This window comes from Kosakonia sp. PSU_27, assembly GCF_039409795.1.
In the GTDB taxonomy this organism is placed as follows: Bacteria; Pseudomonadota; Gammaproteobacteria; order Enterobacterales; family Enterobacteriaceae; genus Kosakonia.
Genome location: NZ_JBCIVK010000005.1, coordinates 230687 through 461372, shown reverse-complemented (window position 1 = coordinate 461372; position 230686 = coordinate 230687). Strand labels below are relative to the sequence as shown.

General features: G+C 53.1%; 214 protein-coding genes, 2 tRNA genes, 1 other RNA gene, 6 pseudogenes and 1 riboswitch (2 of these 224 cut by a window edge). Of the genes and pseudogenes, 134 read left to right on the top strand and 89 right to left on the bottom strand.

Features of this window, described 5'->3' with window-relative positions:
• Both glnE and hldE read left to right on the top strand, forming a co-directional pair.
• On the top strand, positions 1 to 1141 hold the 3' end of the coding sequence (gene glnE, locus AAIG26_RS15150; RefSeq protein ID WP_160268644.1) for a bifunctional [glutamate--ammonia ligase]-adenylyl-L-tyrosine phosphorylase/[glutamate--ammonia-ligase] adenylyltransferase. It extends 1709 nt beyond the left edge of the window; 1141 of the gene's 2850 nt are visible here — the last part of the coding sequence; the start codon falls outside the window, past its left edge; it ends in the stop codon at positions 1139 to 1141.
• Positions 1142 to 1187: 46 nt separating this feature from the next.
• Positions 1188 to 2618, top strand: coding sequence for a bifunctional D-glycero-beta-D-manno-heptose-7-phosphate kinase/D-glycero-beta-D-manno-heptose 1-phosphate adenylyltransferase HldE (gene hldE / locus AAIG26_RS15145; RefSeq protein ID WP_343180883.1), 1431 nt, complete (start codon positions 1188 to 1190; stop codon positions 2616 to 2618).
• 54 nt (positions 2619 to 2672) lie between these two features.
• On the opposite strand, the gene ubiK is transcribed toward hldE, so the two are convergent.
• Positions 2673 to 2972 carry a ubiquinone biosynthesis accessory factor UbiK gene (ubiK, locus tag AAIG26_RS15140; protein ID WP_020455298.1) on the bottom strand — a complete coding sequence of 100 codons (300 nt, stop codon included), beginning with the start codon at positions 2970 to 2972 and terminating at the stop codon, positions 2673 to 2675.
• Between the two features lie 122 nt (positions 2973 to 3094).
• Positions 3095 to 3244, top strand: a riboswitch (FMN riboswitch).
• A gap of 106 nt (positions 3245 to 3350) precedes the next feature.
• Here ubiK and ribB point away from each other — a divergent pair.
• The gene (ribB, locus tag AAIG26_RS15135) at positions 3351 to 4004 is read left to right on the top strand and encodes a 3,4-dihydroxy-2-butanone-4-phosphate synthase (protein ID WP_020455297.1); all 654 of its coding nucleotides are present in this window, start codon (positions 3351 to 3353) and stop codon (positions 4002 to 4004) included.
• Positions 4005 to 4444: 440 nt separating this feature from the next.
• Here the strand turns inward: ribB and zupT are convergent, their stop codons facing one another.
• A complete protein-coding gene (gene zupT / locus AAIG26_RS15130) occupies positions 4445 to 5221 on the bottom strand; it encodes a zinc transporter ZupT (RefSeq protein WP_020455295.1) in 777 nt (258 codons plus the stop codon).
• Positions 5222 to 5418: 197 nt separating this feature from the next.
• On the opposite strand from zupT, the gene ygiD reads away from it, so the two are divergent.
• The 4 genes from ygiD (at position 5419) to AAIG26_RS15110 (ending at position 9382) form a co-directional block, all read left to right on the top strand.
• Positions 5419 to 6207, top strand: a complete 789-nt coding sequence (gene ygiD, locus AAIG26_RS15125) for a 4,5-DOPA dioxygenase extradiol (RefSeq protein WP_020455294.1) — start codon at positions 5419 to 5421, stop codon at positions 6205 to 6207.
• A 309-nt stretch (positions 6208 to 6516) separates the two neighbouring features.
• Positions 6517 to 7494: a TRAP transporter substrate-binding protein gene (locus AAIG26_RS15120; RefSeq protein WP_020455292.1), complete on the top strand. Its 978-nt coding sequence runs from the start codon at positions 6517 to 6519 to the stop codon at positions 7492 to 7494.
• Between the two features lie 62 nt (positions 7495 to 7556).
• Positions 7557 to 8066, top strand: a complete 510-nt coding sequence (locus AAIG26_RS15115; protein WP_343180882.1) for a TRAP transporter small permease — start codon at positions 7557 to 7559, stop codon at positions 8064 to 8066.
• A 29-nt stretch (positions 8067 to 8095) separates the two neighbouring features.
• Positions 8096 to 9382: a TRAP transporter large permease gene (locus AAIG26_RS15110; protein ID WP_097406053.1), complete on the top strand. Its 1287-nt coding sequence runs from the start codon at positions 8096 to 8098 to the stop codon at positions 9380 to 9382.
• Positions 9383 to 9420: 38 nt separating this feature from the next.
• Here the strand turns inward: AAIG26_RS15110 and AAIG26_RS15105 are convergent, their stop codons facing one another.
• The 3 genes from AAIG26_RS15105 to tolC form a co-directional block, all read right to left on the bottom strand.
• A complete protein-coding gene (locus tag AAIG26_RS15105; RefSeq protein ID WP_020455289.1) occupies positions 9421 to 10581 on the bottom strand; it encodes a glutathionylspermidine synthase family protein in 1161 nt (386 codons plus the stop codon).
• A gap of 5 nt (positions 10582 to 10586) precedes the next feature.
• On the bottom strand, positions 10587 to 11255 hold the full coding sequence (locus tag AAIG26_RS15100; RefSeq protein ID WP_020455288.1) for a DUF1190 family protein: 669 nt from the start codon (positions 11253 to 11255) through the stop codon (positions 10587 to 10589).
• Positions 11256 to 11397: 142 nt separating this feature from the next.
• Complete coding sequence (gene tolC, locus AAIG26_RS15095; RefSeq protein WP_020455287.1) at positions 11398 to 12828, bottom strand: outer membrane channel protein TolC; 1431 nt, start codon at positions 12826 to 12828, stop codon at positions 11398 to 11400.
• 206 nt (positions 12829 to 13034) lie between these two features.
• On the opposite strand from tolC, the gene nudF reads away from it, so the two are divergent.
• Genes nudF through parE form a run of 5 tightly spaced genes read left to right on the top strand, consistent with a single transcriptional unit; the run spans position 13035 to position 17447 of the window.
• The gene (nudF, locus tag AAIG26_RS15090) at positions 13035 to 13667 is read left to right on the top strand and encodes an ADP-ribose diphosphatase (protein WP_020455286.1); all 633 of its coding nucleotides are present in this window, start codon (positions 13035 to 13037) and stop codon (positions 13665 to 13667) included.
• Positions 13664 to 14086: a DUF1249 family protein gene (locus AAIG26_RS15085; protein ID WP_020455285.1), complete on the top strand. Its 423-nt coding sequence runs from the start codon at positions 13664 to 13666 to the stop codon at positions 14084 to 14086. The genes nudF and AAIG26_RS15085 overlap by 4 nt, the downstream gene beginning before the upstream one ends.
• Positions 14087 to 14110: 24 nt before the next feature.
• Entirely contained in the window at positions 14111 to 14938 is an 828-nt protein-coding gene (cpdA, locus tag AAIG26_RS15080; RefSeq protein ID WP_044489489.1) for a 3',5'-cyclic-AMP phosphodiesterase, read from the top strand.
• On the top strand, positions 14938 to 15513 hold the full coding sequence (gene yqiA, locus AAIG26_RS15075) for an esterase YqiA (RefSeq protein WP_020455283.1): 576 nt from the start codon (positions 14938 to 14940) through the stop codon (positions 15511 to 15513). Before cpdA ends, yqiA begins: the two co-directional genes overlap by 1 nt.
• Before the next feature lie 41 nt (positions 15514 to 15554).
• Positions 15555 to 17447 carry a DNA topoisomerase IV subunit B gene (gene parE, locus AAIG26_RS15070; RefSeq protein WP_020455282.1) on the top strand — a complete coding sequence of 631 codons (1893 nt, stop codon included), beginning with the start codon at positions 15555 to 15557 and terminating at the stop codon, positions 17445 to 17447.
• An 81-nt stretch (positions 17448 to 17528) separates the two neighbouring features.
• On the opposite strand, the gene AAIG26_RS15065 is transcribed toward parE, so the two are convergent.
• Both AAIG26_RS15065 and AAIG26_RS15060 read right to left on the bottom strand, forming a co-directional pair.
• Positions 17529 to 17651 carry a hypothetical protein gene (locus AAIG26_RS15065; protein WP_276307069.1) on the bottom strand — a complete coding sequence of 41 codons (123 nt, stop codon included), beginning with the start codon at positions 17649 to 17651 and terminating at the stop codon, positions 17529 to 17531.
• Between the two features lie 55 nt (positions 17652 to 17706).
• Positions 17707 to 18579, bottom strand: a complete 873-nt coding sequence (locus tag AAIG26_RS15060; protein WP_045512095.1) for a helix-turn-helix domain-containing protein — start codon at positions 18577 to 18579, stop codon at positions 17707 to 17709.
• A 165-nt stretch (positions 18580 to 18744) separates the two neighbouring features.
• On the opposite strand from AAIG26_RS15060, the gene AAIG26_RS15055 reads away from it, so the two are divergent.
• From AAIG26_RS15055 to AAIG26_RS15045, 3 genes are read left to right on the top strand one after another with little or no spacing between them, the layout of a single operon-like run.
• Positions 18745 to 20571: a DUF2264 domain-containing protein gene (locus tag AAIG26_RS15055; RefSeq protein WP_343180881.1), complete on the top strand. Its 1827-nt coding sequence runs from the start codon at positions 18745 to 18747 to the stop codon at positions 20569 to 20571.
• A gap of 58 nt (positions 20572 to 20629) precedes the next feature.
• A complete protein-coding gene (locus AAIG26_RS15050; protein WP_343180880.1) occupies positions 20630 to 21889 on the top strand; it encodes an oligosaccharide MFS transporter in 1260 nt (419 codons plus the stop codon).
• A 46-nt stretch (positions 21890 to 21935) separates the two neighbouring features.
• Entirely contained in the window at positions 21936 to 23126 is a 1191-nt protein-coding gene (locus AAIG26_RS15045) for a glycoside hydrolase family 88 protein (RefSeq protein ID WP_343180879.1), read from the top strand.
• Between the two features lie 39 nt (positions 23127 to 23165).
• Here the strand turns inward: AAIG26_RS15045 and AAIG26_RS15040 are convergent, their stop codons facing one another.
• From AAIG26_RS15040 to qseB, 4 genes are all read right to left on the bottom strand, one after another.
• Complete coding sequence (locus tag AAIG26_RS15040) at positions 23166 to 23480, bottom strand: putative quinol monooxygenase (RefSeq protein WP_020455276.1); 315 nt, start codon at positions 23478 to 23480, stop codon at positions 23166 to 23168.
• Between the two features lie 34 nt (positions 23481 to 23514).
• Positions 23515 to 24096: an NAD(P)H-dependent oxidoreductase gene (locus tag AAIG26_RS15035; protein ID WP_020455275.1), complete on the bottom strand. Its 582-nt coding sequence runs from the start codon at positions 24094 to 24096 to the stop codon at positions 23515 to 23517.
• 107 nt (positions 24097 to 24203) lie between these two features.
• Positions 24204 to 25550, bottom strand: a complete 1347-nt coding sequence (gene qseC, locus AAIG26_RS15030) for a quorum sensing histidine kinase QseC (protein ID WP_343180878.1) — start codon at positions 25548 to 25550, stop codon at positions 24204 to 24206.
• The gene (gene qseB, locus AAIG26_RS15025) at positions 25547 to 26206 is read right to left on the bottom strand and encodes a quorum sensing response regulator transcription factor QseB (protein ID WP_343180877.1); all 660 of its coding nucleotides are present in this window, start codon (positions 26204 to 26206) and stop codon (positions 25547 to 25549) included. Before qseB ends, qseC begins: the two co-directional genes overlap by 4 nt.
• A gap of 144 nt (positions 26207 to 26350) precedes the next feature.
• Here qseB and AAIG26_RS15020 point away from each other — a divergent pair, with 144 nt between their 5' ends.
• The 5 genes from AAIG26_RS15020 (at position 26351) to AAIG26_RS15000 (ending at position 33886) form a co-directional block, all read left to right on the top strand.
• Complete coding sequence (locus tag AAIG26_RS15020) at positions 26351 to 26740, top strand: YgiW/YdeI family stress tolerance OB fold protein (RefSeq protein WP_020455272.1); 390 nt, start codon at positions 26351 to 26353, stop codon at positions 26738 to 26740.
• 118 nt (positions 26741 to 26858) lie between these two features.
• Entirely contained in the window at positions 26859 to 29117 is a 2259-nt protein-coding gene (parC, locus tag AAIG26_RS15015; RefSeq protein WP_343180876.1) for a DNA topoisomerase IV subunit A, read from the top strand.
• Positions 29118 to 29359: 242 nt separating this feature from the next.
• The gene (plsC, locus tag AAIG26_RS15010) at positions 29360 to 30097 is read left to right on the top strand and encodes a 1-acylglycerol-3-phosphate O-acyltransferase (protein WP_020455270.1); all 738 of its coding nucleotides are present in this window, start codon (positions 29360 to 29362) and stop codon (positions 30095 to 30097) included.
• Positions 30098 to 30168: 71 nt separating this feature from the next.
• Complete coding sequence (gene ftsP / locus AAIG26_RS15005; protein WP_020455269.1) at positions 30169 to 31581, top strand: cell division protein FtsP; 1413 nt, start codon at positions 30169 to 30171, stop codon at positions 31579 to 31581.
• A gap of 121 nt (positions 31582 to 31702) precedes the next feature.
• Positions 31703 to 33886: a YgiQ family radical SAM protein gene (locus AAIG26_RS15000; protein ID WP_045512115.1), complete on the top strand. Its 2184-nt coding sequence runs from the start codon at positions 31703 to 31705 to the stop codon at positions 33884 to 33886.
• Between the two features lie 89 nt (positions 33887 to 33975).
• Here AAIG26_RS15000 and dkgA read toward each other — a convergent pair whose 3' ends face one another.
• Together dkgA and yqhD are read right to left on the bottom strand one after the other, a co-directional pair.
• A complete protein-coding gene (dkgA, locus tag AAIG26_RS14995; RefSeq protein ID WP_020455267.1) occupies positions 33976 to 34803 on the bottom strand; it encodes a 2,5-didehydrogluconate reductase DkgA in 828 nt (275 codons plus the stop codon).
• Between the two features lie 101 nt (positions 34804 to 34904).
• Entirely contained in the window at positions 34905 to 36068 is a 1164-nt protein-coding gene (yqhD, locus tag AAIG26_RS14990) for an alcohol dehydrogenase (RefSeq protein ID WP_313625877.1), read from the bottom strand.
• A gap of 194 nt (positions 36069 to 36262) precedes the next feature.
• On the opposite strand from yqhD, the gene AAIG26_RS14985 reads away from it, so the two are divergent.
• Positions 36263 to 37162 (top strand): AraC family transcriptional regulator, encoded by a 900-nt coding sequence (locus tag AAIG26_RS14985; protein ID WP_343180875.1) that lies wholly within the window; start codon positions 36263 to 36265, stop codon positions 37160 to 37162.
• Between the two features lie 35 nt (positions 37163 to 37197).
• On the opposite strand, the gene AAIG26_RS14980 is transcribed toward AAIG26_RS14985, so the two are convergent.
• On the bottom strand, positions 37198 to 37857 hold the full coding sequence (locus AAIG26_RS14980) for a DedA family protein (protein WP_343180874.1): 660 nt from the start codon (positions 37855 to 37857) through the stop codon (positions 37198 to 37200).
• A gap of 116 nt (positions 37858 to 37973) precedes the next feature.
• Positions 37974 to 39161, bottom strand: a complete 1188-nt coding sequence (gene metC, locus AAIG26_RS14975) for a cystathionine beta-lyase (protein ID WP_343180873.1) — start codon at positions 39159 to 39161, stop codon at positions 37974 to 37976.
• A 251-nt stretch (positions 39162 to 39412) separates the two neighbouring features.
• On the opposite strand from metC, the gene exbB reads away from it, so the two are divergent.
• Complete coding sequence (exbB, locus tag AAIG26_RS14970; RefSeq protein WP_044489488.1) at positions 39413 to 40144, top strand: tol-pal system-associated acyl-CoA thioesterase; 732 nt, start codon at positions 39413 to 39415, stop codon at positions 40142 to 40144.
• Between the two features lie 6 nt (positions 40145 to 40150).
• Positions 40151 to 40576, top strand: a complete 426-nt coding sequence (gene exbD / locus AAIG26_RS14965) for a TonB system transport protein ExbD (protein WP_017457481.1) — start codon at positions 40151 to 40153, stop codon at positions 40574 to 40576.
• A gap of 49 nt (positions 40577 to 40625) precedes the next feature.
• On the opposite strand, the gene AAIG26_RS14960 is transcribed toward exbD, so the two are convergent.
• The 3 genes from AAIG26_RS14960 to AAIG26_RS14950 form a co-directional block, all read right to left on the bottom strand.
• On the bottom strand, positions 40626 to 41501 hold the full coding sequence (locus tag AAIG26_RS14960) for an SDR family oxidoreductase (RefSeq protein WP_170956330.1): 876 nt from the start codon (positions 41499 to 41501) through the stop codon (positions 40626 to 40628).
• Positions 41502 to 41638: 137 nt separating this feature from the next.
• Positions 41639 to 42082 (bottom strand): hypothetical protein, encoded by a 444-nt coding sequence (locus AAIG26_RS14955; RefSeq protein WP_020455260.1) that lies wholly within the window; start codon positions 42080 to 42082, stop codon positions 41639 to 41641.
• Positions 42075 to 42479, bottom strand: a complete 405-nt coding sequence (locus AAIG26_RS14950) for a hypothetical protein (protein ID WP_020455259.1) — start codon at positions 42477 to 42479, stop codon at positions 42075 to 42077. Before AAIG26_RS14950 ends, AAIG26_RS14955 begins: the two co-directional genes overlap by 8 nt.
• 102 nt (positions 42480 to 42581) lie before the next feature.
• Here AAIG26_RS14950 and AAIG26_RS14945 point away from each other — a divergent pair, with 102 nt between their 5' ends.
• Together AAIG26_RS14945 and AAIG26_RS14940 are read left to right on the top strand one after the other, a co-directional pair.
• On the top strand, positions 42582 to 43088 hold the full coding sequence (locus AAIG26_RS14945; protein WP_017457485.1) for a hypothetical protein: 507 nt from the start codon (positions 42582 to 42584) through the stop codon (positions 43086 to 43088).
• 87 nt (positions 43089 to 43175) lie between these two features.
• A complete protein-coding gene (locus AAIG26_RS14940; protein WP_017457486.1) occupies positions 43176 to 43670 on the top strand; it encodes a TIGR00645 family protein in 495 nt (164 codons plus the stop codon).
• Positions 43671 to 43711: 41 nt separating this feature from the next.
• On the opposite strand, the gene AAIG26_RS14935 is transcribed toward AAIG26_RS14940, so the two are convergent.
• Entirely contained in the window at positions 43712 to 44752 is a 1041-nt protein-coding gene (locus AAIG26_RS14935; protein WP_097406063.1) for an aldo/keto reductase, read from the bottom strand.
• A 166-nt stretch (positions 44753 to 44918) separates the two neighbouring features.
• Here AAIG26_RS14935 and yghX point away from each other — a divergent pair, with 166 nt between their 5' ends.
• The 11 genes from yghX (at position 44919) to hybG (ending at position 55564) form a co-directional block, all read left to right on the top strand.
• Positions 44919 to 45806: a YghX family hydrolase gene (gene yghX / locus AAIG26_RS14930; RefSeq protein ID WP_313625887.1), complete on the top strand. Its 888-nt coding sequence runs from the start codon at positions 44919 to 44921 to the stop codon at positions 45804 to 45806.
• Positions 45807 to 46797: 991 nt separating this feature from the next.
• Positions 46798 to 48447 carry a methyl-accepting chemotaxis protein gene (locus AAIG26_RS14925; RefSeq protein ID WP_020455255.1) on the top strand — a complete coding sequence of 550 codons (1650 nt, stop codon included), beginning with the start codon at positions 46798 to 46800 and terminating at the stop codon, positions 48445 to 48447.
• Positions 48448 to 48515: 68 nt separating this feature from the next.
• Positions 48516 to 48803: a DUF2623 family protein gene (locus AAIG26_RS14920; protein ID WP_343180872.1), complete on the top strand. Its 288-nt coding sequence runs from the start codon at positions 48516 to 48518 to the stop codon at positions 48801 to 48803.
• Positions 48804 to 49044: 241 nt separating this feature from the next.
• Entirely contained in the window at positions 49045 to 50163 is a 1119-nt protein-coding gene (gene hybO / locus AAIG26_RS14915; RefSeq protein ID WP_343180871.1) for a hydrogenase 2 small subunit, read from the top strand.
• A gap of 2 nt (positions 50164 to 50165) precedes the next feature.
• The gene (gene hybA / locus AAIG26_RS14910) at positions 50166 to 51143 is read left to right on the top strand and encodes a hydrogenase 2 operon protein HybA (RefSeq protein WP_343180870.1); all 978 of its coding nucleotides are present in this window, start codon (positions 50166 to 50168) and stop codon (positions 51141 to 51143) included.
• Positions 51133 to 52305, top strand: coding sequence for a Ni/Fe-hydrogenase cytochrome b subunit (gene hybB / locus AAIG26_RS14905; RefSeq protein WP_020455251.1), 1173 nt, complete (start codon positions 51133 to 51135; stop codon positions 52303 to 52305). The genes hybA and hybB overlap by 11 nt, the downstream gene beginning before the upstream one ends.
• Positions 52302 to 54005 carry a hydrogenase 2 large subunit gene (gene hybC / locus AAIG26_RS14900; protein WP_045512141.1) on the top strand — a complete coding sequence of 568 codons (1704 nt, stop codon included), beginning with the start codon at positions 52302 to 52304 and terminating at the stop codon, positions 54003 to 54005. The genes hybB and hybC overlap by 4 nt, the downstream gene beginning before the upstream one ends.
• Positions 54005 to 54502, top strand: a complete 498-nt coding sequence (locus AAIG26_RS14895) for a HyaD/HybD family hydrogenase maturation endopeptidase (RefSeq protein WP_097406066.1) — start codon at positions 54005 to 54007, stop codon at positions 54500 to 54502. The genes hybC and AAIG26_RS14895 overlap by 1 nt, the downstream gene beginning before the upstream one ends.
• A complete protein-coding gene (hybE, locus tag AAIG26_RS14890; RefSeq protein ID WP_343180869.1) occupies positions 54492 to 54971 on the top strand; it encodes a hydrogenase-2 assembly chaperone in 480 nt (159 codons plus the stop codon). The genes AAIG26_RS14895 and hybE overlap by 11 nt, the downstream gene beginning before the upstream one ends.
• Complete coding sequence (gene hypA, locus AAIG26_RS14885; protein WP_045512150.1) at positions 54964 to 55302, top strand: hydrogenase maturation nickel metallochaperone HypA; 339 nt, start codon at positions 54964 to 54966, stop codon at positions 55300 to 55302. The genes hybE and hypA overlap by 8 nt, the downstream gene beginning before the upstream one ends.
• A gap of 7 nt (positions 55303 to 55309) precedes the next feature.
• Positions 55310 to 55564, top strand: coding sequence for a hydrogenase maturation factor HybG (hybG, locus tag AAIG26_RS14880; protein WP_017457498.1), 255 nt, complete (start codon positions 55310 to 55312; stop codon positions 55562 to 55564).
• Here hybG and fucR read toward each other — a convergent pair.
• The 4 genes from fucR to AAIG26_RS14860 all read right to left on the bottom strand — a co-directional run bounded on the left by fucR (position 55555) and on the right by AAIG26_RS14860 (position 58880).
• On the bottom strand, positions 55555 to 56277 hold the full coding sequence (fucR, locus tag AAIG26_RS14875; protein WP_343180868.1) for an L-fucose operon activator: 723 nt from the start codon (positions 56275 to 56277) through the stop codon (positions 55555 to 55557). The genes hybG and fucR overlap by 10 nt on opposite strands.
• Positions 56274 to 57260, bottom strand: a complete 987-nt coding sequence (locus AAIG26_RS14870) for a sensor domain-containing diguanylate cyclase (protein WP_020455245.1) — start codon at positions 57258 to 57260, stop codon at positions 56274 to 56276. Before AAIG26_RS14870 ends, fucR begins: the two co-directional genes overlap by 4 nt.
• Before the next feature lie 132 nt (positions 57261 to 57392).
• Positions 57393 to 58256, bottom strand: a complete 864-nt coding sequence (gene yghU, locus AAIG26_RS14865; RefSeq protein WP_020455244.1) for a glutathione-dependent disulfide-bond oxidoreductase — start codon at positions 58254 to 58256, stop codon at positions 57393 to 57395.
• A 66-nt stretch (positions 58257 to 58322) separates the two neighbouring features.
• Positions 58323 to 58880: a thioredoxin domain-containing protein gene (locus tag AAIG26_RS14860; protein WP_343180867.1), complete on the bottom strand. Its 558-nt coding sequence runs from the start codon at positions 58878 to 58880 to the stop codon at positions 58323 to 58325.
• Between the two features lie 436 nt (positions 58881 to 59316).
• Here AAIG26_RS14860 and AAIG26_RS14855 point away from each other — a divergent pair, with 436 nt between their 5' ends.
• Complete coding sequence (locus AAIG26_RS14855) at positions 59317 to 59796, top strand: hypothetical protein (RefSeq protein WP_233500414.1); 480 nt, start codon at positions 59317 to 59319, stop codon at positions 59794 to 59796.
• A gap of 284 nt (positions 59797 to 60080) precedes the next feature.
• Here AAIG26_RS14855 and AAIG26_RS14850 read toward each other — a convergent pair whose 3' ends face one another.
• Complete coding sequence (locus tag AAIG26_RS14850; protein WP_020455241.1) at positions 60081 to 62270, bottom strand: TonB-dependent siderophore receptor; 2190 nt, start codon at positions 62268 to 62270, stop codon at positions 60081 to 60083.
• A gap of 311 nt (positions 62271 to 62581) precedes the next feature.
• Positions 62582 to 62809 carry a hypothetical protein gene (locus tag AAIG26_RS14845; protein WP_343180866.1) on the bottom strand — a complete coding sequence of 76 codons (228 nt, stop codon included), beginning with the start codon at positions 62807 to 62809 and terminating at the stop codon, positions 62582 to 62584.
• A gap of 341 nt (positions 62810 to 63150) precedes the next feature.
• Here AAIG26_RS14845 and AAIG26_RS14840 point away from each other — a divergent pair, with 341 nt between their 5' ends.
• The 3 genes from AAIG26_RS14840 to AAIG26_RS14830 are packed head-to-tail and all read left to right on the top strand — an operon-like array spanning position 63151 to position 66799.
• The gene (locus AAIG26_RS14840) at positions 63151 to 64167 is read left to right on the top strand and encodes an iron ABC transporter substrate-binding protein (RefSeq protein WP_343180865.1); all 1017 of its coding nucleotides are present in this window, start codon (positions 63151 to 63153) and stop codon (positions 64165 to 64167) included.
• A 21-nt stretch (positions 64168 to 64188) separates the two neighbouring features.
• Positions 64189 to 65763 carry an iron ABC transporter permease gene (locus tag AAIG26_RS14835; RefSeq protein ID WP_343180864.1) on the top strand — a complete coding sequence of 525 codons (1575 nt, stop codon included), beginning with the start codon at positions 64189 to 64191 and terminating at the stop codon, positions 65761 to 65763.
• Between the two features lies 1 nt (position 65764).
• Positions 65765 to 66799 carry an ABC transporter ATP-binding protein gene (locus AAIG26_RS14830; protein WP_343180863.1) on the top strand — a complete coding sequence of 345 codons (1035 nt, stop codon included), beginning with the start codon at positions 65765 to 65767 and terminating at the stop codon, positions 66797 to 66799.
• Between the two features lie 73 nt (positions 66800 to 66872).
• Here the strand turns inward: AAIG26_RS14830 and AAIG26_RS14825 are convergent, their stop codons facing one another.
• Complete coding sequence (locus tag AAIG26_RS14825; protein ID WP_313625919.1) at positions 66873 to 67040, bottom strand: hypothetical protein; 168 nt, start codon at positions 67038 to 67040, stop codon at positions 66873 to 66875.
• Between AAIG26_RS14825 and AAIG26_RS14820 the strand changes: the two genes are divergently transcribed.
• A complete protein-coding gene (locus AAIG26_RS14820) occupies positions 67039 to 68622 on the top strand; it encodes a rhamnogalacturonan acetylesterase (protein ID WP_343180862.1) in 1584 nt (527 codons plus the stop codon). The genes AAIG26_RS14825 and AAIG26_RS14820 overlap by 2 nt on opposite strands.
• 10 nt (positions 68623 to 68632) lie before the next feature.
• Complete coding sequence (locus AAIG26_RS14815; protein ID WP_343180861.1) at positions 68633 to 69721, top strand: pectinesterase family protein; 1089 nt, start codon at positions 68633 to 68635, stop codon at positions 69719 to 69721.
• Positions 69722 to 69760: 39 nt separating this feature from the next.
• On the opposite strand, the gene AAIG26_RS14810 is transcribed toward AAIG26_RS14815, so the two are convergent.
• Complete coding sequence (locus tag AAIG26_RS14810; protein ID WP_343180860.1) at positions 69761 to 70348, bottom strand: flavin reductase family protein; 588 nt, start codon at positions 70346 to 70348, stop codon at positions 69761 to 69763.
• 210 nt (positions 70349 to 70558) lie between these two features.
• On the opposite strand from AAIG26_RS14810, the gene AAIG26_RS14805 reads away from it, so the two are divergent.
• From AAIG26_RS14805 to AAIG26_RS14795, 3 genes are read left to right on the top strand one after another with little or no spacing between them, the layout of a single operon-like run.
• On the top strand, positions 70559 to 70891 hold the full coding sequence (locus AAIG26_RS14805; protein WP_045512182.1) for a DUF1971 domain-containing protein: 333 nt from the start codon (positions 70559 to 70561) through the stop codon (positions 70889 to 70891).
• 10 nt (positions 70892 to 70901) lie between these two features.
• On the top strand, positions 70902 to 71240 hold the full coding sequence (locus tag AAIG26_RS14800) for a DUF1869 domain-containing protein (RefSeq protein ID WP_020455231.1): 339 nt from the start codon (positions 70902 to 70904) through the stop codon (positions 71238 to 71240).
• Positions 71241 to 71263: 23 nt separating this feature from the next.
• Positions 71264 to 71620, top strand: coding sequence for a DUF1971 domain-containing protein (locus tag AAIG26_RS14795; RefSeq protein ID WP_020455230.1), 357 nt, complete (start codon positions 71264 to 71266; stop codon positions 71618 to 71620).
• A 31-nt stretch (positions 71621 to 71651) separates the two neighbouring features.
• Here the strand turns inward: AAIG26_RS14795 and AAIG26_RS14790 are convergent, their stop codons facing one another.
• On the bottom strand, positions 71652 to 72524 hold the full coding sequence (locus AAIG26_RS14790; protein WP_045512188.1) for a LysR family transcriptional regulator: 873 nt from the start codon (positions 72522 to 72524) through the stop codon (positions 71652 to 71654).
• 107 nt (positions 72525 to 72631) lie between these two features.
• Between AAIG26_RS14790 and budA the strand changes: the two genes are divergently transcribed.
• From budA to AAIG26_RS14770, 4 genes are all read left to right on the top strand, one after another.
• Positions 72632 to 73411 (top strand): acetolactate decarboxylase, encoded by a 780-nt coding sequence (budA, locus tag AAIG26_RS14785; RefSeq protein WP_343180859.1) that lies wholly within the window; start codon positions 72632 to 72634, stop codon positions 73409 to 73411.
• A gap of 22 nt (positions 73412 to 73433) precedes the next feature.
• Positions 73434 to 75113: an acetolactate synthase AlsS gene (gene alsS, locus AAIG26_RS14780; protein ID WP_020455227.1), complete on the top strand. Its 1680-nt coding sequence runs from the start codon at positions 73434 to 73436 to the stop codon at positions 75111 to 75113.
• A 16-nt stretch (positions 75114 to 75129) separates the two neighbouring features.
• On the top strand, positions 75130 to 75900 hold the full coding sequence (locus tag AAIG26_RS14775; RefSeq protein WP_020455226.1) for a (S)-acetoin forming diacetyl reductase: 771 nt from the start codon (positions 75130 to 75132) through the stop codon (positions 75898 to 75900).
• Positions 75901 to 76030: 130 nt separating this feature from the next.
• On the top strand, positions 76031 to 76798 hold the full coding sequence (locus AAIG26_RS14770) for a class I SAM-dependent methyltransferase (RefSeq protein WP_343180858.1): 768 nt from the start codon (positions 76031 to 76033) through the stop codon (positions 76796 to 76798).
• 4 nt (positions 76799 to 76802) lie between these two features.
• On the opposite strand, the gene AAIG26_RS14765 is transcribed toward AAIG26_RS14770, so the two are convergent.
• Entirely contained in the window at positions 76803 to 77495 is a 693-nt protein-coding gene (locus AAIG26_RS14765; RefSeq protein ID WP_343180857.1) for a class I SAM-dependent methyltransferase, read from the bottom strand.
• Positions 77496 to 77660: 165 nt separating this feature from the next.
• Between AAIG26_RS14765 and AAIG26_RS14760 the strand changes: the two genes are divergently transcribed.
• The 4 genes from AAIG26_RS14760 to AAIG26_RS14745 all read left to right on the top strand — a co-directional run bounded on the left by AAIG26_RS14760 (position 77661) and on the right by AAIG26_RS14745 (position 85738).
• The gene (locus AAIG26_RS14760) at positions 77661 to 77828 is read left to right on the top strand and encodes a hypothetical protein (protein WP_020455223.1); all 168 of its coding nucleotides are present in this window, start codon (positions 77661 to 77663) and stop codon (positions 77826 to 77828) included.
• 422 nt (positions 77829 to 78250) lie between these two features.
• On the top strand, positions 78251 to 79807 hold the full coding sequence (locus AAIG26_RS14755) for an MFS transporter (protein ID WP_343180856.1): 1557 nt from the start codon (positions 78251 to 78253) through the stop codon (positions 79805 to 79807).
• Positions 79808 to 80252: 445 nt separating this feature from the next.
• Positions 80253 to 81290 (top strand): phosphate ABC transporter substrate-binding protein PstS, encoded by a 1038-nt coding sequence (pstS, locus tag AAIG26_RS14750; RefSeq protein ID WP_343180855.1) that lies wholly within the window; start codon positions 80253 to 80255, stop codon positions 81288 to 81290.
• A gap of 638 nt (positions 81291 to 81928) precedes the next feature.
• The gene (locus tag AAIG26_RS14745) at positions 81929 to 85738 is read left to right on the top strand and encodes a filamentous hemagglutinin N-terminal domain-containing protein (protein WP_343180854.1); all 3810 of its coding nucleotides are present in this window, start codon (positions 81929 to 81931) and stop codon (positions 85736 to 85738) included.
• A gap of 62 nt (positions 85739 to 85800) precedes the next feature.
• On the opposite strand, the gene AAIG26_RS14740 is transcribed toward AAIG26_RS14745, so the two are convergent.
• Entirely contained in the window at positions 85801 to 86514 is a 714-nt protein-coding gene (locus tag AAIG26_RS14740; protein ID WP_343180853.1) for a 4'-phosphopantetheinyl transferase superfamily protein, read from the bottom strand.
• Between the two features lie 807 nt (positions 86515 to 87321).
• Here AAIG26_RS14740 and AAIG26_RS14735 point away from each other — a divergent pair.
• The 14 genes and pseudogenes from AAIG26_RS14735 to AAIG26_RS14670 all read left to right on the top strand — a co-directional run.
• Positions 87322 to 89145: a condensation domain-containing protein gene (locus AAIG26_RS14735; protein WP_343180852.1), complete on the top strand. Its 1824-nt coding sequence runs from the start codon at positions 87322 to 87324 to the stop codon at positions 89143 to 89145.
• Positions 89117 to 89764 carry an alpha/beta fold hydrolase gene (locus AAIG26_RS14730; RefSeq protein WP_343180851.1) on the top strand — a complete coding sequence of 216 codons (648 nt, stop codon included), beginning with the start codon at positions 89117 to 89119 and terminating at the stop codon, positions 89762 to 89764. The genes AAIG26_RS14735 and AAIG26_RS14730 overlap by 29 nt, the downstream gene beginning before the upstream one ends.
• 162 nt (positions 89765 to 89926) lie before the next feature.
• The gene (locus tag AAIG26_RS14725; RefSeq protein ID WP_045512206.1) at positions 89927 to 90559 is read left to right on the top strand and encodes a helix-turn-helix domain-containing protein; all 633 of its coding nucleotides are present in this window, start codon (positions 89927 to 89929) and stop codon (positions 90557 to 90559) included.
• Between the two features lie 276 nt (positions 90560 to 90835).
• A complete protein-coding gene (gene tssB / locus AAIG26_RS14720; protein ID WP_313625948.1) occupies positions 90836 to 91333 on the top strand; it encodes a type VI secretion system contractile sheath small subunit in 498 nt (165 codons plus the stop codon).
• A gap of 38 nt (positions 91334 to 91371) precedes the next feature.
• The gene (locus tag AAIG26_RS14715; RefSeq protein ID WP_343180850.1) at positions 91372 to 93549 is read left to right on the top strand and encodes a lipase family protein; all 2178 of its coding nucleotides are present in this window, start codon (positions 91372 to 91374) and stop codon (positions 93547 to 93549) included.
• Entirely contained in the window at positions 93542 to 94333 is a 792-nt protein-coding gene (locus AAIG26_RS14710; RefSeq protein ID WP_343180849.1) for a hypothetical protein, read from the top strand. Before AAIG26_RS14715 ends, AAIG26_RS14710 begins: the two co-directional genes overlap by 8 nt.
• A 230-nt stretch (positions 94334 to 94563) precedes the next feature.
• Entirely contained in the window at positions 94564 to 94830 is a 267-nt protein-coding gene (locus AAIG26_RS14705) for a hypothetical protein (protein WP_343180848.1), read from the top strand.
• A gap of 340 nt (positions 94831 to 95170) precedes the next feature.
• The gene (locus AAIG26_RS14700; protein ID WP_343180847.1) at positions 95171 to 95437 is read left to right on the top strand and encodes a PAAR domain-containing protein; all 267 of its coding nucleotides are present in this window, start codon (positions 95171 to 95173) and stop codon (positions 95435 to 95437) included.
• Between the two features lie 30 nt (positions 95438 to 95467).
• Positions 95468 to 96208, top strand: coding sequence for a hypothetical protein (locus AAIG26_RS14695; protein WP_343182138.1), 741 nt, complete (start codon positions 95468 to 95470; stop codon positions 96206 to 96208).
• Positions 96195 to 98331, top strand: a pseudogene (locus AAIG26_RS14690) (ImcF-related family protein). Before AAIG26_RS14695 ends, AAIG26_RS14690 begins: the two are co-directional and overlap by 14 nt.
• A complete protein-coding gene (tssA, locus tag AAIG26_RS14685) occupies positions 98331 to 99926 on the top strand; it encodes a type VI secretion system protein TssA (protein ID WP_343180845.1) in 1596 nt (531 codons plus the stop codon). The pseudogene AAIG26_RS14690 and the gene tssA overlap by 1 nt, the downstream one beginning before the upstream one ends.
• 64 nt (positions 99927 to 99990) lie before the next feature.
• Positions 99991 to 100725, top strand: coding sequence for a hypothetical protein (locus tag AAIG26_RS14680; protein WP_343180844.1), 735 nt, complete (start codon positions 99991 to 99993; stop codon positions 100723 to 100725).
• A gap of 23 nt (positions 100726 to 100748) precedes the next feature.
• Complete coding sequence (tssF, locus tag AAIG26_RS14675) at positions 100749 to 102512, top strand: type VI secretion system baseplate subunit TssF (protein WP_343180843.1); 1764 nt, start codon at positions 100749 to 100751, stop codon at positions 102510 to 102512.
• Positions 102467 to 102736: pseudogene (locus AAIG26_RS14670) on the top strand (type VI secretion system baseplate subunit TssG); the annotation flags it as partial. The gene tssF and the pseudogene AAIG26_RS14670, both read left to right, overlap by 46 nt.
• Positions 102737 to 103083: 347 nt before the next feature.
• Here AAIG26_RS14670 and AAIG26_RS14665 read toward each other — a convergent pair.
• Positions 103084 to 103566 (bottom strand): Mov34/MPN/PAD-1 family protein, encoded by a 483-nt coding sequence (locus tag AAIG26_RS14665; protein WP_343180842.1) that lies wholly within the window; start codon positions 103564 to 103566, stop codon positions 103084 to 103086.
• Complete coding sequence (locus AAIG26_RS14660) at positions 103553 to 105187, bottom strand: ThiF family adenylyltransferase (RefSeq protein ID WP_343180841.1); 1635 nt, start codon at positions 105185 to 105187, stop codon at positions 103553 to 103555. Before AAIG26_RS14660 ends, AAIG26_RS14665 begins: the two co-directional genes overlap by 14 nt.
• 35 nt (positions 105188 to 105222) lie before the next feature.
• Here AAIG26_RS14660 and AAIG26_RS14655 point away from each other — a divergent pair.
• The 7 genes and pseudogenes from AAIG26_RS14655 (at position 105223) to AAIG26_RS14625 (ending at position 111911) form a co-directional block, all read left to right on the top strand.
• Positions 105223 to 106361: pseudogene (locus tag AAIG26_RS14655) on the top strand (IS3 family transposase).
• A 276-nt stretch (positions 106362 to 106637) separates the two neighbouring features.
• A pseudogene (locus tag AAIG26_RS14650) lies at positions 106638 to 107016 on the top strand (phage tail protein); the annotation flags it as partial.
• A pseudogene (locus AAIG26_RS14645) lies at positions 107017 to 107220 on the top strand (tyrosine-type recombinase/integrase); the annotation flags it as partial. It abuts the pseudogene before it with no gap.
• 40 nt (positions 107221 to 107260) lie between these two features.
• Positions 107261 to 108739: an AAA family ATPase gene (locus AAIG26_RS14640; RefSeq protein ID WP_343180840.1), complete on the top strand. Its 1479-nt coding sequence runs from the start codon at positions 107261 to 107263 to the stop codon at positions 108737 to 108739.
• A gap of 5 nt (positions 108740 to 108744) precedes the next feature.
• Complete coding sequence (locus AAIG26_RS14635; protein WP_343180839.1) at positions 108745 to 109632, top strand: HNH endonuclease; 888 nt, start codon at positions 108745 to 108747, stop codon at positions 109630 to 109632.
• 297 nt (positions 109633 to 109929) lie between these two features.
• The gene (locus AAIG26_RS14630) at positions 109930 to 110502 is read left to right on the top strand and encodes a hypothetical protein (RefSeq protein WP_343180838.1); all 573 of its coding nucleotides are present in this window, start codon (positions 109930 to 109932) and stop codon (positions 110500 to 110502) included.
• 5 nt (positions 110503 to 110507) lie between these two features.
• Positions 110508 to 111911 (top strand): hypothetical protein, encoded by a 1404-nt coding sequence (locus AAIG26_RS14625; protein WP_343180837.1) that lies wholly within the window; start codon positions 110508 to 110510, stop codon positions 111909 to 111911.
• Positions 111912 to 112223: 312 nt separating this feature from the next.
• Here the strand turns inward: AAIG26_RS14625 and AAIG26_RS14620 are convergent.
• Together AAIG26_RS14620 and AAIG26_RS14615 are read right to left on the bottom strand one after the other, a co-directional pair.
• Positions 112224 to 112299 (bottom strand) — tRNA-Phe (locus AAIG26_RS14620).
• Positions 112300 to 112404: 105 nt separating this feature from the next.
• Positions 112405 to 113121, bottom strand: coding sequence for a DUF554 domain-containing protein (locus AAIG26_RS14615; protein WP_343180836.1), 717 nt, complete (start codon positions 113119 to 113121; stop codon positions 112405 to 112407).
• 399 nt (positions 113122 to 113520) lie between these two features.
• Here AAIG26_RS14615 and AAIG26_RS14610 point away from each other — a divergent pair, with 399 nt between their 5' ends.
• Positions 113521 to 115656: an ornithine decarboxylase gene (locus AAIG26_RS14610; RefSeq protein ID WP_343180835.1), complete on the top strand. Its 2136-nt coding sequence runs from the start codon at positions 113521 to 113523 to the stop codon at positions 115654 to 115656.
• Positions 115657 to 115691: 35 nt separating this feature from the next.
• On the opposite strand, the gene AAIG26_RS14605 is transcribed toward AAIG26_RS14610, so the two are convergent.
• Positions 115692 to 116384, bottom strand: coding sequence for a response regulator (locus AAIG26_RS14605; RefSeq protein WP_045512874.1), 693 nt, complete (start codon positions 116382 to 116384; stop codon positions 115692 to 115694).
• Entirely contained in the window at positions 116374 to 118011 is a 1638-nt protein-coding gene (locus tag AAIG26_RS14600; protein WP_343180834.1) for a sensor histidine kinase, read from the bottom strand. The genes AAIG26_RS14605 and AAIG26_RS14600 overlap by 11 nt, the downstream gene beginning before the upstream one ends.
• Before the next feature lie 335 nt (positions 118012 to 118346).
• On the opposite strand from AAIG26_RS14600, the gene AAIG26_RS14595 reads away from it, so the two are divergent.
• From AAIG26_RS14595 to citG, 8 genes are read left to right on the top strand one after another with little or no spacing between them, the layout of a single operon-like run.
• Positions 118347 to 119711 (top strand): 2-hydroxycarboxylate transporter family protein, encoded by a 1365-nt coding sequence (locus AAIG26_RS14595; RefSeq protein WP_086873479.1) that lies wholly within the window; start codon positions 118347 to 118349, stop codon positions 119709 to 119711.
• Positions 119712 to 119732: 21 nt separating this feature from the next.
• Positions 119733 to 120596, top strand: a complete 864-nt coding sequence (locus tag AAIG26_RS14590; protein ID WP_045512864.1) for a fumarylacetoacetate hydrolase family protein — start codon at positions 119733 to 119735, stop codon at positions 120594 to 120596.
• Between the two features lie 16 nt (positions 120597 to 120612).
• Positions 120613 to 121632: a [citrate (pro-3S)-lyase] ligase gene (gene citC / locus AAIG26_RS14585; protein WP_020455184.1), complete on the top strand. Its 1020-nt coding sequence runs from the start codon at positions 120613 to 120615 to the stop codon at positions 121630 to 121632.
• Positions 121633 to 121649: 17 nt separating this feature from the next.
• Positions 121650 to 121943 (top strand): citrate lyase acyl carrier protein, encoded by a 294-nt coding sequence (gene citD, locus AAIG26_RS14580; RefSeq protein WP_020455183.1) that lies wholly within the window; start codon positions 121650 to 121652, stop codon positions 121941 to 121943.
• Complete coding sequence (gene citE, locus AAIG26_RS14575) at positions 121940 to 122815, top strand: citrate (pro-3S)-lyase subunit beta (RefSeq protein ID WP_343180833.1); 876 nt, start codon at positions 121940 to 121942, stop codon at positions 122813 to 122815. Before citD ends, citE begins: the two co-directional genes overlap by 4 nt.
• Positions 122816 to 122825: 10 nt before the next feature.
• A complete protein-coding gene (gene citF / locus AAIG26_RS14570; RefSeq protein ID WP_343180832.1) occupies positions 122826 to 124352 on the top strand; it encodes a citrate lyase subunit alpha in 1527 nt (508 codons plus the stop codon).
• Positions 124349 to 124888 (top strand): citrate lyase holo-[acyl-carrier protein] synthase, encoded by a 540-nt coding sequence (citX, locus tag AAIG26_RS14565; protein WP_020455180.1) that lies wholly within the window; start codon positions 124349 to 124351, stop codon positions 124886 to 124888. Before citF ends, citX begins: the two co-directional genes overlap by 4 nt.
• Positions 124866 to 125693 (top strand): triphosphoribosyl-dephospho-CoA synthase CitG, encoded by an 828-nt coding sequence (gene citG / locus AAIG26_RS14560; protein ID WP_343180831.1) that lies wholly within the window; start codon positions 124866 to 124868, stop codon positions 125691 to 125693. Before citX ends, citG begins: the two co-directional genes overlap by 23 nt.
• A 241-nt stretch (positions 125694 to 125934) precedes the next feature.
• On the opposite strand, the gene AAIG26_RS14555 is transcribed toward citG, so the two are convergent.
• The 4 genes from AAIG26_RS14555 to mutY all read right to left on the bottom strand — a co-directional run bounded on the left by AAIG26_RS14555 (position 125935) and on the right by mutY (position 129968).
• Entirely contained in the window at positions 125935 to 127188 is a 1254-nt protein-coding gene (locus AAIG26_RS14555) for a nucleoside permease (protein ID WP_020455178.1), read from the bottom strand.
• Positions 127189 to 127426: 238 nt separating this feature from the next.
• Positions 127427 to 128509: a membrane-bound lytic murein transglycosylase MltC gene (gene mltC, locus AAIG26_RS14550; RefSeq protein ID WP_045512851.1), complete on the bottom strand. Its 1083-nt coding sequence runs from the start codon at positions 128507 to 128509 to the stop codon at positions 127427 to 127429.
• 108 nt (positions 128510 to 128617) lie between these two features.
• Positions 128618 to 128893 (bottom strand): oxidative damage protection protein, encoded by a 276-nt coding sequence (locus AAIG26_RS14545; protein WP_020455176.1) that lies wholly within the window; start codon positions 128891 to 128893, stop codon positions 128618 to 128620.
• A 25-nt stretch (positions 128894 to 128918) separates the two neighbouring features.
• The gene (gene mutY, locus AAIG26_RS14540; RefSeq protein WP_020455175.1) at positions 128919 to 129968 is read right to left on the bottom strand and encodes an A/G-specific adenine glycosylase; all 1050 of its coding nucleotides are present in this window, start codon (positions 129966 to 129968) and stop codon (positions 128919 to 128921) included.
• A 142-nt stretch (positions 129969 to 130110) separates the two neighbouring features.
• Here mutY and trmB point away from each other — a divergent pair, with 142 nt between their 5' ends.
• From trmB to AAIG26_RS14525, 3 genes are read left to right on the top strand one after another with little or no spacing between them, the layout of a single operon-like run.
• Positions 130111 to 130830: a tRNA (guanosine(46)-N7)-methyltransferase TrmB gene (trmB, locus tag AAIG26_RS14535; RefSeq protein WP_097406099.1), complete on the top strand. Its 720-nt coding sequence runs from the start codon at positions 130111 to 130113 to the stop codon at positions 130828 to 130830.
• Positions 130830 to 131156: a YggL family protein gene (locus AAIG26_RS14530; RefSeq protein WP_017457568.1), complete on the top strand. Its 327-nt coding sequence runs from the start codon at positions 130830 to 130832 to the stop codon at positions 131154 to 131156. The genes trmB and AAIG26_RS14530 overlap by 1 nt, the downstream gene beginning before the upstream one ends.
• A gap of 55 nt (positions 131157 to 131211) precedes the next feature.
• A complete protein-coding gene (locus AAIG26_RS14525) occupies positions 131212 to 131931 on the top strand; it encodes a DUF2884 domain-containing protein (RefSeq protein WP_343180830.1) in 720 nt (239 codons plus the stop codon).
• A 188-nt stretch (positions 131932 to 132119) separates the two neighbouring features.
• On the opposite strand, the gene hemW is transcribed toward AAIG26_RS14525, so the two are convergent.
• Genes hemW through AAIG26_RS14500 form a run of 5 tightly spaced genes read right to left on the bottom strand, consistent with a single transcriptional unit; the run spans position 132120 to position 135427 of the window.
• A complete protein-coding gene (hemW, locus tag AAIG26_RS14520) occupies positions 132120 to 133256 on the bottom strand; it encodes a radical SAM family heme chaperone HemW (RefSeq protein WP_343180829.1) in 1137 nt (378 codons plus the stop codon).
• A complete protein-coding gene (locus AAIG26_RS14515; RefSeq protein WP_020455170.1) occupies positions 133249 to 133842 on the bottom strand; it encodes an XTP/dITP diphosphatase in 594 nt (197 codons plus the stop codon). The genes hemW and AAIG26_RS14515 overlap by 8 nt, the downstream gene beginning before the upstream one ends.
• 8 nt (positions 133843 to 133850) lie before the next feature.
• Positions 133851 to 134141 carry a DUF167 family protein YggU gene (gene yggU / locus AAIG26_RS14510; protein ID WP_017457573.1) on the bottom strand — a complete coding sequence of 97 codons (291 nt, stop codon included), beginning with the start codon at positions 134139 to 134141 and terminating at the stop codon, positions 133851 to 133853.
• A complete protein-coding gene (locus AAIG26_RS14505; RefSeq protein WP_269231781.1) occupies positions 134138 to 134704 on the bottom strand; it encodes a YggT family protein in 567 nt (188 codons plus the stop codon). The genes yggU and AAIG26_RS14505 overlap by 4 nt, the downstream gene beginning before the upstream one ends.
• Before the next feature lie 18 nt (positions 134705 to 134722).
• Entirely contained in the window at positions 134723 to 135427 is a 705-nt protein-coding gene (locus AAIG26_RS14500) for a YggS family pyridoxal phosphate-dependent enzyme (RefSeq protein WP_269231782.1), read from the bottom strand.
• A gap of 17 nt (positions 135428 to 135444) precedes the next feature.
• Here AAIG26_RS14500 and AAIG26_RS14495 point away from each other — a divergent pair, with 17 nt between their 5' ends.
• On the top strand, positions 135445 to 136425 hold the full coding sequence (locus AAIG26_RS14495) for a type IV pilus twitching motility protein PilT (protein ID WP_343180828.1): 981 nt from the start codon (positions 135445 to 135447) through the stop codon (positions 136423 to 136425).
• Here AAIG26_RS14495 and AAIG26_RS14490 read toward each other — a convergent pair.
• Positions 136422 to 138680, bottom strand: coding sequence for an FAD-dependent oxidoreductase (locus AAIG26_RS14490; RefSeq protein ID WP_343180826.1), 2259 nt, complete (start codon positions 138678 to 138680; stop codon positions 136422 to 136424). The genes AAIG26_RS14495 and AAIG26_RS14490 overlap by 4 nt on opposite strands.
• A 66-nt stretch (positions 138681 to 138746) precedes the next feature.
• On the opposite strand from AAIG26_RS14490, the gene AAIG26_RS14485 reads away from it, so the two are divergent.
• Positions 138747 to 139439 carry a hypothetical protein gene (locus tag AAIG26_RS14485; RefSeq protein ID WP_044489482.1) on the top strand — a complete coding sequence of 231 codons (693 nt, stop codon included), beginning with the start codon at positions 138747 to 138749 and terminating at the stop codon, positions 139437 to 139439.
• 153 nt (positions 139440 to 139592) lie between these two features.
• Here AAIG26_RS14485 and ruvX read toward each other — a convergent pair whose 3' ends face one another.
• The 8 genes from ruvX to metK form a co-directional block, all read right to left on the bottom strand.
• A complete protein-coding gene (gene ruvX, locus AAIG26_RS14480; protein WP_017457579.1) occupies positions 139593 to 140009 on the bottom strand; it encodes a Holliday junction resolvase RuvX in 417 nt (138 codons plus the stop codon).
• Entirely contained in the window at positions 140009 to 140572 is a 564-nt protein-coding gene (locus tag AAIG26_RS14475) for a YqgE/AlgH family protein (RefSeq protein WP_017457580.1), read from the bottom strand. The genes ruvX and AAIG26_RS14475 overlap by 1 nt, the downstream gene beginning before the upstream one ends.
• Before the next feature lie 120 nt (positions 140573 to 140692).
• Positions 140693 to 141640: a glutathione synthase gene (gene gshB, locus AAIG26_RS14470; protein WP_097406108.1), complete on the bottom strand. Its 948-nt coding sequence runs from the start codon at positions 141638 to 141640 to the stop codon at positions 140693 to 140695.
• 13 nt (positions 141641 to 141653) lie between these two features.
• Positions 141654 to 142385: a 16S rRNA (uracil(1498)-N(3))-methyltransferase gene (rsmE, locus tag AAIG26_RS14465; protein WP_045512833.1), complete on the bottom strand. Its 732-nt coding sequence runs from the start codon at positions 142383 to 142385 to the stop codon at positions 141654 to 141656.
• Between the two features lie 81 nt (positions 142386 to 142466).
• The gene (gene endA, locus AAIG26_RS14460) at positions 142467 to 143165 is read right to left on the bottom strand and encodes a deoxyribonuclease I (RefSeq protein ID WP_343180825.1); all 699 of its coding nucleotides are present in this window, start codon (positions 143163 to 143165) and stop codon (positions 142467 to 142469) included.
• 87 nt (positions 143166 to 143252) lie between these two features.
• Positions 143253 to 143759: a SprT family zinc-dependent metalloprotease gene (locus AAIG26_RS14455; RefSeq protein ID WP_017457584.1), complete on the bottom strand. Its 507-nt coding sequence runs from the start codon at positions 143757 to 143759 to the stop codon at positions 143253 to 143255.
• Positions 143760 to 143839: 80 nt separating this feature from the next.
• Positions 143840 to 145234, bottom strand: a complete 1395-nt coding sequence (locus AAIG26_RS14450) for a sugar porter family MFS transporter (protein ID WP_020455160.1) — start codon at positions 145232 to 145234, stop codon at positions 143840 to 143842.
• Positions 145235 to 145636: 402 nt separating this feature from the next.
• Positions 145637 to 146791, bottom strand: a complete 1155-nt coding sequence (gene metK / locus AAIG26_RS14445) for a methionine adenosyltransferase (protein WP_020455159.1) — start codon at positions 146789 to 146791, stop codon at positions 145637 to 145639.
• Positions 146792 to 147466: 675 nt separating this feature from the next.
• On the opposite strand from metK, the pseudogene yqgB reads away from it, so the two are divergent.
• Together yqgB and speA are read left to right on the top strand one after the other, a co-directional pair.
• A pseudogene (gene yqgB / locus AAIG26_RS14440) lies at positions 147467 to 147577 on the top strand (acid stress response protein YqgB); the annotation flags it as partial.
• Positions 147578 to 147657: 80 nt separating this feature from the next.
• Positions 147658 to 149634, top strand: a complete 1977-nt coding sequence (gene speA / locus AAIG26_RS14435) for a biosynthetic arginine decarboxylase (RefSeq protein ID WP_071925225.1) — start codon at positions 147658 to 147660, stop codon at positions 149632 to 149634.
• A gap of 284 nt (positions 149635 to 149918) precedes the next feature.
• Here speA and AAIG26_RS14430 read toward each other — a convergent pair whose 3' ends face one another.
• Positions 149919 to 150677 carry a M48 family metallopeptidase gene (locus tag AAIG26_RS14430; protein ID WP_017457589.1) on the bottom strand — a complete coding sequence of 253 codons (759 nt, stop codon included), beginning with the start codon at positions 150675 to 150677 and terminating at the stop codon, positions 149919 to 149921.
• 279 nt (positions 150678 to 150956) lie between these two features.
• Between AAIG26_RS14430 and tkt the strand changes: the two genes are divergently transcribed.
• The 8 genes from tkt to AAIG26_RS14390 all read left to right on the top strand — a co-directional run bounded on the left by tkt (position 150957) and on the right by AAIG26_RS14390 (position 160550).
• Positions 150957 to 152948: a transketolase gene (gene tkt, locus AAIG26_RS14425; RefSeq protein WP_097406111.1), complete on the top strand. Its 1992-nt coding sequence runs from the start codon at positions 150957 to 150959 to the stop codon at positions 152946 to 152948.
• A 311-nt stretch (positions 152949 to 153259) separates the two neighbouring features.
• On the top strand, positions 153260 to 154009 hold the full coding sequence (locus AAIG26_RS14420) for a phage antirepressor KilAC domain-containing protein (RefSeq protein ID WP_343180824.1): 750 nt from the start codon (positions 153260 to 153262) through the stop codon (positions 154007 to 154009).
• A 353-nt stretch (positions 154010 to 154362) separates the two neighbouring features.
• Complete coding sequence (epd, locus tag AAIG26_RS14415; protein WP_097406113.1) at positions 154363 to 155382, top strand: erythrose-4-phosphate dehydrogenase; 1020 nt, start codon at positions 154363 to 154365, stop codon at positions 155380 to 155382.
• Positions 155383 to 155430: 48 nt separating this feature from the next.
• Entirely contained in the window at positions 155431 to 156594 is a 1164-nt protein-coding gene (pgk, locus tag AAIG26_RS14410; protein ID WP_017457593.1) for a phosphoglycerate kinase, read from the top strand.
• 215 nt (positions 156595 to 156809) lie between these two features.
• Entirely contained in the window at positions 156810 to 157889 is a 1080-nt protein-coding gene (gene fbaA / locus AAIG26_RS14405) for a class II fructose-bisphosphate aldolase (protein ID WP_020455154.1), read from the top strand.
• Positions 157890 to 158076: 187 nt separating this feature from the next.
• Complete coding sequence (gene mscS, locus AAIG26_RS14400; RefSeq protein ID WP_020455153.1) at positions 158077 to 158937, top strand: small-conductance mechanosensitive channel MscS; 861 nt, start codon at positions 158077 to 158079, stop codon at positions 158935 to 158937.
• Between the two features lie 138 nt (positions 158938 to 159075).
• On the top strand, positions 159076 to 159711 hold the full coding sequence (gene argO, locus AAIG26_RS14395; RefSeq protein WP_343180822.1) for an arginine exporter ArgO: 636 nt from the start codon (positions 159076 to 159078) through the stop codon (positions 159709 to 159711).
• Positions 159712 to 159806: 95 nt separating this feature from the next.
• Positions 159807 to 160550, top strand: a complete 744-nt coding sequence (locus AAIG26_RS14390; RefSeq protein WP_020455151.1) for an oxidative stress defense protein — start codon at positions 159807 to 159809, stop codon at positions 160548 to 160550.
• A 39-nt stretch (positions 160551 to 160589) separates the two neighbouring features.
• Here AAIG26_RS14390 and argP read toward each other — a convergent pair whose 3' ends face one another.
• The gene (argP, locus tag AAIG26_RS14385) at positions 160590 to 161483 is read right to left on the bottom strand and encodes a DNA-binding transcriptional regulator ArgP (protein ID WP_017457598.1); all 894 of its coding nucleotides are present in this window, start codon (positions 161481 to 161483) and stop codon (positions 160590 to 160592) included.
• 164 nt (positions 161484 to 161647) lie between these two features.
• On the opposite strand from argP, the gene rpiA reads away from it, so the two are divergent.
• Complete coding sequence (gene rpiA / locus AAIG26_RS14380) at positions 161648 to 162307, top strand: ribose-5-phosphate isomerase RpiA (protein ID WP_020455150.1); 660 nt, start codon at positions 161648 to 161650, stop codon at positions 162305 to 162307.
• A 268-nt stretch (positions 162308 to 162575) separates the two neighbouring features.
• Positions 162576 to 163808 carry a phosphoglycerate dehydrogenase gene (gene serA / locus AAIG26_RS14375; RefSeq protein ID WP_017457601.1) on the top strand — a complete coding sequence of 411 codons (1233 nt, stop codon included), beginning with the start codon at positions 162576 to 162578 and terminating at the stop codon, positions 163806 to 163808.
• A gap of 36 nt (positions 163809 to 163844) precedes the next feature.
• On the opposite strand, the gene AAIG26_RS14370 is transcribed toward serA, so the two are convergent.
• The 3 genes from AAIG26_RS14370 to zapA form a co-directional block, all read right to left on the bottom strand.
• Complete coding sequence (locus tag AAIG26_RS14370) at positions 163845 to 164441, bottom strand: 5-formyltetrahydrofolate cyclo-ligase (protein ID WP_343180821.1); 597 nt, start codon at positions 164439 to 164441, stop codon at positions 163845 to 163847.
• Positions 164442 to 164461: 20 nt separating this feature from the next.
• A non-coding RNA gene (ssrS, locus tag AAIG26_RS14365) (6S RNA) lies at positions 164462 to 164645 on the bottom strand.
• Between the two features lie 43 nt (positions 164646 to 164688).
• Positions 164689 to 165018: a cell division protein ZapA gene (gene zapA, locus AAIG26_RS14360; protein WP_017457603.1), complete on the bottom strand. Its 330-nt coding sequence runs from the start codon at positions 165016 to 165018 to the stop codon at positions 164689 to 164691.
• Between the two features lie 227 nt (positions 165019 to 165245).
• Between zapA and AAIG26_RS14355 the strand changes: the two genes are divergently transcribed.
• From AAIG26_RS14355 to AAIG26_RS14320, 8 genes are all read left to right on the top strand, one after another.
• A complete protein-coding gene (locus AAIG26_RS14355; protein WP_086873856.1) occupies positions 165246 to 165824 on the top strand; it encodes a YecA family protein in 579 nt (192 codons plus the stop codon).
• Positions 165825 to 165848: 24 nt separating this feature from the next.
• Positions 165849 to 167162 (top strand): Xaa-Pro aminopeptidase, encoded by a 1314-nt coding sequence (gene pepP / locus AAIG26_RS14350; RefSeq protein WP_160268736.1) that lies wholly within the window; start codon positions 165849 to 165851, stop codon positions 167160 to 167162.
• The gene (gene ubiH, locus AAIG26_RS14345) at positions 167159 to 168337 is read left to right on the top strand and encodes a 2-octaprenyl-6-methoxyphenyl hydroxylase (RefSeq protein WP_343180819.1); all 1179 of its coding nucleotides are present in this window, start codon (positions 167159 to 167161) and stop codon (positions 168335 to 168337) included. The genes pepP and ubiH overlap by 4 nt, the downstream gene beginning before the upstream one ends.
• A gap of 18 nt (positions 168338 to 168355) precedes the next feature.
• Positions 168356 to 169558, top strand: a complete 1203-nt coding sequence (ubiI, locus tag AAIG26_RS14340; RefSeq protein ID WP_020455144.1) for an FAD-dependent 2-octaprenylphenol hydroxylase — start codon at positions 168356 to 168358, stop codon at positions 169556 to 169558.
• Positions 169559 to 169981: 423 nt separating this feature from the next.
• The gene (gene gcvT, locus AAIG26_RS14335; RefSeq protein ID WP_020455143.1) at positions 169982 to 171076 is read left to right on the top strand and encodes a glycine cleavage system aminomethyltransferase GcvT; all 1095 of its coding nucleotides are present in this window, start codon (positions 169982 to 169984) and stop codon (positions 171074 to 171076) included.
• 23 nt (positions 171077 to 171099) lie between these two features.
• Positions 171100 to 171489 (top strand): glycine cleavage system protein GcvH, encoded by a 390-nt coding sequence (gene gcvH / locus AAIG26_RS14330; protein WP_020455142.1) that lies wholly within the window; start codon positions 171100 to 171102, stop codon positions 171487 to 171489.
• Positions 171490 to 171662: 173 nt separating this feature from the next.
• On the top strand, positions 171663 to 174536 hold the full coding sequence (gene gcvP / locus AAIG26_RS14325; RefSeq protein ID WP_020455141.1) for an aminomethyl-transferring glycine dehydrogenase: 2874 nt from the start codon (positions 171663 to 171665) through the stop codon (positions 174534 to 174536).
• Positions 174537 to 174598: 62 nt separating this feature from the next.
• On the top strand, positions 174599 to 175342 hold the full coding sequence (locus AAIG26_RS14320; protein WP_097406122.1) for an SDR family oxidoreductase: 744 nt from the start codon (positions 174599 to 174601) through the stop codon (positions 175340 to 175342).
• A 36-nt stretch (positions 175343 to 175378) separates the two neighbouring features.
• Here AAIG26_RS14320 and AAIG26_RS14315 read toward each other — a convergent pair whose 3' ends face one another.
• Entirely contained in the window at positions 175379 to 176812 is a 1434-nt protein-coding gene (locus tag AAIG26_RS14315) for a 6-phospho-beta-glucosidase (RefSeq protein WP_343180818.1), read from the bottom strand.
• Between the two features lie 116 nt (positions 176813 to 176928).
• The gene (locus AAIG26_RS14310; RefSeq protein ID WP_343180935.1) at positions 176929 to 177657 is read right to left on the bottom strand and encodes a MurR/RpiR family transcriptional regulator; all 729 of its coding nucleotides are present in this window, start codon (positions 177655 to 177657) and stop codon (positions 176929 to 176931) included.
• 238 nt (positions 177658 to 177895) lie between these two features.
• Between AAIG26_RS14310 and AAIG26_RS14305 the strand changes: the two genes are divergently transcribed.
• A complete protein-coding gene (locus tag AAIG26_RS14305) occupies positions 177896 to 178555 on the top strand; it encodes a hemolysin III family protein (protein ID WP_020455137.1) in 660 nt (219 codons plus the stop codon).
• A gap of 62 nt (positions 178556 to 178617) precedes the next feature.
• Here AAIG26_RS14305 and ygfZ read toward each other — a convergent pair whose 3' ends face one another.
• Positions 178618 to 179601 carry a tRNA-modifying protein YgfZ gene (gene ygfZ / locus AAIG26_RS14300; RefSeq protein WP_020455136.1) on the bottom strand — a complete coding sequence of 328 codons (984 nt, stop codon included), beginning with the start codon at positions 179599 to 179601 and terminating at the stop codon, positions 178618 to 178620.
• 246 nt (positions 179602 to 179847) lie between these two features.
• Between ygfZ and sdhE the strand changes: the two genes are divergently transcribed.
• Positions 179848 to 180114, top strand: coding sequence for an FAD assembly factor SdhE (gene sdhE / locus AAIG26_RS14295; protein WP_020455135.1), 267 nt, complete (start codon positions 179848 to 179850; stop codon positions 180112 to 180114).
• Positions 180095 to 180511, top strand: coding sequence for a protein YgfX (locus AAIG26_RS14290; protein ID WP_343180817.1), 417 nt, complete (start codon positions 180095 to 180097; stop codon positions 180509 to 180511). Before sdhE ends, AAIG26_RS14290 begins: the two co-directional genes overlap by 20 nt.
• A gap of 13 nt (positions 180512 to 180524) precedes the next feature.
• Here AAIG26_RS14290 and fldB read toward each other — a convergent pair whose 3' ends face one another.
• Entirely contained in the window at positions 180525 to 181046 is a 522-nt protein-coding gene (fldB, locus tag AAIG26_RS14285) for a flavodoxin FldB (protein ID WP_020455133.1), read from the bottom strand.
• A 99-nt stretch (positions 181047 to 181145) separates the two neighbouring features.
• Here fldB and xerD point away from each other — a divergent pair, with 99 nt between their 5' ends.
• The 5 genes from xerD (at position 181146) to lysS (ending at position 187233) form a co-directional block, all read left to right on the top strand.
• Positions 181146 to 182042: a site-specific tyrosine recombinase XerD gene (gene xerD, locus AAIG26_RS14280; RefSeq protein WP_343180815.1), complete on the top strand. Its 897-nt coding sequence runs from the start codon at positions 181146 to 181148 to the stop codon at positions 182040 to 182042.
• A 24-nt stretch (positions 182043 to 182066) separates the two neighbouring features.
• Entirely contained in the window at positions 182067 to 182777 is a 711-nt protein-coding gene (gene dsbC, locus AAIG26_RS14275; protein WP_343180813.1) for a bifunctional protein-disulfide isomerase/oxidoreductase DsbC, read from the top strand.
• Positions 182778 to 182782: 5 nt separating this feature from the next.
• Positions 182783 to 184516 carry a single-stranded-DNA-specific exonuclease RecJ gene (gene recJ / locus AAIG26_RS14270; RefSeq protein ID WP_343180811.1) on the top strand — a complete coding sequence of 578 codons (1734 nt, stop codon included), beginning with the start codon at positions 182783 to 182785 and terminating at the stop codon, positions 184514 to 184516.
• Between the two features lie 91 nt (positions 184517 to 184607).
• A protein-coding gene (gene prfB / locus AAIG26_RS14265; RefSeq protein WP_097406127.1) for a peptide chain release factor 2 occupies positions 184608 to 185706 on the top strand; the annotation gives its coding sequence in 2 pieces (ribosomal slippage) (positions 184608 to 184682 and positions 184684 to 185706; 1098 coding nt in all).
• Positions 185707 to 185715: 9 nt separating this feature from the next.
• Positions 185716 to 187233, top strand: a complete 1518-nt coding sequence (lysS, locus tag AAIG26_RS14260) for a lysine--tRNA ligase (RefSeq protein ID WP_097406128.1) — start codon at positions 185716 to 185718, stop codon at positions 187231 to 187233.
• 48 nt (positions 187234 to 187281) lie between these two features.
• Here the strand turns inward: lysS and idi are convergent, their stop codons facing one another.
• The 4 genes from idi to AAIG26_RS14240 form a co-directional block, all read right to left on the bottom strand.
• Positions 187282 to 187833, bottom strand: a complete 552-nt coding sequence (gene idi / locus AAIG26_RS14255; RefSeq protein ID WP_020455127.1) for an isopentenyl-diphosphate Delta-isomerase — start codon at positions 187831 to 187833, stop codon at positions 187282 to 187284.
• Positions 187834 to 187949: 116 nt separating this feature from the next.
• Positions 187950 to 188666, bottom strand: coding sequence for a DUF554 family protein (locus AAIG26_RS14250; RefSeq protein WP_020455126.1), 717 nt, complete (start codon positions 188664 to 188666; stop codon positions 187950 to 187952).
• Between the two features lie 15 nt (positions 188667 to 188681).
• Positions 188682 to 189269: a UbiX family flavin prenyltransferase gene (locus AAIG26_RS14245; protein ID WP_020455125.1), complete on the bottom strand. Its 588-nt coding sequence runs from the start codon at positions 189267 to 189269 to the stop codon at positions 188682 to 188684.
• Positions 189270 to 189279: 10 nt separating this feature from the next.
• Positions 189280 to 190773 carry a UbiD family decarboxylase gene (locus tag AAIG26_RS14240; RefSeq protein ID WP_343180810.1) on the bottom strand — a complete coding sequence of 498 codons (1494 nt, stop codon included), beginning with the start codon at positions 190771 to 190773 and terminating at the stop codon, positions 189280 to 189282.
• Positions 190774 to 190991: 218 nt separating this feature from the next.
• Between AAIG26_RS14240 and AAIG26_RS14235 the strand changes: the two genes are divergently transcribed.
• Both AAIG26_RS14235 and actS read left to right on the top strand, forming a co-directional pair.
• Positions 190992 to 191891: a LysR family transcriptional regulator gene (locus AAIG26_RS14235; RefSeq protein ID WP_045512765.1), complete on the top strand. Its 900-nt coding sequence runs from the start codon at positions 190992 to 190994 to the stop codon at positions 191889 to 191891.
• Positions 191892 to 191956: 65 nt separating this feature from the next.
• The gene (gene actS, locus AAIG26_RS14230) at positions 191957 to 192691 is read left to right on the top strand and encodes an amidase activator ActS (protein WP_343180809.1); all 735 of its coding nucleotides are present in this window, start codon (positions 191957 to 191959) and stop codon (positions 192689 to 192691) included.
• Between the two features lie 55 nt (positions 192692 to 192746).
• Here the strand turns inward: actS and AAIG26_RS14225 are convergent, their stop codons facing one another.
• On the bottom strand, positions 192747 to 193163 hold the full coding sequence (locus AAIG26_RS14225; protein WP_020455121.1) for a hypothetical protein: 417 nt from the start codon (positions 193161 to 193163) through the stop codon (positions 192747 to 192749).
• 203 nt (positions 193164 to 193366) lie between these two features.
• Between AAIG26_RS14225 and AAIG26_RS14220 the strand changes: the two genes are divergently transcribed.
• Positions 193367 to 193440: transfer RNA gene (locus AAIG26_RS14220), tRNA-Gly, on the top strand.
• Positions 193441 to 194148: 708 nt separating this feature from the next.
• Here the strand turns inward: AAIG26_RS14220 and AAIG26_RS14215 are convergent.
• The 3 genes from AAIG26_RS14215 to AAIG26_RS14205 are packed head-to-tail and all read right to left on the bottom strand — an operon-like array spanning position 194149 to position 196037.
• Positions 194149 to 194589 carry a hypothetical protein gene (locus AAIG26_RS14215; RefSeq protein ID WP_343182137.1) on the bottom strand — a complete coding sequence of 147 codons (441 nt, stop codon included), beginning with the start codon at positions 194587 to 194589 and terminating at the stop codon, positions 194149 to 194151.
• 28 nt (positions 194590 to 194617) lie between these two features.
• Positions 194618 to 194890 carry a hypothetical protein gene (locus tag AAIG26_RS14210; protein ID WP_045512581.1) on the bottom strand — a complete coding sequence of 91 codons (273 nt, stop codon included), beginning with the start codon at positions 194888 to 194890 and terminating at the stop codon, positions 194618 to 194620.
• On the bottom strand, positions 194874 to 196037 hold the full coding sequence (locus tag AAIG26_RS14205) for a PAAR domain-containing protein (protein WP_343180807.1): 1164 nt from the start codon (positions 196035 to 196037) through the stop codon (positions 194874 to 194876). Before AAIG26_RS14205 ends, AAIG26_RS14210 begins: the two co-directional genes overlap by 17 nt.
• A gap of 405 nt (positions 196038 to 196442) precedes the next feature.
• Here AAIG26_RS14205 and AAIG26_RS14200 point away from each other — a divergent pair, with 405 nt between their 5' ends.
• The 6 genes from AAIG26_RS14200 (at position 196443) to AAIG26_RS14175 (ending at position 201588) form a co-directional block, all read left to right on the top strand.
• Positions 196443 to 197234, top strand: a complete 792-nt coding sequence (locus AAIG26_RS14200; RefSeq protein WP_343180806.1) for a hypothetical protein — start codon at positions 196443 to 196445, stop codon at positions 197232 to 197234.
• Between the two features lie 108 nt (positions 197235 to 197342).
• Positions 197343 to 198560 (top strand): flagellin lysine-N-methylase, encoded by a 1218-nt coding sequence (fliB, locus tag AAIG26_RS14195; RefSeq protein ID WP_343180805.1) that lies wholly within the window; start codon positions 197343 to 197345, stop codon positions 198558 to 198560.
• A 210-nt stretch (positions 198561 to 198770) separates the two neighbouring features.
• Positions 198771 to 199265 carry an ATP-binding protein gene (locus AAIG26_RS14190; protein WP_097406135.1) on the top strand — a complete coding sequence of 165 codons (495 nt, stop codon included), beginning with the start codon at positions 198771 to 198773 and terminating at the stop codon, positions 199263 to 199265.
• Between the two features lie 76 nt (positions 199266 to 199341).
• Positions 199342 to 199572 (top strand): 4Fe-4S mono-cluster protein YjdI, encoded by a 231-nt coding sequence (gene yjdI / locus AAIG26_RS14185; protein ID WP_017457634.1) that lies wholly within the window; start codon positions 199342 to 199344, stop codon positions 199570 to 199572.
• Between the two features lie 11 nt (positions 199573 to 199583).
• Positions 199584 to 199856, top strand: coding sequence for a GNAT family N-acetyltransferase (locus tag AAIG26_RS14180; protein ID WP_020455113.1), 273 nt, complete (start codon positions 199584 to 199586; stop codon positions 199854 to 199856).
• Positions 199857 to 200127: 271 nt separating this feature from the next.
• A complete protein-coding gene (locus AAIG26_RS14175) occupies positions 200128 to 201588 on the top strand; it encodes a methyl-accepting chemotaxis protein (RefSeq protein WP_343180804.1) in 1461 nt (486 codons plus the stop codon).
• Between the two features lie 192 nt (positions 201589 to 201780).
• Here the strand turns inward: AAIG26_RS14175 and AAIG26_RS14170 are convergent, their stop codons facing one another.
• From AAIG26_RS14170 to uxuA, 3 genes are all read right to left on the bottom strand, one after another.
• Positions 201781 to 202986 (bottom strand): MFS transporter, encoded by a 1206-nt coding sequence (locus AAIG26_RS14170; RefSeq protein WP_343180803.1) that lies wholly within the window; start codon positions 202984 to 202986, stop codon positions 201781 to 201783.
• A gap of 186 nt (positions 202987 to 203172) precedes the next feature.
• The gene (locus AAIG26_RS14165; RefSeq protein ID WP_020455110.1) at positions 203173 to 204507 is read right to left on the bottom strand and encodes a gluconate:H+ symporter; all 1335 of its coding nucleotides are present in this window, start codon (positions 204505 to 204507) and stop codon (positions 203173 to 203175) included.
• A 66-nt stretch (positions 204508 to 204573) separates the two neighbouring features.
• Positions 204574 to 205641, bottom strand: a complete 1068-nt coding sequence (gene uxuA / locus AAIG26_RS14160) for a mannonate dehydratase (RefSeq protein ID WP_343180802.1) — start codon at positions 205639 to 205641, stop codon at positions 204574 to 204576.
• A 383-nt stretch (positions 205642 to 206024) separates the two neighbouring features.
• Between uxuA and cspA the strand changes: the two genes are divergently transcribed.
• Both cspA and AAIG26_RS14150 read left to right on the top strand, forming a co-directional pair.
• Complete coding sequence (cspA, locus tag AAIG26_RS14155; RefSeq protein ID WP_086873559.1) at positions 206025 to 206237, top strand: RNA chaperone/antiterminator CspA; 213 nt, start codon at positions 206025 to 206027, stop codon at positions 206235 to 206237.
• Between the two features lie 9 nt (positions 206238 to 206246).
• Positions 206247 to 206435, top strand: a complete 189-nt coding sequence (locus tag AAIG26_RS14150; protein ID WP_071925288.1) for a cold-shock protein — start codon at positions 206247 to 206249, stop codon at positions 206433 to 206435.
• 90 nt (positions 206436 to 206525) lie between these two features.
• Here AAIG26_RS14150 and AAIG26_RS14145 read toward each other — a convergent pair whose 3' ends face one another.
• Positions 206526 to 207305 (bottom strand): helix-turn-helix transcriptional regulator, encoded by a 780-nt coding sequence (locus AAIG26_RS14145; protein WP_343180801.1) that lies wholly within the window; start codon positions 207303 to 207305, stop codon positions 206526 to 206528.
• 108 nt (positions 207306 to 207413) lie between these two features.
• Here AAIG26_RS14145 and AAIG26_RS14140 point away from each other — a divergent pair, with 108 nt between their 5' ends.
• On the top strand, positions 207414 to 208175 hold the full coding sequence (locus tag AAIG26_RS14140) for a methyltransferase domain-containing protein (protein WP_343180799.1): 762 nt from the start codon (positions 207414 to 207416) through the stop codon (positions 208173 to 208175).
• A 40-nt stretch (positions 208176 to 208215) separates the two neighbouring features.
• Here AAIG26_RS14140 and AAIG26_RS14135 read toward each other — a convergent pair whose 3' ends face one another.
• Positions 208216 to 209097 (bottom strand): alpha/beta hydrolase, encoded by an 882-nt coding sequence (locus tag AAIG26_RS14135; RefSeq protein WP_343180798.1) that lies wholly within the window; start codon positions 209095 to 209097, stop codon positions 208216 to 208218.
• A gap of 139 nt (positions 209098 to 209236) precedes the next feature.
• Between AAIG26_RS14135 and AAIG26_RS14130 the strand changes: the two genes are divergently transcribed.
• Together AAIG26_RS14130 and AAIG26_RS14125 are read left to right on the top strand one after the other, a co-directional pair.
• On the top strand, positions 209237 to 209812 hold the full coding sequence (locus AAIG26_RS14130) for an ABATE domain-containing protein (protein WP_343180797.1): 576 nt from the start codon (positions 209237 to 209239) through the stop codon (positions 209810 to 209812).
• A gap of 130 nt (positions 209813 to 209942) precedes the next feature.
• Positions 209943 to 210311 carry a hypothetical protein gene (locus AAIG26_RS14125; protein ID WP_343180795.1) on the top strand — a complete coding sequence of 123 codons (369 nt, stop codon included), beginning with the start codon at positions 209943 to 209945 and terminating at the stop codon, positions 210309 to 210311.
• A 101-nt stretch (positions 210312 to 210412) separates the two neighbouring features.
• On the opposite strand, the gene AAIG26_RS14120 is transcribed toward AAIG26_RS14125, so the two are convergent.
• Positions 210413 to 211324 (bottom strand): NAD-dependent epimerase/dehydratase family protein, encoded by a 912-nt coding sequence (locus tag AAIG26_RS14120; protein WP_343180793.1) that lies wholly within the window; start codon positions 211322 to 211324, stop codon positions 210413 to 210415.
• A 103-nt stretch (positions 211325 to 211427) separates the two neighbouring features.
• Between AAIG26_RS14120 and AAIG26_RS14115 the strand changes: the two genes are divergently transcribed.
• Both AAIG26_RS14115 and AAIG26_RS14110 read left to right on the top strand, forming a co-directional pair.
• Positions 211428 to 212360, top strand: a complete 933-nt coding sequence (locus AAIG26_RS14115; RefSeq protein WP_343180792.1) for a LysR family transcriptional regulator — start codon at positions 211428 to 211430, stop codon at positions 212358 to 212360.
• Between the two features lie 64 nt (positions 212361 to 212424).
• Entirely contained in the window at positions 212425 to 213546 is a 1122-nt protein-coding gene (locus AAIG26_RS14110; RefSeq protein WP_020455100.1) for a cupin domain-containing protein, read from the top strand.
• Positions 213547 to 213602: 56 nt separating this feature from the next.
• Here AAIG26_RS14110 and AAIG26_RS14105 read toward each other — a convergent pair whose 3' ends face one another.
• The 3 genes from AAIG26_RS14105 to AAIG26_RS14095 all read right to left on the bottom strand — a co-directional run bounded on the left by AAIG26_RS14105 (position 213603) and on the right by AAIG26_RS14095 (position 215017).
• Positions 213603 to 213914 (bottom strand): CcdB family protein, encoded by a 312-nt coding sequence (locus tag AAIG26_RS14105; RefSeq protein WP_343180791.1) that lies wholly within the window; start codon positions 213912 to 213914, stop codon positions 213603 to 213605.
• Positions 213915 to 213917: 3 nt separating this feature from the next.
• The gene (locus AAIG26_RS14100; RefSeq protein ID WP_343180789.1) at positions 213918 to 214163 is read right to left on the bottom strand and encodes a type II toxin-antitoxin system CcdA family antitoxin; all 246 of its coding nucleotides are present in this window, start codon (positions 214161 to 214163) and stop codon (positions 213918 to 213920) included.
• 137 nt (positions 214164 to 214300) lie between these two features.
• The gene (locus AAIG26_RS14095; RefSeq protein ID WP_082071801.1) at positions 214301 to 215017 is read right to left on the bottom strand and encodes a nitroreductase family protein; all 717 of its coding nucleotides are present in this window, start codon (positions 215015 to 215017) and stop codon (positions 214301 to 214303) included.
• Between the two features lie 483 nt (positions 215018 to 215500).
• Between AAIG26_RS14095 and AAIG26_RS14090 the strand changes: the two genes are divergently transcribed.
• Positions 215501 to 215932 (top strand): hypothetical protein, encoded by a 432-nt coding sequence (locus AAIG26_RS14090; protein WP_045512538.1) that lies wholly within the window; start codon positions 215501 to 215503, stop codon positions 215930 to 215932.
• Between the two features lie 2 nt (positions 215933 to 215934).
• Here AAIG26_RS14090 and oxyR read toward each other — a convergent pair whose 3' ends face one another.
• From oxyR to AAIG26_RS14045, 9 genes are all read right to left on the bottom strand, one after another.
• On the bottom strand, positions 215935 to 216849 hold the full coding sequence (gene oxyR / locus AAIG26_RS14085) for a DNA-binding transcriptional regulator OxyR (RefSeq protein ID WP_020455094.1): 915 nt from the start codon (positions 216847 to 216849) through the stop codon (positions 215935 to 215937).
• Positions 216850 to 217059: 210 nt separating this feature from the next.
• Positions 217060 to 218070, bottom strand: coding sequence for a glycosyl hydrolase family 8 (locus AAIG26_RS14080; RefSeq protein WP_097406150.1), 1011 nt, complete (start codon positions 218068 to 218070; stop codon positions 217060 to 217062).
• A gap of 43 nt (positions 218071 to 218113) precedes the next feature.
• A complete protein-coding gene (galU, locus tag AAIG26_RS14075) occupies positions 218114 to 219043 on the bottom strand; it encodes a UTP--glucose-1-phosphate uridylyltransferase GalU (protein ID WP_343180787.1) in 930 nt (309 codons plus the stop codon).
• Between the two features lie 34 nt (positions 219044 to 219077).
• A complete protein-coding gene (locus AAIG26_RS14070) occupies positions 219078 to 220037 on the bottom strand; it encodes a sensor domain-containing diguanylate cyclase (RefSeq protein WP_045512536.1) in 960 nt (319 codons plus the stop codon).
• A 46-nt stretch (positions 220038 to 220083) separates the two neighbouring features.
• Positions 220084 to 220545: a cellulose biosynthesis protein BcsD gene (gene bcsD, locus AAIG26_RS14065; protein ID WP_044489478.1), complete on the bottom strand. Its 462-nt coding sequence runs from the start codon at positions 220543 to 220545 to the stop codon at positions 220084 to 220086.
• 12 nt (positions 220546 to 220557) lie between these two features.
• The gene (locus AAIG26_RS14060) at positions 220558 to 224259 is read right to left on the bottom strand and encodes a cellulose synthase subunit BcsC-related outer membrane protein (RefSeq protein ID WP_343180785.1); all 3702 of its coding nucleotides are present in this window, start codon (positions 224257 to 224259) and stop codon (positions 220558 to 220560) included.
• Positions 224256 to 226574, bottom strand: a complete 2319-nt coding sequence (locus tag AAIG26_RS14055; protein ID WP_343180784.1) for a cellulose biosynthesis cyclic di-GMP-binding regulatory protein BcsB — start codon at positions 226572 to 226574, stop codon at positions 224256 to 224258. Before AAIG26_RS14055 ends, AAIG26_RS14060 begins: the two co-directional genes overlap by 4 nt.
• Positions 226564 to 228681: a UDP-forming cellulose synthase catalytic subunit gene (bcsA, locus tag AAIG26_RS14050; RefSeq protein ID WP_343180782.1), complete on the bottom strand. Its 2118-nt coding sequence runs from the start codon at positions 228679 to 228681 to the stop codon at positions 226564 to 226566. Before bcsA ends, AAIG26_RS14055 begins: the two co-directional genes overlap by 11 nt.
• A gap of 190 nt (positions 228682 to 228871) precedes the next feature.
• On the bottom strand, positions 228872 to 229264 hold the full coding sequence (locus AAIG26_RS14045) for a hypothetical protein (protein WP_343180781.1): 393 nt from the start codon (positions 229262 to 229264) through the stop codon (positions 228872 to 228874).
• A 569-nt stretch (positions 229265 to 229833) separates the two neighbouring features.
• Between AAIG26_RS14045 and AAIG26_RS14040 the strand changes: the two genes are divergently transcribed.
• Positions 229834 to 230686 carry the 5' portion of an EAL domain-containing protein gene (locus AAIG26_RS14040; protein ID WP_020455085.1) on the top strand. The gene runs 791 nt beyond the window's last position, so the window shows 853 of its 1644 coding nt (coding positions 1–853); the start codon lies at positions 229834 to 229836; its stop codon lies off the right edge, out of view.

The window sequence follows — 230686 nt, the reverse complement described above, 5'->3', positions numbered from 1 at the left end:
CTACCCGATCCTGCTCGATGAACTGCTCGACCCGAACACGCTCTATCAACCGACGGCGATGAACGCCTATCGCGATGAGCTGCGCCAATACCTGCTGCGCGTGCCGGAAGAGGATGAAGAGCAACAACTTGAGGCGCTGCGGCAGTTTAAACAGGCGCAGTTGCTGCGCGTGGCGGCGGCGGATATCGCCGGTACGTTACCAGTAATGAAAGTGAGCGATCACTTAACCTGGCTTGCGGAAGCGATTATTGATGCGGTGGTGCAGCAAGCCTGGGGGCAGATGGTGGCGCGTTACGGCCAGCCGACGCATCTGCACGATCGCGAAGGGCGCGGTTTCGCGGTGGTCGGTTATGGCAAACTGGGCGGCTGGGAGCTGGGTTACAGTTCCGATCTGGATCTGGTGTTCCTGCACGACTGCCCGATGGATGTGATGACTGATGGCGAGCGTGAAATCGATGGTCGCCAGTTCTATCTGCGACTTGCACAGCGCGTGATGCATTTGTTCAGCACGCGCACATCGTCCGGCATTCTTTATGAAGTCGACGCGCGTTTGCGCCCATCTGGCGCTGCGGGAATGCTGGTGACCACTGCGGAATCGTTCGCTGATTATCAGAAAAACGAAGCATGGACGTGGGAACATCAGGCGCTGGCCCGCGCGCGCGTGGTGTATGGCGATCCGCAACTGACCGCCGAGTTTGATGCCATTCGCCGCGATATCCTGATGACGCCGCGCGACGCCACTACGCTGCAAACCGAAGTGCGCGAAATGCGCGAGAAAATGCGTGCCCATCTTGGCAACAAGCACAAAGACCGCTTCGATCTGAAAGCCGATGAAGGCGGTATCACCGATATTGAGTTTATCGCCCAATATCTGGTACTGCGTTTTGCCCATGACAAGCCGAAACTGACGCGCTGGTCGGATAACGTGCGCATCCTTGAAGGGCTGGCGCAAAACGGCATCATGGATGAGCAGGAAGCGCAGGCATTGACGCTGGCGTACACCACATTGCGTGATGAGCTGCACCACCTGGCGCTGCAAGAGTTGCCGGGACATGTGGCGCTCTCCTGTTTTGTCGCTGAGCGTGCGCTTATCAAAACCAGCTGGAACAAGTGGCTGGTGGAACCGTGCGCCCCGGCGTAAGTGTGATATCATCGCGCGCAAATTTTGTATCTCTCAGGAGACAGGAATGAAAGTGACGCTGCCAGAGTTTAAGCAAGCCGGTGTAATGGTGGTGGGTGATGTGATGCTGGATCGTTACTGGTACGGTCCAACCAGCCGTATCTCTCCGGAAGCGCCAGTCCCGGTTGTGAAAGTCGATACCATTGAAGAGCGACCGGGCGGTGCGGCAAACGTGGCGATGAACATTGCCTCGCTGGGCGCAACGGCGCGTCTGGTTGGTCTGACTGGCATTGACGATGCGGCGCGCGCGCTGAGCAAAGCGCTGGCGGATGTTAACGTTAAATGTGACTTCGTTTCTGTTCCGACGCATCCAACCATCACTAAGTTGCGCGTGCTGTCGCGCAACCAGCAACTGATTCGCCTGGATTTTGAAGAAGGTTTTGAAGGGGTTGATCCGCAACCGCTGCATGAACGCATCAGCCAGGCACTTGGCAACATTGGCGCACTGGTGCTGTCCGATTACGCCAAAGGGGCGCTGGCAAGTGTTCAGCAGATGATCGCGCTGGCCCGCAAAGCCGGTGTGCCGGTGCTTATCGATCCGAAAGGCACGGATTTTGAACGCTATCGCGGTGCCACGCTGCTGACTCCGAACCTGTCCGAGTTTGAAGCGGTGGCCGGGAAGTGCAAAAGCGAAGATGAGATCGTGGAACGCGGCATGAAATTGATTGCCGATTACGAGCTCTCTGCGCTGCTGGTTACCCGTTCCGAGCAGGGGATGACGCTGTTGCAGCCGGGCAAAGCGCCGCTGCATATGCCGACCCAGGCGCAGGAAGTGTATGACGTCACCGGTGCGGGCGATACGGTGATTGGCGTGCTGGCGGCGACGCTGGCGGCCGGGAATTCGCTGGAAGAGGCGTGCTACTTCGCCAACGCGGCCGCAGGCGTGGTGGTCGGTAAACTCGGTACCTCAACCGTGTCGCCAATCGAGCTTGAAAATGCCGTGCGTGGCCGTGCGGAAACCGGCTTCGGTGTGATGACGGAAGACGAACTGAAAGTCGCTGTCGCGGCGGCGCGTAAGCGCGGCGAGAAAGTGGTGATGACCAACGGCGTGTTCGACATTTTGCATGCCGGGCATGTCTCTTATCTGGCGAATGCGCGCAAACTGGGCGATCGCCTGATTGTTGCGGTTAACAGCGACGCGTCCACCAAACGCCTGAAAGGGGAAACCCGTCCGGTGAACCCGCTGGAGCAGCGCATGATTGTACTGAGCGCGCTGGAGGCGGTGGACTGGGTGGTATCGTTTGAAGAGGATACGCCGCAGCGTCTGATTGCCGGGATCCTGCCGGATCTGCTGGTGAAAGGTGGTGATTACAAACCCGAACAGATCGCGGGCAGCGAAGATGTGTGGGCGAACGGCGGGGAAGTGCTGGTGCTCAACTTTGAAGACGGCTGCTCAACCACCAACATCATCAAAAAGATCCAGAAAGACAGCCAATAACGGCGCTGCTGGTGAATGGTGAAAAGAAAAAGCCCTCTTTATGAGGGCTTTTTACTATTGTTCATCAACCGGTGGAATGGCGGGGGCCGGTTTCACTTCGGTGACGTTGCCGCTGCTGCGGCTTTCCAGCTCGCTGAGGCGCTGTTCCAGCAACGCCAGTTTTTCGCGGGTGCGCAGCAGAACCTGCGTCTGCACGTCAAACTCTTCACGGCTCACCAGATCGAGGCGGGTTAACTGCGATTGCAGCGTCTGACGGATTTTCTTTTCAACGTCTTCCCCAAACTCACGGATCCCTTTCGGCATGGATTCGTGAACCTGTCGCGCAATCTGTTCAATTTTCTTCGGATCAATCATGTTGGGGTCCCTGTTCGGATAGGCTCATAGGGTTATTGTAGTGTGATAACCCCAGGTGATAAACCAGAATTGTTTGAAGCTTATGCATTGCCGAAGATTATCAATGGCGTTATAGTTATCGCGCTTATTCTCAGGGCGGGGCGAAATTCCCCACCGGCGGTAAATCAGCGCATGCTGAAAGCCCGCGAGCGCTTCAGGTTAACGCCTGAAGGTCAGCAGATCCGGTGTAATTCCGGGGCCGACGGTTAAAGTCCGGATGGGAGAGAGTAACGAATCTGTCGGGCAATGACGCCCGCTCGCGTTATTTTTTTGCCGCATTGCGACACTCCTAAGACTGCCCTGATTCTGGTAACCATAACTTTATTGAGGTCTTTTACCATGAATCAGACGCTGCTTTCTTCTTTTGGCACGCCTTTCCAACGTATTGAACACGCGCTTGCCGCGCTGCGCGAAGGCCGCGGTGTGATGGTGCTCGATGACGAGAACCGCGAAAACGAAGGCGACATGATTTTCGCCGCCGAAACCATGACCGTTGAGCAGATGGCACTGACCATTCGCCACGGTAGCGGCATTGTTTGCCTGTGCCTGACCGACGAACGCCGTAAACAACTCGATCTGCCAATGATGGTAGAGAACAACACCAGCGCATTTGGCACCGGTTTTACTGTGACCATTGAAGCGGCGCATGGCGTAACCACCGGCGTTTCGGCGGCTGACCGTATTACTACTGTTCGTGCGGCGATTGCCGATGGCGCAAAACCGTCCGATCTGAACCGTCCTGGTCACGTGTTCCCGCTGCGTGCGCAGCCGGGTGGCGTGCTGACCCGTGGTGGTCACACAGAAGCGACTATCGATTTAGTGACGCTGGCAGGCTTCAAACCGGCGGGTGTGCTATGTGAATTAACCAATGATGATGGTTCAATGGCGCGCGCCCCGGAATGCATCGCGTTTGCGAAACAGCACAATATGGCGGTAGTGACGATTGAAGACCTGGTGGCTTATCGCCAGGAACATGAGCGCAAAGCCAGCTAACAGTTAACCTTCTCCGTAAAAATCCGCAGCCAAGAGCTGCGGATTTTTTTGCCTGTCCTGCATCAAAGTTTGGCGCGCTTCTGGTCATCACGCATTGAAAATGAATTGTTCTACTTATAAAGTGGTAAGCGCTACAGCGAGTATTAAAAGGGATTTGAGATTTTTCTAACTCGTTCCATTTAAGTGGCTTTGTAATTAATTTGTGAAGCAATTTTTGCCGAATATATGACGGAGGCAATGTGTTCATTTCCTGGTATTGGATTGTGGCTGTTGTTGTGATTGTCTTTGGTTATATCCACGTGCTTAAACGTAATTGCAAAGCCTGCCGTCATGATCGGGAAGCGATATATAAAGGTTATTTACGCGTGGTGGAGGAGTTGAAAAAACACCGGCGCGTTGGGCAGGGCGATTAATACACCGCTGCCCGTCATCACTCTGACTTACCCGCCAAACCCCATCGCCTGTAACGCCACCAGGCTTAATCCCATCACCGACATGCCGCACAGCACGCCATAGCTTGGGTTGTTATTGGGATCGATCTCTTTTGCCAGCGGCATCAGCTCATCGACCGACAGCGCTACCATGATCCCGGCGACTGCAGCCATAATCGCCGCCATCACTACCGGTGATACCAGGCTTCCCAGAATCAGCCACGCCAGCACCCCACCAAGGATTTCCGCCATACCTGAAATACCCGCCCAGAAAACCGCACTGCGTTTTGACCCGGTCGCCGCATAGACCGGCCCTGCAACCGCCAGTCCTTCAGGAATATTGTGTAATGCGACCGCAAAAGCGATGCCAAAGCCGAGTTCCAGGTCGTTACTGGCGGTAACGTAAGTGGCGATCCCTTCTGGAAAGTTATGCAGGCTGATACCGAGCGTCAGCAAAATGGCGGTACGGCGAATGCCGCGCGGAAAAGTTTGCTGTGTGCCCTGCATTAAATCTTGCGGATGCGCGTGCGGCAGCAGGCGATCCAGTGCGAAATAGCCCAGCAACCCGACCACAAACATGCCGTAGCCGAGCATGGGCGACATATTTTCCGTTGCCAGCGCGGCGGGCAGCATCTCCATCAGTGAGATAAGCAGCATGATCCCGGCGGCAAAACCGAGCGAAAACGCCAGTACGCGGTTTGAGGGCTTCTGGCCGATAACACCAAGAAGCGCGCCAATAAACGTCGCCGCGCCTGCCAGGATGGTCAGAATCAAAGGTACTGACATAAGTTACTCCTTTATGATAATCATTCTCATTAATCTAAGATTTTGTTGCAAAAAAAGCGAGACGGAGTGGCGGCCTTTACGCATTCCTTACATTCAAAATTACTGATGATCTTCATCATGGTTATCTGAGTTCTTCACCCGCCGAAAAAGCGTAATCTACGTTTATCAAAATAGACACACTCAGTAAGGATATCACCATGTCAGCACCTCGCATGCCTGCACTGTTTTTGGGCCACGGCAGCCCAATGAATGTGCTGGAAGATAACGTTTATACCCGCGCCTGGAGCGCTCTGGGCGAGACGCTGCCACGCCCGAAAGCGATTGTGGTGGTATCCGCGCACTGGTTTACTCGCGGAACCGGCGTGACCGCTATGGAAGCGCCGAAAACTATCCATGATTTCGGCGGTTTCCCGCAGGCGTTATACGATACGCATTACCCTGCTCCGGGCTCGCCGGAACTGGCGCAACGCCTGGTGGAATTACTCTCGCCAGTGCCGGTAACGCTGGATAAAGAAGCCTGGGGTTTTGACCACGGTTCATGGGGCGTGTTGATTAAAATGTACCCGAACGCGGATATTCCGATGGTGCAGCTCAGTATCGACAGCACTAAACCGGCGGCATGGCACTTCGAAATGGGGCGCAAACTGGCGGCACTTCGCGATGAAGGTATTATGCTGGTGGCCAGCGGTAATGTGGTACATAACCTGCGTACTGCGCGCTGGCATGGCGAAAATACGCCGTATCCGTGGGCCATTGCGTTCAATGATTATGTGAAAGAGAACCTGACCTGGCAGGGGCCAGCCGAGCAGCATCCGTTGGTCAATTATCTTGACCATGAAGGTGGTTCGCTCTCTAACCCGACGCCGGATCACTTCCTGCCGTTGCTGTATGTGCTTGGCGCATGGGATGGCAGGGAACCTGTGTCGATACCGGTCGATGGTCTCGAGATGGGATCGCTCAGTATGCTCTCGGTGCAGGTTGGCTAAATGAATGGCGCGTTATGCGCCATTTTTTTGCCTGAAAATGGAAAACTTCGAGGAGGATCGCAAAAAAAAGCACCTGAAATACGGTTTTTTTGAAAATAAAAAGAGCTTCGCTACAAAAATGAAACGCCGTGCTGAATTTCGGCTCTTTTTGTGAACATCATCGTCGCAATAACCCACCTGAGTGACTACGCTTCAGAATGTCTGTTTTTCAGACATACCCATAAAAACAATCCGGTGTAATGCCACGAACATTCTGTTCGCGGTCGGTCTTTTGCGCCTAAAAAATAAACCCTCTGGAGACACGGAAATATGAACTCAGCGAAAACCTTACTGAAAGTCTGTATTAGTTCCGCTCTGCTGTTTATCTCCCACGCCTCTGTCGCCCAAACCTTTCGCGCTGCCGATGTTCACCCCGCCGACTACCCCAATGTGGTGGCGGTAAAACATATGGGGGAAAAGCTCAGTAAGGCGACAGACGGTCGGCTGGATATTAAGACCTTTCCAGGCGGCGTATTAGGCGATGAGAAGCAAGTCATTGAACAGGCACAAATTGGCGCCATTGATATTATTCGTGTCTCTATGACGCCAGTGGCGGCGATATTACCGGAGATAAATGTCTTTACGCTGCCCTATATTTTCCGCGATGAAGACCATATGCACAAAGTGCTGGATGGCATGATTGGCCAGGAAATTGGTAACCGCCTGTCGGAAAGCAGCAAATCACGGCTGATCTTCCTGGGCTGGATGGACGCCGGGACGCGTAACCTGATCACCAAAGCGCCAGTCACTAAGCCGGAAGATCTTAAGGGTATGAAGATCCGCGTGCAGGGCAGCCCAATTGCGCTCGATACCCTTAAAGCGATGGGCGCTAACTCGGTGGCGATGGGGGTTAGTGAAGTGTTCAGCGGAATGCAAACCGGCGTGATCGATGGTACGGAAAATAACCCGCCTACTTTCGTTGCGCATAACTATTTACCGGTCGTCAAAAATTATACCTGGAGTAAGCATTTTATTATTCCCGAGCTGTTTTTGTTCTCAAAAGCCAAATGGGACAAGCTGAAAAAAGAGGATCAGGAATTAATTCTGAAACTGGCGAAAGAGGCCCAAGCTGAGCAGCGAGAATTATGGAAAACCTATAACGAAAAATCGCTGGAAGCGATGAAAACGGGCGGCGTGCAATTCCATGACATCGATACCAAAGCGTTTTTTGAAGCGACACAACCGGTTCGTGATAAATACGGCAAAGAGCATCAGGAGCTGATTACCCGTATTCAACAAGTGCAATAACTTTTGCCGGGCAGGCGCGTTTTGTGTTCTGCCCACTTGCAACTTTCACCGGGAAAACTGCTATGGCTGAACGCTATTCGTTGTTGATGGATATTCTGTACCGGATATCGATGTGGATTGCAGGTCTGGCGCTGTTAATTATGGTGGCGATTATTCCGGTGGGCATTTTCGCCCGCTACGTCATGAACAGCGCGTTATCGTGGCCGGAGCCGGTCGCCATTATTTGCATGGTGACCTTTACCTTTATTGGTGCCGCCGTGAGTTACCGCGCGGGTTCGCATATTGCAGTCAGTATGGTTACCGATCGTTTAAGCGAACCGCTGCGCAAAATCTGCTTTGTGATTGCGGAGGTGATGCTGCTGGCGATCAGCGTTTTTATTCTCTGGTACAGCACTGCGTTATGCGCGGAATTATGGGAACAACCGGTCGCCGAATTCCCGCTCTTTACCGCAGGAGAAAGCTATTTGCCGCTGCCTGTCGGTTCTGCCATTACCATCTTGTTTATTATCGAAAAAATGCTTTTTGGCGCGCAATATCACCGCCTGGTGGTGATGCTGGGTTCGTCGAGCTAATCCCCGATCACATCCCGTAAGGAACGTTTATGGATGCATTTATTCTGCTCTTTACGCTGGCTATTATGCTGGCGGTGGGTGTACCGGTGGCTTACGCCGTGGGCATTAGCGCGGTGCTGGGCGCGTGGTATATCGATATTCCACTGGAAGCGGTGATGATCCAGCTGACGAACGGCGTGAATAAGTTCTCGCTGCTGGCGATCCCGTTTTTTATTCTCGCGGGCGCGATCATGGCCGAAGGGGGGATCGCCCGGAGGTTGGTGAATTTCGCCTATATCTTTGTCGGCTTTATTCGCGGCGGACTGTCGTTGGTAAATATAGTCGCTTCCACATTTTTCGGCGCAATTTCCGGATCGTCCGTGGCAGATACCGCCTCGATCGGTTCGGTGATGATCCCGGAAATGGACAAAAAAGGGTATCCGCGTGATTTTGCCGCCGCGGTCACCGCCAGCGGCTCGGTGCAGGCGATCTTAACGCCGCCGAGCCATAACTCGGTGATCTACTCGCTGGCGACGGGCGGTACGGTTTCTATTGCCGCGCTGTTTATCGCCGGGATCCTGCCGGGGCTGTTGCTCAGTTTTACACTGATGGTGATGTGCGTAGCATTCGCCCATAAACGCGGCTATCCAAAAGGGGAGCGCGTGCCGTTTCGCCAGGCGTTGAAGATCTTCGTGGATACGCTGTGGGGGCTGATGACTGTGGTGATCATCATGGGCGGTATCCTGTCCGGGATTTTCACTGCGACAGAGTCAGCGGCGATCGCCTGCCTGTGGGCCTTTTTCGTCACCATGTTTATTTACCGCGATTACAAATGGTCGGAACTGCCTAAACTGATGTACCGCACCGTTAAAACGGTGACGATCGTGATGATCCTGATTGGCTTTGCGGCCGCGTTCGGGGCGGTAATGACCTATATGCAATTGCCCGCTCGCATTACGGAAGCCTTTACCCAAATTTCGGATAACAAATACGTTATTTTGATGTGCATTAACATCATGCTGCTGTTGCTCGGCACGCTGATGGATATGGCACCGCTGATTTTGATCCTGACGCCGGTGCTGCTGCCGGTGACCAATGCACTGGGCATCGATCCGGTACATTTTGGCATGATCATGCTGGTGAACCTGGGAATTGGATTGATCACCCCGCCTGTCGGATCGGTGCTGTTTGTCGCCAGTGCGGTCAGTAAGCAGAAGATCGAACAGGTGGTAAAAGCGATGTTGCCGTTCTATCTGATCCTGTTCCTTGTATTGCTATTGGTGACCTATATTCCGGCGATCTCGCTGTTCCTGCCGAAGCTGTTTGGCGTGTTGTAAGGCAATAAAAAACCCGGCCTGCGTTGCCGGGTTTTCTCTTATTCCACAAAGATATGCGGATAGAAGCGGGAGAGATCCTGCGTTATCAATGCGCGATCTTCGCGAATGCCGATCCCGGCGGGTTGATCGTTGATAAGCCAGCTGCCAATCAGCGTATAGCTGTCGCCGAATTTGGGGAGCGGGCAGAACTGTTGCACGATCATGCCTTCTTCGCCATACGGCCCTTCAACGGCTTCGACCGTTTTGCCATTTTCAATGATTGACACATTGGCGCCTTCGCGGGAAAAAATAGGTTTAACAACGTATTTTTCCATCTCCGGGTGCGCGTCTTCGGCAAAATAAGCTGGCAACAGGTTCGGATGATCCGGGAACATTTCCCACAACATTGGCAACAGTGCTTTGTTGGAGATAATGCTTTTCCAGGCGGGTTCCAGCCAGCGTACGCCTGCGTCTTCCAGCTTGGTCGAGAACATTTCGCGCAGCATATATTCCCACGGATAGAGCTTAAACAGGTTACCAATCACCTGGTCTTGCAAATCCGTGAACTGGCCTTTTTCCCCGAGACCAATATCTTCGATATAAAGGAATTCGGAGGCCAGCTCTGCTTCTGCCGCACAATCCTGCAAATATTGCACCGTACCGCGATCTTCGACCGTATCGCGGCAGCAGGTGAAATGCAGCAGCTGAAAACCGTGCTGCTCACGCAGCTCGGCAAAGCGCTCAATCAGCTTCTCTTGCAGGCTATTGAACTGATCGCTGCCTTGCGGCAGGTTGCCGGCGTTGAGCTGATCTTCCAGCCAGATCCACTGAAAAAACGCTGCTTCATACAGCGAAGTCGGCGTATCAGCATTGTTTTCCAGCAGCTTAGGTTCGCCCACGCCATCCCAGGCGAGATCGAGGCGCGAATACAAAGAGGGCTGATGCGTGGCCCATGACTGGCGCACAAAACTCCAGGTGTGCTTAGGAATGCGAAACTTCGCCATCAGCTCATCGCTGGCAACGACTTTCTCCACCACCTTCAGGCACATCTGGTGCAATTCTGCGGTGACCTCTTCCAGCTTTTCAACCTGTGCAAGCGTCAGCTTGTAATAGGCATCTTCACACCAGTACGGCTCGCCGTACATGGTGTGAAAGTTGAAGCCGTACTCGGTGGCTTTTTCGCGCCAGTCCGGGCGCTCGGTAATACTGATTCTTTCCATGGCGCTTAGCCGCCCATTGAACGGGTGGTTGTACCGCTGGCGCTACGCTGCATGGTGTTCTGCTTCGCCACAGACTCACCAAAGCCGCCGCGCGTTACCGTGGTAGTGGTCGCCGGTTTCGGTGCCATCGCCGTTTTCGGCACGTTAATGGTACGGCCAGGCTGCGCTGCGCCATAGCCTTTACCGGAAGCATCGGTGTACTGACCGTAAGCCGGGCTGGCCGGGTTACGCGAGCTGAACAGCGGCTGCTGCGCAAAGCCTGCGCCGCCACCCATCATACGGCCCATCATGTAACCGGCCATCAGCGGCATCCAGAAGCTGCCGCTGGACTGCGCCTGTGCCTGGTTTTCCGGCGCTACGCCAGCCTGCACCGGTGCTGCCTGGCACTGACCTTCACCGAACTCGGCAACGCAATCTTCACGCGTGGCATATTTCGGTGCGGTACGCTCGGCTTCTTTCAGCGCGTTGTTATATGCGGCGGTACATTCCGCGCTTTTCCCCGGGTTCGCCGATGAGCAATCATCCGCGTTTTGATAAAGGGAAACTGTCTCGTCACTTTTTTCACAACCCGCCAGCATAAAAACGGCGGTAACCGCCAGCGCGACAGGCGTTAGATGGCGCGCGCTCCAGCTTTTGCGGAACGTCGCATGTTGGATGTTTTTTGTCCGTTTCATTGTAATATTCCTGGACCCCAAAGGCATGAGTAAACGCTCAGGATAGAGGATGAGGGAGGGAAGTTAAAGCAAGGAGGGGAGGCCTTTACGTTGCCTTACGTAAAAACGGGGGCTGGATGCCCCCGTTGTCGAAAAGTACTGCTTAACGTTTCACGCTGGTGCGTGCGGCGGCAGGTTGCGCGTTGCCGTTGAAGTTATCAACGCTGGCTGCCTGCTGCGCATTTTCAGGCGCGACGCTTTCCGGCGAGGTATCGACCGGTTTACCCAGCGTGCTGTTCAGCGCCAGCAGATCCTGCTCGTTCAACGAACCCAGCGCGGCTTTGATGTTCAGCTGGTTGATCAGGTAATTGTAACGTGCGCTGGAGAGCTGCTGCTTGGCGTTATACAGCGTGGTGGTCGCGTCCAGCACATCGACGATAGTACGCGTACCCACGGAGTAACCCGCTTCCATCGCATCCAGAGAGCTCTGGGCAGAAACCACTGCCTGTTTGTAGGCGTTGATGCTGCTGATGGAGGCATTCACGTTGTTAAAGGAGGAGCGCACGGTCTGCACCACGTTGCGGTGCGCGCTTTCCAGTTGCTCGCTTGCGCCAACAAAGTTGTACTGCGCCTGTTTGACCTGCGAACTCACCTGGCCACCCTGATACAGCGGCAGGGAGAAGCTCAGACCCACTTTATTCTGGCCGGCGTCAACATCCGGGTTTTGCGCACTTTTGGAGCCGCTGTAAGAGGTGTTAGAAACACCTGTAGAGGCGGTTAAATTCAGCGTTGGCAAATGACCATCCTGCGCCTGGCGAATTTGCTCGCGCGCCAGATCCTGGCTCAGACGCGCCTGCAACAGCGTCAGGTTACGGTTTTCCGCTTCCTTCAGCAGCGCATTAACGGCTTGCGGTTTATCGGTCTTGAAGTTGTCGACGTTCAGCGAGGCCAGTTGCGGGTAGTAATTCCCGGTGACCTGACGCAGCGCTTCCACCATGTTGTCGAGGTTGTTGCGCGCGGTCACTTCGTTCGCCAGAACGGTATCGTACTGCGAGCGGGCGTTTTGCACGTCGGTGATGGCGACCAGGCCAACGTTAAAGCGTTGGGTCGTTTGATCCAACTGGCGGTAGATAGACTGTTTCTGTGCTTCAGTGTAGGAAAGCGTATCAATGGCGCTCAATACGTTGAAATAGGCGGTGGCCGTATTCAAAATCAACGTTTGCTGATCGGTCTGCCAGGTGACGTCCTGAATACCCGCGGTTTTTTCCTGCAGCGTCAGGGCGCGCCATTTTGACATATCAAAAATGGTTTGCGTTAACTGCAGGGAAGCGCTGGTGACATTCGAATTGACACCTTTGCTGTCACGGTAGCCATTGGAATAGTCATAATCTGCACCCAAACCAAGCTGAGGCAGTAACGGGCTACGCGCTTCGTTAATCTTTTCAAAAGCAGCATCGCGGTCAGCGGCGGATTTACGCAGATCCGGGTTGCTCAAACGCGCCTGCTGATAAACCTGTAACAGGTTTTCTGCCTGGCTCATGGCGCTGAAGCCGGTCAGGCTCAGGCCGATAAGGAGGGGGAGCAATTTCTTCATTTGCATTCCTTGTTGTGAAGCAGTATTAGCGCTGGTCTAAATTAGAAAAAATAATCGCCGATTCTACCAGATAGTGGCACCGCTTCAGCTTGGCGTAACGTGCCATCGGCGTAAATATGCATCAATCTATCACATAGCACTTGAAACGATAGCTATACAGGCTTGAAATCAACTGTTTTGTCATTATTTCAAAAGAGACGCCGCCCATGAGTAAGCCAGTAACATCCGCAGTGACTTTCACAAAAAACGATGTAGAAATTATTGCACGGGAAACACTCTATAGCGGTTTTTTTTCGCTCGATCTATACCGCTTTCGCCACCGTTTATTCAATGGCGAAATGAGCGGTGAAGTCCGCCGTGAAATTTTTGAACGCGGTCATGCCGCAGTCTTGCTACCCTTTGACCCAGTGCGCGACGAAGTTGTGCTGATCGAACAGATCCGCATTGCGGCGTTTGATACCAGCGAAACCCCATGGTTACTCGAAATGGTGGCCGGCATGATTGAAGAGGGCGAAAGCGATGAAGATGTTGTGCGTCGCGAAGCCATCGAAGAGGCCGGTCTGCACGTTGGTCGTGTGAAAAGAATGTTGAGTTATTTGGCAAGCCCTGGCGGCACCAGCGAGCGTTCCGCCGTGTTGGTGGGCGAAGTGGATGCCACGCAGGCCTCGGGTATTCATGGTCTGGTGGATGAAAACGAAGATATTCGTGTTCATGTGGTGAGCCGGGAACAGGCTTACCAGTGGGTAGAAGAGGGGAAAATCGACAACGCAGCGTCTGTCATTGCCCTGCAATGGCTGCAACTGCATCATGAGAGCTTACGAAACGAGTGGAAAAAATGAAGCGTTATACACCTGACTTCCCAGAAATGATGCGCCTGTGCGAAACCAATTTCGCCCAGTTGCGCCGCTTGCTGCCGCGTAATGACGCAGCGGGCGAAACGGTGAGCTATCAGGTGACCAACGCGCAGTACCGGTTAACGATAGTCGAGTCCACCCGCTACACTACGCTTGTGGAAATTGAACAGACCGCGCCATCAATTAGTTACTGGAGCTTGCCGTCAATGACGGTGCGCCTTTATCACGATGCGATGGTGGCTGAAGTGTGTTCGAGTCAGCAGATCTTTCGTTTCAAAGCGCGTTATGATTATCCGAATAAAAAGTTGCATCAACGCGACGAAAAGCATCAAATTAACCAGTTTTTGGCCGATTGGCTGCGTTACTGTTTAGCACATGGAGCAATGGCGATTCCGGTTTGTTAGCGTCGTGAAACCTAAGGACACCATTTGGAAAGCCTGTTAAACCTCTCTCTGGCGGGTGAGCCCAGAGTGAGGGTATTACAAATAACTGATTCTCACCTGTTTGCCGAAAAGCATGAAACGTTGTTAGGGGTGAATACCTGGGAAAGCTATCAGGCGGTACTGGAGGCTATCCGCTCTCAGCAGCGTGAATGCGATCTTATTGTCGCCACCGGCGACCTGGCACAGGACCATACCGCTGCGGCTTATCAGCTTTTCGCTGATGGCATCGCAAGCTTTGACGCGCCTTGTGTTTGGCTGCCGGGTAACCACGATTTCCAGCCCGCCATGTACAGCACGCTGCAGGATGCGGGGATCTCGCCAGCGAAACGCGTTTTTGTCGGCGAGCACTGGCAAATTCTGCTGCTGGACAGCCAGGTGTTTGGCGTACCGCACGGTGAATTGAGCGAGTTCCAGCTTGACTGGCTGGAGAAGAAACTCACCGACAGCCCGCAGCGCCACACCTTATTGCTGCTCCATCATCATCCACTCCCTTCCGGCTGCAGTTGGCTCGATCAACACAGCCTGCGTAACGCGGGTGAACTGGATAACGTGCTACAGCGTTTTCCGCAGGTGCGGTATCTGTTGTGCGGGCATATTCACCAGGAGCTGGATCTCGACTGGAACGGCCGCCGTCTGCTGGCGACGCCATCGACCTGCGTCCAGTTTAAACCGCACTGCGCCAACTTTACGCTTGATACCATCGCGCCCGGCTGGCGCTGGCTGGATCTCTACCCGGACGGAACGTTGCACACAGAAGTTTGCCGTCTGGAAAGCACCCAGTTCAGGCCGGATACCGCTTCAGAAGGTTACTGATGTCCACGCTCCTTTATCTGCACGGGTTTAACAGCTCGCCGCGTTCCGCCAAGGCGACGCTGCTTTCGCAATGGCTGGCGCAGCATCACCCGGAGATCAACGTGATTGTGCCGCAACTGCCACCTTATCCCGCTGCGGCGGCAGAATTGCTGGAATCACTGGTGCTGGCGCAGGGCGGAAAACAGCTCGGTATCGTCGGCTCTTCGCTCGGCGGCTATTACGCCACCTGGCTTTCGCAATGTTTCATGTTGCCTGCGGTGGTGGTGAATCCCGCGGTGCGACCATTTGAATTGCTGGCAGATTATCTTGGCAATAACGAGAACCCCTACACAGGGCAGCAATATGTGCTAGAGTCTCGCCATATTTACGAGCTCAAAGTGATGCAAGTTGACCCGCTCGAAGCGCCGGATTTAATCTGGCTGCTACAACAAACCGGGGACGAAGTGCTGGATTACCGCCAGGCGGTGGCATATTACGATGCCTGCCGTCAGACAGTGGAAGAGGGCGGAAACCATGCCTTTGTGGGCTTTGAGAATCATTTCACACAGATTATCGATTTCCTTGGGCTGCATTGAGCCATCAGGGAAACGATGCGGTCACTATCTACGAACAAACCATGACGCAATCCTACAACGCTGATGCCATAGAGGTACTCACCGGGCTTGAGCCGGTTCGCCGCCGTCCGGGGATGTACACCGATACCACGCGCCCTAACCATCTGGGCCAGGAAGTTATTGATAACAGCGTCGATGAAGCGCTGGCGGGCCACGCTAAGCGCGTGGACGTGATCCTGCACGCCGATCAGTCGCTGGAAGTTATCGATGACGGGCGCGGTATGCCGGTGGATATCCACCCGGAAGAGGGCGTTCCGGCCGTTGAGCTGATCCTCTGTCGTCTGCACGCGGGCGGTAAATTTTCCAATAAAAACTACCAGTTCTCTGGTGGCTTGCACGGCGTCGGCATCTCGGTGGTTAACGCCTTGTCCCGCCGCGTGGAAGTGACCGTCAAGCGTGACGGCCAGGTCTATAGCATCGCGTTTGAAAACGGTGAAAAAGTGCAGGATCTGCAAGTGATCGGCACCTGCGGTAAACGCAATACCGGCACCAGCGTGCATTTCTGGCCGGACGAATCCTTCTTTGATAGCCCGCGTTTTTCCGTGTCCCGTTTGACCCATCTGCTGAAAGCCAAAGCCGTGCTTTGCCCGGGCGTTGAGATCACCTTTAAAGATGAGGTGAACAACGCCGAGCAGCGCTGGTGCTACCAGGATGGCCTGAACGATTATCTGTGCGAAGCGGTAAATGGCCTGCCGACGCTGCCGGAGAAACCGTTTATCGGCAATTTCTCTGCTGAAACGGAAGCGGTGGATTGGGCGCTGCTGTGGCTGCCGGAAGGCGGCGAGCTGCTGACGGAAAGCTACGTCAACCTGATCCCCACCATGCAGGGCGGCACGCACGTTAACGGTCTGCGTCAGGGATTGCTGGACGCGATGCGCGAGTTTTGCGAATACCGCAATATTCTGCCGCGTGGCGTGAAGTTGTCGGCGGAAGATATCTGGGATCGCTGCGCTTATGTGCTGTCAGTGAAGATGCAGGATCCGCAGTTCGCCGGGCAGACCAAAGAGCGATTATCTTCCCGTCAGTGCGCCGCGTTTGTTTCTGGCGTGGTGAAAGACGCATTCAGCCTGTGGTTGAACCAGAATATTCAAACGGCGGAACTGCTGGCGGAGATGGCGATCTCCAGCGCCCAGCGTCGTATGCGCGCCGCCAAAAAAGTGGTGCGTAAAAAGCTGACCAGCGGCCCGGCGTTGCCTGGCAAGCTGGCGGATTGCACCGCGCAGGATCTGAACCGCACCGAACTGTTCCTCGTGGAAGGTGACTCGGCGGGCGGCTCCGCGAAACAGGCGCGCGATCGTGAATACCAGGCGATCATGCCGCTGAAAGGTAAGATCCTGAACACCTGGGAAGTCTCTTCGGATGAAGTGCTGGCCTCGCAGGAGGTGCACGACATTTCGGTGGCGATCGGCATCGATCCAGACAGCGACGATCTGAGCCAGTTGCGTTACGGCAAGATCTGTATTCTCGCGGATGCGGACTCCGATGGTCTGCACATCGCTACTTTACTGTGTGCATTGTTCGTGAAGCACTTCCGCTCCGTGGTGAAAAACGGCCACGTCTACGTGGCGCTGCCGCCGTTGTACCGTATCGACCTTGGCAAAGAGGTTTATTACGCGCTCACGGAAGAAGAAAAAACCGGTGTGCTGGAGCAGTTAAAACGCAAAAAGGGCAAACCGAACGTGCAGCGCTTTAAAGGGCTGGGCGAAATGAACCCGATGCAGTTGCGCGAAACTACGCTTGATCCGAATACCCGTCGCCTGGTGCAACTGGTGATTAACGACGAAGACGAGCAGCAGACCAACGCGATGATGGATATGTTGCTGGCGAAGAAGCGTTCAGAAGATCGCCGCAACTGGCTGCAGGAAAAAGGCGATATGGCGGACATTGAAGCCTGATCCCGTCTGGAAGGCTTGCCCGGCTCGCGAATGCGCGGGTCGGGTAAGTCAGTTAAGTTTGCAACGCAGCCACTTTCACCATCAGTTCAGTTTGGGATAGTAGCTCTTCTCGTAGCGATAGATATTCACCAACGCATGACCGCCGTCCGGGCTGGCGTGGCGCAACCCATCTGGCAGTGCAGTTTTCAACTGCGACAGTTTCATTAACGCTTGCTGAATACGTTGCGGCAATAAGTCGTTGAACTGATTTACCGCTTCGTTAACCCCCCTCGTTACGCCGACAGTCAGCCCGATTTTTCCGGTATTGCAGCGGCGTTTCGCCAATGCCTTTCTTAAACGCGCTGATAAAGTAAGTCACATCGGAAAAGCCCACTTCGCTGGCGATATGATGAATGGCCAGCGCGCTATGCAGTAGCAAGTCGCATGCTTTGCGCAAGCGCAAGGTGTTCAGATACTGGTGGATAGGTTCGCCGGTCTCAAAATGGAAACGGCGCGAGACATAGCTGCGGGATTTTCCTAACTCCTGCGCCAGCTGCGCAAGACTGAATTTCTGCCGGTAATTCTCCTCCAGCCAGAACATCACCGGCGTGGCAATGCCGTTGCGTTCATCCGGCAATTTCTGCTTATCTTCCGGCAACATACTCAACAGATTAAGCAACAAACAGGCGACCTGTTCGCCATTCAGACTGTGGTTTTCGGCAAGCCTCGCGTAGCTGCTAAACAGGTGGTCGATATGCGGGTGAATAGCCGCGACATCCATCACCACCGCCGCGCCACCGCGTAAAGCGAGATGCTGCAAACGCTGGTGATTGTGCGGGAACGCGCGCAGGTTTTGCAGCACGGCATGGTGATCAACGTGAATAATGGTGCGCCGATAAATGGCCTGCGCTTGCTCATCCACCATCACTTTATGGATGGTGAAAGGCGGAAAGAAAAAGAGCCGCCCAGGGCGCATGGTGTACTGGCGGTTATCAACCATCACCACGCCAAAACCCTCTTCAACGTACAGCACCTCCAGACACTGGTGCCAGTGGTGATAACGCACGGTATTGGCGAACAGGCGGCTAAACGACACCACCGCATCGTTTAACGTGATCAATTCAAGCCGTTCGTTCTGCAATGGTGTCGTCATAGTGCAACCCATCTCAATTTTTAACCCGCAGGGTCCATTTATAAACCACGGTTTTAAATTTTTTCAACAGCGGGTTCGGGCAAAGCATGCCGATGTGACAAAGCTAACATTTCCGGCGGTTGTTCATTCACTATCCTTCAGCCACACCATGAAGGAGAGAACGCTATGCAGGCGGCGGAAGTGAAAACATCAAATCCATTGTCATCCCGCGACGATGTGGTCGGCGCGCTGAAGCAGATGCTGGCGGCGCTGGATAAACAGTTTCCTGAAGGAGCGTCGCATTTCTCGCTGGGAGCCACCAGCGCGCATTACAGCGATGCGATTGCTGAAATGGAAGGGCTGTCCCGTGCGTTGTGGGGGCTGTTTCCGTTAATGGCCAGCGGCGACGCAGAACCGTTCAGCCACAAATATCTGGCAGCAATCAAACGCGGTGTCGATCCACACAGCGCGGGCTACTGGGGCGCAACGGAACCCTACGATCAGCGGCTGGTGGAGATGGCGGCTTATGGTCTGGGGCTGGCGCTGTTGGGCGATAAATTCACAACGTTGATGAGCGAAGCTGATGTCCGCAATCTGCACCAGTGGCTGAACCAAATCACCGACGCGCAGATGCCCGACAGCAACTGGAATTTTTTCGCCATCATGGTGCAGCTCGGTTTTAAACGCGCCGGATTACCCTGGGATGCCGCAGCCATCGAACGCCGTTTTCGCATGATGGATGCCTACTACTTGGGTGACGGTTGGTATTCCGATGGCCCGGGCCGACCAAAAGATTACTACATCTCGATGGCATTCCATTTTTACGGGCTGATTTACGCCACGCTGAACGCGGAAGACGATGCAGCGCGCGCGGCGACGCTCCGCGAGCGGGCAACGCTTTTTGCTGAAGATTTTATCTATATGTCAGCGGCGGGGGGCGAATCCGTGCCTTTTGGCCGCAGCCTGACGTACCGTTTCGCAATGGTTGCTTTCTGGAGCGCGGTTGCCTTTTCCGGGCTGGCGGTGTTTTCTCCTGGCGTGGTGAAAGGGATTATCCTGCGCCATTTGCGCTGGTGGTTACAGCAGCCGATTTTCGATCGCGACGGTATTTTAACGCTCGGTTTCGCCTACCCGAACCTGGCGATGTGTGAAGACTACAATTCGCCGGGTTCACCATACTGGGCGCTGAAAGTTTTCCTGATTCTGGCGCTGCCGCAATCAGACGATTTCTGGCAAGCACCAGAACTGCCGCTACCTGCGCTAAACACGCAGCGCACGATTGCGCCTGCCGGACAGATTATTGTCCACAGCGATCGCTCGCGGCATGTCTGGATGCTCACCGCCGGCCAACTGGAGCTGAATAATTACGTCAATACCGAGGCGAAATACACTAAGTTTGCCTACTCAAGCTGTTTTGGTTTCACCATTGAACGCGGGCGCTACGGAATTAAACACGCCGCTTGCGACTCAATGCTTTTGCTCAGCGACGGGGATAACTATTTTCGTGGCCGCCGCGAGTGTGACGACGTCGTTGTGACAGAACAGGCGATTTTCTCGCGCTGGTCGCCATGGTCAGACGTGCATATCGCAAGCTGGCTTATACCGTGCGGCGACTGGCATTTGCGCGTGCATCGCATTGATTCCGCCCGTCATTTGCAAAGCGTGGAGGGTGGGTTTGCGGTGCTGAAAGCGCCGCATCGCAACGAGCAGGGCGGTAGCCTGGTGTGCGCGGAAAACGGTGTCAGCGGCATCTTTGAATTACTTCCCACCGCGCCGCGTGAAGCCGACAGCGTAGTCACACCGCCCAACAGTAGCATTATGTTTTCTCCTTGCGCGTCAATTCCGCTGCTGCGTGGAAATATTGCGCCGGGCAGGCAGTGGCTGGCCTGTGCAGTTCAGGCGGCTATTACCGAGCAGGCTTTTGATTTTGTCTTACCGCAGTTGAATATCGAAGAACAGGCGCTGGTGATTAAAAAACCGGGGCAGAAAAATAATATTGTTATTGCCTTTTAATTCCCGGCTACGGCCGGGCTATAAACTCTGAACCCTACATGCTTTCGTCGAGGATAGTATGGAAAAGATCGCGATAAATAATAAAGCCGAATATTACAAAATCAGTAGCTTTATCTTTCTCTATTTTTTTACCTGGTCGGCAAGTATCGGCTTACTGGCTATCTGGCTAGGGCAAAAAGCCAGTCTTAGCGGCACGGTTATTGGTACGGTGTTTGCCATTAACGGGATCTTTTCCGTTATTTTAAAACCGATTTACGGTTACATTCTGGATAAAATCGGTATGAGCAAATATTTGCTCTATTTTGTAGTGCTGATGTCGGCATTAATGGCACCCTTTTTTATCTACGTTTACCAGCCGTTATTAATTTCAAATACCCTGCTGGGCATTATTGTTGGCGCTATCTATTTAAGTTTTGCCTGGTATGCGGGCGTCGCCGCCTGTGAATCTTATACCGACCGCTACAGCCGCTTAAACGGCATGGAGTTTGGTCAAATCAGGATGTGGGGCTCGCTCGGTTGGGCGGTGGCATCCTCGTTCTCCGGCCTGCTGTTTAACCTCTCACCGGCGTATAACTTCATCATGGGATCGGTCGCGTCGCTTATCATGCTGGCGGTGCTGCTGAGCCTGAAAGTCAACGTTAACGCCGCCAACGCCAGCGAGGTGCTGACCAAAGAGAAAATCGCCCCGGCGGATGTCTACGCCCTGCTGCGTAACCGCAAATTCTGGGCATTCTGTCTCTATGTCGCCGGTGTGGCGTGGATGATGTTTATCGCCGAGCAGCAGTTCTCCCGCTATTTCGTCACCTTCTTTGATGATGTTCATCAGGGCAACGCCGTGTTTGGTTACCTGGGCACGGTGCAATCCGGCATGGAATTCGTCATGTATATGGTGATCCCGCTGTTTGTGAATTTCATCGGCGCGAAACGCGGATTATTGATTGTCGGGCTGGTGGTGGGGGCGCGGTTGATTATTTCCGGACTGTGCGAATCGCATCTGCTTATTTCAGTATTAAAACCGTTATACGGTCTTGAGATTTGTCTGCTGCTGGTGTCAGTCTTTAAATATATTGCTGAGCATTTCGATAAACGCGTTAATGCCACCATGTATTTATTAGGCTACCAGGCAATGTTATATGTCGGTAATGTCGTGGTCTCTTCCCCGGCCGGTATTTTGTATGACCGCATCGGTTTTGAAAATGCCTATATTATTATGGGCTGCGTGGCACTGACCTTCACATTAATTTCGCTGTTTACGTTATCGGCCTGCCAAAGTAAATGGCGTCAGCATCGCGCACTGGATATCGCGGGAAATAACTAGCGCGTTAACGGCTATTTTAAATTACGCACCAAAAAGGAACCGAAATATGTTAAGTAAAATCGTTGAGGAAACGTTACGCGATTATCCCGGCGCACCTGTGGATGCGCAGGTCTTTAAAGATGAACTTGATTCGGCGCGTAGCCATACCCTTGAACTGATTCGCCGTCATTTAACGGAATTCGGTGAACGCTTTCCCGCCGAAACCTGCGTGCAGGGTTATTACCCGTTAACCGACAATATTGAGTGGACTACCAGTTTCTGGACCGGGCAGCTTTGGCTGGCGTGGGAAATGAGTGGTGATGAGCAGTTCCGCGCGCTGGCAGAGCGCCATGTGCGCTCGTTCGGCCTGCGCATTGCCGGGCGCAGCGACACCAACACCCACGATCTCGGTTTCTTATATACGCTTTCGTGCGTGGCAAGCTGGCGGCTGACCGGCAATCGAGATGCGCGCGGTTTCGCCCTGCTGGCGGCAGAAGCGCTGCTGGAACGCTTCCACCACAAAGCGCAGATCATCCAGGCGTGGGGCGATCTGCGCGATCCCGAACAAGCCGGACGGATGATCATCGACTGCAATATGAACCTGCCGCTGCTCTACTGGGCAACTGAACAGACCGGGGATCGGCGCTTTGCCGATGCGGCGCAAGCCCATGTGCGGCAGGCGGCGAAATACCTGATTCGCGAAGATGCCTCCACGTTTCATACGTACTATATGGATATCAACACTGGTGCGCCGCGTTACGGCAATACGCAGCAGGGCTACGCGGATGATTCCTGCTGGTCGCGCGGGCAGGCGTGGGGGATTTACGGTTTTCTGCTGAGCTTTATCTACACCGGCGATCAAACGATGGTAGCGCTGTCGAAACGGCTGGCGAACTACTTTCTCAACCGTTTGCCGGAAGATGCGGTGTGCCACTGGGATCTGGCGCTGGTCGGCACCGACGCGCTGCGCGATTCGTCATCGGCGGCGATTGCTGTCTGCGGGCTACTGGAGCTGGTTAAGCATCTGCCCGTTACCGATCCGGACAGAGAACGCTACCAGCAATGGGCAATGCGCATAATGTCATCGCTTAATAAGCACTATCTGGCGGGGAAAAACGAACCGACTAACGGGCTGCTGAAACATTCCGTATATCATCTGGCGAGCAATAAAGGCGTTGATGAGTGTAGTAGCTGGGGGGATTACTTCTATGTGGAAGCGCTGATGCGCTTTTCGCAGAGCTGGAAACTCTACTGGTAAAAGCAGTGTCCCTCTCTTTAAACGGAGAGGGACAAACGCTTAGAGACCCGCTTCCAGGATGCGGATATGCGTCTCAAGCACGTCGCCTTTTACCGCTTCGCTCCACGCTTTCATATGCGGTGTTTGCAGGTGCGCTTCAAGATGCGCCACGCTTTCCCACTGTTCCACCATCATGATCGAGTCCGGCGCGGTCGCCTGGAAACTCACATTCGCGACGTGATCGACCAGCGGCGCGTAGCCGTGGCAACCCGCTTCCTGCAACACGACCGGCACAATCTTCGCGAACTCATCGAGTACCGCCTGGCGGTGATGCTGTCCTGGACGGGTACGGATTTCTGCAATAACTGTCAACATGATTAACCTACTCCCTATAAGTCCAGCTTCACAGTTAAGCAAAAATCTCACCTAGATGCTTGCGATATTCTGCGATATAGCGCGGCACATCCGGCATTTTAATCACGTCGTTAACGATAAAAGTCGGCAGCGCTTCCATGCCAAGGAACTGGTTCGCTTTATGGAATGGCAGATAAACCCCGTCAACCCCGACGCCGTGGAAGAACTGTTCTTTATCCGTAAACGCTTCCATTGGCGCGTTCCAGGTCAGCGACAGCATATAGGTTTTGCCCTGAATCAAACCGCCGGAACCGTATTTTTTCGAAGCGTCAGAACGTGTGCGACCGTCGCTGGCGTACAGCGAACCGTGGCCTTCAGTAAACACATCGTCCATATATTTCTTAACGGTCCACGGCGCGCCCATCCACCAGCCTGGCATTTGCCAGATAATGGTGTCGGCCCACAGGAAGTTTTCCACTTCCGCTTTGATGTCGTAATCGCCGTCGGTACGTACGGTTTTAACATCATGTCCGGCGTCGCGCAGAAAACTTTCCGCGACCTCGGTCAGGGTGTCATTGAGTTGGCCGTTAGAGTGCGCGAATTTCTTCGCACCGTTGATAATTAAGATATTGCTCATTAGAAATCCTTGGTTAAATGCGTTTGACCGCGATTTTAACCGTATCAACGGTGCGGAAAAATTGGCAAAACGTGCAAAGACTTTTGCTTGAGCCGCAATAAACGCCGCTACCAGCTTACCTGCGCGATAAAACCGCCTGGCGGATGATTGCCAAACGTGACGCGCAGGTGATGCAGGCGGGCAATACGTTGCACAATCGATAACCCCAGCCCACTGCCGGTTTGCGTTTGTCCCGGCGGCCGATAAAAACGCTCGCCAATGCGCGCCAGCGCTTCATCGTCAATACCGGGGCCATTATCGCGAACGCTAAAGTCGGTGGCGTCCAGCGTTACATCGACCACGCTGCCTGGCGGGCTGTAGCGAAGAGCATTATCCAGCAGATTACGCACTAGCAGGCTAAGCAAAAGCGGTTGCGCCTGGCGGCTGACAGCTGGGGCATTGAGATGCAGGCGTATATCGATACCTGCTTGCTGCGCTGTCGGGTAAATCTCCATTACCGCCGATTGCAGTAGCTCCGCCAGAGAAACCGTTTGCAGATCGTCGAGATCATCAAGCGAGTCGAGCCGCGAAAGGGTGAGCAATTGATCCACCAGGCGCGTGGCGCGATCGATACCCACGTGCAACTGGGCAAGGGCTTTTTGCTGTGCGGCGGGATCGTCATCGGAAAGCTGTGCGACCTCGGTTTGCACTTTCAGCGCCGCCAGCGGGCTGCGTAACTCATGCGCGGCATCAGACGTAAAGCGCCGTTCACGCTGCATCATTCTGTGCGTGCGGTCAAAGAGTTGGTTCAGCGCATCCACCAACGGGCGCACTTCATTGGGAACGCCCTCGTTACTGAGCGGATCGGCACGATCCGGCGCCCGTGAGCGCAGCGCCTGCGCCAGTTTTTTCAGCGGCCGCAATTCCAGGCTCAGCAATACGACTAACAGCACCAGCATCAAAGGCAGGGCGATAAGCCACGGTGTGAGCTGCGAGGTGATGATCTCCAGCGCCATCTCGTGGCGATAATCCCACTCCTGGCCGACCACCACACGGAATTTCCCGTTCGGCGCAGTAAGCCACAGAAAACGCCATTGGTCGTCGTCATCACGTAGCTGTCCGTTCTTAAACCCTTCCCGCCGGTAGTTATAGGGGATCGCTTTGCCGTTTTCGCCATCGTTCAGCAGCATGTTGCCGTCGGTTGAGTAGATAGCGAAAGCCAGCGCGTCATCATCCAGATGGCCGTGTTTGATCTTCTTTTTACCGAGCGACGGCGCGGCGTTTTTCAGCGGCTCAAACTCCATCACGCTCAGCCGTTTGGCGAACAGCGTTTGCTGGGTATCAAACAGTTTGTCGAGTTTATCGCGGGTTTGTTGCCAGGCAACGAGACTGGCGCTGAGCCAGGCGACCATCGAGAGCAGTAAAAAGAGCATCGTCAGGCGCAGGCGTAAACTCAGCGGGCGGGTCAGTTTCATGCGTCTCCCAGGGTATAACCGATGCCATGAACGGTGCGGATAAACGTCGTACCGAGCTTGCGGCGTAAATGGTGTACATGCACTTCCACCGCGTTGCTGGTGACCTCGTCGTCCCAGGTATAGAGTTTCTCTTCGATTAATTTACGCGGCAGCACGCGCCCGACATTACGCAGCAGCAATTCCAGCAGGGCGAACTCTTTCGGTTTTAGCGCCAGCGTTTCGCCGTCAAGCGTGGCGACCAGATTACCGGGATCGAGCGTGACATTGCCGTGGCGCAGCACGCTGTGCGTCTGCCCGTGGCGGCGGCGAATAAGCACTTCGAGCCTTGCCGCCACTTCAACCAGCGCGAACGGTTTGCACAGGTAATCATCTGCGCCCAGCCGCAGTCCCTCAACGCGCTGGTCGATGGCATCGCGTGCGGTGAGGATTAACACTGGTTCCACGCGCTTTTGCTCGCGCCAGTCGCGCAGAATATCCAGCCCGTCGATGCCGGGCAGCGTTAAGTCGAGGATCACTGCATCATAAGGCGCGCTAAACAGGGCGGCCTTGCCTTGTTTGCCATCGGTAAACCAGTCGACGCTGAAGCCTTTTTTGCCCAGCCCGGCTTTTAAACCGTCACCGATGAGCGTGTCATCTTCCACCAGTAAAATGCGCATTTTGCCTCCTTTCACTCCGTGTTATTGGCAGTAAAACCGCTGCTGGTCGACAATGTACAGCGGAAAATAATCTTTTTTCCCGTTAAGAAGTCGTTAAGGAGTGACGGGTTAAATGGACGTTAACCATCGTAAGGGAGATAAAACATGAAAAAGATTGCTGCACTTGTCGCTGTTCTCACACTCTGTTCCGCACCCGTTTTCGCGGCGAATACGGGCGGTTTCACCGGGCCGGGCGCAACCTCGCAGAGCGGCGGTTTTACCGGGCCGAACGGCAGCAAAGCCACCGTTGAAAGCGCGAAATCACTGCGCGACGACGCCTGGGTGACGCTGCGCGGTAATATTGTCGAGCGCATCTCTGATGATACCTACCTGTTTAAAGATTCGACCGGCACCATCAATATCGATATCAACCACAAGCGCTGGAACGGCGTGACCGTTGGGCCACAAGATACGGTAGAGATCCAGGGCGAAGTCGATAAAGACTGGAATTCGGTAGAAATAGATGTCAAAGAGATCCGCAAAGTCACTCAGTAAGCGCTAAACGCGCGCGAAAAAATCGCTCATCGCTATGACTCCTCGCCGCAGATAAGGTAGTATCTGCGGCAATATTGCCGCCGCACAGGCGGGCGCATACGTTGAGGAATCACGATTAATGAGCGATATGGCAGAGCGCCTTGCGCTGCATGAATTTACGGAAAACGCATACCTGAACTACTCCATGTACGTCATCATGGATCGTGCGTTGCCGTTTATCGGTGATGGCCTGAAACCCGTTCAGCGTCGCATCGTTTACGCAATGTCAGAACTGGGGCTGAACGCCAGCGCGAAGTTCAAAAAATCCGCCCGTACCGTGGGTGACGTGCTGGGTAAATACCATCCGCACGGCGACAGCGCCTGCTATGAAGCGATGGTGCTGATGGCGCAGCCGTTCTCCTACCGTTACCCGCTGGTCGATGGCCAGGGCAACTGGGGGGCGCCGGACGATCCGAAGTCCTTCGCGGCGATGCGTTACACCGAATCCCGTCTCTCCAAATACGCCGAGCTGCTGCTGAGCGAACTGGGACAAGGCACCGTTGACTGGGTGCCGAACTTCGACGGCACGATGCAGGAGCCGAAAATGCTGCCTGCCCGCCTGCCGAATATCCTGCTCAACGGTACCACCGGTATTGCCGTGGGGATGGCGACGGATATTCCGCCGCATAACCTGCGTGAAGTAGCCAACGCGGCGATTACCCTGATCGAACAACCGAAAACCACGCTCGATGAGCTGCTGGATATCGTGCAGGGCCCGGACTACCCAACCGAAGCGGAAATCATCACCTCCCGCGCTGAGATTCGCAAAATCTACCAGAACGGTCGCGGTTCGGTGCGTATGCGCGCGGTGTGGAAAAAAGAGGATGGCGCAGTGGTCATTACTGCGCTGCCGCACCAGGTTTCCGGCGCGCGCGTACTGGAGCAGATCGCCAGCCAGATGCGCAATAAAAAGCTGCCGATGGTCGATGATTTGCGTGACGAATCGGATCATGAAAACCCGACGCGTCTGGTGATTGTGCCGCGCTCCAACCGCGTGGATATGGAACAGGTGATGAACCACCTGTTCGCCACCACCGATCTGGAAAAAAGTTACCGTATCAACCTGAACATGATCGGCCTGGATGGCCGCCCGGCGGTGAAAAACCTGCTGGAGATCCTCACCGAGTGGCTGGCGTTTCGCCGTGATACCGTGCGCCGTCGCCTGAATCACCGGCTGGATAAAGTGCTCAAACGCCTGCATATCCTCGAAGGTTTGCTGGTGGCGTTTCTCAATATCGACGAAGTGATCGAAATCATCCGTACGGAAGATGAGCCGAAACCGGCGCTGATGTCGCGCTTCGGTCTCAGCGAAACGCAGGCGGAAGCGATCCTTGAGTTAAAACTGCGCCACCTCGCCAAACTGGAAGAGATGAAGATCCGCGGCGAGCAGGACGATCTTGCAAAAGAGCGCGATCAATTGCAGGCGATCCTGGCCTCTGAGCGCAAGATGAACAACCTGCTGAAAAAAGAGCTGCAAGCCGATGCCGACGCATTTGGCGACGATCGTCGTTCACCGCTGCACGAGCGCGAAGAAGCGAAAGCGATGAACGAGCACGATATGCAACCGTCTGAACCGGTGACCATTGTGCTGTCGCAAATGGGCTGGGTGCGCAGCGCCAAAGGCCACGACATTGACGCGCAGGGGCTGAGCTACAAAGCGGGCGATAGCTGGAAGTCTTCCGTGAAAGGCAAGAGCAACCAGCCGGTGGTGTTTATTGATACCACCGGGCGCAGCTACGCCATCGACCCGATTACGCTGCCTTCCGCACGCGGCCAGGGCGAGCCGTTAACCGGTAAGCTGACGCTGCCGCCGGGGGCGACCGTTGAGCATATGATGATGAGCAACGAGGACCAAAAACTGCTGATGGCGTCCGATGCGGGTTATGGCTTCGTTTGTACCTTCAACGACTTAGTGGCGCGTAACCGTGCCGGTAAGACGCTGATCAGCCTGCCGGAAAACGCCAAAGTGATGCCGCCGCTGGAGATCGAGAACGACAGCGATATGCTGCTGGCGATTACAGCTGCGGGCCGCATGTTGATGTTCCCGGTCAACGAGCTGCCGCGGTTGTCGAAAGGTAAAGGCAACAAGATTATCGGTATCCCTTCCGCTGATGCGGCGACAGGGGCAGATAATCTTGCGCATCTCTATTTGCTGCCGCCACAAAGCACGCTGACCATCCACGTGGGCAAACGCAAAATCAAACTGCGTCCGGAAGAGCTGCAAAAAGTGCAGGGCGAGCGCGGACGTCGCGGTACGCTGATGCGCGGCCTGCAAAAAATTGATCGCGTCGAGATTGACGCGCCTTCCCGCCCGGGTGCGGGCGACAGCGAAGAGTAATCTTCGCCGCCAGGCTCCCCACCTTCCCGGTGGGGAGATCTTTCTGAGAAAATTTCCCGTAAAAGCGTTGTTAATTCGTGCATTGCGATTAACAATACGTTTTTTTAAAGGCCGCACACCCTACTGCGGCCTTTAAAAAAATAGCCCAGGCCCGTTGCGGGTCGACGGCGACACAGCCAGTTTCAGCGTGATGGCGCTGGCGTGTATATAATGCTCAAAGGTATGGGCTTCAGAGGTTTGTTATGCTATTCATTTTTCGCGTCATTATTGTCGTCATCTACTCCATTCTGGTGTGCGTATTCGGCTCTCTCTATTGTTTATTCAGTCCGCGTAATCCTAAACACGTTGCTACCTTCGGCCATATGTTCGGTCGCCTTGCGCCGGTCTTTGGTCTGAAAGTCGAAACCCGTCTGCCGGCAGGCGCGGAAAAGTTTGGCAACGCTATCTATATTGCTAACCACCAGAGCAACTACGATATGGTGACCGCCTCCAGCATTGTGCTGCCGCCAACGGTCACTGTCGGTAAGAAAAGCCTGCTCTGGGTGCCGTTCTTCGGTCAGCTTTACTGGCTGACTGGCAACCTGCTCATCGATCGCGATAACCGCGCAAAAGCGCACGGCACCATTGCCGAAGTGGTGAAACAGATCCAGAAACGCAATATTTCCATCTGGATGTTCCCGGAAGGCACCCGCAGCCGCGGTCGCGGTTTACTGCCGTTTAAAACCGGCGCGTTTCATGCGGCGATTGCCGCCGGTGTTCCAATCATTCCGGTGTGTGTTTCCAACAACGCAAACAAAGTTAACCTTAACCGCCTGCGCAACGGGCTGGTGATTGTCGAGATGCTGCCGCCGGTTGATGTTTCGCAATTTGGTAAAGATCAGGTACGCCAGCTGGCGACGCACTGTCGCGAACTGATGGCGGCAAAAATTGCAGAGCTCGATAAAGAAGTTGCAGAACGCGAAGCAACCGGCCGGGTTTAATCTGTTTTATTTCGCAACACCGGAGGAGCGAAAACCTCCGGCGCATTGAGTCAGTTTTACACGGAGCAAATATGTCACTCAGTCGGCGTCAGTTTCTTCAGGCATCCGGGGTTGCGCTTTGTGCAGGCGCGGTGCCGCTGAGGGCAAATGCTGCCGGGCCGCAACCGCCGTTACCCATTCCTCCGCTGCTGGAATCCCGGCGCGGTCAGCCGCTGTTTATGACCTTACAACGCGCGCACTGGTCGTTTGCCACCGGCACTCGGGCGCAGGTTTCCGGCATTAACGGGCGTTATCTCGGGCCGACGATCCGCGTCTGGAACGGCGATGACGTTAAGCTGATTTACAGCAACCGGCTGGCGGAAAACGTGGCAATGACCGTGAGCGGTTTGCAGGTGCCAGGCCCGCTTATCGGCGGCGCGGCGCGTATGATGACCGCCAATAACGACTGGGCGCCGGTACTGCCGATCCGCCAGAGCGCGGGGACGCTGTGGTATCACGCCAATACGCCGAACCGTACCGCGCTGCAGGTGTATAACGGCCTGGCCGGAATGTGGCTGGTCGAAGATGAGATCAGCAAATCGCTACCGATTCCTAAGCACTACGGCGTGGATGATTTCCCGGTCATTATTCAGGACAAACGGCTGGATAATTTCGGCACGCCGGAATACAGCGAGCCGGGCAGCGGTGGATTTGTCGGTGATACGCTGATGGTCAACGGTGCGCAAAGCCCGTATGTCGAAGTCTCTCGCGGCTGGGTGCGTCTGCGTCTGTTAAATGCCTCAAACTCCCGCCGTTATCAATTGCAAATGAGCGATGGTCGTGCGCTGCATGTTATCGCCGGCGATCAGGGTTTTTTACCCGCGCCTGTTTCGGTTAAACAGCTTTCGCTGGCACCGGGTGAGCGGCGCGAAGTGCTGGTGGATATGACCAACGGCGATGAAGTGTCGATCACCTGCGGTGAAGCGGCGAGCATTATGGACCGCCTGCGCGGCTTCTTTGAGCCGTCGAGCATTTTGATCTCCACGCTGGTATTGACGCTGCGACCGACCGGCCTGCTGCCGCTGGTCACCGACACGCTGCCGATGCGCCTGTTGCCGTCCGACATTCAGGCCGGTACGCCAACCCGCAACCGCGACATTACCCTGGGCAGCGATCCGGGCATTAACGGCCAGTTGTGGGATACGCAGCGTATCGATATTACCGCCCAGCAGGGCACCTGGGAGCGCTGGACGGTGCGTGCGGAGATGCCGCAGTCGTTCCATATTGAAGGCGTCATGTTCCTGGTGCGCAACGTGAATGGCGCGATGCCTTTCCCGGAAGATCGGGGCTGGAAAGATACGGTCTGGATTGACGGTCAAGTGGAGTTGCTGGTGTGGTTTGGTCAGCCTTCGTGGCCGCACTTCCCGTTCCAGTATCACAGCCAGACGCTGGAAATGGCCGATCGCGGTTCGATGGGGCAACTGCTGGTGAACCCCGCGCCATAACTGAGCTGGCCTGGTGGCTGCGCGCTTATCAGGCCTTGACAAAATCCTCCTTCATTTCATGCAAGTTTACGGCGTATAATCGCCGCCCTTTGATGATTTTTTTACCACCTTTGGAAGCAAGATGAGCGCAATATCCCTGATCCAACCGGATCGTGACCTTTTCTCATGGCCCCAGTACTGGGCGGCCTGCTTCGGCCCCGCGCCGTTTTTGCCGATGTCGCGCGAAGAGATGGATCAACTTGGCTGGGATAGCTGCGACATCATTCTGGTGACGGGTGATGCTTACGTCGACCACCCGAGTTTCGGTATGGCGATTTGCGGCCGTATGCTGGAAGCGCAGGGCTTTCGCGTTGGCATCATCGCCCAGCCGGACTGGAACAGCAAAGACGACTTTATGCGCCTCGGTAAACCGAACCTGTTTTTCGGCGTGACCGCCGGCAACATGGACTCGATGATCAACCGCTACACCGCCGATCGTAAGCTGCGCCATGACGACGCTTACACGCCGGATAACGTCGCCGGTAAACGTCCGGATCGCGCGACGCTGGTTTATACCCAGCGCTGTAAAGAAGCGTGGAAAGATGTGCCGGTGATCCTCGGCGGCATCGAGGCCAGCCTGCGACGTACCGCGCATTACGATTACTGGTCCGATACCGTGCGTCGATCGGTGCTGATCGATGCCAAAGCTGACATGCTGATGTTTGGTAACGGCGAGCGCCCGCTGGTGGAAGTGGCGCACCGCCTCGCTGCCGGTGAACCGATCGGTGAAATCCGCGACGTGCGTAACACCGCGATCATCGTCAAAGAAGCGCTGCCGGGCTGGAGCGGCGTTGATTCCACGCGCCTTGATACGCCGGGCAAAATCGATCCGATCCCACATCCGTACGGCGACGATCTGCCGTGTGCCGATAACAAACCGGTTGAACCGAAAGCGCAGGAAGCAAAACGTGTTACCGTTCAGCCGCCGCGCCCGAAACCGTGGGAAAAAACCTACGTGCTGCTGCCTTCTTTTGAGAAGGTGAAAGCCGATAAAGTGCTCTACGCGCACGCGTCACGCATTCTGCACCACGAAACGAACCCAGGCTGCGCCCGTGCGCTGATGCAAAAGCACGGCGACCGTTACATCTGGATCAACCCGCCAGCGATTCCGCTCTCAACCGAAGAGATGGACAGCGTTTTTGCGCTGCCTTATAAGCGCGTGCCGCATCCGGCATACGGTAACAGCCGTATCCCGGCTTACGAGATGATCCGCTTCTCGATTAACATCATGCGCGGCTGCTTTGGGGGGTGTTCTTTCTGTTCGATCACCGAGCATGAAGGGCGCATTATCCAGAGCCGTTCCGAAGATTCGATCATCAACGAAATCGAAGCGATTCGCGACACGGTGCCCGGTTTTACCGGCGTTATCTCCGATCTTGGCGGGCCAACCGCCAACATGTATATGCTGCGCTGCAAATCACCGCGCGCCGAGCAGACGTGCCGTCGTCTCTCCTGCGTTTACCCGGATATCTGCCCGCACATGGACACGAACCACCAGCCGACCATCGATCTCTATCGTCGTGCCCGCGATCTGAAAGGTATCAAGAAGATCCTCATTGCTTCCGGCGTGCGTTACGATCTGGCGGTGGAAGATCCGCGCTATGTGAAAGAGCTGGCGACGCATCACGTTGGTGGTTATCTGAAGATTGCCCCGGAGCATACCGAAGAGGGGCCGCTGTCGAAGATGATGAAACCGGGAATGGGCAGCTACGATCGCTTTAAACAGCTGTTCGACACCTATTCTAAAGAGGCGGGTAAAGAGCAGTATCTGATCCCGTACTTTATCTCTGCGCACCCCGGCACGCGCGATGAAGATATGGTGAACCTGGCGCTGTGGCTCAAACGTCACCGCTTCCGCTTAGATCAGGTGCAGAACTTCTATCCGTCGCCGCTGGCTAACTCGACGACCATGTATTACACCGGTAAAAACCCGCTGTCGAAGATCGATTACAAGAGCGAAGAAGTGGTGGTGCCGAAAGGGGATAAACAGCGCCGTCTGCATAAAGCGCTGCTGCGTTATCACGATCCGGCCAACTGGCCGCTGCTGCGCCAGGCACTGGAAGCTATGGGTAAAAAGCACCTGATTGGTTCGCGCCGTGAATGCCTGGTGCCGGCGCCTACGCTTGATGAAATGCGCGAAGCGCGTCGCCAGAATCGCCAGTCGCGCCCGGCACTAACCAAGCACACACCGATTGTGCATCAGCGCAGCAACGGCAAAAACACTGGCGCTGCGCCAGCGAAGAAAAAAGCCTCCCGCGTGCGCTAAGCATATAAAAATCCCGGCGAGATGCCGGGATTTTTATTTTCTTGAAACAAAAAGGCCACAACGACAGCGCTATGGCCTTTTAGAAAAACTTAACCCCCAAACTGATCCGGGTCCGGCCCCAGCCGTTTACCGGCATCCAGTTTGGCGATCTCTGCCAGCTCGTCTTTATCCAGGCGGAAATCCCAGACGTTAAAGTTCTCGGCGATACGTGCAGGTGTAACCGATTTCGGGATCACCACCAGGCCGTTATCAAGATGCCAGCGGATCACCACCTGAGCAGGCGTTTTGCCGTATTTATCCGCCAGATCGCGAATAATTTTCTGATCAAATACCCCTTCGCCGCCCTGCGCCAGCGGGCTCCAGGACTCGGTCTGGATTTTATGCGTCGCGTTCCAGGCATGCAGTTGCCGCTGCTGCATTAACGGGTGCAGTTCGATCTGGTTGATAACCGGGATCACGCTGGTTTCATCAATGATCTTTTGCAGATGGTGGATCTCGAAATTACACACGCCGATACTTTTTACCAGCCCCTGTTTTTGCAGCTCGATCATGCCTTGCCAGGCCTCAACGTAATGATCGATAGCCGGAACAGGCCAGTGCATCAGATACAGATCGACGTAATCCAGTTGCAGCTTTTTCAGGCTGGTTTTCAGCGCTTCTGCGGGATGTTTTTGATCGTCATTCCACAGCTTGGTGGTAATAAACAATTCCTCACGCGGCACCCCTGCATTGGCTAAGGCTTTGCCAACGCCCTCTTCGTTCTTATAGGCGGCGGCGGTATCAATGGAGCGATATCCCACCTCCAGCGCCTTTTGGATGGCGGTTATCACTTCCTCGTTGCTCGCTTTCCACACGCCAAGACCCAGTTGCGGCATCAGGTTGCCGTCAGAAAGCTTAATCACGGTTGGATGTGTCATGCATTTCTCCTTTGAATAAGCTTACCGGGACGCGCCCGGTAAGGTGATGTGCATTAAGTGTGGTCGAAAAAACCAAAAACGGAAGGCGGGGCAATGAGACCTTAACGTGCCGCTTCGTAAATACGACGGCTCACATCCAGCGTGATATCCTGGCGTTCGCCCAGTTTCGTCATGCCGTGCTCTTCCAGTTTCGCCAGCAGCGCCGGAATGGAACTGCCGTCCAGACCATAACCGGAAAGGCGGGTCGGAACGCCCATCTGCTCGAAGAAGTTGCGCGTGGCTTCGATAGCCGCGTCAATGCGCTCGTTATCGGAACCTTCTTTGATGTTCCAGACGCGCTCTGCGTATTGCAGCAGTTTTTCGCGTTTGGTATCGCGCTTCTCATTCCACAGCGCAGGCAGAACCACCGCCAGCGTCTGGGCGTGGTCAAGACCATGCATCGCGGTCAGTTCATGACCCAGCATATGCGTAGCCCAATCCTGCGGCACGCCAGCGCCAATCAGGCCGTTCAGCGCTTGTGTCGCCGCCCACATCACGTTGGCACGCACGTCGTAGTTTTCCGGCTCCTGCAACGCTTTCGGGCCTTCTTCAATCAGCGTCAGCAGAATACCTTCGGCAAAGCGATCCTGAATTTTGCCATCAACCGGATAAGTGACGTACTGCTCAACGGTATGAACAAAGGCGTCGACCACGCCGTTCGCCACCTGACGCGGCGGCAGGGTATAGGTGTAGACCGGATCCAGCACCGCAAAGACCGGCTGAACGAACGGGGAGTGGAACGCCTGTTTGTCGCCGGTCGCTTTACGCGATACCACTGCGCCTGCGTTGGACTCGGAGCCGGTTGCCGGCAGCGTCAGCACGGAACCCATCGGGATGGCGCTTTTAATTTCGCCGCCGCGTGTTTGCAGGATATGCCATGGATCAACGCCCTCGGCATAGTGAGCCGCTGCAGCGATAAATTTGGTGCCATCCAGCACGGAACCACCGCCTACCGCCAGCAGAAAGGTGATGTTTTCGTCTTTAACGACCTGTACCGCTTTCATCAGCGTTTCGTAAGTCGGGTTCGGTTCGATGCCGCTGAATTCGCGTACATCCAGCCCTTGCAGCGCGCTGTAAACCTGGTCGAGCACGCCGTTTTTCTTCACGCTGCCGCCACCGTAGGTGATCAGCACGCGTGCGCCAGTCGGGATTTGCTCACGCAGATTGGCAATGGCACCTTTGCCGAACAGGATGCGGGTCGGGGTATGCAGATTAAAATTGTTCATTGCTCGTTCCCTTCTTATTGAGGTGAAAAAAGTGCGGCGGTGTTTTGCCCAATGGCGACTATTGTGGGCGCGGGCACGCGCGCTCTCAATGCACATTCCTGCCGATGTCTTGCCTGTTTCTCCTTGTGGCTGGAGAAAAAGCCCAAAAATTTGCACACTGTACGGGTCGAAATAGTCTACCGGAGTGGCGAAAAATGAAGCGTGAAGAGATTTGCCTGCAGCTCACTGAAAAGATTAAACTATTGAAAGTGAATGAAAATAGGCTCAATGCACTGCTGCCGGATATCCGCTTGCTGTACGGTACTCAACCGGGAACCCGTACGCCGGTGATGTATCAGCCGGGCATCGTTTTTCTCTTTTCTGGTCACAAAATTGGTTATATCAATGAAAGGGTCTTTCGTTATGACACCAATGAATATTTACTGCTGACCGTGCCGTTACCGTTTGAGTGTGAAACCTTCGCCACGCCGGAAGTGCCGCTGGCGGGGATCCGTTTGAATGTCGATATCCTGCAACTGCAGGAGCTGTTGATGGATATCGGCGAAGATGAACATTTTCGCCCGGATGTGGCGGCAAGCGGCATTAATTCGGCAGTGCTTTCAGAAGAGATCCTCTGTGCCGCTGAGCGTTTGCTGGATGTGATGGAGCGTCCGCTGGATGCGCGTATCCTTGGCAAACAGATTATCCGCGAAATGCTCTACCACGTGCTAACCGGGCCGCGCGGCGGGGCGCTGCTGGCGTTAGTTAGCCGCCAGACCCATTTCAGCCTGATAAGTCGTGTGCTCAAACGCATTGAAAGCCAGTACACGGAAAACCTCAGCGTTGACCAACTGGCGGCGGAAGCCAATATGAGCGTCTCGGCGTTTCACCATAACTTTAAATCGGTGACCAGCACGTCGCCGCTGCAATACCTGAAAACCTACCGCCTGCACAAAGCGCGCATGTTAATGGTGCATGATGGTATGAAAGCCGGGGCGGCGGCCATGCGCGTTGGCTATGAAAGCCCGTCGCAATTCAGCCGTGAGTTTAAGCGTTATTTTGGCCTGACGCCGGGAGAAGATGTGGCGAGAATTCGCATGATGCAGGGAATGTAAAACGTCCCCTCTTCATGGCGAAGAGGGGAAACGCGTTACGCGTTGCAGTACTTTTTCTTCAGCACTACCGTGACGGCGCCAACCAGGCCGACCACCAGCAGGAACACCGGCAGCAGCATCAGGAATGTCATGACCTGATCTTCATGGCGTTTTACAAACGGGATCATGCTGATGGCGTAGCCCAGCGAGGTCACCGCGCCGACCCACAGCAGCCCGCTCAGCCAGTTAAATAACTGGAAACGGCGGTTAGAGAGGCCGGAGATGCCCGCCATCGTCGGCAGCAGAGTGCGGATAAAGGCCAGGAAACGCCCCGCCAGCAGTGCCAGCAGACCGTGACGGTCAAACATATAGGTCGCCCGCTCGTGATATTTCACCGGTAACTGCGATAGCCAGCTTTTCACCACGCGCGTATTACCAAGCCATTTGCCCTGGATATAGCTCAGCCAACAGCCGAGACTGGCGGCGGAAGTGAGGATGGCTAACGTCGCGACGAAATCCATGCAGCCGCGCGCAATCAGCGCACCAGCCAGCAGCAGCAAACTGTCACCGGGTAAAAACGAAGCAGGAAGCAGGCCGTTTTCTAAAAAGAGGGTGGCAAACATTACTAAATAAACAATACCCACAACATGTGGATTTGCCAGCGCAGCAAAGTCGTGATGCCAGAGCGCAGCAATAATATCTTGAATAACAGCCATGGACTTTCCCGTGGAACCGCGTAGAGGAGGCTATTGTACTCCAGTTCGCCTGAAACACCTTGATCGGGGGCGCAAGAAACGAGAATTTTCTGAATACTTACGCCCGTAAGCCTGGTTTACACGATGCGCTGGAAGCCCGCCACTAAATCCTCAATCAAATCGTCAACATTCTCTAAACCAATGTGCACTCGGATTAATGTGCCGGTGAAATCCACTTCGCCGTCCGGGCGAATCGCCGCCAGTTGCTCCGGCTGATTGGCGAGTATCAACGACTCGTAACCGCCCCACGAATACGCCATGCTGAACAGCGAAAAATGGTCGAGGTAGTTCGCTAACTCTTCATTGTTCAGACGTTTATTGAGCACAAACGAAAACAAGCCGCTGCTGCCGCTAAAATCCCGCTTCCAGTACTCGTGGCCTTTACTGCCGGGAAGCGCCGGGTGATTCACGCGCGCCACCTGCGGATGTGCCGCCAGCCATTCGGCAATTTTCAGGCTACTTTCGTGGTGCTGACGCAGACGAACGCCCAGCGTACGCAGGCCACGGCTGGTCATATACGCCGTGTCGGCATCCACCATTTGCCCCATCAAATAGGCGTTTTCGCGCAGTTGTTCCCAACAACGGGCGTTGGACACCGCCGTACCGATCATGCCGTCGGAGTGACCAATCAGGTATTTGGTCGCTGCCTGAATGGAGATATCAATATCGAATTCCAGCGCCTTGAACAGCACGCCCGCCGCCCAGGTATTGTCGATCATAATGATGGCGTCTGGCGCAACGCTTCGCACCGCCTGCACAATCGCCGGAATATCGTGGACTTCCATGGTGATTGAGCCGGGAGATTCCAGGAACACCACTTTGGTGTTCGGCTGAATCAGCCGCACGATGCTGGAGCCGATCATCGGGTCGAACCAACTGGTGGTGACACCCAGTTTGGTGAGAATTTTGGTGCAAAAATCCTGGCTGGGTTCATAAGCGGTATTGGTCATCAACACATGATCACCTTGTTCAACAAACGCCAGAATGGTGTTTGCCACCGCCGCCGCGCCGCAGGGGAAAAGCGCGCAGCCCGCGCCGCCTTCCAGTTCGCACATCGCGTCTTGCAGCGAAAAGTGCGTGAGCGTGCCGCGACGCCCGTAAAACAGCTCGCCGTTGGCTCGGTTACGCGTCGCGTGTTTTTTGGCTTCAACGGTGTCGAATACCAGTGAAGAGGCGCGCTGGATGACGCTATTCACCGACCCTTGCGTGTATTTTTTGCTGCGCCCTGCGTTAACCAGAGCGGTATCAAGATGCTTTGCTGTCATTCTCGCTCAACCTGTTTTTATACGTCTGGATGTCCAGACTACCATGATTGTTGGCGGATGCCTCGCAGTGTTATGCCGGTGAGTGAATTTTTTCCAGAAAATGTTCAATGGTGTCTGTTTACTGCGTAAGCGCAAAGAAAATGACTTTTAATTCAGGCACTCTGCAAATACTAATGAGAACTACTATCAATTCGACGACTTTTTGATATCATGGCGCACAGATTTTGTGATTTGCGTCTCGGAGATACACTGTGGGTAATAATTTGATGCAGACGGATCTATCCGTGTGGGGCATGTACCAGCATGCCGACATCGTTGTGAAGGTGGTGATGATCGGCCTGATTCTGGCGTCGGTCGTCACGTGGGCGCTTTTCTTCAGCAAAAGCGTCGAGATGATTTCGCACAAGCGCCGCCTCAAGCGTGAGCAGCAGCAGTTGGCTGAAGCCCGCTCTCTGGATCAGGCGAGTGAAATTGCTTCCGCTTTCCACGCCCGCAGCCTGAGCACAATGTTAATCAACGAAGCCCAGAACGAACTGGAGTTATCTGCCGGCAGCGAAGATAACGAAGGCATTAAAGAGCGCACCGGTTTTCGTCTGGAACGTCGCGTTGCCGCCACCGGTCGCCATATGGGGCGCGGGAATGGCTATCTGGCAACGATTGGCGCGATCTCGCCGTTTATTGGTCTGTTTGGTACCGTCTGGGGCATCATGAACAGCTTCATCGGCATTGCGCAGACGCAAACCACCAACCTCGCGGTTGTCGCGCCGGGCATCGCGGAAGCGCTGCTGGCAACGGCTATCGGCCTGGTTGCAGCTATCCCGGCGGTGGTGATTTACAACATCTTCGCCCGTATGATCGGCAGCTATAAAGCGATCCTTGGCGATGTTGCCGCGCAGGTTCTGCTGCTGCAAAGCCGCGATCTGGATCTGGCCGCCAGCAACGCTCAGCCGGTTCGCACCGCGCAAAAATTACGAGTAGGTTGATTCGTCATGGCAATGCGTCTTAATGAAAACCTGGACGATAACGGCGAAATGCACGAAATCAACGTCACGCCGTTTATCGACGTGATGTTAGTGCTGCTGATTATCTTTATGGTGGCCGCGCCGCTTGCCACGGTTGATGTAAAAGTTAACCTGCCGGCATCGACCAGCCAGCCGCAACCGCGCCCGGAAAAACCTGTTTACCTGTCGGTAAAAGCAGATAACACCATGTTTATTGGTAACGATCAGGTTACCGATGAAACGATGGTTAACGCGCTGAATACGCTAACCGAAGGTAAAAAAGACACCACCATCTTCTTCCGCGCGGATAAAACCGTGGATTACGAAACAATGATGAAGGTGATGGATACGCTGCATCAGGCGGGATATCTGAAGATCGGTCTGGTGGGCGAGGAAGTTGCGAAAGCGAAGTAACGCGAACCCAACAAAAAAGCTGGCGGATGCCAGCTTTTTTTTATGCCTGTTATCCAAGGTGCTCGCCGCCCGTCACGCCATGCACTTCGGCGGTAACGTAGCTTGATTCCTGGCTCGCCAGATAGACATAAATCGGTGCCAGTTCCGCAGGCTGGCCGGCACGCTTCATTGGCGTTTGCTGGCCAAACTGCGGCAGTTTCTCCTGCGGCTGACCCCCGGCAATTTGCAGCGCTGTCCAGATTGGTCCCGGGGCTACGATGTTAACCCGAATCCCTTTTTCCGCGACCTGCTTCGCCAGCCCCCGGCTGTAATTGAGGATTGCCGCCTTGGTTGAGGCGTAATCCAGCAAATGCGTGCTCGGTTGATACGCCTGAATAGACGAGGTGGTGATGATGCTCCCGCCCGGTGGCAGCAGCGGCACGGCTTCCTGGGTGATCCAGAACAGTGCAAAAACGTTAACGGTGTAGGTTTGGGTAAATTGCTCCGTTGTCAGGTTGGCAATCTCTTCCACGGCAGTCTGTTTACCTGCCACCAGCGCCAGGATATCCAGCCCGCCAAGCTGCTCTTTTGCCTTGTGCGGCAAAGAGCGGGCAAAAGACTCATCGGTCAGGTCACCGGGAATTAACACCGCTTTGCGCCCGGCGGCTTCGATTTGCGCCTTCACCTGCTGCGCGTCTTCCTCTTCCGCAGGCAAATAGTTGATGGCGACATCTGCGCCTTCGCGCGCATAGGCAATAGCCGCCGCGCGACCAATGCCCGAATCGCCGCCGGTCACCAGCGCTTTGCGATCTTTTAGCCGCCCGCTACCAACGTAGCTGTTCTCGCCGCAGTCGGGAACGGGATCCATCTTCGACTGTACGCCTGGCGTTGGTTGCCGCTGTTTCGGGTATTCGCCAGTGTAATACTGCGTGGTGGGATCCTGCATTTTCGTCTGGTTATTCGCCATTACGTACCCTCCATATCGGTTGTTGAGTACTTAAGGGTAGAAGCCTGAGCTGAAAATGCAGACTAATTCAGGATTATCTTGAGGCAAAGATGTACAAGCGAGGGAAAGGTAAAGGGCTATTTTGTGTTGGCGGATCGCTTTGCCGCCGCTTCTTCTTCCAGTGCCACGGTCGTTACATTCGAGGTGCGGAATTCGCCATCGCTTAGTTTGCGACTCAGGCGTAACGTCGCGGTTTCGCGGCTCAGAATGTACTGATAGTTCGCCTCCAGGCGACCCATGATTTTGTCCCGTAATTCTGGTTTTTGCGCGATGATGGCGTCGATCACCGCACCATAAATCTCTTCTTTCACCTGCAGCGGATAAATTTCGCGACGGTTCTGCCATTTCAGGCGCACCAGCGCCGCAGGAATAGAAACCAGTTCACGCGCGATTCGCTGAATAGTCTCGTTTTTACTTAATATCAGGGCTTCTTTATTTTGCTTTAAGATAAATTCATCGCTTTTTTTCTCTTCCAAAGCTAAATAAACGTTATTATTATCGACCTCGTTCACGTTATTCATCCCCGAACTTATAAAACATTGGCGTATCTTTTTCTCGGGTAATGAGGTTAAGCCAAATCTCATTACCTGCTTCATTTATTTGCTGAGTTTTATCCGCAATTATTTGGCTTAATGTTTGGGCATCTATCTCGCCTTCCGCTTGTAAATCATTAAGTAAACGCGCGAAGGTCTCGATTTTTACCACACGCAATAGCCGCTCTTTTATATGGCGGTCGCGTTCTTCCAGCAGCATATTTCTCGACTGCCCGGTACGGTTGGCATTCGCTAATATATCGTTAGCATGTTCAGCGAGTGTTCTTTTACCCTGAGTTAAATTAGGCTCTTTTCCTTCTTCTCCAGGCTTGGTTTCAACGGCAGAAATGTGAAATCGTGCCGGGACAAGATTCTCGGGAAGCATTTCCAATGTCCTTTAATATCAACAGGGAAGAGGGTGTTCAGGCGTGAGGTTCGTTGACAATATCATGGCGCACTTTTAAAATCAAAAAAAAGGAGCCTGCTCATGAACAGTATTTTTTATTCTGTTATTGCTTTATTGCTGCTGACGGGCGGCGTTCTTTTATTGATGCGTGAGTACAATAAAAAAGCTCCCCTTAGTGAAATTGACAATCCGCCTTTACCACCGCAACCGTTGTCAAAAGAGGAGGGGGAAGATCATTTCTCCGCGTTAATGAATGCGATTACTCCAGTGTGGTACTGGCGCGTTAATCATGAATATATAGATTTTCTTCATGCGACAATTAAGCGCATGAATATGGCGGAATTAAATAGTACGCCTGGGTTATTTGAAGCGCAGCGTCGCTGCAGCGATCTCAATTCAGCGGTGTATAAGTATTACGATAATATAAAAAAGCGCTGCGTAAATGGTGAAAAAGTACCGCATTCGGATCTGGATGTGCTCAACCTGCGCCAGTGTTTTCGTGAATTCAGTATGGAAGCGTATCCCGCGTTGGTCGTGCTGGTATGGCCAGAGAACCAACGTCCCTGGGTCAATCCCGAAGAGGTGTAGCGCCGTGTTGCTTTAGTGTTGCAAATTGTTTGCCTGGCTGGGATATACTGAACGCCGGTTTAGCAATCTGAAGAGACTTTACGCAACATGGAACGCTTTCTGGAAAACGCAATGTACGCTTCGCGCTGGTTGCTCGCCCCTGTTTACTTCGGCCTCTCCCTCGCCCTGCTTGCGCTGACGGTAAAATTCTTCCAGGAGATTTTTCACGTCCTGCCCAATATCTTCAATCTGGCGGAAGCGGATTTGATCCTGACACTGCTGTCGCTGGTGGATATGACGCTGGTGGGTGGTTTGCTGGTGATGGTGATGTTTTCCGGCTATGAAAATTTCGTCTCGCAGCTCGATATCGCCGAGCATAAAGAGAAGTTGAACTGGCTTGGCAAAATGGACGCCACATCGCTGAAAAACAAAGTGGCGGCGTCGATTGTTGCCATTTCGTCGATTCATCTGCTGCGCGTGTTTATGGATGCCAAAAACGTCCCGGATAACAAGCTGATGTGGTATGTGATTATCCACCTGACGTTTGTGCTTTCCGCTTTTGTGATGGGCTACCTGGACCGATTAACCCGCCACCAACACTGAGTTTATTGCCGGGCCGCGTTCTGCCGCCCGGCATTACCGTTTTACTTATCTGAAGAAGCCTGCCACAGATTCAGCTCACCATCGGCAACGTGCTTGTCGATTTGCGCTAACTCCTCGCGACTAAAACTCAGGTTGTTCAACGCCTGAACGTTCTCTTCCAGCTGTTCCGGACGGCTTGCGCCAATCAGCACCGACGTGACCCGCGCATCTTTTAGCAGCCAGCTCAGCGCCATTTGCGCCATCGACTGTCCACGGCGCTGCGCCATGTCATTGAGTAAGCGCAAGCTGTTGAGGTTGCTCTCTGTCAGCATTTTCTCCGTCAGACCACGCACTTTTTTGCCTTCACGCTGCATACGTGACCCTTCCGGAATGCCGTTCAGGTATTTGCCGGTCAGCAGCCCTTGTGCCAGCGGGGTAAAGGCGATGCAACCCACGCCATTATCTTCCAGCGTATCCAGCAGGCCGGTTTTATCCACCCAGCGGTTCAGCAGGTTGTAAGAGGGCTGATGGATAAGCAGCGGGATTTTCCACTCGCGCAGCAGGGCTGCCATTTGTTGTGTACGTTCGGTGGAATAGGAAGAGATGCCGACATACAGCGCTTTACCGCTCTGTACCGCCTGCGCCAGCGCAGATGCCGTCTCTTCCATTGGCGTTTTTTCATCAACCCGATGCGAATAAAAGATATCAACGTACTCAACGCCCATTCGCTTCAGGCTCTGGTCGAGGCTGGCGAGCAGATACTTACGTGAACCGCCGGAACCGTACGGACCTGGCCACATATCGTAACCGGCTTTGGTGGAGATAAGGATTTCGTCGCGGTATGCGGCAAAATCCTCACGCAGCAAGCGGCCAAAATTTTCCTCCGCGCTGCCGGCTGGCGGCCCGTAGTTATTGGCTAAATCAAAGTGGGTAATGCCGAGGGAAAATGCTTTTCGCAGTAAGGCGCGCTGTGAATCCAGGGCGTGCCCGTGACCAAAACTGTGCCACAAACCGAGAGAAAGCGCGGGCAGTTGCAAGCCGCTTTTGCCGCAGTAGCGGTACTGCATCTGTTCGTAGCGATTCGGGTTGGCGAAGCCAGGCATGATGTCTCCTTTCTTTTTAATCTTATCGATGAAAATTCGAAACAACGTTTCTATCTTACGTCTGTTTTCTGCACATCAAAAGATGAGGTTGTGTCTGGGTGTTTTTTGAGCGAAAAGCGGAGCGCTATGCTTTGCTTAGAGAGGCATACAAAGACGGAGATAAACGATGACGCGGTTAACGGCGAAAGATTTCCCGCAGGAGTTGCTCGATTACTACGACTACTACGCACACGGCAAGATCAATAAGCGAGAATTTTTACAGCTGGCGGGCAAATATGCGGTGGGCGGCATGACGGCGCTGGCGCTGTTCAATCTCTTGAAACCGAACTACGCGCTGGCAACGCAGGTGGAATTTACCGATCCGGACATTCATCCTGAATACATCACTTATCCGTCGCCGAACGGGCATGGCGATGTGCGTGGCTACCTGGTCAAACCGACAAAAACGCAGGGCAACGTGCCGGCAGTGGTGGTGGTACATGAAAATCGCGGGCTGAACCCGTATATCGAAGATGTGGCTCGCCGCGTCGCCAAAGCAGGCTATATAGCGCTGGCACCGGATGGTTTAAGTTCTGTGGGCGGCTATCCCGGTAACGATGATGAAGGTCGCGCATTGCAGCAGAAAGTTGACCCGACAAAGCTGATGAATGATTTTTTTGCCGCCATTGAGTTTATGCAAAAGCATCCGCAGGCGACGGGAAAAGTGGGGATTACCGGTTTTTGCTATGGCGGCGGCGTGTCAAACGCAGCGGCGGTGGCTTACCCTGAACTGGCGTGCGCGGTACCTTTTTATGGCCGACAGCCTCCAGCGGCGGATGTTGCGAAAATCAACGCGCCGCTATTGCTGCATTACGCGGCGCTGGACAAGAACATCAACGACGGCTGGCCTGCTTATGAGCAGGCGTTAAAGGCCCATCGAAAAGTTTATGAAGCGTGGGTTTATCCCGGCGTTAACCACGGGTTTCACAACGATTCGACGCCCCGATACGATAAAGCCGCCGCCGAATTGGCCTGGCAACGCACCCTCGATTGGTTCAAAACGTATCTCACCTAGCGGCTGCTGCACTGGCAGGGATGCCGGAAAACATAAAAAAGATGAATATGTCGCATTGTGTTTATTTATCTGTGTGAGTTAACGGCATAAGCCATACTTACCAGGTTTTTACGTCGTAAATGCAGAAGAATCGATAATTAACGCAATGCCTTTGGTTTTCTGGCTTTTACTGGCAGGCAAAAGCGCGTCTTTAATTTACGTTAGGCTCCCGTTCTTTCTGCGAAAATTCCTGGGAAAGCGGCTAAAAAATCGGCGCGACATAAATCGTTGCGGGCTATTCATAATATTTATCAATGTATACAAAAATAATCCTCTGTGGAGGTTTTGCCCTAACCGCTAACGCAGGGCATGGCAAAGTGCGTAAGGTGCCGTACCTTTACAGAGCTCTATATGACTGGGTTTTACCCTTTCACCCTGCACCGTTAGCTGCCTGACTATCGGGTTGTGTTGCGTAAAAAAACATCTTTTTTAACATCACTTCACAGGTGTTTAAAGGTTACTTAACTCTTATTTTTTTGACTTTTCTGGCCAATGATTAGTGATATTTATCGGTGTTTTTCAAACGGTGATAATAACTATTATCGCTCTGTTCAGTCGTTTTTTTAATATTGTCATCCGCTGATGAACTTATTTGATAATTGTGGTTTTTAATTTTGTGGCACGGCGTTTTAATAATTGAGCTCTCCCGCAATTGAGATATTTATGGCTCTTTTGATAATAGATTCATAAAAATAAATATCTTTTATTATCATCTTGTTATGCGCTTTTTTATAAGCGGCTTGCAATTCTGTTAACAAAATTCATGCTGAAGTAAAGTTAGCAGAATAAGCGTTTTAGCGGCGACTCAAGCGGCAGAGGAAGGAGAAAAGGTCAACGCTGTTCTCATACAAAAATTTTTAGCCAGACATTTAATATTTTCCGCACCTTGCCGATAAATGGAGATAACTCTCGCCCGCAGGCGAGAAAGCACCATTACCGCAAGGACAATATTATGAATATGCTTCGTAACTTTACTATACGAGCCGTGATGCTGGTGATCCTCGGGATCTTCGGTGTGCTGTGGTCTGGCGTCGGCTTATATAGTGTTTTTTCTCTGTCAAAAGTCGCTGATGGCAATGACGTTGATCGCCAGCTGGTGACGCAAATGACCCTTCTTAGCCAGGGTAATGATCAGTACTTCCGATTTGTTACTCGTCTTAGCCGTGTGATGGAAGCCAAAGCTGCGGGTGGCTCGCCAGATATGGCACCGGTGCAACAGGCGCTGGATACCATGTCGCGTAAATTGACGGAGTTTAAAGCCGTATCGCCGGGCCCGATGGATCCCAAAGTATCTGAACAAGTGATTGCCGCCTGGCAGGCGCTGCTGGATCAAGGGGTAACTCCACAGATGCAGCTGGCGCAGCAAGGTACGCCAGACGCGTACCGCCAGCAGGCCAATAATGTTACGCCGGGTTTGAGCCGCAGCTTTGGTACGGCGACAGAAAGTTTTAATAAAGCGGCCAGCAGCAGCCTCGATGAAACACGTGTGATGGTCGATGCGCGCACCAGCACCACGCGCGTCGCGATTATTACTGCGATGGTGATTGGCTTGCTGATCCTGCTGTTCACCGACCGCTATCTGGTCGCCATGCTAGTGAAACCGCTGAACCGCATTCGCGCGCACTTCCGTTTGATGGCGCAGGGCGATCTCAGCCAGCCGCTGGAAGATATGGGGCGCAACTGCGTAGGGCAGGTGATCCCGCTGCTGTTAGCAATGCAGGATAGCCTGCGCGAAGCGGTGAGCAGCATCCGCCACGGCAGCGAGAATATCTGGCGTGGCGCGTCCGAGATCTCTACCGGTAATAACGATCTCTCTTCCCGCACGGAAGAGCAGGCCGCCGCACTGGAACAAACCGCTGCCAGCATGGAAGAGCTGACCTCAACGGTAAAACTGAACGCGGATAACGCCAACCAGGCAAGCGAACTGGCAGAAGTGGCGTCGACCACCGCCAGCAAAGGCGGCGCGCTGGTAAAAGAAGTGATCAGCACAATGGATGGCATCTCCGACAGCTCGAAGAAAATCGCCGAAATCACCAACGTGATTAACAGCATCGCTTTCCAGACCAACATTCTTGCGCTTAACGCCGCCGTGGAAGCCGCGCGTGCGGGTGAGCAAGGTCGTGGTTTCGCAGTGGTTGCGGGTGAGGTGCGTAACCTCGCCAGCCGCAGTGCCGGCGCAGCGAAAGAGATCGAAACGCTGATCGCGGATTCCGTTTCCCGCGTGGAGAAAGGCGCGAAACTGGTCAATGACACCGGCACCACCATGGAAAGCATTTTGCGTTCGGTGAGAGAAGTGACCACCATTATGAAAGAGATCGCTTCTGCGACGGATGAACAGAGCAAAGGCATCTCTCAGGTGGGCGTGGCGATTACCCAGATGGACAGCGTAACGCAGCAGAACGCCGCGCTGGTGGAAGAGATTTCCGCCGCCGCCGCCGCGCTGGAGCGCCAGACCGAAGAGTTGCAGCGTTCCGTTCAGCAGTTCCGCCTTTCCAGTGACGAGCAGCAGAAACCTGCGGCCACCGCGCTGGTAAAACCGGATTTATCACGCGGAGGATCGCGTAAAGCATCAACCTCTTCGGATGAGTGGGTCGCGTTTTAATCAGCGCTATCGCCGCCACGGAAGATAGTTATATAATTTTTTATATAGCGCTTGTGGGGGTGATAACGATGGACAACCATTTTGGTAAAGGCTTGATGGCCGGGCTGAATGCGGCGCAGGCGGACAGCGCCAGTAACGTGGCGCATTTCTGCCCGGACTATAAGTGTGGTTTTGTACTCGGGTTTTCGCATCGTATGTTTGAAAAAACCGGCGATCGTCAACTCAGCGCGTGGGAAGCAGGCATTCTTACGCGTCGCTACGGGCTGGATAAGGACATGGTGATGGATTTCTTTCGCGAGAGTCACTCCAGCACTGTGATCCGATTTTTTATGGCGGGTTACCGTCTCGAAATCTAAAAATAAGCTTTGCTCAAAATGTAGTTCTCTTTTGTGAAGGTCACTTTTGTCGAGGGTGACTTTCATTTTTTTTGCCGTTTTGTGCCCCTAAGCCCCTCATTTTTCTGTGACTACTGCAACACTCTCCGCCTTTTTGCATAATACCCTTGTTTTTTATGTGATTATTTGTCGGGGCGATCGCAGCATTCATCTGCCCAATGGGTGGAGAATAATCCTAGTCCAGGCTAAGGGATAACAATAAATGGCAGGAGAGAACCAACAATTTGCGTCTCATGGCGTGAGCCGTCGTGATTTTATGAAACTGTGTGCTGCACTGGCGGCGACCATGGGGTTAAGCGGTAAAGCCGCTGCCGAAATGGCCGAAGCTGTCAGTCACCCTCAGCGCCCACCCGTTATCTGGATTGGCGCGCAGGAGTGCACAGGCTGTACTGAATCTCTGCTTCGCGCGACGCACCCCACCGTAGAAAACCTTGTGCTGGAAACCATTTCGCTGGAATACCACGAAGTGCTTTCTGCCGCGTTTGGTCACCAGGTTGAAGAGAATAAACACCGGGCGCTGGAGCAGTATAAAGGCCAGTACGTGTTGGTGGTCGATGGCTCGATTCCGATGAAAGACGGCGGGGTTTACTGCATGGTCGCCGGCGAACCGATTGTCGATCATATACGTAAAGCGGCAGAAAACGCGGCGGCGATTATCGCTATTGGCTCCTGTGCCGCCTGGGGCGGCGTGGCGGCGGCGGGCGTTAACCCGACCGGTGCCGTCAGCCTGCAAGAGGTGCTGCCTGGCAAAACGGTGATCAACATTCCCGGCTGTCCGCCGAACCCACAAAACTTCCTTGCCACGGTGGCGCATATCATCACCTTCGGCAAACCTCCGGCGCTTGACGCCAAAAACCGTCCCCGCTTTGCCTACGGACGCTTAATTCACGAGCACTGCGAACGTCGACCGCATTTTGACGCCGGGCGCTTTGCGAAAGCGTACGGCGATCAGGGGCATCGTGAAGGCTGGTGCTTGTACCACTTAGGTTGCAAAGGCCCGGAAACCTGGGGCAACTGCTCAACGTTGCAGTTTTGCGATGTAGGTGGTGTCTGGCCCGTTGCCATTGGTCACCCGTGCTACGGCTGTAACGAAGAAGGGGTTGGCTTTCACAAAGGCATCTCCCAGCTTGCGCATGTGGATAACCCTACGCCGCGCGCCGCGAAACCAGACGTCAACCTGAAAGAGGGCGGCACCGTGTCGGCAAGCGCAGTCGGTTTGCTGGGTGGCGTCGTCGGCCTGGTGGCGGGTATCGGTGTGATGACCGTGCGTGAACTGGGTCGCCAGCAGAAGAAAAACGACACGGATTCACAGGGAGACTAGCCGTGAACAGACGTGATTTTCTCAAAGTGGCGTCCGGCGGGGCGCTGCTGGTGGGGGGATCGTCCGCGAGTTTTGCCGCCGCGCAAAACCGCCCGCCGATCCCCGGCGCGCTGGGGATGTTGTACGACTCCACGCTCTGTGTCGGTTGTCAGGCCTGTGTGACGCGTTGCCAGGAAATTAACACGCCGCAGCGTAACCCTCAGGGCGAGCAAACCTGGTCGAATAACGACAAACTTTCGCCTTATACCAATAACATTATTCAGGTCTGGCACAGCGGCAGCGGCGAGAACAAAGACCAGCTGCGCGACGGTTATGCCTATATCAAAAAGCAGTGCATGCACTGCGTGGATGCCAACTGTGTTTCCGTCTGCCCGGTGCAGGCGCTGAAAAAGGACGCCAAAACCGGCATCGTTCACTACGACGCCAGCGTCTGTACCGGCTGCCGCTACTGCATGGTCGCCTGTCCGTTCGATGTGCCGAAGTATGACTACAACAACCCCTTCGGCGCGCTGCATAAGTGTGAGCTTTGCAACCAGAAAGATGTGGCGCGGCTGGATAACGGCGAGTTGCCCGGGTGTGTGGAAGTGTGCCCTGCGGGCGCGGTGATTTTCGGCACGCGCGAAGAACTGCTCGCCGAAGCCAAAAAACGTCTCGCGATGAAACCCGGCTCTGAGTACCGCTACCCGCGCCAGACATTGAACACCAACGACACCTATGTGCATAACGTGCCCAGCTACTACCCGCATCTGTACGGCGAGAAAGAGGGCGGCGGCACGCAGGTGCTGGTGTTGACTGGGGTTCCTTATCAGGAGCTGGGGTTGCCGGAGCTGGACGATCTGGCAACCGGCGCACGCTCTGAGCATGTTCAACATACGGTCTACAAAGGCATGATGTTGCCGCTCGCCGTGCTGGTTGGGCTGACCGCACTGGTACGCCGCAATACGCGGGACAAGCATGACGGAGGCGATCATGAGTCATGATCCACAAGCGATGGGCGGCAAACTGCTGAGTAAACCGGTGCTGCTGTTCGCCCCGCTGATCGTGCTGTGCGCGATCTTTATCCTCAAGCGTTTGATCTTCGGGCTCGGATCGGTCTCGGATCTGAACGGTGGTTATCCGTGGGGGATCTGGATCGCGTTTGATTTGCTGATCGGCACCGGCTTTGCCTGTGGCGGTTGGGCGCTGGCGTGGGCGGTGTATGTCTTTAACCGGGGCGATTACCACCCGCTGGTGCGCCCGGCGCTGCTGTGCAGCCTGTTCGGTTATTCGCTGGGCGGCTTGTCCATCACCATCGATGTCGGACGTTACTGGAATCTGCCTTACTTCTATATTCCCGGCCATTTCAACGTCAATTCAGTGCTGTTTGAAACCGCGGTCTGTATGACGATTTACATCGGCGTGATGGCGCTGGAGTTCGCCCCGGCGCTGCTGGAAAGGCTCGGCTGGAAGGTTTCGCTGCGCCGTCTCAATAAAGTGATGTTTTTCATTATCGCACTTGGCGCGCTGCTGCCGACCATGCACCAGTCGTCGATGGGCTCGTTGATGATTGCCGCCGGATATAAGGTTTACCCGCTGTGGCAGAGCTATGAAATGCTGCCGGTTTTCTCGCTGCTGACCGCGTTTATTATGGGTTTCTCGATTGTCATTTTCGAAGGCTCATTAATGCAGGCCAGCCTGCGCGGCAACGGGCCGGATGAAAAACGCCTGTTTAGCAAACTCATCAATATCCTGAGCGTGCTGTTAGCGCTGTTTCTGGTGTTGCGGTTGGGAGAGATCACGTGGCGTGACAAATGGCATTACGCCTTTGCCGGTGATTTTTACAGCCTGATGTTCTGGCTGGAAATGGCATTGCTGGCCTTGCCGCTGCTGATCCTGCGCGCGCCGCGTTTGCGCCGTGATTCCCGCTTTTTGTTCCTTGGCGCGTTGAGCATGCTGCTCGGCTGTGCGCTGTGGCGGCTCTCTTATTCGCTGTTGGCCTTTAATCCCGGCAACGGCTACCACTACTTCCCGACAGCGGAAGAGTTATTGATTTCCATCGGTTTTGTGGCAATTGAAGTCTGTGCGTACATCTTACTGATACGTCTGTTGCCGATTATTCCTCCGTTAAAAACATCTGCGCGACATGAGGCGAGTAAAGCATGAGTCAACGTATCACCATTGATCCGGTCACCCGTATTGAGGGTCATTTACGCATTGATTGCGAAATTGAAAACGGCGTTGTATCAAAGGCCTGGTCGTCAGGAACCATGTGGCGCGGGATGGAAGAGATTGTCAAAAACCGCGACCCGCGCGACGCATGGATCATCATGCAGCGCATTTGCGGCGTTTGTACGACGATCCACGCCATTGCCTCGGTGCGGGCGGTAGAAAGCGCGCTGGAGGTAAAGGTGCCGCGCAACGCCCAGTACATCCGCAACATCATTCTGGCCGCCCACTCGATTCACGATCATATCGTCCATTTCTATCAGCTTTCGGCGCTCGATTGGGTCGATATCACCAGCGCGCTGAATGCCGATCCGGCGAAAGCCGCCGCGCTGTTACAGGGGCTTTCCGACTGGCCGCTTAACAGTGAAAACGACTTCAAAGCGGTGCAGGAGAAGATCAAAGCGCTGGTCGCCAGCGGCCAACTGGGCATTTTTGCCAACGGCTACTGGGGCCACCCGGCAATGAAGTTGCCGCCGGAAGTAAACCTGATTGCCGTCGCGCACTACCTGCAAGCGCTGGAGTGTCAGCGCGACGCTAACCGCATTGTCGCGCTGCTCGGCGGTAAATCGCCGCACATTCAGAACCTGGCGGTGGGCGGGGTTGCCAACCCGATCAATCTTGATGGTATCGAAGTGCTGAACCTTGAACGCCTGATGTATCTCAAGTCGTTTATCGACAAGCTGGAAGGGTTTATCGAGCAGGTTTATAAAGTCGACACGGCGGTGATTGCGGCGTTTTACCCGGAATGGCTCACGCTCGGTAAAGGCGCGGTGAACTACCTGAGCACGCCGGAATTCCCCACCGACGCCAACAACGGCAGCTTCCTGTTTGCTGGTGGTTACATTGAAAATGCCGATCTTGCGACCTACCGTGAAATCAACACCCACACCGATCCTTTCCTGATTAAAGGCATTCAGGAGAGCGCGAAACACGCCTGGTATAAAGACGAGGCGCCGCAGGAGCCGTGGCAGGGCACCACGCTGCCGCAGTACACCGGCTGGCAGGAAGAGGGCAAATACTCCTGGGTTAAATCGCCCACCTTTTACGGCAAAACGGTCGAAGTGGGGCCGCTCGCCAATATGCTCTGCAAGCTGGCAGCGAAACACCCGGCAACGACGGAGAAATTGCACGATATCACCGCCATTTACCAGAAACTCACCGGTAAAACGGTGGCGGTGGAGCAACTGCACTCCACGCTGGGGCGCATTATCGGCCGCACGGTTCATGCCTGCGAGTTACATCAGGTCTTGCAGCAGCAGTATCAGGCATTGATAGACAATATCGGCAAAGGCGATGTGCAAACTATCGCCCATACGGAAATCCCGACCAGCGGCGAGTTTAAAGGCGTCGGCTTCCTTGAAGCGCCGCGCGGCATGCTTTCCCACTGGATCGTTATCAAAGACGGCAAAATCGATAACTACCAGGCGGTAGTGCCGTCAACCTGGAACGCCGGGCCGCGCAACTTCAACGACGACGCCGGACCATACGAGCTGTCACTGGTAGGAACGCCAATTGCCGATCCGCAAAAACCGCTGGAAGTGGTGCGCACCGTTCACTCGTTCGATCCGTGTATGTCGTGCGCGGTCCACGTGGTGGATGCCGACGGCAACGATGTTGTCGCGGTGAAGGTGTTGTGATGTCGATTTTAGTGTTAGGCGTGGGCAACATTTTGCTCACCGATGAAGCGATAGGCGTGCGGGTGGTGGAAGCGCTTGAGCAGCGTTACCACCTGCCCGCGCATGTCGAGGTGCTGGACGGCGGCACGGCGGGTATGGAGCTGCTTGAGGCGATGGCTAACCGCGATCATCTGATCATCGCCGATGCGGTGGTCAGCCGCAAAAGCGAGCCGGGTGCAGTAATTTGCCTGCGCGATGACGACGTGCCAACGCTGTTCAGCAATAAAATTTCGCCGCACCAGTTGGGGCTATCGGATGTGCTGTCGGCGCTGCGTTTCACCGGCGAGTTTCCGAAAAAACTGACGCTGATTGGCGTTATTCCGTCCTCGCTGGAGCCACATATCGGCATGACACCGGTGGTGGCGGCGAGCCTGGATACTGCGCTCCAGGCCGTGCTGGCGGCGCTGCGTGAATCCGGCGTGGAGCCTGTTTTACGGGAGACCGAACATGCAGGATGAGGTGATGGGGTTCGACGTTTCGCCGCACCGCGAAGTGCAGGCGGCTTTTATGGCGATAGCCGAGCAGGAGATGCAGGGTCTGCCATTTATCCATGCAACCATGCCGGTGTATGTCACGCCGTTTACCCGCTTTGAAGAGCAGTGGCTGGGCTGTGTGCTGACACCGTGGATGCTGAGTCTGCAAATCTACCCCGGCCCGCAGCAGTGCTGGCCTCGCCGCCCGGTGAGCCAGCGGCTGGGGCTGCGATTGCCCTATGGCGAAATGACCTTTACCGTCGGCGAATTACCCGCATTGGGGCAATACCTGAGCTGCTCGCTGATGTCGCCGCTCGATCGGGGATTGTCTGTGGATGCTGGCATCGCGCTTGCCGATAACTGCCTGAAAATGGCGCTTTCGTTGCCGGTCACCGATGCCGCGCTAAGCCGTCGCGCGTTACTGCAAGGGCTACGGGACAAAGCGCATGCATGAGTTATCCCTGTGCCAGAACGCGGTGGAGATCATTGAACAGCAGGCGCGGCAAAACGGCGCGCGGCGCGTGACGGGCGTATGGCTGGAAGTGGGCGCGCTGGCTTGTGTGGAAGAGAGCGCGCTGCGGTTTGGTTTTGATATCGCCTGCCGCGAAACGCTGGCGCAGGGTTGCACATTGCATATCCTCCATAAACCGGCGCAGGCCTGGTGCTGGAATTGCAGCCAGACAGTGGAAGCCGAGCGGCACGATGAATGCCCGCTCTGCCACTGCCCGACGCTGCATATTGAGCGCAGCGACGGCGTGCAGATCAAAAGTATCGAAGTGGAGTAAAGCAACGATGTGTATAGGCGTACCGGGGCAGGTGGTGGCCGTTGGCGACGATTTTCATCAACTGGCGCAGGTGGATGTGTGCGGCGTGCGCCGCGACGTCAATATCGCGCTGGTGTGCGAGGATTCACCGCGTGAATTGCTGGGACAATGGGTGCTGGTGCATGTCGGTTTCGCGATGAGCGTGATTGATGAACACGAAGCGCTGGCGACGCTGGAAGCGTTGCGCAACATGGAGATCGAAGCGTTTGCCCCTCAGCGCTGAAGCGCGTCGATGTTCGCGTCGGTCACCATCTGCGTGACCTGCGCCAGATTGCCGATCTTCGCTTCGCTGGCGCGATAGAATTTACTCTTATCAATCAACAGCAATGATTGCTGTGCCCGGCGTAACAGCTGGGCTTTGAACGCCGCATTGTGGCGGGTGGAATCCCACATATCGCCGCGTGCATCCACGCCTTCGCAGGAGAAGATAAACAGATCAATCTCCAGCGATTTCAGAAGGCTTGCGAGAGCCGGGTTCACATAGCAGCGCTCCGTGCGCGCCAGACGGCCACCCGAGCAGATAAGTTCAATCTGTTCGCGGCGCGCCATCTCCTGACACACCGGCAGACTGTTAGTCAGCACCGTCAACGGGATATCCGGTAACTGTCGCGCCAGATGAAAACAGGTAGAGCTGGCATCCAGCGCCAGCGTCATCCCGGCTTCTATCCAGTTCAGTGCGTGGCGGGCGATGTCGGCTTTATCCGCGTAATGGCTTTTTTGCCGGGCGCGAAACGGCTCCCCGTCATCATGCGACGCTGCGTGCAATGTGCGCGCCAGACCGTGGCGACGCACAATTTTCCCCGCCGTTTGCAGCGCGTTGAGATCGCGGCGAATGGTTTCAATACTGACATTCAGCTGCGCCGCCAGCGCCTGGGTTGTGATGCTGTGCTGGCTGGTGAGAAGCTGCAGAATCGCTTGCTGGCGCGCGTGCTTCATGGCGTTTCCTCATGCCGTGGCGAGAGCGAAATCAGGATTTTGCCGATAGCCGCGCCGTTTTTACCGGTGTGCTTAATGTGATACATCGCGCGATCGGCACGCATCAGCGCATTAACGAAATCATCCCCGGCTTGCACTTCATCAATGCCTATCGATGCGCCTACCGACGCCTCGCCATTATCCAGCTCGAAGGGGCTGAGAATGGCGCGCAAACAGCTATGCGCTGTGCTGTTAATCAGCAGGCTGTTGAGCGCAAAGGGCAGCAACAGAACAAATTCATCGCCGCCAAGCCGCCCGATGACGGTTCCCTCCGGGCAGGCAGTACGCAGGCGCTGGCTGAGCTGGATCAGCAACTCATCGCCGCTGCGGTGGCCAAACGTATCGTTTACCGCTTTGAAATCATCGAGATCGATAAATGCTACACACAGCGGCCCGGCGAGATTGAGTTCAGCGAAGTGTTGCAACAGCGCGTGGCGGTTCGCGAGGCCGGTCAGCGGATCGTGGTTTGCAAGCAGAGCCAGTTGCTCTTCGTACTGCTTCTCTTTGGTCATATCAATGTGCGTGCCGGTCACTTTCAGCGGCGCGCCGCTGGCGTCCCGGTCGGTGACGCGACCGCGATCGAGCACCCAGGTCACGGTGCCATTTTTATGCTGCATGCGGTGCAACGCTTCGTAAAACGGGGTTTTGCCGTGCAAATGGTCATAAAACGCATCCAGCACCCGTTGCCGGTCATCTTCATGCAGGTGTTCGCGCCAGACATCAAAATGGGCGCTCAGTGCTTTGGGTTGATAGCCAAGCATTGCTCCCCAGCGGCGGTTAAAGATGATGAGCTTGCCGCTTGGCACATCCAGTTGCCACAAACAGAGTCCGGTGCCGTCGAGCGCAGCGCTGAGTTTATTGCGCGCATCGCGCGCGATCCGCACCAGCCGGGCGTTGTGCTTCTTCAGATTCTGGATCTGCTGTTTTAGCGCGTTTTCAGACATTTGGCGGGCTACGGGTAAATAAAAGGCATTCTTACGAGTTATTTCTGTTATGTAAATATGGTGTGAAAAAAAGAGCAGAAGGTGTGGAGAAAGGCGGGAGAAACCGGGCGGAATGCCGCCCGGTGGGCAAGATCAAGCGTTGCGTTTATCTTCAGTTTGCGTGTCGAAATCGCTGGCGTCGTGGCGCTCGTGCAGTTGCTCACTCGGCTCGCCGAAGGTGCGGTTAACCATGCGCCCACGTTTCACCGCCGGGCGCTCTGCAATCGCTTTCGCCCAGCGCTGGACGTTTTGGTAGCTGCCCGCGTCGAGGAATTCCGCCGCGTTATAGACATTGCCCAGCACCACGTTGCCGTACCACGGCCAGATGGCCATATCGGCGATGGTGTACTCATCCCCGGCTACAAATGTGTGCTGTGCCAGTTGCTTATCCAGCACGTCCAGTTGGCGTTTGGCTTCCATGGTAAAGCGGTTGATCGCGTACTCGATCTTCACCGGCGCATAGTTATAGAAGTGGCCAAAACCGCCGCCGAGGAAAGGTGCGGAACCTTGCAGCCAGAACAGCCAGTTCAGCGTTTCAGTGCGTTTTGCCGGATCTTTTGGCAGGAAGTGACCGAATTTTTCCGCCAGATAGAGCAGGATCGCGCCGGATTCGAACACCCGCGTCGGCGGTGTGGTGCTGTGGTCGCGCAGCGCCGGGATTTTGGAGTTCGGGTTAACCTCGACAAAACCGCTGGAGAATTGATCGCCTTCACCGATGCGAATCAACCACGCGTCGTACTCTGCGGCACTGACGCCTTTCGCCAGTAACTCTTCCAGCATGATGGTCACTTTCTGGCCGTTCGGCGTACCGAGCGAATAGAGCTGTAACGGGTGTTTGCCGACCGGCAATGTTTTGTCATGCGTTGGGCCGGAAACCGGGCGGTTGATATTGGCAAACGCGCCGCCGCCGGATTTATCCCACGTCCAGACTTTGGGGGGCTGATAGTTGTCTGACATTTTGGCCTGCCTTTTCGTTGATGTGTTGAAGAAGTTAAGCGCCTGCAAAGCAGTGTAGCAGTCGCCTCAGGCGAGAATACGCTGCGCCCAGACGTTGATATCGTCGCCGCTACCGAGGTCGGCCTGCACCAGCCCGTTAACCATAAAGGTTGGCGAAACATGGATGCCATTCTGGCGCGCGTATTTGCTGTGCCATTTGATCTCGGTTTGCAGTTCCGGGCGGGCAAAAGCCTCTGCCAGCTTCACCCCGCTGTACTGTTCGATGCGTTCAATAATTTGCTGGGGCGTGGCGTGCATATTCGGGCCGCTGCAGTGGTCGGTAAATTCAAACTCTTCGCGATGATCGGCAACCGCTTGCAGCACTTTATGCGCGGCGTTTTTGCCATCTGCAAGCGTCGAGGCCGCGAGGATGCAGCGAACAATTACCCCGGAAAACAGGTGCCACGGCTGCGATTGCAGGCGGATTTTTACCGTGACGTTATCCTCGCCGACCTGTTGAAGCAGCGCGTCCAGTTTGTTAAACGCGCGTACAGAAAAAGGGCAAGTAGGTTCGATAAATACCTCGAACGTGCGTGGGCCATGACCCCAACTGAGCGGGGCGGCATGTAGCGGTTGTTGGCTCATTTTTCACTCCTGATATTTTATATTTTTTCGCGTTTCAAAGAGTAGCAGCATGCCGCAGGCAGGGGAAAGTCGCTTTGCCGCCGATGCGGTTAAGCAGTAAAGCGGTTGCGTTATTTTGCCGATGCGGGTGTTAAAACGTTGCGCGCTGACATGGATATTCGTTTGTTAAAATTTAGTGATAAAAATGGGCGGTGCTTCTGCTTTTAATTATATGCCCTGACTTAACGTATATTTTTTAATATCCAACTGATTTAAGTGAAATTATTGTTTTATTAAATATCGCGTGCTTATTTAATTTTTGTATGTAAATCATCCAGCTTCAGCGCTATTTGTTATTAATCTGTTTCTTTTGCCTGTCGATAATCGTTATGAGGATCTTTTTTTCGGCTCAGGCAGAGTCATTTGGCGGAATATCTGGTCATTGATAGCGGAGATAATGATGCAGGAGATTCAGGCGATTCAGGCAAGCCCGCACCTTGCCACAACAAAAGAAAACACAAACCATAAATCGGCGGCTCATACGGATAACGGCGCGGCAAATAGCGCTTCGCATGATGAGAGCACCAAAGTGACGCTCTCCAGCCGCGCAGAAAAGCACAAACACAGCAACGAAATAAAAGCCGAGCAGCAGGTTCAGGAAAAGAAAAAGGTGGAAAATCATGAAATTGATTATTCACTGGCGATGACCGGTATTCCGCAATTCGGCGGACGACTGGTGACCATCGTTAAATATCCGGACGGCAGAACGGAAATGGTTGATGCGTTTTCGGGTAAAAAAGTAACGCAACAAGAGTTAGCCACCGCGCAGTTACAGAAAGAGAAACGCGTGGCTGAACAGCACAAACAGGACGCGAAAGCGGTCGTGCAGCAAGAGCAGATAACGGCGGGCGAATCTGAACCGACGGATATGCAATAAAAATCTCCAGTAAAACCTGTCTTATTTCAGGGGTATTAACGTTAGCGGTAGTAATCCGGTATCTATATCTGGACCTTATATTTAGCGGTTGTTGATTCAATATATCTTATATTACGCATTCGCTGACCGGAAAATAGAATAGCCTCAGTCATCTATTTGGCTTAAGGCAAAAACAGCACGATATATTTTCAGCAAAATAATGGCTGAGGATATCGGCTTGTTTGCGTTTTATTGGGCATGAATAAAACGCAATGTGCCGCCTGAAATACAGGCGGCACATCTCATCAGAACAGAACGGAATAATTCAGGCCAAACGTACGGCCGCGGCCTTTATAGGTATATAAACCCGCTGCGCCGTAGGTTGGGCTGTATAAACCCGGTGCGCGTTGTCCCCACGCGGTGGTGTAATCTTCGTCCAGCAGGTTTTCAACGCTAAAGCTCAACTTACCGACGGGCAGAAGGTAGCTGCCGAGCAGGTCAACGGTGTTGTACCCGTCAATATGTTTCCCATCGGCGTCAGAAAGATCAAAGGTCTGCGTGCTTTGCAGGCGTAACGTCCAGTCACCTGGCGCCCAGTTGACCCACGCGCTCATTTTCGACGGGCTGGCGCTATCCACGGTCAGTTTCTGCCACTTGCCATCGACGCGGGTTTGCGACTTGATGGCGTTAAAGTTTGCACCGGTGCTCCACTCGCTGTTGCTAAAGAAGTAATCGACCTGACCTTCCACACCGTAAATACGACGCTGATCATCTTCAATATTGATGGTCATGTCGCTTTTGTTGATGTTGATGGTTTTATCCGAAAGCGAGTAGTACGCGGCGATCTGCGTACGCAGGCTATCGCCGGTGAAGCGCCAGCCCAGCTCGTAGGCATTCACTTTAATGCCGTCCAGCTTCGAATCATTAACGTTGACGCTGTTAACCAGACGGTAGTGGCCATTTTCGAGCTTGTAGGTGCCGGAACCGTAATATTTCGCCAGGTCCGGGATTTCAAAGCCTTGCGAGAAGTTAAACCACACCTGCTGGCGTTCGCTCAGATGACCGAGGATACCGGCGTTGAATAGCAGATTGTTGTAATCCGTTTTGCCGCCTGGCACCGCGTCTGCCGAGGTCGCCTTGCCGGTGGCGATGGCTTGCTGCTGCGCGTAGCCCACAAAGTCGTCGACTCTGTTTTCCGTGTACTGGTAGCGCACGCCACCGCTCAGGGTGATGGCCGCAATGTCATAGCTGCTTTGCAGGAACGGCGCGAGGTTCGTGATGCTGTAGCCGGGATAGCGCCCGACGTTATAAGCGTTATCCAGTTTCATCCCACCGCTGGCGGCGGCGTTGCTGAGATTGAAAAATTGCTGGTTGGCATCGAACGTTTCATGTTCGGCGTCCACGCCCCAGGTCAATGTCAGATCTTCCAGCGGTTTGCTGTTGAGAGTGAGTTTGCCGCCGTAGAAATCGGTTTTTTGCTGCGATGCGCCAATGCTGGTCACCGAGCCGCCGGAAAGCGTCGGGAAGGGATAATAGGTCAGGCTTTCGTCACGGTAGTAAATCTGCGCCAGTAAATCCTGGCCCCAGAAATCGCTGTTGGCGTATTGCAGGTTAATTAAGTGGCGTTCGGTGCCGGGGATGCGGTCGGAATCAAGATTGCTTTTGTTGTAAGCGTTGCCGGAGCCGCGCACCGCCGAGAAGTTTTCGCCAAGGAAAAGGCCGTGCTTACCGTCAGACTGGCTTTTGTAATACTGCGTGGTGAGCTGCAACTGCTGATGATCGTCGATATTCAGCGTGCCGGTACCCATTACATCCAGGCGGTCTGAGTACTGCAAACCGGTTTGCGTGTTATCAATGATCACTTCATTGCCTTTGCCGTCGTACCAGCCGCCATAGCGCTGGTACGCCACCGAGAGGCGACCCGACGCGTTATCGTTACCGCCGCTGACCGCAGCCGCGATGTTCTCGTCGTGATCGTTATGGCTGTTAAAACCGCTTTTCGTGCCGGTCTGGAACTCAACCTCGGTTTCTGGCTGGCCTTTCTTGGTGACTATATTGATTAAACCGCCGGTACTGCCGCCGCCGTACAGCGATGTTGCGCCGGAAATCACTTCGATGCGCGCAATGTTAAACGGATCGATAGCATCGAGCTGGCGGCTGTCGCTGCGGGACGAGTTCAGACGTACGCCGTCGACCATCACCATCATTGAACGGCCGCGCAAATTCATGCCGTAATTGGTGCGTCCCTGGCTGCTGACGTCCATCCCGGGAATTAGCTGCGCCAGCACCTCTTTTAACTCTTTTCCGCCCTGAACCTGCTGCTCAATCTCAGCCTGTTCAATGACCCAGGTGGTTTGCGCCATATCCGTAACGCTGTGGTTTGCGCGGCTGGCGGCAACCACCAGTGTCTCTTCTTTTTGACCTTCCGCCGAGGCGTGAGCGGAAAACATCATCAATAAACAAGGATTTAATGCCCAAAGATAACGAGATTTCATTGTTATGGTGATCCTGATTTAACAGAAGTACGGCGGCGCTGATCCTCCCGGCCGCAAGCAATATCGCTATTTGTTGATAGCGATTATCAAGATGATATGAATTATCGTTACCATGTAAACGCTTTATGTAAAAAAATGTTGGAATAACCCGGTGATTTCCATTGGATTTTTAGGGTTTTTGAACGTGAATCTGAACAGACAAAGGGCGGGGAGGGCACCGGGTTCGATAACGATACCGCCCGGTATAATAAGGTTGCTGGTATTTATTGCTTGATGCGTTTACGGCAAGTGAAAAGGTATTTTAGCGGGGTTTAGCGCTTCGTTTTGTTATGCTTTTCTTTAAAATCCGCAATCGCCTGATTGATGTTATCTGTTTCGATGGCGTCCACTTTTTCGCCTTCGAAAAAGATTTCATAGTGGCCTGAAACATATTTAAAGGTAAATATCTTACCCTGATAACGCACGCGCTTTTCTTTTACAGACAATCCCCTGCTGCGCATAGCCACTTTTGCCATTGTATCTATCTTTTTATCTTTCATAATAATTTGTCTTACCTGTGCAGGTTGTTTTGCGATGTTTGGTATTAAACCCACTCAATCTGATGTTAATTTGTTATTCATGGAAAAGATAGCCACGGTTGTCTGATTCGCTGGATTGATAATATATGAAACATTTAACCTGATGTTAAGGTTGTCTTAATCTTCTGCGTATCCTGCAATTGTGAATTAGTGGATTAATTCATTTTTTAATTTTTGATGATATTTAATTTCAAACTCATTCTTCTGATAATAGTTTTGATTCTCATTTCATTTCCGCTACGATTAAAATCCAGCTCGGCTCGTATGTGCTGACTGTTACACATAATTTAAAAGGAATGATGATGAAGAACCGCTTTTTGCCGCTCTGTTCACTTGCACTGGTCATCTCTTCAGTTTTTGCTGCTCCCGCGGCGCTCGCCGCCGATAACGACGACGGTATCGTGGTCTATAACGCGCAGCACGAAAACCTGACCAAATCCTGGGTCGACGAATTCACCAAAGAAACCGGCATCAAAGTCACGTTGCGTAACGGCGGCGATACGGAGCTGGGTAATCAACTGGTGCAGGAAGGCAACGTTTCGCCAGCGGATGTGTTTCTGACGGAAAACTCCCCGGCGATGACGCTGGTCGACAACGCCGGGCTTTTTGCGCCGCTCAATGCGGATACGCTGAAACAAGTTCCAGCGCAGTTCCGTCCGGCGCATGGTCGCTGGATTGGTATTGCCGCGCGCAGTACCGTTTTTGTCTATAACCCGGCGAAACTCTCCGCCTCGCAGTTACCTGCGTCGATCATGGATTTAGCCAAACCGGAATGGAAAGGCCGCTGGGCGGCGTCGCCTTCAGGCGCTGATTTTCAGGCCATTGTCGGCGCGATGCTGACCCTGAAAGGTGAAAAAGCCACGCTCGACTGGCTGAAAGCGATGAAAACTAACTTTGTGCCTTACAAAGGCAACAGCACGGTGATGAAAGCGGTCAATGCCGGACAAATCGACGGCGGCGTGATTTATCACTACTACTACTTTGTCGATCAGGCTAAAACCGGCGAGAACAGCAAAAACACCCAGCTTCACTACTTTAAACATCAGGATCCGGGCGCGTTCGTCAGCATCTCTGGCGGCGGCGTTTTAGCGTCCAGCAAACACCAGAAACAGGCGCAGGCGTTTATCAAATGGATAACCGGCAAGCAGGGCCAGGAGATGCTGCGTACCAACAATGCGTTTGAATACGCAGTAGGGGAAGGCGCGGCATCTAACGCAAAACTGGTTCCGCTGGCGCAATTAGACGCACCGAAAGTGGAACCCTCTGCGCTTAACAGCAAAAAAGTCAGCGAGTTAATGACCGAAGCCGGTCTTTTGTAATCACGCAGGAAAGAGTGCCTGATGTCCAGTTTAAGTCTCCCGGCGGCTAGCAATGCGGCCAGCCATGCCGCCCGGCACCGCCCTTCGCGGGTGCTGGTGGTATTTGCCCTTTTTGTCGCGGCACTGGCCTTACTGCCCGTTGGTTTTGTCATCGGTGTCGGTATTGATACCGGCTGGGCGACGGTGCAGGCGCTCATTTTTCGCCCGCGTGTGGGTGAGTTGCTCGTCAACACCTTCTGGCTCATTGCACTTGCTGTACCCGCCAGCGTCGCGCTTGGCACGTCGCTGGCGTGGCTCACCGAACGGACGTCGCTGCCCGGCCGGCGCATATGGGCCGTGCTGGCGGTTGCGCCACTGGCGATCCCGGCGTTTGTACAAAGCTATGCCTGGGTGAGCGTTTTGCCTGGGTTTAATGGATTACCCGCGGCGGTGTTTATCGCCGTGCTGGCCTATTTTCCGTTTATTTATATGCCGGTCGCGGCGGTGTTGCGCCGCCTCGATCCCAGCCTTGAGGATGTTGCGGCATCGCTTGGCACTCCGCCGTGGCGGATCTTTTTTCGCGTGATCTTGCCCCAGCTCCGGCTGGCGCTTTGTGGCGGTGCGCTGCTGGTGGCGCTGCACTTACTGGCGGAATATGGCCTGTTTGTGATGATCCGCTTCGATACCTTCACCACCGCGATTTACGATCAGTTTCAGTCAACTTTCAGCGGCCCGGCCGCCAATATGCTCGCCGGTGTGCTGGCGCTCTGCTGCCTGGCGTTGCTGCTGCTGGAGACGGCGGCGCGCGGCAAAGCGCGCTATGCGCGGGTGGGCTCAGGGTCAGCGCGCAAGCAACAACGCCGCGCACTTGGGCGCTGGGGCTGCGGGCTGGGGTTATTGCTGGCGGCGTGCACGGTGGCGCTGTCATTCGGTACGCCGATTGCCGTGCTCGGCCGCTGGTTGTGGCTCGGTGGGTTCGATAACTGGTATCGCGCGGATCTTTGGCTTTCACTGCGCCAGACTCTTTTTCTGGCCGTTTGCGGGGCGCTGATCACCACTGCGTTCGCCATTCCGACGGCGTGGCTCTCGGTGCGCCATCCGCGCCGCGTATTTCGCTTTCTCGAAGGCTGTAATTACATCACCAGCGCATTGCCCGGCATTGTGGTGGCGCTGGCGCTGGTTACCGTGACAATTCATTACGCGCGCCCGATTTACCAGACCGAAGTGACGCTGTTTCTCGCCTGGCTGTTGATGTTTATGCCCAGAGCGTTAATCAACTTACGCGCCGGGATTGCGCAAGCGCCGGTCGAGCTTGAGCAGGTGGCGCAAAGCCTTGGCATCTCGCCTGGCAGAGCGCTGGTGAGTGTTACGCTGCGGCTGGCTGCACCGGGTGCTTCCACCGCGGCGGCGTTAGTCTTCCTGGGCGTGAGCACGGAACTGACCGCCACGCTGCTGCTTTCCCCGCTTGGCACGCGCACGCTGGCGACAGGGTTTTGGGCGCTGACCAGCGAGATCGACTACGTGGCGGCGGCACCTTATGCGTTGCTGATGATTTTGATCTCCTTGCCGTTGACCGGCCTGCTGTATAAGCAATCACAAAAACTTTCGGGTCTTTAAGATGTTAGAACTGGCAACAATTTCGAAAAGCTTTGCCGCTGCGCGCGTGCTGGATGATGTCAATCTGGTGATTCCTGCGGGTAGCCGCACGGCGATTGTCGGCCCGTCCGGGTCGGGGAAAACCACGCTGTTGCGTTTGATCGCCGGGTTTGAAATGCCGGACAGCGGGCGTATCGAGTTGCAGGGAAAAACCTTGTTTGGCGACGGCCAGTTTGTCCCGGCTCACCAACGCAACATTGGCTTTGTGCCGCAAGAAGGCGCGCTGTTTCCGCACCTTCGCGTCGGAGAAAACATTGCCTGGGGACTTAAAGGTTCGCGCCACGAGAAGCAACGCCGTGTCGACGAGTTAATGGCGATGGTGTCGCTGGACAGCAAGCTGGCGGCGCGCTGGCCGCATGAGATCTCCGGTGGTCAGCAGCAACGTGTGGCACTGGCCAGAGCGCTGGCGCAGAAACCGGCGCTGATGTTGCTCGACGAACCGTTTTCGGCGCTGGACACTGGCCTGCGCGCCGCTACGCGTAAAGCCACGGCGGATTTGCTGACTGAAGCCGGCGTTGCATCCATTCTGGTTACTCACGATCAGAAAGAAGCACTCTCCTTCGCTAGCCAGATTGTGGTGATCCGCCATGGCCGCTTTGCGCAGGTGGGATCGCCGTTCGCGGTCTATTCGCAACCGGTTGATGAGGAGACGGCGCTGTTTTTGGGTGATGCGCTGATTCTATCTGCTAATGTGGCACAAGGGCGTGCGCACTGTCTGCTTGGCGATGTGGCGGTGGATAACCCGGCGCTTTCTGGCGCTCATCGCATTATGTTGCGCCCGGAGCAGGTAAGTGTGGTGCCGTGCGATGAGCATCAAACCTACCCGCAGGCACAAATTATCGATATGGATTTTGCCGGATATCTTTCGTCATTGACGCTGCTGTTTTCGCAAACCGGCGAACGCCTGACATTACAAGCCATCACCCGCCCGGACTGGCGACCTGGCATGAAAGTGAATCTGCAGGTTAACGGTAGCGCCCGCGTATTCCCCCGCTGAATGTAATGCCCGGTTAACGCCGGGTTTGTTTATCAATTGTCATATTCTTGAGACCGATCTCAAAACGATGTTTTCACATGTGTAAAACTTCGTTTCGTTTTGTATCGCCATAAAAATAAAAGCCTTTGTTGACCCGTAATGCCTGATGGCGTTCACTCTTGGCCACATTTTCCAGAAACAGAAACGCGCGATTACACCGGTGCAGCCTGCCGGGAGAACCTGTTTCAGGAGAATGATCCATGCAATACCCTCTGGGACTTAGTGTGCTGTTTTGTTGCCTGCCAGCGATGGCGAATGCGGCAACGATACTTGAAGGCGCGGTTTTCGCCGATGCGCCGCTGGCGGGCGCTCCGGTAACGGTGACCGACAGTTCAGGCAAGCGCCTTACCACCAAAACGCGCAGCGATGGACGCTATTCGCTGGCGGTTGATGCCCTCACACCGCCGTTAACCCTTTCCACCACCCAGAGCACGGGCGGCGCTGAGTCGTGTTTGCGAAGCGATGAACCGCGTGCGCGCTGCATGGCCTCGCTACGGATTACGCTGCAAAAAGAGCGTCGTAATACCGCTAATATCACCCCCTTTACCGACAGACTAGTCTCCGAAGTGGCCGGTCAGTTGGGCTATATCGGCCCGCAGCAATGGGTTGAGCGCGGTGATAACAGCAAGCTGAATGCCGGTTTGCTGGCCGGGCCGCTGGCTAACTTTCGGCATGGCATGGCCGACGCGTTGCGTTTATCTGGCCTGAATGCGCAAACCGCCGATCCGGTGCAGACCCCCATTCGCACCGGCAACGGTATGGCGCGGATTTTGTCGGTGATTAACCACAATCGCAACTATGACAACAACAGCGGCGAGGCGGGCGCGGCAGTGCTGACCGACAGCGCCTTTCGTCCGATTGTCGGTTTACAGAACTTCGGGCCGTGGGAACCGTTAGATTTGCCGCGTGCGCTACGCGACCGGCAGGCTATCAGTAGCGCGAAAACGCGTATTTTGCTGGTCAGTGACTCCACCGCCGCCACCTATGAAGTCGCCCGTTTACCGCGCATGGGCTGGGGGCAAGTTTTCCAGCACGCGTTTCGCGCCGACAGCGGCGTTGTGGTGCTTAACGGTGCGCGTTCCGGGCGCTCCAGCCGCGATTTCTACAACGAAGGCTGGTACCAGCAAATGGCGCGTGATTTGCGCCCTGGCGACTATGTTTTTATCGCCCATGGTCATAACGATCAAAACTGCGATGGCGATAAAGCGGTGCGCGGCGCGGCCGACGTGAAAAACCTCTGCACCTATCCCAATGATGCCAGCGGCAATCCGCAGTTTCCGCCGGGGGAACCATTGTTGTCGTTCCAGCACTCGCTGGAGCGCTATATCACGCTGGCGCGTGCAGCGGGCGCGACGCCGGTGCTGTTGACCCCGACCACGCGGGTAAAAAACCGCGCCGGGAAAACGGCTTTTCAGCAGGGCGCCGACGATGTGGTGGTCAGCACTCATTACACAGTGAAAAAGCCGGGTTACCGCTTTGCCGGAAACTACATCGACACCATCAAACAGACCGCCCAACGCAACCACGTGCCGCTTATTGATCTGGAAAAAGCGACCATCGATTTCGCCAATGCGCACGCCAGCGACTGGATGGATTACTGGCTGGCTGTGGATGTGAACGACCCGCGCTACCCCTGGTATAAAACGGAAACTTCCGGAATTCGCAGCAATCCTGATACCACCCATTTCCAGCAACAAGGTGCAGACGCTGTCGCATCGATGGTAGCTGATCTAATCCGGACCACACCTGAATTGACCTCGCTTGCTGACAAACTAAAATCCTAAGGAGAGACCGATGAAAACACTGCACTGTTCACTGCACTATTCCGCGCTGTTGCTGGCGTGTATCAGCGTTTCCGCTCAGGCGAGCGAGTGGAACGCCATTGTCTCCACCGCGCCGCAAGCCGGTGAGTTCGCCACCATCAGCCAGGCGCTGGCCGCCGCGCCTGACAGCGGTACGCCGTGGCGGATCCTGGTCAAAGAGGGGCGCTGGAACGAACGGCTGGTGATTGAAAAACCGGTCACGCTGGTGGGGCAATCCAGAGAGCAAACGCAGATTGAAGCGAATACGCCCGCCGGTGCATTAGGCAGTGACGGACAGAAGCTCGGCACCGGGCGCACCAGCACGGTGGAAGTGCGAGCCTCTGGCGTGACCATTGAGAACCTGACCATTCGCAATAGCTTTGATTTCCCGGCCAATGCCGCGCTGGCGGATGGTGATGCGAAGAAGCTGAAAGACACGCAGGCGGTGGCGCTGATGGTGTCGGAAAATGTCGATAAAGCGCGTTTCCGCCATGTCCGGCTCGAAGGTTACCAGGACACCTTTTACAGCAAGAGCGGAAGCCGCAGCTATTTCACCGATTGCGAAGTGAGCGGGCACGTTGACTTTATCTTTGGCCCCGGCATTGCGGTGTTTGACCGCTGCGAGATTATCGCCCGTAACCGCAATGATATTGCCCCGCCGTATGGCTATATCACCGCGCCGGCGACGCAGGCGGATGAGAAGTTTGGCTTGTTGATCATCAACAGCAAGCTCAGCAAAGAAGCGGGCGTTCCGGCGAAAAGTTTCGCGCTGGGTCGCCCGTGGCATCCGACAACACAATTCAGCGACGGGCGCTATGCCGATCCGAACGCCATTGGTCTGGCGGCATTTATCAACTGCGAAATCGACGACCATATTTACGGCTGGGATAAAATGTCCGGCAAAGATAAAGCCGGGGAGAAGATCTGGTTTTATCCGGAAGACAGCCGTTTTTATGAGTTTGATAACCGTGGTCCGGGCGCCGGGCAGGGCGGTACGAAATACCAGTTAAGCAAGGCGGACGCCGCGCAATATAATCTGGCGGCGATTTTCAGCGGCTGGGATAACGCGCTGCTGGAGTAAAGGATTATGCCCCCCGTGAGCGGGGGCAATTTATGAAGATCAGTTGCCGTATTTCACGTTAAACCCGAGCGTATCGCCAACGGTAGTGTATTCACGGAAATTGAAAATCAGCGGTTTCCATTTGCCTGAATTAACAATGCCATTTTCATTTAAAAGCGCGTTTTCAACCCATAAGTTCACGATATCCAGCTCAGCCAACATAAAACGGCCTTTATCGCTGGTGGAGACTAAGCGGCATTCCGCCTGGATTGGGCACTCGGCAACGCGCGGCGGCGCGACATCGACAGAGGCTTCTGTGTGTAACCCGGCTTTGGAGAATTTATCGTGGCAAATTTCAACACCCCACTTGGTTTGGTTTTCCGACAGGCTATCGCCGCCGGTAAGTTTGCCGATTTGTTCCACTTTTTCCCAAAGCGTGTGATCGGGAATATTGATCACGGCGTCTGAACCGGCCAATAAATTATTGTAGGTTTTACCGCCTTTGCTGATGCCAATAATCAGTTTCTCACCCAAAGAAATAGAGGAGGATGCCGCTGAAATATTTGTGTTGCCATCTTTATCTTGCGTAGTGACTAAAAAAACGGGAAAGCCATAATAAAAAGAATTGAGTTTGGATTTGCTTTTCATTGCGCGTTGATTCCTGCTTATAAATAATTATCTGTCATTTTTCCCCCATCATGGTGTATTTATCAATAACCCTTTCTGAGTAACAAAATTCAGCGGAAATAACCCCTAAAAAAAGTAGTCCACAAATTATAAAACAGGTATATCATATGCAACAAATGCTTTTCCCCCTCCCGGCAAACCTGCTTTGCTGAGACACAAAGAGGATGAAACATGCAACGAATTGCGATACCCGCGAACTATGTCCACACCCGTTCGACGCCGTTCTGGACCAAAGAAACCGCCCCGGCGTCCATCTGGAAACGCCATCTCGATGCCGGAACACGCCAGGGCGTCTACCCGCGTTTGAGTGTGCTGCAAGGGGCGATCCGCTATTACGGTTACGCCGATGAAACCAGCCCGCAACCGGTAGAGACATTAACGATTAATGCCGGTGAATTTGGCGTTTTCCCGCCGGAAAAATGGCACAACATTGAAGCATTAAGCGACGATACGATATTTAGCGTCGATTTCTATGTTGACCCGAAAATTTTGATTGAAGGCTGAGGTAATTCTGATGACGACTGAAAACAAAGGTTATTCTTTAGCAGTTTCTAACCGTGCTAACAATGAGACGCAGGAAAAGGTCTATCTCAAGCCAATGTCGTTATATGTTCCTGATGTTGCTGTACAGGCGGTTGCGGAACTGATTGCGGGTCTTACTGACGATAAAGAAAGTTCCAGTGAAATTATCCTGACGGTGACTAACAATAATAACGGGGTTTCAGTGGATAAAGAGTTTTCCTCGCTTAATGAGCTGAAAGATCCGCTTAATGCCGCAGACGCGGTGAAAGAGTTGATTAATATCGTTCGCGGCTATGAATCGGACGAAGAAACTAACGTGTGCGGCTGGTAATCGAAGCGGCCTCAGGAGGTATTATGGCGCATCAAATTCCTGTTCATTTCCGTCATACCCGCTCAACGCCTTTCTGGACGAAAGAGACGGTTCCACAGGCGCTGCTCACCCATCACAACACCAAAAAAGGGGTCTATGGCCGTTTGTCGGTGATGCAGGGGGCCGTGAAATATTTTGGTTTTGCCAGTGAGCATGACACCACGCCGGAAGTGGAAGTGGTGATTGAAGCCGGGCATTTTGGCATTAGCCCGCCGCAATACTGGCACCATATTGAACTGTTAACCGATGACACCTACTTCAATATCGATTTCTTTGCCGACCCCAACGAAGCGCTGGAAGGGAAGGGGATTGGCCAGGTTGTGAATACCCATCGCAGCTAAACAGTTCACGCCCGCTTTGCGGCGGGCGTTTTTAAAAGTTCTCAATAAACCGTTTTACAGCAGGCGATCGCTCGAACTTGCGCCACGCCAGCGCCACATCCGTTTTTAATGTCTGTTCCGCCATCCGGTGAAATGTCACTTGCGGGTGGCTGAAACAGGCCATGGATTGCGGAACGATGGCGAAACCGAAACCCGCGGCCACCATGCTCAGCGAAGAGGAGAACTGCGACGCTTGTTGCTGATTTTCCATATCAATTCCCGCACGCAGACAGGCGTTGTACACCAGTTCATACAGACCCGGTGCGACCTGCTGAGGGAAGATAATGCACGGTGTTTGCTGCAATTCGTTAAGCGAGATATCTGCTTTCGCGGCAAGCGGATGCGAGCGGTGTAACGCCAGCACCATCGGCTCTTCATCGATCAATTTCAGGTTGAACATTTTGCTGTTTTCGCATGGCAGGCGCACAAAGGCGACATCAATCAGCCCCTCTTCCAGCTCCTGCATCAGCGTCGCCATATTGTCCTCTTTTTGATACAGCGCCACCTGCGGATAGCTTTGCTGAAACTGGCGAAGCGCGGAAAAAATCTGCGTGTGAAACGCATTGGAGCTGGTCACGCCAAGGTACAATTTTCCATTAATTCCCCGCGCAATTCCTTTCGCTTTTTCCATTGCCGCATCGCTCAACGCGATGATTTGGCAGGCATCTTCATAAAACGCTTCACCCGCCTCGGTGAGCTCAACGCCGCGAGTTTGCCGGTAAAAAAGCGGCGTGCCCACTTCCTGCTCAAGACGACGAATTTGCTGACTTAATGGCGGTTGCGACATGCCCAGCATTTCTGCGGCACGGGTGAAATGTTGCGTCTGCGCAACGGCAACAAAATAGCGTAGATAACGGAGTTCCATATTAAAAACATCTCAAACCCTGATGCTTTGTATATTGGAATCTATCGCTGAATCGCGTCAATAATTAATCAGCTTTTCTAAACGACTGCTCAGCGAGGTAAAGGATAATGAGTCATCTAACCGGTTGTTCTTGCGAGGAAAGTCTACGGGAAACATTTCGTGCCTTTTCAGAAACTCGCCCAGAATGTGTGATATATCAAACATCGCTAATGAGTGCGCTATTAAGCGGTGTTTACGAAGGAAATACCACGATTGAGGATTTACTTAATCACGGTGATTTTGGTCTTGGCACTTTTAACGAGCTGGATGGAGAATTAATTGCGTTCAACAGTGAGGTTTACCAGTTGCGTGCTGATGGCAGTGCCCGTGAGGCTAGCCCACAGCAAAAAACGCCGTTCGCGGTAATGACCTGGTTTAAACCGCAGCATCGCGTTGAACTCGACAGACCAGCCAGCCGCCAGCAACTGCACGACATCATCGATAAAGCGATCCCCTCCGATAACATTTTCTGCGCGCTGCGTATTGATGGCCATTTTCGCCATGCACACACTCGCACCGTTCCACGCCAGACGCCGCCTTATCGCGCTATGACCGATGTGCTTGATGATCAACCGGTGTTCCGTTTTAACGGGCGCGATGGCGTGCTGGTCGGGTTCCGCACACCCCAGCATATGCAGGGCATTAATGTGGCCGGCTATCACGAGCACTTTATTACGGACGATCGTCACGGCGGCGGACACCTGCTGGATTACCAGCTTGAAAGCGGCACGCTGACATTTGGAGAAATCCACCATTTGATGATCGACCTGCCTGCAGACGCGGCGTTTCTTCGCGCGAATTTACACCCGGATAATCTGGATGCTGCCATCCGTTCGGTTGAGAGCTGAGAGCCATTTAAAGGAGTAAATGATGAACAAAGAAAACCGTAAACATCAATGGTCGCACGGTGCGGATATGGTGGTGGCACAACTGGAAGCGCAGGGAGTGAAACATGTGTTTGGCATTCCTGGTGCCAAAATTGACAAAGTGTTTGATTCGCTTCTTGATTCAACCATTCAAACTATTCCGGTGCGCCACGAAGCGAACGCGGCATTTATGGCGGCGGCGGTCGGGCGTATCACCGGTAAAGCTGGCGTCGCGCTGGTCACTTCCGGCCCCGGCTGTTCCAATTTGATTACCGGTATGGCGACCGCCAACAGCGAAGGCGACCCGGTGGTGGCGCTGGGTGGCGCGGTGAAACGCGCGGATAAAGCCAAGCTGGTGCACCAGAGCATGGACACGGTGGCGATGTTTAACCCCGTCACTAAATATGCGGTAGAGATAACCTCCTCCGACGCGATTGCCGAAGTGGTATCTAATGCATTTCGCGCCGCCGAGCAGGGGCGGCCGGGCAGTGCGTTTGTCAGCCTGCCGCAAGATATTGCCGACCAACCGGCGAGCGGCACTATCTTGCCCGCCAGCGGTGTGCCGCAGTTAGGTGCCGCGCCGGATGCGGCGATTGACGAGGTGGCGAAACTTATCGCGCAGGCGCAAAACCCGGTGTTTTTGCTCGGGCTGATGGCAAGCCGTGAAGAGAATATTTCGGCGCTGCATCAGTTGCTGGAAAAAAGCCATATTCCGGTTACCAGCACGTATCAGGCGGCAGGCGCGGTTAATCAGCAACATTTCACCCGCTTTGCCGGACGTGTGGGGTTATTTAATAACCAGGCCGGGGATCGGCTGCTGCACCTGGCGGATCTGATTATCTGTATTGGTTACAGTCCGGTGGAATATGAGCCATCAATGTGGAACACCGGTGACGCGAAACTGGTCCATATCGATGTGCTTCCTGCTTATGAAGAACGCAATTACGTGCCGGATTGCGAACTGGTTGGCGACATTGCCAGCACGCTCGACAAACTGGCCGCGAAAATCGAAAAACCGCTGATCCTCACGCCGCGCGCCTCAGAGATCCTGATTGAGCGCCGCAACCAGCGGGAACTGCTCAGCCGTAAGGGCGCACAGCTCTGCCAGTTCGCTATTCACCCGCTGCGTATTGTGCGGGCGATGCAGGATATCGTGAATAACGATGTCACGCTGACCGTCGATATGGGCAGTTTCCATATCTGGATTGCGCGCTATCTCTATAGCTTCCGCGCCCGTCAGGTGATGATTTCCAACGGTCAGCAAACCATGGGCGTTGCGCTGCCATGGGCGATTGGCGCCTGGCTGGTCAACCCGGGCCGCAAAGTGGTGTCGGTTTCCGGCGATGGTGGCTTTTTACAATCGAGCATGGAGCTGGAAACCGCTGTGCGCCTCGGGGCGAATGTGCTGCATATCATCTGGGTCGATAACGCCTACAACATGGTGGCCATTCAGGAAGAGAAAAAATACCAGCGCCTTTCTGGCGTTAATTTTGGCCCGGTCGATTTTAAAGCCTATGCCGAAGCGTTTGGCGCTAAAGGGTTCGCGGTCGAAAGCACGGCAGAACTGGAACCCACGCTGCGTGCGGCAATGGATACGGACGGCCCGGCGGTGGTCGCCATCCCGGTTGATTACAGCGATAACCCGCTGCTGATGGGCCAGCTCAATCTTAGCCAGATTCTTTGAAAACCAAGGAGATATGATGAAAAAAGTTGCATTTGTGACCGGAGCGGGTCAGGGAATTGGTAAAGCCATTGCGTTGCGTCTGGCGAAAGATGGCTTTGCCGTCGCTGTTGCCGATTACAACGCCGCAACGGCAAAAGCGGTGGCTGACGAAATTAATAGCAGCAATGGCAGCGCGATAGCGGTGACGGTGGATGTCTCTGACCGCGACAAAGTGTTTGCGGCGGTAGAGGAGGCCAGAACCAAACTGAACGGGTTTGACGTGATTGTGAATAACGCCGGTGTTGCGCCTTCGACACCGATTGAGTCCATCACGCCAGAAGTGGTGGATAAGGTTTATAACATCAACGTAAAAGGCGTGATTTGGGGTATCCAGGCAGCGGTAAAAGCCTTCAAAGCGGAAAAACACGGCGGCAAAATTATCAACGCCTGTTCACAAGCCGGGCATGTCGGCAACCCGGAACTGGCCGTGTACAGTTCCAGCAAGTTCGCCGTACGGGGGCTCACGCAAACCGCCGCGCGGGATCTCGCGCCGCTTGGCATTACTGTCAATGGCTACTGCCCGGGCATCGTGAAAACACCGATGTGGGCGGAGATTGACCGCCAGGTCTCGGAAGCGGCCGGTAAACCGTTGGGGTATGGCACGGAGGAGTTTGCCAAACGCATTACGCTTGGGCGTCTTTCGGAACCAGAAGACGTTGCCGCCTGCGTCTCGTACCTCGCCGGGCCGGATTCCGACTATATGACCGGTCAATCCTTGCTGATCGATGGCGGTATGGTCTTTAACTAATTTTTATGGCTCGGACACAGCCTTGCCCTTGCGAAAACGCAGGGGCTTTTTTGTTGATGAAAGCCATTCTCATCTCCACACTGTTGTGATAAGTTGCATGCAGAATGCATGTTATTGTGAGGAGAGTCCGATGGCCGACAGTGATAAAGCAGGGCATACCTTTTTGGCGAGCCTCGGGAAAACGCGTTTGCGCCCCGGCGGGGTGGAAGCAACCGAATGGTTGTTTAGCCAGGTACCGCTAAATGAGCAGAGCCGGGTGCTGGAAGTCGCCTGCAATATGGGCACCACCGCGATTGAGCTGGTACAGCGTTTTGGCTGCATGGTCGACGCCATCGACATGGATAAAAACGCGCTCGCACAGGCGCGGCAAAATGTGATTTCTGCCGGTCTCGACAACTATATACATCTTAGCGAAGCCAATGCGAATAAGCTGCCGTTCGACGATAACACCTTTGATGTGGTGATTAACGAAGCAATGCTGACCATGTATGTGGACAAAGCGAAAGCAAAACTCATCAGCGAATATTATCGCGTGCTGAAACCCGGCGGCCGTTTATTGACGCACGACATTATGTTTATGCGCAGCGGGCTGGCGACAGATAACCAGTCACAACTGGAGCAGGTAGTGAAATCGAATGTCAGCCCGCTGACAGAAGCGGCATGGAAAACATTGTTTATCGACAATGGCTTTGCCGCGGTAGATACGCGCCACGGAGCAATGTCGTTGATGTCGCCCGTTGGGCTGATCCGTGATGAAGGTTTCGCGCGTGCGCTGCGCATAGTCTTTAATGGCTTACGCACACGTGATAACCGGATGCGTTTTCTCGGCATGTTCCGCTTTTTCCGCGCAAATCGCTGCCAGTTAAACTACATTGCCTGCTGTTCGCGCAAGGCGTAACACCTCAGCTTTTGCGCGCCGTCCAGCCATGGATCAGTAGCGACTGGAAAAAGCGCTGTGGCGGGGTAAAACCAGCCTGTTCAATCAGTGCTTCCGTGGTTTCTGCGGGCAACAGCAGCAGGCGCTGCGACAGTTGCGCTTTGATTTCCGCCATATCGCGCGGTGCCTGGCTGGCGGTTTCGTGCATGGTTGTCCACACTTCGAGCTGTTCATCAAACGCCGGGCTGTGCATGTCTCCGGCGATTTCCGCCGTGATCACACGTCCACCATGTTTTAACTGGCTCGCCATTTGTGAATAGATGCCATCGCGCTGCGGATGTTGAATAAAGTGAGTCACCAGCAGACAGAGTACCGCATCATAATCGCCGCTGGCGGGAAGCTCATTAAGATAACCTTCATGTAATGTGCAGCGGTCGGCAATGCCCGCCTGGTCGAGCTTTTGCTGGCAGACTGCGAGCATATCCGGCGAGGGATCAATGCCGGTAAAGCGCCATTGTGGATGGTGCTGCGCAAGGCGGATGATTTCGCTGCCGGTGCCGACACCAACACAGAGAATTCGCGCTTGATGCGGCATTTTTTTCAGCAACAAAGAGATAAGCAGGTGCAGATTATTGGCAATTTCGCCCAGCCGCTCGTTGTAAGCATCGTACTGGCGCGAGAATTCGCTGTTAAAAATGTCGTTCGTATTCTGCGCCACGTTATCTCCGGGATAGCTGTCGATCATGTAACTTAAAATATTACATGAAATGGGATGGCGCAAGCCAAATGCGTTTTTCGGCAAACCAGTGCAAAAATGATCGTTTTGGTTATGGCGCGCTTTGCGTTTAACTGAGCACGTCAACCTTTGCTGGAGAACGCGCTGATGAAGACATTGCTGCAACAGTGGCTTAATCGCCTTACCCCGACGCTGCCATTACAGACAGAAGAGGGGGAATATGACTCGGGGCGCCATGTTGCGCTGCTGATCCCGTTCGGCCTGCTTTATGGTCTTGATTATCATCCTTCTGTATGGATTTACGATGAAAAATGAGCGCTTTCACCTGGTGATGCGCTATAGCTACTGGAATGAACTGTGCGCTGAAGCGTAAAACCCGCCTGATATCAGACGGGTTTTTTGTTTGCGCTGCGCAGGATTTTCTTCACTTCACAAGTGTATTTTTTTAACTGTTCTTTCGATCCCATTTCTCACTTTTTTAGAATTTACGAAGGCGATTTTTTCTGGCTTATGCCTGAGGTCACATTTTCGACAATTGAACTTGTATGGTAGTAGACATAAATTCCCCAAGGGATATAACGTGAAGACTGCGATGTTTTCCGGTGGCAACAGGCGGCCGTTATTAGCGGAGCCGTTCTGGCACAAATAATTCTCTGTGGAGTTTTTATGTCCATGATAAATAAAGAACATTTACAGCCTGAGAGGCTTATAAAGCTGAGCAGTTGCGGGGGGTGGCTATGACCCGTAAAAACAGAAAAGTGACGATTCCTGTCAGCATTGGTTATGGCATGACAGACATAATGGGCGGTGGCGCTTTTACGGTAATTGGTGCCTGGCTGCTATTTTATTACACCACCTTTGTCGGTTTATCACCGATTCAGGCGGCATCCATTGTCGCGATTGCAAGGATTGTTGATGCTATCGTGAGCCTGTTTATGGGCAGTTTTACCGATCATTTTTATAAGAACTTTTTAGGCAAGAAATTTGGCCGCCGCCGTTTCTTTTTGCTTATCGGCGCGCCGCTGATGCTGGTTTATATTTTGTTATGGCTTAATGGCATGAATTTTTGGTTTTATCTCGCCGTTTACCTGGCGTTTGAAATTATTGCTGCCATGGTCTTAATCCCGTGGGAAACGTTGCCATCGGAAATGACCAAAGATTTTAACGATCGCACCAAGCTTTCCACTTGCCGCATGTTTCTTTCTGCGTCCGGCACGTTTCTCGCGACCTTTATCCCCGGTGTGCTAATTGGCTGGCTGGGTGAAAAAAACGCCGATGCTTATTTAATTAACGGTGTGGTCTTTGCTGTGTTGTTTATGGTCTGTGTATTTATTTCCTGGAAAGTAAGTTGGGAGCGAGAAATAACACCAGAAATGATACAGGAGATGGAGAAAAAACGTCAAACTGGCAATGCGGCGCAAACACTCACCGGCGTGATTAAGTTATTTAAAGATTATGCCTCGACGCTGAAAATTCGTGCGTTCCGCAAGCATCTGGCTATTTATCTTTTCTCTTTCACGGCGAAAGACATTTATAACACGGTGTTTGTCTTTTTCTGTGTCTATTGTTTGCATGTCTCGTCTTCTCTGGCCGGAACCTTGCTGTCAATGAGCATCGTCGGGCTGCCGGTAACGCTCGCCGCGGGCTTCGCCATTATTAAATATGGCCCATCCCGGCTTTATGTTTTTGCCTACAGCATGATGTTGCTGTGCCTGGGCGGTTTCTTCCTGGTGTATCAATTCCCCCCGGAAAACAAAGTGGTGCTGCTGGTGATCCTTGCCGGGTTTTACCAGGTTGGGCGCTGCGTTCTGGAATTCACGCCTTGGAACGTGTTCCCGTTTATTCCTGACATTGACGAAATGGTTACGCGTCAACGCCGCGAAGGGCTATTTGCTGCCGTGATGACGTTTTCACGTAAAACTACGGTAGCAATTGCAACCTTTGCCGTGGGGTTGCTATTGCAGAGCGGCGGTTTTGTGAAAGGCAGTCTGCAACAGCCTCAGGAAGCAATCACTACCATTGTGATGCTGCTGTTTATCGGCACCGCCGGGCTTCTGCTGGTGGCAATGTGGCAAGCGCTGACCTTCCATCTCAATAAGCGCACGCACCGTATTTTTGTCGATGAACTTGACCGCCTGAAAGCTAACGGAAATAAACAGAGTGTGACGCCTGAAGCACGTAAAGTTGTCGAAGATTTGACAGGTTACCGTTACGACACGCTTTGGACTGATGCAACAGTAGACGGTGAGGTGATCTCCACTGCCGGATTAAGTAAAAGTTATATGCCGAAATAAGATTAATTTTTCACTATATATTGTGCTGATGCCTTTAAAAACGGATTGGCTATTTTTCAAAGTCATTCATTGATGAAGCAATATCGTTTTGAGTCAGCGGAAAATTCTCGGTGCGGATAATTTAGCGGGTAGAAAAAATAACTTACATAATGTTGCATATCTGTCATGTGAGGGCTGCGGTTTTCGTGTTTAATAGCCGTGGCTACTGTAACTCAGTGCGTTCCTTCAGAGCGCGCAGAGTTGCAAATTTTAACCGTTAGGTTAATTCATCTTTTTTAAGGTTTGCTTAGACCTCCCGATTGCGATCCGGAGGTCTTTTTTTGCTTGTTGTGCCGCCTTTTTTTATTTTTCACCGTTGACACAAAATTGTCATAAATTCGCTCTATGCTGCCGTGGCTCTTAATATTATTCAAAAATTTAACCACTATTTCGATTCGGAGAGACTATGGCAATGCTTAATGCGTCAGTTCGCCTGATGGCTGCTGCTCTTGCACTTTCTACGACTACTGTTTTCGCGGCAACGAATGTGACGGGTGCTGGTGGTACTTTCCCGGCGCCTGTGTATGCAAAATGGGCAGCTGAATACCAGAAACAGACAGGATCTCAGGTGAACTACCAGGGGATCGGTTCTTCCGGTGGCATAAAACAGATTATTGCGAAAACCGTGGATTTCGGCGCTTCCGATGCCCCGATGAGTGATGATGATCTGGCGAAAAATGGCCTGTTTCAGTTCCCGACCGTCATTGGCGGCGTGGTGCTGGCGGTTAATATCCCTGGCGTAAAATCCGGCGAACTGACGCTGGACGGTAAAACGCTCGGCGATATCTATCTGGGCAACGTTAAAAAGTGGAACGACCCGGAAATCACCAAACTGAACCCGAAAGTCAAACTGCCGGATACGAATATTAACGTGGTGCGCCGCGCAGATGGTTCCGGCACCTCTTTTGTTTTCACCAGCTATTTATCAAAAGTGAATGCTGACTGGGCAAGCAAAGTGGGTAAAGGCTCAACGGTGAACTGGCCGGTTGGCTTAGGCGGCAAAGGTAACGATGGTGTTGCCGCGTTTGTGCAGCGTCTGCCGGGCTCCATTGGCTATGTTGAATACGCCTACGCTAAACAGAACAACCTGACCTGGACAAAGCTGTTTGACGCCGATGGCAAAGTGGTTGAGCCGTCGCAGCAGAGTTTCAGCAACAGTGCCAAAGGGGCAGACTGGAGCAAATCGTTCGCTCAGGATCTCACTTTCCAGAAAGGCAAAGATGCATGGCCGATTTCGTCCACTACTTTTATCCTGTTGTATAAAAAACAGGATGATGCGGCAAAAGGCGCCGAAGTGCTGAAATTCTTCGACTGGTCTTACAAAAATGGTAATACCATCGCCAGCGATCTGGATTACGCGCCGCTGCCGGATTCCGTTACCGCTCAGGTTCGCGCCGCATGGAAAGCCAATGTACAGGACGCTTCTGGTAAGCCGCTGTTCTAATCTCACTATCTCTTAAAAATAAACCCGGTACGCTACCGGGTTTTTTGTTATTAGTCCGCAGCTATTTTCTTACGCAACGTTGTTTATTTTATTAAGTTAATCGATGAAGGGTTGTATTAAGGAGGTTAATAATATTGATCTTTCTAATATTGACTTAAAAGACAATTCTGTATCGATATTTCCATTCTCTTAATGCTTTTAAAAATATTCTAAATGATGCGCGCTGAATGTTTATTTATCACCCGACACGCTAGCTGAATCCTCTGATTTTGAAGAGTCGTGTATTGTTCTGGTTCTCAACCCCTGTTATTTTCTCACGCGGCCTTGTTTTATTCCCCTGCTTGCGGGTGCTGTTCTATTCAATCCTGATGCTTTTGCTTTCACAGGCTTTGTAGAAATTCAGATTTCTTGCGAGGTGCCAGGTCTCCATTTTTATTCTGAACTGGTATCCATAGTGTTGTTTACCGGTGAATTTGTTCGAATAAATAAAATACAATCCTGGTTCATGAAGCAAGGTCGAGAACGTTTTATTTCAAATTGGTTCTGAAAGTTAATTAAAGGGAAGCAAAAGCGTGATTAATCCGGAAAAGAAAGTTCAACGCCTTGTGAGAACTCAGTTGGCCCCGTTGACGGTAGCAATGATATTGGCATTACCTGCTGCTGCGCATTCCGCTGGTTTAAATATGAAAAATGGCACGCTATATAATGCGAATGGCGTGCCGGTCGTGGATATTAATAAGCCTAACAGCAATGGCCTGTCACATAATGTCTGGGACAACCTGAACGTCGATAAAAACGGTGTTATTTTTAATAACAGCGGTTCAGCATCCAATACAGTATTGGGCGGTACCATCCAGGGTAACAGCAATCTGTCATCCGGGTCGGCAAAAGTTATTCTCAATGAAGTCACATCCAAAAATGCATCGACAATCAATGGCATGATGGAAGTGGCGGGCGATAAAGCCGCGTTGATTATCGCCAACCCCAATGGCATTACGGTTAATGGTGGCGGTACGATCAATACCGATAAACTCACGCTGACCACCGGCACGCCAGATATTCAGAACGACAAACTCGCGGGTTATTCCGTAAACGGCGGCACCATTACTATCAATAAACTGGATAACGCCAGTCCAACTGAAATTCTGTCACGCAATGTAGTGCTAAGCGGGAAAGTTACCGCTGACGAACTGAATATTGTTGCGGGTAATAACTACGTTAATACAGACGGCCAGGTGACCGGCACTGTCACTGCGTCAGGTTCACGTAACAGCTATAGCGTTGACGTTGCGCAAGTTGGCGGTATGTACGCGAACAAAATTAATCTTATCAGTACCGAAAGCGGCGTCGGTGTGCGTAACCAGGGGGTTATTGCCGGTGGTACTGGCGGCATCAGCATTGATGCCAATGGCCAGCTACTGAACAGTAATGCGCAGATTCAATCGATCGGTTCAACAAAGATTAATACCAACGGCAAGTTGGATAACACTACGGGCGTTATTACTTCTGCTGGTGCTATTTATCTCGATACCAATAAGAACGCAATTGTTAATGCCCGTTCAGGTACGATTTCCACTACGGCAGATATCTACGTTAATAGCGGCGCATTTGATAACACCAACGGCAAAATTGCCGCCAGCGGTATGCTGGCTGTCGATACCAATAACAATACCTTTACCAATGCCGGTAAAGGGAACAATGTCGGCATTGAAGCGGGGATTGTCACCTTAAAAACCGGTACGTTAAATAACAGTAACGGCCAGATACATGGTGGCTATCTGGGGCTGGATACCGGAGCGATTAACAACAATAGCGGTATTCTGGAAACATCAGGCGACATGGATATTGCCAGCCTTGGCAACATCGATAACAACAAAGGTTTAATCCGCTCTGCTGGCGGCCATATCAAAATCGCTGCCGGTGGCGCGGTTAACAACAGTAGCACCAAAACAGCGGATACCGTCAGTTCCGACTCCTTAGGCATCGCGGGCGATACCAGTGTGGAGATCAATGCTAATAGCATCAATAACAGCGGTGGTCAGATCGCATCAAATGGCGATGTTTCGCTAAACAGCAAGGGTCTGATCAATAACGATTCCGGCAATCTTCTTTCCAATAGCAAAGTGATTGTGAAGGGCGACTCCTATCGTAATGACTACGGTGGCATCGGCGGCAAGAAAGGCGTGGAGGTCTCGGTCAACGGTAACCTGAGCAACTATGTTGGCGTTGTGAGTGCGGAAGAAGGTGATATCTCACTGAGTGCGAACGCGGTAGATACTCACGGCGGTTTCATGTTGGGGCAAAATATCGCCATCGACGCGAAAGCCGGAGTAAACGCCACCCGCTCACTGGTATTAGCCAATAAAAAACTGACCATCAACGCGGGCGGGAATGTTGATAACCGCGATGGTAATAGCTTTGGCAATGACTTTGGCGTCTATTTCGGCATGCCGCAACAGATCGGTGGCTTGATCGGTAAAGGCGGCGTTGAGATTTCCGGGCAGAATATTTACAACAACAACAGCCGCATCATTGCAGAAAATGGGGCAATGAGCCTGCAGGCGAAAGGGAACATTGATAACACGCGTGCGCTGATGGTCAGCGGGGCTGATACCGCCATTAAAACTGGCGGGGCTTTCTACAATAACTACGCAACGATTTACAGTGGAGGCAACCTCACACTCGATACCGTTTCCCTGGAAAACTACAGCAACGGTACGCTTATCGATAATAACGCCACAGGTTTTATCACCTCAGATAAAGATATTACGCTTAATGTCGACAACAATTTCACTAACTACGGCTGGATCAGTGGTAAAGGCGCAGTGGCGCTGAATGTTGTGAAAGGGGCGTTTTATAACCGCAATACCATTGCCGCTGATAAGTCACTCGCGATCAAGGCCCTGAACGGTATTGAGAACGTTAAAGATATCTCCGCAGGTGGCAGCCTGACGCTGGATTCGCAGCGTCATGTGACAAATAACAACAACAGCAATATGGTCGGTAACGGGATAACGATTAACGCGGTAAACGATATTAATAACCGCGGTAATATTGTTAGCGATGGCGATATTAGCGTTGTGACCAAAGGTAATCTGTATAACTATCTCTATATGCTGGGTGCTGGTGATATTTCTATTACCGCAAACAACGTCACCAACAATAATTCCCTTATTGAGGCTGGTGGTGATCTGACAATTACCTCTAATAGTAATGTAGGTAATAACCGCGGTACGCTGCGCTCCCTGACGGGTGATGTAAATGTGACGGCAAAAGGAACGGTTGATAACTATAGCGGTAAGATTATCTCTGCTGGCGATGTCGGAATTAGCGGGAACTGGTTACGTAATGATTATGGACAGATTGCTGGCGGTACAAATATTGACCTTATCATGGCGGGCAATTTCGATAACTACCGGGGTTCAGTAACCTCGTTGGTGGGTGATATCAAGCTGGTTGCTAACTCGGTGGATAATAACAACGGGTTAATCGCAGGTGAAAACATCTCTATTGATTCCCGATCAAGTGTCTATAACAACACGGCGCTGATTGCGGCAAATAAGTCACTCACCATCAATGCTGCCGGCAGTATCGAAAACCGTGATGGTAATAACTTTGGCCGTAGCAACAGTGAGTATTTCGGCGTAGCGAGTGATGTGGGCGGTATGGTTGGTAAAGCTGGAATTTCGCTTTCCGGGCAGAACATCTACAACAACAACAGCAGCATGATTGCCGAAAATGGTCCGTTGAGTCTGTTGTCCAGAGGAACGTTTGATAATACCCGAGCGATGCTGATGAGTGGCGCCAATGCCCTGATTAAGGTCGCCGGTACTTTCTACAATAACTATGCGATGACCTACAGTGCAGGCAATCTTGATATCAGCGCCGCTTCGCTGCAAAACTACAGCAACGGTAAGCTGGAAGATGGAACAGCGACAGGCGTTATCGCTTCGGATAAGAACCTGAACCTGAGCGTGGATAACAGCACTACCAACTATGGCTGGATCAGCGGTAAAGGCGATGTGAATTTCAGCGTGCTGAAAGGTGTGATGTATAACCGCAACACCATCGCCGCTGATCACGCGCTGGCGATTAATGCCCTGAACGGTATCGAGAACTTCAAAGATATCCTGGCGGGAACCAGCCTTACCCTCACTACCCAACGGCATGTTACCAACAACAGCAACAGTAATATGCTTGGGCAAAGCATTGGGATTAATGCGGTAAACGATATTAATAACCGAGGTAATATTGTCAGCGATTATGCATTAACCGTGAAAACAGACGGTAACGTGTATAACTATCTCAATATGCTGAGTTATGGCATCGCGAAAGTGACCGCAAATAAAGTCACCAACAGCGGTAAAGACGCGGTTCTGGGCGGTTTTTACGGCCTTGATCTCGAATCGAATACGCTCACCAATACCGGCACCATTGTAGGTCTGTAAGTCGCAACAAAAGGCAGCGGCAATCGCTGCTGCCTTTCCTGATTTGATACCCGCCCACTGCCTTACGCGATCAGCGTAATCACACGATTTTTCCCGATAAGATACAGACCAGTAAACTGGCATCCTTGTCTGCGCTCAGGCGCCAGCGGCTGCGTTAGCTCAAGGGTAATGCTATGCACCGAAGTATCGATACGACAGATTCGCGCCGCTTCAAAACCGAAAAAACATTTCACCTCAGGATAGAGCGCCTTAAACAGACTCTCTTTGGCGGAAAATAGTATCAGCAACGCCGTTTCATACGCTAAGCCACAGGCGGCAAGTAATCGCCGCTCCTCAGGGCTGGTGAACATCTCCGCCGTCTCCCTCATGGTCTTTGCGTCGAACATTTCAATATCAATGCCTGGCGTTAAGCCTGCGTTACGGGGCGCAATAACCGCAATAGCGTGACCACTGGTATGAGAAAGGCTGCCGCACCAGCCCGCAGGCCAGACGGGCTCCCGGCCTGAAGACGTACCCACATGACCATCACAGCCGGCGTTTTGTAATAATTGTCCGGCGGCATAGCGAGCCGCAAGGTACTCCGCGCGCCGTTTTACTACCGCTTTATCAAGCACCGAAGGAAAAGGGATGCCATATTCGCTAAAAAGGGCATCCTGGTAAGAGGCCGCGTCGAATGTGACCTTACAGTAAGCTATTGCAGGGAATTGCGTGATGCACCCAGTTTCTGACTGCATCACGAAAGCAGAAGTGGAATGACGTAGTTGTGGGGTAAACATATTTATCTATCATTAAGTTAACGAGTAAGTACATCGGTAAACATGTTGTCAGCAAACGCAATCAGTGTACCGCAGGTGGTGTCGTCGTCACCTATTTCTTTCGTAACAGGAATGCGATGGTGGAGAATCATCTTGAGGAAATCGCACTATTACCATTCATCAACATCAATGCTTTCTTTTATATTGTGGTTTATCTATCCATTACATGAATAATTGTGCGGAATAATAAAATAAACTCTTCTCGGAATTTTTCGTTGCAGTGATAAACGCAAATGTGAAACGGTTTTTTTGTCAAATTAAAAATAATAACATCTTTATTATCAAGCGTATGGTGCTGTATATATCAATGAGGTGCTGTCAAGGTGATATATTTTCTTGCCATAAAGACGCAAAAGGTATTTATTATTAACTGCAAGGGTTATTACTCGCTACAGATCGTTTAATCTCAAGGGAATAACGCCATGAGTGAGCGGATGGGACTGATTTATGGTGTATTTTATATGATGTCAATCTTACGTAATGATTTCCCCCGGTATTATTACGTACTTTTTTAAAATGGCTATATCTGGTGTTAAGAGTGGACGGTTGCACTAATTGATAGGATTGTCGTTAAGACACATTCAGTTTTACCTCATACGGTTCACGGCGTTGACGACAAAGCATCCAGGGGGACAGTGGATAATTAGCCGTTCATTTAAGGATAAAACATTCATCAGGAATATTATTTGATGGCGCCCTGCTTTGCGGAAATAAGTGTGCTGTCAATTAATTACGACGATTTGGCTTTCATTAATTAGGTTGGAATATATGGACATATCTCCCAATAATAGATTTTTAGACAGTGCATGGGTGGCGGAAGAGTGTACAGCGTTTCCAGCGTCGCCATTTCCATTGAGTTCAGATCAGCAAGCGATTTGGTTCGCTCAGACGCTGAATCCTGAATTAACAAATTACAATATAGGGAGCGTGATGATCATTGATGGCAATATCGTTCCCGATATCATAGTTAAAGCGTTTGATTCCGTCATTAAGCGGCATGATGCATTTCGTCTGCGTATGGTTGCCGGTACGTCGCCAGCACAATATTTTGACTCTTCCGCTTTGCCCTTAATGGAATTTAAGGATTTTTCGACAACGGATAATCCAATATATGAAGCTGAACAGTATGTGAATTTAAACTTTACGCAGCCATTTAATTTGGCTGAAAGGTTATGGCGCAGCGCATTAATCTATGCCGGCAATAACCGCTGGTATTGGCAACTGTGCTGTCATCATATTATTGCCGATGGAACGAGCCTGAGCCTGCTTAATGCAGAGTTGAGCGAAAATTATAGTCGTCTAATTCGCGGGGAGCATTTATCTGAAAGCGCATCGTTATCTTATACCGATTTTGTTGCCAGTGACGCGGCTTATCTGGGGGCGAAGCAGTGCATCAAAGACCAGGCTTTTTGGCTTGAGCGATATACGGCATTGCCGCCGCAATTATTCCAGCCTTTGGTGACGGCGCGGACTCCGGCATCATATCTGCCTGAGCCTGTAAGCTGGATGCTTGAGGAAAGCCTTTTTCAGCGCATTGAACAGGCGGCTTCTTTATATGGGTTGTCCGTATTGCATTTCATGTATGCCCTTTTTGCCTGTTATTTTAAAAGAGTAAAAAACGTTGATGATATTGTTTTTGGTATCCCACTCCATAATCGAAAAAATGCCCGACAAAAAGCGGCGGTGGGAATGTATGCCTCTGTTATCCCTGTTCGCATTAGATTAACGGATAAGGATTCCTTTTCTGATGTAATGCAAAAAGCAGCCGATGAATTACGTATTTGCTATAAACACCAGCGGCTGCCGATTACGGAAATTAACCGGAGAATAAAAAAACAGCAACATACCGACAGGGCGAATGTATTTGATATGTCGTTATCCTATGAACCTTACGACGTTAACATTCATCTGGAAGGGGCGACAATACAAACCATTAAACCTCATCACCGGGCACAATATCCTTTAGCAATAACCATTAATCAGTACGCCATCACCAGCAATAATAAACAGAGCAAATCGGTCTGCGTTGAGTTTAATTATTCCCTCGACTATTTCACACCTGCCGATATTCAGGTTATGCAATCTCGCCTTGCTGTATTACTGGAAGGCGCGTTGCAGAATGTTGATACGCCAGTGTCTCACCTACCGGTTTTATCGCCACATGAGCGCCAGCAACTGCTTCAGCCTGCTCATGCTATAGAAAGTGGCACTTCTAACCTATTAGTCCACGAAATGTTTGAAGCACAAGTCCGTCGCTCGCCACAGGCTATCGCTGCCGTTTTCGAGGGGAGTCCATTAACCTATGACGCTCTGAACCGCAGGGCAAACAGGCTGGCCCATCAGCTCATCAGACTGGGTGTTCATCCGAATGACCGCGTGGCTATTTGTCTGGAGCGCGGCCTCGACATGGTGATCGGCATCCTCGGTATCCTCAAGGCGGGCGGAGCCTATGTTCCTTTGGATCCGGTCTATCCGGCTGAACGGCTGAATTACATGCTGGAAGATTCTGCCCCCGCCGCACTGGTCACCCATTTATGCGCTGCAGGCGCGCGGGCTCACCGATGTGAAAACCATGCCGCATCTGACAATTGAAGAGACGGCACGTGATTACATCAGCGCAATGCGTGAACGTCAGCCTTCCGGGCCATATCACCTTATTGGGCACTCCTTTGGCGGCTGGATAGCCTTTGAAATTGCGCTGCAATTACAGGCGCAAGGGGAGACGGTTGCCGATCTGATTATCATTGATAGCCGCTCTCCCGGGGCTAAACCGCCGGTCAGCCACCTCGGGGCAGTGATGAAATTAATCAGCATTTATAATTTGATGCTGAACCGGGAGCTGCCCATTACGGAGGAGGCGCTATTGGGAATGGCGCCACAGCAGCGGCTTATCTGTTTGCATCAACTTTTGATTGAGGCGGGGGTTTACACCCGCAACACGCCACTTTCGTTGCTGGCTGGTGTTTTCCATGTGTTGTACGCAAACCTCAATACTTCCTATATTCCCCGCGCGCGTTACAAGGGGAGGTTGCATAGCATTAATGCACAAGAGGCTAATGGGGCAGAGCGGGAACAGCGCGAAGCGGTGTGGCGTGAATACGCGACACAATTCACCGCCATGCTGAGCCCAGGAAATCATATGACTATGCTGACCATGCCGCACGCGGGCGCGCTTGCCGATCATATTACGACCGTGATCAGTCAGCCTTAGCCGGGCCCGTTTCTCATAACAAACCTGAACCACCTCGGATGAGGTGGTTTTTTTATTTATGCGTCTAAAAACAAAGATCCGCGCTGCCTCCTGCTTCCGGTTGTATTTGCACGCTGGTAAAGTGATTCGCGGGAAAAGGCGAGGGAACAGAGGCAGACAAAGATGAGCGGGCGCATCGACTATCAGATTGAAAAATATAGTTTCACCGCAGTTGATGAAACGCCGCGTCTGGCGCGTCAGTGGGCAGATGTCATGGACGAGTGCCGCCAGACGCAGGCCGGGGCGCAGGAACGTTTACGCATTGCACTGTTGAATGTGGATTACGTTACCAGCCTGGAGCTACCTTTTCGTTTGTTGCTGGTTCGTGCACCGCAGCTTATTGACAGCCTGCGCGACGAGCTGCAAATCAGCCGCAAACCCGCCGTTATCAGCGGCAGCCGCTGGGGATGTACTTACAGTCTGAAAAGCGATTTAAGCGCTATCCCGGATGCCTTTAGCTACCGCTTTTCCAATCGTATTCGTCGCCTTGATCCCACCAACGTTACGGCTGCGCCGTACCAGCAAATCGCCAAAGAGGTTAAAGCCCCGCGCGAACGTCTGAAGCTGGCGCTGGAGAGGGGGCTCCAGGTCACGGCGCTTGATGCGTTATTCTGGTTTGGCATTCAGCGGCTGGCCGCCGATGTGGCGAGACTCAGAAAGAAAGGTATGAGGATCAGCACCGCAGAAACGGATGTATTCGATAGCCTGACGGGCACAACGCGGCGGGTACCGTATTATCAACTTGAACAGCGTTAAAGAAATTTTAGCGATGAATTAAAATACATTCAGGAATGCTTTCCGAAAATATTGCGCGGCTTTATTACCGGCAATAATATTATCTGGAAAGTGCTATGCGCTAATTAGCTCATCAATTAATAACTCCGAATATTAATAATTAAGTAAATTTCTTTATTTATTCCTAATCTTTAAAATTCGATGTGAAAAAATGAAACGTTTTGGTTTATTGTTGCCGTGTTATGCGCAGGGATAGTTACGCGCAAATATCACAAAGCAATAAACAGAGAGGGAACGATGAGCGATAGCTTCCAGCGGGAGATACCGAAAGCACGTATCAACCTGAAACTCGACCTGCATACGGGCGGAGCACAGAAAAAAACAGAATTACCATTGAAATTACTGGTGGCGGGTGATTTTAGTAATGGGCAGGAAACGGCGTCTTTAAGCGAACGCGTTAAAGTCAACGTTAATAAAAATAACTTTAATAGTGTGCTTTCTGATTATTCCCCAAAAGTTAATCTTGTTGTTGAAAATACCCTGGCGGGTAATGGCAGCGAAGAGAATATCAGCTTGACGTTCCGCGATATGAAAGATTTCACGCCAGAAGAGGTTGCCCGCCAAATTCCCCAGCTCAAAGCGATGCTGGCAATGCGCAATCTGCTTCGCGATCTGAAAGCGAACTTACTCGATAATCAGACTTTCCGAAAGGAATTAGAAAAAATTCTTCTTAACCCCTCTCTCAGCGCAGAACTGCGTGATGAGCTCTCCTCTCTTGCGCCCAAACAGCCATAAATGCTGGCGAAGTTTTAACAGATGAATAAGGAATGTTGATGTCTGTACAAAATGAAAGTGTCGCCACAGGCGAAAGCGTGGTTTTACAAGGCACGCAAGCGGGAGGTGTGTATGCCTCTTTATTTGAAAAAATCAATCTGAACCCGGTAACAACGCTAAGCGCGCTGGATATCCGCGAAATATTGCTGATAGCCAGGAGGGCGAATAACATGACTACCGCTGTATCCTCACTCTGCTGTAAAAACCCCCATGCTCCATGTGAAGAGCAAATGCCCTACTGGGTCGAATTTCAACTGGTTGATGAGCAGGGCGATCCCGTGGCGAATATGCCATGGACTGTTGAAAGTTCTCATCCAGTTTCCGGACCAGTCGATAAATTTACGTATACAGGTCAAAGTGACTCAGATGGGCTCATTCGCATTGATATGCCCCATGGGCTTGAATTGGCTCTGAAATTAGAATCGACTGCTTTAGTAAATGAAATGGAGAAGAGAGTTCTTCGCCCAGGTAGAGATGCAGAAACCGATTCTTTAGTTAGACAGCCTGCAGTAGATGCCGGTCATATCTGGCATTACGCCGTAGTCGGTGAACTTAGTTCAGGTTATCCTAATATCGAATTGCGTAAAGGCGAAACCTTACCATCCTTCCATTTTCCACCGAACAAGTCTTTCAAAGGGCTTACCGTCCGGACAAATGAACTTGAAAAGCGGCATATTATTGAAATTTGCCCTTTTAGAGCATGGGAGTTGGTATTGCATCACCAGGATGATTATTCAATGGCAAATGCCATCAACCTCGGAGCAAGTGCCTCTCTAGCTTATGCCGATGATAAAGCACTCCGGCCGGAATCAATAACACGATTTTATATAAACCAGTGCCAAGATTTATCGCATTTACCTCAGCTCCATAAAGGCGGCTTTAGTTACAATACACTAGTGCAGGATGTACCATTTAGCGAGCGATATAATCCTCCTGTTTTCATGGATACCTCTAGAGACACCTCGAAGACTGATAATAAAAGTGGCAGCACCTCTGGAGGGGGGAATTCAGCAAAACCAGAAGGCGATACTCAACTGTATTATGTTTACAATACAGATAAAGTCATTGTCGCATGGAGAGGAACTGCAGGCTTGTACGATGTCGGAACGGATCTGGCATTTAGTCCTGTTAGCACTGAGGTATGTGATGTAAATAAAACTATGTGCACAAAATTGAGTCCTGCTGGAAAAGTGCATGATGGATTCCTAAGTGGATATAGTAGATCTGAACGGCTTTTTTCTGCTGAGTTTGATGAGCTCTTAACTTTGATTAGAGCACGAAATTTATTTGTATGCGGCCATAGTTTGGGTGGAGCGCTTGCATTAATTTACTCTGCTGCGTTAAAGTCTGAAAAACCTTTGCTCTACACATATGGTATGCCCCGTACCTTTACCAAGGAGGCAGTTCAGCAGTTATCAGAAATCACCCATTTCCGTCATGTAAATGATAATGATCCCGTTCCAGCAGTTCCACCCGAAGCGAGTCTAGATAATGCGTTATATAATCTCTGGGGACCACTTGGGAAAACTTTAGGGATGCTGTGGTCTGTTGGAGAGCTTCTGGCTTATCAAGCTATATCTTGGGGGGATTGCTTCTGGCACCATGGTAATCCAGTTGTATTTCTGACTGCGACACAAAGTCGTGAGTGGCAAGAATGTAAAACAAGTTTGCCCGTACCTGCTGGTTGCATAAATTTAAAAAGGCTTCTTCCGATAAAAGCTAAATTATATCTTGTTCCTTCTTTGTCGGACCAAGAGATGCAAACTGCAGGCCGTAAACAAAAGGAGTTCAGAAAGTCACTAACGGCTAGCAAGTTGGAAGAGATTTTTCCTGACGGACAAAACCCCGACCGTGGAGTAGATTTAACATTTGGCGATCATTTCATGACTTCGTATATGCCTTACATGAATAATAAATTATTGGAACTAATAGATATCGAAGGATTGGTTGAGAACCGGAATTTTACTGAGCATCTATATAATGTAGATCGTTTTAAAGAGCAAATGTCGGTATATAAAGATGAAATCCCTGAAAAGGAATATGAAAGAAATGAGATATTCCTTGACATAGAAGGGTTATTGAAAGCATCACTATCACCCACTCTGTCTGAATCTTATGGGAATGATGCGCTAGTTCGATTTTCCATTTATGGTGATGAGGTGATTGAAAATGCTTAATAAAAATAAATTCATTTTTTTACCGCTTGTTTTTTTTATAGTCGGAGGTTGTAGTCATGCCACAAGCAATGCAATTTCCCCTCCAGCGGATACCAAATGGGTGACTGTTGAGGTTAGTAATCCTTCAAAATACACAAGACCATTTCCTCTTGAAGTCAGATATATTTCACGTGAATGCCAGAAAAAAAGAGTGAACGGGTTTGATGGTTCTGTGGATGCGGAATCAAGCTATAACGTTATTAAAGTACCTTTGCAACAGCAGAATGGTGATAAATGGAAAGGTACAGTCGCTATGACTGGCGGGGGGGAGTGTGTATGGAGCTTAAGCGCAATCAATGTGGGTATTGAGTATATAGATGCTACACATCTTGGGGATGATTTAGTACCTGGAACTGCGGTTGGTGTAACTATTGCTTTTGATGCTGATGCTGCGCGGAATGGACAATTTGATACAGTGGCGGGGAATGATTTTAATTACACTCCAAAATACTATCCTTTTATAAAGAAATGGAATGATAGCCCACAATCTACTTTGAGGGATAAATTATATCTTTTCGGTAAGAAAGATGCGTTTTGGAAAGTGAAGTTGGACTATAAATCTAACGAAAATGTTTTAATAAATTACAATCCCTCTATAGACGAAAGTAAAAAAGTATTGATGATATTCCCTAATAAGAAGGGGAAAGATGCTTTGTACTCTTTTGTCTATCCAGATGGGAGCGTCATTTCATCAAAAAAAACAACACCTGATTTTAGCAAAGTCAACGGATCTGGCAGGAAATAATCTACTAATCAGCTTTGTTTTTTCTCTTTGAGGGAGACGTGATTTTGCTTACTAGGATAAAGTTAATGATGCTGCTTCTGGCAGTTTTTATGGCTGGAGGGTGCAGTCGAGTGACCAATTGAGTACTCTCGCAGCTTGTAGAAGCCAATTTTATAGCTATAGAAGTTCACAATCCCTCTCATTACACTAAACCGTTTCCGCTTGAGGTCCGATACATCTCGCATGAATGCATGAAAAAAAGAATCAGTGGATTTGATGGCTCAATTATCACAGAGCCAAGCTATAACGTTATTGGGGGCCTCATGCGGCAAGATAACGGGGATATTTTGAAAGCAAAAGTTGCTATGGCTGGTGGTGGCTCATGTAAATGGACGTTGAGTGCGGTCAATTTCGGTATCGAGTATATAGACGCGATACATCTTGGCAAAGATCTTGTTCCTGGTACGGCGGTAGGTGTGACTCTCGCTTTTGATAATTATGCTTCTTGCAATGGATAATTTACCTTTGTCACTGAAGATGTAGATTTATCCCCTAAATATTACCCTTATATAAAAAAGAAAAGTTGAGGGGGAGAGAATAGCTTATCGCTATTTGGTAAGAGAGACTTTCTATCATTGCGTGTTGGTGACATTAGTTCTGTGAAACTTTCCCCTGAAATAGATGAGGGGAAAATAACAAGGTATGTTGGGCTGGAAAATAAAATAAAATAAAATATAAATATCCAAAAAAATATTTATCGGACGGAAGTGTTGCTCCTGAAAGAACGCTTTTCCTGATTTTGATAAGGTCGACAAAATGAACGTTAATTGATTCTTATTTATTGTTCGAGGATTCAACATGACAAAAGGCTTAGTTTTGCTTGGTGACAAGACTTCTCGCGGCGGAAAAGTGATCTCCACCTCTTCCAATATTACTGTCGATGGGAAAAAAGCCGCGTTAGCGGGTGATTTGGTGAGTTGTCCGGTTGATGGGCATGGAAAGAATTCAATTGTTGAGGGATCACCGCACCGGACATTTAACGGTCGTGCTGTTGTCGTCGATGGCTGCAAATGTCAGTGCGGTTGTACTGTAATTTCAAGTGCGCAGAACAGCACAGTAGGATAATCAATGGCCTGGGAAAGGACGAAAGCAACAATGATGGAGTTGCCTCCAGAGCCATCTTTTACGGGATGGCTGTTTGCAGGGGGTGGGGTCACCGTTGTGGGTATTTTGCTGTTTATCCTGCATGCGTCAGGCATGGTTAAAGCACTGGCTGTATTCAATATCTGGTGGCTGGCATCCAGCCCGGTTCTTGGCTGGTTTTTCCTGTTTTGTGTGCGGGGATGGCTGTGGGGCAGAACAGTCAATGAACATCAGTTTTTGCAGAAGGAAGCTGAATATGGACAGCAACAGTGGGAGGCCTGGGCTGGACGCTATCTGGCCGTACTTGGAAGCAGCATACTGCTACCTTCCGGAGTGACTTCTGACGCCGTTGCTAAATCTAATGCTGCAGATGCACCGCAATTTTTTTCATTGACTAGCCATTTTGATGCGCAATCGGTGAATTCTACCTCCTTGCTCGAACTGGGGCTGGCCGGTGTACAAAACGCGATCTCAATGTTGCCTGCGACAGTACCATTCAACGTCACTATTGTGAGCGACATGGTTTCGTCGGACTTCGAGACCCGGTTTCGCAAATCATGGAGAAAAATTTATCCTGGGCGTGCGCTAACAGGTTCGATTTCATGTTTTGAAGCCCTTTCTTTTGCCTGGCTCGAGGAGCGCCTTAAAAATCCCGTTTTCGATATTGATTTGATCCTGATATTGCAGAACCAGGGTGCTGATTGTTTTGTCAGTACTGTTACCTCAGGGAGTGAAAATAATGATGCCGGGTAGTTCATGGAGCAGAGGGGGGCTAGCCGGCATATTAGCCTGCATCTCAGCAATTATAGTGGCCTTGATCCTTCATTTTGGCCCTTTGCATGGCCTTGATACCCGACTGAAGCAAGTGCTTGCATTTGTTGCCGTTTGGATAGTCTTGCTGATTGTTTTCTCTACCCCGTTCATGTTCCGGTTCATGCGGGAAAAGTATCATCGCTGGCGAGAACAGAAGAACAATGCGTTGCCTTCTGATGAATCAAGAGTTGCACGGACTCCGCCACGCAATGCCACCGTTGATACTATCCGTGACGCCATGCGTAACCTCTACGGTCGTCGCTGGGGCCGTAAAACCCGCATCCTGTTGATAACCGGTACTGCCTCTGAGGTGGAGCAACTGACCCCAGGTCTTACAGCTCAGTTCTGGCAGGAAGACCGAGGCACGCTGTTACTGTGGGGCGGTGATGGGCGTGCGTAACAGTGAATCGACCCTGTATCAGAAAATGCTTTCACAGGTGGCGCGTCTGTATGTCGATATGCGTCTTGAAGATATGACTGGTGATACCGATGCTGCCCGCCTGTTCAGCACCACCGAAATTGTACCCGGGATGTTTACCCGTCAGGCCTGGGAGCAGGCCGTGCAGCCCACTATCGAGAAGGTGGTGAAGGCACGCCGGGACGAGCTCGACTGGGTGCTGACCGACAGCAAGCGTCAGGTAAATAAACAGGACGAGACCTCGCCGGAAGCGCTGAAACAGCGCCTTACGGAGCGTTACTTTGCAGACTTCGGCGGGGCATGGCTGGCGTTTCTCAACAGCCTGCGCTGGAACCAGGCCGCCACACTGTCGGACTCTATTGACCAGCTGACCCTGATGGCCGATGTGCGTCAGTCACCTCTGGTGGCGCTAATGAACACCCTGAACGTGCAGGGGCGCACCGGGCAGACTGGCGAGGCGATTTCAGACTCCCTGGTGAAATCAGCCAAAAATCTGCTCGGTGGTGATAACAAAGATGCCATTGACCAGAGTGCTGGCGTTCATGGCCCGCTGGATGCGACCTTTGGCCCGGTGCTGGCGCTGATGGTCAAAGGCCGCACGGGTGCCCAGGAACAGAGTCTGCAGTCATACCTGACCCGCGTGACGCAGGTGCGTTTGCGTCTACAACAGGTAACCAATGCCGCGGATCCGCAGGCAATGACCCAGACCATCGCCCAGACAGTATTCCAGGGCAAAGCCGTGGACCTCACCGAAACCCGTGACTATGGCAGCCTGATTGCTGCCGGGCTGGGTCAGGAGTGGAGCGGTTTTGGTCGCACGGTATTTGTGCATCCGATGGAGCAGGCCTGGCAGCAGGTACTGACACCGGCGGCCGACAGCCTCAATGCCCAGTGGCAGCAGGCGGTGGTGGCTGAGTGGAACAGTGCCTTTGGTGGCCGTTATCCGTTCAATAACTCCAGCAGTGATGTTTCCCTGCCGCTGTTGGCTAAATACCTCAATGCGGATTCCGGGCGTATCGCGCAGTTCCTGCAGACCCGTCTCAAGGGCGTGCTGCACAAAGAAGGTAATCACTGGGTACCGGACAGCATTAACTCGCAGGGGCTGACCTTTAACCCGGCGTTCCTCAATGCCATCAATACCCTGAGTCATATCTCGGATGTGGCCTTCACCGAAGGCAATGCCGGGATGAACTTCGAGCTGCGTCCGGGGACGGCAGGCGGTGTGATGCAGACAGACATGATTATCGACAGCCAGAAGCTGACCTATGTGAATCAGTTGCCCACATGGAAGTGCTTCACCTGGCCTGCGGATACGGAAGCACCCGGTGCGAATCTGAGCTGGATAAGCACGCAGGTCGGGACCCGTCAGTACGCAGATATTCCGGGTAGCTGGGGCTGGATCCGCCTGCTCGATAAAGCCGCCGTCAGTGCCTACCCGGGCATGGGAACCAGCTACAGCCTGAGCTGGAAGGCACAGGACGGCCGCACACTTAATTACACCCTGCGTACCGAAGCTGGCGAAGGCCCCCTGGCGCTGCTGAAACTGCGTAATTTCCGACTGCCGGAAACCATCTTCAGCCCCACCGGAGTTGCAGCGTCAGACCAGGTCGCCAGTGCGAACAGTGATGCAGATGAGGTCTACTGATGAGCACGCTCAATGCCTTACTCAGTGCCTGCCAGGCAGAGCAAGCCTCCCTGATTGCCGCCGCCCGTGAGCGTGTAGCGCAGTGGGATAACTGGCTGCAGTTGCTGCCGGGATCATCGTCTGTCGGTGATGATCCCAGCTATGACGATGATTTCCAGCAGATACGCGAGGAAATCAATAAACTCTCTGGAGCAAATACAGAGCTTATCTGCCAGCTTGCGGAAAAATTACTGACTACTACAGCCAAAGATATCCGTGTGGCGACCTGGTATTGCTGGGCAAAACTGCATCGTGAAGGCGAACGGGGACTGGCAGAAGGGCTCGAACTGCTGGCAGGTCTGCTTGAACGCTTTGGAGCACAACTGCACCCGCAGCGTGACCGCAGCCGTAAGGCTGCACTGGAATGGCTGGCAGGATCGCGTATGACCGACTCGCTTTCCCTGTACCCGGAAGTGGTCAGGATCGATGCGATGCGTACTACCGGGGCGCTGCTGCTGATTGCCGGGCTTACCGAAAATGAGCCGGATGAAACCCGTCCGGAACTTAATGCGCTGTACGGCGCGCTGGAAAGCCGCCTGCAGAAAGCCGGGGGCGTGGATGCGGTGGTACCGCAGAACGCCAGTACCAGCGATACCCTTTCGGCTGCCAGCCACAGTGATGCCCCAGCCATCGGGCGGATCACCTCCGGTCAGGATTTGCTGGCCCAGGCTCGCACTCTCAGCGAATATCTGCGCGAGCAGCCGGATGGCTGGCTGTCAGCACACCATCTAATGAAGAGCCTGCGTCACGACACACTGCGGGCCATCCCGGCCCCGGATGCGCAGGGGCGTACACGCATCGAGCCGCCAAGGGCGGATCAACGCGCGTTACTCAAACGTCTCTACCTGCAGCAGAACTGGGCTGAAATGCTGGAAACGGCCGAGAGCACATTTTCCCGCGGCGCCAATCACCTGTGGCTGGATTTGCAGTGGTATATCCACCAGGCGCTGACGAAATCCGGCCAGCAGACGCTGGCCGACATTGTCGCCGCTGATCTGAAAGGGCTGCTGTCCCGACTGTCCGGGCTTGAGACGCTGGCATTCAGTGACGGTACACCGTTTGCGGACGAAGTGACGCTGAATTGGATCCAGCAGAGCGTGCTGGACACCGTCGGCAACTGGGGCAGCGACACTCCATTCGCCCCAGCCACCGTCGGTAACGATGACATTCTGGCGCTGGAGTCGGAAGCGGTGGCGCTGGCAGACAGTAAAGGCCCGGATGCCGCATTGGTCTGGTTACAGACCCGGCCAGGTATGACCACCGATCGTCAGAAGTGGCGGTTGCGTCTGCTGATGGGCCGAATTGCTGAGCAGTACGGTAAAAATGACCTGGCGGTACACCTGTTTGCGGATCTGGGTGATCGTGCCCGTGTAGTGACCCTCAGTGACTGGGAGCCTGAGCTGTTGTTCGAGGTGCAGGCCCGCCATCTGAAACTCCTGCGTCTGAAAGCCGGCCGCAGTGAAGCTGATAAGATCCGTCTTACACAGGTAATGGATCAGTTACTTGCTGGGCTAATTGCTATCGATCCTGCCCGCGCGGCGGTCCTGTGCGGTTAATGCAAAGAAATGTGTGCCGGAAATGATGCCGGTGATATTAATGATTTTAGGAATATAAATATTCATGAAAATAACTAAATCTTCAGCATGCATTGTCATGGTGCTGTTACTGTCCGGGTGTACTGCAATTTTGTGGGGTGGAAATAAAGTCTCAGGTAGTCATCTGGTGAATGTTATGAAAATGCAGGATGATGTCACCGATATTTTTCAATACGAAAATATTTCCGCTTCTGTTGTTCAGGATAAGACCAATATACCTCTGATTATTCCTTCGAAAGGTATTGCATTTTTAGGTGAGAAAAATGTCTATATTCTGACAAGGGGGGCTGACGAGTTACTGTCTTTAAACAAATTAACAGACAAAATCCCACTGATTGCAGGTAAAGAAGAAAATACGCTCAAGCTTCAGTTGGCTCGTCCTGTAAAAGGGGATGCTGTCTTTCGCTTTAAGGATTCGTTACGTGTCTGGGTTAATAAAAGTGCAGGTGAGCTTTCAGAAAACGATATAGGAGTCATTAGGCATTCAGGCTTCCAGAGCACGAAAGGGGGATACTGGAAAGACGTCAATATTGAGGGCATGGTTCTTCCAAGGAAAAGTCTCAATTATACATTTACCAATACCGAGTCACTGGAGCGAAAGTATAAAGTTGAATTTTACATGATCGATAATGAAACTGATTTTTATCCGAAGAATCTTGCTACCAACATTGTGCTCACACCTGTGGCACTTGCTGCAGATATCGTATTTTTCCCTGTCTCCCTCACGTTTCTACGCCTAATCATCGGGCAACAACACTAGGGCTAACTCCTGCTGGAACGCATATGAAAGATCAGACCCTGCGCTATTTCGATGCAGAAATGCGCTACCTGCGTGAAGCCGCGAAAGAGTTTGCGCAAACCCATCCCGATCGTGCAGCGATGCTCGACCTGGATAAAGCTGGCACACCCGATCCCTATGTCGAGCGCCTGTTCGAAGGCTTTGCTTTTTCGATGGGACGGCTGCGGGAGAAGATTGACGACGACCTGCCGGAACTGACCGAAGGGCTGGTCAGTATGCTCTGGCCGCATTACCTGCGGACTATTCCGTCACTCTCGGTGGTAGCGTTCACGCCTGCGCTTCAGGCCGTTAAAATGGCAGAAGTGATTCCCGCAGGTCTGGAAGTGTACTCCCGCCCGGTGGGACCGAAAAACACGGTCTGCCGTTACCGCACAACCCGCGATGTGATGCTCAACCCGCTGAATATCTCTGGGGTGACCATGACCACTGAGCCGGACGGGCGCTCGTTGCTGCGGATGCGTTTTGCCTGCAGCACCCAGGCGGACTGGTCCCATGCGAACCTTAGTCACCTGAGTCTCTATCTCGGCGCGGATGCGCCCGTCAGCAGCCAACTGCACCTGATGCTGACCAAACGGCAGGCTGTGCTGTATATGCGCCTGCCCGGGCAGACTGACCGCATTCGCCTCGACGGGTACTTCTCACCGGGAGGATTTGCCGAAGAGGACGGGCTGTGGCCGAAGGGCGATACCGCGTTCAGCGGCTACCAGCTGTTGCTGGAATATTTCACCTTCCGCGACAAGTTTATGTTCGTCCACCTCAACGGCCTGGACGGCATTAAGCCGCCACCAGGGGTCGAGTATTTTGATATTGAAGTGGTGTTCAGTACGCCATGGCCGTCTGACCTGCCGGTCACCGATGACGCGGTTCGTCTGCACTGTGTACCGGTGATTAACCTGTTTACGCTGGAGGCTGACCCTCTCACCATCACCGGGCTTGAAAGCGAATATCTGCTGCGTCCTAAACGACTGCAGGACGGAAATACCGAGATTTATTCGGTTGATTCGGTCACTGGCTCAAACCGGACCAATGACGCAGAGTATGTGCCGTTCAGCAGCTTCAGGCACAAGGGCGGGATGATGCGCCGTCATGCACCACCCCGTTACTACCACACCCGCGTGAAGCGCAGCGTGACTGGTCTGTATGACACCTGGCTTATCCTTGGGGGACACCAGTGGGAAGATGACCGCCTGTTTGAGCGCGAAGCCGTGTCGCTGCAAATCACCGGCACCAATGGCCAGCTGCCGCGCCGTGCGCTACAGAGCACGCTGCTTGATCGCTGTGAGCAGATGGTCAGTACACAACTTTCAGTACGCAACCTCTGCAAACCAACGCTGCCAGTCTATCCGCCTTCCGAAGACCGTTTCCACTGGCGGGTTCTGAGCCACCTGGGATCCGGGTTTCTGAATATGATGAGCACTGCCGAAGTGCTGCGCGGGACGCTGGCACTCTATAACTGGCAGGACGATGAGCTGAACACCCGGCGTCTGGAGGCGATTCAGCATGTGGAGCACCACCGCCTGCAACGTTTTGAGCAGGGCTACCTGCTGCGGGGGCTGGATATCGAAGTGACCCTCGACAGCAACGGCTTCACCGGCGAGGGCGATATTCACCTGTTCGGTGAAATGCTCAACCGGTTCTTTGCTCTGTATGCCGATATGAACCAGTTTAACCAGCTCACCCTCATTGTTCAGCCAGAAGGAAAATGCATCCGGTGGAAAGAGAATCACAGTCCGCGTCTGCCCGGCTGATAGCGCAACTGGGGGACCGGCTGCCATATATCAACTTTTACCGCTTCTGCCAGTTGCTGGAGCAGAGCCAGCCGGACAAACCCGTTACGGGCAGTACCTGGCAGGTACGTCATGAACCGGTACGTTTTCGGCCACACTCGGGGATGGGCTTTCCGGCATCTGAAATCAAAGGGATTGAACAGCCTGCGCATTCGCATCTGCCGCCGACTGTGCGCATCACCTTTAACGCCTCGTGGTGATGAAATACATCGGGGAGACAAATAATGAGCACCGCCAGTTTACCTCCTGCCAAACGATGGTAGCGAGACCGGAGGGGCAGAAAATCACTAAGGGGCAATGCTAAGACAGGATGGAAGAGTTGGGTTGTGGCGTCTGGGTTCAGCACGACCAGAAATCTACGGGAACCCTGAAAAACAAAAACCCGCCTTTTGGGCGGGTTCTTTAAATTAGTGGTGCCCGGACTCGGAATCGAACCAAGGACACGGGGATTTTCAAAACTCGTGTCAAATTTATGGTTCGATGTGGCTGCTTTTATCAGCCAAGGAAGCTCCGTGATTCTGGATAGAGCAAGTCAACCCGCATGTTCATTGGCGAGTATTAAGCATTTGCCTTTCTCATAATAACCCCACCAGTCAAGTTGCTGACCAATGATAACTACGATAGATGGTCTGTCGTAGGGTAACCCTTTTCTCCAGCTTGAAAGATCGATGCCAGACGGCGTTGAATTTGGTTCAGGGTGTGTGTGCCATTCGCCTATATAGGTAAGGAAGCCGCCAGACGTTAACCAGTGTTGGTCAACTTGATGTTGATGGTGCTGTTTTTTACGAGTAAAGCCAAAGCGAGTTGCAACATCAGCAGGGCCTGGTTCTGTGATATGAGTGATGATTATATGAGGTGGGCGAACTTCTCCGATTAGAACCCCACCTTGTTCGCACTGATTCTTATGCAATTGGCGATATTTATTTAAAGCTCTCAGAGCAGCGGTTTCAACAATAACCAATCCTCCGCTCTGATTTCTTAGGACCAGCTCGGAATTGAGATCAGGAGCAAACACTACAACCTCCATGTTTGGCTAGCTTTCGTCGTTTATGATGTACAACTTTACCTGTTGAATGCTGAGCGTAAGTCCATGGTAGTTTTTCATTGAGAGTATTCAAAACAGCTTCCTGAATCAGTGCTGCTGTGATTGTACTCACACTTGCGTCATAAGGCGTAAAAACGCTGCCACAAGAGTTACGATAGGGTGAGGGGGGCTTGTTGGATTCGCTGAGTACCGTAAGCTGTTGAGTACAGCCATAACAGGCCTTCCCATCATCGATCATCACAACAGATGCCATACCATAGGCGTCGTTATACCCTTGAATGAGAAAAGGTGGACGTCGAGGCGAGCTGCGCATTAAATGGCTAAGCATTTTACCTGTGGGTGCATGTCCTGTTGCATCAATTACAATATCATAGCCATGAATCTTTTCTTCTTTCATTTCCATACGATATGGCAGTGCATGGATGTTCAGACGACCTAAGGCGTCTCGTTTTAGATATTCACTCAAAGCTTCCGATTTATTCCAGCCTATATAAGTTGCTGGTAGAGCATTCCTGCTAAGATTACCTGGCGATAAGAAATCTCCATCGCAGAGGGTTAGTTTGCCTATGCTTCCTCGTCCGGCACCAACTTTAGTCAGTAGTTGGGCAGCAAAGCCCCCGATTGTTCCACAGCCGATTATTAGGATTTTCTTATTCTCAAGATCTAGAGGGACAACGCGGTTTCTTTGTTGTATTTCTTGTCTGCTTATTGAACGAACACTCAGGCGCAGTATTGCACTTGTTGCGTGTTTTGCTCTTAACATCGGGAGGACTGAACGAAGCTTTTGCCCATTCTTTTTTCCACCAGGCTTGGTTTTTCTTTGGGCGTGGTGTTGCAAGACAGTACGTGCACTTGACTGAAAGTTGATCTCAAAACCAATTATTCCCTCATTAGCGATATCCAGTAAAGCGATCTGTTTGTCTTTAGTTAAATTTTTGAGTATTCCTCTCGCGAGGGAATCATGGGCAGCAAGGTCAGCAGATTTAAGCCAATCAAAAACTTCGCTAAGTGATTCTGGAGGCCATCTGACAGGAGCTAAATCGTTATGAGCTACTCTGACAATTGTCACATTGCTGTCTTTTTCCAGAGTTAATTCTTGGTTTCGTAGCCTGTACCAATCGTCCCTTTGCTGGGAGTCAGTGAATATAACTATTTCCTTGCTAGCTTGTCCTCCACTTGAGGTTACAGCTTGCAGGGATCTGTAGGAGAAATCTTCACTTGAAAGTACACCTGCATTCCCATAGATATAGGCATCAATAAGCCCATCCCAATAATTTACAAATTCCCCCTGAAATTCCATTTGTCGCAGATCTCCAGCAGAGACAGCATTATTCAGGGCTTGCCGTATAAGGTGATCTAGCATCTCAATTACTGCTGGGGGATACTGTGGATTCCAGTCAGCGGTGTCTTGATTTACAAGACATAATCTCTGAAAACTACTGATGTGTGGAAGGGCTATACTAATAAACTTTTCTGGCCTCCTGAGAATATAAACTTCCGGAAGGTGACTAAAATCTTCATCTGGATCTATGACGGCAACAGTAAAGTTACTCTCTTTGGTCTGGTAGATTTTGGTGAATAGTGGACACACGACTAAGTGAGTAAACTCTCAACTAGAGGTGACTCATGACAAAACCAGCATCAGCGAATAAGAAGCCCGCAAACAGCACACACCCGAGTTCCGTTAGGAAGCCCTGAAACTCGCCGAACGCATCGGCGTAGCCGCCGCTGCCCGTGAACTCAGCCTGTATGAATCACAACTTTACGCCTGGCGTAAGAAGCAACAGCAGACCCTGTCCGGCTCTGAGCGGGAGCAGCAGCAATCGGTTGAAATTGCCCGCCTTAAACGTCTGCTGGCTGAACGGGACGAGGAACTGGCCATTCTCCAAAAGGCCGCGACATACTTCGCGAAGCGCCTGAAATGAAGGATGTCTTCATCGAAAATCATCGGGCAGAGTTCAGCATAAAAGCGATGTGTCGTGTGCTGTGCGTGGCCTGCAGCGGCTAGTATGCCTGGTGCCAGCGCCGCCATCAACTGAATCATCGGCAGCAGTTCCGTCAGGTCTGTGATGCGGCAGTCAGTAAAGCCTTCAGAGAAGTAAAACAGCGTTATGGTGCGCCCCGTCTTGCAGATGAGTTGCCGGAATATAACGTTAAAACTATCGCAGCGAGCCTGCGCCGTCAGGGGCTCCGGGCAAAAGCAGCCCGGAAATTCAGCCCGGTCAGCTACCGTGGACATGGTCTGCCGGTGTCTGAGAACCTGCTGAGACAGGATTTTTATGCCAGCGGTCCGAACCAGAAGTGGGCAGGCGACATCACGTATCTTCGCACTGATGAAGGCTGGCTGTATCTGGCGGTGGTGATTAAGACGGTTATCGGCTGGTCAATGTCATCACGAATGACCGCACAGCTTGCCTGTAATGCGCTGCAAATGGCGCTGTGGCGGCGTAAACGACCCGAAAATGTCATCGTTCACACCGACCGTGGTGGGCAGTACTGTTCAGCGGATTATCAGGTCCTACTGAAGCGACATAATCTGCACGGGAGCATGAGCGCTAAGGGCTGTTGTTACGACAATGCCTGTTCGGAAAGCTTCTTCCACTCACTGAAAGTGGAATGTATCCATGGTGAGCGCTTTACCAGCCGGGAGGCGATGGCGAACGACGGTGTTCAATTATATCGAGTGCGATTACAATCGGTGGCGTCGTCACATTGCCTGTGGCGGACTCAGCCCGGAACAATTTGAAAACAAGAATCTCGCTTAGCACCGTGTCCACATTACGCGGGTAGGATCATAGTTACGCAGGCAGCGGAGCCAGGTAAATCCGGTGACCCGCTCCCGTTGATTAATGCATTGTGATTTGGGGCAAACAGTAAGCACGGCAGGGATCCTATTTTCACTCCTGCCTTCAATGACTGGTAGTGTGTGAAAGTTGACTGGAGGAGTGCTCATGACCGATTTTATTGAGAACCGTGAACAAGGCCGGTGATCCTTACCGGAATTGTGAGGAGTTGAGCGCCGCACGCTGCCGCATCAGTCGATGCAGTATTCAAAGGATTACCGCTGGGCATCAAACGACCGCATCGGCAAACCACCGGCTTATCAGTTTCTCGGGGAGGGGGAAACCTCGCGCACGCTTTCGGGAGTGCTTTATCCTGAAATCACCGGCGGTCGTCTGTCACTCACGACCATTGAGCTGATGGCTGATTAGGGGCGCGCGTGGCCGTTGATTGACGGAATGCATGATCCACGGCATGTATATCATCGATAAAGTGACCCACACGCACAGTGAGTTATTCAGCGACGGCGCGACCAGAAAAATTGAGTTTAGCCTGTCACTGAAACAGGTCGATGAATCGCTCGCGTCGATTTATGGCGATCTGCAAACGCAGGCTGACAATCTGGTCACGTCTGCCGGTATACAGTTAGTCGAAGGGCAGAAGACACATGTATTGCGTCATACTTTTGCAAGTCACTTTATGATGAATGGGAGGAATATTCTGGTGCTACAGCGAATTTTGGGCCATGCAAATATACGTGAAACAATGCGATATGCTCATTTTGCACCTGACCATCTTGAAGCAGCCGTGGAGCTTAATCCATTAGCAATGGTGTATAAATAGAGAGTATGTAAATTCTACTTCTTGACATAAAGGGAAATGTATGAAATTCAAAGTTGGAAATCCTACTCGAAGTGCTGAAGGATATTTTTGCCTTACTCCAAATACAGGGTGGAATGATTTTTCATTCGTGACAACATTTTATCTTCACTTCTGCACTCCCACAGGCATTAGTGAAATCGGAGAAGTCAAGATCGGGTTTAAGAAACAAGAGGTAGGGCAACGTACTGTAAAATATTTACCAGCGGAGTTTGACTATCTTCCAGATGATTTTTTCTCTTTAGGGCAATCTCCGGAGTATTATCAGAGTCTGGATGCTTTAAATGATAATGTGAAAGTTAATGTCTTATCTTCTTTACGTGACATTGTTTATGATGAGAATATATTTGAAGAGTCAATTTCTGAAACGGTCCTTATTGATTCGCTGACTCGATATGTAAGTGTGTCAACAATAAAAGGGCAGTTTAAAGATATAATATCAACTGGAGTAGCACTTAAAAAATTTGGTTTTACTCTTAATTTAGATGAAGGTAGTGAAATCGATTTCTCTGTTGTTCCAAATTCAAAGCCTCCCAGTAATATACATGTTGTAATCGGACGTAACGGTGTTGGTAAAAGTCATTTATTGAGAAGGATTGTGAACCATATCGATAAAGCTGATGGTATTGTCACAAAACCCAATGGAGATGATATTCATGCATATGACTTTGGACAGTTGCTGTATTTTTCGTTAAGTGTATTTGATAAGCCATTTGAACATGTAGAATTTAATGACTCCAAAATACGGAGAGACAGAACCAAGAAAAAATATATCGGGCTTTATGATACTGAAACACTAAAACCAAAGGACATTGATGAAGATCTTGCAAGAGAATTTGCTGATTCATTAAATGGGTGTTTGCTAGGTTCTGAGGTCAGAAAACAATCATGGCTCAAGGTTATGGAACATCTTCAATTAGATGTGAACTTTAGAGAATTAAGTTTGAGTGAACTAGCGGAACTTGAAAATGAACATACTCTAATAGAACAGGCGACTTCTTTATTTAAGACGTTAAGTTCTGGGCATGCTGCGGTATTATACTATTTGACTCATGTGGTGGAGTTGGTTGAAAATAAAACAATATGTCTATTTGATGAGCCTGAAAATCATTTACATCCTCCTTTGCTATCTGCATTTATACGGACGCTATCAACATTATTAACGGAAAATAATGGGATGGCTATAATGGCGACACACTCCCCTGTTGTTCTTCAGGAGATACCAAGATTATGTACTTGGAAGTTACATCATATTAATGATGGTAAAATTAATGTACGTCGCCCGAATATCGAAACATTTGGTGAAAGCGTTGGTGAAATTACTGCTGAAGTTTTCAGCCTTGATTTGCGTAAAACAGGGTTTTACGCACTCCTTGAAAAGGATTCATTAGAGTCAAAAAGTGTTGAACGGGTTCTCTCTATGTATGAGAACCAAGTAGGACTGGAAGGCAGGGCTGTTATTTACGCGACAATTAAAGGATAAGATAAATGGAATATACCTTTGATGATGTGTATAAATTATGTGTGTCGGGAAAACGAAAAAGAGAGTTGACAAAAGATGAGGTTGCAATTAATTCATATTTAAGGGCTTGTCACCGTAGCTTTCAAATTCATGCAGCTTATGGGATTTATTATTTATATAAAGATGAATCGGTTAGTAAAGGTATTGATAAAAAAGATTTAATAAATCTTTATGAGGATAAGCTTGTTGGGAAGAAACGTGCAGGCCGATATTTCTATGAGCTTTTATTAAATAGAACTTATGAAAATAAATGTCAAATTTGTTTCCATGGAGATGCTGAGACGCTTGATCATTACTTGCCAAAAGAATTATATCCATCGCTTTCAATTTCACACTATAATCTTTATCCGGCATGCTATATCTGTAATGGCAAGAAAAGTCAGTGGGATCCATTAGCTCCAGAACAGCAACTCATCCATCCATTTTTCGATAACTTTTATCAGGGTACGTGGTTGCATGCTGAGTTTGAAGAGAGAAATAAGCGGATTGTTTTTATGCCAAGTGATTTAAGATTTCATCAAGGGACATGTGAGTTTGAAAGGCTCAGATTGCATCTTGAGAAGCATGAAATAATAAAAACTTATGAAGAGTTGGCAATGAGGAAAATACAAGACATCGTCCGTGCATCAATTCGTTACAAGTTATCTTTACGAAAAGTTATTTCCAGTGAGATAGATATACTTAATGATAATTTCAATAAACAAAAAGAATCAAACTCACTCTATACTTTTGAGCATTGGAAGTACGTTACTTGTAAGGCACTATTGCAATCTGAGTTCTTTTTGACTAATGGGAAAAAATTATTCGGCTCACAAAACGCGTACAGCGTACCTGTTCACCGATTCCTGGGATAGGTTTATGGGTGTCCACATTCTGCCCACGCAGCACGTTTTTGACCGCATTTCACTGCACCAGTGATACATATAACCAACTGTTTATAATGAAAAATGTATGTTTATCAATGTTGTCAGGTAAAAGCGTGTCTACTATTGCTGGATAAGATCAGGGGAGGAGTCGCTAAACTGTTATGTAATTCGCTGCTCGTGTGCTTTGCGGTATGTCAATGGGTAATGAGAAAAAGAGCAATTCGAGATTTTTTAGATGATTTGAGTTTGGAAACTATTTTAATTAAAAATTAAATATTGGAGTTTATGATGTTCTCGAGTAAGCAAGTGATTGTTGTTTATCCAGAGGTTTATGAGGGATTAGCTATTGCATTGCAGCATGAAATATCGAAGGTGGATGGGTTTGATAGTGCGGCTTGGACTCTTGAACTCTATAGGCAAAATATGCCGACCCTCTCCGGACGAAGCAATGTGATATTTATTGGGGATCCCGATGAAAATCGGTACTCTAAGATGTATCTATCGCAGATATCCAATATTGTCAATATCAATGGTGCCTGTTTCGGGAGCGATGGAAGTAAGGCTGTAGTATTCGGGGAGGGTAAGCTGGAGCAAAAAAGAGGTTTTGAAGCGTATAAGAATGATGTGGGATATGGGCTAGCCGCTTCGGGAGCAATTGGAGCGGCAGTCAGTGGGGCTTTTCTCGTTGCTGTTCCCTTTATTCCCTTAGGGGGCGCTTTAGGTTTTATCGGATATAAGGTATTCAAGTTTTTTAAGAGCAAGAGCGAAGTAAAAGAATTGCGTTATGAGCAAACAAAACTCGCCATTTATAATTTTGTTCTAACGGAGCTGGATACCTGGGTCGGAAAAGAAGGGTGATCACAATGACAGACTTTGCCGATGCATTTTACAGGGCCAGTAAGGATTTTTCAGGGGTTATGGGCTCTTTGGAGTCGGCAGACTTCGTCAATGATGTTCAAGTCGTTATTGATGTGGCGCTTGAGGCTCTGATGAAGGAAGCAGACCGTCGTACTAATGTTGGTGTTGATTACGTTAAAGGTCATATTGCTGAAGTATGGCATGCGGAAACACTAAAGGTGTCAGCCGTAGCGAAAGGCAATGATGATATATGGGCCAACGTAGTTGGAAACAATAAGACAGGGCAAGATATTAATTATGGTAATTCAGAAACAGCCTCTTTTGCAGAACTAAAATACTATAAAACGGCTGAGGATAGTGCCAGACAACTGGGCAATCCGGACTATGCAAATAGTCAGAAAATAGTACCGACAGATCAGCTTGAAGGTGTAATCGCTGGTTCGCAAAAGCAAGCTACTCGGAACCAAGACATTCGTCCTGAGGTTGCGGCTGCATATCAAGACACAGCAGATACCGTAAGTGATCGTATTGAAGTGGATGGAATTACGTCTAGGCCTCTAAGCGAGAATGATGCCAAAAGTATAGCATCAGACTTCAAGCGCGATGGTGAAATAGATCCCGACACTTACGGGCTCAATACAGAGAGCTTCATTGAGTGGTCAGATATCTTTAGAGAGTCAGGAAGTGCTGCTCTTAATGCGGCTGCTTTCTCTGTGGCCATGACTGCGGCACCCCACGTATATCGCATCGTTGCCCAGTACATGCAGTCCGGTCAATTGGATGTAAGGCTAATTCGTCAAGGGGCTGGTAAGGTTCTTTCTAGTTCTTCTGGAGCTGGATTACGAGGTGGTCTCGCGGCAGTGATCACTGGCTCATGCAAAGCGGGGTTGATGGGGCAGTCTCTTAAGGGAATCTCACCTACTGCAGTTGGTATAGCTACAGCCATGGCACTCAACTCGATTGAAAACTCTTGGCGATATGCTCAAGGGCAGATCACCGGCAAAGAACTGGCCTTCAACTCATCAAGAGATGCTGTGGCACTTATGACGGGCAGTGTAGGGGCGCTACTCGGGCAGATGATTATTCCTGTGCCGGTATTAGGGGCTTTGCTAGGAAACTTGGTTGGTTCAACCCTTGGCGCGATTGGTGTCAGCTACGCTAACAACAAGGTGCTGGGAATTTGTGTTGAATCGGGCTGGACTTTCTGGGGACTGGTCGATCAGTCATATGATGTTCCTGAGGAGGTACTCAGGGAATCCGGCTTTGATCTTTTTGCACGTCAGGTCTTCAGGCCTGAGCAGCTCAATATAACCCGCTTTAATACGCAATCTTACCAAGCGACTGGCTTTGGTTTTACTGTGCTTAGAAGAGGTGTCATTTCTTTTAATACTGTAGGGTATCAGCAATAAAGCGTTTATCGTTCTATTTGTAGTGTCATTAAGGATGTTACGGGTTCTCCTTGTCTGACCGGACAGAGACCGGACGCAGCTTTGCTGTTATAAAGCCATCAGGAATGTAAACATGATGGAGATAGTGTCTATTACTGTTTGAATGCCAGCATATAGCGCTACAGTGACCGGAGGGTAAAGCACTTTGCCAGGAGGAAATGTTCAGACAGGGCTTAACAGGTAAAGTAGCGTTGTCTGGTTCCAGAACGACCAGAAATCTACCGGAACGCTAAAAAGCAAAAACCCGCCTTTTGGGCGGGTTCTTTAAATTAGTGGTGCCCGGACTCGGAATCGAACCAAGGACACGGGGATTTTCAATCCCCTGCTCTACCGACTGAGCTATCCGGGCAACGGGGCGCATTAAACCTGATTCGCCGCGCTCCGTCAACGAAATTTCTTCAATTCGTTGCGGACTGCACAATCTATCACCACTTTGTGCATAATGCACGTTCGCTCAGGCAAAAAATGCTGTCCACAGGGCAGAAATCGGCATCGCGATCACCAGCGCGGGCAGCATATTCGCCACGGCAAACATCTTAATGCCGCAGATGCGCAACCCGGTCGCCAGCAGCAGAATGCCGCCTACGGCGGTGAAATCGCCCATCATTGCGGGCGTGGTCAGCGGCAGGATCAGCGTTGCGCAGGTGGCGAGGGTAAGCTGGATAATCAGCATCGGCACGGAAATCATCGCGACAGCAAAACCGAGTGAAGTAGCGAAAATCACGGCGGTAAAGAAATCGAGAAAAGCTTTGGCGATAAGAATACTTGGATCGCCGGTCATCCCTTCACGCATGGCGCCAAAAATCCCGGTGCCGCTGGCACAGAACAGAATAATGATTGCCACCAGGCTCTGAATAAACGACTCGTGAGCACTGTTGGCATCACCATCTTTGCGTTTTTGCAGCAGGTTACGTAGCGCGTTAACACCACCGCTGATACCGCGCTCGACGTAACAAAGCTCGCCAATCAGCGTACCGACAAGCGTGGCGAGCACCATCACCGGCAAATTCACGCATTTGATCACCAGCAAAATACCGATACCCAGCGATGCAAGGCCGAAAATCGAAGGCATGGAGGAACGGATACGCTCGGGCAGGCGGTGGCTGAGCAACGCGCCAAGGGTGCCGCCAATTAATACCGCAGCGGCGTTAATAAAAGGACCGGTAAGCACGAGTCACTCCTGTGTTTCACATAACTGAATAATATGCCGCGTAGAATAGCATTTTTATGCGCGACCACGCCTGGCCTGGTTGCGCCTCTTTAGGAAAGGTGACATGATTGCGCGAATTTTATTCCGCCTTACGGGAGCCGCCAGATGACGCACATGACTGCTGTTTGTCACGCATTTTGCACCTGCATGCCTTCTCGCACCCGTATCATTTTCCCCCATATTTCACTCACCATGCGGTGAGGTTAACGCACGCTCACTGTAGGACAACAGTAAGATCAGAAGCTGTCTGCTTTTACTGATGTCTGGCGGTCGGAGCTGGTTCCAGTCAGACACGTTCGTTGGGCGAAGCAACTGCTTTGTCCGGGGTCTTTTACTCCCCTGAAACGGGTATTCGTGCTTATGAAATCAATGAAAATTGCCGTCAGCCGCGAGCTGATATCTGCGCTTTCCACCCACCGCGAAGTGGTGACGCTGGACAGTACCGATTTTACGGATGTGGCGGCAGTCGTCATGACATTAGCGGAGAGTCGCAGCGGCATTCTTGCGTTACTCAAACGGACGGGGTTTAACCTGCCGGTTTTTTTGTTCACTCAAGAGCCGGAGAGTGCGCCGCAGGGCGTGACAGCGGTGATCGGCGGTAAAGATCAGGACTGGCTGGAGCTGGAAACCGCCGCCTGTGACTATGAAGACAATCTGTTGCCGCCATTTTTCGATACGCTGCGCCAGTATGTCGAAATGGACAACAGCACGTTTGCCTGCCCCGGTCATCAGCACGGCGAGTTCTTTAAAAAGCACCCGGCGGGCCGTCAGTTTTACGAATTCTTCGGCGAGAACGTTTTTCGCGCCGACATGTGCAACGCCGACGTCAAGCTTGGCGATTTACTGATCCACGAAGGTTCGGCCAAACATGCGCAGAAGTTTGCCGCGAAGGTATTCAATGCCGACAAAACCTATTTTGTATTGAACGGCACTTCTGCCGCCAACAAAGTGGTGACCAATGCGCTGCTAACGCGGGGCGATCTGGTGCTGTTCGATCGTAATAACCATAAATCCAACCATCATGGTGCGTTGATCCAGGCCGGTGCAACGCCGGTCTATCTGGAAGCGGCGCGTAACCCGTTTGGTTTTATTGGTGGCATTGACGATCACTGCTTTGATGAGGGTTATCTGCGCGAGCTGATCCGCGAAGTCGCGCCGGAAAAGGCAGACCAGCCGCGCCCGTTCCGTCTGGCGGTGATCCAGCTTGGGACTTACGACGGCACGATCTACAACGCACGGCAGGTGATCGACAAGATCGGCAGTCTGTGCGATTATATTTTGTTTGATTCGGCGTGGGTAGGGTATGAGCAATTTATCCCGATGATGGCCGACTGCTCGCCGCTGCTGCCGGAGCTAAACGAGAATGATCCGGGCATTTTTGTCACCCAGTCGGTGCATAAGCAGCAGGCCGGGTTCTCACAAACCTCGCAGATCCACAAAAAAGATAACCATCTGCGCGGACAGACACGTTTTTGCCCGCATAAGCGGCTGAACAATGCCTTTATGCTACATGCATCAACCAGCCCGTTTTATCCGCTGTTTGCCGCGCTGGACGTGAACGCCAAGATCCATCAGGGCGAGAGCGGACGCCGGCTGTGGGCAGAATGTGTGGCGCTGGGCATTGAAGCGCGCAAAGCGATCATCGCGAACTGTAAGATGATCAAACCCTTTGTGCCGCCGGAGATCGCCGGGCGGCCGTGGCAGGATCACCCGACGGAAGTGATCGCCCGCGAGCGGCGCTTCTTTAGCTTTGAGCCGGGTGATAAATGGCACGGTTTTGAAGGTTATGCGCACGAGCAATATTTTGTTGATCCCTGCAAGCTGCTGTTGACCACGCCAGGTATCGATGTGGAAACGGGCGAATATACCGAGTTTGGTATTCCGGCTACCATTCTGGCGCATTACCTGCGTGAAAATGGCATTGTGCCGGAGAAGTGCGATCTCAACTCGATCCTGTTCCTGCTGACGCCAGCCGAAAGCGCCGAGAAGATGGCGCAGCTGGTAGCGATGCTCGCCCAGTTCGAACAACATATTGAAGATGACACGCCGCTGGCCGATGTGCTGCCAACCATCTTTAATAAATATCCGGTGCGTTATCGCGATTATACGCTGCGTGAGCTGTGCCAGGAGATGCACGATCTGTATGTGAGTTTTGACGTCAAAGATCTGCAAAAAGCAATGTTCCGCAAAGCCAGCCTGCCAGCGGTCGTGATGAACCCGCAGGATGCAAACAGTGAGTTTATTCGCGGCAATGTTGAGCTGGTGCGCATCAGTATGGCGGAAGGGCGCATCGCCGCCGAAGGTGCACTGCCCTATCCGCCGGGCGTGCTCTGCGTGGTGCCGGGAGAAGTGTGGGGCGGGGCGGTGCAGCGCTATTTCCTCGCGCTGGAAGAGGGCGTCAATCTGCTGCCGGGCTTTTCACCGGAGCTACAGGGCGTTTATTCCGAGACCGACACCGACGGTATCAAACGCCTGTACGGCTATGTACTGAAGTAGACTTTAGCCCCTCAACCGCACGGTGAGGGGCCATCTCACGCAGCCACCCGGCGGTACATGCGCCTCGGGTGGCCAATTTTCCCGTACTGCATCTCCACCGCCAGAAACCCGGCTTCCACGCAGTGTTCCAGATAGCGCCGGGTGGTGGTTTTGCTCAACCCCGTTTCGCTCACCACTTCATCGACGGAAAAACAGCGCGCCATCTCGTCGGCAAACAGTTTCTGAATCAGCGCCAGCGTACTCTCTTCAATGCCTTTACTGCCGTTATCCTGGCGGAAATTTTTTGCCTGTAACTGGTAAAGTGAGTCCACGTTCTGCTGGTCGACAATTTTCCACACGCGTTGCTGCTCGGCGAATTGCACAAAGCGCTCCAGCGACTGGCTCAGCCGCTTCCACGACACGGGTTTGAGGATATAGTCGAACGCGCCATTGCGGATCGCCTGGCTACAGGTGTCCATATCACTGGCGGCGGTAATAAAAATCACCGAGCAGTTCGCGCGAATAATCTGCGGATCGTTAATAAGGGTAATGCCTTTGCCATCCGGCAAATAGTTATCCAGTAACACTAACTGCGGCTGCATGTTGCTCAATAACTCGCGGGCTTCGGCAAGCGACGAGGCAATACCAACCAGGCGCAGGCGCGGGTGTTTGCTGACCAGTTCCGCATTAAGCTGCGCAAGCGTGTTTTCATCTTCTACTATCAGCACGTCTATCAGTTCATGTTGCATAATTCTGATCTTCCAGGGTCGGCACGGGACACGGTACGTTACCCGTTTCAGGAATAAACAAAGAGAAAATTGTGCCGCGAGGCGTGTTAGCGGAGACTTCAATCGATCCGCCCACCTGCGTGACATAGCTGGCGATCAGGTACAGACCAATGCCATGATCGCCACTGCGCTTGGTGGTCATCCCGCGTTCAAAAATATGATCGCGAATCGCCGGATCAATGCCGATACCGCGATCCGCCACTTCAATAATCAACTCCCGTTCGTTCAGCAAAATCAGCACTTCAACCGGTTCGTGAGGCAGCGTGGCGCGCTGGGTTGCTTCAATCGCATTATCCAACAGATTACCGATAATGGAGATAAGCTCCGCTTCACCCAACAACCGGCAGGCTCTGTCCATCTGACACAGCGGATCAAAGGCCAGTTCGACACCTTTTTCACGGGCGCGCGCCGCTTTCCCCAGCAGCAAACCGCACAGCGTGGGTGAGCTAAAGCGCGAAGAGATAAAATCCAGCAACTCCTGCGCGTGCTCTGACTGCGCCTGAATGTAGCGCACGGCTTCATCGTAGCGCTCCATATGCAGCAGGCCAGAGAGCGTGTTCATGCGGTTGAGTTGCTCGTGGCGCATAATGCGCAGGTTATCAACGTAGCGCTTCACCTGGCTGAGTTGCGCGCTCAGCGTGTCTATCTCGTTGCGATCGCGAAAGGTAATCACCCAACCCTGCAATTTATTCTCCAGCATGATGCGTACCCGGCTGGCAATCACCGTTAACTGATTAAAACGGCAAATCTCATCATGCGTGTCGTTTTCCAGCATCATCGAACGGTCAAAAAACGGCACCGGGGCAATGACTTCATCGATAGTTTGCCCGCGCAGCTCTCGCGTCGGCTGGCTTAACCCCAGAAGTTTGCGTGCGGCCTGATTGATCACTTCAATGTGCAGTTCGCTGTCAATCGCAATCACCCCTTCGTAGATCGATTCCATCATCGCTTTTTGTTGGCGCACCAGCAGGCCAATCTCCCGCGGCTCAAGGGAGAAGATCTGTTTTTTAATGCTGCGGGTAAAGAACCAGGAAAAAATAAACAGCGCTGCCAGCAGCAATACAGCGGCAATAAAAATGTTGATCACTTTACCGAGCGTGATGGTATCGAGATAACTGGTCAGATACCCCACTGACACAATCCCGATAACGCGCCCGGCATCATCAAAAATCGGCGCTTTACTACGTAACGAAATACCCAGCCCGCCTTTGCGGATAGTGGTGATGCTTTTCCCGTGCAACACCTCGGTATTATCGTCACCCACTAATGTTTTTCCGACCACATCAGAATGGACTGAATGAAATAAATGCAGGCCTTTGTCATCGCCAATAACAATAAAGCTTGCGTCGCTATGCGCCACCACTTTATGCATAAATTGCGCGATGGCTCGAATATCTTTATTGGCAACCGATTGGCGTAAATTCGGAATAATCGCTATTTCCTCAGCCTGTATTTTTGCCCGGGCACTCATTTCCTGATATAGCTGACGGCCGACATCCTTATAATAATAAACGCCAAGCAGAACGAACAAACCGGAGAAAAAAAGCACCAGCGAAATAAAAAGTTTGATTTGGAAAGAGACTTTCATGACGGTTCGCACAGCAGCCAGCAAAGCGCCAATGTAGCATCTTTTTGCGCACGCGTACGCAGTTTACTGGAAACTTGTGATCCCTTGCACAGCCAGCGCTGAAGCGGAAAAATGGTCTGTTAAATATTCTTTTTTGGAAATGTTATTAACTTGTGTTTCTATTTAAAAAAACCATAAAAACCACGCCAATAATTAAGGCGTAAATCACACAAAATAAAAGAAACCATAAAAACCATAGGAGCCATTAAAACTCCGGTTTTAATATGCTATTCCTCACATAAAGTACGCATTTAGCCCTTTACTCTACAGGCACAAAATAACCAAGGGGCTTAATTATGAGCACAACTGACGATTCATTCTCTGTTACCTCTGAATCGCTGGCGATTCAAAAAACATCACTGAAGGATAAGTGGTGGCACATTATGGATACGTGGAAAGTTGGGATTATTCCACTGCCATTATTCCTGCTAGCCGGTGCGTTAATTGCTATCGATTGTCTTGGCGGCAAGTTGCCGAGCGATATCGTCGTGATGGTGGCGACGCTGGCGTTCTTCGGCTTTGCCTGCGGCGAGTTCGGCAAACGTCTGCCGATCGTCGGCAAACTGGGCGCAGCGGCGATTTGCGCCACCTTTATTCCTTCAGCAATGGTTTATTACGGTTTGCTGCCGGACGTGGTGGTCGAGTCCACAACGAAATTCTACAAATCAACCAACATCCTCTATCTCTACATCTGCTGCATCATTGTCGGCAGTATCATGAGCATGAACCGCACCACCCTGATTCAGGGTTTCCTGCGTATCTTCTTCCCGATGGTTTGCGGCGAAGTGGTTGGCATGCTGGTGGGGATGGGCGTAGGCCTGGCGCTGGGTATGGAACCGTTCCAGATCTTCTTCTTTATCATTCTGCCAATCATGGCGGGTGGTGTAGGTGAAGGCGCGATTCCGCTCTCCATTGGTTACGCCACGCTGCTGCACATGGATCAGGGCGTCGCGCTGGGCCGTGTACTGCCGATGGTGATGCTGGGCGGTCTGACCGCAATCATTATTTCCGGCTGCCTGAACCAGTTGGGTAAACGCTTCCCGCATCTGACTGGCGAAGGCCAACTGATGCCTAACCGCAGCAATGGTGATGAGCAAGCACCGGCTGCCCCTGCGTTTTCCGGTAAAACTGATGTTACTACCATCGCGGCGGGCGCACTGCTGGCAGTATTGCTGTACATGATCGGCATGCTCGGCCACAAACTGATTGGCCTGCCTGCACCGGTCGGCATGCTGTTTGCCGCCGTGCTGGTTAAGCTGGCGCACGGTGTTTCTCCGCGCCTGCTGGAAGGTTCTCAGGTGGTGTACAAATTCTTCCAGACCTCTGTGACTTACCCAATCCTCTTCGCCGTGGGCGTTGCCATTACGCCGTGGGAAGAGCTGGTTCACGCTTTCACTCTCGATAACTTGCTGGTGATCGTGAGTACCGTTTCCGCACTGGTTGCCACTGGTTTCTTCGTAGGTAAAAAGATTGGCATGCATCCGATTGATGTCGCCATCGTTTCCTGCTGCCAGAGCGGCCAGGGTGGTACAGGGGATGTTGCCATCCTGACTGCCGGTAACCGTATGAGCCTGATGCCGTTTGCACAGATTGCCACCCGTATTGGCGGTGCGATCAACGTGTCGGTATCGCTGCTGGTTCTTGGCAATTTCCTCGTCTGATTAAGCACTACAGGAACTGATATGAAACTCGCAAGCTTTGTCCATCAGGGGATCCGTAGCTACGGCATCGTCAAGGCTGATGGCGTCATCAATCTGGGTCAGCGTCTGGGAGACCGCTACGGTGATTTGAAATCGTTGCTCGCGGCCGACGCGCTGAGTGAGGCACAACAGCTGAGTGGTGAAGCGACGGATCTGCGCTTTGACGATCTCAACTTCCTGCCGGTTATTGAAAACCCGGGGAAAATTCTCTGCGTCGGCATGAACTACGCCGAAAAACGCAAAGAGTTCGATCAACATAACCCGGCACCGACGCTGTTTGTGCGCTTCGCCGACTCGCAAACCGGGCATAACGCGCCGGTGCTGAAACCGCGCCACTCCAGCGAATTCGACTACGAAGGTGAGCTGGCGGTGATCATCGGTAAAGGTGGCGAAAACATCTCTCGTGACGTGGCGTTAAGCCATGTCGCAGGTTACAGCTGCTATATGGATGGCTCTGCGCGTGACTGGCAGCACACCTGGTTCACCGCCGGGAAAAACTGGCGGCAAACCGGCGCGTTCGGCCCATGGATGACCACGGCTGATGAGATCCCCGATCCGCATCAGCTCACGATCCGCACGTGGTTGAATGGCCGCATGGTGCAGGACGACAACACCGCCAGCATGATCCACAAGGTCGCCGAGCTTATCGAGTACATCAGTACCTTTACCAGCCTGACGCCGGGCGACGTCATCATCACCGGCTCACCGGGCGGCGTTGGTAAAAAACGCAATCCACCGCTGTTTATGAAAGCAGGCGATCGCATCGAAGTGGAGATCGAAAATATCGGTCACCTCAGCAATGTGATCATTGATGCGCCAGCCCATGCGCTGACAGCAGCGCACTAAGGACGAAGGCAATACGATGCAAGCACGACCCTCCATCGACTTCCGCGTTGCGGAAGTCAACGGCAATACTCAACGGCTGGCCTCTATCCGCGCCTTGCTCGCTGACAGTGGTTTAGGTATGGACAGCGATATCACCACCTTCGTTGAAGCCTGGTCGGGAAACCGGCTGGTGGGTTGTGCAGGTCTCGCCGCCAACGTCATCAAGTGTGTAGCGGTTGAAGAGCAGTTGCGTGGGGAAAACCTCAGTGCGCGGCTGCTGGCAGAAGTTGAGCATCTGGCGCTGGCGCGTGGACATTTTCATCTGTTCCTGTGCACGCGCCCTTGCAATCGTGAGCGTTTCCAGCACAGCGGCTTTTGGCCGGTTGCCCAGAGCGGCAACAATGCGATATTGATGGAAAATACACCGTCTGGCATTCAGCGTTACTGCCGCACGTTGCAGGCGCGCCGCGTTGCCGGAAAGCGCATTGGCTCTATTGTGATGAACGCCAATCCCTTCACGCTTGGCCATCGGCATCTGGTGGAGCAGGCTGCACAGGCCTGCGACTGGCTGCACCTGTTTGTGGTGCGGGAAGATGCCTCGTTCTTTCCTTTCTCCGCACGGCTGAAAATGGTGAAGGCGGGCGTGGCGCATCTGCCTAATGTCACGGTTCACGAAGGCTCTCAGTACATTATTTCCCGCGCTACCTTTCCGGCCTATTTCCTCAAAGAGACCGGCAAAGTGCAGCAGGCGTGGAGCGAAATCGACCTGCTCATCTTCCGTAACCATATTGCCCCGGCGCTCGGTGTTACCCACCGCTTTATCGGCAGCGAGCCGTTTTGCGATATCACCCGCCAGTACAACCAGACTATGCATCAGTTGCTGGCAGGTTCAGTCGAGGTGGTGGAAGTTCCGCGCATTAAAGCGACCGGCACCGCCATCTCTGCTTCGGAAGTACGCCGTTTACTTAAAACACACCAGTTTTCCCGTATTCGGGAAATTGTACCGGATACCACTTTTGCGCACCTTGAGTCTCATTACAGCGCGGAAGTCGCTTAAAAATCAGGAAAATAACTATGAAAATTGTAAGGGAGGCGCTGGCCGGGACGATGGAGTCCAGCGACCTGATGGTGAAAATCGCCCCCGCAGAAGGCGAGCTGGATATTGTTATCCATAGCGAGGTGATGAAGCAGTTTGGCGATCAAATCCGCAAGGTGGTGGATGCCACGCTGCGCGCGATGGAGGTCCGCCAGGGCTTAATCATCATTGAAGACAAAGGCGCACTGGACTGCGTAATCCGTGCCCGTCTGCAAAGCGCCATTCTGCGCGCCGCCGAAGGTACCGAAATCGACTGGGGGAAACTGCTGTGAAAAAACTACGTCGTAGCATGCTGTTCCTGCCAGGCGCCAACGCCGCCATGCTCTCCACCGCTTTTATCTACCGCCCTGATTCGATCATGTTCGACCTGGAAGACGCGGTAGCGCTGCGTGAAAAAGACACCGCGCGCCTGCTGGTGTTCCACGCGCTGCAACACCCGATGTATCAGGATATGGAAACCGTGGTGCGTATTAACCCACTGAACACGCCGTTTGGCCTGCCTGATCTGGAAGCGGTAGTGCGCGCCGGTGTTGATGTGGTACGCCTGCCGAAAACCGATACCCCGGAAGATATCTACGAGCTGGAACATCACCTGGAGCGTATTGAACTGGCTTGCGGGCGCGAAGTGGGATCGACCCGTGTAATGGCGGCGATTGAGTCGGCGGTTGGCGTCATTAACGCCGTTGCGATTGCGCGCAGTTCGCAGCGCTTAATTGGTATCGCGCTGGCCGCGTTTGACTACGTGATGGATATGCAAACCGAACGTGGCGACGGCACCGAGCTGTTCTACGCGCGCTGCGCTGTGCTGCACGCCGCGCGTGCCGCCGGAATTGACGCGTTCGACGTGGTGTGGTCAGACGTCAATGATGAAGCCGGTTTCCTGCGTGAAGTCGATCTGGTGCGCAAAATGGGTTTCAACGGCAAATCGCTGATCAACCCACGCCAAATCGATCTGCTGCATAACGCCTATGCGCCAACCCAGCAGGAAGTCGACCACGCGAAAGTGGTTATCGAAGCGGCGGAAGAGGGCGAACGCAATGGCCTCGGCGTGGTTTCGCTGAACGGCAAAATGATTGACGCCCCGATTATTAATCACGCGCAGATGGTGCTGGAACGTGCAGCTGCGTCCGGCGTGCGTCGTTAAGGACAGAACAATGAATCAAACAGAGCTTCTTCACGTTAATTTTCCCCATCTGCGTGATTTAAAACCCTTTGAAAGCGCGCATGCGGCAACACCGTGGCTGGCGGATATCAACACCAAACACACGCGCAAACTGTGCGCGACGCTGGAAGACGCGATTGCCCGCAGTGGTCTGAAAGACGGCATGACCATCTCTTTCCACCATGCATTTCGCGAAGGCGATCGTGTGATCAACAACGTCGTGGCAACGCTGGCGCGTCTGGGATTTAAAAACCTGACGCTGGCTTCCAGCTCGCTGATGACCTGCAACGATACGCTGATCGAGCATATTCAGAATGGTGTGATCTCACGCATTTACACCTCCGGGATGCGCGGCAAGCTGGCGGATGCAATCTCTCACGGCCTGATGGCGGAACCGGTTCAGATCCACTCACACGGCGGCCGCGTGAAGCTGTTGCAGGATGGCGAGCTGAACATTGATGTCGCTTTCCTCGGCGTGCCGTGCAGCGATGAGTTCGGTAACGCCAATGGCACTCAGGGGAAATCCTGCTGTGGCTCGCTGGGTTACGCGATGGTGGATGCGCAGTTCGCCAAAAAAGTCGTGTTACTGACCGAAGAGCTGGTGCCGTTCCCGAACATGCCTGCGAGCCTTGGTCAGGATCAGGTTGATCTGATCGTGCAGGTAGAAAGCGTGGGCGATCCGGCGAAAATCAGCGTCGGCGCGGCCCGCGTCACCAGCAATCCGCGCGAGCTGATGATTGCCCGCTACGCGGCAGATGTCATTGAACATTCGGGGTATTTCAAAGACGGTTTCTCCATGCAGACCGGCTCCGGCGCAGCAGCGACCGCAGCGACGCGCTTCATGGAAGAAAAAATGGAGCGCCACGGGGTGAAAGCCCGCTTCGCGCTTGGCGGCATCACCGGTAGCCTGGTGGATCTGCATGAGAAAGGGCTTATTGAAAAACTGCTGGATACGCAGTGTTTCGATGGCGAAGCGGCGGCTTCGCTGCGCCGTAACCCGAATCATGTCGAGATCTCCACTAACGTCTATGCCAACCCGGGCGGTAAAGCTGCCAGTTGCGATCAACTGGATGTGGTGATCCTCAGCGCGCTGGAGATCGATGTCGACTTCAACGTTAACGTCATCACCGGTTCTGATGGCGTGATGCGTGGCGCATCCGGCGGTCACTGCGATGTCGCGGCAGCTGCCAACCTCACCATTGTCGTGGCTCCTTTGCTACGCAGCCGCATTCCTACCGTTGTAAAACGCGTGACCACGTTGCTGACGCCAGGGGAAAGCATCGACGTGCTGGTCACCGATCATGGTATTGCTGTTAACCCGGCGCGTCCGGATATTCGCGAGCGTTTGCTGGCGGCGGGCCTGAAAATCGTCGACATCGAAGCGCTTTATCAGCGTGCGATTTCACTGACCGGCGAACCGAAACCGATCGCTTTTACTGACCGCATTGTTGGTGTAATCCGCTATCGCGACGGCAGCGTGATCGATGTGGTTCGTCAGGTTAAAGAGGACAATCTATGACCACACTGACGCCCGTGAGAGCGGGCGTCAGCCTCGAAGCGCTGCTGGCGGCGAAAGATAGCCGCGCGGCGCGTCAGGCTGACTGGCTCACTCATTATCAACAACCCGTTATTTCGCTGACGCTGGTTACCCCCGGAGCGGTAAAAGACAGTATTCGTTACCGCAATACCATGGGCGTGGCACTCCAGGCCTGCGACCAGTTGTTGTGGCAAAACCGCTGGCGCGTGCTGGACAGGCAGGTATTGTGGCTGCCAACCGGCGCGGAAGCGTTGTGGTGCGTGGAGCACCCGGCGGTGGAAATCAAAGCGCAGTGCGTGGAGATGGAACAGACCCATCCGCTTGGCAGATTGTGGGATTTCGATGTGTTTTGCCCGAAAGCAGGGCAGGTGGGGCGACATTCGCTGGATCTAAATACTCGCCGCTGTCTGGTATGTGATGAACCTGCACACGGCTGCGCCCGTTCGCGTCGCCATTCGTTAGAAGATGTAGTGGCTCGCGTGGAGAAATTAATTGATGGCTGGTTTGCTCGCGACTAAATCCGCCATTGCTGATGTGCCTGAGCTTGCGGCGCAGGCGTTGCGTCTTGAGCTGGATTTAACCCCCAAACCGGGGCTGGTGGACAGAGCCAATAACGGCTCGCACCAGGATATGGATCATGCGCTGTTTTTAAAGAGTATTGCGGCGATTACGCCGTGGTTCAGGGTCTTTGCCGAAGCAGGAAAAACCCATGCACAGAAATCGGCCAGCGAGCAGCTACGGCTGATGCGCCCGATGGGTATCGCCTGCGAGCAAGCGATGTTCACGGCGACAGGGGGCGTGAACACCCATAAGGGCGGCATTTTTTCGCTTGGTCTGCTCTGTTTCGCCGCCGGGCGTTTGCAGGGACAAGGGCGCAGGGTTAGCGCTGACGCGCTTTGCCAGCAGGTCAGTGAAATCTGCTGTGGATTAGTGGCGCGTGAGCTTGATGGTCGCCCACAGGCTATCACGGCGGGTGAAAAACAGTTTCGCCAGTATGGGCTGACGGGGGCACGCGGTGAAGCCGAGCAGGGGTTTATCACTGTGCGCCGCGCAGTGTTGCCGTTCTGGCATCAGGAACAGGGGGAGCGGCGGTTACACAATGCGCTGCTGCGCCTGATGGCCGCGAATCGCGACAGCAATCTGGTATCTCGCGGCGGTATTGAAGGGCTGCACTACGTACAGGATTATGCGGCGAGGTTGCTGGTAACTGGCTGGGATAGCGACACGCTGCGCGAAATGGATCGGGCGTTAATGGCTCGTCGGTTAAGCCCCGGCGGGAGTGCCGATCTGCTGGCGGTGGCCTGGGTTCTGGCCGGGCTGTAAGTAGTTTATAAAAAATCATCTGTATAGCAGATGGTATTGATCGCGCCCAGGAGGCGAGCGCTAAAAGCATTAATAAAAGCCTCAGCCTGTTCTGCACGATTTAAAGCAAAAGTTAATAAGCCAACGCCTGTTGCTGACCACCTTCGCAAAAAGAGATGGTCAAATGGCCACAAAAAACCCGGCGCTCAGGCCGGGTTTTGTCTTTGCATCGCTAACCACCTTCAGGAGATGGTTATCAGTTTCAGGCTTTCTGCGCCACGCCTTCTGGCTCACGCACGTGTTTATACTTAAACAGCATCACGAAGGCGAAGGCCAGCACCAGCGAGTAACCGGCGAAAATCAGCCACACGGTTTTCCAGTCGGTGATGCCCGCAGTGGTGTAAATCTCCACCACTTTGCCGCTCACCATCCCGCCGAGGATACAGCCGAAGCCGTTGGTCATCATCAGCAACATACCCTGCGCACTGGCGCGGATAGCCGGATTCACCTCTTTCTCCACGAATACCGAACCGGAGATGTTGAAGAAGTCGAATGCACAACCGTAAACGATCATCGACAGAACCAGCAGCACGGTGCCGAACGGCGTCGGGTCGCCATAGGCAAACAGACCAAAACGCAGCACCCAGGCGATGATACTGATCAGCATGACGTTCTTGATGCCGTAACGGCTCATAAAGAACGGGATCGCCAGGATAAATGCGGTTTCGGAAATCTGCGAAATCGACATCATCACCGACGCATGTGTCACGATGAAGCTGTTGGCGAACAGCGGGTTCGCGTCAAAGCTGTGCAGGAAGGTGTTGCCGAACATGTTGGTGATCTGCAGCTCGGCGCCTAACAGCATCGAGAAGATAAAGAAGATCGCCATGCGCTTGTTTTTAAACAGCGCGAAAGCGTTCAGGCCCAGCATTTCCACCCAGGTCTGTTTCTCTTTGCTTTTAGCAACCGGCATATGCGGCAGCGTCAGAGAGAACAGGCTCAGCACCAGCGACAGCGCCGCGCCAATGTAGAGCTGCATATGACTCAGTTCGAAACCGGAGAAGCTCACCGCCCACATCGCCAGAATAAAGCCGATGGTGCCCCAGATCCGAATCGGTGGGAAATCGGTCACGATATCGTGGCCTGCGGATTTCAGGCGGAAGTAAGAAATGGTGTTCACCAGGCCCAGCGTTGGCATATAGGCCAGCGAGTTAAGCAGGATGATGGCGAACATTGCGCCTGGTGTGGTGACGCCTGCGGCGATAAATAATGTAATCGCGCCAACCAGGTGGCACAGAGCGTACACCCATTTTGCGCTCAGCCACTTGTCCGCAACGATACCGAGCAGCGTTGGCATCAGCAGTGATGCAATACCCAGCGAGCTATATACCGCGCCAATTTCCGCGCCCTGGAATTTCAGGGTAACGAACATATAAGAGCCAAGCGTAGTCAGCCAGCTTCCCCACAGGCAGAACTGCAGAAAGATAATGACTTTCAGCTGCAGCTTAAGATTCATGCTAATTTCCTCACAAAGGAGAGTGATAGATGTTGGAATGGGCACAATTGCGTTTGTTATGTGTCAGGATTCTACCATCTACGGGGTGGCGAATTTGTTATGCCCGACATAAAAATGCAAACTTCCTCTGATTGCATTTTTATATGGTGACGTATCTCACACTTTAGCGCAACCGTTTGCATCACTCACATGAATACCTTATGCCTCTTTCGTTGGTGCAGACGAAAGAGGCAGCAGATTAGTTGCGACGGTAAGTTTTCTGCGCAGCGTTAACTTTGTAGAGATAGCGGCGGGATTCCGCCGAGGGGTGACGTGTAGTCAGGGTTTGGTACACATCTCCCGGCGTCATGGTGTTGATGATATTTGCCGCCTGCACTTTATCGGCGGAAAAGACGCGTAACACGCTGCCGGCACCGCCGTTATAAGCGGTAATAACCGCATAGCGCCGCGATGTAGGGTTAGTAATACCGGAGAGATAAATATTGTTCAGCATCGCCAGATAGGCGGTGCCGGTATCGATGTTGCTTTGTGGATCAAACAGATAACTGCGATCGGGCGTACCAGATTTTCCCTGCGCGCGGAACACATCTTTACCGGCGCTGTGCTGCACAACCTGCATTAGACCGAGCGCATCGGAGCGGCTAACGGCGTATGGGTTAAAGGAGGATTCGGTTTGCATAATCGCCAGAATCAGCGATTCGTCGACGCCATATTTATGCGACGCTTTGCGCACCATACCGACGTATTTATGCGCGCGTTTATCCAGGTGGTTTGGCACCAGGTTAATGGTCACGCTGTAGATCATCCGTAAGCCGTTGCTGCGGCTTTTCAGACGTGTTTGCAGCAAATAGTCCGCAAACTGCGCTGCACGCCATTGCCAGCGAATGGCTTCGCCGTTGTTGTCCACCACCTGGCCATAGAGGAACGGCTCTTTCGAGATCTGAATATCATCGACATCGGAGTAAAGATCGATTGAGCCCGGATCGTCGCCCATCAGCAGGGTTTTGATAATCGCCTGGCGCAAATGCGCCGCAGGTTCGGTGCCGGAGATAGTCTCGACGGTGATCGTCCCCTCATCGAAGTTGATGTGGCTGCGGGTTTGGTACTGGTCGGTGTATTTAACGTAGTCTTTCGGGCCTGCGATCAGAACCTCGTTAAATCCCCATAAATTCTCAATATTATGGGCAAATTGACCCATCAGGATGTCAAAACCGTTGGTGTCTTTAATCCAGGCTTCGTTGTAGTCGTCACCCGTTTTATTCGAACTGGAACAAGAAATCAGCAACGGCGCAATAATCGCTAGCGCTAAATATTTTTTCATCATTCCGGGATGCAATTGTGTTGGTGTGTTAGCGCCGGTGTCTCTGCGCACTGGCAATGCCTTCCCATGCTTTCGCAGCATTACCAGTGATTGCGCGTGAACAGCGGCTTATTTTTTTTCTTGCGGCGTATAGCCTTCAATATGCACGTCTTTACCTTCAAACAGGAAATTCACCATCTCCTCTTCCAGCAGTTTACGGTGCTCGACGTTCATCATGTTGAGTTTTTTCTCGTTGATAAGCATGGTTTGCTTCTGCTGCCACTGCTTCCAGGCCTCTTTCGAGATCTCGTTATAAATGCGTTTTCCGAGATCGCCCGGATAGAGCTGGAAGTCTTGCCCTTCCGCTTCACGTTGCAGGAAGGTACAAAAAATAGTTCTGCTCATAAAATAATCCTCTTTGCTTGCGCGCCTAACGGACTTCGGCGCGTAATTGCTGTATCAGGCGTTCCACGGGAGCCGCCAGACCGACGGATGGCGGTTGCGCTAAGTTATACCAAAGACCTGCGCCCTCATCCATGCAAGACGAGAACGAGGACACGCCAAGCCACATAGGCACAATATCCAGATGGAAATGGCTAAAGGTATGGCGAAACGCCACAAGTTGGCTGAGATTATCGGCGCTAATCTTCCTCTGCGCCAGCCAGGCCCGCAGACTGGCCTCATCGCTGAACTGCGGGAAGCAGAATAACCCGCCCCACAGCCCGCTCGGTGGGCGCTGCTCAAGATATACTTCGCCTTCATGCTGCATCAGCAGGAAATATCCGGTGCGCTCGGGCAGCGTCTGTTTCGGTTTTTTACCCGGATATTGCGCCCAGGTGCCGGAAGCATAAGCTTCACAGCCCGTTTGCAGCGGGCAGAGCTCGCATTTCGGTTTCGAACGGGTGCAAACCATCGCGCCCAGGTCCATCATCGCCTGGTTAAAGCGCTCGACGCCCTGAGCCGGGGTGACGTCTGTGCTGATCTCCCACAACCGTTTTTCCACTTCTTTCTTTCCGGGCCAGCCGCCGACAGCGTAACAGCGCGCCAGCACGCGCTTCACGTTGCCATCGAGAATGGGAAAGTGTTTACCCAGCGATAAAGAGAGGATAGCGCCCGCGGTCGAGCGGCCAACGCCCGGAAGCGCGGCGACTTCCTCGAAGGTCTCCGGGAAGCGCCCGCCGTGCTGGTTAGCCACCTGCTGCGCGGCTTTATGTAAGTTGCGCGCTCGCGCGTAATAACCCAGACCAGTCCACAAATGCAGCACTTCATCCAGTGGTGCATTCGCCAGATCGCTCACGGTTGGAAAACGCGCCATAAAGCGCTGGAAGTAGGGGATTACGGTTGTCACTTGCGTTTGTTGCAACATCACTTCCGATAGCCATACTTTGTAAGGCGTTTTTTCAATTTGCCAGGGCAGCGTTTTTCGCCCGTATTTGTCGTACCAGCCCAGCACCTGGGCTGAAAATTGAGACGCTTGCATGGTCACCAGAATCACGTAATCAGGGGCGAAGATTGCAGCACAGAGGCGCTGAGCTGTAAACCGGAACTTTCCGGTGCTTGCATCGGGCGATGAACTTTGGATAATGCCCGTTTCCTGAACACTCTCACAAGCAGATCACTTTATGAATAACGACGTCATTTCACCGGAATTTGATGAAAACGGCCGCCCGTTGCGCCGCATTCGCAGCTTTGTCCGTCGCCAGGGCCGCCTGACGAAAGGGCAGCAACACGCGCTGGATAATTACTGGCCGGTGATGGGCGTTGAGTTCACTGAGCAGCCGCTGGATTTCACAACGCTGTTTGGCCGCACAGCTCCTGTCACGCTGGAGATCGGTTTTGGTATGGGCGCGTCGCTGGTTGAAATGGCGAAAACGCGACCGGAGCAGGATTTCCTCGGCATTGAAGTACATTCGCCGGGCGTTGGCGCTTGTCTCTCCTCCGCACATGAAGAGGGCGTGGAAAACCTGCGCGTCATGTGCCACGACGCTGTAGAAGTGTTGCACAAGATGATCCCTGACAATTCTTTGAATATGGTGCAGCTCTTTTTCCCTGACCCGTGGCACAAAGCGCGTCATAATAAACGCCGCATCGTTCAGGTACCCTTTGCTGAACTGGTGAAAAGCAAGCTCAAGCTGGGCGGCGTGTTTCATATGGCGACTGACTGGGAAGCCTACGCGCAGCATATGCTGGAAGTGATGACTTCCATCGACGGTTACAAAAACCTGTCGGCGACAAACGACTTTGTGCCGCGTCCAGAGTCGCGCCCGGTAACCAAATTTGAACAGCGTGGCCATCGTCTTGGTCACGGCGTATGGGACTTAATGTTCGAGAGGGTGAAATAATGGCAACAAACCGCAGCCGTCGTTTGCGTAAAAAAATGCATATCGATGAATTTCAGGAACTGGGTTTTTCTGTTGCATGGCGCTTCCCGGAAGGCACCAGCGAAGAGCAGATTGATAAAACGGTTGATGACTTTATTCAGGAAGTGATTGAGCCGAACAAGCTGGCGTTTGACGGTAGCGGTTATCTGGCGTGGGATGGTCTGATTTGCCTGCAAGAGATTGGCAAATGTACTGAAGAGCATCAGGCCATCGTGCGTAAATGGCTTGAAGAACACCATTTGACCGAGGTGCGCGTGAGCGAACTTTTCGACGTTTGGTGGGACTAACTAAAACATAAGGGGCCAGCATTTGCTGGCCCGTTTTGTCTCTACAGGAGTTTTTATGATGCGCAAAACGCTACTGGCGGCGGCTCTAACGCTTACAGCATTCGCGGCTCAGGCCGACTATCAATGTAGCGTCACGCCGCGTGACGATGTGATCATCAACCCGCAAACCGTGCAGGTGAAAGGCGAGAACGGCAATCTGGTTATCACACCGGATGGCAACGTGATGTTCAACGGCAAACAACCGACCCTTAGCGCCGCTCAGCGCGAGCAGGCAAAAGATTACCAGGCAGAACTGCGCAGCGCGCTGCCGTGGATTGACAATGGTGCGCGTAGCCGCGTGGAGAAAAACCGCATTGCGCTGGATAAAATCATCGTCAAAGAGGTCGGTGAAAGCAGCAGCATGCGTAATCGCCTGACCAAGCTAGATGCGCAATTAAAAGAGCAGATGAATCGCATTATTGAGCATCGTAGCGATGGCCTGACCTTCCACTATAAAGCGATTGAGCAAGTGCGTGCGGACGGCCAGCAACTGGTGAACCAGGCGATGGGCGGCATTCTGCAGGACAGCATTAATGAAATGGGCGCGAAAGCGGTGCTGAAAAGCGGCGGTAACCCATTACAAAACGTCTTAGGCAGCCTCGGCGGTTTACAGACCGCTATCCAGAACGAGTGGAAAAACCAGGACGCGGATTTCCAGCAGTTCGGGAAAGATGTTTGTAAGCGTGTAGTGACGCTGGAAGAGAGCCGGAAGGCGTTAACCTCAGGACTTAAGTAACCGCAATCAGCAGCCTTCTTTGTACGAAGGCTGTGTTTTTTTACCTTCCGCGCCACTCTTTCTTGCTGTGCCTTCATCCTGACGGCGTTGAGCGGCGGGATTATGTTCTGTGGTGACAGGGTATTCTTTGGAATTGCCTGATAATTATCTGGCTGGCTATTCCAATAACCGAACAGCCAGCACCGGAATTATTCGGCAAGAAATAGTTCCAGCATGGAATTAAGAAATAATTTACCGTGTTCTGTTATCTGCCAGCTCTCTTCACTTTCCGTCAAATAATTCAGCTTCAGTGCTTCCTCAATTTGCGGGCGAATAACGCGCTCATCCAGGCCGGTATAGCGTGAGAAATCTGCACGCGGTGCGGGTTCAAGCAGGCGGAAACGGTTCATAAAGAATTCAAACGGTTTATCTTGCGTCTCCACATCGTGCTGCTTATCCAGGTAATTGCCCTGCATATAACCGCGTGGATGACGGGTTTTTGCCGTGCGCAGGATACGCCCATCCGGCAACGTCACTTTACCGTGCGCACCGCAACCAATCCCCAGATAGTCGCCAAAACGCCAGTAGTTGAGATTGTGCTGACACTGGTAGCCAGGTTTCGCGTAAGCCGAGGTTTCATATTGTTGATACCCGGCGGCGGTAAGGATCTGGTGGCCCTGTTCGAAAATGTCCCAGAGCGCATCGTCATCTGGCAGCACCGGAGGGCGTGAGCCAAACAGCGTATTAGGTTCAATGGTGAGCTGATACCACGACAGATGCGGCGGGTTGAGCGCAATCGCCTGGCGCAAGTCGTCCAGCGCTTCTTCCAGCGACTGATCCGGCAGGCCGTGCATTAAATCAAGGTTAAAGCTGCGTAGCCCCAGCCCGCCCGCCAGGTGCGCGGCGCGTTTGGCTTCCTGAGGGCCGTGAATACGCCCCAGGCGCTGTAACTTCGTTTTGCTAAAACTTTGTACGCCAATGGAAATGCGGTTCACGCCGGCACGCTGGTAGTCGACAAAGCGGTCGGCTTCCACGGTTCCGGGGTTGGCTTCCATGGTTATTTCTGCATCCAGTGCGAGCGGCAAACGCGCACGTACACCGTCCAGTAATGCTTGCATTGCCGGGCCAGAGAGCAGGCTCGGCGTACCGCCACCAATAAAAATGGTCTTTATTTCACGTCCCTGCGCGTAGGCGACATCGGCATCGAGATCGTTAAGCAAATGCTGAACGTAGTCGTCGTGCGGTACTTCGCCCTTTAATGCGTGGGAATTGAAATCGCAGTACGGACATTTCTGTACGCACCACGGAATATGTATATAAAGGCTCAGAGGCGGCAAATCAGCCATTACGCAGTGCTTCCAGTAACAGTTTCAACGCTTGTCCACGGTGGGAGATCGCGCTTTTTTCTTCGCGGGTGAGCTCCGCTGCGGTTTTGCCCTCAGCAGGGACAAAGAAAATCGGATCGTAGCCAAAGCCGCCGTTACCGGCAGGCTGCCGCGTAATCACGCCAGGCCAGCGGCCGTGGCACACCAGCGGGGTCGGGTCATCCGCATGACGCATATAGACCAGTACGCAATGGAATTGTGCTTTGCGCTCAGCGTCCGGCACATCTTTTAGCGCGTCGAGCAGTTTTTCCAGATTCTGCTGGTCGCTGGCATCAACGCCGGAATAACGGGCGGAATAAATGCCCGGCGCACCGCCGAGGGCATCGACAGCCAGGCCTGAATCGTCGGCAATCGCAGGCAGGCCAGTAACTTGCGCCGCGTGGCGCGCTTTGAGGATCGCGTTTTCAATAAACGTCAGGCCGGTCTCTTCGGCGGACTCCACGCCCAACTCAGTTTGTGCGACAACATCAAAGCCAAAATCATTCAGCAGCGAGGCCAGCTCGCGCACCTTACCGGCATTACCGGTAGCGAGGACAACTTTTTGCATAGCGGATCCTAATGTATCAGCGCCGCGACTTCCGTCGGGATCTGTTGCGGATGTGAGATTTTAATCTGTTTGTGGCGGCCCAGTTCGCCTTTTTCAATCACGACCTGGTTTTTCGCCACGCGGAACTGCTTAGCGAGGAATTTTACCAGGTGCGCATTAGCCTGGCCGTCCACTGGCGGGGCGGTGATGGCGACTTTTAACTCGTCGCCATGCAGCCCGATAATGGCGTCACGGCTGGCTTTAGGCTGAATATACAGCCGCAACACCAGCCCGTCTTCACAGGTAACAACGGCACTCATAGTGCCATCCACAGCCCCGGCAGCAGAATATCGCCGGTAGATTGCAGCAATTCCGCAATCCCCATATTCAGAACATACAGCAGCAGCACCAGAATCATCGGTGAAAAATCGATGCCGCCCATGGCCGGCAGCAGACTGCGGATTGGGCGCAGCAGCGGCTCGGTCAACTGCATGAGCACATACTCCACCGGGCTGCGTCCCTGACTGACCCAACTCATGATGGCCATAGCCAGCAGCACCCAGAAAATCATCAAGCCGATGGTTTTGAGTAAAATCAGCAGGGCGGAGGCCCAGATAATCGGCTGGAAGGTGATGACCATAAAGATCAGTATCGCTTTAATAAACGACAGAACAAAAGCAATCAGCAGCGAGGCGCTATCCAGCGGCCCCATCGCGGGCAGCACGCGGCGCAGCGGCCCGACAATCGGCTGCGTGGCCTTGACCACGAACTGCGAAAACGGGTTGTAAAAATCACAGCGTGCCCACTGCATCCAGACACGTAACAGCAGAACCATTGTGTAGAGTTCAATCACTGTCGAGAGCAGGAAAGTCAACGTCTTCATGGCGTTCCTCAGTTTTCCTTAATTTTTCGTGTAATCGCGCGCACCAAAAATGGCCGTACCAATGCGCACCATCGTGCTTCCCGCCGCAATGGCGGCGGTCATATCGTCGGACATGCCCAACGACAGGGTATCCACCGTCGGATAGCGTGTTTTCAACGCTTCAAATGCTACAGCCATTTGCCGTGCCACGGCAAACTGGCGTTCGTAATCAGTTTCCGGCGCAGGTATCGCCATCAACCCGCGCAGGCAAACGCCGGGTAGCTCGGCTACCTGAGCGGCCAGCGCATCCAGCTCGCTGAGCGCGATACCGGATTTGCTCTGCTCATCACTGATGTTGATTTGGATAAGCACATTCAGCGGCGCTAACGTTGCCGGGCGCTGCTCGCTTAAACGACTGGCAATACGCAACCTGTCTACCGTGTGGCACCAGTCGAAGTTCTCCGCCACCAGACGGCTTTTGTTGGACTGTAGCGGGCCAATAAAGTGCCATTGCAGACCCTGAACGCCCAGTTGCCTGAAGTGGTTAATTTTATCCACCCCTTCCTGAACATAGTTTTCGCCAAAAGCACGTTGCCCGGCGTCGATCGCTTCTGCGACAACGCTCGCAGGTTTGGTTTTGCTCACTGCAAGCAATGTCACTTCTTCTGAAGCACGGCCGCAGCGCGCTGCGGCGGCTGAGATTTTGTCCCGGACCTGTGCCAGGTTATGCGCAATATCGTTCATGATTCCAGGATGGCTATATGGATATAGAAGAAATAGTGGCGCTTAGTGTAAAGCATAATGTCTCGGATCTACACCTGTGCAGTGGCTCTGTGCCGCGCTGGCGGCAGCAAGGCCGTCTGGAACCTGCGCCGTTTGAAATAGCGGATCTCGCCGGGCTGATTGATTTGCACCTCAATACGGCTCAGCAGCGTCTGTGGCGAGAGCGGGGGCAGGTCGATTTTGCCCTGACGACAGCCGCGGGGCACAGGCTGCGGGCAGGAGCCTTTACGCGTCACGGAGGTGTTTCGCTGGCGTTACGCTTGCTACCGCAAAGCTGCCCACTGCTCAGCGAGCTGGACGCCCCTGCGCCCCTGAGCGAATTACTTGGGCGGGAAAACGGCCTGATTCTGGTGACGGGCGCGACCGGCAGCGGCAAATCCACCACTCTGGCAGCCATGGTGGATTATCTGAATCAGCATAACGATGCGCATATTCTGACGCTGGAAGATCCGATCGAGTTTGTTCACACCAGCAACCGCTGCCTGATTCAGCAGCGGGAAGTGGGTCTGCATTGCATGTCATTTGCCGACGGCCTGCGCGCGGCGCTGCGTGAGGATCCGGATGTGATCCTGCTCGGTGAGTTGCGCGACAGCGAGACCATCCGTCTGGCCCTGACCGCCGCAGAAACCGGGCATCTGGTGCTGGCGACGCTGCATACGCGCGGTGCGGCACAAGCGGTAGAGAGGTTGGTCGATACCTTTCCGGCGCAAGAAAAAGATCCTGTGCGCAGCCAACTGGCGGGAAGCCTGCAGGCGGTGCTGGCGCAAAAACTTGAGGCGGACAAGCGGGGAGGGCGAGTGGCATTATTCGAGTTGCTGATCAACTCTCCGGCGGTGGCGAGCTTGATCCGCGAAGGCAAAACCCACCAGTTGCCCGGCGTAATGCAAACCGGGCAACAGGTGGGGATGCAAACCTTTGCACAAAGCCACCAACAGCGAGTGCTGCAAGGCTGGCTTTAGCGGATGTTTAGCGAGTAAACCGCAGGCAGCGCGCCCGCCGTTTTCAGGATCTCCAGCCTGACGCTGCGCACCGCTAGCGGCACTTCGAGCCTGTGCTGGCACACCGAGTGGTGGTTATTATCTACCTCGGCCAGGAGCTGTTCATCGGCCCACAGACGGTAGTGCGTGATGCAATGCGGCGTTACAGCATAGTGGTGGCCCATCTGGACCGACTCCATCGCGTTATCGAAGTCGTTGTCCTGCACCAGCGTCAGATGCCGCAGCGTTTGCGGCTCCGCCCAGCGCCAGATGATCTCCGGGGCGACATCATCTGCGGCCGGTGTCCATGCGTTGATTTGCTGCTCCGGACGCAAGCGGCCATTTAATACATTCTGCGCACACCAGCCATTCAATGGCTGGCTGAAGCGCAGGGCGGGGAAGATCTGCTGCGGATGGCGGCGTGGCAGCCAGAAATCGAACTCGTCGACGCCATAATCGCCATCTGCGACCTGCCGGGTGTGTTTTGCCACACGGGCGTTAAGGCTGTTAAAGACCGTCATAAGACCTGGCAGGTGGGTATTCGTGAGCGCAATTTCGATATTTTCCTGCGCTTCGAAAGCGACAAATACGTACTGATCGCGATCGCTTTGCCACTGGAAGGCCAGGGTGTGCTCTGCTTCGCCGGAGACCTGAAGCGCGTTTTCGTCGTATTGATAGTCCGGGGTGAAGTTCCCGGCGCGTGCACTGCCAAGCAGCGAAACCGCCAGTGGCTGCGGTGTTGATGCCCGTAAACGCAGCGTCATTTCGGGCAGTTGCGCGCCTGCGCGTACGGGTAACAGTATCGCCATGCGCTCCGAAAGCGACTGCCAGCTGCCGTTGGGTTCCAGCTCGCTCAGTTGGTATTCGCTGCTGGCGCTGACGGTGGCGCCTTGCGCCGGGTCGTTCAGCCACTGGCGTGGGATATAACAGCCAGTGGCCTGTAAATGTTGCTGCAAAGCGCTGATATGCTCCCGCTGCGCCAGTTCACGCGGCAGCAGGTTAAGTGCTTTACACTGCGCAGCGGCGCGTCCGACCACTTCGCCCAGCAGACCGCAGGTACACATTACGCGGGCGCTGCCGAAGGCGACATGCGAGGCGGAGATGAGCCGCCCGGTAAGCAATAAGTTATCGAGCGAGCGGCTGTAGAGGCTGCGAAACGGAATGGTGTAGGTGCCTTTGCTGTGAAACTGCCGACAGCCGTCGTGGGTGCTGTACACGCCATCAGCCGGGTGCAAATCTATCGACCAACCGCCATAACCCACGGCGTCATAGTGATCGCGTTGCTCAATAATGTCCTGCTGGCACAGCAAATGATCGCCAAGGAAACGGCGGCTTTCACGTTTGCCGGGGATCGCGCCGACCCATTCGATAGTCATACTGGCAGCTTCAGGGAATTCGCCAGAGTTTTTAATATGATCCCAGACGCCCCAGACAATCTTCCACAGTTCCCATTTGATCTCTTCACTTTCGTGCACGGTATCGAGGCGGCCTCCCCACTCCAGCCACCATAAATCGCAGCCGTTCAGTGTTGACGTCAGGCGCTTGTAGCGCGGGATTGCGGTGATATCTCTCAGGGCGAAAGAGGGGGGAACAAACTTGACCGGCCCGGCGGTTTGCTTCGTGTAGAAATAGATGGAGTGGCCCAGCTTATGACCAAAATTGTCACCGGGCGCCATTTTTTCACCCAGTTCTTCCGCTTCTTCCGCGCCTTCACGGTATTCTGCGCCCGCCAGAAAACCGAGCACGCCGTCGCCGGTAGCATCGCAGAACTGCGCGGCGCTTACGCTGTAAAAGGTCTCGTTAATCGGGTTGAAGGCTTTTACCGCAGTGAGGGCATTTTCCGTTTTTTCGACCTCAAAGACGGCGGTATTGAGCAGCAATGTCAGCCCCGGCTGGCTTTTGGCAAGATCCAGCAGCACGAGGTCGAACATCACCGGGTTTCCCTCTTTGTTCCGCCAGAGGTTCTCTTCCATGATTTCGCCCATGATGCCGCCTTCGCGTGCCCAACGGTTATTATTACCCATATGGGAGGTTGCGCCGTTGGCCCACAGACGCACTTCGCTGGAGGCATTTCCGCCAAGCACCGGTCTGTCCTGAACGAGCACCACTTGCAAGCCGTCTCGCGCTGCCGCCAGCGCGGCGCAAAGCCCCGCCAGCCCGCCACCCGCAACTAACAGGTCTGCCTGCAGTTGCTGCGTTGGAAATGTTCTGGCATCGGTTTGAGGAAAGATTTTCATAACCTTGTTTCCTTCTTTACTGGCGGTAAAATCGGTTTTTCGAGCAACCTGAAAAGTGAACCTGCAATGTCTTCACAACCCAATCAAAGCCTGATCGACGGCATTCGCTGCCTGCAGTATCTGGTTTCCAGCGATCGCGCCATTGGCTGTCGCGAACTGGCTCGCCTGATGGGCATTAACACAACCCGTGTAAACCGGTTGTTGATGACCATGGCTTCTATTGGCCTGACGATGCAGGACGCACAGCGCCGCTATCTTCCCGGTCCCGGTATCCATGCGCTGGCAGCGCAGGCTATTCGTGGTTCGGCACTGTTTTCCCAGGCGCTGCCACTACTGGAAAGCCATGCCCCGAAAGATATCGTGGTGGCAATGGGCGTGCTCTGGGAGGATCAGGTGATCTATATCTATCACTCCGAGCCCGGTAGCCAGGTCAGCCAGGCGTTGGCTGGTTTTCATATGCTTCCGGCCTGGCAGTCCGTCATCGGCATGGCCTTACTGGCGGCAGAAAGTGATGAAACCCTGCAACAGCGCTTTAGCGAAGAGCAGTGGCGACTGCTTGGTCCGCATGTTGCCGAGCAACGCGAGCGCGGCCATGTGGTCTGGCACCATGATGACGGAGAAGTCTCGATGGCAAAACCGCTTGGTGCGCACTCCGCCGCACTTGCCTTTGCCGGAATGTGGCACGTTGACGACACGGTAGTGGACACACGGCTGCAGGCACTTCACGCGCTGGTCGAACGCCTGACGGAAAAATCCTGACGCTGGCTAACGCCACTATGTTTCTTTTATAGAAACACGCGATGAAATGCAAAAAGCACAGCCAGAAACTGTGAGAATGATCGGCAGAAAGCCGCGAACAGGTCGCGGCTTTCGTCGGGTCAGGAACAGGGAGAACGGCTGGTCGGGACAGGTTCAGAAATGTTGTTCGAAGTAGCTCTCAAGGATGATGACTGCGGAAGCGGAATCGACACTTCCTTTGTCGAGCGCGCGAAAACCGCCGCGTTCAAACAGCCCGGCGCGGGCTTCTACGGTGCTTAAACGCTCATCATGCAGCGTCACCTGCACGCCAAAACGGCCATGAACTTTGTTGGCAAAGTTACGGGCACGGGCGGTGAGGGGTTGCTCGGTGCCGTCCATATTCAACGGCAAACCCACAATGACAGACTCGGGCTGCCACTCTTTTAACAGCTTTTCGATAAGCTTCCAGTCCGGTGTGCCGTCCTGCGCTTTCAGCGCGCTGAGTGGGCGAGCGGTGCCCGTTATACGCTGCCCGATGGCAACGCCAATGCTTTTGGTACCGAAATCAAAGGCTAACAGGGTTCCGCTCATCAGGCGTGCCCTGCCACGCCAGGCATGGTAGAGATATCGATACCGATAAGCTTGGCCGCTTCACGCCAGCGATCGGCGATCGGCGTTTTAAACAGAATGTTGAGATCCGCAGGCGCAGTGAGCCAGGCGTTATCAAGGATCTCCTCCTCAAGCTGCCCTTTCTCCCACGAGGCATAACCCAGCGCTACCAGCACTTCGCTCGGTTGCTCTGCCGTGCCAAGCGTCTCCAGCACATCGCGCGAGGTGGTGATCACGGTGTTATCCGACACGCGAATGCTCGACGAGAATGCCGCTGGTGGCGTATGCAGAATAAAACCGCGATCTTCGGCCAGCGGGCCGCCAAGCAGCACCGGTTTATCCAGGCGGATTGCCGGATCGCGTTCTGTGGGCTGGATTTTGAGTTTTTCCAGAACACCTTCCACTTTCAGGTTTTCCAGAGGCTTATTAATAATCAGCCCCATCGCACCTTCATCGTTGTACTCGCAAATGTAAACCACGGAGCGACGAAAGAGGGGATCCTGAAGAGCAGGCATGGCAATAAGAAAGTGATGCTGTAAATTCATTGTCAGAGGTTCTGTTTCCTGGTTCAAAAAAGCGACAGCTTAGTATGGGGGGAAAGCGGAGTGCTGTCACTAGCCAAAGCTGGCGAGGGGCGGGATCCGTCCCGCACCTTTCTATGACAGTTATTTTCCGAGGCGTTTCTCGATAGCGTCCATCAACATACCGGTAATTGAGATCGGGAATTCCGCTTCGATTTCGCGTATGCAGGTCGGGCTGGTGACGTTAATTTCGGTCAGGCGATCGCCGATAATATCCAGGCCGACAAAGATCAAGCCTTTGGCTTTCAGCACCGGCGCGACTTTACGCGCGATAGCCCAGTCGCTTTCGCTTAATGGACGCGGTTCGCCGCGTCCACCTGCGGCGAGGTTACCGCGAGTTTCACCGCCCTGCGGAATGCGTGCCAGACAGTAAGGCACCGGTTCGCCATCAACGACCAACACACGTTTGTCGCCATCTTTGATGGCGGGCAGGTAGTTTTGCGCCATGCAGTAGCGGCTGCCCAGCTCTGTGAGCGTTTCGGCGATAACCGAGAGGTTTGGATCGCCCTCTTTAACGCGGAAAATTGAGGTACCGCCCATGCCGTCCAGCGGCTTAAGAATGATGTCGGTGTGCTTCTGCCAGAAGGCTTTTAACTGTGCTTTGTTGCGCGTAACCAGCGTTTCCGGGGTTAACTCCGGGAACCAGGCGGTGAACAGTTTTTCGTTGCAGTCGCGCAGGCTCTGCGGTTTGTTAACGATCAGCGTACCTTTTTCTTCCGCGCGTTCAAGGATATACGTCGCATAAATATATTCGGTATCGAACGGCGGATCTTTACGCATCAGGATGGTGTCCAGCTCAGCGAGAGCAAGATCCTGTTCGCTGCCGAATTCATACCATTTGTCGTAATTGTGTTCGACGGACAACGTGCGGGTACGGGCGCGGGCTTCACCGTTAATCAGATAAAGATCCGCCATCTCCATATAGTGCAGCTCGTAGCCGCGGCGCTGAGCTTCCAGCAGCATGGCGAAGCTGGAGTCTTTTTTGATATTGATGTCCGCGATGGGATCCATCACGATACCGAGCTTGATCATTCTGCTTCTCCTTTCAACCCAGGTCGCCGAAGCGCACCTGAAGCGCGGTGATGGCGGTAAGCGCCGTAGTCTCTGTGCGTAGCACACGGGGGCCTAACAAAATATCTGTGAACTGATAACGCGCGGTCATCGCAATCTCGTCGGCGGATAACCCGCCCTCCGGGCCAATCAGTAAGCGCACGCGTTCAACGGGCAGCGGCAGCGTGTTAATGCTCTGGCTGGCACGCGGATGCAGGTTCAGCTTTAAGCCTGTTTCCTCTTCGGCGCACCAGGCTTCGAGATCCATGGCCGGACGTATTTCCGGCACCCGGTTGCGGCCGCACTGTTCACAAGCGGCAATGGCAATTTTTTGCCACTGCTGAAGCTTCTTGTTCAGGCGTTCAGCATCCAGTTTAACCCCGCAGCGCTCAGAAAAAAGTGGCGTAATGAGGCTTACCCCAAGCTCAATCGATTTCTGGATAGTGAATTCCATTTTTTCACCACGCGACATCACCTGGCCGAGGTGAATATGCAGCGGCGATTCACGATCGTCCACTTCACTGCCAAGAATTTTCACCACCACGCTTTTTTTATCGGCGCGGATAATTTCGGCCTCAAACACCTGATTGGAGCCGTCGAAAAGCTGAATGGCCTGGCCTTGGCCCATACGCAGCACGCGGCCGACATGGTTGGCGGCATCTTCGCTGAGGGCGATATCATGGCCTGGCTGGATAAGTTCTGGGTGGTGGATGCGGGGAATGCGCATGGTATTTCGAATCCGCTTAGGTTGCAGCCCCGGCCGGGATTAACGGGCGGGGCGGACTGTAACAAATGCCGCTAGTGTAGGTTAGCTCTTTCGCGCCATGCAAGCGCGCTGCACGTAAGGGTTATGGTTGCCCTGCACGTTGGCGATGCGCTCGTCACGTTTGCACTCCCAGTCGGTTACCGGATAAAGCTTGTCCCAGGCGGTGAAAAGCTGCGTTTGCTGGCGTGAAAGGCTGAGTTGGTACTGGTCACGCATATAGAAATAGGTACGGGCAATCGCACCGCGAGCGCGTTCCGGCGGCTCGGCGAGTTTTTCTTTGAAATCGATTTTCATGCCGCACTGGCCATACTGGTTTTCACCGCCGTTCCATTGACCGTACATAAAGTTGCCGCGATCGCCGTTTACCTCGCCGACGGCGGGTTGCAGGTTGTGCATATCGCTTTCGATTTTACGGTACACCGGATCGTTGGCGCAGTTTTTACGCCCGCCATCCTGCCAGCACTGGCGCAGATGGCCGAACTGCCAGGCGGGCATGACATGTTCCCATTCGACCCGGCTGGCGCGGTTTTCGTTTTTACGCACCTGATAGCCGCAAGACGCGAGGTCGATAACCCCTTTTTTACCCTGCCAGTTAATTTTACAGCCGCAGTAAAAATCTCCCGGCACATCGGCGTTAATTTTGACGCCCGCTGCTTTGGCCTGGGCAAAACTGTTGATACCGTCCGCTGCGAAGGCGGGAACTGCTATCAGCGCGAAGAAGAGTGAGATAAAACGAAACATGGCGAACTCCCTGTCAAAACGAGTTCGCAACGTAGCGGAAGCTGTTGCCTGATGCAATCAGTTCGCGCGGAAAACTTCTTAATGGATTCAGTTACTCGCGCCGGCAGCCAGCGGCTCGCCGCAGTGTACGCAGCGGTAAACCGCCTCGCCGCGCAGCACGCGATTGTGTCGCCGTACCGTTAACTGGTGCTGCTGGCATTTGCAATGGTATGGGAAAGTATTGGGCCGCACAGATTCCAGTTCGAACTGATGTGTGCGGCGAGCGGGCACACCGAGCACGCTCTCCATCATCCACTTCCACTCTTTACCGTGCGGCGCGACGCGACCAAAGTGCTTCCACACCAGCAAGTGGGCAAGCTCGTGAGGAACCACCTCTTCAATAAACGCCTGCTGGTTTTCGAGTAGCAATACGGGGTTAAGTCGGATCTCGTAATCAGCCAGCCAGGCGGTGCCTGCCGCCGTGCCGCGCTGTTGATATACCAGTTTCGGTTCCGGGTAGTTGCGCCCCAGTTTCAGGTTCGCCTGCGCGAGTTTATCCCGCAGGCTGCGCATCACGGCTTGCTGAAGAGCGATTGGAAGACGGGGAGTTTTCATAAGTGCAGAGAATAGGTGGGGCGGGGCGGGAGTGCAACAGGCAAAAAGCAAAGGCTTCCTCCGCAGAGGAAGCCTTAAGGTTAGTTGTGGGAACCAATCTCGCGCAGCGGGCGGCCACGCATCAGGTTACGCTCAATGTGCTCCAGCGAAACATGTTTGGTTTCCGGCACCAGCCACAGCGTCAGCACGATGAACAAGACGTTCAGACCGCCGTAGACCCAGAAGGTGTTGGCGTTGCCCAGCGTGTTCAGCATGGTCAGGAAGGTTGCGCCGACAATCATGTTGGCAATCCAGTTGGTCGCGGTGGAGCAGGTGATACCGAAGTCGCGGCCTTTCAGCGGCTGAATTTCGGAACACAGCACCCAAATCAACGGACCGGCACTCATGGCAAAGCCAACAATAAACATCAGCAACATGGCAACAGCAAAGTATTGTGCCGATGGCGAATGGATACCCAGATGCAGCATGGTACCCAAAATGCCCATACCAGCCGCCATCACCAGGAAGCCCAGCACCAGCGTGGGTTTGCGTCCCCAGCGATCGACAAGACCGATGGCAATAAAGGTCGCCAGTACGTTAGTCAGACCGACGATCACCGTGCCCCACATCTGCTCAGTGGTATTGGTGTAGCCCGCCAGTTCAAAGATCTTCGGCGCGTAATACATGATGACGTTCATCCCGGTGAACTGCTGCATCACCTGCAACAACACGCCAAGGAACACCGCGCGGCGGAAGTTGCTGTTCTCTTTGAACAACGCCCAGCCGGTCTGTTTTACCTGCAGGCTTTCGCGGATCTCTTCCAGCTCGTTTTTCGCTTCGGCGCTGGTATCGCGCAGGCGCAACAACACGCGTTCGGCATCATGGAAGCGGCGCTTGGCGGCAAACCAGCGCGGACTGTCCGGCAGGAAGAACACGCCAATCAGCAGCAAAATCGCCGGAATGATGATAACGCCCAGCATCCAGCGCCATGCGCCGCTATAGCTGAACGCGGTGTCAGAGAGATAAGCGCCCAGGATCCCGATAGTGATCATCAACTGATACATGGAAATCATGCTGCCGCGAATTTTTTCCGGCGCGATTTCAGAGAGATACAGCGGCGCGGTATAAGAGGCAATACCAACCGCCAGACCGAGCAGTACGCGGGAAATAATCAGCACTTCCACGTTTGGTGCGGCCGCAGAACAGAGCGAACCGATGACAAACAAGATCGCGCCAATCATCAGGCTTTTTTTACGCCCGAGGCGCCAGGAGAGCCAGCCGCTGCCGACGGCGCCAACGGCGGCACCGAACATCATTGAGCTGACCACCCATTCCTGCGTGTGTGCGCTAATCTGAAAATCTTTGGTAATAAAGGGCAACGCACCAGCGATTACCCCAATATCCAGGCCAAAAAGCAGTCCTGCCAGTGCAGCGAGGAAACAAACAAAGAAGGTCATTGCCTTGTTTGAATACCCCTGTTTTTTATTGTCAGGCATTATGCCCTCCATTCATGTCATTGGTTTTTTCGATGTAAAAGGTAGGCCACTCATCACTAAAAATACGTGATTTACATCACATGAGTGTAATCGGTTACATTGCAATAAGGCCATCAATGTAAATAAAAGTGTTAATTATTATAGAATTGTTGGGCGGTAAAGGAGAGGGGGCGCGGTGAGTTTCAGACTAAACCGAAACGGAATGTAACAGTCATGTTATGTTCTTTTTTCAAAAGGAAAAGTCTGAAAAATCAGCGAAGCGCAGCGGTGTAATCGCTTTCAGATAAATGCGCTGTGGGATAAGTGAGTATAGGCGCTGGAAAAAATCGCGGCGGAATGAACCGGTGTCAAAAATAAAAAGGCCAGCACAAGGCTGGCCTGAACGGCAACGCGGTCAGAGAATTATTCCAGACCGGCAGCTTCACGCAGCAGCGCCGCTTTGTCGGTTTTTTCCCATGGGAAAGTTTCACGACCAAAGTGACCGTATGCGGCGGTTTGTTTGTAGATCGGGTGCAGCAGATCCAGCATCTGAATCAGTCCGTACGGACGCAGATCGAAGAACTCGCGCACCAGCAGCGTCAGCTGTTCGATGGCAATTTTCTCCGTACCGAACGTTTCCACCATGATGGAGGTCGGTTCAGCCACGCCGATAGCGTAAGAAACCTGGATTTCACAACGATCGGCAAGGCCTGCCGCAACGATGTTTTTCGCCACGTAACGCGCAGCATATGCCGCAGAACGGTCAACTTTTGATGGATCTTTACCGGAGAATGCACCGCCGCCGTGACGAGCCATGCCGCCGTAGGTATCAACGATGATTTTACGCCCGGTCAGACCGCAGTCGCCCATTGGACCACCGATAACGAAACGGCCAGTCGGGTTGATGAAGAATTTGGTTGAGGCGTTCAGCCATTCGGTCGGCAGGATCGGTTTGATGATCTCTTCCATCACCGCTTCTTGCAGGGATTTCTGATCGATCTCTTCTGCGTGCTGAGTAGACAGAACTACCGCGTCGATGCCGACGATTTTGCCGTCGTCATACTGGAACGTCACCTGGCTTTTCGCGTCCGGACGCAGCCACGGCAGCGTGCCGTTTTTACGCACTTCAGCCTGGCGCTGAACCAGACGGTGAGCATAGGTGATCGGTGCTGGCATCAGCACGTCGGTTTCATTGGTCGCATAGCCAAACATCAGGCCCTGGTCGCCAGCGCCCTGTTCCAGCGGGTCTGCACGGTCAACACCCTGGTTGATATCCGGAGACTGTTTACCAATTGCGCTCAGTACGGCGCAGGAGTTCGCGTCAAAGCCCATGTCAGAATGCACATAGCCGATTTCACGGACGGTGTTACGGGTGATCTCTTCGATATCTACCCACGCGCTGGTGGTGATTTCGCCACCTACCAGTACCATGCCGGTTTTGACGTAGGTTTCACAAGCAACGCGTGCTTTCGGATCCTGCTCAAGGATAGCGTCCAGCACGGCATCGGAAATTTGGTCAGCGATTTTGTCAGGATGCCCTTCAGAGACGGACTCGGACGTAAAAAGGTGTTTTGCCATAGTAAGTTTTCACCCTGGAGTAATACGGTTAGCTCGAATTCTGTGTCCGGAGGTCTTCGCGTCTGGCGGACGCGGACTGCAGAAGGTGACACATGAAGTCTGCGTGTTAATCGGTCTGCGCATACATTCTTCACGTATGGACGGATTAACATCTGGATGGCTATTCTAGGTTAATTCTTGACCCTAATGCCAGCGTTTTTTGATGCTCGCCACATCCTGTCACAAATAGTGACGGAAAATTTTCCTGGCAATGCGGCAAACACAGCTTTTTTATTTTGCATTTTCACCCCGTTCTCGGTATAAAACGCCGCGCGCGGCTCATTAAAAAAGCGCACGGCAGAAACGCTGTGTCGCCACTTCCAGCCGGGTTAAGCAGTGAATTTAATGGCTTTGGCTTGTCGCGGGTCTTAACGGCTTGCGTGGAGGTGATAAGAGATAATGAAGCGCTGTTTTCTACAGGACCTGTCGCGTCGTTCTGACGTGCGTTTATTCCCCGCAACCTGCATTTCAAATCTGCAAACCTGCCGATGTTATACCCATTTCGGCGCTTCTCAGGACTCCAGAGCCGGTAAGGCATTGTGATAACTGAACAAGGGCTCTCCTGTTAGATCAGGGGTTTTCTCGTGGTTTCGCCGGGCTGTCATACTCGAGTCCCGATACGTGTTTTACAATGATATGAATAAGAAACCGGTCGCACAGTCGGTGCTTCAGCATATTGCGCTGAAAAGTCAGGCTGTTTATGGGTTGTTATCGCTATGTGTCACTGCGATAGTAGTCAACTATTTTATCCGTATGCATTTTCGCGCGGCCGCCTTTGGGCGTCGTGATGTGCACAGGGTATACACTTTCATCTATTGAGGTTCGTTATGTCTGACGACATGTCTTCGGTTTCGCCTTCGTCAGCAGGCGAACAAGGTGTACTACGTTCCATGCAGGAGGTTGCGATGAGCTCCCAGGAAGCCAGCAAGATGCTTCGTACTTATAACATTGCCTGGTGGGGCAATAATTACTACGACGTCAACGAGCTGGGCCATATCAGCGTTTGCCCGGATCCCGACGTCCCACAAGCCCGTGTCGACCTGGCGCAGCTGGTAAAAGCGCGTGAAGCGCAGGGGCAACGTCTGCCCGCGCTGTTCTGTTTCCCGCAGATCCTGCAACACCGTCTGCGTTCGATTAACGCCGCTTTCAAACGTGCGCGTGAATCCTACGGTTACAACGGTGACTATTTCCTCGTTTACCCGATCAAGGTGAACCAGCATCGCCGCGTGATTGAGTCCCTGATCCATTCCGGCGAACCGCTGGGGCTGGAAGCGGGCTCCAAAGCGGAACTGATGGCGGTTCTGGCGCATGCGGGCATGACCCGTTCGGTGATTGTGTGTAATGGTTATAAAGACCGTGAATACATTCGCCTCGCGCTGATTGGCGAAAAGATGGGCCATAAGGTCTATCTGGTGATTGAGAAAATGACCGAAATCGCCATTGTGCTGGAAGAAGCCGAGCGCCTGAACGTGGTACCGCGTCTTGGCGTGCGTGCGCGTCTGGCATCGCAGGGTTCCGGTAAATGGCAGTCCTCCGGTGGCGAAAAATCCAAATTCGGTCTGGCGGCGACCCAGGTACTGCAACTGGTGGAAATTCTGCGTGAGCGCGGACGCTTAGACAGCATTCAACTGCTGCATTTCCACCTCGGTTCGCAGATGGCGAACATTCGTGATATCGCCACTGGCGTGCGCGAATCGGCGCGCTTCTATGTTGAGCTGCATAAGCTTGGCGTCAATATTCAATGCTTTGACGTGGGCGGCGGCCTTGGCGTGGACTATGAAGGTACGCGTTCCCAGTCCGATTGTTCAGTGAACTATGGCCTGAATGAATACGCCAACAACATCATTTGGGCGATTGGCGATGCTTGTGAAGAGCACGGTCTGCCGCACCCGACGGTGATCACCGAGTCTGGCCGTGCCGTCACCGCGCACCATACCGTGCTGGTTTCCAACATTATTGGCGTTGAGCGTAACGAATACACGCCAGCGACGCCACCGGCTGAAGACGCGCCGCGCGCGTTGCAGAGCATGTGGGAAACCTGGCAGGAGATGCATGAACCGGGTACCCGCCGTTCGCTACGCGAATGGCTGCACGACAGCCAGATGGATCTGCACGATATCCATGTCGGTTACTCCTCCGGCACGTTCAGTTTGCAAGAGCGCGCGTGGGCCGAGCAGCTTTATCTGAATATGTGCCACGAAGTGCAGAAGCAACTCGATCCGAGCAACCGCGCGCATCGTCCGATCATTGATGAGTTGCAGGAGCGCATGGCGGACAAAATGTACGTCAACTTCTCGCTGTTCCAGTCGATGCCGGATGCGTGGGGGATCGATCAACTGTTCCCGGTTCTGCCGCTGGAAGGGTTGAACCATGCCCCGGAACGTCGTGCGGTGCTACTGGATATCACCTGTGATTCCGATGGCGCTATCGATCACTACGTGGATGGCGACGGGATTGCGACCACCATGCCGATGCCGGAATACGATCCGGAGAACCCGCCGATGCTGGGCTTCTTTATGGTCGGTGCTTACCAGGAGATCCTCGGTAACATGCATAACCTGTTCGGCGATACCGAAGCGGTGGACGTGTTTGTCTTCCCGGATGGTAGCGTTGAAGTGGAGCTTTCTGATGAAGGCGACACCGTGGCGGATATGCTGCAGTACGTGCAGCTCGATCCGAACACGCTGCTGACGCAGTTCCGCGATCAGGTGAAACAGACCGGGCTTGATGAGACCCTGCAACAGCAGTTCCTCGAAGAGTTCGAAGCCGGGCTTTACGGCTACACCTATCTGGAAGACGAATAACGCAGGTTATAGCGTCTGACCGGTAACGAACTGAATCCCTTCCTCGCCAGCACGGTGCGGAAGGGATTTTTTTATCTAGGGCTCTATGCCAGAAGCGTTGCGCGAAAGCGGTGTTACTCGCGATCTGGTTCCTTTGCATCGCCGCAGATGGATCAAAGAGGCCGGGAAGGAACAACGTGTAGTGATCCTGTGGTAACGGCGCATGTGGCAGTTACTCTGCGTCGTTCAGCGAGAGGCGGTTTCAGCCATAGAAAAAAAGGGAGGCAAGATTGCCTCCCACTGGATTATTTAATGCCATCTGCCGCCATGCGATCGCGGATATGCTGCGCACGTTCAGCCGAGGCGGGGTGATCGTCAAACATCGAACTCTGACGGCCTTCTTCCATCTTCGCCAGTTTTTCGAAGCTGGTGGCTAACCCGGCTGGACTGATGCCGCGTTTGCGCAGCAGGTCATAAGAGTAGTCATCCGCTTCGGCTTCCTGGCGCTGAGAGAACTGGGAGTTAACCAGTTGCTCGCCCAGTGCGCCAAGCTGCGACTGCGACAAGCTGCCCACAATCCCGCCGGCGGAGGCCGCCGCCGCGCGCACCGCATTGGTGCCGAGCGCAACCTGCATGCCTTTCTTCACATGGCCTAGCGCCACGTGGCCCATTTCGTGGCCAATCACCGCTTCAACTTCGTTATCGGTCATCATGTCCATCAGCGCACTGTAAACACGGATGCAGCCATTCGCCATGGCGAAGGCGTTGACGTCTTTCGCCACGTAAACTTTGTAGTTCACCGGTTGGCCATTGATGTTATCACCCAGAGCGGTGGCAATTTTATTCAAACGCTGCGTGTACGGGCTGCTCGCCGGGGCGATAGTCGCTTTGCTGTCCATCTGCTTACAGGCGTCATCGCTTAGCGCTTTTACCTGCGCGTCGCTCAACGTGTAGGCCTGGAACGCTTCCGCTCCTGAGCTGAGAAAACCGTTGGAGTTCATGTTCTGACACCCGGCAAGCAGGGTGGTCATTCCCAGAGCAAGCAGGGCTGGGCGAATTTTCATTTGTTCTCTTCCGCAATGATTGGATAGCTATTCTGTTCATACACCAATTCAGGCGAACCGGTGGTGAGCCTAAGTATAAGGAACAGAACAGAAGGCGGGCGAGGAGATTGCGCAACATGCGAGCAGCTTCCAGAGATTTCTGAATCGGCAAAAGGATGCTCCATGTACATGACTTGTCGCTTGGGTTACATTGTTGGCACTTTTTTCCGGCGTAGCCCAAAACGCGCTGTCGTCAAGTCGTTACGGGAACAGCCCTTAACAGTCCGATCTGGAGTCAAAATGTCCTCACGTAAAGAGCTTGCTAATGCTATTCGTGCGCTGAGCATGGACGCGGTACAGAAAGCCAAATCCGGTCACCCGGGAGCCCCGATGGGGATGGCCGATATCGCCGAAGTGCTGTGGCGTGATTTTCTGAACCATAACCCGACAAATCCGGCCTGGGCTGACCGTGACCGCTTTGTGCTGTCTAACGGCCACGGCTCAATGCTGATTTACAGCCTGCTGCACCTCACCGGCTATGATCTGCCGATGTCTGAGCTGCAGAACTTCCGTCAGCTGCACTCAAAAACGCCAGGTCACCCGGAAGTGGGTTACACCGCAGGTGTTGAAACCACTACCGGTCCGCTGGGCCAGGGCATTGCCAACGCGGTAGGTATGGCGATTGCGGAGAAAACTCTCGCAGCGCAGTTCAACCGTCCTGGGCATGACATTGTTGACCACTTCACCTACGCCTTTATGGGCGACGGTTGCATGATGGAAGGCATCTCCCACGAAGCCTGCTCGCTGGCCGGTACGCTGAAGCTGGGCAAACTGGTGGCGTTCTATGATGACAACGGCATCTCCATCGACGGTCACGTGGAAGGCTGGTTTACCGATGATACGGCGAAACGCTTTGAAGCCTATGGCTGGCACGTGGTTCGCGGCATTGACGGCCACAACGCTGATGCCATCAAACGCGCCGTTGAAGAGGCTCGCAGCGTGACGGATAAACCGTCCCTGTTGATGTGCAAAACTATCATCGGTTTCGGTTCGCCGAACAAAGCCGGTACCCACGACTCCCACGGTGCGCCGCTGGGCGATGCGGAAATCGCGCTGACCCGTGAGCAGCTTGGCTGGAAATACGCACCGTTTGAAATCCCGTCTGAAATCTATGCTCAGTGGGATGCAAAAGAAGCTGGCAAGGCGAAAGAAGCGGCGTGGAACGACAAGTTCGCGGCTTACGCGAAAGCCTTCCCGCAGGAAGCGGCTGAATTCACCCGCCGTATGAAGGGCGAGCTGCCGTCTGACTTCGATGCTAAAGCGCAGGCGTTTGTTGAAAAACTGCAGGCCAATCCGGCGAAAATCGCCAGCCGTAAAGCCTCTCAAAATGCTATCGAAGCCTTCGGTCCGCTGCTGCCGGAATTCCTCGGCGGTTCCGCTGACCTGGCACCTTCGAACCTGACCCTCTGGTCCGGTTCGAAAGCGATTAACGAAGACGCTGCCGGTAACTACATTCACTATGGCGTGCGCGAATTCGGCATGACCGCGATTGCTAACGGTATCGCTCTGCACGGCGGTTTCCTTCCGTACACTTCCACCTTCCTGATGTTCGTTGAATATGCCCGTAATGCGGTGCGTATGGCAGCGCTGATGAAACAGCGTCAGGTGCTGGTTTACACCCACGACTCAATTGGTCTGGGCGAAGATGGCCCGACTCACCAGCCGGTAGAGCAGGTCGCTTCCCTGCGCGTTACTCCGAACGTCAGCACCTGGCGTCCGTGTGACCAGGTAGAATCTGCAGTGGCGTGGAAATACGGTGTTGAGCGCCATGACGGCCCAACTGCGCTGATCCTCTCCCGCCAGAACCTGGCGCAGCAGGAGCGTACCGCGCAGCAGCTGGCAGATATCGCCCGCGGTGCGTACGTACTGAAAGATTGCGCAGGTCAGCCGCAGCTGATCCTGATTGCCACCGGCTCAGAAGTTGAGCTGGCTGTCTCGGCATGGGAAAAACTCTCTGCCGAAGGCGTGAAAGCGCGCGTAGTTTCCATGCCGTCCACCGACGCGTTCGACAAACAGGATGCGGCCTACCGTGAGTCCGTACTGCCGAAAGCGGTCTCTGCTCGCGTGGCGATTGAAGCCGGTATTGCTGACTTCTGGTACAAATATGTCGGCCTGAACGGCGCTATCGTCGGTATGACCACCTTTGGTGAGTCCGCCCCGGCAGAGCAGCTGTTCGAGGAGTTTGGTTTCACCGTCGACAATGTTGTAGCAAAAGCGAAAGCGCTGCTGTAACCATCCTCTGGCCCGGCGGCGCAACGCCTGCCGGGCCAGCATGACCACCATTTCCCATTGTGCCTGGGTTTTATCAAGGCCACAGATTTGCAGGCCAGCTAAACATAGTTTTATCCACCCCTATCCCCCTCAATCAGCCATACCGCTGAGTTAGCGTCTCCAGCCGTTTACTTCCCATTTTTAGCCCTCTTTTTACAGAACAACCTCTACGCCGTTGATTTGTGCATAAAAAATATACTGGATATTTGTACAGTAAGTAGTATAATAATTCTACAGATTATCCAGGGTGAGTATGTGTAAGGAGTGAACCTATGGTAATTCCTGGTGAAAATTTCAATTCCCAACAGGCTCTGGCGATGGTCAGCAGCCGCGAAATCGCAAAGTTGACAGGCCTGACTCACACCGAAGTGAAACGGATGGTGAAAAGCCTGGAGACTGCGCAACGACTCTCCCAGCCGGTGAACGAACATGTGTATGAGCGGGAAGGTGAGATGCGACAGGAGTTTTTGCTCAATAAGCGGGACTCACTGCTGACGGTTTCGCGCCTCTCGCCAGGCTTTACTGCAGAGATGCTCGATCGCTGGCAGGAGAAAGAAAAGAATATCAGCCTGCCCGATTTCACTAATCCCGCAGCCGCGGCGCGCGCATGGGCCGAACAGTACGAAAAGCGTCAGCGTGCGGAAGCGCTGCTTGCCGTTTCTGCCCCAAAAGCGGAGTTCTTTGACCGGTATGTCAGGGTTGAGGAGTCGCTTGGTTTCCGGCAGCTTTGTAAGATGCTACGGGTGAAGGAGTCTCTGTTCCGGAGCTTTTTGCTTGAGCGCAACATTATGCAGCGCGTCGACGGTGCGCTGATGCCGCCGCAGTACCATATCGATGCGGGCTACTTTACCGTCCACGGCGGCGTAGGGGAAAACAAACGTAGCTGGTCTCAGGCGCGTTTTACCGCCAGGGGCGTGAAGTGGGTAGCCGATCTGTGGGCTAAACAACTCTCCTCGCTGCCGGTTGAGATGCCGCGTGCAGAGCGCACCGAACCAAAAACAGCGGAACGTAGCTGGTTCTAATCATCCCCTGTAAAGCGTTTTGCCGGGATCAATCTTCCTTTATCAACACGTCACGCAGGGATGCGTTGTTGCGCTTGTTCCCCTTTCTGTTAATTCTTAACCTCAGCAACAAGCCCTTCGGACGCGCCAATTATTCCAGTGAAAATGTGATGCAGGTCAGATTACTGGCGAAACCGTCTGGACAATCATTCCTTTTATTCCATGTTTCGCTTATTCTAGCTGAAGCGTTTCAGTCGGCTAAATGTTCGACAAATAATCAAACAGACGCAGTTTAAGCAGGCGAGGATTCCCCTTCTGTGGTTGCTGGATTACTCTGTCATCCACTTCAGGCTGGCTAGCCTTGCAGGAGAGTTATGACCGTACGCATAGCGATTAATGGTTTCGGTCGCATCGGGCGCAATGTGGTTCGTGCTTTATACGAATCCGGGCGTCGGGCGGAAATCACCGTGGTGGCAATCAACGAACTGGCCGATGCCGTGGGCATGGCGCATTTGTTGAAATATGACACCAGCCATGGACGTTTCGCTTGGGATGTTCGCCAGGAGCGTGAACAACTGATAGTCGGCGATGACGTTATTCGCATCCTGCATGAGCGTGCTATCGACGCGCTGCCGTGGCGTGAGTTAGGCGTTGATGTGGTGCTCGACTGTACAGGCGTGTACGGCAACCGTGAAGATGGCGAGGCGCATCTGGCGGCGGGGGCAAAAAAAGTGCTCTTCTCCCATCCTGGCAGCCACGACCTTGATGCAACTATCGTTTTCGGCGTCAATCAAAACACGCTGCGAGCCGACGATCTGCTGGTTTCTAACGCGTCCTGTACGACAAACTGTATTATTCCGGTCATAAAACTACTCGACGATGCGTATGGCATTGAGTCAGGAACCGTGACAACGATTCACTCGGCGATGCACGACCAGCAAGTGATTGACGCCTACCATCCCGATTTGCGGCGTACACGCGCAGCCAGTCAGTCCATCATCCCGGTGGATACAAAACTGGCGGCAGGCATCACGAGAATTTTCCCGCAGTTTAATGACAGATTTGAAGCGATAGCGGTACGTGTGCCGACAATTAATGTCACCGCTATCGATCTGAGTGTAACGGTGAAGAAACCGGTAAAAGCCAGTGAAGTCAATGCGTTGCTGCAAAAAGCAGCGCAGGGAACATTTCATGGTATAGTTGACTATACGGAATTACCGTTGGTTTCAACCGATTTTAACCACGATCCGCATAGTGCCATTGTTGATGGCACGCAGACACGGGTCAGTGGCGCGCACCTGATTAAAACCCTGGTATGGTGCGATAACGAATGGGGCTTTGCTAACCGAATGCTCGACACGACGTTAGCAATGGCGGCTATTGGTTTCAGGTAGGGCGCAACAGCGCTCGCAAAACTTTAAGAATCATTGAGAGGATTCACCATGTCTGTAATTAAGATGACCGATCTGGATCTGGCTGGTAAACGCGTTTTCATCCGTGCTGATCTGAACGTGCCGGTTAAAGATGGCAAAGTGACCAGCGACGCGCGTATTCGTGCTTCTCTGCCGACCATTGAACTGGCGCTGAAGCAGGGTGCGAAAGTAATGGTGACTTCCCACCTGGGTCGTCCGACCGAAGGCGAGTACAACGAAGAATTCTCTCTGCTGCCGGTTGTTAACTATCTGAAAGACAAATTGTCCAACCCGGTTCGCCTGGTTAAAGATTACCTGGACGGCGTAGAAGTTGCTGCGGGTGAGCTGGTCGTTCTGGAAAACGTTCGCTTTAACAAAGGCGAGAAGAAAGACGACGAAGCACTGTCTAAAAAATACGCTGCACTGTGCGATGTGTTCGTGATGGACGCATTCGGTACCGCGCACCGCGCTCAGGCGTCTACACATGGTATCGGTAAATTTGCTGATGTCGCTTGCGCAGGCCCGCTGCTGGCAGACGAACTGGAAGCGCTGGGTAAAGCGCTGAAAGAACCGGCTCGTCCGATGGTTGCTATCGTGGGTGGTTCTAAAGTTTCCACTAAACTGACTGTTCTGGACTCTCTGTCCAAAATCGCTGACCAGCTGATTGTTGGCGGCGGCATCGCTAACACCTTCGTTGCTGCTCAAGGCCACAATGTTGGCAAATCCCTGTACGAAGCTGACCTGGTTGATGAAGCTAAACGCCTGCTCGGTACTTGCGATATCCCGGTTCCGACAGATGTTCGCGTTGCGACTGAGTTCTCTGAAACCGCAACTGCGACCCTGAAATCTGTTTCTGACATCAAAGATGATGAGCAAATTCTGGATCTGGGCGACGTTTCTGCACAAAAACTGGCTGAAATCCTGAAAAACGCCAAAACTATTTTGTGGAACGGTCCGGTTGGCGTGTTTGAATTCCCGAACTTCCGTAAAGGTACCGAAATTGTGGCTAACGCGATTGCAGACAGCGACGCGTTCTCCATCGCAGGCGGCGGCGACACTCTGGCGGCGATTGACCTGTTTGGTATCTCTGACAAGATTTCCTACATCTCCACTGGCGGTGGCGCGTTCCTCGAATTTGTGGAAGGCAAAGTACTGCCGGCAGTAGCCATGCTTGAAGAGCGCGCTAAGAAGTAAGACATTCAAGGGCAGGGAAACCTGCCCTGTTTTCAGCGCGCTTTCGGGCTCGCTTTAATTCTCTACACAAAATCATTCAAGTTGCATCAAGGCGGCAACGGAGTGAATCATCAGGAACTGACTGCAATAAGTCTCTGGTGTAAGCGAAGGCAGCCAGCGCCGAGTCAGCTTGAAGGATGATGTGTACAACGGCCGAAGATACAGGACTACGTAACATGTCTAAAATTTTTGATTTCGTAAAACCTGGCGTGATCACTGGTGATGACGTTCAGAAAGTGTTCCAGGTAGCTAAAGAAAACAACTTCGCTCTGCCTGCGGTTAACTGCGTAGGTACTGACTCCATTAACGCTGTTCTGGAAGCTGCAGCGAAAGTTAAAGCGCCTGTTATCGTTCAGTTCTCTAACGGCGGCGCAGCGTTCATCGCGGGTAAAGGCGTGAAAACTGACGTTCCTCAGGGCGCGGCAATTCTGGGTGCTATCTCTGGTGCGCATCACGTACACCAGATGGCAGAGCACTACGGCGTACCGGTTATCCTGCACACCGACCACTGCGCGAAAAAACTGCTGCCGTGGATCGACGGCCTGCTGGACGCGGGTGAAAAACACTTCGCAGCTACCGGTAAACCGCTGTTCTCTTCTCACATGATTGACCTGTCTGAAGAGTCTCTGGAAGAGAACATCGCGATCAGCTCCAAATACCTGGCGCGTATGGCCAAAATGGGCATGACGCTGGAAATCGAACTGGGTTGCACCGGTGGTGAAGAAGACGGCGTAGACAACAGCCATATGGACGCGTCTGCACTGTACACCCAGCCGGAAGACGTTGATTACGCATACACCGAGCTGAATAAAATCAGCCCGCGTTTCACCATCGCCGCTTCCTTCGGTAACGTACACGGCGTGTACAAACCGGGTAACGTGAAACTGACCCCGACTATCCTGCGCGACTCTCAGGAATATGTTTCTAAGAAACATAACCTGCCGCACAACAGCCTGAACTTCGTATTCCACGGTGGTTCCGGTTCTTCCGCTCAGGAAATCAAAGACTCCGTAAGCTACGGCGTTATCAAAATGAACATCGATACCGACACCCAATGGGCAACCTGGGAAGGTATTCTGAAGTACTACAAAGAAAACGAAGGCTATCTGCAGGGCCAGTTGGGTAACCCGAAAGGCGCAGACCAGCCGAACAAAAAATACTACGATCCGCGTGTATGGCTGCGTGCTGCGCAGACCAGCATGGTGACTCGTCTGGAGCAGGCTTTCAAAGAGCTGAACGCGGTAGACGTTCTGTAATTTACACTGCTTCTGTCTGAAAAGGCCCGCATTTTGCGGGCCTTTTTTATTGTGAATTCAACAAAATGCCTGCGAACACAAAATGTGATCAACTTGGCGAAATGGCGGCTTATTGTTTACCCTTTAGGGATCTCTCCTTGCTGGAAGGGGTGGTTTTCCCGTTTTGGAACAACATAAGGAAGCTCGAATGGAAGATCTTGACGTTGTCGACAGCATTAATAATGCAGGTTCATGGCTGGTGAACAACCAGGCGCTGCTATTGAGCTATGCCGTTAATATCGTGGCGGCTATTGCTATCATCATTGTCGGGATGATTGTGGCGCGCATTGTCTCGAATACTGTTAACCGCCTGATGGTGGCGCGCCACATTGACGCGACGGTGGCGGATTTCCTTTCCGCGCTGGTGCGCTACGGTATTATCGCGTTCACTTTGATTGCCGCACTGGGACGCGTTGGCGTGCAAACCGCCTCGGTGATCGCGGTTCTTGGCGCCGCCGGTCTGGCCATCGGTCTGGCGTTGCAAGGCTCGCTCTCTAACCTTGCTGCTGGCGTGCTGCTGGTAACTTTCCGCCCGTTCCGCTCAGGCGAGTATGTTGATCTGGGTGGTGTGGCCGGTACGGTATTGCAGGTGCAGATTTTCTCCACCACCATGCGCACTGTCGATGGGCGTATTGTGGTTATACCGAATGGCAAAATCATCGCCGGGAATATTGTTAACTTCTCCCGTGAACCGGTGCGGCGCAACGAGTTTATTATTGGCGTGGCGTATGATTCAGATATTGATGAGGTGAAACGCATCCTGACTGAAATTATTCAGGCTGACGAACGCATTATCAAAGATCGCGAAATGACGGTACGCCTCAATGAATTAGGACCTTCATCGATCAATTTTGTAGTCCGCGTCTGGAGCAAGAGCAGCGATCTGCAAAACGTTTATTGGGATGTGCTTGAACTTATCAAACGCCGTTTTGACGAACATGGTATCAGTTTCCCGTATCCACAGATGGACGTGAATTTCAAACGCGTGAAAAATTCCACAGAGCAGTAAATATCAAGGCCGGGGTTCCGGCCTTATTTGTGCTCTTCGTTATTAGGAAAGCTTATTAACGATTAGTATTATCCATTTCATCTAATGATTGTCCCGCGCTATAGTCAGTGTTCGAAACAATTCTGATGGAATCACCTCGTGCTATCTTATTATTTTCAAGGCCTTATGCTTGGGGCTGCGTTGATCCTGCCGCTTGGGCCACAAAATGCTTTTGTTATGAATCAGGGCATCCGCAGGCAGTTCCATATCATGACCGCAGCGCTTTGCACGCTCAGCGACGTATTACTGATTTGCGCGGGTATTTTCGGTGGGAGCGCATTGCTGATGCAGTCGCCGTGGCTGTTGGCACTGGTGACGGGGGGCGGCGTGGCGTTTCTGTTGTGGTACGGCTTTGGTGCACTGAGAACGGCGTTCGGTAGCACCATTGAACTGGCGAATGCTGAAGCAATGCGCCAGGGGCGCTGGCGCATAATCGCCACGATGCTGGCGGTTACCTGGTTGAACCCCCACGTTTACCTCGATACGTTTGTGGTGCTCGGCAGTTTAGGTGGTCAGCTGGATGCGGAGCCAAAACGCTGGTTTGCGTTGGGCACGGTGAGCGCCTCCTTCCTGTGGTTTTTCAGCCTTGCTTTACTTGCGGCCTGGCTTGCTCCATGTTTGCGCACAGTGCAAGCACAGCGGGTGATTAACACGCTGGTGGGGCTGGTGATGTGGTTTATCGCTTTCCAGCTGGCGCGCGAAGGCGTGCACCATATGCAGGGATTATTCAGTTAAGGTAAGTCCGATGGACAATTCACGCTTAGCCGCTAAGCTTGCTGCCAGGCGTCCTGCAATTCTGGGCGTAACAAAAGCACCATGGAGGAGCAACTGTGAAATTTAAAGTGATGGCCCTGGCGGCAATGGTCGGTTTCAGCGGGATGGCGGTACAGGCGAGCGAATTGCCGGACGGCCCGCATATTGTCACCTCAGGTACGGCAAGCGTGGACGCGACCCCGGACATCGCCACGCTGGCGATTGAGGTTAATGTCGCCGCGAAAGACGCTGCCTCAGCCAAAAAACAGGCCGATGACCGTGTTGCGCAATATCTTAGCTTTCTTGAGCAAAACGGCATCGCCCGGAAAGACATTAATTCCGCCAACTTACGCACACAACCTGATTATGACTACCAGAACGGCAAAAGTATTCTGAAAGGCTACCGCGCAGTGCGTACTGTGGAAGTCACGCTGCGTGAGCTGGATAAACTTAATTCACTGCTGGATGGCGCGCTGAAAGCGGGGCTGAACGAAATTCGTTCTGTATCGCTGGGCGTTGCGCAACCGGAGTCTTTCAAAGATAAAGCGCGCAAAGCGGCTATCGATGATGCAACGCACCAGGCGCAGCAGTTAGCGGCGGGCTTTAACGCTAAACTCGGCCCGATCTACAGCGTGCGCTACCATGTGTCCAACTATCAGCCGAGCCCGATGGTACGCATGATGAAAGCGGATGCGCCAGAAGCCGCATCCGCACAGGAAACCTATGAGCAACCGTCGATTCAGTTTGCTGATCAGGTAGATGTCGTATTCCAGCTGGAACCGACTCAGAGCCAGCCGCAGGCTGCGGCACCGGCGAAGTAATCCTCTTCGCCCTCTCCCGGCCGGGAAGAGGGCGTTTTATTAATCCTGCCTTAACACCCGATGCCCATATTCCAGCAGTGCGTCCGTGACGTTGCGCATCATCCGGCTTTCCGGCGCAAAACGGTGCCAGTACAGCATCCGGCGCTGCAGCAAACCGGGCGTCAGGTCGATCAGATCACCGCTGTTCAGCTCTTTTTCGATTTGCAGATGCGGGATCATGCAGCAGGTCGTCCCCTGGCGCGCCAGTTGAACAAACGCTTCGGAAGAGTTGACGATATGGCAAGGCACGCTGCCCGGCGGTAAGTCGAAATACTGCTGTAAAAACGCCTGATGCATATCATCGAGATGATCAAACGCGACCGCCGGTGCTTTGAGCAATGCGGAGCGGGTGACGCCGTTCGGGAAATAGCGCTCGGCGAACGCTTTCGAACCGACGAACAGATAATCCAGCGCGCCAAGTTGGTCGACCAGGCAACTGGGAAGCGCCTGTGGCTGAATACTCACCGCGCCAACGACCTCACCGCGACGCAAACGCTCCTGAGTGCGGGTTTCGTCTTCCACCTGCAGATTCAGGCGAATTGGTGAGTCGGCCAGTACCGGGGCTAATGCAGGCAGCAGCCAGGTCGCCAGGCTGTCGGCGTTGACCGCCAGCGATAACAGCAGCGGTGTGGAGCCGGTTTGTTCGTCGCCAAGCCACTCTTCTTCCAGTAGCTCGACCTGGCGCAGCAACGCCAGCAACTTTTGCCCCTGCTCGGTGGGACGAGGTGGAACGGTACGCACCAGTAGCGGCTGACCAAACATATTTTCCAGTTGCTTAATGCGCTGCGACACGGCGGACTGGGTAATACACAGCTTTTGTGCGGCACGTTCAAATCCGCGCTCACGAATAACCGCATCAAGCGCCTGTAATGTTCTGTAGTCCGGACGTTTCATTGCTCGGGCATTCTCCTGAAAAAATCGTACTCAGCACTATGACATAATTTTTTGTTCGGTACAGACGAAATTGGACGTCGCGTAATGTGACACTGGTCACAGGGACATTTTGGGTAACGCTGGTCTATAATGCGCCTGAAATTTCACACCACAGGCAAACGACCATGACGCAGGATGAACTCAAAAAAGCAGTGGGCTGGGCAGCGCTGAAGTATGTAGAACCTGGCACCATTGTAGGGGTTGGCACCGGCTCTACCGCTGCACATTTTATTGACGCGCTGGGCACGATGAAAGGCCAGATTGAAGGCGCGGTTTCTAGCTCGGACGCGTCCACCGAGAAACTGAAAAGCCTTGGCATTACCGTGTTCGATCTCAACGAGGTGGACCGGCTTGGCATTTATGTGGACGGCGCGGATGAGATTAACGGCCAGATGCAGATGATCAAGGGCGGCGGCGCGGCGCTGACGCGTGAGAAAATTATCGCCTCGGTGGCGGATAAATTCATCTGCATCGCGGATGCCTCCAAACAGGTTGATATCCTTGGCAAATTCCCGCTGCCGGTGGAAGTGATTCCGATGGCGCGTAGCGCTGTTGCCCGCGAGCTGGTCAAGCTGGGCGGTCGCCCGGAATATCGCCAGAACGTGGTGACGGATAACGGCAACGTCATTCTGGATGTTTACGGTCTTGAGATCATCGACCCGATTGCGCTGGAAAACAGCATCAATGCGTTGCCGGGCGTAGTGACTGTAGGGTTATTTGCTAACCGTGGCGCGGATGTGGCGCTGATCGGCACCGCTGATGGCGTGAAAACTATCGTGAAATGATCTGACAGGGAGGCACATGCCTCCCTGTAAAAAATCTGCAATGGGCAAATTTGGTGATATCTGTCACGTTTTAGCCCTCGTCATGCGTTACCTGCCGCTTGCGTCTTGTTTTTTAGCATTTTTCTCTGCCATTTCCCGCTGTATGACATTTCTTCAGATACCTGACGCAAACGTTCATATTGCCGCGATAGTTTTTTTTGATATGTTGACTAACGCGGATTGCAATCTGCACAACATCACAGTCAAGACAAAAAACAGGGTCGGGTAAATGGCAAAGGTATCACTGGAGAAAGACAAGATTAAATTTCTGCTCGTCGAAGGGGTGCACCAGAAAGCTCTGGATAGCCTTCGCGCTGCGGGTTACACCAACATTGAGTTTCACAAAGGCGCGCTGGATAGCGAGCAACTGAAAGAGTCCATCCGTGATGCCCACTTTATCGGCCTGCGATCCCGTACTCAACTGACTGAAGATATCATCGCTGCGGCGGAAAAACTGGTGGCTATCGGCTGTTTCTGTATCGGTACCAACCAGGTGAATCTGGATGCGGCGGCGAAGCGCGGTATTCCGGTATTCAACGCGCCGTTCTCCAACACCCGTTCGGTGGCAGAGTTAGTCATTGGCGAGCTGCTGCTGCTGATGCGTGGGATTCCTGAAGCGAACGCCAAAGCGCACCGTGGTATCTGGAACAAGCTGGCAGTTGGTTCGTATGAAGCGCGCGGTAAAAAACTCGGTATTATCGGTTACGGCCATATTGGCACGCAGCTCGGTATTCTGGCGGAATCGCTGGGGATGCATGTCTATTTCTATGATATCGAAAGCAAATTGCCACTCGGCAATGCAACGCAGGTACAACATCTCTCCGACTTGCTGAATATGAGCGATGTCGTGAGCCTGCATGTGCCGGAAAACGCTTCTACAAAAGATATGATTGGGCCGGAAGAGCTGGCGCTGATGAAGCCGGGCGCACTGCTGATCAACGCCGCACGCGGCACGGTGGTGGATATTCCGGCACTGTGCGATGCGCTGAAGCGTAAACATCTGGCGGGCGCGGCAATCGACGTGTTCCCGACTGAACCGGCGACCAACAGCGATCCGTTCGACTCTCCGCTGTGTGAATTCGATAATGTCCTGCTGACGCCGCACATTGGCGGTTCCACGCAGGAAGCGCAGGAAAATATCGGTCTGGAAGTGGCCGGTAAACTGATCAAGTACTCCGACAACGGTTCGACGCTTTCTGCGGTGAATTTCCCGGAAGTTTCTTTGCCGTTGCACGGTGGCCGTCGTTTACTACACATCCACGAAAACCGCCCTGGTGTGCTGACCGCGCTCAACCAGATTTTCGCCAGCCAGAATATCAACATTGCCGCGCAGTACCTGCAGACTACGCCGTATATGGGTTATGTGGTTATTGATATTGAAGCGGATGAAGATGTGGCGCAGAAAGCGCTGCAGAGCATGAAAGCGATTCCGGGCACCATTCGTTCCCGTCTGCTGTTCTAAACGTTGCGCTTTCCTCTCCCGCAAGGGAGGGGAAAGTTACCATTGCCATATTCTGGATGGCGTAACCACCGCAGGCAGCGGGATATCCCACTCTTCTACTGGCAGCTTCTCCACACCCTGGCAATCATGCGCATAACCCACCGGTTGCAGGCCATACTCACGCCAGTTTTGTAACGTGCGATCGTAAAAACCACCGCCCATGCCCAGGCGTTGCCCTTGTTCATCAAAGGCGACGAGCGGCGTAATCAGCACGTCGAGTTGGTTGAGCGGCAACACATCACGCACATCCAGCTTCGGTTCCTGAATTTTCAGACGGTTAACAACCAGCTCGCTGTGCGGATGGTAATGCAGAAACAGCAAATTACCGGGGCTAAAGGGATGCAATACCGGCAAGTAAACCCGTTTACCGCTACGCCAGAGTTGCTCAATCAGCGGTTGGGTATCCAGCTCACCATCAAAAGAGAGAAACAACGCTACGCTGTGTGCCATCACAACCGGCGCATATGCCATCATGCGCGCCGCGGCCTGCTGGGCGAAGTGCGTTTGTTGTTCAGGAGTGAGTGCACGACGGCGCTGGCGAATAATTTTGCGGATTTCTTGTCGTGACGAAGGAAAATCAGGAAGTTGCGTCATGATGGTTGTAAAAAAAGAAGGGAATCTCCGAGATGCCGCCGCTGGCTGTAACCCTTGAACCCTTGGTTCAAGGTGAATGCGTCGTCATAGCTTTAAGGCTTCTCGGACGGACCGAGCATGCTCACCAACCATGGATCGCCACATTCTTGTGGTATGAAATATCGGCTCAGGGGACTGGCCCGCTTGCAAACATCTCAGAGATATTTTTTGGCTTCACGGTCACTCTAACACAGATGACCCTGAAGCGTTATTCAAACTTTGGTCCCGGTCTTTCTGTTATGCGACCTTGATCAAGCAATGCCTGTTCGATGGTCTGCTGTAACATCCGAATACGCTGTTCCATGCTGGCGGCGTATTCGCGGGTCTTTGCTTTTTCCTGAGTCAGCTCGTAACTAATGTTCAACGCGGCGATAAACACCAACTGCTCAGTATTTGTGACTCTAGTGCGAACCTTCAGATCTTGCAACCGCTGATTCAGATCCTCCGCGGCCTGATTCAGAGCATCCCTCTGTTCAGGCGGGCAATTCACTCGCAGTGAACGGCCAAAAATTTGGATATCGACGGGTTGTGCAGACATGCCACCTTCCTGCTGTTTGACTGCGCTCTGCCTTCGCATCCGAGCCCTGGGCTGCGAAGGGGCGACACTATAAGCTACCCCGGCGCGCGCTTTCAAGCTTTTTGCGTCTATACCTTAATGATTCGGTGTGCATGCAAACGCATGGAACGTGAAGCATCACGGGTATATCACCAGGGGCCAAAGTGGTAGCATATCATGAATATTCCCCCCAACGACGACGAATGCGCATGTCTATACAGAACGAAATACCTGGTTACAACGATGTAGCCCAGCTACTCAACCAACAGGGCGTGGGATTACTTCCTGCTGAAATGCACGGGCTTATCGCGGGGATCCTTTGCGGCGGTAACAACGATAGTTCCTGGCAGCCGTTGCTGCATGATTTAACCAACGACGGTCTGGCATTCGGTCACGAGCTGGCGCAAGCGCTGCGCAGCATGCATTCAGCCACCAGCGACTCGCTGGAAGATGACGGTTTCTTGTTTCAGCTCTATCTGCCGGATGGCGACGATGTTAGCGTTTTCGACCGCGCCGACGCGCTGGCGGGCTGGGTGAACCATTTCCTGCTGGGGCTGGGCGTCACCCAGCCGAAGCTCGATAAAGTGACGGGTGAAACCGGCGAAGCGATTGACGATCTGCGCAATATTGCACAGTTGGGTTATGACGAAGACGAAGATCAAGAAGAGCTGGAAATGTCGCTCGAAGAGATCGTCGAGTACGTCCGCGTCGCGGCGCTGCTGTGCCACGACACGTTCACTCGCCCGCAGCCTACCGCACCGGAAGTGCGTAAGCCCACGTTACATTAATTCACCTTGTAGGGAGTCGGTGTCATGACACAGCTTGAATTTCTCCGTCGCCGCCAGGTATTACTGGCGCAGATGGTTCCGGGCAGCGCGGCGCTAATTTTCGCCGCACCGGAAGCCACCCGCAGCGCAGACAGTGAATACCCGTACCGCCAGCACAGCGATTTCTGGTATTTCACCGGTTTTAACGAGCCGGAAGCGGTGCTGGTGCTGATCAAAAGTGATGACACCCACAACCACAGCGTGCTGTTCAACCGCGTGCGCGACAAAACCGCCGAGATCTGGTTTGGTCGTCGCCTGGGTCAGGAAGCCGCGCCGGAAAAGCTGGGCGTCGATCGCGCACTGGCGTTCCCGGAAATCAACGAACATCTTTATCAATTACTTAACGGTCTTGATGCCGTGTACCACGCGCAGGGTGAATTCGACTATGCCGACACCATTGTGTTCACTGCGCTGGATAAGTTGCGCAAAGGCTCGCGTCAGAATCTGCTTGCGCCGCCAACGTTAACCGACTGGCGGCCGATGGTGCATGAAATGCGCCTGTTTAAATCTGCCGAAGAGATAGACGTGATGCGTCGCGCCGGGGAGATCTCCGCGCTGGCGCATACCCGCGCGATGCAGGTTTGCCGTCCGGGGATGTTTGAATATCAGCTTGAAGGTGAAATTCAGCACGAGTTTAACCGCCACGGCGCGCGTTTTCCCTCCTATAACACCATTGTGGGTTCCGGCGTCAACGGCTGCATTCTGCACTACACGGAAAATGAGAGCCAGATGCGCGACGGCGATCTGGTGTTGATTGATGCCGGTTGTGAATACAAAGGATATGCCGGTGATATCACCCGCACCTTCCCGGTAAACGGTAAATTCAGCCCGGCGCAGCGTGAAATCTACGATATCGTGCTGGCCTCGCTGGAACGAGCCCTTGCGCTTTTCCGCCCAGGCACGTCCATCCAGGAAGTGACCAGCGAAGTGGTGCGCATCATGATTACCGGGCTGGTGAAGCTCGGCATCCTGAAAGGTGAAGTCGATGAACTGGTGGAAAAAAACGCCCACCGCCCGTTTTTTATGCACGGCTTAAGCCACTGGCTCGGGTTGGATGTGCACGATGTCGGTGTCTACGGCAAAGACCGCTCGCGTGAGCTGGCACCGGGCATGGTGCTGACGGTTGAACCAGGTCTTTACATCGCGCCGGATGCCGATGTGCCGGAGCAGTATCGCGGTATTGGTATTCGTATTGAAGATGACATCGTCATCACTGAAGACGGCAACGAAAATCTGACCGCCAGCGTCGTGAAAACCGCTGACGAGATTGAAGCGCTGATGGCGGCATCACGTTCATGAGTGTGATTATCGTTGGCGGTGGCATGGCTGGCGCAACGCTTGCGCTGGCGATTTCTCATCTTACTCACGGCAAATTACCTGTTCATCTGGTAGAAGCCAGCGTTCCCGGCGCATCCGCGCATCCGGGGTTTGACGCCCGCGCCATTGCGTTAGCGGCAGGCACGTGCCAGCAGCTGGCGCGTATCGGCATCTGGCAAGCCATCGCTTCCTGCGCAACGCCAATTTCAACGGTTCATGTCAGTGATCGCGGCCATGCAGGCTTTGTCACGCTGGATGCGCAGGATTACCACATCGATGCGCTTGGCTACGTTGTCGAACTGCACGACGTTGGGCAGCGGCTGTTCACGCTACTGCAAAACGCGCCCGGCGTGACACTGCATTGCCCGGCGAAAGTCAGCGCGGTTGCCCGTGATGAGGAGCAGGTGAGCGTAACGCTGGAAAGTGGTGAATCGATTACTGGTCAGTTACTGGTGGCGGCAGACGGCTCCCGTTCACGCATTGGTGAGCAACTGGGTGTGGACTGGCAGCAAGCGCCTTATCACCAGGCGGCGGTCATCGCCAACGTCACCACCTCTGTGGCGCATCAGGGGCGGGCGTTTGAGCGTTTTACCCAACATGGCCCGCTGGCAATGTTGCCGATGTCACAAGGTCGCTGTTCGCTGGTGTGGTGTCATCCGCTGGAAAAACAGCAGCAGATTGCCGCCTGGTCTGACGAACGTTTCTGCCACGAGTTACAAAAAGCCTTTGGCTGGCGGCTTGGGCGCATCCTGCACGTGGGCAAACGCAGCGTTTACCCGCTGACGCTGACCGCGGCCTCTTCGCCTGTCTCGCACCGCGCGGTGCTGGTCGGCAATGCCGCGCAAACGCTGCATCCTATCGCCGGACAGGGTTTTAACCTCGGCATGCGCGATGTGATGACGCTGGCGGAAACGCTGGCTGAGGCGTGGGCGGCTCAGCGAGATGTTGGCTACTATCCCGTGTTGACGGGCTACCGCGATCGCCGCCATGCGGACAAAAAAGCCACTATCGGCGTCACCGATGGGCTGGTGCATCTGTTTGCCAATCACTGGATGCCGTTGGTCGTCGGGCGGAATGCCGGGCTGATGGCAATGGAATTATTTACTCCGGCGCGCGATGCGCTGGCGCAGCGTACCCTCGGTTGGGTTGCCCGTTAAAGACAAAAGGAGCGAAGAGTGCAGAGTGTTGATGTTGCGATTGTCGGCGGCGGTATGGTCGGGCTGGCGCTGGCCTGTGGTTTACAGGGCAGTGGGTTGCGCGTGGCGGTGCTGGAGCAGAATGAACCGACACCGCTGGCGGAGGATGCGCCTCCGGCGCTGCGCGTGTCAGCGATCAATGCTGCCAGCGAAAAGTTACTGACGCACCTTGGCGTCTGGTCAAACATTATTGCCCAACGTGCCGGGCGCTATCACGGCATGGAAGTGTGGGACAAAGACAGTTTTGGCCGCATCGCGTTTGACGACCAGAGCATGGGCTACAGCCATCTTGGTTACATTATCGAAAACGCGGTGATCCACCAGGCACTGTGGGATAAAGCCCGCCAATGCAAGGACGTCACCCTGCTGGCCCCGGCTGAGTTGCAGCAGGTGGCGTGGGGCGAAAACGACGCGTTTCTGACCTTAAAAGATGGCACCATGCTTACTGCACGGCTGGTGGTTGGCGCAGATGGCGCGAACTCCTGGCTGCGCAACAAGGCCGATATTCCGTTGACGTTCTGGGATTACCATCATCATGCGCTCGTGGCGACCATTCGCACCGATGAGCCGCATCAGGCGGTAGCGCGCCAGGTGTTTCACGCCGACGGCATTCTCGCGTTTTTGCCGCTTAACGATCCGCATTTGTGCTCAATTGTCTGGTCGCTGCCGCCTGAGCAGGCGAAAGCTATGCAGCAGGCGAGCGATGAAGCATTCAACCAGGCGCTGTGTGTGGCGTTCGATAATCGCCTTGGACTGTGCCGTGTTGAGAGCGAACGTCAGGTCTATCCGCTCACCGGCCGCTATGCGCGCCAGTTTGCCGGGCACCGCCTGGCGCTGGTTGGCGATGCAGCGCACACTATTCACCCGCTGGCGGGGCAGGGTGTTAATCTCGGGTTTATGGATGTCGCTGAGTTGATCACCGAGCTGAAGCGTCTGAGCCGTGAAGGTAAAGACATTGGTCAACATCTTTATTTGCGCCGCTATGAGCGCAGCCGCAAACACAGCGCGGCGCTGATGCTGGCCGGGATGCAGGGCTTTCGCGAACTCTTCTCAGGTGCAAACCCGGCTAAGAAACTGCTGCGCGATATCGGCCTGAAACTGGCAGATACCCTTCCCGGTGTGAAAACGCGGTTGTTACGCCAGGCGATGGGTCTTAACGATCTGCCTGAGTGGTTACGTTAACTGCATCACACTTTCCCTTCCCGGTCCCGGGAAGGGATACCTCTACCTCATTTGAAATATTCTAATTTCACCTCATTTTTCGGATTAGATTTTCTCATGTTACGTTTTTTTCTTTTCGGGAAAATCCACTCTTTTACAGAGTGAAATGCTGCACTCTCCTCTGGTTTGTCGTTGATGCTGATTTTTTATGAAGGGTGAGGCGTTATTCAACAGAATAATGCTCTAATGGTATTTTGTGCGTGACGGGTCATAAGCTAATGTGATGGACCATTTTTCCTTATGGTTAAGCACTGCTTTCGGTGATAAGTTCAGGCCAAAGAGAACGTTTGCGTCGACGTCGTAAAACGGTGTCGGCACCAGTTGTTTTGGCGCAAATCACGCCGCCGAAAAACGTGATGGCTCAGCTTATTCGACGAGGAAAAGATGGCTCAGCAGACCCCTTTATACGAACAACACACGCTAAACGGCGCCCGCATGGTGGACTTCCATGGCTGGATGATGCCGCTGCATTACGGCTCGCAAATTGACGAGCACCATGCGGTGCGCACCGATGCCGGAATGTTTGATGTGTCGCATATGACCATCGTCGATCTCAAAGGCAGCCGCACCCGGGAGTTTCTGCGTTATTTGCTGGCAAACGACGTCGCAAAACTCACGAAGCCCGGTAAAGCGCTCTATTCCGGTATGCTAAATGCCTCGGGCGGCGTAATTGATGACTTAATCGTCTATTACTTTACCGAAGATTTCTTCCGCCTCGTTGTAAACTCCGCCACCCGCGAAAAAGACCTCTCCTGGATTTCCCAACACGCTGAACCTTATGCCATCGACATCACCGTCCGTGATGATTTGTCGCTGATTGCGGTCCAGGGCCCGAACGCGCAGGCGAAAGCCGCCAGCCTGTTTACAGACGAGCAGCGCCGCGCCGTTGAAGGTATGAAACCGTTCTTTGGCGTTGAAGCCGGTGATCTGTTCATTGCGACCACCGGTTATACCGGTGAAGCAGGGTATGAAATTGCGCTGCCTAACGAAAAAGCGCCCAGCTTCTGGCAGGCGCTGGTCAATGCGGGCGTGAAACCTTGCGGCCTGGGCGCGCGCGACACGCTGCGTCTGGAAGCGGGTATGAACCTGTACGGTCAGGAGATGGATGAAGGTATCTCTCCGCTGGCCGCCAACATGGGCTGGACGATTGCCTGGGAGCCGCAGGAGCGAGACTTTATTGGCCGCGACGCGCTGGAACTGCAGCGTGAAAAAGGCACCGAACAGCTGGTTGGCCTGGTGATGACGGAAAAAGGCGTATTGCGTAATGAACTGCCGGTGCACTTCACCGATGCGCATGGCAATGTGCAAAAAGGCGTGATCACCAGCGGTACGTTCTCGCCTACGCTCGGCTACAGTATTGCACTGGCGCGTGTTCCGGCGGGGATCGGCGAAAATGCCGTTGTACAGATCCGCAACCGTGAAATGCCGGTCAAAGTCACTAAACCTGTTTTTGTGCGCGCTGGCAAAGCTGTCGCGTAACCTTTTTATCTGGAGAGAATGAAATGAGCAACGTACCAGGCGAACTGAAATACAGCAAAGAACACGAGTGGCTGCGCAAAGAAGCGGACGGGACCTACACCGTTGGCATCACCGAACACGCACAGGAACTGCTGGGCGATATGGTGTTTGTCGATCTGCCGGAAGCGGGCACGACCGTTAGCGCGGGCGATGATTGCGCCGTTGCCGAATCGGTAAAAGCGGCTTCTGATATCTACGCGCCAATCAGCGGTGAGATCGTGGCAGTCAACGACCAACTGGCGGATTCACCAGAGCTGGTCAACAGCGAGCCGTATGGCGAAGGCTGGATCTTCAAAATTAAAGCCAGCGACGAAGCAGAAATTGCCGCCCTGCTGGACGCAACAGCCTACGCCGCACTGCTCGAAGACGAGTAAATACGCCTTATCCTTCGCGTAGCAGACGCGTTGGCTTCCTCGCTATCCCCAGTTGCTTACTGATGTTTGCGCCTGGGGATATGCTGCGTCGCCGCCTTCCTGCAACGCGAAGGGTTCAGCGTATTCAGGTAATTTCTACATCGATTCACTGCACGTTTCAGGAACCATCGCTCATGACACAGACTTTAAGCCAGCTTGAAAACCGTGGCGCTTTCATTGGACGTCACATCGGGCCGGATGCTCAGCAACAGCAGGAGATGCTGAACACAGTTGGCGCGGATTCGTTAAACGCACTGATTGGCCAGATCGTGCCAAAAGACATCCAGCTTGCAACACCGCCGCAGGTTGGGGAATCGACCACTGAGTTCGCGGCCCTGGCCGAGCTGAAAGCGATTGCCAGCCGCAACAAGCGCTTTAAGTCTTACATTGGCATGGGCTACACCGCCGTGCAGCTGCCACCAGTTATTCTGCGCAACATGCTGGAAAATCCGGGCTGGTACACCGCTTACACCCCGTATCAGCCAGAAGTGTCGCAGGGTCGCCTTGAAGCGCTGCTCAACTTCCAGCAGGTTACGCTCGATCTCACCGGGCTGGATATCGCTTCCGCGTCGCTGCTGGATGAAGCCACTGCGGCGGCTGAAGCAATGGCCATGGCGAAGCGCGTCAGCAAACTGAAAGGCGCCAACCGCTTCTTCGTCGCCGCCGATGTGCATCCGCAAACGCTGGATGTCGTGCGCACTCGCGCCGAAACCTTCGGTTTTGATGTGATTGTTGATGACGCGGCCAAAGTTCTTGATCACCAGGATGTGTTCGGCGTACTGCTCCAGCAGGTCGGTACCACGGGCGAAGTGCATGATTACAGCGTGCTGATTAATGAGCTGAAATCCCGCAAAATTGTGGTTAGTGTCGCCGCTGATTTGCTGGCGCTGGTGCAACTGACTGCGCCGGGCAAACAGGGTGCCGACATTGTGTTCGGCTCCGCGCAGCGCTTTGGCGTGCCGATGGGCTACGGTGGCCCGCACGCGGCATTCTTTGCTGCAAAAGATGAATTCAAACGCTCCATGCCAGGCCGCATTATCGGCGTGTCGAAAGATGCCGCCGGTAACACCGCGCTGCGCATGGCGATGCAGACGCGCGAGCAGCATATTCGCCGCGAGAAAGCCAACTCCAACATCTGTACTTCGCAAGTGCTGCTGGCCAACATTGCCAGCTTGTACGCGGTGTTCCACGGCCCGGCCGGGCTGAAACGCATTGCCGGACGTATTCATCGCCTGACCGATATTCTTGCTGCCGGTTTGCAGCGTGGCGGCCTGAAACTGCGCCACGCGCACTACTTCGACACCCTGTGTGTTGATGTCGCGGACAAAGCCGCCGTGCTGGCCCGCGCCGAAGCGCAGGAGATCAACCTGCGTAGCGACATTCTCAACGCCGTTGGCATCACGCTGGATGAAACCACCACGCGTGAAGATGTGCAGGTGCTATTTAACGTGTTGCTGGGCGATAAACACGGCCTCGATATTGATGCGCTGGATAAAGAGGTCGCGCTCGACAGCCGTTCTATCCCGCAGAGCATGCTGCGCGAAGACGCTTTCCTGACGCATCCGGTGTTTAACCGCTATCACAGCGAAACCGAGATGATGCGTTACATGCATTCGCTGGAGCGTAAAGATCTGGCGCTGAACCAGGCGATGATCCCGCTGGGTTCCTGCACCATGAAACTGAACGCGGCGGCGGAAATGATCCCGATCACCTGGCCGGAATTTGCCGAACTGCACCCGTTTTGTCCGCCGGAACAGGCAGAAGGTTATCACCAGATGATCGCCCAGCTCTCCGACTGGCTGGTAAAACTGACAGGGTATGATGCGCTCTGCATGCAGCCGAACTCCGGCGCGCAGGGCGAATACGCAGGCCTGCTGGCGATCCGTCACTATCATGAAAGCCGCAATGAAGGTCACCGCGATATCTGCCTGATCCCAAGCTCTGCGCATGGCACCAACCCGGCATCGGCGCAGATGGCGGGGATGCAGGTTGTGGTGGTTGCTTGTGATAAAAACGGCAACATCGATCTGGCCGATCTGCGTGCGAAAGCAGAGCAGGCGGGCGACAACCTCTCCTGCATCATGGTGACGTACCCGTCCACCCACGGTGTGTATGAAGAGACGATCCGCGAAGTATGCGAAGTGGTGCATCAGTTCGGCGGCCAGGTTTACCTGGATGGCGCGAACATGAACGCCCAGGTGGGTATAACATCGCCGGGCTTTATCGGCGCGGATGTGTCGCATCTCAACCTGCATAAAACCTTCTGCATTCCGCACGGCGGTGGCGGTCCGGGCATGGGGCCGATTGGCGTGAAAGCGCATCTGGCACCGTTTGTGCCGGGTCACAGCGTGGTGCAGATTGAAGGGATGCTCACCCGCCAGGGCGCGGTCTCTGCGGCACCGTTTGGCAGCGCGTCGATTCTGCCAATCAGCTGGATGTATATCCGCATGATGGGCGCGGAAGGGCTGAAACAAGCGAGCCAGGTGGCGATCCTTAATGCCAACTACATCGCCAGCCGTCTGAAAGAGGCTTTCCCGGTGCTGTATACCGGTCGCGATGGTCGCGTTGCGCACGAATGTATTCTCGACATTCGCCCGCTGAAAGAAGAGACCGGCATCAGCGAACTGGATATCGCTAAGCGCCTGATTGATTACGGTTTCCATGCGCCGACCATGTCCTTCCCGGTTGCCGGTACGCTGATGGTGGAACCGACTGAATCTGAAAGCAAAGTCGAACTGGATCGCTTTATCGATGCCATGCTGGCGATTCGTGCGGAAATCGAACGTGTGAAACAGGGCGAGTGGACGCTGGAAGATAACCCGCTGGTTAACGCTCCGCATACACAGAATGAGCTGGTGGCTGAGTGGAACCACGGTTACACCCGCGAACTGGCGGTGTTCCCGGCTGGTTTTGCCAACAAATACTGGCCGACCGTGAAGCGTCTGGACGATGTGTACGGCGACCGTAATCTGTTCTGTTCCTGCGTACCGATGAGCGAATATCAGTAATACGCTGATTAAGCTATCTTTTAAGGGCGCTTCGGCGCCCTTTTACTTTTCAGGAGACACAGATGGCGATTGCATTAGTCACCGGTGGCAGCCGGGGAATCGGTCGCGCGACCGCGTTGCTGCTGGCGCAGGAAGGCTACACCGTTGCTGTTAATTACCACAGCAACAAGCCCGCTGCCGACGGCGTGGTGGCGGAAATCATCGCACAGGGTGGTCATGCGTTCGCGGTGCAGGCCGATATCAGCGATGAAGCGCAGGTACAGGCCATGTTCGCGTGTATAGATGAAAAACCGGAACCGCTTACCGCGCTGGTCAATAACGCCGGGATCCTGTTTCAGCAAAGCCGGGTGGAGCAACTGAGCGCAGAGCGTATTAATCGCGTGCTGGCGACCAACGTGACGGGCTATTTCCTCTGCTGTCGCGAAGCGGTCAAACGGATGTCCACCCAACACGGTGGGCACGGCGGCGCGATTGTTAATGTTTCTTCGGCTGCGGCGCGCCTCGGTTCGCCCGGTGAATATGTGGATTATGCGGCCTCCAAAGGCGCGGTCGATACGCTAACGACCGGGCTGGCACTGGAAGTTGCGGCGGATGGCATCCGCGTGAATGGCGTGCGTCCGGGTTTTATCTATACAGAGATGCATGCCAGCGGCGGCGAGCCCGGGCGTGTGGACCGGGTGAGCAGCGCGATCCCGATGCGGCGCGGTGGGCAACCGGAAGAGGTGGCGCAGGGAATTGTCTGGCTGTTAAGTGACAAAGCGTCGTATGTTACCGGCAGTTTTCTGGATTTAGCCGGTGGCAGATAAGCACTCCCCTCCCGCCAGGGAGAGGAGTTAACAACGTCAAAGATTTTCGCCGTTGCTGGCAATCACTTCTTTATACCAGTTAAAGCTCTTTTTACGGGAACGCGACATATCGCCAGTGCCATCATCGTGCTTGTTCACGTAGATAAAACCGTAGCGTTTGCTGTACTGGCCGGTGGTAAAAGAGACGCAGTCGATACAGCCCCAGGGTGTATAACCCATCAGATCCACGCCATCGTGGGTCACCGCTTTGACCATCTCTTTAACGTGTGCCCGCAGATAATCAATGCGGTAATCGTCGTTGATGCTGCCGTCAGCTTCGACGTTGTCGTACGCGCCAAACCCGTTCTCCACGATAAACAGCGGTTTCTGGTAGCGTTCGTACAGCTCGCACAATGCATAGCGCAGGCCAATCGGATCAATCTGCCAGCCCCAGTCAGACGCTTTAACATGCGGGTTAGGGACACTGCCCTGGAAACCGGAGAGCGCATCGCCAGCGCCGCCTTCCGCTTTCACCGCGTTAGTCATGTAGTAGCTGAAACCGAGGTAATCGCAGCACCCTTCGCGCAAAATCGCCTCGTCACCGGCTTCCATGTTGATGGTAAAACCACGGCGTTCCCATTCGTTCAGCACATAAGAAGGGTAGTAGCCGCGCAGTTGCACGTCGGTAAAGACATAACGCTCACGCATTGACTCCTGCGCGTACATCACATCGTCCGGCTTACAGGAGAAGGGATACAGCGGCACCATTGCCAGCATGCAGCCAATTTTCATTTCCGGGTTAATACGATGGCCGATTTTCACCGCCATGGCGCTGGCCACGAACTGGTGGTGCAGCACCTGATACATGGTCTCTTCCGGGTTTTCATGTTCGGTGTAGACCACGCCGGAACAGCAGTAGCCAAACAGCGGCGCGCGCCAGTTGCGCTGGTTGTTGATTTCGTTAAAGGTCATCCAGTATTTGACCTTATTCTTGTAGCGCTCGAAAACCACTTCGGCGAAGCGTACAAAGAAATCGACCACTTTACGGTTGGTCCAGCCGCCGTATTGCTGGACCAGGTGCAGCGGCATTTCGAAGTGGGACAGCGTGATGACCGGCTCGATGTTGTATTTCAGCAGCTCATCAAACATGTCGTCGTAAAACTTGAGCCCTTCTTCATTCGGCTGTTGCTCATCGCCCATCGGAAAGATGCGGGTCCAGGCGATGGAGGTGCGAAAACATTTGAAGCCCATTTCGGCAAACAGCTTGATGTCTTCTTTATAGTGTCCATAAAAATCAACGGCTTCGTGGTTCGGGTAATATTTGCCCGCGACGACTTCCTGCGTGATTTCACGTGGAACACCGTGCGCGCCGCCTGTCAGAACATCGCAAATGCTCGGGCCTTTGCCGCCTTTATTCCAGCCGCCTTCAACCTGGTGCGCGGCAACCGCGCCGCCCCATAAAAAGTCTTTCGGTAAGGTCAATTTTTTCATTGTTGCTATTCCCGTTATATTGGCTGATAACGAGTCTAACAAAGGCGAATTAAATGTCACGATATAACAAATTGCCGCTGGGGTAATTTGTTACACCGAAAAAACATACTGTTTTTTTATGCTATTTTCTTCGCCAGTTTACGTCCCAGCGACTCGAGAATATAAATAACAGGGATTTGCGTAGTGATATCGTAGCCGCCGCTAATGCGCATTTGCGGCACATGCCAGGAGATATTAAAGTCCGCCAGTTTTGCCAGGCGGGAGTGTTCGTGGCTGGTGATCGATAGTACTTTGCAGTGGTGCAGGCTGAACTGGCTGGCAAAACGGAGGATCTCTTCCGTCTCGCCAGAAACTGAAAGAACAATTGCCAGCGCATTTTTTGCCATATCATTGGTAACCGGGAAATAAGGATCGTCGATATGGTTACTGAACTTACCGATATTTGAGAAGAATCTTGCGCCATATTTAGCCAGTGCACCCGATGTGCCTGCGCCGACAAATATAATACGCTCGGAAGATAATATCATCTCAACGGTGTTATCTAATAATTTATCAAACTCATCATTGTTGACGCTTTTAAAAAAGCTGATCACTTCGCTGGCGCCAAAATTGGCTTGCGGCGGCTCATTTTGCTCTAAATATAATTTAAAACGTACGCGAAATTCAGAGTAGCCTTCGCAGTTGAGCTTGCGGCAAAAGCGCAACACGGTCGTGGTGGAGACGCCCGCTGCATCGGCCAGTTCACGAATGGTCATGTACATCACTTTGTCGCGATTTTTGATGACAAAGTTGTAAACCAACATCTCCAGAGTATTCAGGCTGGCGACGGCGGAGTGAGTAAACATTGTCACGGCGATATCCTTTGCTTGCTGTAAACGTAGCCCAATGCAACCCGGCAGGCTTTTTGCGTGCTCACATGCTGCCATAACTCCGGCGTCGTTTCCCTGACTTTTGCATTCATGGGGGCAGTCCGCGTCATGAAACATTCATCAACGATATTTATTTTAGCGTACAGGTGTGCACTGGAATCATTCTCAGTTACTCTAGTGTTGCGACGTTTTTTTGAGTTTTCCCGGAGTTACCATGGTTAAGAAACCTTTAATCGCACAGGGATACACACTGGCAGAGGAAATTGCCAACAGCATCAGCCACGGCATCGGGCTGGTGTTCGGTATTGTCGGCCTGGTACTGCTGCTGGTACAGGCGGTAGACAGCAACGCCAGTATGACGGCGATTACCAGCTACGCGCTTTATGGCGGCAGCATGATCCTGCTGTTTCTGGCCTCCACGCTGTACCATGCGATCCCCCATCAGCGCGCAAAAGTATGGTTAAAGAAATTTGACCACTGCGCCATTTATCTGCTGATTGCCGGAACCTATACGCCTTTTTTACTGGTTGGGCTGGATTCACCGTTGGCGCGTGGGTTGATGATTGTTATCTGGAGCCTCGCCTTACTGGGGATCCTGTTTAAGCTCACCATTGCGCACCGGTTCAAAGTGCTGTCGCTGGTGACATACCTGACGATGGGCTGGCTGTCGTTGATTGTGATTTATCAGCTTGCGACGCGGTTATCAGTGGGCGGCGTGACGCTGCTGGCTGTCGGCGGGCTGGTGTACTCGTTGGGCGTCATTTTCTACGTCTGTAAACGTATCCCCTACAATCACGCGATCTGGCACGGCTTTGTGCTGGGCGGCAGCGTGTGTCACTTCCTGGCAATCTATTTGTACGTCGGACAAGTTTAAACGGTAGCGCCGGGCGGCTTGTGCCGGCCCGGCTGTAGCATGCGCGGATGTGTTAACGCGGATTATTCTTCTTCCAGCGAGTAGGGCAGAGGCTCAATGCTTAACGTATTGGCGTCGTCGCGTACGCGGAACACGCTGTCTGGTTCCATGTCATTATTCATCACGACCTGAACCAGCACGCGGCCATCGTCTAACTGAGTTGATGCCAGCACCGTACCGGTGCGACGCCAGTTTTCACCCATTTTTAACTCAAGATCTTCACCCGCTTCCGGCGTGCGGCTGGCAGCGCCTGCCAGATACCACAGCGCACGTTTGTTGGCTCCGCGGAATTTCGCGCGAGCAACCATCTCCTGCCCGGTATAACACCCTTTTTTGAAGCTGATGCCACCCAGCGCCTGCAGGTTGGTCGCCTGTGGAATAAACTGTGCGCTGTTTGGCTCGTCAATTACGGGTAACCCGGCTTCGATATTCAGCGCCAGCCACTGTTGGCTGTTATTAAGCTGTGCTTCACCGCGCAGTTTATCCGTCACCTGTTCTGCTGTTGCGACATCGGTAACCAGCAGGAACCGTTCGCCCGGATGTTCAAACCACAGAATGGTTGTTTCACCGTCTTGTACAACCTGCTTTTCGCTGTCCGGCAGGGTTGTGAAGAGATTAGCCAGCGCGGCGCGAGCCTGAAAACCAGCAACGCCCAGCAGCACATGTTCGTCATCTGCGGCGATAGTGACTTTTGAAAATACGGCGTACTTTTTCAGTTCGCGCAACTGCGATTCACGCACGCTGCGGCGCAAAATCCAGGCAAACCCTTCCTGATAGTGAAACAACCGCATATTGCTCCACATTTTGCCTTTAGAATCGCAATGCGCCGCCAGCAGATGCTGATCCGCCGCCATCTTCGATACGTCAGCGGTAACCTGGCCTTGCAGATATTTCTCGCTATCCGCACCGGTAATGGTTGCCAGCGCCCAGTCATCGAGCGTCATAAGCGTCAGCGGCAGACGGGCAGATGCGGTCGGCTGACGCGGAGGAAATGGAGTAAAAGCCATAATAATGTCCTGATTAGCTTAACGCTGTGTTGGTACTTAATGGTAAAAGAGCCATTGTTCAATGCAAGCGATAAAGCATGCGATTTGTGCCATTGTGCGAGCATTGCGAGGCGCTACGCAGCACAGTGATAATTTTGCAGACGATGCGATTTATTCTGGAAGCTGGCTCGGGAAGCGAAATATTCCGCAAAAGGAATATTAAAAACACGTTACAATAGGCCTTCATGCCTATGAAGGGAGAAGAACATGGATATTAATAATAAAGCCCGTATCCATTGGGCCTGTCGCCGCGGAATGCGCGAACTCGATATCTCCATCATGCCTTTTTTCGAACACGAGTACGACTCGCTCAGCGACCATGACAAGCACCTGTTTGTGCGTCTGCTGGAGAGTGATGATCCGGATTTATTCAACTGGTTGATGAATCATGGCAAACCCCAGGACGCGGAGTTGCAGCGAATGGTGCAGTTAATTCAGACACGGAATCGGGATCGTGGTCCTGTGGCAATCTGATTTACGCGTCTCATGGCGCGCACAATGGATTTCGTTATTACTGCACGGGCTGGTGGCGGCGTTCATTCTTTTTATGCCCTGGCCGTTGAGCTATACGCCGCTGTGGCTTTTGCTGCTGTCGCTGGTGGTTTTCGACTGTGTGCGCAGCCAGCGGCGGATCAACGCCTGCCATGGCGAGATCAAATTGCTGATGGATTCCCGCCTGCGCTGGCAATGTGTGGAGTGGGATATTGTCGGTACGCCCTGGATGATCCGCGGTGGCATGATGTTGCGTTTACGCCGTGCGGAAGATGGGCGGCGCCAGCATTTATGGCTGGCGGCAGACAGTATGGATTCGCAGGAGTGGCGCGATCTACGCCGGATGATCACCCAAAATCCGGCGCAGGGGCTGCATTAAGGTGGGGGATGGCTCAGCCGAGCCGTTCCGCCATTTCCGTCAGTATTTGCTCGCACCAGCCTTGGATACGTTCATCGCTTAAATCGTACTGATTGGTTTCATCCAGCGCCAGCCCGACAAAGAGCTGCCCGTCGGCAATGACTGGTTTTTTACTGGTAAATTCATAGCCTTCTGTCGGCCAGTAACCGATGAATGTCGCGCCTTTGGGGGCCAGTTTGTCGTGGAGCATGCCGAGTGCGTCGAGGAACCATTCGCCGTAACCGAGCTGATCGCCCATGCCGTACAACGCAATGATTTTTCCGTCGAGATTGAGGTTATCAAGCTGATCCCAAATCGCTTCCCAATCTTCCTGCAGCTCGCCGAAATCCCAGGTTGGAATGCCCAGAATAAGCGCATCGTACTGTTCCATCAGGGCGGGAGCATCGTCTTTCAGGTTGTGCAGCGTCACCAGTTCCGGGCCGATAATATCGCGAATTTTTTCTGCCGCCATTTCGGTGTAGCAGGTGCTGGAACCGTAAAACAGACCGATATTCATAACGTAAACTTCTCGATTCTTGATGTGTCTTTTCACGCAGTGTACCAGAATCGTACATCAATCAGGCATAATGCAGCGTTTGAGTAAAGGAGACGCTGGATGGAACAGGATCTCGTACGTATCGAACAGTTTCTCGATGCTCTCTGGCTTGAGAACAACCTGGCGGAAAATACGCTAAACGCTTACCGCCGCGATTTGAAAAGCGTGGTGGAGTGGCTGCACCACCACGCCAGCAGTCTTGAAAAAGCGCAAGGCGATGATTTACAAGCGCTGTTAGCTGAAAGGGTGAGCGGTGGTTATAAGGCCACCAGCTCGGCGCGCTTGCTTAGCGCCGTGCGGCGTTTTTTTCAGTACCTTTATCGGGAAAAAGTACGCAGCGACGATCCCAGCGCTTTACTCGCATCACCTAAATTGCCGCAACGTTTACCGAAAGACTTGAGTGAAACGCAGGTGGGCAGGCTTTTGCAGGCGCCGGTGGTTGACCAACCGCTGGAGTTACGCGATAAAGCGATGCTTGAGGTGTTGTATGCCACCGGCCTTCGCGTCTCTGAACTGGTTGGCCTGACGATGAGTGATATCAGCCTGCGCCAGGGCGTGGTGCGAGTGATTGGTAAAGGCAATAAAGAACGCCTGGTGCCGCTGGGCGAAGAGGCGGTGTACTGGGTCGAAAACTATCTGGAGCATGGTCGCCCCTGGCTGCTAAACGGTGTCTCAATTGATGTGCTGTTTCCCAGCCAGCGCGCGCAGCAGATGACGCGCCAGACTTTCTGGCACCGCATCAAGCACTATGCGGCGCTTGCGGGCATAGACAGTGAAAAGCTCTCGCCCCACGTTTTGCGCCATGCGTTTGCCACTCATCTGCTGAACCACGGCGCGGATCTGCGCGTGGTGCAAATGCTTTTAGGCCACCAGGATTTATCGACCACGCAAATTTATACGCATGTCGCTACCGAGCGACTGCGCAAGCTTCATCAACAGCATCACCCGCGGGCGTGAATGCTGACAATCTAAGGATGTGTTATGAAAAAAGGTTTAGTGATGTTCACCCTGCTGGCTGCGTTTACCGGCGCGGCGCATGCCGATGATGCGGCTATCAAACAGTCGCTGGCAAAACTGGGTGTACAAAGTGGTGAAGTGCTGCCCGCACCTGTTGCCGGAATGAAAGCCGTATTGACCAACAGCGGCGTGCTGTATGTAACCGAAGATGGCAAACATATCATCCAGGGCCCGATGTACGATGTCAGTGGCGCGCAGCCAGTGAACGTCACCACGAAGATGCTGTTACCGCACCTGAACGCGCTGGAAAAAGAGATGATTGTCTACAAAGCGCCACAGGAAAAACATGTCATCACCGTGTTCACCGATATCACGTGTGGCTACTGCCAGAAACTGCATAGCGAAATGGCAGACTATAACGCGCTCGGCATCACCGTGCGTTACCTTGCCTTCCCGCGTCAGGGTGTGCCAAGCGAAGTTGAAAACCAGATGAAGGCTATCTGGTGTGCAAAAGATCCTAAAAAAGCCTTCGATAATGCGATGGAAGGTAAAGAAGTGAAACCCGCCAGCTGCGATATCGACATCGCCAACCATTACGCGCTGGGCGTGCAGTTTGGCGTCAATGGCACGCCAGCCATCGTGCTGAATGACGGCTACCTCGTTCCGGGATATCAGGCTCCGGCGGAAATGAAAGGCTTCCTCGATCAACATCAAAAAGCGACCGGCGGTAAATAATTCGCGTGAAAGCTCAGATACAACTTCGCCGCCGTGAGGTGGATGACGCAGCAGAACTGGCCGCAGACTTGCCGCCGCTGCTGCGTCGCTTATACGCCAGCCGCGGTGTGCGCACGGCCAGTGAACTGGAACGCAGTGTTAAAGGCATGCTGCCGTGGCAACAACTTACCGGTATCGATGATGCAGTGGCGCAGCTTTATAACGCCTTACGTGAAGGGCTGCGCATTATTGTGGTGGGCGATTTCGATGCGGATGGCGCAACCAGCACCGCCCTTAGCGTGCTGGCATTGCGCGCGCTCGGTTGCGAAAACGTCAGTTACCTGGTGCCGAACCGTTTTGACGACGGGTATGGGCTGAGCCCGGAAGTGGTTGATCAAGCGCATGCGCGCGGTGCGCAGCTTATTCTGACGGTGGATAACGGCATCTCCTCACATGCCGGCGTGGCGCGGGCGCATGAACTCGGCATTCCGGTGGTAGTGACCGATCACCACCTGCCGGGTGACACGCTGCCGGATGCCGAAGCGATTGTTAACCCGAATCTGCGCGACTGTGATTTTCCGTCGAAGTCGCTGGCCGGGGTTGGCGTCGCGTTCTATCTGATGCTGGCGCTGCGCGCCTTTTTGCGTGACAACGGCTGGTTTGAGGCGCGCGGCCTGGCAATGCCAAATCTGGCGGAACTGCTTGATTTGGTTGCGCTGGGAACGGTGGCGGACGTGGTGCCGCTGGATGCCAATAACCGCATTCTGACCTGGCAAGGGCTGAGCCGTATTCGCGCCGGACGCTGCCGTCCGGGCATTAAGGCGCTGCTGGAAATTGCCAACCGCGACGCGCAAAAGCTGGCGGCAAGCGATCTCGGTTTTGCGCTCGGGCCGCGTCTTAACGCGGCGGGCAGGCTGGATGATATGTCGGTAGGGGTTGCGCTGTTACTGTGCGATAACCTTGGCGAAGCGCGCCAGTTAGCCAGCGATCTTGACGCGTTGAACCAGACGCGCAAAGAGATTGAGCAGGGGATGCAGGCAGAAGCGCTGACGCTGTGCGAGCAGCTTGAACGCAGGGGTGAAACGTTGCCCGGCGGCTTAGCGATGTACCATCCCGAGTGGCATCAGGGAGTGGTCGGCATTCTCGCTTCGCGCATTAAAGAGCGCTTTCATCGCCCGGTGATCGCCTTTGCGCCAGCCGGAGACGGGGTACTGAAAGGCTCGGGGCGTTCGATTCAGGGGCTGCATATGCGTGATGCGCTGGAGCGTCTGGATATGCTGTTTCCTGGCATGATGCTCAAATTCGGCGGTCACGCAATGGCGGCCGGTTTGACGCTGGAAGAAAACCGTTTTGAAGAGTTCCGCCAGCGCTTTGGCGAGCTGGTGACCGAATGGCTGGATCCGGCGTTATTACAAGGTGAGATTGTCTCTGACGGCCCGCTGTCGGCGCAGGAGATGACGCTGGAAGTCGCGGAGATGCTGCGGGAAGCTGGCCCCTGGGGGCAAATGTTCCCGGAACCGCTGTTTGACGGTGAGTTTCGCCTCCTGCAGCAGCGGTTGGTGGGTGAGCGTCATCTCAAGGTGATGCTGGAGCCGGTTGGCGGCGGTCCGCTGCTTGATGGTATCGCTTTTAACGTCGATACCTCCTGCTGGCCGGACAACGGTGTGCGGCAGGTAAATATTGCTTATAAACTGGATGTGAACGAGTTTCGCGGCAATCGTAGCGTACAGCTGATCATCGAGAATCTCTGGCCACTTTAGCGCCAGTATTCGCTATAAAACAGGGCGGGAATCCGGTAAACTTCCGCCCTTATCACCGCATTTTGACTAGTCCATTAAAAGAAATCAGACCATGTTTGAAATTAACCCGGTAAAAAATCGTATTCAGGACCTCACGGAGCGCTCCGACGTTCTTAGGGGGTATCTTTGACTATGACGCTAAGAAAGAGCGTCTGGAAGAAGTAAACGCCGAGCTGGAACAGCCGGACGTGTGGAACGAACCTGAGCGCGCACAGGCGCTGGGCAAAGAGCGTTCCTCACTCGAAGCTATCGTTGATACGCTGGATCAAATGCGTCAGGGGCTGGAAGATGTCAGCGGCCTGCTGGATCTGGCGGTTGAAGCTGAAGACGAAGAAACCTTTAACGAAGCGGTCGCCGAACTGGATGTGCTGGAAGAGAAACTGGCGCAGCTGGAGTTCCGCCGCATGTTCTCTGGCGAGTACGACAGCGCCGACTGCTACCTGGATATTCAGGCGGGTTCCGGCGGCACCGAAGCGCAGGACTGGGCGAGCATGTTAATGCGCATGTACCTGCGCTGGGCGGAAGCGCGCGGCTTTAAAACCGAGATCATTGAAGAGTCCGAAGGTGAAGTTGCCGGCATTAAATCTGTCACCATTAAGATCATGGGTGATTACGCCTACGGCTGGTTGCGTACCGAAACCGGCGTTCATCGCCTGGTGCGTAAGAGCCCGTTCGATTCCGGCGGACGTCGCCACACCTCGTTTAGCTCCGCGTTTGTCTACCCGGAAGTGGATGACGATATTGATATCGAAATCAACCCGGCGGACCTGCGCATTGACGTGTATCGCGCATCCGGCGCGGGCGGTCAGCACGTAAACCGTACGGAATCCGCGGTGCGTATTACCCACATTCCAACCGGGCTGGTCACGCAGTGCCAGAACGACCGCTCCCAGCATAAGAACAAAGACCAGGCCATGAAGCAGATGAAGGCGAAGCTTTATGAACTGGAAATGCAGAAGAAAAATGCTGAGAAACAGGCGATGGAAGACACCAAGTCGGACATCGGTTGGGGCAGCCAGATCCGCTCTTATGTCCTGGATGATTCCCGCATTAAAGATCTGCGCACCGGGGTTGAAACCCGCAACACGCAGGCGGTGCTGGACGGCAGCCTGGATCAATTTATCGAAGCAAGTTTGAAAGCAGGGTTATGAGGAACCAACATGTCTGAACAACAAGCACAAGGCGCTGACGCGGCAGTCGATCTTAATAATGAACTGAAAACTCGCCGCGAGAAGCTGGCGCAACTGCGTGAGCAGGGCGTGGCGTTCCCGAACGATTTCCGTCGCGATCAGACCTCTGACAAGCTGCATGCGGAATTCGATGCCAAAGAGAACGAAGAGCTGGAAGCGCTGGGCATTGAAGTCGCCGTTGCGGGCCGAATGATGACCCGCCGCATCATGGGTAAAGCCTCTTTCGTAACCTTGCAGGACATGGGGGGCCGCATTCAGTTGTATGTCTCTCGTGACGATCTGGCGGAAGGTGTCTACAACGAGCAGTTCAAAAAATGGGATCTCGGCGATATCCTCGGCGCACGCGGCAAGCTGTTCAAGACCAAGACCGGTGAACTCTCTATCCATTGCACCGAGCTGCGCCTGCTGACTAAAGCGCTGCGTCCGTTGCCGGACAAATTCCATGGTTTGCAGGATCAGGAAGCGCGCTATCGTCAGCGTTACCTGGATCTCATCTCGAATGATGAATCCCGCAACACTTTCAAAGTGCGCTCGCAGATCCTGGCCGGTATCCGCCAGTTCATGGTAGGCCGCGACTTTATGGAAGTGGAAACGCCGATGATGCAGGTGATCCCGGGCGGTGCGTCTGCGCGTCCTTTTGTCACCCACCATAATGCGCTGGATCTCGACATGTACCTGCGTATCGCGCCGGAACTGTACCTTAAACGTCTGGTGGTTGGCGGCTTCGAGCGCGTGTTCGAAATCAACCGTAACTTCCGTAACGAAGGTATCTCCGTTCGCCATAACCCTGAGTTCACCATGATGGAACTCTATATGGCGTACGCGGATTATAAAGATCTGATCGAGCTGACCGAATCTCTGTTCCGTACGCTTGCGCAGAATATCCTCGGCAAAACCGAAGTGCCGTACGGCGACGAAGTGTTTGATTTCGGCAAGCCGTTCGAAAAACTGACCATGCGTGAAGCGATCAAGAAATACCGTCCGGAAACCAACATGGCGGATCTGGATAATTTCGACAGCGCGAAAGCAATTGCTGACAGCATCGGTATCAAGGTTGAGAAGAGCTGGGGGCTGGGCCGTATCGTCACGGAGATCTTCGAAGAAGTGGCCGAAGCGCACTTGATCCAGCCGACTTTCATTACCGAATACCCGGCGGAAGTTTCGCCGCTGGCGCGTCGTAACGATCAGAACCCGGAAATCACCGACCGCTTTGAGTTCTTCATTGGCGGACGTGAAATCGGTAACGGCTTTAGCGAGCTGAACGACGCGGAAGATCAGGCGCAGCGCTTCCAGGATCAGGTCGATGCGAAAGCAGCGGGCGACGACGAAGCAATGTTCTTCGACGAAGACTACGTGACCGCGCTGGAACACGGCTTACCGCCGACTGCCGGCCTGGGTATCGGTATCGACCGTATGGTGATGCTGTTCACCAACAGCCATACCATTCGCGATGTGATCCTGTTCCCGGCGATGCGTCCGGTGAAATAATCGCTCAGCGATAAAAAAAGCCCCGGCGTTTGTCGCGTCGGGGCTTTTTTATTGCGCTAATTCTGCGGCAAATTGTCGTAACTGCTTTTCCGCGCTTGTGGCTTCCGCCGCCATCCACGGGCTGAAAGCCCAGGGCGCAGCATTGAGCGCGTGCAGCAACGCATCCAATTTAACCCACTGATATTCCATCACTTCATCACTGTTTATTTTAAGCGGCGATACGATCTCTGCGGCAAAGACCGGGCAGATCTCATTTTCGACAATGCCTGAAGGATCGGTTTCCCGGTAGCGAAAACCCGGTGCGATAGTGGTGATAGCGGCGATTTCGGCTCCCACTTCGTAGCGGCAGCGGCGGACAATCGCCTGCTCAATAGTTTCACCCATTTGCGGATGGCCGCAAACGGAGTTGGTCCAGACGCCGGGCCAGGCTTTTTTACTCATGGCGCGGCGGGTAACCAGACATTCGCCTGTCGGGCGAAAAAGCCAGGAGGAGAAAGCCAGATGCAGCGGTGTATGTGAGGTATGCGCGGCATATTTCTCCTTTGTGCCGAGTACCTCTCCCTGGTCGTTAACTAAAATAACGTGCTCTTGTATAACCATAACGACTCCCGAACATAACAACGCCGGGTGGCGCTATGCCTGACTTACCGGAAGAACGCGATCTCACGGACCTGCCAGGCACAGCGCCACGGGGCAAACGCTAGTATATCCGAGGCTCAGGCAAAAAGAGTGGCCCAGAGAGCGGAAAAGGGCATCACCAGCACCAGACCGGGGAGCATGTTCGCCACCGGAAAGGGCTTGATATTACAGATTCGCAGCCCCGTCGCCACCATGATTAAACCACCCGCGCAGGAGAAGTCGCCCATCATATCCGGGGTGATCATATGCAGGATAAAGACCGCGAGCGTAGCCAGCGCCACCTGGACGATGATCAGCGGAATACCGATAGTCATCACCGAGAAGCCGAGCATGGTGGCAAAAATCGCCGCCGTGAACAGATCCAGCACCGTCTTGATATACAAAATCGAGGGATCGCCGGTCATGCCTTCATGCATCGCACCGAAAATCCCCGTGCCGCTGGCGCAAAATAGCACCAGAATGGCGACGAACTTCTCGGTGAATTCATCATGGGTAAGACCCTGAACCGGCGGGAAAATACGGTTGATTAAACCACGCGTGGTGCCGGCCGCTTTGCCGATCTGTTTTTCGAGGAAAAACGCTTCGCCGATCACCGCGCCGATCACCATCGCCAGCACCACGGCGGGCATAAATTTCACTTTAATAACGAGATTGATACCCAGACCAACAGAGCACAAACCAAATGTCAGCGGCAGCGCCACTTTCACGCGTTCGGGAATGCGCGTACCAACCAGTGAACCGAGCAGACCACCGACAATGACGGCGGCGCCGTTCACATAAGGACCGATTAACATAATGTTTCCTGCACGTTACGCGTGATGAGCGAGGTTTCCCTCGCCCCAGCGCGGGAGATTTTTCACATCAATACCAAACAGATCCAGCGCACGGCTGACGCTGTGGGTAATGATCTCATCAGTGGATTGCGGACGCTGGTAGAGCGCCGGGACCGGCGGGAAAATAATCCCGCCCATTTCCGTCACTGCCTGCATATTGCGAATATGTCCGAGATGAAGCGGCGTTTCGCGCGCCAGCAGCACCAGACGGCGGCGCTCTTTGAGCACCACGTCGGCGGCGCGGGTTAGCAGGTTATCCGTCAGGCAGTTGGCGATAGATCCCAGCGTTCGCATGGAGCAGGGCGCAACCAGCATGCCCATGGTTTTATACGATCCGCTGGAAATGGCAGCCCCAAGATTTCCGACAGGATGCACCACATCCGCAAGCGCCATCACTTCATCTAGCTGATAATCCGTCTCCAGCGCACAGGTTTTTTCCGCCCCTTTCGAGACAACCAAATGAACTTCCAGCGGCTGCCCGCGCAAAAGCTCAAGTGCTTTCACGCCATACTGAAAACCGGAAGCGCCGCTGATGCCAACAATGATGCGTTGCAATGTGGTCACACCGGCCCCCTTATTCGAAATCTGGCAGGAAGCGTTTCACATCCACCGCTTTGAATTTCGAGCGTTCAAAGTGGCTTTTCAGATGGAACGGCACCGTACAGTCAAAAATGGTTTTGCAGGACATGCCCTGCTGCAAAATGCTCGGGCTGTATTCCGGCACCTGCGATGGATCGAGCGGGTGACAACGTACGCCGGGAATGGTGACGGTATCGACATCGCCCTGATAACGGGTTTGCATCGCCCACAGCACATCGTCGCTGTCGAAAATGTCGACATCTTCATCAACCAGAATCACGTGTTTCAGTTCCGGGAACGCGGAGAATGCAAGCAGCGCGGCCTGGCGTTGACGGCCTTCATCCGCAGGCGAGAATTTTTTGAATTGCATCACTGCCAGCAGCTTGCCGCCGCCCGCTGAGTGCGCGAAGACGTTAAGCAGTTTACCCGGCATGGCGCGCCCCACCATATCAAGGATGCTGGCTTCTGTCGGAATACCCGCCATGTTGACGTGTTCTTCGCCCGGCCCAACCGTGGTACGCCAGATCGGGTTATAGCGATGGGTTACCGCTTTCACCTTGATAACCGGCAGGGCTTCTTTGGCTTCGCCGGTGTAACCAGGAAACTCAGGCATCGCTTTGCCGGTATCGGTGTTCTGATCTTCACGCAGACGCAGGTGCGGCAGCAGTTCGCCTTCAATAACGATTTCCGCATGGGCAATGGCGCGTTCGTTGATGGTTTTACACTGCACCATTTCCACGGCGTGCCCGCGTAGCGCACCGGCAACGCTCAGTTCGTCATAACCCAGCGGTGTGGTCGGCGGCTCAAAACAGGCGGCAATTTCAATTGCCGGATCGACACCGATACTGATGGAGATCGGCAGCGGTTTCCCCGCGGCTTCCGCTTTCATGCGAAATGCGTCGATATGGCGACCCGGTGTTAGCCACATCGACAGTTCATCGCGGCTCTGCACGCACAGGCGGTGAATGGTGATATCGGATTCACGCGTTTCTGGATCAGAGGCGTAACACAGACCCATGGTGATGTAGGGGCCAGCATCTTCTTCGGTGTTCGTTGGCGCAGGTAGCAATTTGCGTAGATCGAAATTCGCATCACTTGCCAGATGCACCACTTCCTGGCACACCGCGTGGTCTTGGGTCAGCACTGGCGGAATCGGGTTTTGTACCGAATCTTTCAGCAGGTGACCAAGTTTTTCCGGCGCGCAGTTAAGGAAGTGGCTGACGCGTTTGCGGGAACCGTTGAGGCCGATGGCGACGCTGATATCCTGAAAACCTTTTACCTTGTTGAACACCATCACCGGGCCGTTTTTCCGCGTCGGGCGCTGGCAGGTTCCGCCTGCGCCAACATAACGATAAACCCCGGAGAGTTCCGCGTGTGGATCCACTTCGGTGTCGGTTTCCACATATTCGCCGGGCAATGTTTTGAGTAATTCAAGAGCAGAACGTAAATCGCAAACGCCGCTGGCATTATTATTTTTGCTATTTGACATGGTCTTTTCCATTTTCAGATGGGAATTTACTGACTGCCGTTACCTTATTTTCCCTGTGGTGATTAAACAAATACCGTTTTCCTGAGGCAGACCAGATCAAAAAAGTACTCTTTATAAGAATGTTAAATTCAGGTTGATAAATGACATAAAATGTCGTGCTTTTCCTTTTTTACGCCAGGTGTGATACTGAGCGCTCAGGTATAGCGGAGAAAAGCGGTATGGATTTGAAAAGATTGCGTTATTTTTGCCGTGTGGTAGAGCAGGGCTCCGTAAGCCAGGCGGCGAAAGTGCTGAATATGGCGCAGCCGCCGCTCAGTAAACGGATCCAGGAACTGGAGGAAGAGTTACAGGTTTCCTTATTTTCGCGTCAGGGAAACAGAATTGAACCCACCGAAGCCGGTTATTTTCTTTATCGTAAAGCCTGTGAAATATTACGTCAGGTTGAAGATACGGCACGGGAAACTGTAGCAATTGCCAATAAAGAAAAATTCCAGCTAAGACTCGGCTTAACCCATCTTTTTCAATGCTATTTTAAACCGTTATTACTGGAGCTTTATAAGCGCCACCCCGATGCTGAAATTAATATATCCGTTACCGATTCCAGCCACTTAGAAACCATGCTTAATGAAGGCACGATCGATCTGGCGATGATCCAGCGGCCTTATCGCAGCGAAGGCTTCGATTATGTGTCTTTTGATCCGGTGCGGCTGGTGGCGGTGATCAGTAAGCAGTGCCTGGCGCAAGCCCCTGTGAGCCCGTTTGATTATCAGGCGCTGGCGGCGTTCCCGCTGGTGCTGCTGCACCGGGCAAAAGACGCCGGCACTTACGAGATGCTGATCGATCTGTTTCGTAAAGCGGGTGGTAACCCGAAGGTGATTATGCACATCACCCAGCCGGGGGTGATTCTGGAGTGGCTGGAGTCTGGCCTTGCCGCGGCAACGCTGCTGCCGTCATCGGAAGTCGACGCCCGTAAACTCAGTCATTGCCATGTTGTGGATGTGTTTCCCTCACCGCAGGTATTTTATCCGGCGCTGGTGAAGATGCCCTCCACACCTTTTTTGCCGGAGATAATGGAAATTATCGCGCAGGGTTACCCGATTCCGCGCAACTCCGTTTGAAGGGTTTAGCAACCGGCGAGTGGCTGGTATGATATGTCGCCATTTATTCTATTCGAGGATCTGTTTTGCGCGCAGGATGCCTGACGAAAAGCCCGTTTCGTATTGTCATTTGCCTGGCAATGAGTTTGCTGCTGGCGAGCTGCGCCGGTAGTAACTCTACTTATTCCGGCTCCGTTTATACGGTGAAGCGGGGCGATACCCTGTACCGCATATCCCGTATTACCGGCACCAGCGTAAAAGATCTTGCCAGCATGAACGGTATTTCACCGCCGTATACCATTGAAGTGGGGCAGCGATTGAAAGTGAATGGCGCGTCGAAAACCACCTCATCCTCGACAAAATCCGGTACTAAGACTGCGAAAGTGGTGCCTTCCTCGCAGGTTCCGCTCTCGTCGTGGCCGCCGGTAGGGCAACGCTGCTGGCGCTGGCCGACAACCGGAAAAGTCATCATGACCTATTCCACCTCTGATGGCGGGAACAAAGGCATTGATATCGCTGGTACACGCGGTCAACCGGTTTATGCCTCTGGCGCCGGGAAAGTGGTCTATGTCGGCAATCAGCTGCGCGGCTACGGTAACCTGATCATGATTAAGCACAGCGAAGAGTACATTACCGCTTACGCGCACAACGATACGCTGCTGGTCAATAACGGGCAGAGTGTGAAAGCGGGGCAGAAGATCGCCACCATGGGCAGCAGTGACGCGGATTCCGTGCGCCTGCACTTCCAGCTGCGCTATAAGGCGACAGCTATCGATCCGCTGCGTTATTTACCGCCTCAGGGCAGCCCGCCGAAATGCTGATGAGTAAAGCTAACAGGCGGTCGCCCGGCCTGTTAGCTCGAATAGTTGTCTGGAATTAATTGTTTTGCGTATCCTGGCCGCCGAAGATATTTGCGCGGCTGGTTGAGGACTTACCGTTGCTGTAGCTAGTATCCTGGCCATCGAAAATGTTGGCCCGGCTGCTGGAATGGCTACCGTCGCTGTAATCGGTGTCCTGGCCGCCAAAGATATTCGCTCTGCTGCTGGATGATTTACCGTCACTGGACGTTGTATCTTGCCCACCAAAGATATTGGCTCGGCTGGTTGTGGTTCTTCCGTCGCTGTACCTGGTATCCTGCCCGCCGAAAATATTGGCCTGGCTGCTGGATGTTGTGCCATCGTCATAGCGGCAATCCTGGCCACCAAAAATGTTGGACTGGCAACTATCCGCCAGTGCAGTATTCAACGAGCCCGCAAAAATAATAAATCCCAAAACCAACGGCTTAGCGTTCATAGCGATTCTCTGAAAATGAGTGGGAACTACGGGAGCTATGCTATGCCTGAAAGCGTAACGCGGGAGGTTATGTTGTCCTAATTTTCGCAACAAAATGACGGCGCTATACCAGAAAAGATTAACTGCTTAAAACTCCAGCGGTTACCCGCAAACTCGCCTTGCTCTCACGCGCTAAGAGGTTATAATGCCTGTCGCATCTCAATGCGGGCGTAGTTCAATGGTAGAACGAGAGCTTCCCAAGCTCTATACGAGGGTTCGATTCCCTTCGCCCGCTCCAGAATTCCCCCCCTTCTTTCTTATAAAACACCGCCGAAATTGGTTTATATGTGTTTAGTTTCAGAAGCTTACTATGCGAAAGTTGTTTTTGATCGTTCTGACATTCAACGACGAACCACCAACGGGTATTCGGCGTGTATTGTCTTAATAAAAAGAAAGGGAAAGGCTGGATCTCTCCAGCCTTTGGCGGTCATCTCACTTTCTTGAAGATGAGCAAGATCAAAGGAACGCAGACAGCGAAACCTATAAGAGAGGCTAATGCCGAATCAACGTGATTTTGCGATAACTCCATAACAAACCAGGTCAACTGAGAGGGCGTAACATCCCATCCCTGGCTTACTGTTTCTGAAAAGTTCACTGCGAATACAAGATCGAAGTAAAGCACGATAACGTAATACGCAACGCAGATGAGCGCGATACTCGTCCACCTAATCCAGTACTTCTTATTCATTATCGTACCGTTTTAAAGATAATTAAGATCAGCGGGACACAGATCGCAAAGCCAAAGAAGGCGACACTAAAAACGCCATCAGTGGCTTGCATGAGCGAGTCTATTGATGCTTTGTATTCTTTTAATGGGATTGGGCCAGAAAAACGCATACTTTCACTCTCACTGAATGCACTGTAAGCGAATGTTGATGCTATCAATGTAATAAAGTAGCAAAGTGATACTATGCTAATTCCACCCCATCGGAGGATGGTTTTAACTCTATTCTTCATTGTCATAAGATCCCCTTAATACACCGCCTACAGTACCGCCGGAATAGGGAGATAATGAATCTCCTGTGGCTGCACCTTCTGCTAAAACATGCTCGACTACGCCGCCGGAAGTTTCCTGGTATGGTTGCAAATGACCCGAATTTGGATACTGTTCTTCGAGCGCAAACGTCATCTCAACGACAAGCATTGAGGGCATCTCAATCTCATTTTCTTGAAGATGAGAAAGAACAACGAGAAGCAAACAGCGAAACCCACAATAAAGGCTAACGCCAAATCTTGGGGATTTTGCGATAGCCCCATAACAAACCTGGCCAACTGAGACGGTGTAAAATCCCATCCATGGATTACTGTTTCTGAAAAGTTCACTGCGAATACAAGATCGAAGTAAAGCACGATAACGTAATACGCAACGCAAATAAGCGCGATACACGCCCACCTGATCCAGTACTTCTTATTCATCATCTTACCTTTTTAAAGATAAGTAAGATGAGCGGCACACAGATCGCAAAGCCAAAGAAGGCGGCGTTATAAATGCCGTTTGTAGCTTGCATAAGTGAATCAATCGCCTGGTAATACTCTTTTAATGGAACAGGGTTTGAAACAAGAGTCTGATTTTCAGAGAAAATAGCGAATGCTTGTGAGGCGACAAACAGCCCAAGGAAGTAACCTAGGCAGACAATACAAATCCCTCCCCATCGGAGCATGGTTTTAGTTCTACTCGTCAACGTCATAAGATCCACCTAATACACCGCCAAAAGTACCGCTGGAATATTGTGATAATGAATCACCAGTAGCGGCGAACCCCGCCGCAATGTGCTGAATTTTCCCTTTTGGTGACTCTTGATAGGGCGATAAATTGTCCTTATTGGAATAGAGTTTTTTAAACTCGTCCGTCATTTCAATAACTGTCATTGATGAGAAGTCAGAACTTTTGATCTCAAGATAACGCTGCAATGAGAGAGGAATGGTGAAATCTTCTTCTAACTCGATAGGAATCTGAGTCGTGGTGGATGTGTAGCTATGTTCGAATACCATCGACCCGGCAAACTTAATTCCCTCAACAGAGTGAGTGGTACAATTATTTCCTGTTACGTCGTACTCATCGATGGTGTGGCCTCTTCGCTTGATTTTTTCTTCCATCTTAGATGTTTGAATCGCTGGTTCGCCTTTGTTCCAAAGATCTTCAAAAAATTGCCTCGTTTTCGTCGGGTCAGCGTCACCTATACGGAATGCTCTTGCGCCCATCCGATATAGCTCGACCCTATAGTAATCTCTTGCGTCTTCATCTTGCAGGAAGTTAAGAATACCGTCCCCCGTGAAACCTCCGGGAGCGGTTCTACCGTATCGCCCGTATGTGTAAAGGGAGACAGTGTTGTTCTCATGTACCGAAACGAAAACGTGACCTGCTCTTTTGATTTCAGTCCAGATATAAACGCCGTTCAATAGCGGGTTATCTTCGGGCCCACAGGTGTCCGCAAAGTTATTTTTCTTCTTCGCCGCTTGTGCATATTGTTCAGGTTCTGCAATTTTTGCAGGTTGAGGAGGAGCGTTTGCAACTGGCGGGGCAGCGACAGGAATGGCTTTAACTGGTTTTGCTTCTTCAAGCCAATAAGAGGCATTTGGAAATGACGAAATAAATCTTGCTCTACAGGGACATGTGCTTCGGCTATGCAACGTCCCTGCTGCTGCAACGCCATAAATCCAGTAATCGGGTATGCCACCCGCGATGTAGTAGATCTTTCCATCTTTACCACACGATACAGAGTCACCATTCCTTGCGGTCGCCATCCCGCCAAAGCTATGGCGCGGAGAGCCTGAAAGAATACGGCCGCCGCATGTTGTCTTATCGCCAGGACGTAGAAAATAACCCGTTGGCATAGAATCATCCTTAATAAATTTTATTTACAGAGATACTTACGCAAGCATTTCGATTTACCTGTTGTTTTCATCCTGACCGTTCAATAATCACTAATTATGCTGCCCGCATAACAGTTTGATGAATCATAAATAGAGGCGCATATCGCCAGTAATTTATATTTCTCTCCTCTAAGTTTGGTTTTTTTCACTCTCCTGCCGGGGGATTATTCTACAAACACGTATCCTGATTTTTATAGAGAATATGCTTACGTTAAATTCTGATTTTTAAATAGCATCAGAAGAGGCATTTCAGGTGTTGCGTGAGGTTCTCTGTTAGAGCATGAAGGCCTGTCATCCCGTTTTTACGCATAAAGTTTTATTCCCTGCTGCCGTTAATATGAGCAATGGACTTCAGGAGTATTGCGCATGCTTCGCCCCACGTTTACTGGCTCTCTCGATCTTTACGTATCCTCTTCCGCCAAAGGAGGAACGGTTCGTACTCAGGAGGCCACCCGCACCAGTGAAACCGTTAACCCCACGCCTGCCAGCATCGTGACGCTCAGCCCGCAGGCGAAAGAGTATTACGAAAATTTGCAGGAAAACCTCACCACGCTTAATCGCTTTACGCAGGAAAATGCCCGGAACAGTAAAGCGAATGCGCGCGCAAAACTTGAGGCATTGAAACGGGAAATCGCCCGCCTGAAAGCGCTGGCCATGTTGTTTGGCGGCTCCGGGGGCTACATTATGAAACAGCTCAAACAGCTATCATCTCAGCTTGGACAACTCGCTTCCCAGCTAGGTCAGAGTGATAACACTGGTGCAGGCAATGGTGCCGATGCTAACGCTTCTGACGCAGCACAAGCTTCTACCGGTGAAAGCGATGAATCTGCCATAAAAGCGCAGGCCGCCTCTGACGCTGAAGTGAGCGACGAAGAAAATCCGACCGAAAAAGAAAAGTCGGCAGAGATCGCGGGCGCACAGTCTACTATCGATAACGTTATCAATACGCTACAAAACGCCAGCCAGAGGCAGGAAGACGCCCGTTCTCTGAAAGAAGCGCTCCGGGAGCTAAAATCGCTGCTGTCGCTGATTAAAAGCAAAATGCGGGAAGAGGGAAAAGCGTCTGGCAATGAGCGCAACGATGTTGCCTCTGTTGAGCAGAATCTTAACGACAGTGGAAATATCATTTCGCAGATGGAGCTAACTCCAGGATTTTAAGCGCGCGGAACCATGTGGTGAAATGCTGAATATTGTGCGCGCTTATGCAACTTTTGATATTGACTTTTGTCGTGTAACTTTCTGCTTTTCATTTATAAAGAATGTATTATGCGACACCATAAAACAGTGACACCTGTTTTCTTTGATAAATTCAAATGCGTTGGCCCGGATTGTTTAATTTCCTGCTGCCGTAGCTGGAAAATAAATATTGATAAGAAAACGCATCAACGTTATCTGTCCTCATCCAATCCTGTTATTGCGGCCATTGCGAAAGAGAATTTAATCCCGGTTCATAACGGCAAAAATGAATATTCGGTCATTAAATTGAATGAGGATAAGCAGTGCCCGTTTGTTGATGAAAACCGGCTTTGCATGGTTCACCGTGATTTAGGTGAAAAAGCGTTATCCCCTACATGCTCAACCTATCCGCGTGGTGTACGCAAATATGCCGATGAAGTACGCTTTAGCATGACGCTCTCCTGCCCGGAAGTGGTACGCCAGGTGCTTTTCGAGCCGCAAAGCATGCTGCTGCAAGAGAAAAGCACGCTGGTTGCCCGCTCAAAAGTAAAATTACTGCAGCAGCAAAAGCCGCGAGACCAGGTGGGCCATCTGATACATCTTTTCGCCTGGAATCTGGTTCAGGCGCAGAGCAACAATATTGAAGAGAATTTGATGGCGCTGGCGCAATTTATTCTCTATCTGCAAATGCTCAACTTTGATCTGCAGAATAATCTGGCTGAAGTGGAAAACTTTTATGCAGGGCTGATCGATGAACTACAGAACGGTCGAACGCTGCTTCGTGCGCAAAATACCGTTCGCGCGGCCAGTATGAAAGTCGATGCGTTAACCGTGATGGGTAAACATGTGGCGAAATACGCTTCGCGCGATCCGCTGATATCACAAGGACACCTGCAAGTTGCTGAATATCTGGCAATTACGCCAGAGACGAAAGCGTCGGTGCTGAGTGAGAAGTTTGCCGCTCTTGATCAGCAGTGGGAGCAATTGTGCAAGCATTCTTGTCTGGGTGAACCGCATGTGCTGCGAAACTACTTACTGTATAAGCTTTATGAAAGCGATTTTCCCGGTACGAATACGGCGACAATATTGCGTCAGTTTTATCGCATCGTTATGGACTATTTTTATCTCAAAACGTTCCTCAGCGTACAGTCGCTGCATGTTGAGATAGACCCGCCACTGGTGATGAAAACGATCGCCAGTTTTTCTGAAAAAACCATGCATAACAGCACCATCAACAAACGCATGGATGCCGCGATCGATACGATCAACGGCGGTGATGATCTCTCCTGCCTGCTGTTGATCGGCTAACCACAATGGGGCTGGCTATAAGCCCCACCCATACAAACCGTTGGCAACGGAGCAGGTTTGCTGCTACGTTGCCAGCATGCCTGTTAAATATTCACCTCATTTATCTATTGCGAGCATTATTCGCACCGTCAATCGACCGGTGGGATAACGTTCGTCCTTTTCCCGCCAGCACGGCGGGGCCTTGCTGGCAGCAACCTGCGAGGTGATGTTATGAATGTTTGTTCCGCTTCTTCTGCAACACTCCATCTTCTGTGCGGCAAAATCGCATCGGGTAAATCGACGCTTGCCAGCGAGCTGGCAAAAGCGCCATGCACGGTGGTGCTGAGCGAAGATAGCTGGTTATCGTTGTTATTTAAGGACGCGATGACCACCGTTGAGGACTACGTTTTCTACTCGGCAAAATTAAAATCCGCCATCAAGCCGCATGCCATCGCGCTACTGCGTGCAGGCGTTAATGTGGTTCTCGATTTTCCCGCCAACACGCTGGCCAGTCGCCAGTGGATGATGTCGATCGTTAACGAATCCGGCGCGCCGCATTTGTTGCACTACTTGCCGGTTAGCGATGAGATTTGTAAGGCGCGTTTACGCCAGCGAAATGCCGCAGGTGACCACGATTTTGCCGCTACCGACGAGCAGTTTGCGCTTATTACCCGCTACTTTGTCGAACCGACTGAACAAGAAGGGTTTCGTATCGTTCGTTATTGATTAAACGCCGGAGGGTGCGTAAAAGTAGAGCGGCTATGCTTACTTTTCCAACACCAAAAAGAACAGGGGCAATGTCATGGATAAGGAACTGCTGGACGCGGGTTACCGCGTCTATACCGGTGAAAAGATTGACGTTTATTTCAATACCGCGGTCTGTCAGCACGCAGGAAACTGCGTACGCGGCAGCGCGAAGCTTTTTAACCTGAAACGCAAACCGTGGATCATTCCCGATGAAGTGGATGTCGCAACGGTGGTGAAAGTCATTGATACCTGCCCGAGCGGTGCGCTGAAGTACCGCCACAACTAAGTGAGAAAACCATGGAAATTCTGGAAGGCCACAACAAGTTTTATGTTAATGACGCCCAGGGAACGCAGGTTGCTGAAATCGTCTTCGTTCCCACCGGCGAGCATTTAAGCATTATTGAACATACGGATGTGGATCCGAGCCTTAAAGGGCAAGGCGTAGGTAAGCAGCTGGTCGCGCGGGTGGTGGAAAAAATGCGTGCGGAAAACCGTAAAATCATCCCGTTATGTCCCTTTGCCAAACACGAGTTTGATAACACACGCGAATATGACGATATCCGTGCGTAAATAAAAATACCGGCAACGCCGGTATTTTTGATATGCAATCCAGTAAATAGCTTTTAGTTTTTTCGCTTTATTAATTCGCATTTTCAGAATTTATTCATTTTTGGCAAAATAGTTGTTTCCTTATGGGTGAAGGAGTATATGTTAGCGTTGCTAATAATCCTGAATAACCCATTGGGCGCAGACTGCGTTTATCGTTGCAGTATGCGTTTTTCCTTGTGCTTTATTCATGGTGAAACAAATTGAAATTTACTTGATGAATCAAGGATGGGGTATGTCTGTAAAGAAGGGAAGATTAAAATATACCGTTATATTTTCTTACGTGATTCTTTTTACTTCGCTTTTATTTGTTTCGGGCTATTCGCTGCTCGCTCTGAACAATATCAAAGAGAGCGTGAGGGGCTTAGCTCTCGGGTTTTATCAATATGATGCGCTTGCTCAGACGAGTGCACGTTTGCAGTTCGAAGGCCTGACAGCGACGCAGAGAAGTGCGGCGCTGGCAGAGGTTACCAGAGCCTATAACGGTTTTCTTCAGGTTGCGCCGGTCAAGACCGAAAGTGGCGTGAAAATGACGCGGGAACTCACCTCAGCTATTGAGTCGATTAAACAAGAGCCAACGCGTGAAAATGTTAATACGTTTAATAAGCTGGCCAGGAATTTTCGTGGATTAATCGTCAAATATGATGTTCAGGGCACGCAGGATTATGTTGCTTCAGTCCATAGATTTACGGTTATCACTATCATAACCACATTATCTGCGTTTTTAATTGCATCAGTGATTTTGTTCTTTATATTGCGCAATGAATTTTTGAGTATTACCAATACAATCAAAAAGAATATTCATAGGATATCGCAAGGGGATTTGCATCACGACGCTGATAATAGCGGTGGCGATATTAATGGGGTGCACCATGAACTTGATGGAATGAGAGCATCGCTGACAAAAATCACCGCTTCGCTTAAGACATCGGCCGCGCAGATAAAATTAATCTCCGGCGAAATGGCCAGCGGCAATCACGATCTCGCTTCACGCACTGAACAGCAGGCCAGCGCTTTACAACAGACCGCCGCCAGCATGGAAGAGATAAAAACCACCGTTGTCGGTAACACCGAGCATGCTCATCAGGCGAATATGTTAGCGGCAAAAGCCAATGAAATCGCGCAAGCTGGCGCACAGTCCATGTCGATCGTGATCGCCGGGATGAAAAAAATTGAACAAAGCACGGCGCATATTGCAGAGATTAACCATGTCATTAATGGTATCGCGCATCAGACGAATATTCTGGCGCTGAATGCCGCAGTAGAGGCAGCACGTGCCGGGGAGCGTGGGCGCGGATTTGCCGTGGTGGCAAGCGAAGTGCGTAGCCTGGCGAGACGAAGCGCTGAAGCCGCCGATGAGATCAATTCGCTCATCCAGGGCTCAATGCACGATGTCAGCGCTGGCGCGAATCAAGTTCAGGATGCAGCGAAAGCGATGGAAGACGTGGTGGATTCAATATCGCAAGTTAGCGCCATTATGAATGAGATTACCCACTCCTCCGAAGAGCAGCGCACCGGTGTGAACCAGGTGGCAGTTGCGCTCAACGAGATGGATAGAGCCACGCAGCAAAATGCAGCGCTCGTCGAGCAGTCGGCGGGAATCGCGCAAAGCATGGATCAGTACGCGCAGCAGCTGGCCGATGTTGTGGCGTTCTTTTCCCTTGATGAGCAGAAAAAAACGCCGTCAGTCCACTGACCGTGCAGGAGGGCTGCAAAACCCGTATTAACTCACCCATCCGCTCCCTGCGCCGCGTAAAACGCAGGGAGCGAAACGCAGACAACGTTCAGGTTTCGCCAGGCTGCTTATCCAGCCGAAATACAATAGCCAGCCTCACTACACGCCTTATCTGATGGCAGCTCAGCCAGAATGACGCTGTGCTCACATAAATCAGCTGCGATAGCGCAGCAGCACCATCATCACCAGCGCCAGCGTGCTGAATGAAACTGTATATAACGCCTGCGCTGCCCCCCATTCTGCCGCCAGTAAGGCGGCAATCAGTGTCGCCACGGCGGCGCAGCATGATTGCCAGCGCCATACTTTTGCCGTAGCGGTGGGAACGGTATCGGCATGGAAATTGTGCAACAAGCCGAATGTCCCGACGGCAAAGACCATATTCGACGCCAGATGAGCGGCAAAGATGATGAGCAGCGCGATTTCAGGAAAGGATGTTAAACCCGGCAGCACACAGTAAGCCGCCAGAAAGGCCAGTAAACAGCCGACGAGATACCGGTTGTGGCTGGCATAGCGTTTGAGGTTATCGGCCTTTAGCAGCAGCGGGCCACAAAGCTGACCCAGGCTGCGCGCAAAGATAAGCGGCAGCGCAAGCTCAGTGGTTTCCGCGGGACGCATTTGCTGTATCAGCGCCGGGAGCAACGCCATTGCCGGCGCGCCAACGGCGGCAAGCGCCGGTAACAACAACAAGCTGCGTTTTTGAATGACCGGTAAATGATGCCAGCGTAGGATCACTCTCTTTTCGTGGCGATCCTCGTGGCTTACCTGCGGCAGGTAACGTGCCGTGGCGCATAGCAACACCGTAGACAACACGAAACTGATGGCATCGATTGACAGCAGTGACAACGGTGATACCCGGTCAAAAAGCACCACGCCGGCGCCTGCGCCCAACAACACCTGAGAGGCGAAAATCACCGTTTCCATACTGGTCGCCGCCGGCAGTTCGTTTGCACTTAAACCCCGTTTAAAAACCAGGCTCATGGCAGGCCAGGATAACCCGGCGGCAAATGCTTCGAGTGATTGCACTGCAAGCAGCGCGGGAATGCTGTGCGCCAGCAAGCCGTAGAGGGGGAAAAGCAGCCCGGCAAGGCCAATTAGCTCACACAGCAACAGTAAGTGCAGCGGCGAAACACGCCGGCACCCGTATTCCCCTAATAAACTGCCAAAAAAACCGGGTAGCGTAGCCAGCATATAGCTCAGCGTGAGCGTTGCCGGGGAGGCATGCCAGCGTAATAACTGACCAAGGATCAGGGTTTGCGTTAACCCATTGCCGATAGAAGAAAAAAGATAGGCACTACCAAACAAGCACAGCCAGCGGTGCTGGCGCAGCGCGCGCACCAGAACCATCAATAATGTGTTCATTGTCGACATTCTCACGTAAACAGAAAACCGCGTGCGGCATCCAGCGCACGGTGCAAAGGTATGTTCACAAAGAAAATGTCGTTACATTGGCGAGCCTGATGAATTGCAGAGATCTGTAAACCTAGCATCACTTTTCGCGAAAGAGAAGGGGGCGGGCACATCCTTGTCCCCGTCGGTTTTCATCCGCTACGCGATAAACAGGCTGAGCAGCAGAACCATACCTAAGCCGACCACCGAGTTTATTAACTCCAGCAGCCCCCAGGTTTTGAAGGTGTCTTTCATCGAAATGCCGAACGTCTCTTTAAACAGCAGAAAACCGCCGTCGTACATCAGTGTGATGGTGTTGCTGCCGCAGGCAACGGCCAGGCACATCAGTGCCGGATTGAGGTGAAACGCGCTGACCATCGGCGCAACGATACCCGCCGAGGTGATGGCCGCGACGGCGCCCTGTCCGGTGAGAATGCGGATTATCGCCGTGATTATCCACGCCACGATAAACGGCGACAGCGGGACGTGACTCATAATGTCCACGATATGGTTCCCCACACCGGAAACTACAATCACCTGTTTCAGAATGCCGCCGGCGCTGATGACAAACAGCACATTGGCGATTTTCGCAATCGCGTCGCTGGCGCAGTGGGTGACGCCTTCTGCTGACATCCCACGCTTGATGCCAAGAAACCAGATTGCCGCCAGCGTGGCTAACAGCATGCTGATTTCCGCGCTGCCAAAGAAGGTGCAGACTTTTACCAGCTCCGAGCCTGCGGGCATTAACCCTTTGATAATCGACGCGACAATCATTAGCACCGCCGGGATCAGCGGGATCAGAATGCTGATGCTGAACGGTGGCAGATCCTGCGCGGTTTTCTCTTCGACCGGTTTCAGTAGCGAATTCAACGGAATCGCGTTAATACCCGGCAGGTATTTGGGCAGCAGAATGCCCGCGCAAAACAGCGCCGGGATAATCACTAAAATGCCGTACAGATAGACCTGCACAATGTCGGCGTTGAATGCGCTGATGAGCGCGACCGGGCCGGGCTGCGGTGGGAAAAGGCTGTGTCCCATGGTCGCGCCAACCACGGTGGGCACCACTAATTTCATATACGGAATATTGGCTTTTTTAGCGATATTCAGCACCAGCGGCATTGCAATCAAAAATGCCACTTCATAAAACATGGCGATGCCAAAAATAACGCCGATAAACATCAGCCCGACCGAAAGAAAACGCGTCCCGCAGCGTTCAATAACGCTATCCGCAATACGCTGGCTGGCTCCGGATTCGGTCATGAATTTACCGATGATAGCGCCAAATATAATAATCAATGCAAGATGGCCGAGAATACTTCCCAGACCGTCCTGAATAACCGTGACAATTTTATCCAGCGGAATACCTTCCATGATCGCAACAAATATCCCTGCAATCAGCAAGGCGAAAATATTGTGAAATTTATATTTAAGATTCATAACGACCAGGAGCGCAATACCAACCAGCACCCAAAATAGCGCTAACAACGGGGACATAGAGAATACCTTTCGGATTTGCCTTACATGAAAGCCGGTGGAGTCACCGGCCTGAATGACATTTTATTAATGTTGTTTTTCGAGTGCTTCCCACAAACCGTGCAGGTAGGTGACACCGAGGGCGCGGTCGTAAAGCCCGTAGCCCGGACGCCCGGTTTCGCCCCAGATAAAGCGCCCGTGGTCGGGGCGGATATAACCATCAAAGCCGTTATCGTAAAGTGATTTCATTATCTGGAACATATCCAGCGAGCCGTAGCGGGATAAATGCGCAGACTCATAAAAATCTTTATCTTTAATGAGTTTAATATTTCTAACGTGGGCAAAGTGAATACGTTTGCGGCGGGTAAATTCTGCGAGGATTTGGTAGACATTATTATCCGGATCTTCAGCAATGGAGCCAGTGCATAATGTAATACCATTGGCTTCTGAATCCACCGCATTACAAATCCAGTCGAGATCGTCGCGGTTTTTTACAATACGCGGCAGCCCAAAAATAGAATACGGCGGATCGTCCGGATGAATGGCCATTTTTATACCGACTTCTTCACACACTGGAATAATGCGTTTAAGGAAATACACCAGGTTTTCGCGCAATTTCGCGTCGTCGACATCTTTATACTTGGCAAACAGCTCCTGCACTTTTGCCAGCCTTTCTGGCTCCCAGCCGGGCAGGGCGAAACCGTTGGAATTCTCCAGCACCTCTTTCACGACTTCATCAAGAGTTTTATCGATGCCTTTTTTCTCGAACGCCATGGTGAGTGAACCGTCTGGCAGAACATAGTTCATGTCGGTTTTCATCCAGTCGAAAACCGGCATGAAGTTATAGCAAATCACCTTGACGCCGACTTCCGCCAGGTTGCGAATAGTTTGCTGGTAGTTGGCAATTAGCTGCTCGCGGCTGGGCTGGCCAATTTTGATATCATCGTGAATGTTGACGCTTTCAATGACTTCCATTTTTAAACCAGCCTGATGAACCTGATCGGCAAGCGCGCGGATTTTCTCTTTAGACCACACCTCGCCAACCGGAACATCATAAAGCGCGCCAACGACACCTTCGACGCCGGGAACTTGCCGGATGTGCTCCAGCGGAATTTTGTCTTCAACTGGACCAAACCAGCGCATTGTCATTTGCATGCTCATTACCACCCTTAAACGTTTTGCTTAACTACCATACTAGTATTGATAATAGCCGGATGGTAAGCGCATTTGTGCGATCCACTTCACACAAACCCCTTTGCCGGGATTGAATCCCTGAGAAGCAAACAGAACAGCACGTTAATCTGCTGATAACGCTTTACTGACAAATATTTTTAAAATAGTGCTTGCGCTGTCAAAGCAACCATGCGTTAATGCGTCGTCGGTTTGATAAATCATTATCTCCAGCAGTTCACTAAAGTCTTTCTCATCTCTAAGTACCTCCTTGCTACTTCTTTTTGGGTCTTCGCTTTATACTCTGATAAAAATAATGTCTCAGACCATTACTGCCGCATTCGGCGAACAAAAAGAAGGTAATAAGCATGTCTACTAAAATGAACGGTATCGTTAAATGGTTCAACGCTGAGAAAGGCTTCGGTTTCATTACTCCGAAAGATGGCAGCAAAGATGTATTCGTACATTTCTCCGCTATCCAGAGCAATGCATTCCGTACTCTTGAAGAAAATCAAGAGGTTGAGTTTACTATTGAGAACGGCCCGAAAGGTCCGGCTGCGGCCAATGTGATTCCGCGCTAAGGATTTAGAATTATTAATCGTATTCATTTTCGCTGCCCGTGCTGTCACGGGTCGCAATACCGAATTTCCAGCTTTGATATAACTGAGAAAAATCCGGCAGGTGCCAAATGTATTTTTTGCAAATCAGCAATGACCACATTTGATAATATCGCCGCATTTGTTCAGGCCAGCCAGGCGCCACTGGAATTCCGTAAATAATAAAAAAACAGGTCAGTTTTCTGGCCTGTTTTTTTTATGTCGAGCAATAAACTTCATTTTTTTCTGCGATATACAGAATCCGCGCCCGAATTACTCGTCCATTAACATAATCATTTTGATCGAACGGTTGCTGGTTAGCTGCCATGTCATCTGCCGGTAGTGCAACTCGCCTTGTTGCGGATGATGAAAAACGCGCTCGCCACCCTCACGCACCACCACTTGCTGGCGCGACCAGAACGCGCGAAACAGTTCGCTGTCGTTACTCAGACTCTGCACAAACAGGTTCAGTCCTTTGTCGTGCGGGTAGTGCATCGCGTCCGCGCGTAGCTCGGCGACAATCCGGCTGGCGCGCGTTTCCCAGTTGACAACCAGCGTTTGCGCCAGCGGGTGGCGAAACATAAAACTCATCATATTCGGTTGGGTATCCTTATCCAGCCAGCCGCTGAACAATGTCTCAGCGGGTGTATTCCACGCCAGCATATTCCAGGTCAAATCCAGTAAATAGCAGGGGCAGGCCATCTGATTCACCGTGGCCAGCACAGCAGGTTCGACGGTAATGACGTGCTCTTCCTGCGGGTCGTTTTGCAGCGCCAGATGAAACAAATACTTGCGCTCTGCGGCGCTCATTTTTAACACGTTGGCGATATTCGACAGCGTTTGCGGCGAAACAACAATATCCCGCCCTTGTTCAATCCACGTATACCAGGTGGTGCTAATGCCGCTAAGTTGCGCCACTTCTTCCCGCCGCAATCCACGCGTGCGCCGCCGCCCTTGCGCCGGCAAGCCAATATCTGCAGGCGCGGTATTTTCCCGCTGCGATCGCAAAAAAGTGCCAAGGGTTTTCGGCCCGGCAAATAAGGTACTTTCCATGGGGGGTACTCATTAATACCAGTATAAGTACACATATTGTACCCCTATAAAGGCGGTCGTATAGTCGCCAAAGAGCAACTTTTTGTCGTGCTAAAAAGGAAAAAGAGAATGTCGGTTAATCATCATGAGTTAACAAAAAAGCAGTTTGGCGACCAGGCCCAGGCCTACCTGACAAGCCAGGTGCATGCGCAAGGCGCAGATTTAGTGCGTCTGGTCGAGTGGCTGAGTACTGATGCGGATGCCTCGCTGCTGGATTTAGGCTGCGGTGCCGGGCATGCCAGTTTTGCCGCCGCAGTCGTGGTGCGCGAGGTAACAGCGTATGACTTATCGGAAAAAATGCTGGCGGTAGTGCGCCAGGCGGCGAGCGATCGTCAGTTACACAACATCACCACCGCACACGGCGCGGCGGAAAAGCTGCCCTTTGCCGACAATACATTTGACGTGGTAATCAGCCGCTACTCGGCGCACCACTGGCATGATGTCGCGCTGGCGCTGCGCGAAGTAAAACGTGTGCTGAAACCCGGCGGGAAATTTATCCTGATGGATATCGCCTCGCCTGGCCGTCCGGTGCTGGATATCTGGCTGCAAACCATTGAAGTGCTTCGCGATCCGTCCCACGTACGTAACTACTCGCCAGCCGAGTGGCTGCAAATGACGCAGCAAAGCGGCATGCAGGTTGAGAAGATGGTTTCTGATCGGCTGGCGCTGGAATATCAGCCCTGGGTGGAACGCATGAACACGCCGGAGGTATTGCGTGCGGCGATCCGCTACCTGCAAAATCAAACCTCCGACGAGGTGAAAGCGCACTTTCTTATTGGCGACGATGGCTCGTTTACGTCCGACACGCTGATGTTTCAGACGCGTGCGTAAGCAAAATCGGTGCGCCCACCACGCGGGGTGCACCGGTTTCTTAGCCAATCGCGTTACCGATCACATCACGAATGCGTTGGGCAATGTAGCCAGCATGGGTTTCCAGTGCGAAATGCCCGGTATCAAGCAGCTCGACCACCGCATTTGGATTATCGCGTTTATAAGCGTGCGCGCCTGGCGGGATAAAAAACGGATCGTGCTCGCCCCAGATAATCAGCGCGGGTGGCTGGTGGGTGCGGAAAAAGGCCTGAAACTCCGGGTAGCGCTTCAGGTTGTTGGCGTAATCAAGAAACAGATCCAGCTGGATCGCTTTATTTCCGGGGCGCTCCATCAGTAATGTATCCAGTTGATAACCTTCCGGTGCGACAGTTTCAGGATCGCGCACACCGTGCAGGTACTGCCATTTTGTCCCTTCCAGATTGAGGATCGCATCGTGAACGACCTGCCGGTTTTCCGCGGTCGGCGCGTGCCAGTAAGCCTGTACCGGCGCCCATGCGTCGCCTAAACCGTCCAGATACGCATTGCCATTTTGCGAAATAAACCCGCTCACCCGCTGCGGATAATGCAGCGCCAGCCGCAATCCGGTCGGCGCACCGTAATCAAAAACATACATGGCAAAACGTTGCAGATTCAGCGCATCGACAAAAGCAATCAGCGTGTTTGCCAGCCCATCAAAGCTATAGCGGTAATCGCGCTCAGCGGGAACTTCGGTAAAGCCGAAGCCGGGCAGATCCGGGGCGATAAGGTGAAACTTATCTGCCAGCAGCGGGATCAGTTCGCGAAACTGATGCGAAGAGCTGGGAAAACCGTGCAGCAGCAGTAATACCGGGTTTTCCGGGTTACCGGCTTCACGGTAAAACACCTTGACGCCATCGGCGTCTGCATACTGATAGCGAACCGGGAAATGCGTATTGGCAGCCATATCGTTACCTCTTTTGAAACCGTTAAAAGTTAATTTATAGGGTTACTTCGAAGCTGAGTATGGCGAAAGCATGTAACTGTGTAAAATATATTTTATCGGTTACAATGTGCGGGGCAATGAGAAACAGGGGAGGGCAACGATGACAGCAGCCATGTTACCCGGTGCGGAAGGCCCGTGGTTCATAGCCGAAGACCACGCGCTGGATTTTATCAACACGCTGGCGATGGCGGAAAAATCGCCGCATGACTTTTGGCAGTCCGATGACGATGTGCGCCAGTGGCTACAGCATGTCGGTTTGCAGGTTAACGCGATGGCAAAGCCGGGAGAGTTGCTGGCTGAGGCGCGTAAGCTGCGTGCGTTGATCCGCCAGCTTGTCGAAGAGAAAAAGCACGGGCGGGAACTGTCGCTGGATGAGCTGAACGGCTGGCTGGCGCAGGCGCAAAGCCACTTACGCCTCGTAGTCGATGAGCAAGGCGCGCTGCAAACGCAGCGCGTATATCTGCTTGATACGCCGCAGCAAGCACTGGCACCGGTCGCAGAACAGGCGGCAGCGTTACTGGCAAACGGGCAGTTTGACTATATCCGCCAGTGCGAACACCCGGATTGCACACTGTGGTTTTACGATAAGACCAAAGCGCATCGCCGCCGCTGGTGCAGCATGGCGCTGTGCGGCAACCGGGCGAAAGTGGCCAGATTTCGCGCCAAAAGTAATTAATCCGTGACCCAATGGTGAATAAGCCACGGTGACATAAACACTTTGGCACCATAGGCCTCGCGCAGTGCCTGCCAGAAAGTAAATTTGCGCATAAGTCGCTGTTATAAATTTGCTTAGGGTTTGAGGACTAATGAATCAATCTCTGCTGGTGCTGGTGCTGGTGCTGGTGCTGGTGCTGGTGCTGGTACTGGTGCTGGTGCTGGTGCTGGTGCTGGTGCTGCGACGCTGTTGGCTCTTTTATGGCGCAGGCCGCGCCAACGAGTTTTCTACCAGCATATTTTTCCGGCAACGCGGGTTTCGCCACTTGAAAATGCGCAAGGCGCTGCCGCAACGCCGAAAATCAACGGCGTCGATATTTAGTATCTCATCGTGGCCAACGCCAGTGACGCGACGATCGTTAGCGGTTTGCCGGAATTGGCCGCGCAAAATGTCACTTTGCGGCACAACAATATCGCCGCCAACTACGGTATGTGAACCGGCAGGGGAATGCGGTGCATAGCGAGGTGCAGCAAGGGGCAATGCCGGAACAGTGCCGCAGACGGCGTTGAACCTAAATTGAGGAATTGCCCGGCATGTCAGCGCTGCCGGGCAAATACTGCTTTAGCGTGGGATAATATTTTCCGCTTTCAGGCGGTCAAACAGCGCGGTGAAGGAATCCAGCGTGCTGCGATAACCGGTAAACCCGGCTTTTCGGCTCTTGCTCATATCAGCGAAGGCTTCCATCGGGCGACCGAGATCGGCATCCGTATGCCACCAGGAGGCCAGTTTACCGATGTCTGATTCTGCCAGTTGATACTTGTCCGCAATCTCTGTCCACGCCGCTTGCGCCTCTTGCATGCGCCCTTCCAGCGGCATCATGCTCGCCGGGAAGGCGGCCGCTTCAATGCCGAAATAAGCCGCCAGCCGCGGCCATAACCAGTTCCAGCGGAACACATCGCCATTCACCGCATTAAAATCTTCGTTCGCGCCACCGTCGCTCACCGCCGCCCAGCTCAGCTGCTCCGCCAGTAAACCGGCGTCGGTCACATCGGAGACACCGTTCCACTGCTCAGGTGAGCCAGGGAAGATAAACGGCCACCCTTTTTCGCGGCACAACGTGGCGTAAACCGCCAGCGTCTGCCCCATGTTCATGGCGTTACCGAGCGCATACCCGATGATGCTGTGCGGGCGATGTACGCTCCAGCGATAACCGTATTTTTTCGCCCCGGCCAGGCGTTCGCCCAGCGCATCAATGACATTTTTCACCATCGCGCCATTGACGCGAATATTGGCTTTTTCATTCTCCTGGCGCGCCCAGACGCTAAAGAACAGCGCATCGGGTTTCTCACTTTTCAGCGCCTCGTTGACCGCCGCCGCGTCGGTTAAATCCGCCGTCAGGCTGGTGCAGTCCGCCGGAACTGCGCCGCGCCCGCGTGATAAACCAGTAACCTGCCAGCCGTCTGCCAGCAGTTTCTCCGCCAGCGCCCGGCCAATCACGCCGCTGATGCCGACAATTAATGCTTTTTTCTGCATGAGATATTCCTCTGGGTTTTGTCTACCTCACAGGCTAATAGAGAATTAATTTCTTATCTCTGGTATTAATTCACATCATTCGTAACTTAAATTCACTAATGCCATGAGCGATCAACGTCTGAAAGATATCCTCCCCTTCGTTGCCAGCGTTGAAGAGGGGAGTTTTACCGCAGCGGCGGAACGCCTGCATCTGACCGGCTCGGCGGTGAGTAAAAGCGTTGCCCGTCTGGAAGCGCGGCTGGGTTCGCGTTTGCTGGAGCGCACCACGCGTCGTCTTGAAGTCACCGATGCCGGGAACGCGTATTACCAGATCTGCATTCGTATCCTGGAGGAGCTGGCGGAAGCCGAGTCGGTGCTGGCGGCACACCGCACCATTCCGTCCGGGCGGTTGCGTCTCGCCGTGCCAAACACCTACGGGCGGCTGGGCGTGATGCCGCTGCTGATCCCGTTTTGTCAGCAACACCCGGAAATTGATCTTAGTTTGACTTTCTCCGATCGTTTTGTGGATCTGTTCGATGAGGGGATCGACGTTGCTGTACGCATCGGGCAAACCGTCGATCTACCCGCATCGCTGGGGTGCCGGCAAATTGGTCGTGAAAAGATGGTGTTTTGCGCCGCGCCCGATTACCTGCAACGCGCCGGGACGCCACAACATGAGGCGGAGCTGATGCAGCACCGGGCTATTCTTTATGAGCGGGTGGATGGCAGCACCAAGCCGTGGTTATTTACCACCGCCGACGGGCACCCGGAGTGGCGCCGCGTGCCGTATCGCATGGCGCTCGGCGATGTCGATGCGCAGGTGCAGGCGCTTTGCGCCGGGTTGGGCGTTGGGCAGATGCCGACCTGGCTGGTGCATGAGCATGTGCAGCGCGGCGAGTTGCAGGTAATTATGCCGCAATGCCAGCCGCAGGGGCTGGCGCTCACGCTGGTGTGGCCGCGCCGCAAGCAGCTATTACCAAAAGTGGACGCGTTACTGATGGCGCTCGGCGCGCTGGAGATATCTCCGCCGCTTGCCGCACCAGCACTTGACCAATGACAAGGCGGGTGGGTAGGGACTCTCTTTATAATCAGCCCCGTTTCCCTTCTCACTGGTGTGATTTATGGCTTACCAACTCAACCTCAACTGGCCGGAATTTCTTGAAAAATACTGGCAAAAGAAACCTGTTGTCCTGAAACGCGCGTTCCCGGATTTTGTCGACCCGATTACGCCAGACGAACTGGCCGGGCTGGCGATGGAGCCGGAAGTCGACAGCCGTATTGTCAGCCATGTGAATGGTCAGTGGCAGGCGTGGAATGGCCCGTTTGAGTCGTTTGATCATTTAGGCGAAAAAGACTGGTCGCTGCTGGCGCAGGCGGTTAACCACTGGCATATGCCCTCAGCCGAGCTGGTGAAGCCGTTTCGCGTGCTGCCGGAGTGGCGTTTTGACGATCTGATGATTTCTTACTCCGTGCCGGGCGGCGGCGTTGGCCCGCATATCGACCAGTACGATGTGTTTATTATTCAGGGGATGGGCAGCCGCCGCTGGCGCGTGGGCGATAAACTGCCGATGCGTCAGTTCTGTCCGCACCCGGCGCTGCTGCATGTTGATCCGTTCCCGCCGATCATTGATGAAGATCTGGAGCCGGGCGACATCCTCTATATTCCGCCAGGATTCCCGCATGACGGTTTTACACACCAGGAAGCGTTCAACTACTCCATTGGTTTCCGTGGGCCGAACGGCCGCGATCTGATCAGCAGTTTTGCTGACTACGCGCTGGAAAACGATCTCGGGAACGAGCACTACAGCGACCCGGATTTAACCTGCCGCGAACATCCGGGCCGGGTAGAAGCGTACGAGCTGGAGCGCGTGCGCAATATGATGATCGAGTTGGTTAGCCAGCCGGAGCATTTCAAACAGTGGTTTGGTAGCTTTATTTCCACGCCGCGCCACGAACTGGATGTCGCACCGGAGCCGGACGATTACCGCGTTGAGGAAATTGTCGATGCGCTAAAAGAGGGGCAGGTGCTGACGCGCCTTAGCGGTTTACGTGTGCTGAACGTTGACGGCAGCGTCTTTATCAACAGCGAATATCTGGACACGGCCGATGCGCAGGCCGCCGATGCGCTGTGCCGCTACACCATTATCGGCCGCAAAGAGTTGGGCAACGCGCTGGATAACCCGGCTTTTGCACAAGAGCTGACCGATCTGGTGAATCAGGGTTACTGGTACTTCGACGAGTAAAATTTGTTCGTGTTTCCAGCAAAAAAGTGACTGAGCATTTATGGTGTTCAGTCACTTCAAATCCCGTTAAAAATAAAATCCATCGCGTTGCGGATCACGTCGCGCTGCGCGCGCATACTGCAAACCTCTTCACCCAAAATCGCCAGGCTGACGCCTACAAGATCGTGGGTCAGTAACAAATACGAGTTCCCTTCGATCTCCAGTACCGGGTTTAACCGCTCAACCCGGCGGCGATCTTTGTAATCCGCCAGTGGGCAGAGCGGGATCACCACCCGCGAGTTCATGCTACCGATAATATCGCTCTGTACATCCAGCAGAAACGGGAAATCCCGGCTGTTACTTTTGTTCCGATAAACCGAATATTGCATGGCTTAAAACTTCCTGTGTTCATCCGAGAAGTGGCCGCGTTCGGCAATAAATTCATTTAGATCGGCAATAGCGGCGGCATTTTCGCGCTTCCAGCGCTCAGCTGCCAGATTGCGCAGTTCACCTTGCAAGGCGGTCGCAAGTGTTTGCGAAAGGTTGATGCCTTCTTTGCGCGCTTGTTCCAGTAGCTCGCGCTCGACGGTCACGCTGACATTTTGCTTGTTTCGCTGTTTAGGTGTAGTAGCAGGCATGACGTCCCCCTCCTGTGTATAGATGTGTGTAGTATACGCAGGTGTTTGCATGCCATCTAGCCAAAATTTGTACAATACCAATACGTAGCGGAGAAAAAGAATTGCCCGCTCAGCGGGCAATATCTTTATCAATATCGTTATCTCGCGACGATAAAGCGCTTATCGTCGTCGATATAGCTCTTTTCATCAGCGGCAGTAACAATCGAACCAAAATTCATTTCTGCGCGCAGCTTCCAGCTTTCCGGGATCTGCCACGCGGCGCGAACATCAAGATCGATTAACGGGTTGTAGTGTTGCAGATTCGCGCCAATGCTCTTTTCCGCCAGCGCCAGCCACACCGCGTACTGGGCGATACCGCTGCTCTGTTCTGACCAGACGGGGAAATTATCGGCATAAGCGATGTACTGACGCTGCAGGTGAGTGACCACTTCCTGATCTTCAAAAAACAGCACGGAACCAGCGGCGGCGGCAAAACCGTCGAGTTTATCGGAGGTGGCGTGAAAGCTCTCCGCCGGGATCACTTTGCGCAGCTGCTCGCGCACCATCTCCCAGAAACGATCGTGCTCTTTACCGAGCAGGATTAGCGCCCGCGAACTCTGCGAGTTAAACGCCGACGGCGCCTGGCGGATGGCCTCTTTAATGATGTCAACCACCTCATCTTCGGCGATGGGCAAATCTTTGCCGAGGGTATAAATGGTTCTGCGTGCTTTGGCGAGCGAGAGGAAGTCGTCCACCGCAACGTGAGCAATCCTCGGTTTTAACTCCGCTTCCAGCAATGCCTGAGGCTTGATGGCAGGTGGTGCGTCATCGGTGCGGGCGAGCGTTGATTTTAATATTTGCTGAAACGGATCCATCAGGTGCGGCTCCTGTCATGAGCGTCAGTGGGGTTAAACGTGTCATTATCAGAGCATAGGCCAGAGCATTTCCATCCTTCAAATAGATGAAAGAAAGCGTGGTATTTGGCGCAAAAAAAGAGGTGCCACGGCACCACTCTCGTGATGATGTGGAAAAGGACGAGGCTGTTGAGATAATCCTGAACCATACCTTTCCCCTTTAGGTGATAGATTTTCATCTTACAGGCGAAATAAGCTCAATATTATTCAACAATAACCTGAGTAAGGCGGCATTTAATTTATGAAATAAATGAAAAACGGATATTTAGATCGATGCTGTCAATAATTGATCATGAATTAACCTTTTGCTTTATATGATTTTTTTAACGTTTTAAGACGATCCGCATAGCTAATTTTCCTGTTATTCTTTATTTTAAATAATATTCCTAAAGTATTTTCCAGACTGGTCGATGAATAGAGTTTCGCCAGGCATCGAGGAAAAAAATGAAAACGCAATCATTCGGTCAGGACCTGCCTTTGCACCCGGATCCGCAGGCGACGCAAAATATCCCGATCCCACCTTTTGTCGAGACCATTGCGGTGCGTTTATCCTGGGCCTCATCAGTTGCTGAATCGGAAGCGTATCGCCTGCTCGCGGCACCCTATTATCACGGTGCGGTGACGGCGGAAAACAGAGAACAGCTACTCGCACGCTTTCCTTTTATGGCGGAACTGAATGCGCCTGCGCCGATTGCCGACTATACGATTATGCTGGTCAGCCTGTGGCTTACTATTGAAGAGATGTATCACCGGGGCAAGTTATTGCCGGACGAGATTATGCAGGGATTAATGGCAAAAACGACAACCACGCATTTGCGTGATTGTCGTGAAAATGAAAACGGCTGCATGCAGAATATTCCACAACCGCACGATTAAGTTCACGCCATAACGTTGTAATCGAGAAGGTAGCGTTCCATATAACGGGCAATAACGTTGCGCAGAATTTCATATTTCTTGCGCATCGGATCGCTGCGGTGGAAAATCAGCACCACTTTACGTTTTGGCTCCGGGCTAACGCAGCGAATATAACGAATATTCTCGTTGCCGCCCTGCTGTGTGGAAAGCAGCGGAAAGAAAGAGACGCCGCGATTAAACGCCACACCGCGTCGCAGGGTTTCCAGATGCATGGCGACAAAGCGTGAATCCGGCTCCAGCTCAAATTGATAGCAGTAACGCAGTACCTGGCTATGCAGGCAGTTGCCGTCATCCACCATCAAAATCTTATTATTCTTCAGATGCCCCATATCGATTTCGCTCATTCGCGAATAGGGGTGCTGGTGGCTCACGCCCAGCACCAGCGGTTCGTCGAACAGCGGCAGCTCGACATATTTGCTGGTGTCTTTATTGGAAGTCATGATCGCGCATTTAATGGTGTCCGACTCCAGCATATGCAGCAACTGGTTAGTTTGCGCTTCGTGAATTTCCAGCTCGATTTCCGGGAAATTCTCGCGACACACCGTATTGAGATGAGAAAAAATATAGGGTGCGAGCGTCGGAATAATACCGACATCCAGCGTCTGCATCAGGTTCTGATAATGGCTGCTGCTGGCCATATTTTTCAGCGCTTCAATTTCGCGCAGCACCACCTGGGTTTGCTCAACCAGCCGCAACCCGGTTTGTGTGAAGCGGATCTTACGCGTGGTACGTTCCAGTAACTGCAAGCCCAGCTCATTTTCCAGCTTGCGTAACTGGGCGCTGAGCGTTGGCTGGCTGACATTACACGCTTCGGCGGCGCGCTGAAAATGGCGATGTTTCGCCAGCGCGACAAGGTACTCAAGATTACGGATGTTCATTGTGTTCCCCGGGGCGCAAGTTTCCGTTCTGCTGAGAACCCGCCTGTAACAACATGCTGTGCAAATGACGTGTGATTGTTTTCAACTCAGTCATCAGGTTTTCCCCCTCATGTTTGCACATGAGATTTGATGGTTTTTATTATTCATTTCGCGCTTGAAGCTTCCTGCCTGACTCCTGCGCAATCCCGCGCCGGCATTGTTGCTTTACTACTATTTCGTTTTTAATGAGACGGCAAAAAGCGACAACATGTGCAAAACGGACAAATAATAACCTTCGCCCGGTAGCACAGATGTCTCTATTTGCTGATAGTCGCCCATCGTTAAATCACGCACTGCCAGCATGCCGCCGGACATCGCGTAACTCGCCCGTTCGTCGCCGGAGACACTCACCCACGCAGGCGTCGTGCTGCGGGCATAATTAGCCCAATAATGACGGAAATTCTCCATCGAATGCGCTTGCGTATCGCTGAGGCTTAAATACAGCGGAACGCGAATCGCGTCATAACCAAATCGCGCCGGCCAGTTTTCGGCAGGCATGACTTCACCACTATTCTTAATAAAAATCCAGTCGCTGGGCAGTTGCGGCTTACCGAAGCGCGCTTTATTGAGCAATTCGAGGCTTGAGCTTTTTAACTTAAGCCAAATCTCATTATGCCGCTGCCGCCAGAAGCTCTCCCACGCCGGAAAAATAAAATAAGAGGGGTTAACAATATAGCCGTCGTCTTTGGTAAAACCGCTCAGCCCCGGCAGCAAAAGCAGGCGGGAATCTTGCTCAATAATCAGGCAATTGATCAGCGCATCCTGAATATTATTCGAAGCCGCCAGGTAACTCTGATCGTGCCATTTATTACCGGCCAGCAATAAGGCCCAGGCAATCAGCGTATCGCCGTCGCTGGCGTTATTTTCGTCCGTCACGTTGTGCGTCTTCGGATCGTAACGCCAGGCAAACAGCCACAGCGACGGGCGTAATAAGGTGTTGCGCGTCCAGCGCCACATTTTTTCAAACGTGGCGGGATCGTCATTCAGTACGGCCAGTAACATGCCATATCCCTGACCTTCCGAATGGCTGATATCGCCATTTTCATGGTCAACAATGCGGCCATCCTGGCTCAGGTAATTCTGCTTAAATAGCACCCAGTTACTGTCCTGGCTGTGGGCTGAAAAAGCGGTCATGGCCAGCGACAGTAACAAACACGGCATGAGCCAGGTGGTTCTTAACATGAGATTTCCTGTGGTAGAGATAGGGCAGTTACCTGCCCAGGCGTTACACCGCTTCAGCGATACGTTCTACGACCTCAGCCACCGGCTTGAGCGCCAGTTCATGCTGCAGCCAGTGGCGGAAAGCCGGGCCGGTCGCGCCGTGGCGCAGGCCGTACTCCACAAACGCTTTCATATAGCCAATTTTGTCCCCGCAGTCGTGTGACTTGCCGGTCAGCGCATAGGCTTCAACCGGCTCACGCGCCAGCAGCATAGCGATCGCATCAGTCAGTTGAATTTCGCCGCCTGCGCCAACCGGCGTTTTATGCAGCAGCGGCCAAATCGCTTTCGACAACACATAGCGACCCACCACCGCCATATCGGATGGCGCTTCATCGACCGGCGGTTTCTCCACCATGCCCTGTACCTGGCCGAAACCACCGGCGGGCAGGTTTTCACCGCCGCAATCCACCACGCCATAGCGCGAAACATCGTCGTGATTAACCTGCTCGATCATTAACTGGCTGGCGCCGGTGATGGTAAAGCGATTGATCATCGCCGCCAGGTTGTCCAGCGCCATATCGCACTGGCTATCGTCGATCAGCACGTCCGGCAGCACGACGACAAAATCGTTATCGCCAATTAGCGGCTCGGCGCACAGCACCGCGTGACCAAGGCCTTTCGAGTGACCCTGGCGCACATGCATAATGTTCATCCCCGCCGGGCAGATGGTGCGCACCTCTTCCAGCAGCTGGTTTTTCACGCGCGATTCCAGCAATGACTCCAGCTCAAAAGAGGTGTCGAAGTGGTTTTCTATGGCGTTTTTAGACGAGTGCGTCACCAGCACGATCTCGCGGATCCCGCAGGCGTAGCACTCCTGCACGATATACTGGATAAGCGGCTTATCGACGATGGGTAACATCTCTTTCGGAATAGCCTTGGTTGCCGGAAGCATACGCGTGCCGAGGCCTGCCACTGGGATTACAGCCTTTAACATAGTAATTTCCTGTTTTTTTATTGCTGTTTAAATATCAACACACAACGGTGTTAATGATGCCACCCGATTCATTAATGCCCGGAACCTGGTAGTTAATATAATTATCACCGCCTCGCGCCTTCACTTTATAAAGGGCGGTATCGGCGGCTTTTAAAATGGAAGAAAAATTCGGCCCATGTTCGGGATAACTGGCGACGCCAATACTGACCGATAATTCCACCGTCTGTTGCAGGTACTGCAAATACATCGGCTGGCGGGTGGCTTCGACAATTAATTGCAACACGCCACGCCCGGCAGGTTCGTCGACACCTTCAATGTACGTCAGCGCAAATTCATCGCCGCCAAGCCTGCCAAGCAGCGTGCCGCGAGAAATACACTGTTTCACCCGGCTGATAAAACAGCGCAGCACTTCGTCACCGGCGGCGTGACCCAGGTCGTCGTTAATGTTTTTAAAATTATCGAGATCGAGGATCGCCACCACAATCTGCGCGCCGCGCGCATTGGCGGCACGGATTTTCTTGCGGCTGCGAATATAGTAGCCCTGGCGATTCAGCGTTTTGGTTAATGCATCGTTGTGAGCGCGAAAATGTAATTTCTCGCGAATCGCCATGTGCCGGGTAATATCAAAGCCTAACAAAATAAACGCGAATATTTCACCACGCTCATCTCGCTTAGGCATTAAGCGGGTGTCGAGCCAGACAATTTCACCGCTCTTTTTACGCTGGGATATTTCTCCTTGCCAATTATCGCCGGTGGTTTTGGCGATATTTATCGCCGCCGCCAGTGAGATTTCCGTGTCGTCGTCCGCGGTCTGAAACAGCACCTGGCCTGTCACCTCATCCGGCGTAAAGCCGGTGAGCTGATAAAAGAACGGGCTGGCGTGAATCAGCCGCCCGGCGGTGTCGAGCACCAGCGAAACAAAGGCATTATCCTCCATATAATTAACGGCTTCGATTTCAAGTTTCCTGCCTGAAACCATAATTTCATTCACCATGATGATCACCTGATCGTTGATATAGAGTTTTCATGCCTTTGTGTACTTATTCGCCGATGGCGTAGCGGAAAATCAGTACATCTTCCGTGGCGTTGTCTTTCCAGCGTACCGGAACCTGGTTGCCCGCCCCCTGCGATACCAGCCACTGGGAGTAAGCCCCTTCCAGCACATACGCACTGGCACGACGCCAGCCCGCTTCATCGCGGTACTCCGGCGCGTGCGGCCAGGCGCAGTGCAGCAAGATCAGCTCGCGCTGCGCCGGTGCCATTTTCACAAAACCCCAGTTGAACAGCTCCAGCACCCGGTTAATGCTGGCTTCCAGTTCGCTCACCGTGGTGGCGTTATCAATGGGATACCACTGAGCCATCATCTGGCCGATGCGTCTCAGGGCGTCGGGATCTTTATCGCCACGGCCTTCGGTGTATTCGTTAAAAAACAGATACACCAGGTCATGCCAGCCAGCCTGATAATTGCGTTGTAAATAAGTGTCCTGATTGCTAAACATCATCTGTCCCACGGGTTATTTATCTTGATCGACGTAATATTTGAAATAAAACAACGCTTTACCTTCGTTATAACTGCCGAAGGTGTCATAGCCTAAGTTCGCACCCAGAGCCAGGTTGTCGCTGAGGTGGTAGCGCGCATCCACGCCCAACGTGTAGCCAATGCCGTTTTTCGAGGTGGCTTTGTAAACCGCATCCACATCGTCATCGTCGCTGGCGTAGCTGTTTAACTGCGACTGCAGGCTGCTGTGGCCGGGGAAATAGTCGCTCTTACTCTGTTTGTAGGACTGGTAGCCCACTGCGCCGTTGAGTGTCAGATCCCAGTCATTAAGATGGCGCGTCAGCGTGACCGGCAGCGAAACCGCCATAAAATCCTGCGGGCTGAAATAACCGCCCTGGCCGAGCGTGTAGTAACTGAGGTTACGGTCAAAGTTCATGTAGTTGACGTTAACCCCGACTTTCAGCTCGCTGTCGGCGGTTTTCCACGGCCGCAAATAGCTGCCCGCCTGCGCGCTTACCGCGTGGTTGGTCGGTACGTTGGTGCCAACATAGGTGTCGAAACCTAATTTGCTGTAAAGCCCGATTAACTCGTTATCCCAGGCGAATTGTGCCGACACGCCGTTACGGGTGATGCCACCCCAACTCTCACCGGTGCTCTTATCCTTCACGCCGACATAAGAGAGCAGGCTGTCGGTCACCGCCCGGCGTTCTGCTTTCAGGTTCAGCGAGCTGTTTTGCGTCAGTTTCGGGTTCCATTCCACACCGCCCACCAGCCGGGTAAACTCGCCGCCGGTCGGCGTGCTGCCTATATCCAGCTTATAGTTGTCGCCGCTCATGCTGAGGCTGGCGGCAACGCCGTTCGCCTGCTGGCTGCCTTGCGAAGTGGCATTCGTCGCGCTGGTGGTGGTTGAAGTGCTTGCCGCCGCTTGCGCCAGTTTTTCCGCATGCTCCAGCGCCCCGGAACCAAAGCGGTTCGCCGCTTCGCCAGACATCTCCCCGGCATTGAGTGACACCGGCGTGATATTCAGGTTCAGGCGCGTGGCGTCGCCGATGGCACCGGAGAGGATCATCGGCGCCTGCACTTCATCCAGCGCGCCAAGGCCGGACTCGCCATTACGGCTACGCAGCGAGACGCCCGCGCTGGTCCACGTGGCGCTCTTTTCCTGTAAATCGCGCATCATGCTGTTGATGCCGCTCATTGCCGTTAACTGCGCCTGGCGCGTCGGCGAGGGCAGGGACATCACGGCGCTGAGTTCGTCGTTGTCGTTCTCATCCCCCTGTTGCAGACGCCACTGGGCGGTGCGCAGCAGCGACATGGCACGCTGGTTTTCACCATTAGCGGCGGCGACACGCGCCGCCAACAGCATGTAATCGGCATCCTGGCTTGGCTCAAGCGTAGAGAACGCCCGCCGCGCCGCATCGTTATCGCCACGCGCCAGCGCCAGGTTTACCAGCCCGGTCAGCGCCTGTTTATCGCGCGGGGATTTGCGCAGCACGTACTGGTAGATCTCGGTGGCTTTGTCGTCCATGTGGTCGGCCTGGTAAATGCGTCCCACCGCCAGCAGCAGATCCGTATTGGTCGGGGTGCGTTGCAGTTCCGGCATGAGCAGATTCCACGCTTTGCCAATTTGCCCTTTTTCCCGCAGGCGGTCGGCGCGGGCGATCAGGCTGCCGGTGCGGATATCGTTCATCTCCTGCTGGCTGGTGCCGTTTTGCAGCGCCGGGGCGTTGAGAATACTCTCCGCTTCGGCGAACTGACCGGCCTGATTGAGCACGCGGATCTGCCCGGCGTAATCGATCACCGAGCCGTGCAGCCCCTGCGCCTGGTTTTCCCGCACTAATTGCAGTGCGCCGCTGCTGTCACCGCTTTGCATTAACAGTTCTGCCAGACGGCCAACATCGACCGGGGTTTGCGGCGGGTTACGCTGCAACGCCAGCAGCGAGTTGCGCGCGGCGGCGGCATTGCCGAGCCGTAAATAGTTACGGGCAATATCCAGTTGTTGGTTGGTCTGCACGCGCGTGCTGAGCGCTGTCATATCGGCGCTGTAGCTGCTGCGGGGTACGCGGGCGAGCAGGCTTTGCGCGCGTGACCAGTCGTTCTCTTCGGCGGCGAAAACCGCGGCGGCATACAGCGCTTCTTTGCTGGTATTACTGCGCGTGGTAACGGCGGTCATTACCGTCGCGGCTTGCTGTTTCTGTCCGGCTTTGCGTAAAGCGCGCGCATAGTCGAGTTGCAGCCAGACGTTTTGCGGATATTTACCGGACGCCGCCTGTAAAATTTGTATCGCGCGTGAGCTGTTGCCCGCCTCCAGTGCTGACTGCGCGGCTTTGCGTTCGCCGTCGCCGTTATCGCCAACAGCGGCAAAGCGGGTGCGCAGGCTGGCGGGCAGGGTACGCAGCATGGCGTCCGCTTCGCTTTGCTTGTTTTGCTGCTTTAACACCCACCACAGGCCGGTACGGATATCGGTGTTTTGTGGACGTTCAGCCAGCAGCTTGCGATAAATCTCTTCCGCTTGCGGCAATTTTCCCTGGCGGCGCAGGATGTCGGCGCGCAGCATCTCCGCCGCCAGTTGTTGGCTGTCGTCGTGAGTGTTGCTGCCTTCAAGGCTTGCCAGCGCTTGATCGTAGCTGCCTTTCTGGCTCAGGCTGCGCGCCTGGCCGAGCGCACCGTAAAAGCGAGCGTTATCGGCATCTTTCGCCCACTGCTCGTTGTTCGGGTTAGTGGTGTCCTCCTGGGCGGCGCGGCGCAGAAATTTTTCCGCATCGCTGAAATTATTCTGTCGCAGCGCGACGTAACCCATCCCGGCCAGCGCGTTGCCGTTATTGGCGCGGGTTTGCAGCGCTTCGGCAAACTTATCTTTCGCACCGCCTAAGTCGCCGCTGTTTAACGCGTCGAACCCGGCTTTGGTGGCATCGCCTTCCACGCTTTTGCGGTAGTGATCCATCGGCGCGCTATCGTCCGGGTGGCGCTGCGCATACGCGGTGTAGGCCGGGAGATCGCCCACTTTGGCATCGAGCCACAGCAGCGCTTGTTGCAGCGCTTTGTCGGCGTTTTTATCGTCCGGCGCAAGGCGGCTCAACTGTGCGATCCCTTCCCGGCGCGTTGGCTCCTGGTAGGTGAGCGCCATCGCCAGCGCCTGTCTGGTCGGCACATCATCCGGCATCACGCTGGCGCGCTGGCGCATCGCGGCAACCGCTTCTGACCAGCTGGCGCTGTCGCCTGCCATCGTCTGGTAATACTCCAGCGCCACATCATCCGGCGGCGGGTTGCCGTTAAACAGTGCGCGCCAGGCGGCGATCGCCTCTTTAATCTGCCCACGGCTTGCCAGCTGGCGGGCCGCAGTGAGCTTATCCTGCGGGATACTACGCAGCGTGCTGGCGCTGTTCAGCGCGTTGAGGCGCGGATCTTGCGGTGAAAGTTCGGCGATTTTTTTCCGCCAGATTTCCGACTGCTGAACATTGCCTTGCTGCAACGAGTAGAGCGCCAGCAGATACATGGCGTCGATATTTTTGTCATCCGCCGCCAGCACTTTTTGCAGCGCGTCGATAGCCATTTCGTCGTGGGCTTTGCTGTGCCAGTAACTGGCCTGCGCCAGCAGTTTTTTCACCGCCGTGTCATTGGCGTTCGCATCCGTGCTTTCCGTCGCTGCCGCCGGATGACAAGCTCCCAGCAGGCAGAGCAGATAAAAGGCGTGCGTCAGTGGTTTACGCGTATTCATTTCTTCGTCTTATCCTGCAAGCGTTGGTGGGCATGGCGCTGTAACGCGTTAAACAACATCGGGCCGGTGACGGCGGCAATCAGGCAGGTAAGGGCAACCAGCCAGAAGATATGCTCGCTGGCAAACCACAAAATTTTCATATAGCCCGGCAGGTTGCCGCTGGTGAACTGCTCGCCCACGCGCCAGCTTCGCACGTCTCCCGCATTGGTGATGGCGGTGAAGTCCCCGCCGGCATTGGCGAGAAATGCCGGTTTGCTCATGTCCGCTGGCAGTAAGGCCAGTTGCTGGTTGTCCGTGCCGGTGGCAATGACCACGACGCGTTGTGCGTTCCACGGCGAGCGCAGGCTCAGCAGGCCACGCCACTGGTTGGTATCAAGCAGGTATTCGGCGGCGTCCATGTCTGTGCGTGGCTGGTCGCCGCTCAGCAGAGACAGCACCCGGTTGACCACGCTGGCGGTCATTACTTCGAGCGTGTTTTCGTTGAGCGTAAAAGCACTGCTTTGCAGCAGGGGCGTGAGCAGTTCACGGTTGCTCAGGCTGCCAATCGCCAGAATGTCGCTGTCAGCAAGCTGCGCTTGTGCCTCTTCCTGCCCCGGCATGCCGGTGTACAGGTGCAGATAATTGACGCTTACGCCGGTATCGCGCCCGGCTTGCGCCATCAGATTTAGCAGCAACGCAATATCCTCGGCGGACGGGCGTGCCGGCATCAGCACCGTGGTATGCGCCAGGTCGGCATGGCGAGTGAACGGGAACATGGCGCTGCTAAACCAGGCCAGATTGGGCAGCTTGCCAAAGTGCCAGGCGCGGCTGAAATCGAGCGTCGAATCACCGTCAATGCGGCTTTGAATGTTCTCATCCGCCAGCGCGTTACACGGGGCATTTTTCTGCGCCTGCAAGCCAAACCAGAAGCCAAGCTGGTTGTTGCCGAGGAGCGCCCGTGGGTCAATGTTCACCACCGCGCTTTGCTGGCGGTGCGACAGACCGAATGTCGCCAGCACAGGCGCCAGCAATCCCTCTTTACTTACCGGCAGGCGTTTGAGGAACTCACCGTTCAGGCTGACATTGAGGAACGATGCCTGATCGTCGATCCAGTTTTTCTGCGCAAAGCTGTAGTTCAGGTGCAGGGGAACGGCAGAACCGTCCCATAAGAACAGATCCGGCGCGGTGCGAAACGGCAACTGATTCTCGCCGTGCCAGACGCCGTGCGCCACCAGCGCGCCTTCATCGCTGAGCAAAGAGCGTATGGCCACCGGACGTTCGGTATTGATCCAGCGCGGAGCATCCCAGGCCGCGCGTTGCGCCACTTTCAGGGGCGGCACATCCAGCGTGTCGTTGTCCGGCAGCCCCGGTATGTTCAGCCGCCAGGCGGCCTGGCGCAGTTGCATGTCGTTATGACCGCTTACGATCAACAGCTTGTATGCCGGGTTTTGCGGGTTGTCGATAACCTGCAATGCCGCGCCGTTGCTCTGCGGAATGGTAACGCCTCCGATGGTCTGGCCGGGTTTGCCAATCAGGATGCCATTGCCCGCAGGCAGGGTGTCGTACTGCACCTCAAAGCGGCTGGGTTTGCCATTACTCAATGCGCCAAACTGCGAGGCGACAATTGCCGACGCGGTGAGTACATCCGCATCCGGCGAGGCCGGATAAGCAATGCTAATCGTCTGGTCTTTGGTCTGCTTCACATCGAAGAACGGGCGCGGGAATGTGCCGAGGGTTTTGCGCACGTTCAGCCATAATCCCTGGTAATTCAACGACGATTCCGGCTGTAACGTCACGTTGTAACCGGCGGGCAGCGCGCGCTGGCAGCTCCAGACGTTATTGATAATGTCGTCACCGGTTTTTAGCTGGAAGCTGAGATTGTTGCTGGACGCAATCATCGACGCGGGTACATCAAGGCTCCAGGCTCCTTTATCCTGCTGCAACTGATCGAGCGGAATCGCGCCGAGCGGCTGGCCGTTGAGCATCAGTTGCAGATTTTCACCGCTCACATCGCTGCGGTTAACCTGCACATTCAAATTGATATGCGCGTTGGTTACCACCAGATCGCCCGGCAGGTTGAACGACACGCCGTTTTGTAACTGCTGGCCGCTGAGGGTTAAACCGCCGGTTGCGCCCATATCGCCAAAGCTGAGCGTGCTGGCAATATCCTGGTTGCTGCTGCCCGCAACGGGTGCAGGTTGCGGCTGCGGTTTTGCGCCTTGCAGCGTGACCGGCAGCGGTAATTCCGGCAGCGCGTCGTTCTGGGCCGTAAAGGCGCAGATCGGGCTGAAGCCGCCCACCAGTAAGGCGGTCAAAGTGAAGGGGTTAAAGCGCATTGTTAACCTCTTCCTGTTTTTTCGCCACGGCGGACATCTGGCTATTAAAGCCATTCACGGTTTTTTTGCGGCCGAAGAACAGCTCATACACGCACTGCAAAATCCCCATAAACGACACCAGCGGGCGGTCTGGCGCATGCGGCGGGCGATACCAGGCATCGGCGCGGGAGAGCACCACGCGCACCAGCTTACGGCGTTCGCTCAGCGCCACGGTATCGAACTCAAGACGGAGATCGCCCACGCCAGTCCCGGCGGCGCGAATCGGCACATGGGCGATTTCACCGCCCAGCCCCAGCTCGATTTGTACCGGGGTTTTGTGGCTCATATCTTCGCCTTTCACCAGCGCCACGCGCGCACCACCCATCGAGATGTCAAAGGTGCGGGTCTGCATTTTTGAACCGTCAGAGAACAGCACCGTGACCGGCAAGCGGGCGTAAATACGGATGGTTTTGCGGATCTGCTTGGTCTCTTTCGCCACTGCAATAGAGGCCAGTAAAATAATGGTACTGAACGTGCCCCAGGCGATGTTGAACAGGATCACGCGCGGATCGATACCGGCGTAATCATGCATAAAGTAGCGTACGCCAACCCAGATCATGCTGCCCACCATCAGCAGGGTGGTGATGATCAAGGGGCGTACCGTGTGGGCATCGAAGTAATCGCGGTCGGTCAGGTCGCCTTTATCGGTGACGTTGAACTTGCCCAGACGCGGTGAAATCAGGCTGAGTAGCGTCGGCAGAATCAGGTGGTACGCCATCACCGTTTCATAAATTTCGCCCCAGAACGCGTAGCGGTAGCGCCCGGTAATACGCGAGCTGACCATTGTCGACAGCACCAGATGTGGCAATACATAGGCGAAAATCAGCGTTGCCGACGACGAAATAATGTTCAGATTGAACAACATAAACACCAACGGCGAGGTCAGGAACACCACACGCGGCAGGCCATACTGGAAGTGCAGCATGGCGTTGAGATAGCAGATGCGCTGCGTCAGCTTCAGACCGCGCCCTAAGAGCGGGTTGTCGATACGGAAAATCTGCGTCATGCCGCGCGCCCAGCGAATACGCTGGTTAACGTGCAGCGCCAGACGTTCGGTTGCCAGTCCCGCCGCCAGCGGAATATCCAGAAACGCGGTGTTCCAGCCGCGACGCTGTAATTTCAGCGCGGTGTGCGCATCTTCGGTCACGGTTTCCACGGCAAAGCCGCCAACTTCATTGAGCGCGCTACGGCGGATCACTGCGCAGGAGCCGCAGAAGAACGTGGCGTTCCAGTTGTCATTGCCCTGCTGCACCGGGCCGTAGAACAACGCCCCTTCGTGCGGAACGCGCTTTGCCGCCGTCAGGTTGCGCTCAAACGGATCGAGCGAATAGAAGTGGTGCGGCGTCTGGATCAGCGCCAGTTTATCGTCACGGAAAAACTCGCCAATCGTGGCTTGCAGGAACACGCGCGTTGCCACGTGGTCGCAGTCGAACACGCAGATAAGTTCGCCGTGGGTGATGGTCATCGCGTGGTTGAGATTACCGGCTTTCGCGTGGCTGTTATCCGGGCGGGTAATATACCCAACGCCCGCTTCAGCGGCGAAATCACGGAATTCGTCGCGCTTTCCATCGTCAAGAATATACACCTTCACTTTATCTTGCGGATATTCGATACACTGCGCTGCCAGAACCGTATCGCGAACAACTTCAAGGCTTTCATTATAAGAGGGGACATAAATATCGACGGTCGGCCAGATTGATTTATCTGCCGGTAAAGGCGCAATCGGGCGTTCTAATGGCCACGCCATTTGAATATAACCCAGCAGTAAAATCGTCCACGAGTAAATTTCTGCGGCAAACAGTAAACTGCCGAGCAGTATTTCAACCGTTGAATCAAAATGCAGCGTTGTTGTGGCGCGCCACCAAATATAACGTGTCGACATCAATACGGAGAGGGAAAGCATTGCCAGTACGGCTTTTTTGCTTTTTACTCTTCCCAGAATAAATACCACTGCCATCACGCTAAGGCCAAAAAGGTATTGTTTATCGCTGCTCATGGGAGTAATCACTACCAGCAGCGATAATAAAAGCAGTATCAGCGTGAAAATAATTCCGATGATTTTTTTCATGTTGTTATCATCTTGCACAGAAAAGAATAAAGGCATACCGGCGCGACAATGTCTTCCGGTTACCAGTTAAAATTCGTGACGAGACGGGTTTATCCGGTCAGTTAAAAATCGTTACTGTTTACCGGGCCGCAGGCCAAGAAAAATCGTGCGTTATTATTACCAGGTGAAGATTTTACATGGCAGAGCGATATTATTTGCCAATAACGGAAAATAACATATCCAGCCGAACTGGATTGCGCTCGCGAACGTCCACCTCCGCCGGGCGGTGAAGGGCGGCCACGCTCTGCAGAATACCGTTAGCCGGTGTGCTAAAGGCGTCAGGCGCGGGGACCGGTACCGGTTTATTTTTAGGCCAGGAAAGGGTGTTAGCCGGGATGTCCACAGGTGCGCTGGCCTGGTTAGCCTCCTTGTGGCTCGCCGGCGTTGTTGCAAGCGCGGCGGCCTGCATATCGTCTTTGACCCCGGATGTGGCTGCTGTTGTGGTTACTGCTTGCATTGTTGCACCATCTTCATCACTCATTTCCTGGAAAGAAACACCGGACATCTTCAGTTTTTCAGCCAAAGAACCTAAATCATCATACATAGTATTTGCCTGACTCCGATGTGTTGAATATGCGCTAATATAAGCACGTGGTGGTTGTTTTCTCTTTTATTCGCGAACAAAGCTTACGCGTTAAAACGGACGGGGTGTCGTTAATATTAATTTCCGCATTCCGCTTTAAATGAGAATTTCCTTATATACTGTCGGTGGCGGTCAGTTAAGGTCAAGTGACGTTATCGATAAATGGCCAGACACTTATTAAATGCATCTATGAATGCAACGTTTATTTATTGCTGTGCATCGCGTCGGAGCCGCTAAGTACGCGGGATGGCGAGGGGAAAGAGGTAAATATTATCGCTGTGCGTTACGTCAGTATTTTTATTGATAAGCACGTATAATTAAAATCTCCATAATTAATCCATAATTCTTCATTTTTTGATCGTTTTTAATTGATCGGCATTTGCTGCGGTTTCTTTAACGATAAATAACTGTTTATTTATTGAGGTTCTCTATAAATGATATGGCCAGCATAATATTACGGCTGGGTGATATTGAACCTGTTATTACTTTCAATTAGGATGTTGCCGAACTCTTCTTTAAGAAAAAAGATTATGCATTCTGAAAATGATATTTTCGGCTCTGAGAATATGCTTGCCGCACTCGAAAATGTTCACGATGCTGTCGTACTGCTGGACAGTACGGAAACCGTGTTTTTCTTTAATCGCGCGGCAGAGAAATTATGGGGCTACCCACGTATTTCAGTGCTGGGCTGCAAAGCCTCGACCATTCCGTTATTTGGCGCGCTGGATATGCTGCCCGGCGAAATGGAAAGTGAACGCGCGCTGACGGTGATTTCGTCTACCGGGGAAGAAACCTCGCTGGCGGCGACCATCAGTTATGAAGGTGCAAGAGGCGACCGTGCGCCTTGCCGCGTTGTGGTACATATCGATCAGGAGCGCGTGACTAAGCTTTCCACGTTTGATCGTTTAACCGGGCTGCCCAATCGCAGCGCGCTGCATCACTATATTGATCAGATGATCGCAGGCGACATTCATCAGCGTGCTGCGTTTTTCTTTCTCGATCTCGACCATTTTAAAGATGTGAACGATGCGCTTGGTTACGCCGCCGGGGACAACGTGCTGGTGGCGATAGCGCAGCGTCTGCTGAGTGAATTTTCACGTCAGGGCTTTGTCAGCCACGCCGATAGCGACGCCTTTGTGCTGGTGATCCCGGACTGTGATTACACGCGTGCCACCAGCATTGCGCAGAAGATCCAGGCCCTGTTCCGTATGCCGTTCAATGTCGCCGATCTGGCGCTGAATGTGACGGTCAGTACCGGCATCAGCGTCTACCCGGATCACGGCGCCTCGCGCGATGGCCTGCTTAAACATGCCAACCACGCCTCGCATCTGGCGAAAGCGGCGGCCTCCGGCGGCTATCTGTTTTTCAGCCCGGAGATGAACC

Excerpts from the sequence above, each read along its gene's own strand:
- hldE (WP_343180883.1), top strand. The coding sequence starts at position 1,188 with ATGAAAGTGACGCTGCCAGAGTTTAAGCAAGCCGGTGTAATGGTGGTG.
- ubiK (WP_020455298.1), bottom strand. The coding sequence starts at position 2,972 with ATGATTGATCCGAAGAAAATTGAACAGATTGCGCGACAGGTTCACGAA.
- ribB (WP_020455297.1), top strand. The coding sequence starts at position 3,351 with ATGAATCAGACGCTGCTTTCTTCTTTTGGCACGCCTTTCCAACGTATT.
- zupT (WP_020455295.1), bottom strand. The coding sequence starts at position 5,221 with ATGTCAGTACCTTTGATTCTGACCATCCTGGCAGGCGCGGCGACGTTT.
- ygiD (WP_020455294.1), top strand. The coding sequence starts at position 5,419 with ATGTCAGCACCTCGCATGCCTGCACTGTTTTTGGGCCACGGCAGCCCA.
- AAIG26_RS15120 (WP_020455292.1), top strand. The coding sequence starts at position 6,517 with ATGAACTCAGCGAAAACCTTACTGAAAGTCTGTATTAGTTCCGCTCTG.
- AAIG26_RS15115 (WP_343180882.1), top strand. The coding sequence starts at position 7,557 with ATGGCTGAACGCTATTCGTTGTTGATGGATATTCTGTACCGGATATCG.
- AAIG26_RS15110 (WP_097406053.1), top strand. The coding sequence starts at position 8,096 with ATGGATGCATTTATTCTGCTCTTTACGCTGGCTATTATGCTGGCGGTG.
- AAIG26_RS15105 (WP_020455289.1), bottom strand. The coding sequence starts at position 10,581 with ATGGAAAGAATCAGTATTACCGAGCGCCCGGACTGGCGCGAAAAAGCC.
- AAIG26_RS15100 (WP_020455288.1), bottom strand. The coding sequence starts at position 11,255 with ATGAAACGGACAAAAAACATCCAACATGCGACGTTCCGCAAAAGCTGG.
- tolC (WP_020455287.1), bottom strand. The coding sequence starts at position 12,828 with ATGAAGAAATTGCTCCCCCTCCTTATCGGCCTGAGCCTGACCGGCTTC.
- nudF (WP_020455286.1), top strand. The coding sequence starts at position 13,035 with ATGAGTAAGCCAGTAACATCCGCAGTGACTTTCACAAAAAACGATGTA.
- AAIG26_RS15085 (WP_020455285.1), top strand. The coding sequence starts at position 13,664 with ATGAAGCGTTATACACCTGACTTCCCAGAAATGATGCGCCTGTGCGAA.
- yqiA (WP_020455283.1), top strand. The coding sequence starts at position 14,938 with ATGTCCACGCTCCTTTATCTGCACGGGTTTAACAGCTCGCCGCGTTCC.
- parE (WP_020455282.1), top strand. The coding sequence starts at position 15,555 with ATGACGCAATCCTACAACGCTGATGCCATAGAGGTACTCACCGGGCTT.
- AAIG26_RS15065 (WP_276307069.1), bottom strand. The coding sequence starts at position 17,651 with ATGAAACTGTCGCAGTTGAAAACTGCACTGCCAGATGGGTTGCGCCAC.
- AAIG26_RS15060 (WP_045512095.1), bottom strand. The coding sequence starts at position 18,579 with ATGACGACACCATTGCAGAACGAACGGCTTGAATTGATCACGTTAAAC.
- AAIG26_RS15055 (WP_343180881.1), top strand. The coding sequence starts at position 18,745 with ATGCAGGCGGCGGAAGTGAAAACATCAAATCCATTGTCATCCCGCGAC.
- AAIG26_RS15050 (WP_343180880.1), top strand. The coding sequence starts at position 20,630 with ATGGAAAAGATCGCGATAAATAATAAAGCCGAATATTACAAAATCAGT.
- AAIG26_RS15045 (WP_343180879.1), top strand. The coding sequence starts at position 21,936 with ATGTTAAGTAAAATCGTTGAGGAAACGTTACGCGATTATCCCGGCGCA.
- AAIG26_RS15040 (WP_020455276.1), bottom strand. The coding sequence starts at position 23,480 with ATGTTGACAGTTATTGCAGAAATCCGTACCCGTCCAGGACAGCATCAC.
- AAIG26_RS15035 (WP_020455275.1), bottom strand. The coding sequence starts at position 24,096 with ATGAGCAATATCTTAATTATCAACGGTGCGAAGAAATTCGCGCACTCT.
- qseC (WP_343180878.1), bottom strand. The coding sequence starts at position 25,550 with ATGAAACTGACCCGCCCGCTGAGTTTACGCCTGCGCCTGACGATGCTC.
- qseB (WP_343180877.1), bottom strand. The coding sequence starts at position 26,206 with ATGCGCATTTTACTGGTGGAAGATGACACGCTCATCGGTGACGGTTTA.
- AAIG26_RS15020 (WP_020455272.1), top strand. The coding sequence starts at position 26,351 with ATGAAAAAGATTGCTGCACTTGTCGCTGTTCTCACACTCTGTTCCGCA.
- parC (WP_343180876.1), top strand. The coding sequence starts at position 26,859 with ATGAGCGATATGGCAGAGCGCCTTGCGCTGCATGAATTTACGGAAAAC.
- plsC (WP_020455270.1), top strand. The coding sequence starts at position 29,360 with ATGCTATTCATTTTTCGCGTCATTATTGTCGTCATCTACTCCATTCTG.
- ftsP (WP_020455269.1), top strand. The coding sequence starts at position 30,169 with ATGTCACTCAGTCGGCGTCAGTTTCTTCAGGCATCCGGGGTTGCGCTT.
- AAIG26_RS15000 (WP_045512115.1), top strand. The coding sequence starts at position 31,703 with ATGAGCGCAATATCCCTGATCCAACCGGATCGTGACCTTTTCTCATGG.
- dkgA (WP_020455267.1), bottom strand. The coding sequence starts at position 34,803 with ATGACACATCCAACCGTGATTAAGCTTTCTGACGGCAACCTGATGCCG.
- yqhD (WP_313625877.1), bottom strand. The coding sequence starts at position 36,068 with ATGAACAATTTTAATCTGCATACCCCGACCCGCATCCTGTTCGGCAAA.
- AAIG26_RS14985 (WP_343180875.1), top strand. The coding sequence starts at position 36,263 with ATGAAGCGTGAAGAGATTTGCCTGCAGCTCACTGAAAAGATTAAACTA.
- AAIG26_RS14980 (WP_343180874.1), bottom strand. The coding sequence starts at position 37,857 with ATGGCTGTTATTCAAGATATTATTGCTGCGCTCTGGCATCACGACTTT.
- metC (WP_343180873.1), bottom strand. The coding sequence starts at position 39,161 with ATGACAGCAAAGCATCTTGATACCGCTCTGGTTAACGCAGGGCGCAGC.
- exbD (WP_017457481.1), top strand. The coding sequence starts at position 40,151 with ATGGCAATGCGTCTTAATGAAAACCTGGACGATAACGGCGAAATGCAC.
- AAIG26_RS14960 (WP_170956330.1), bottom strand. The coding sequence starts at position 41,501 with ATGCAGGATCCCACCACGCAGTATTACACTGGCGAATACCCGAAACAG.
- AAIG26_RS14955 (WP_020455260.1), bottom strand. The coding sequence starts at position 42,082 with ATGAATAACGTGAACGAGGTCGATAATAATAACGTTTATTTAGCTTTG.
- AAIG26_RS14950 (WP_020455259.1), bottom strand. The coding sequence starts at position 42,479 with ATGCTTCCCGAGAATCTTGTCCCGGCACGATTTCACATTTCTGCCGTT.
- AAIG26_RS14945 (WP_017457485.1), top strand. The coding sequence starts at position 42,582 with ATGAACAGTATTTTTTATTCTGTTATTGCTTTATTGCTGCTGACGGGC.
- AAIG26_RS14940 (WP_017457486.1), top strand. The coding sequence starts at position 43,176 with ATGGAACGCTTTCTGGAAAACGCAATGTACGCTTCGCGCTGGTTGCTC.
- AAIG26_RS14935 (WP_097406063.1), bottom strand. The coding sequence starts at position 44,752 with ATGCCTGGCTTCGCCAACCCGAATCGCTACGAACAGATGCAGTACCGC.
- yghX (WP_313625887.1), top strand. The coding sequence starts at position 44,919 with ATGACGCGGTTAACGGCGAAAGATTTCCCGCAGGAGTTGCTCGATTAC.
- AAIG26_RS14925 (WP_020455255.1), top strand. The coding sequence starts at position 46,798 with ATGAATATGCTTCGTAACTTTACTATACGAGCCGTGATGCTGGTGATC.
- AAIG26_RS14920 (WP_343180872.1), top strand. The coding sequence starts at position 48,516 with ATGGACAACCATTTTGGTAAAGGCTTGATGGCCGGGCTGAATGCGGCG.
- hybO (WP_343180871.1), top strand. The coding sequence starts at position 49,045 with ATGGCAGGAGAGAACCAACAATTTGCGTCTCATGGCGTGAGCCGTCGT.
- hybB (WP_020455251.1), top strand. The coding sequence starts at position 51,133 with ATGAGTCATGATCCACAAGCGATGGGCGGCAAACTGCTGAGTAAACCG.
- hybC (WP_045512141.1), top strand. The coding sequence starts at position 52,302 with ATGAGTCAACGTATCACCATTGATCCGGTCACCCGTATTGAGGGTCAT.
- AAIG26_RS14895 (WP_097406066.1), top strand. The coding sequence starts at position 54,005 with ATGTCGATTTTAGTGTTAGGCGTGGGCAACATTTTGCTCACCGATGAA.
- hybE (WP_343180869.1), top strand. The coding sequence starts at position 54,492 with ATGCAGGATGAGGTGATGGGGTTCGACGTTTCGCCGCACCGCGAAGTG.
- hypA (WP_045512150.1), top strand. The coding sequence starts at position 54,964 with ATGCATGAGTTATCCCTGTGCCAGAACGCGGTGGAGATCATTGAACAG.
- hybG (WP_017457498.1), top strand. The coding sequence starts at position 55,310 with ATGTGTATAGGCGTACCGGGGCAGGTGGTGGCCGTTGGCGACGATTTT.
- fucR (WP_343180868.1), bottom strand. The coding sequence starts at position 56,277 with ATGAAGCACGCGCGCCAGCAAGCGATTCTGCAGCTTCTCACCAGCCAG.
- AAIG26_RS14870 (WP_020455245.1), bottom strand. The coding sequence starts at position 57,260 with ATGTCTGAAAACGCGCTAAAACAGCAGATCCAGAATCTGAAGAAGCAC.
- yghU (WP_020455244.1), bottom strand. The coding sequence starts at position 58,256 with ATGTCAGACAACTATCAGCCCCCCAAAGTCTGGACGTGGGATAAATCC.
- AAIG26_RS14860 (WP_343180867.1), bottom strand. The coding sequence starts at position 58,880 with ATGAGCCAACAACCGCTACATGCCGCCCCGCTCAGTTGGGGTCATGGC.
- AAIG26_RS14855 (WP_233500414.1), top strand. The coding sequence starts at position 59,317 with ATGATGCAGGAGATTCAGGCGATTCAGGCAAGCCCGCACCTTGCCACA.
- AAIG26_RS14850 (WP_020455241.1), bottom strand. The coding sequence starts at position 62,270 with ATGAAATCTCGTTATCTTTGGGCATTAAATCCTTGTTTATTGATGATG.
- AAIG26_RS14845 (WP_343180866.1), bottom strand. The coding sequence starts at position 62,809 with ATGAAAGATAAAAAGATAGATACAATGGCAAAAGTGGCTATGCGCAGC.
- AAIG26_RS14840 (WP_343180865.1), top strand. The coding sequence starts at position 63,151 with ATGAAGAACCGCTTTTTGCCGCTCTGTTCACTTGCACTGGTCATCTCT.
- AAIG26_RS14835 (WP_343180864.1), top strand. The coding sequence starts at position 64,189 with ATGTCCAGTTTAAGTCTCCCGGCGGCTAGCAATGCGGCCAGCCATGCC.
- AAIG26_RS14830 (WP_343180863.1), top strand. The coding sequence starts at position 65,765 with ATGTTAGAACTGGCAACAATTTCGAAAAGCTTTGCCGCTGCGCGCGTG.
- AAIG26_RS14820 (WP_343180862.1), top strand. The coding sequence starts at position 67,039 with ATGCAATACCCTCTGGGACTTAGTGTGCTGTTTTGTTGCCTGCCAGCG.
- AAIG26_RS14825 (WP_313625919.1), bottom strand. The coding sequence starts at position 67,040 with ATGGATCATTCTCCTGAAACAGGTTCTCCCGGCAGGCTGCACCGGTGT.
- AAIG26_RS14815 (WP_343180861.1), top strand. The coding sequence starts at position 68,633 with ATGAAAACACTGCACTGTTCACTGCACTATTCCGCGCTGTTGCTGGCG.
- AAIG26_RS14810 (WP_343180860.1), bottom strand. The coding sequence starts at position 70,348 with ATGAAAAGCAAATCCAAACTCAATTCTTTTTATTATGGCTTTCCCGTT.
- AAIG26_RS14805 (WP_045512182.1), top strand. The coding sequence starts at position 70,559 with ATGCAACGAATTGCGATACCCGCGAACTATGTCCACACCCGTTCGACG.
- AAIG26_RS14800 (WP_020455231.1), top strand. The coding sequence starts at position 70,902 with ATGACGACTGAAAACAAAGGTTATTCTTTAGCAGTTTCTAACCGTGCT.
- AAIG26_RS14795 (WP_020455230.1), top strand. The coding sequence starts at position 71,264 with ATGGCGCATCAAATTCCTGTTCATTTCCGTCATACCCGCTCAACGCCT.
- AAIG26_RS14790 (WP_045512188.1), bottom strand. The coding sequence starts at position 72,524 with ATGGAACTCCGTTATCTACGCTATTTTGTTGCCGTTGCGCAGACGCAA.
- budA (WP_343180859.1), top strand. The coding sequence starts at position 72,632 with ATGAGTCATCTAACCGGTTGTTCTTGCGAGGAAAGTCTACGGGAAACA.
- alsS (WP_020455227.1), top strand. The coding sequence starts at position 73,434 with ATGAACAAAGAAAACCGTAAACATCAATGGTCGCACGGTGCGGATATG.
- AAIG26_RS14775 (WP_020455226.1), top strand. The coding sequence starts at position 75,130 with ATGAAAAAAGTTGCATTTGTGACCGGAGCGGGTCAGGGAATTGGTAAA.
- AAIG26_RS14770 (WP_343180858.1), top strand. The coding sequence starts at position 76,031 with ATGGCCGACAGTGATAAAGCAGGGCATACCTTTTTGGCGAGCCTCGGG.
- AAIG26_RS14760 (WP_020455223.1), top strand. The coding sequence starts at position 77,661 with ATGAAGACATTGCTGCAACAGTGGCTTAATCGCCTTACCCCGACGCTG.
- AAIG26_RS14755 (WP_343180856.1), top strand. The coding sequence starts at position 78,251 with ATGACCCGTAAAAACAGAAAAGTGACGATTCCTGTCAGCATTGGTTAT.
- pstS (WP_343180855.1), top strand. The coding sequence starts at position 80,253 with ATGGCAATGCTTAATGCGTCAGTTCGCCTGATGGCTGCTGCTCTTGCA.
- AAIG26_RS14745 (WP_343180854.1), top strand. The coding sequence starts at position 81,929 with ATGATATTGGCATTACCTGCTGCTGCGCATTCCGCTGGTTTAAATATG.
- AAIG26_RS14740 (WP_343180853.1), bottom strand. The coding sequence starts at position 86,514 with ATGTTTACCCCACAACTACGTCATTCCACTTCTGCTTTCGTGATGCAG.
- AAIG26_RS14735 (WP_343180852.1), top strand. The coding sequence starts at position 87,322 with ATGGACATATCTCCCAATAATAGATTTTTAGACAGTGCATGGGTGGCG.
- AAIG26_RS14725 (WP_045512206.1), top strand. The coding sequence starts at position 89,927 with ATGAGCGGGCGCATCGACTATCAGATTGAAAAATATAGTTTCACCGCA.
- tssB (WP_313625948.1), top strand. The coding sequence starts at position 90,836 with ATGAGCGATAGCTTCCAGCGGGAGATACCGAAAGCACGTATCAACCTG.
- AAIG26_RS14715 (WP_343180850.1), top strand. The coding sequence starts at position 91,372 with ATGTCTGTACAAAATGAAAGTGTCGCCACAGGCGAAAGCGTGGTTTTA.
- AAIG26_RS14710 (WP_343180849.1), top strand. The coding sequence starts at position 93,542 with ATGCTTAATAAAAATAAATTCATTTTTTTACCGCTTGTTTTTTTTATA.
- AAIG26_RS14705 (WP_343180848.1), top strand. The coding sequence starts at position 94,564 with ATGAAAAAAAGAATCAGTGGATTTGATGGCTCAATTATCACAGAGCCA.
- AAIG26_RS14700 (WP_343180847.1), top strand. The coding sequence starts at position 95,171 with ATGACAAAAGGCTTAGTTTTGCTTGGTGACAAGACTTCTCGCGGCGGA.
- AAIG26_RS14695 (WP_343182138.1), top strand. The coding sequence starts at position 95,468 with ATGATGGAGTTGCCTCCAGAGCCATCTTTTACGGGATGGCTGTTTGCA.
- tssA (WP_343180845.1), top strand. The coding sequence starts at position 98,331 with ATGAGCACGCTCAATGCCTTACTCAGTGCCTGCCAGGCAGAGCAAGCC.
- AAIG26_RS14680 (WP_343180844.1), top strand. The coding sequence starts at position 99,991 with ATGAAAATAACTAAATCTTCAGCATGCATTGTCATGGTGCTGTTACTG.
- tssF (WP_343180843.1), top strand. The coding sequence starts at position 100,749 with ATGAAAGATCAGACCCTGCGCTATTTCGATGCAGAAATGCGCTACCTG.
- AAIG26_RS14640 (WP_343180840.1), top strand. The coding sequence starts at position 107,261 with ATGAAATTCAAAGTTGGAAATCCTACTCGAAGTGCTGAAGGATATTTT.
- AAIG26_RS14635 (WP_343180839.1), top strand. The coding sequence starts at position 108,745 with ATGGAATATACCTTTGATGATGTGTATAAATTATGTGTGTCGGGAAAA.
- AAIG26_RS14630 (WP_343180838.1), top strand. The coding sequence starts at position 109,930 with ATGATGTTCTCGAGTAAGCAAGTGATTGTTGTTTATCCAGAGGTTTAT.
- AAIG26_RS14625 (WP_343180837.1), top strand. The coding sequence starts at position 110,508 with ATGACAGACTTTGCCGATGCATTTTACAGGGCCAGTAAGGATTTTTCA.
- AAIG26_RS14610 (WP_343180835.1), top strand. The coding sequence starts at position 113,521 with ATGAAATCAATGAAAATTGCCGTCAGCCGCGAGCTGATATCTGCGCTT.
- AAIG26_RS14605 (WP_045512874.1), bottom strand. The coding sequence starts at position 116,384 with ATGCAACATGAACTGATAGACGTGCTGATAGTAGAAGATGAAAACACG.
- AAIG26_RS14600 (WP_343180834.1), bottom strand. The coding sequence starts at position 118,011 with ATGAAAGTCTCTTTCCAAATCAAACTTTTTATTTCGCTGGTGCTTTTT.
- AAIG26_RS14595 (WP_086873479.1), top strand. The coding sequence starts at position 118,347 with ATGAGCACAACTGACGATTCATTCTCTGTTACCTCTGAATCGCTGGCG.
- AAIG26_RS14590 (WP_045512864.1), top strand. The coding sequence starts at position 119,733 with ATGAAACTCGCAAGCTTTGTCCATCAGGGGATCCGTAGCTACGGCATC.
- citC (WP_020455184.1), top strand. The coding sequence starts at position 120,613 with ATGCAAGCACGACCCTCCATCGACTTCCGCGTTGCGGAAGTCAACGGC.
- citD (WP_020455183.1), top strand. The coding sequence starts at position 121,650 with ATGAAAATTGTAAGGGAGGCGCTGGCCGGGACGATGGAGTCCAGCGAC.
- citF (WP_343180832.1), top strand. The coding sequence starts at position 122,826 with ATGAATCAAACAGAGCTTCTTCACGTTAATTTTCCCCATCTGCGTGAT.
- citX (WP_020455180.1), top strand. The coding sequence starts at position 124,349 with ATGACCACACTGACGCCCGTGAGAGCGGGCGTCAGCCTCGAAGCGCTG.
- citG (WP_343180831.1), top strand. The coding sequence starts at position 124,866 with ATGGCTGGTTTGCTCGCGACTAAATCCGCCATTGCTGATGTGCCTGAG.
- AAIG26_RS14555 (WP_020455178.1), bottom strand. The coding sequence starts at position 127,188 with ATGAATCTTAAGCTGCAGCTGAAAGTCATTATCTTTCTGCAGTTCTGC.
- mltC (WP_045512851.1), bottom strand. The coding sequence starts at position 128,509 with ATGAAAAAATATTTAGCGCTAGCGATTATTGCGCCGTTGCTGATTTCT.
- AAIG26_RS14545 (WP_020455176.1), bottom strand. The coding sequence starts at position 128,893 with ATGAGCAGAACTATTTTTTGTACCTTCCTGCAACGTGAAGCGGAAGGG.
- mutY (WP_020455175.1), bottom strand. The coding sequence starts at position 129,968 with ATGCAAGCGTCTCAATTTTCAGCCCAGGTGCTGGGCTGGTACGACAAA.
- trmB (WP_097406099.1), top strand. The coding sequence starts at position 130,111 with ATGAATAACGACGTCATTTCACCGGAATTTGATGAAAACGGCCGCCCG.
- AAIG26_RS14530 (WP_017457568.1), top strand. The coding sequence starts at position 130,830 with ATGGCAACAAACCGCAGCCGTCGTTTGCGTAAAAAAATGCATATCGAT.
- AAIG26_RS14525 (WP_343180830.1), top strand. The coding sequence starts at position 131,212 with ATGATGCGCAAAACGCTACTGGCGGCGGCTCTAACGCTTACAGCATTC.
- hemW (WP_343180829.1), bottom strand. The coding sequence starts at position 133,256 with ATGGCTGATTTGCCGCCTCTGAGCCTTTATATACATATTCCGTGGTGC.
- AAIG26_RS14515 (WP_020455170.1), bottom strand. The coding sequence starts at position 133,842 with ATGCAAAAAGTTGTCCTCGCTACCGGTAATGCCGGTAAGGTGCGCGAG.
- yggU (WP_017457573.1), bottom strand. The coding sequence starts at position 134,141 with ATGAGTGCCGTTGTTACCTGTGAAGACGGGCTGGTGTTGCGGCTGTAT.
- AAIG26_RS14505 (WP_269231781.1), bottom strand. The coding sequence starts at position 134,704 with ATGAAGACGTTGACTTTCCTGCTCTCGACAGTGATTGAACTCTACACA.
- AAIG26_RS14500 (WP_269231782.1), bottom strand. The coding sequence starts at position 135,427 with ATGAACGATATTGCGCATAACCTGGCACAGGTCCGGGACAAAATCTCA.
- AAIG26_RS14495 (WP_343180828.1), top strand. The coding sequence starts at position 135,445 with ATGGATATAGAAGAAATAGTGGCGCTTAGTGTAAAGCATAATGTCTCG.
- AAIG26_RS14490 (WP_343180826.1), bottom strand. The coding sequence starts at position 138,680 with ATGAAAATCTTTCCTCAAACCGATGCCAGAACATTTCCAACGCAGCAA.
- AAIG26_RS14485 (WP_044489482.1), top strand. The coding sequence starts at position 138,747 with ATGTCTTCACAACCCAATCAAAGCCTGATCGACGGCATTCGCTGCCTG.
- ruvX (WP_017457579.1), bottom strand. The coding sequence starts at position 140,009 with ATGAGCGGAACCCTGTTAGCCTTTGATTTCGGTACCAAAAGCATTGGC.
- AAIG26_RS14475 (WP_017457580.1), bottom strand. The coding sequence starts at position 140,572 with ATGAATTTACAGCATCACTTTCTTATTGCCATGCCTGCTCTTCAGGAT.
- gshB (WP_097406108.1), bottom strand. The coding sequence starts at position 141,640 with ATGATCAAGCTCGGTATCGTGATGGATCCCATCGCGGACATCAATATC.
- rsmE (WP_045512833.1), bottom strand. The coding sequence starts at position 142,385 with ATGCGCATTCCCCGCATCCACCACCCAGAACTTATCCAGCCAGGCCAT.
- endA (WP_343180825.1), bottom strand. The coding sequence starts at position 143,165 with ATGTTTCGTTTTATCTCACTCTTCTTCGCGCTGATAGCAGTTCCCGCC.
- AAIG26_RS14455 (WP_017457584.1), bottom strand. The coding sequence starts at position 143,759 with ATGAAAACTCCCCGTCTTCCAATCGCTCTTCAGCAAGCCGTGATGCGC.
- AAIG26_RS14450 (WP_020455160.1), bottom strand. The coding sequence starts at position 145,234 with ATGCCTGACAATAAAAAACAGGGGTATTCAAACAAGGCAATGACCTTC.
- metK (WP_020455159.1), bottom strand. The coding sequence starts at position 146,791 with ATGGCAAAACACCTTTTTACGTCCGAGTCCGTCTCTGAAGGGCATCCT.
- speA (WP_071925225.1), top strand. The coding sequence starts at position 147,658 with ATGTCTGACGACATGTCTTCGGTTTCGCCTTCGTCAGCAGGCGAACAA.
- AAIG26_RS14430 (WP_017457589.1), bottom strand. The coding sequence starts at position 150,677 with ATGAAAATTCGCCCAGCCCTGCTTGCTCTGGGAATGACCACCCTGCTT.
- tkt (WP_097406111.1), top strand. The coding sequence starts at position 150,957 with ATGTCCTCACGTAAAGAGCTTGCTAATGCTATTCGTGCGCTGAGCATG.
- AAIG26_RS14420 (WP_343180824.1), top strand. The coding sequence starts at position 153,260 with ATGGTAATTCCTGGTGAAAATTTCAATTCCCAACAGGCTCTGGCGATG.
- epd (WP_097406113.1), top strand. The coding sequence starts at position 154,363 with ATGACCGTACGCATAGCGATTAATGGTTTCGGTCGCATCGGGCGCAAT.
- pgk (WP_017457593.1), top strand. The coding sequence starts at position 155,431 with ATGTCTGTAATTAAGATGACCGATCTGGATCTGGCTGGTAAACGCGTT.
- fbaA (WP_020455154.1), top strand. The coding sequence starts at position 156,810 with ATGTCTAAAATTTTTGATTTCGTAAAACCTGGCGTGATCACTGGTGAT.
- mscS (WP_020455153.1), top strand. The coding sequence starts at position 158,077 with ATGGAAGATCTTGACGTTGTCGACAGCATTAATAATGCAGGTTCATGG.
- argP (WP_017457598.1), bottom strand. The coding sequence starts at position 161,483 with ATGAAACGTCCGGACTACAGAACATTACAGGCGCTTGATGCGGTTATT.
- rpiA (WP_020455150.1), top strand. The coding sequence starts at position 161,648 with ATGACGCAGGATGAACTCAAAAAAGCAGTGGGCTGGGCAGCGCTGAAG.
- serA (WP_017457601.1), top strand. The coding sequence starts at position 162,576 with ATGGCAAAGGTATCACTGGAGAAAGACAAGATTAAATTTCTGCTCGTC.
- AAIG26_RS14370 (WP_343180821.1), bottom strand. The coding sequence starts at position 164,441 with ATGACGCAACTTCCTGATTTTCCTTCGTCACGACAAGAAATCCGCAAA.
- zapA (WP_017457603.1), bottom strand. The coding sequence starts at position 165,018 with ATGTCTGCACAACCCGTCGATATCCAAATTTTTGGCCGTTCACTGCGA.
- AAIG26_RS14355 (WP_086873856.1), top strand. The coding sequence starts at position 165,246 with ATGTCTATACAGAACGAAATACCTGGTTACAACGATGTAGCCCAGCTA.
- pepP (WP_160268736.1), top strand. The coding sequence starts at position 165,849 with ATGACACAGCTTGAATTTCTCCGTCGCCGCCAGGTATTACTGGCGCAG.
- ubiH (WP_343180819.1), top strand. The coding sequence starts at position 167,159 with ATGAGTGTGATTATCGTTGGCGGTGGCATGGCTGGCGCAACGCTTGCG.
- gcvT (WP_020455143.1), top strand. The coding sequence starts at position 169,982 with ATGGCTCAGCAGACCCCTTTATACGAACAACACACGCTAAACGGCGCC.
- gcvH (WP_020455142.1), top strand. The coding sequence starts at position 171,100 with ATGAGCAACGTACCAGGCGAACTGAAATACAGCAAAGAACACGAGTGG.
- gcvP (WP_020455141.1), top strand. The coding sequence starts at position 171,663 with ATGACACAGACTTTAAGCCAGCTTGAAAACCGTGGCGCTTTCATTGGA.
- AAIG26_RS14320 (WP_097406122.1), top strand. The coding sequence starts at position 174,599 with ATGGCGATTGCATTAGTCACCGGTGGCAGCCGGGGAATCGGTCGCGCG.
- AAIG26_RS14315 (WP_343180818.1), bottom strand. The coding sequence starts at position 176,812 with ATGAAAAAATTGACCTTACCGAAAGACTTTTTATGGGGCGGCGCGGTT.
- AAIG26_RS14310 (WP_343180935.1), bottom strand. The coding sequence starts at position 177,657 with ATGTTTACTCACTCCGCCGTCGCCAGCCTGAATACTCTGGAGATGTTG.
- AAIG26_RS14305 (WP_020455137.1), top strand. The coding sequence starts at position 177,896 with ATGGTTAAGAAACCTTTAATCGCACAGGGATACACACTGGCAGAGGAA.
- ygfZ (WP_020455136.1), bottom strand. The coding sequence starts at position 179,601 with ATGGCTTTTACTCCATTTCCTCCGCGTCAGCCGACCGCATCTGCCCGT.
- sdhE (WP_020455135.1), top strand. The coding sequence starts at position 179,848 with ATGGATATTAATAATAAAGCCCGTATCCATTGGGCCTGTCGCCGCGGA.
- fldB (WP_020455133.1), bottom strand. The coding sequence starts at position 181,046 with ATGAATATCGGTCTGTTTTACGGTTCCAGCACCTGCTACACCGAAATG.
- xerD (WP_343180815.1), top strand. The coding sequence starts at position 181,146 with ATGGAACAGGATCTCGTACGTATCGAACAGTTTCTCGATGCTCTCTGG.
- dsbC (WP_343180813.1), top strand. The coding sequence starts at position 182,067 with ATGAAAAAAGGTTTAGTGATGTTCACCCTGCTGGCTGCGTTTACCGGC.
- lysS (WP_097406128.1), top strand. The coding sequence starts at position 185,716 with ATGTCTGAACAACAAGCACAAGGCGCTGACGCGGCAGTCGATCTTAAT.
- idi (WP_020455127.1), bottom strand. The coding sequence starts at position 187,833 with ATGGTTATACAAGAGCACGTTATTTTAGTTAACGACCAGGGAGAGGTA.
- AAIG26_RS14250 (WP_020455126.1), bottom strand. The coding sequence starts at position 188,666 with ATGTTAATCGGTCCTTATGTGAACGGCGCCGCCGTCATTGTCGGTGGT.
- AAIG26_RS14240 (WP_343180810.1), bottom strand. The coding sequence starts at position 190,773 with ATGTCAAATAGCAAAAATAATAATGCCAGCGGCGTTTGCGATTTACGT.
- AAIG26_RS14235 (WP_045512765.1), top strand. The coding sequence starts at position 190,992 with ATGGATTTGAAAAGATTGCGTTATTTTTGCCGTGTGGTAGAGCAGGGC.
- AAIG26_RS14225 (WP_020455121.1), bottom strand. The coding sequence starts at position 193,163 with ATGAACGCTAAGCCGTTGGTTTTGGGATTTATTATTTTTGCGGGCTCG.
- AAIG26_RS14210 (WP_045512581.1), bottom strand. The coding sequence starts at position 194,890 with ATGACGTTGACGAGTAGAACTAAAACCATGCTCCGATGGGGAGGGATT.
- AAIG26_RS14205 (WP_343180807.1), bottom strand. The coding sequence starts at position 196,037 with ATGCCAACGGGTTATTTTCTACGTCCTGGCGATAAGACAACATGCGGC.
- AAIG26_RS14200 (WP_343180806.1), top strand. The coding sequence starts at position 196,443 with ATGCTTCGCCCCACGTTTACTGGCTCTCTCGATCTTTACGTATCCTCT.
- fliB (WP_343180805.1), top strand. The coding sequence starts at position 197,343 with ATGCGACACCATAAAACAGTGACACCTGTTTTCTTTGATAAATTCAAA.
- AAIG26_RS14190 (WP_097406135.1), top strand. The coding sequence starts at position 198,771 with ATGAATGTTTGTTCCGCTTCTTCTGCAACACTCCATCTTCTGTGCGGC.
- yjdI (WP_017457634.1), top strand. The coding sequence starts at position 199,342 with ATGGATAAGGAACTGCTGGACGCGGGTTACCGCGTCTATACCGGTGAA.
- AAIG26_RS14180 (WP_020455113.1), top strand. The coding sequence starts at position 199,584 with ATGGAAATTCTGGAAGGCCACAACAAGTTTTATGTTAATGACGCCCAG.
- AAIG26_RS14175 (WP_343180804.1), top strand. The coding sequence starts at position 200,128 with ATGTCTGTAAAGAAGGGAAGATTAAAATATACCGTTATATTTTCTTAC.
- AAIG26_RS14170 (WP_343180803.1), bottom strand. The coding sequence starts at position 202,986 with ATGAACACATTATTGATGGTTCTGGTGCGCGCGCTGCGCCAGCACCGC.
- AAIG26_RS14165 (WP_020455110.1), bottom strand. The coding sequence starts at position 204,507 with ATGTCCCCGTTGTTAGCGCTATTTTGGGTGCTGGTTGGTATTGCGCTC.
- uxuA (WP_343180802.1), bottom strand. The coding sequence starts at position 205,641 with ATGCAAATGACAATGCGCTGGTTTGGTCCAGTTGAAGACAAAATTCCG.
- cspA (WP_086873559.1), top strand. The coding sequence starts at position 206,025 with ATGTCTACTAAAATGAACGGTATCGTTAAATGGTTCAACGCTGAGAAA.
- AAIG26_RS14145 (WP_343180801.1), bottom strand. The coding sequence starts at position 207,305 with ATGGAAAGTACCTTATTTGCCGGGCCGAAAACCCTTGGCACTTTTTTG.
- AAIG26_RS14140 (WP_343180799.1), top strand. The coding sequence starts at position 207,414 with ATGTCGGTTAATCATCATGAGTTAACAAAAAAGCAGTTTGGCGACCAG.
- AAIG26_RS14135 (WP_343180798.1), bottom strand. The coding sequence starts at position 209,097 with ATGGCTGCCAATACGCATTTCCCGGTTCGCTATCAGTATGCAGACGCC.
- AAIG26_RS14130 (WP_343180797.1), top strand. The coding sequence starts at position 209,237 with ATGACAGCAGCCATGTTACCCGGTGCGGAAGGCCCGTGGTTCATAGCC.
- AAIG26_RS14125 (WP_343180795.1), top strand. The coding sequence starts at position 209,943 with ATGAATCAATCTCTGCTGGTGCTGGTGCTGGTGCTGGTGCTGGTGCTG.
- AAIG26_RS14120 (WP_343180793.1), bottom strand. The coding sequence starts at position 211,324 with ATGCAGAAAAAAGCATTAATTGTCGGCATCAGCGGCGTGATTGGCCGG.
- AAIG26_RS14115 (WP_343180792.1), top strand. The coding sequence starts at position 211,428 with ATGAGCGATCAACGTCTGAAAGATATCCTCCCCTTCGTTGCCAGCGTT.
- AAIG26_RS14110 (WP_020455100.1), top strand. The coding sequence starts at position 212,425 with ATGGCTTACCAACTCAACCTCAACTGGCCGGAATTTCTTGAAAAATAC.
- AAIG26_RS14105 (WP_343180791.1), bottom strand. The coding sequence starts at position 213,914 with ATGCAATATTCGGTTTATCGGAACAAAAGTAACAGCCGGGATTTCCCG.
- AAIG26_RS14100 (WP_343180789.1), bottom strand. The coding sequence starts at position 214,163 with ATGCCTGCTACTACACCTAAACAGCGAAACAAGCAAAATGTCAGCGTG.
- AAIG26_RS14095 (WP_082071801.1), bottom strand. The coding sequence starts at position 215,017 with ATGGATCCGTTTCAGCAAATATTAAAATCAACGCTCGCCCGCACCGAT.
- AAIG26_RS14090 (WP_045512538.1), top strand. The coding sequence starts at position 215,501 with ATGAAAACGCAATCATTCGGTCAGGACCTGCCTTTGCACCCGGATCCG.
- oxyR (WP_020455094.1), bottom strand. The coding sequence starts at position 216,849 with ATGAACATCCGTAATCTTGAGTACCTTGTCGCGCTGGCGAAACATCGC.
- AAIG26_RS14080 (WP_097406150.1), bottom strand. The coding sequence starts at position 218,070 with ATGTTAAGAACCACCTGGCTCATGCCGTGTTTGTTACTGTCGCTGGCC.
- galU (WP_343180787.1), bottom strand. The coding sequence starts at position 219,043 with ATGTTAAAGGCTGTAATCCCAGTGGCAGGCCTCGGCACGCGTATGCTT.
- AAIG26_RS14070 (WP_045512536.1), bottom strand. The coding sequence starts at position 220,037 with ATGGTGAATGAAATTATGGTTTCAGGCAGGAAACTTGAAATCGAAGCC.
- bcsD (WP_044489478.1), bottom strand. The coding sequence starts at position 220,545 with ATGATGTTTAGCAATCAGGACACTTATTTACAACGCAATTATCAGGCT.
- AAIG26_RS14060 (WP_343180785.1), bottom strand. The coding sequence starts at position 224,259 with ATGAATACGCGTAAACCACTGACGCACGCCTTTTATCTGCTCTGCCTG.
- AAIG26_RS14055 (WP_343180784.1), bottom strand. The coding sequence starts at position 226,574 with ATGCGCTTTAACCCCTTCACTTTGACCGCCTTACTGGTGGGCGGCTTC.
- bcsA (WP_343180782.1), bottom strand. The coding sequence starts at position 228,681 with ATGAAAAAAATCATCGGAATTATTTTCACGCTGATACTGCTTTTATTA.
- AAIG26_RS14045 (WP_343180781.1), bottom strand. The coding sequence starts at position 229,264 with ATGTATGATGATTTAGGTTCTTTGGCTGAAAAACTGAAGATGTCCGGT.